At 65.5% G+C, this 229,070-nt stretch carries 197 protein-coding genes, 9 tRNA genes, 1 pseudogene and 1 riboswitch (1 of these 208 cut by a window edge); of the genes and pseudogenes, 74 read left to right on the top strand and 133 right to left on the bottom strand.

What is annotated here, in order from left to right; all coding sequences use genetic code 11:
* Positions 1-1,536: the 3' portion of an ATP-binding cassette domain-containing protein gene (locus AB4Y42_RS04645; protein ID WP_368686146.1), read on the top strand. The gene continues 414 nt to the left of window position 1, outside the view; 1,536 of the gene's 1,950 nt are visible here — the last part of the coding sequence; the start codon falls outside the window, past its left edge; its stop codon occupies positions 1,534-1,536.
* Positions 1,537-1,602: 66 nt separating this feature from the next.
* Entirely contained in the window at positions 1,603-2,850 is a 1,248-nt protein-coding gene (locus AB4Y42_RS04650) for a CoA transferase (RefSeq protein WP_368693518.1), read from the top strand.
* A 68-nt stretch (positions 2,851-2,918) separates the two neighbouring features.
* Here the strand turns inward: AB4Y42_RS04650 and AB4Y42_RS04655 are convergent, their stop codons facing one another.
* The 3 genes from AB4Y42_RS04655 to alr all read right to left on the bottom strand — a co-directional run bounded on the left by AB4Y42_RS04655 (position 2,919) and on the right by alr (position 5,786).
* Complete coding sequence (locus tag AB4Y42_RS04655; RefSeq protein WP_028204079.1) at positions 2,919-3,182, bottom strand: DUF2866 domain-containing protein; 264 nt, start codon at positions 3,180-3,182, stop codon at positions 2,919-2,921.
* A gap of 140 nt (positions 3,183-3,322) precedes the next feature.
* On the bottom strand, positions 3,323-4,699 hold the full coding sequence (gene radA / locus AB4Y42_RS04660; RefSeq protein WP_368693656.1) for a DNA repair protein RadA: 1,377 nt from the start codon (positions 4,697-4,699) through the stop codon (positions 3,323-3,325).
* Positions 4,700-4,715: 16 nt separating this feature from the next.
* Positions 4,716-5,786 (bottom strand): alanine racemase, encoded by a 1,071-nt coding sequence (gene alr / locus AB4Y42_RS04665; protein WP_368693519.1) that lies wholly within the window; start codon positions 5,784-5,786, stop codon positions 4,716-4,718.
* Between the two features lie 220 nt (positions 5,787-6,006).
* Between alr and lplT (AB4Y42_RS04670) the strand changes: the two genes are divergently transcribed.
* Together lplT (AB4Y42_RS04670) and thiD are read left to right on the top strand one after the other, a co-directional pair.
* Positions 6,007-7,317: a lysophospholipid transporter LplT gene (lplT, locus tag AB4Y42_RS04670; RefSeq protein WP_368686149.1), complete on the top strand. Its 1,311-nt coding sequence runs from the start codon at positions 6,007-6,009 to the stop codon at positions 7,315-7,317.
* A 119-nt stretch (positions 7,318-7,436) separates the two neighbouring features.
* Positions 7,437-8,243, top strand: a complete 807-nt coding sequence (gene thiD, locus AB4Y42_RS04675) for a bifunctional hydroxymethylpyrimidine kinase/phosphomethylpyrimidine kinase (RefSeq protein ID WP_368686150.1) — start codon at positions 7,437-7,439, stop codon at positions 8,241-8,243.
* Between the two features lie 16 nt (positions 8,244-8,259).
* On the opposite strand, the gene AB4Y42_RS04680 is transcribed toward thiD, so the two are convergent.
* From AB4Y42_RS04680 to tsaB, 4 genes are all read right to left on the bottom strand, one after another.
* The gene (locus AB4Y42_RS04680) at positions 8,260-9,219 is read right to left on the bottom strand and encodes a DUF1853 family protein (RefSeq protein ID WP_368686151.1); all 960 of its coding nucleotides are present in this window, start codon (positions 9,217-9,219) and stop codon (positions 8,260-8,262) included.
* An 83-nt stretch (positions 9,220-9,302) separates the two neighbouring features.
* Positions 9,303-10,295, bottom strand: coding sequence for a uracil-DNA glycosylase family protein (locus AB4Y42_RS04685; RefSeq protein ID WP_368686152.1), 993 nt, complete (start codon positions 10,293-10,295; stop codon positions 9,303-9,305).
* Positions 10,282-10,776, bottom strand: a complete 495-nt coding sequence (gene rimI, locus AB4Y42_RS04690) for a ribosomal protein S18-alanine N-acetyltransferase (protein ID WP_368686153.1) — start codon at positions 10,774-10,776, stop codon at positions 10,282-10,284. The genes AB4Y42_RS04685 and rimI overlap by 14 nt, the downstream gene beginning before the upstream one ends.
* A complete protein-coding gene (tsaB, locus tag AB4Y42_RS04695; protein WP_368693520.1) occupies positions 10,773-11,597 on the bottom strand; it encodes a tRNA (adenosine(37)-N6)-threonylcarbamoyltransferase complex dimerization subunit type 1 TsaB in 825 nt (274 codons plus the stop codon). Before tsaB ends, rimI begins: the two co-directional genes overlap by 4 nt.
* Before the next feature lie 189 nt (positions 11,598-11,786).
* Here tsaB and AB4Y42_RS04700 point away from each other — a divergent pair, with 189 nt between their 5' ends.
* The 3 genes from AB4Y42_RS04700 (at position 11,787) to aceA (ending at position 15,921) form a co-directional block, all read left to right on the top strand.
* Positions 11,787-12,056 (top strand): acyl-CoA-binding protein, encoded by a 270-nt coding sequence (locus tag AB4Y42_RS04700; RefSeq protein ID WP_368686155.1) that lies wholly within the window; start codon positions 11,787-11,789, stop codon positions 12,054-12,056.
* A 415-nt stretch (positions 12,057-12,471) separates the two neighbouring features.
* Complete coding sequence (locus AB4Y42_RS04705) at positions 12,472-14,193, top strand: DEAD/DEAH box helicase (RefSeq protein ID WP_368693521.1); 1,722 nt, start codon at positions 12,472-12,474, stop codon at positions 14,191-14,193.
* A 420-nt stretch (positions 14,194-14,613) separates the two neighbouring features.
* Positions 14,614-15,921 carry an isocitrate lyase gene (gene aceA, locus AB4Y42_RS04710; RefSeq protein WP_368686157.1) on the top strand — a complete coding sequence of 436 codons (1,308 nt, stop codon included), beginning with the start codon at positions 14,614-14,616 and terminating at the stop codon, positions 15,919-15,921.
* Positions 15,922-16,166: 245 nt separating this feature from the next.
* Here the strand turns inward: aceA and AB4Y42_RS04715 are convergent, their stop codons facing one another.
* Both AB4Y42_RS04715 and AB4Y42_RS04720 read right to left on the bottom strand, forming a co-directional pair.
* Positions 16,167-16,601, bottom strand: coding sequence for a universal stress protein (locus tag AB4Y42_RS04715; protein ID WP_028204090.1), 435 nt, complete (start codon positions 16,599-16,601; stop codon positions 16,167-16,169).
* A 192-nt stretch (positions 16,602-16,793) separates the two neighbouring features.
* Entirely contained in the window at positions 16,794-17,696 is a 903-nt protein-coding gene (locus AB4Y42_RS04720; protein WP_254352784.1) for a LysR family transcriptional regulator, read from the bottom strand.
* A gap of 165 nt (positions 17,697-17,861) precedes the next feature.
* Between AB4Y42_RS04720 and AB4Y42_RS04725 the strand changes: the two genes are divergently transcribed.
* The gene (locus tag AB4Y42_RS04725) at positions 17,862-18,635 is read left to right on the top strand and encodes a haloacid dehalogenase type II (RefSeq protein ID WP_368693522.1); all 774 of its coding nucleotides are present in this window, start codon (positions 17,862-17,864) and stop codon (positions 18,633-18,635) included.
* 68 nt (positions 18,636-18,703) lie between these two features.
* A complete protein-coding gene (gene aceB / locus AB4Y42_RS04730) occupies positions 18,704-20,296 on the top strand; it encodes a malate synthase A (protein WP_368693523.1) in 1,593 nt (530 codons plus the stop codon).
* 94 nt (positions 20,297-20,390) lie between these two features.
* On the opposite strand, the gene AB4Y42_RS04735 is transcribed toward aceB, so the two are convergent.
* The gene (locus tag AB4Y42_RS04735; RefSeq protein WP_368693524.1) at positions 20,391-20,798 is read right to left on the bottom strand and encodes a gamma-glutamylcyclotransferase; all 408 of its coding nucleotides are present in this window, start codon (positions 20,796-20,798) and stop codon (positions 20,391-20,393) included.
* Positions 20,799-20,912: 114 nt separating this feature from the next.
* Here AB4Y42_RS04735 and AB4Y42_RS04740 point away from each other — a divergent pair, with 114 nt between their 5' ends.
* Positions 20,913-21,857, top strand: coding sequence for a helix-turn-helix domain-containing protein (locus tag AB4Y42_RS04740; protein ID WP_368693525.1), 945 nt, complete (start codon positions 20,913-20,915; stop codon positions 21,855-21,857).
* Between the two features lie 18 nt (positions 21,858-21,875).
* Here AB4Y42_RS04740 and AB4Y42_RS04745 read toward each other — a convergent pair whose 3' ends face one another.
* From AB4Y42_RS04745 to gltX, 9 genes are all read right to left on the bottom strand, one after another.
* Positions 21,876-22,340, bottom strand: coding sequence for a GNAT family N-acetyltransferase (locus AB4Y42_RS04745; protein WP_368686162.1), 465 nt, complete (start codon positions 22,338-22,340; stop codon positions 21,876-21,878).
* A 166-nt stretch (positions 22,341-22,506) separates the two neighbouring features.
* Positions 22,507-22,583: transfer RNA gene (locus AB4Y42_RS04750), tRNA-Asp, on the bottom strand.
* 93 nt (positions 22,584-22,676) lie between these two features.
* Positions 22,677-22,752: transfer RNA gene (locus AB4Y42_RS04755), tRNA-Glu, on the bottom strand.
* An 82-nt stretch (positions 22,753-22,834) separates the two neighbouring features.
* A tRNA-Asp gene (locus AB4Y42_RS04760) sits at positions 22,835-22,911 on the bottom strand.
* An 82-nt stretch (positions 22,912-22,993) separates the two neighbouring features.
* Positions 22,994-23,069: transfer RNA gene (locus AB4Y42_RS04765), tRNA-Glu, on the bottom strand.
* Between the two features lie 71 nt (positions 23,070-23,140).
* A tRNA-Asp gene (locus AB4Y42_RS04770) sits at positions 23,141-23,217 on the bottom strand.
* Positions 23,218-23,292: 75 nt separating this feature from the next.
* Positions 23,293-23,368, bottom strand: a tRNA-Glu gene (locus AB4Y42_RS04775).
* Between the two features lie 55 nt (positions 23,369-23,423).
* Positions 23,424-23,499, bottom strand: a tRNA-Ala gene (locus tag AB4Y42_RS04780).
* A gap of 246 nt (positions 23,500-23,745) precedes the next feature.
* On the bottom strand, positions 23,746-25,167 hold the full coding sequence (gene gltX, locus AB4Y42_RS04785; protein ID WP_368693526.1) for a glutamate--tRNA ligase: 1,422 nt from the start codon (positions 25,165-25,167) through the stop codon (positions 23,746-23,748).
* 487 nt (positions 25,168-25,654) lie between these two features.
* Here gltX and AB4Y42_RS04790 point away from each other — a divergent pair, with 487 nt between their 5' ends.
* Positions 25,655-26,599, top strand: a complete 945-nt coding sequence (locus AB4Y42_RS04790; RefSeq protein WP_368693527.1) for a patatin-like phospholipase family protein — start codon at positions 25,655-25,657, stop codon at positions 26,597-26,599.
* A 101-nt stretch (positions 26,600-26,700) separates the two neighbouring features.
* Here the strand turns inward: AB4Y42_RS04790 and AB4Y42_RS04795 are convergent, their stop codons facing one another.
* The 5 genes from AB4Y42_RS04795 to AB4Y42_RS04815 form a co-directional block, all read right to left on the bottom strand.
* On the bottom strand, positions 26,701-27,411 hold the full coding sequence (locus AB4Y42_RS04795) for a C40 family peptidase (RefSeq protein WP_368693528.1): 711 nt from the start codon (positions 27,409-27,411) through the stop codon (positions 26,701-26,703).
* 160 nt (positions 27,412-27,571) lie between these two features.
* Positions 27,572-29,191, bottom strand: a complete 1,620-nt coding sequence (locus AB4Y42_RS04800) for an ABC transporter ATP-binding protein (RefSeq protein WP_368693529.1) — start codon at positions 29,189-29,191, stop codon at positions 27,572-27,574.
* Positions 29,188-30,294: an ABC transporter permease gene (locus AB4Y42_RS04805; RefSeq protein WP_368686167.1), complete on the bottom strand. Its 1,107-nt coding sequence runs from the start codon at positions 30,292-30,294 to the stop codon at positions 29,188-29,190. The genes AB4Y42_RS04800 and AB4Y42_RS04805 overlap by 4 nt, the downstream gene beginning before the upstream one ends.
* Before the next feature lies 1 nt (position 30,295).
* Entirely contained in the window at positions 30,296-31,333 is a 1,038-nt protein-coding gene (locus tag AB4Y42_RS04810; protein ID WP_028204101.1) for a microcin C ABC transporter permease YejB, read from the bottom strand.
* Positions 31,334-31,360: 27 nt separating this feature from the next.
* Positions 31,361-33,190 carry an extracellular solute-binding protein gene (locus AB4Y42_RS04815; RefSeq protein WP_368693530.1) on the bottom strand — a complete coding sequence of 610 codons (1,830 nt, stop codon included), beginning with the start codon at positions 33,188-33,190 and terminating at the stop codon, positions 31,361-31,363.
* A gap of 201 nt (positions 33,191-33,391) precedes the next feature.
* Between AB4Y42_RS04815 and fabI the strand changes: the two genes are divergently transcribed.
* A complete protein-coding gene (gene fabI, locus AB4Y42_RS04820) occupies positions 33,392-34,180 on the top strand; it encodes an enoyl-ACP reductase FabI (RefSeq protein WP_368686169.1) in 789 nt (262 codons plus the stop codon).
* A 139-nt stretch (positions 34,181-34,319) separates the two neighbouring features.
* Here fabI and AB4Y42_RS04825 read toward each other — a convergent pair whose 3' ends face one another.
* The 7 genes from AB4Y42_RS04825 to cysS all read right to left on the bottom strand — a co-directional run bounded on the left by AB4Y42_RS04825 (position 34,320) and on the right by cysS (position 42,021).
* Complete coding sequence (locus AB4Y42_RS04825; protein WP_368693531.1) at positions 34,320-34,700, bottom strand: hypothetical protein; 381 nt, start codon at positions 34,698-34,700, stop codon at positions 34,320-34,322.
* 413 nt (positions 34,701-35,113) lie between these two features.
* Positions 35,114-35,207, bottom strand: a tRNA-Ser gene (locus AB4Y42_RS04830).
* 224 nt (positions 35,208-35,431) lie between these two features.
* Entirely contained in the window at positions 35,432-36,682 is a 1,251-nt protein-coding gene (locus AB4Y42_RS04835) for an aspartate kinase (protein WP_028204105.1), read from the bottom strand.
* A 437-nt stretch (positions 36,683-37,119) separates the two neighbouring features.
* Entirely contained in the window at positions 37,120-38,550 is a 1,431-nt protein-coding gene (gene tilS, locus AB4Y42_RS04840; protein ID WP_368693532.1) for a tRNA lysidine(34) synthetase TilS, read from the bottom strand.
* A 41-nt stretch (positions 38,551-38,591) separates the two neighbouring features.
* On the bottom strand, positions 38,592-39,563 hold the full coding sequence (locus AB4Y42_RS04845; protein WP_342921404.1) for an acetyl-CoA carboxylase carboxyltransferase subunit alpha: 972 nt from the start codon (positions 39,561-39,563) through the stop codon (positions 38,592-38,594).
* A 128-nt stretch (positions 39,564-39,691) separates the two neighbouring features.
* Positions 39,692-40,576 carry a DNA-3-methyladenine glycosylase gene (locus tag AB4Y42_RS04850; protein ID WP_368686172.1) on the bottom strand — a complete coding sequence of 295 codons (885 nt, stop codon included), beginning with the start codon at positions 40,574-40,576 and terminating at the stop codon, positions 39,692-39,694.
* 47 nt (positions 40,577-40,623) lie between these two features.
* Complete coding sequence (gene cysS, locus AB4Y42_RS04855) at positions 40,624-42,021, bottom strand: cysteine--tRNA ligase (RefSeq protein ID WP_368693533.1); 1,398 nt, start codon at positions 42,019-42,021, stop codon at positions 40,624-40,626.
* Positions 42,022-42,296: 275 nt separating this feature from the next.
* Here cysS and AB4Y42_RS04860 point away from each other — a divergent pair, with 275 nt between their 5' ends.
* The 4 genes from AB4Y42_RS04860 (at position 42,297) to AB4Y42_RS04875 (ending at position 45,136) form a co-directional block, all read left to right on the top strand.
* The gene (locus AB4Y42_RS04860) at positions 42,297-43,007 is read left to right on the top strand and encodes a tetratricopeptide repeat protein (protein WP_368686174.1); all 711 of its coding nucleotides are present in this window, start codon (positions 42,297-42,299) and stop codon (positions 43,005-43,007) included.
* Positions 43,008-43,065: 58 nt separating this feature from the next.
* Complete coding sequence (locus AB4Y42_RS04865; protein WP_368686175.1) at positions 43,066-43,650, top strand: peptidylprolyl isomerase; 585 nt, start codon at positions 43,066-43,068, stop codon at positions 43,648-43,650.
* Positions 43,651-43,810: 160 nt separating this feature from the next.
* Positions 43,811-44,305, top strand: a complete 495-nt coding sequence (locus AB4Y42_RS04870; protein WP_368686176.1) for a peptidylprolyl isomerase — start codon at positions 43,811-43,813, stop codon at positions 44,303-44,305.
* Positions 44,306-44,338: 33 nt separating this feature from the next.
* The gene (locus AB4Y42_RS04875) at positions 44,339-45,136 is read left to right on the top strand and encodes a UDP-2,3-diacylglucosamine diphosphatase (RefSeq protein WP_368686177.1); all 798 of its coding nucleotides are present in this window, start codon (positions 44,339-44,341) and stop codon (positions 45,134-45,136) included.
* Positions 45,137-45,206: 70 nt separating this feature from the next.
* Here the strand turns inward: AB4Y42_RS04875 and cysE are convergent, their stop codons facing one another.
* Positions 45,207-46,031: a serine O-acetyltransferase gene (cysE, locus tag AB4Y42_RS04880; RefSeq protein ID WP_368686178.1), complete on the bottom strand. Its 825-nt coding sequence runs from the start codon at positions 46,029-46,031 to the stop codon at positions 45,207-45,209.
* Between the two features lie 221 nt (positions 46,032-46,252).
* Positions 46,253-47,059, bottom strand: coding sequence for an RNA methyltransferase (locus tag AB4Y42_RS04885; protein WP_368693657.1), 807 nt, complete (start codon positions 47,057-47,059; stop codon positions 46,253-46,255).
* 527 nt (positions 47,060-47,586) lie between these two features.
* Between AB4Y42_RS04885 and AB4Y42_RS04890 the strand changes: the two genes are divergently transcribed.
* The 4 genes from AB4Y42_RS04890 to AB4Y42_RS04905 all read left to right on the top strand — a co-directional run bounded on the left by AB4Y42_RS04890 (position 47,587) and on the right by AB4Y42_RS04905 (position 54,059).
* Entirely contained in the window at positions 47,587-48,387 is an 801-nt protein-coding gene (locus AB4Y42_RS04890) for an inositol monophosphatase family protein (RefSeq protein WP_324159241.1), read from the top strand.
* Positions 48,388-48,541: 154 nt separating this feature from the next.
* Complete coding sequence (lplT, locus tag AB4Y42_RS04895) at positions 48,542-49,840, top strand: lysophospholipid transporter LplT (protein WP_368693534.1); 1,299 nt, start codon at positions 48,542-48,544, stop codon at positions 49,838-49,840.
* A 96-nt stretch (positions 49,841-49,936) separates the two neighbouring features.
* Entirely contained in the window at positions 49,937-52,621 is a 2,685-nt protein-coding gene (mutS, locus tag AB4Y42_RS04900) for a DNA mismatch repair protein MutS (RefSeq protein WP_368693535.1), read from the top strand.
* A gap of 100 nt (positions 52,622-52,721) precedes the next feature.
* Complete coding sequence (locus AB4Y42_RS04905) at positions 52,722-54,059, top strand: hypothetical protein (RefSeq protein ID WP_368693536.1); 1,338 nt, start codon at positions 52,722-52,724, stop codon at positions 54,057-54,059.
* A gap of 7 nt (positions 54,060-54,066) precedes the next feature.
* On the opposite strand, the gene AB4Y42_RS04910 is transcribed toward AB4Y42_RS04905, so the two are convergent.
* Complete coding sequence (locus AB4Y42_RS04910; protein WP_342921414.1) at positions 54,067-54,612, bottom strand: peptidylprolyl isomerase; 546 nt, start codon at positions 54,610-54,612, stop codon at positions 54,067-54,069.
* 32 nt (positions 54,613-54,644) lie between these two features.
* Between AB4Y42_RS04910 and AB4Y42_RS04915 the strand changes: the two genes are divergently transcribed.
* Together AB4Y42_RS04915 and AB4Y42_RS04920 are read left to right on the top strand one after the other, a co-directional pair.
* Positions 54,645-55,877, top strand: coding sequence for a cupin domain-containing protein (locus AB4Y42_RS04915; protein ID WP_368693537.1), 1,233 nt, complete (start codon positions 54,645-54,647; stop codon positions 55,875-55,877).
* Between the two features lie 232 nt (positions 55,878-56,109).
* On the top strand, positions 56,110-56,385 hold the full coding sequence (locus AB4Y42_RS04920; protein WP_081771656.1) for a hypothetical protein: 276 nt from the start codon (positions 56,110-56,112) through the stop codon (positions 56,383-56,385).
* Between the two features lie 167 nt (positions 56,386-56,552).
* On the opposite strand, the gene AB4Y42_RS04925 is transcribed toward AB4Y42_RS04920, so the two are convergent.
* The 3 genes from AB4Y42_RS04925 to AB4Y42_RS04935 all read right to left on the bottom strand — a co-directional run bounded on the left by AB4Y42_RS04925 (position 56,553) and on the right by AB4Y42_RS04935 (position 60,057).
* Positions 56,553-58,823: an ATP-dependent DNA helicase gene (locus AB4Y42_RS04925; protein WP_368686183.1), complete on the bottom strand. Its 2,271-nt coding sequence runs from the start codon at positions 58,821-58,823 to the stop codon at positions 56,553-56,555.
* Between the two features lie 76 nt (positions 58,824-58,899).
* Complete coding sequence (locus tag AB4Y42_RS04930) at positions 58,900-59,133, bottom strand: DUF465 domain-containing protein (RefSeq protein ID WP_028204122.1); 234 nt, start codon at positions 59,131-59,133, stop codon at positions 58,900-58,902.
* 87 nt (positions 59,134-59,220) lie between these two features.
* Positions 59,221-60,057 carry a colicin transporter gene (locus AB4Y42_RS04935; RefSeq protein ID WP_368693538.1) on the bottom strand — a complete coding sequence of 279 codons (837 nt, stop codon included), beginning with the start codon at positions 60,055-60,057 and terminating at the stop codon, positions 59,221-59,223.
* A gap of 366 nt (positions 60,058-60,423) precedes the next feature.
* Here AB4Y42_RS04935 and AB4Y42_RS04940 point away from each other — a divergent pair, with 366 nt between their 5' ends.
* Positions 60,424-62,775 (top strand): Tex family protein, encoded by a 2,352-nt coding sequence (locus tag AB4Y42_RS04940; protein ID WP_368693539.1) that lies wholly within the window; start codon positions 60,424-60,426, stop codon positions 62,773-62,775.
* A 96-nt stretch (positions 62,776-62,871) separates the two neighbouring features.
* On the opposite strand, the gene AB4Y42_RS04945 is transcribed toward AB4Y42_RS04940, so the two are convergent.
* The 17 genes from AB4Y42_RS04945 to ndk form a co-directional block, all read right to left on the bottom strand.
* Positions 62,872-64,758 carry a potassium transporter Kup gene (locus AB4Y42_RS04945; RefSeq protein ID WP_368686186.1) on the bottom strand — a complete coding sequence of 629 codons (1,887 nt, stop codon included), beginning with the start codon at positions 64,756-64,758 and terminating at the stop codon, positions 62,872-62,874.
* A 261-nt stretch (positions 64,759-65,019) separates the two neighbouring features.
* Positions 65,020-65,589, bottom strand: coding sequence for a phosphoribosyltransferase (locus AB4Y42_RS04950; protein WP_028204126.1), 570 nt, complete (start codon positions 65,587-65,589; stop codon positions 65,020-65,022).
* Positions 65,590-65,612: 23 nt separating this feature from the next.
* Positions 65,613-66,959, bottom strand: coding sequence for an adenylosuccinate synthase (locus AB4Y42_RS04955; protein WP_368617664.1), 1,347 nt, complete (start codon positions 66,957-66,959; stop codon positions 65,613-65,615).
* A 179-nt stretch (positions 66,960-67,138) separates the two neighbouring features.
* Positions 67,139-68,290: an ATP phosphoribosyltransferase regulatory subunit gene (locus AB4Y42_RS04960; protein WP_368686187.1), complete on the bottom strand. Its 1,152-nt coding sequence runs from the start codon at positions 68,288-68,290 to the stop codon at positions 67,139-67,141.
* 121 nt (positions 68,291-68,411) lie between these two features.
* A complete protein-coding gene (locus tag AB4Y42_RS04965; protein ID WP_028210024.1) occupies positions 68,412-68,603 on the bottom strand; it encodes a DUF2065 domain-containing protein in 192 nt (63 codons plus the stop codon).
* A gap of 47 nt (positions 68,604-68,650) precedes the next feature.
* A complete protein-coding gene (hflC, locus tag AB4Y42_RS04970; RefSeq protein ID WP_368693540.1) occupies positions 68,651-69,565 on the bottom strand; it encodes a protease modulator HflC in 915 nt (304 codons plus the stop codon).
* A gap of 13 nt (positions 69,566-69,578) precedes the next feature.
* Positions 69,579-71,042: an FtsH protease activity modulator HflK gene (gene hflK, locus AB4Y42_RS04975; protein WP_368693541.1), complete on the bottom strand. Its 1,464-nt coding sequence runs from the start codon at positions 71,040-71,042 to the stop codon at positions 69,579-69,581.
* Between the two features lie 98 nt (positions 71,043-71,140).
* Positions 71,141-72,325 (bottom strand): GTPase HflX, encoded by a 1,185-nt coding sequence (hflX, locus tag AB4Y42_RS04980; protein WP_368693542.1) that lies wholly within the window; start codon positions 72,323-72,325, stop codon positions 71,141-71,143.
* 59 nt (positions 72,326-72,384) lie between these two features.
* The gene (hfq, locus tag AB4Y42_RS04985) at positions 72,385-72,621 is read right to left on the bottom strand and encodes an RNA chaperone Hfq (protein ID WP_027793540.1); all 237 of its coding nucleotides are present in this window, start codon (positions 72,619-72,621) and stop codon (positions 72,385-72,387) included.
* A gap of 162 nt (positions 72,622-72,783) precedes the next feature.
* Positions 72,784-74,121, bottom strand: coding sequence for a ribosome biogenesis GTPase Der (gene der, locus AB4Y42_RS04990; protein ID WP_324160615.1), 1,338 nt, complete (start codon positions 74,119-74,121; stop codon positions 72,784-72,786).
* 336 nt (positions 74,122-74,457) lie between these two features.
* Entirely contained in the window at positions 74,458-75,603 is a 1,146-nt protein-coding gene (bamB, locus tag AB4Y42_RS04995) for an outer membrane protein assembly factor BamB (RefSeq protein WP_368686192.1), read from the bottom strand.
* An 87-nt stretch (positions 75,604-75,690) separates the two neighbouring features.
* Entirely contained in the window at positions 75,691-76,320 is a 630-nt protein-coding gene (locus tag AB4Y42_RS05000) for a YfgM family protein (protein WP_368686193.1), read from the bottom strand.
* A gap of 90 nt (positions 76,321-76,410) precedes the next feature.
* Positions 76,411-77,748, bottom strand: a complete 1,338-nt coding sequence (gene hisS / locus AB4Y42_RS05005) for a histidine--tRNA ligase (RefSeq protein ID WP_368686194.1) — start codon at positions 77,746-77,748, stop codon at positions 76,411-76,413.
* Positions 77,749-77,833: 85 nt separating this feature from the next.
* Positions 77,834-79,153: a flavodoxin-dependent (E)-4-hydroxy-3-methylbut-2-enyl-diphosphate synthase gene (ispG, locus tag AB4Y42_RS05010; RefSeq protein ID WP_321925303.1), complete on the bottom strand. Its 1,320-nt coding sequence runs from the start codon at positions 79,151-79,153 to the stop codon at positions 77,834-77,836.
* 112 nt (positions 79,154-79,265) lie between these two features.
* Complete coding sequence (locus AB4Y42_RS05015; RefSeq protein ID WP_368693543.1) at positions 79,266-80,456, bottom strand: helix-turn-helix domain-containing protein; 1,191 nt, start codon at positions 80,454-80,456, stop codon at positions 79,266-79,268.
* 201 nt (positions 80,457-80,657) lie between these two features.
* Positions 80,658-81,821, bottom strand: coding sequence for a 23S rRNA (adenine(2503)-C(2))-methyltransferase RlmN (rlmN, locus tag AB4Y42_RS05020; protein ID WP_342925028.1), 1,164 nt, complete (start codon positions 81,819-81,821; stop codon positions 80,658-80,660).
* 147 nt (positions 81,822-81,968) lie between these two features.
* Positions 81,969-82,394, bottom strand: a complete 426-nt coding sequence (gene ndk, locus AB4Y42_RS05025) for a nucleoside-diphosphate kinase (RefSeq protein ID WP_133181406.1) — start codon at positions 82,392-82,394, stop codon at positions 81,969-81,971.
* Between the two features lie 303 nt (positions 82,395-82,697).
* Between ndk and AB4Y42_RS05030 the strand changes: the two genes are divergently transcribed.
* A complete protein-coding gene (locus tag AB4Y42_RS05030) occupies positions 82,698-83,396 on the top strand; it encodes a Bax inhibitor-1/YccA family protein (protein ID WP_342925027.1) in 699 nt (232 codons plus the stop codon).
* Between the two features lie 121 nt (positions 83,397-83,517).
* Here the strand turns inward: AB4Y42_RS05030 and AB4Y42_RS05035 are convergent, their stop codons facing one another.
* The 10 genes from AB4Y42_RS05035 to AB4Y42_RS05080 all read right to left on the bottom strand — a co-directional run bounded on the left by AB4Y42_RS05035 (position 83,518) and on the right by AB4Y42_RS05080 (position 92,747).
* Positions 83,518-84,294 (bottom strand): MBL fold metallo-hydrolase, encoded by a 777-nt coding sequence (locus tag AB4Y42_RS05035; RefSeq protein WP_368686196.1) that lies wholly within the window; start codon positions 84,292-84,294, stop codon positions 83,518-83,520.
* 11 nt (positions 84,295-84,305) lie between these two features.
* Positions 84,306-85,445: an outer membrane protein assembly factor BamC gene (bamC, locus tag AB4Y42_RS05040; RefSeq protein WP_368686197.1), complete on the bottom strand. Its 1,140-nt coding sequence runs from the start codon at positions 85,443-85,445 to the stop codon at positions 84,306-84,308.
* A gap of 135 nt (positions 85,446-85,580) precedes the next feature.
* On the bottom strand, positions 85,581-86,486 hold the full coding sequence (dapA, locus tag AB4Y42_RS05045) for a 4-hydroxy-tetrahydrodipicolinate synthase (protein WP_368693544.1): 906 nt from the start codon (positions 86,484-86,486) through the stop codon (positions 85,581-85,583).
* A gap of 44 nt (positions 86,487-86,530) precedes the next feature.
* The gene (locus AB4Y42_RS05050; RefSeq protein ID WP_368693545.1) at positions 86,531-87,163 is read right to left on the bottom strand and encodes a class I SAM-dependent methyltransferase; all 633 of its coding nucleotides are present in this window, start codon (positions 87,161-87,163) and stop codon (positions 86,531-86,533) included.
* An 8-nt stretch (positions 87,164-87,171) separates the two neighbouring features.
* The gene (locus tag AB4Y42_RS05055; RefSeq protein ID WP_042264918.1) at positions 87,172-88,374 is read right to left on the bottom strand and encodes a tryptophan--tRNA ligase; all 1,203 of its coding nucleotides are present in this window, start codon (positions 88,372-88,374) and stop codon (positions 87,172-87,174) included.
* A 4-nt stretch (positions 88,375-88,378) separates the two neighbouring features.
* Positions 88,379-89,044: a site-2 protease family protein gene (locus AB4Y42_RS05060; protein WP_233881344.1), complete on the bottom strand. Its 666-nt coding sequence runs from the start codon at positions 89,042-89,044 to the stop codon at positions 88,379-88,381.
* A 72-nt stretch (positions 89,045-89,116) separates the two neighbouring features.
* Positions 89,117-89,755 carry an L-threonylcarbamoyladenylate synthase gene (locus tag AB4Y42_RS05065; RefSeq protein ID WP_368693546.1) on the bottom strand — a complete coding sequence of 213 codons (639 nt, stop codon included), beginning with the start codon at positions 89,753-89,755 and terminating at the stop codon, positions 89,117-89,119.
* Between the two features lie 180 nt (positions 89,756-89,935).
* Complete coding sequence (locus AB4Y42_RS05070) at positions 89,936-90,766, bottom strand: 3',5'-nucleoside bisphosphate phosphatase (protein WP_368686200.1); 831 nt, start codon at positions 90,764-90,766, stop codon at positions 89,936-89,938.
* 108 nt (positions 90,767-90,874) lie between these two features.
* Positions 90,875-91,768: an alpha/beta fold hydrolase gene (locus AB4Y42_RS05075; protein WP_368693547.1), complete on the bottom strand. Its 894-nt coding sequence runs from the start codon at positions 91,766-91,768 to the stop codon at positions 90,875-90,877.
* A gap of 61 nt (positions 91,769-91,829) precedes the next feature.
* On the bottom strand, positions 91,830-92,747 hold the full coding sequence (locus tag AB4Y42_RS05080) for a ferritin-like domain-containing protein (protein ID WP_368693548.1): 918 nt from the start codon (positions 92,745-92,747) through the stop codon (positions 91,830-91,832).
* A 189-nt stretch (positions 92,748-92,936) separates the two neighbouring features.
* Here AB4Y42_RS05080 and AB4Y42_RS05085 point away from each other — a divergent pair, with 189 nt between their 5' ends.
* From AB4Y42_RS05085 to AB4Y42_RS05095, 3 genes are all read left to right on the top strand, one after another.
* Complete coding sequence (locus AB4Y42_RS05085) at positions 92,937-93,461, top strand: gamma carbonic anhydrase family protein (RefSeq protein ID WP_322029757.1); 525 nt, start codon at positions 92,937-92,939, stop codon at positions 93,459-93,461.
* Between the two features lie 63 nt (positions 93,462-93,524).
* On the top strand, positions 93,525-94,487 hold the full coding sequence (hslO, locus tag AB4Y42_RS05090) for an Hsp33 family molecular chaperone HslO (protein ID WP_368686203.1): 963 nt from the start codon (positions 93,525-93,527) through the stop codon (positions 94,485-94,487).
* Between the two features lie 222 nt (positions 94,488-94,709).
* Positions 94,710-95,069, top strand: coding sequence for a hypothetical protein (locus AB4Y42_RS05095; protein ID WP_368686345.1), 360 nt, complete (start codon positions 94,710-94,712; stop codon positions 95,067-95,069).
* A gap of 108 nt (positions 95,070-95,177) precedes the next feature.
* On the opposite strand, the gene ftsB is transcribed toward AB4Y42_RS05095, so the two are convergent.
* The 9 genes from ftsB to AB4Y42_RS05140 form a co-directional block, all read right to left on the bottom strand.
* Positions 95,178-95,600 carry a cell division protein FtsB gene (gene ftsB / locus AB4Y42_RS05100; RefSeq protein WP_324160854.1) on the bottom strand — a complete coding sequence of 141 codons (423 nt, stop codon included), beginning with the start codon at positions 95,598-95,600 and terminating at the stop codon, positions 95,178-95,180.
* 101 nt (positions 95,601-95,701) lie between these two features.
* Entirely contained in the window at positions 95,702-96,985 is a 1,284-nt protein-coding gene (eno, locus tag AB4Y42_RS05105) for a phosphopyruvate hydratase (RefSeq protein WP_368693549.1), read from the bottom strand.
* Positions 96,986-97,263: 278 nt separating this feature from the next.
* Complete coding sequence (gene kdsA / locus AB4Y42_RS05110) at positions 97,264-98,118, bottom strand: 3-deoxy-8-phosphooctulonate synthase (protein ID WP_069265539.1); 855 nt, start codon at positions 98,116-98,118, stop codon at positions 97,264-97,266.
* On the bottom strand, positions 98,115-99,776 hold the full coding sequence (locus AB4Y42_RS05115) for a CTP synthase (RefSeq protein WP_069265538.1): 1,662 nt from the start codon (positions 99,774-99,776) through the stop codon (positions 98,115-98,117). Before AB4Y42_RS05115 ends, kdsA begins: the two co-directional genes overlap by 4 nt.
* A gap of 151 nt (positions 99,777-99,927) precedes the next feature.
* The gene (locus tag AB4Y42_RS05120) at positions 99,928-100,731 is read right to left on the bottom strand and encodes an alpha/beta fold hydrolase (RefSeq protein WP_368686204.1); all 804 of its coding nucleotides are present in this window, start codon (positions 100,729-100,731) and stop codon (positions 99,928-99,930) included.
* A gap of 76 nt (positions 100,732-100,807) precedes the next feature.
* The gene (locus AB4Y42_RS05125) at positions 100,808-103,447 is read right to left on the bottom strand and encodes a ComEC/Rec2 family competence protein (protein WP_368693550.1); all 2,640 of its coding nucleotides are present in this window, start codon (positions 103,445-103,447) and stop codon (positions 100,808-100,810) included.
* A 90-nt stretch (positions 103,448-103,537) separates the two neighbouring features.
* Entirely contained in the window at positions 103,538-104,326 is a 789-nt protein-coding gene (locus AB4Y42_RS05130; RefSeq protein ID WP_368686206.1) for a TatD family hydrolase, read from the bottom strand.
* 21 nt (positions 104,327-104,347) lie between these two features.
* Positions 104,348-105,079, bottom strand: coding sequence for a lipoprotein-releasing ABC transporter ATP-binding protein LolD (gene lolD / locus AB4Y42_RS05135; protein ID WP_368686207.1), 732 nt, complete (start codon positions 105,077-105,079; stop codon positions 104,348-104,350).
* Complete coding sequence (locus AB4Y42_RS05140) at positions 105,072-106,325, bottom strand: lipoprotein-releasing ABC transporter permease subunit (RefSeq protein ID WP_368686208.1); 1,254 nt, start codon at positions 106,323-106,325, stop codon at positions 105,072-105,074. Before AB4Y42_RS05140 ends, lolD begins: the two co-directional genes overlap by 8 nt.
* 318 nt (positions 106,326-106,643) lie before the next feature.
* Between AB4Y42_RS05140 and AB4Y42_RS05145 the strand changes: the two genes are divergently transcribed.
* From AB4Y42_RS05145 to AB4Y42_RS05165, 5 genes are all read left to right on the top strand, one after another.
* Positions 106,644-107,768 carry a regulator gene (locus tag AB4Y42_RS05145; RefSeq protein WP_368693551.1) on the top strand — a complete coding sequence of 375 codons (1,125 nt, stop codon included), beginning with the start codon at positions 106,644-106,646 and terminating at the stop codon, positions 107,766-107,768.
* Positions 107,769-107,801: 33 nt separating this feature from the next.
* Positions 107,802-109,508, top strand: coding sequence for a single-stranded-DNA-specific exonuclease RecJ (gene recJ / locus AB4Y42_RS05150; protein ID WP_368693552.1), 1,707 nt, complete (start codon positions 107,802-107,804; stop codon positions 109,506-109,508).
* Positions 109,509-109,626: 118 nt separating this feature from the next.
* Positions 109,627-110,731, top strand: a protein-coding gene (gene prfB / locus AB4Y42_RS05155) for a peptide chain release factor 2 (RefSeq protein ID WP_342945887.1) whose coding sequence is annotated in 2 segments (ribosomal slippage) — positions 109,627-109,707 and positions 109,709-110,731 — 1,104 coding nt in all. Because the reading frame shifts where the segments join, the coding sequence is not laid out codon by codon here.
* 211 nt (positions 110,732-110,942) lie between these two features.
* The gene (gene lysS / locus AB4Y42_RS05160) at positions 110,943-112,478 is read left to right on the top strand and encodes a lysine--tRNA ligase (protein ID WP_368693553.1); all 1,536 of its coding nucleotides are present in this window, start codon (positions 110,943-110,945) and stop codon (positions 112,476-112,478) included.
* Positions 112,479-112,785: 307 nt separating this feature from the next.
* Positions 112,786-113,529: a glycine zipper 2TM domain-containing protein gene (locus AB4Y42_RS05165; protein ID WP_368693554.1), complete on the top strand. Its 744-nt coding sequence runs from the start codon at positions 112,786-112,788 to the stop codon at positions 113,527-113,529.
* A 92-nt stretch (positions 113,530-113,621) separates the two neighbouring features.
* Here AB4Y42_RS05165 and iscX read toward each other — a convergent pair whose 3' ends face one another.
* From iscX to AB4Y42_RS05225, 12 genes are all read right to left on the bottom strand, one after another.
* The gene (gene iscX, locus AB4Y42_RS05170) at positions 113,622-113,819 is read right to left on the bottom strand and encodes a Fe-S cluster assembly protein IscX (RefSeq protein ID WP_028204168.1); all 198 of its coding nucleotides are present in this window, start codon (positions 113,817-113,819) and stop codon (positions 113,622-113,624) included.
* Positions 113,820-113,849: 30 nt separating this feature from the next.
* Entirely contained in the window at positions 113,850-114,191 is a 342-nt protein-coding gene (gene fdx, locus AB4Y42_RS05175; protein WP_028204169.1) for an ISC system 2Fe-2S type ferredoxin, read from the bottom strand.
* A 184-nt stretch (positions 114,192-114,375) separates the two neighbouring features.
* Complete coding sequence (hscA, locus tag AB4Y42_RS05180) at positions 114,376-116,247, bottom strand: Fe-S protein assembly chaperone HscA (RefSeq protein ID WP_368693555.1); 1,872 nt, start codon at positions 116,245-116,247, stop codon at positions 114,376-114,378.
* Positions 116,248-116,310: 63 nt separating this feature from the next.
* Positions 116,311-116,859, bottom strand: coding sequence for a Fe-S protein assembly co-chaperone HscB (gene hscB / locus AB4Y42_RS05185; protein ID WP_368693556.1), 549 nt, complete (start codon positions 116,857-116,859; stop codon positions 116,311-116,313).
* A gap of 104 nt (positions 116,860-116,963) precedes the next feature.
* Positions 116,964-117,287 carry an iron-sulfur cluster assembly protein IscA gene (gene iscA, locus AB4Y42_RS05190; protein WP_028210067.1) on the bottom strand — a complete coding sequence of 108 codons (324 nt, stop codon included), beginning with the start codon at positions 117,285-117,287 and terminating at the stop codon, positions 116,964-116,966.
* A 151-nt stretch (positions 117,288-117,438) separates the two neighbouring features.
* Positions 117,439-117,843: a Fe-S cluster assembly scaffold IscU gene (gene iscU, locus AB4Y42_RS05195; RefSeq protein ID WP_028216879.1), complete on the bottom strand. Its 405-nt coding sequence runs from the start codon at positions 117,841-117,843 to the stop codon at positions 117,439-117,441.
* A gap of 99 nt (positions 117,844-117,942) precedes the next feature.
* The gene (locus AB4Y42_RS05200; RefSeq protein ID WP_069265526.1) at positions 117,943-119,166 is read right to left on the bottom strand and encodes an IscS subfamily cysteine desulfurase; all 1,224 of its coding nucleotides are present in this window, start codon (positions 119,164-119,166) and stop codon (positions 117,943-117,945) included.
* Between the two features lie 80 nt (positions 119,167-119,246).
* Positions 119,247-119,780 carry a Fe-S cluster assembly transcriptional regulator IscR gene (gene iscR, locus AB4Y42_RS05205; protein WP_042264865.1) on the bottom strand — a complete coding sequence of 178 codons (534 nt, stop codon included), beginning with the start codon at positions 119,778-119,780 and terminating at the stop codon, positions 119,247-119,249.
* Positions 119,781-119,934: 154 nt separating this feature from the next.
* On the bottom strand, positions 119,935-120,417 hold the full coding sequence (locus AB4Y42_RS05210; RefSeq protein WP_368686215.1) for a low molecular weight protein-tyrosine-phosphatase: 483 nt from the start codon (positions 120,415-120,417) through the stop codon (positions 119,935-119,937).
* Positions 120,418-120,525: 108 nt separating this feature from the next.
* Positions 120,526-120,756, bottom strand: a complete 231-nt coding sequence (locus AB4Y42_RS05215; RefSeq protein ID WP_069265523.1) for a hypothetical protein — start codon at positions 120,754-120,756, stop codon at positions 120,526-120,528.
* Between the two features lie 159 nt (positions 120,757-120,915).
* Positions 120,916-122,352 carry a lactate utilization protein B gene (locus AB4Y42_RS05220; RefSeq protein WP_368693557.1) on the bottom strand — a complete coding sequence of 479 codons (1,437 nt, stop codon included), beginning with the start codon at positions 122,350-122,352 and terminating at the stop codon, positions 120,916-120,918.
* Between the two features lie 102 nt (positions 122,353-122,454).
* Entirely contained in the window at positions 122,455-123,177 is a 723-nt protein-coding gene (locus AB4Y42_RS05225) for a (Fe-S)-binding protein (protein WP_368686217.1), read from the bottom strand.
* Between the two features lie 190 nt (positions 123,178-123,367).
* Between AB4Y42_RS05225 and AB4Y42_RS05230 the strand changes: the two genes are divergently transcribed.
* Entirely contained in the window at positions 123,368-124,168 is an 801-nt protein-coding gene (locus AB4Y42_RS05230; protein WP_028204180.1) for an IclR family transcriptional regulator, read from the top strand.
* Positions 124,169-124,235: 67 nt separating this feature from the next.
* Here AB4Y42_RS05230 and AB4Y42_RS05235 read toward each other — a convergent pair whose 3' ends face one another.
* From AB4Y42_RS05235 to pbpG, 3 genes are all read right to left on the bottom strand, one after another.
* Positions 124,236-124,760 carry a helix-turn-helix transcriptional regulator gene (locus AB4Y42_RS05235; RefSeq protein ID WP_368686218.1) on the bottom strand — a complete coding sequence of 175 codons (525 nt, stop codon included), beginning with the start codon at positions 124,758-124,760 and terminating at the stop codon, positions 124,236-124,238.
* Between the two features lie 3 nt (positions 124,761-124,763).
* Positions 124,764-125,051, bottom strand: coding sequence for a hypothetical protein (locus AB4Y42_RS05240; protein WP_368693658.1), 288 nt, complete (start codon positions 125,049-125,051; stop codon positions 124,764-124,766).
* Positions 125,052-125,291: 240 nt separating this feature from the next.
* A complete protein-coding gene (gene pbpG / locus AB4Y42_RS05245) occupies positions 125,292-126,476 on the bottom strand; it encodes a D-alanyl-D-alanine endopeptidase (protein ID WP_368686219.1) in 1,185 nt (394 codons plus the stop codon).
* Between the two features lie 714 nt (positions 126,477-127,190).
* Between pbpG and AB4Y42_RS05250 the strand changes: the two genes are divergently transcribed.
* Entirely contained in the window at positions 127,191-127,769 is a 579-nt protein-coding gene (locus tag AB4Y42_RS05250) for a phasin family protein (RefSeq protein WP_324140430.1), read from the top strand.
* Between the two features lie 231 nt (positions 127,770-128,000).
* On the opposite strand, the gene lpdA is transcribed toward AB4Y42_RS05250, so the two are convergent.
* The 3 genes from lpdA to aceE form a co-directional block, all read right to left on the bottom strand.
* On the bottom strand, positions 128,001-129,767 hold the full coding sequence (lpdA, locus tag AB4Y42_RS05255; RefSeq protein WP_368686220.1) for a dihydrolipoyl dehydrogenase: 1,767 nt from the start codon (positions 129,765-129,767) through the stop codon (positions 128,001-128,003).
* Positions 129,768-129,862: 95 nt separating this feature from the next.
* Positions 129,863-131,539 (bottom strand): dihydrolipoyllysine-residue acetyltransferase, encoded by a 1,677-nt coding sequence (gene aceF / locus AB4Y42_RS05260; RefSeq protein ID WP_368693558.1) that lies wholly within the window; start codon positions 131,537-131,539, stop codon positions 129,863-129,865.
* 78 nt (positions 131,540-131,617) lie between these two features.
* Positions 131,618-134,314: a pyruvate dehydrogenase (acetyl-transferring), homodimeric type gene (gene aceE, locus AB4Y42_RS05265; RefSeq protein ID WP_368686222.1), complete on the bottom strand. Its 2,697-nt coding sequence runs from the start codon at positions 134,312-134,314 to the stop codon at positions 131,618-131,620.
* A 295-nt stretch (positions 134,315-134,609) separates the two neighbouring features.
* Between aceE and fixL the strand changes: the two genes are divergently transcribed.
* From fixL to AB4Y42_RS05285, 4 genes are all read left to right on the top strand, one after another.
* The gene (gene fixL / locus AB4Y42_RS05270; protein ID WP_368693559.1) at positions 134,610-137,123 is read left to right on the top strand and encodes an oxygen sensor histidine kinase FixL; all 2,514 of its coding nucleotides are present in this window, start codon (positions 134,610-134,612) and stop codon (positions 137,121-137,123) included.
* The gene (fixJ, locus tag AB4Y42_RS05275) at positions 137,120-137,767 is read left to right on the top strand and encodes an oxygen response regulator transcription factor FixJ (protein ID WP_042264842.1); all 648 of its coding nucleotides are present in this window, start codon (positions 137,120-137,122) and stop codon (positions 137,765-137,767) included. The genes fixL and fixJ overlap by 4 nt, the downstream gene beginning before the upstream one ends.
* A gap of 227 nt (positions 137,768-137,994) precedes the next feature.
* Entirely contained in the window at positions 137,995-138,849 is an 855-nt protein-coding gene (folD, locus tag AB4Y42_RS05280; RefSeq protein ID WP_368686224.1) for a bifunctional methylenetetrahydrofolate dehydrogenase/methenyltetrahydrofolate cyclohydrolase FolD, read from the top strand.
* A 246-nt stretch (positions 138,850-139,095) separates the two neighbouring features.
* Positions 139,096-141,195, top strand: coding sequence for a M3 family metallopeptidase (locus AB4Y42_RS05285; protein ID WP_368686225.1), 2,100 nt, complete (start codon positions 139,096-139,098; stop codon positions 141,193-141,195).
* An 83-nt stretch (positions 141,196-141,278) separates the two neighbouring features.
* Here AB4Y42_RS05285 and AB4Y42_RS05290 read toward each other — a convergent pair whose 3' ends face one another.
* On the bottom strand, positions 141,279-142,565 hold the full coding sequence (locus AB4Y42_RS05290) for an amidohydrolase family protein (RefSeq protein WP_368693560.1): 1,287 nt from the start codon (positions 142,563-142,565) through the stop codon (positions 141,279-141,281).
* 105 nt (positions 142,566-142,670) lie between these two features.
* A complete protein-coding gene (gene dinB, locus AB4Y42_RS05295; RefSeq protein ID WP_368693561.1) occupies positions 142,671-143,843 on the bottom strand; it encodes a DNA polymerase IV in 1,173 nt (390 codons plus the stop codon).
* 165 nt (positions 143,844-144,008) lie between these two features.
* On the opposite strand from dinB, the gene AB4Y42_RS05300 reads away from it, so the two are divergent.
* A complete protein-coding gene (locus tag AB4Y42_RS05300) occupies positions 144,009-144,716 on the top strand; it encodes an aspartate/glutamate racemase family protein (protein WP_368693562.1) in 708 nt (235 codons plus the stop codon).
* A gap of 95 nt (positions 144,717-144,811) precedes the next feature.
* Here the strand turns inward: AB4Y42_RS05300 and AB4Y42_RS05305 are convergent.
* Positions 144,812-144,888: transfer RNA gene (locus AB4Y42_RS05305), tRNA-Met, on the bottom strand.
* A 138-nt stretch (positions 144,889-145,026) separates the two neighbouring features.
* Positions 145,027-145,569, bottom strand: a complete 543-nt coding sequence (locus AB4Y42_RS05310) for a PadR family transcriptional regulator (RefSeq protein ID WP_368686229.1) — start codon at positions 145,567-145,569, stop codon at positions 145,027-145,029.
* Positions 145,570-145,757: 188 nt separating this feature from the next.
* On the opposite strand from AB4Y42_RS05310, the gene AB4Y42_RS05315 reads away from it, so the two are divergent.
* Positions 145,758-146,759, top strand: coding sequence for an NAD(P)H-dependent flavin oxidoreductase (locus AB4Y42_RS05315; protein WP_368693563.1), 1,002 nt, complete (start codon positions 145,758-145,760; stop codon positions 146,757-146,759).
* A gap of 64 nt (positions 146,760-146,823) precedes the next feature.
* On the opposite strand, the gene AB4Y42_RS05320 is transcribed toward AB4Y42_RS05315, so the two are convergent.
* Positions 146,824-147,444, bottom strand: coding sequence for a 2-hydroxychromene-2-carboxylate isomerase (locus AB4Y42_RS05320; protein ID WP_368686231.1), 621 nt, complete (start codon positions 147,442-147,444; stop codon positions 146,824-146,826).
* A gap of 100 nt (positions 147,445-147,544) precedes the next feature.
* On the opposite strand from AB4Y42_RS05320, the gene AB4Y42_RS05325 reads away from it, so the two are divergent.
* Both AB4Y42_RS05325 and xth read left to right on the top strand, forming a co-directional pair.
* The gene (locus AB4Y42_RS05325; protein ID WP_324149559.1) at positions 147,545-148,273 is read left to right on the top strand and encodes an SDR family oxidoreductase; all 729 of its coding nucleotides are present in this window, start codon (positions 147,545-147,547) and stop codon (positions 148,271-148,273) included.
* Positions 148,274-148,356: 83 nt separating this feature from the next.
* Entirely contained in the window at positions 148,357-149,142 is a 786-nt protein-coding gene (xth, locus tag AB4Y42_RS05330; protein WP_368686232.1) for an exodeoxyribonuclease III, read from the top strand.
* A 9-nt stretch (positions 149,143-149,151) separates the two neighbouring features.
* On the opposite strand, the gene AB4Y42_RS05335 is transcribed toward xth, so the two are convergent.
* From AB4Y42_RS05335 to glnA, 4 genes are all read right to left on the bottom strand, one after another.
* Positions 149,152-151,245, bottom strand: a complete 2,094-nt coding sequence (locus AB4Y42_RS05335; RefSeq protein ID WP_368693564.1) for a prolyl oligopeptidase family protein — start codon at positions 151,243-151,245, stop codon at positions 149,152-149,154.
* Positions 151,246-151,362: 117 nt separating this feature from the next.
* A complete protein-coding gene (ntrC, locus tag AB4Y42_RS05340) occupies positions 151,363-152,946 on the bottom strand; it encodes a nitrogen regulation protein NR(I) (protein WP_368686234.1) in 1,584 nt (527 codons plus the stop codon).
* Positions 152,947-153,021: 75 nt separating this feature from the next.
* Positions 153,022-154,164 carry a nitrogen regulation protein NR(II) gene (glnL, locus tag AB4Y42_RS05345; RefSeq protein WP_368693565.1) on the bottom strand — a complete coding sequence of 381 codons (1,143 nt, stop codon included), beginning with the start codon at positions 154,162-154,164 and terminating at the stop codon, positions 153,022-153,024.
* Between the two features lie 231 nt (positions 154,165-154,395).
* A complete protein-coding gene (gene glnA, locus AB4Y42_RS05350; protein WP_042264808.1) occupies positions 154,396-155,811 on the bottom strand; it encodes a type I glutamate--ammonia ligase in 1,416 nt (471 codons plus the stop codon).
* Between the two features lie 466 nt (positions 155,812-156,277).
* Between glnA and AB4Y42_RS05355 the strand changes: the two genes are divergently transcribed.
* The gene (locus tag AB4Y42_RS05355) at positions 156,278-156,742 is read left to right on the top strand and encodes a rhodanese-like domain-containing protein (protein ID WP_368686236.1); all 465 of its coding nucleotides are present in this window, start codon (positions 156,278-156,280) and stop codon (positions 156,740-156,742) included.
* A 114-nt stretch (positions 156,743-156,856) separates the two neighbouring features.
* On the opposite strand, the gene AB4Y42_RS05360 is transcribed toward AB4Y42_RS05355, so the two are convergent.
* The 5 genes from AB4Y42_RS05360 to hrpA all read right to left on the bottom strand — a co-directional run bounded on the left by AB4Y42_RS05360 (position 156,857) and on the right by hrpA (position 165,568).
* Positions 156,857-157,714: a competence/damage-inducible protein A gene (locus tag AB4Y42_RS05360; RefSeq protein ID WP_368686237.1), complete on the bottom strand. Its 858-nt coding sequence runs from the start codon at positions 157,712-157,714 to the stop codon at positions 156,857-156,859.
* 35 nt (positions 157,715-157,749) lie between these two features.
* The gene (locus tag AB4Y42_RS05365; protein WP_368686238.1) at positions 157,750-158,583 is read right to left on the bottom strand and encodes an EI24 domain-containing protein; all 834 of its coding nucleotides are present in this window, start codon (positions 158,581-158,583) and stop codon (positions 157,750-157,752) included.
* Between the two features lie 136 nt (positions 158,584-158,719).
* The gene (locus tag AB4Y42_RS05370; RefSeq protein WP_368686239.1) at positions 158,720-159,778 is read right to left on the bottom strand and encodes a sterol desaturase family protein; all 1,059 of its coding nucleotides are present in this window, start codon (positions 159,776-159,778) and stop codon (positions 158,720-158,722) included.
* Between the two features lie 17 nt (positions 159,779-159,795).
* Positions 159,796-160,821 (bottom strand): beta-propeller fold lactonase family protein, encoded by a 1,026-nt coding sequence (locus AB4Y42_RS05375; RefSeq protein ID WP_368693566.1) that lies wholly within the window; start codon positions 160,819-160,821, stop codon positions 159,796-159,798.
* Between the two features lie 145 nt (positions 160,822-160,966).
* Positions 160,967-165,568 (bottom strand): ATP-dependent RNA helicase HrpA, encoded by a 4,602-nt coding sequence (hrpA, locus tag AB4Y42_RS05380; protein WP_368693567.1) that lies wholly within the window; start codon positions 165,566-165,568, stop codon positions 160,967-160,969.
* A 23-nt stretch (positions 165,569-165,591) separates the two neighbouring features.
* Here hrpA and argA point away from each other — a divergent pair, with 23 nt between their 5' ends.
* The 3 genes from argA (at position 165,592) to proP (ending at position 169,413) form a co-directional block, all read left to right on the top strand.
* Positions 165,592-166,983 (top strand): amino-acid N-acetyltransferase, encoded by a 1,392-nt coding sequence (gene argA, locus AB4Y42_RS05385; protein WP_368693568.1) that lies wholly within the window; start codon positions 165,592-165,594, stop codon positions 166,981-166,983.
* A gap of 42 nt (positions 166,984-167,025) precedes the next feature.
* Complete coding sequence (locus AB4Y42_RS05390) at positions 167,026-167,301, top strand: oxidative damage protection protein (RefSeq protein ID WP_028204208.1); 276 nt, start codon at positions 167,026-167,028, stop codon at positions 167,299-167,301.
* A gap of 654 nt (positions 167,302-167,955) precedes the next feature.
* Positions 167,956-169,413 carry a glycine betaine/L-proline transporter ProP gene (gene proP / locus AB4Y42_RS05395; RefSeq protein WP_368693569.1) on the top strand — a complete coding sequence of 486 codons (1,458 nt, stop codon included), beginning with the start codon at positions 167,956-167,958 and terminating at the stop codon, positions 169,411-169,413.
* A 68-nt stretch (positions 169,414-169,481) separates the two neighbouring features.
* Here the strand turns inward: proP and AB4Y42_RS05400 are convergent, their stop codons facing one another.
* The 5 genes from AB4Y42_RS05400 to AB4Y42_RS05420 form a co-directional block, all read right to left on the bottom strand.
* Positions 169,482-169,970: a metallophosphoesterase family protein gene (locus AB4Y42_RS05400; protein WP_368693570.1), complete on the bottom strand. Its 489-nt coding sequence runs from the start codon at positions 169,968-169,970 to the stop codon at positions 169,482-169,484.
* Between the two features lie 41 nt (positions 169,971-170,011).
* Positions 170,012-170,386, bottom strand: coding sequence for a cupin domain-containing protein (locus AB4Y42_RS05405; RefSeq protein ID WP_368693571.1), 375 nt, complete (start codon positions 170,384-170,386; stop codon positions 170,012-170,014).
* Positions 170,387-170,396: 10 nt separating this feature from the next.
* Positions 170,397-171,800, bottom strand: coding sequence for an FAD-containing oxidoreductase (locus AB4Y42_RS05410; protein WP_368693572.1), 1,404 nt, complete (start codon positions 171,798-171,800; stop codon positions 170,397-170,399).
* A gap of 327 nt (positions 171,801-172,127) precedes the next feature.
* Positions 172,128-172,337, bottom strand: a complete 210-nt coding sequence (locus tag AB4Y42_RS05415) for a hypothetical protein (protein ID WP_133181516.1) — start codon at positions 172,335-172,337, stop codon at positions 172,128-172,130.
* Between the two features lie 240 nt (positions 172,338-172,577).
* The gene (locus AB4Y42_RS05420; RefSeq protein WP_110388677.1) at positions 172,578-173,192 is read right to left on the bottom strand and encodes a glutathione S-transferase family protein; all 615 of its coding nucleotides are present in this window, start codon (positions 173,190-173,192) and stop codon (positions 172,578-172,580) included.
* Between the two features lie 433 nt (positions 173,193-173,625).
* Between AB4Y42_RS05420 and AB4Y42_RS05425 the strand changes: the two genes are divergently transcribed.
* Positions 173,626-173,874, top strand: a complete 249-nt coding sequence (locus tag AB4Y42_RS05425) for a hypothetical protein (protein ID WP_042264780.1) — start codon at positions 173,626-173,628, stop codon at positions 173,872-173,874.
* 468 nt (positions 173,875-174,342) lie between these two features.
* Positions 174,343-174,615, top strand: a complete 273-nt coding sequence (locus tag AB4Y42_RS05430) for a hypothetical protein (protein WP_028204216.1) — start codon at positions 174,343-174,345, stop codon at positions 174,613-174,615.
* Between the two features lie 651 nt (positions 174,616-175,266).
* Here AB4Y42_RS05430 and AB4Y42_RS05435 read toward each other — a convergent pair.
* Positions 175,267-175,803 carry a YfbU family protein gene (locus AB4Y42_RS05435; protein ID WP_368693659.1) on the bottom strand — a complete coding sequence of 179 codons (537 nt, stop codon included), beginning with the start codon at positions 175,801-175,803 and terminating at the stop codon, positions 175,267-175,269.
* A gap of 126 nt (positions 175,804-175,929) precedes the next feature.
* On the opposite strand from AB4Y42_RS05435, the gene AB4Y42_RS05440 reads away from it, so the two are divergent.
* Entirely contained in the window at positions 175,930-177,081 is a 1,152-nt protein-coding gene (locus AB4Y42_RS05440) for a helix-turn-helix domain-containing protein (protein ID WP_368693573.1), read from the top strand.
* A 58-nt stretch (positions 177,082-177,139) separates the two neighbouring features.
* On the opposite strand, the gene AB4Y42_RS05445 is transcribed toward AB4Y42_RS05440, so the two are convergent.
* A complete protein-coding gene (locus AB4Y42_RS05445) occupies positions 177,140-178,969 on the bottom strand; it encodes a hypothetical protein (RefSeq protein WP_368693574.1) in 1,830 nt (609 codons plus the stop codon).
* A 681-nt stretch (positions 178,970-179,650) separates the two neighbouring features.
* Here AB4Y42_RS05445 and AB4Y42_RS05450 point away from each other — a divergent pair.
* From AB4Y42_RS05450 to AB4Y42_RS05475, 6 genes are all read left to right on the top strand, one after another.
* The gene (locus tag AB4Y42_RS05450) at positions 179,651-180,322 is read left to right on the top strand and encodes a hypothetical protein (RefSeq protein WP_368693575.1); all 672 of its coding nucleotides are present in this window, start codon (positions 179,651-179,653) and stop codon (positions 180,320-180,322) included.
* The gene (locus AB4Y42_RS05455) at positions 180,315-180,614 is read left to right on the top strand and encodes a hypothetical protein (protein ID WP_368693576.1); all 300 of its coding nucleotides are present in this window, start codon (positions 180,315-180,317) and stop codon (positions 180,612-180,614) included. The genes AB4Y42_RS05450 and AB4Y42_RS05455 overlap by 8 nt, the downstream gene beginning before the upstream one ends.
* A gap of 26 nt (positions 180,615-180,640) precedes the next feature.
* Positions 180,641-181,270 (top strand): helix-turn-helix domain-containing protein, encoded by a 630-nt coding sequence (locus AB4Y42_RS05460; protein ID WP_368693577.1) that lies wholly within the window; start codon positions 180,641-180,643, stop codon positions 181,268-181,270.
* Entirely contained in the window at positions 181,186-182,241 is a 1,056-nt protein-coding gene (locus AB4Y42_RS05465) for a tyrosine-type recombinase/integrase (RefSeq protein WP_368693660.1), read from the top strand. Before AB4Y42_RS05460 ends, AB4Y42_RS05465 begins: the two co-directional genes overlap by 85 nt.
* A 38-nt stretch (positions 182,242-182,279) precedes the next feature.
* Complete coding sequence (locus tag AB4Y42_RS05470) at positions 182,280-182,642, top strand: hypothetical protein (RefSeq protein WP_368693578.1); 363 nt, start codon at positions 182,280-182,282, stop codon at positions 182,640-182,642.
* 71 nt (positions 182,643-182,713) lie between these two features.
* Positions 182,714-183,490: a hypothetical protein gene (locus AB4Y42_RS05475; RefSeq protein WP_368693579.1), complete on the top strand. Its 777-nt coding sequence runs from the start codon at positions 182,714-182,716 to the stop codon at positions 183,488-183,490.
* Between the two features lie 80 nt (positions 183,491-183,570).
* Here AB4Y42_RS05475 and AB4Y42_RS05480 read toward each other — a convergent pair whose 3' ends face one another.
* The 10 genes from AB4Y42_RS05480 to AB4Y42_RS05525 all read right to left on the bottom strand — a co-directional run bounded on the left by AB4Y42_RS05480 (position 183,571) and on the right by AB4Y42_RS05525 (position 193,570).
* Positions 183,571-184,308, bottom strand: a complete 738-nt coding sequence (locus tag AB4Y42_RS05480) for a hypothetical protein (protein WP_368693580.1) — start codon at positions 184,306-184,308, stop codon at positions 183,571-183,573.
* A gap of 59 nt (positions 184,309-184,367) precedes the next feature.
* Positions 184,368-185,393, bottom strand: coding sequence for a hypothetical protein (locus AB4Y42_RS05485; protein WP_368693581.1), 1,026 nt, complete (start codon positions 185,391-185,393; stop codon positions 184,368-184,370).
* A 391-nt stretch (positions 185,394-185,784) separates the two neighbouring features.
* Positions 185,785-186,375, bottom strand: coding sequence for a recombinase family protein (locus AB4Y42_RS05490; RefSeq protein WP_368693582.1), 591 nt, complete (start codon positions 186,373-186,375; stop codon positions 185,785-185,787).
* A 676-nt stretch (positions 186,376-187,051) separates the two neighbouring features.
* Positions 187,052-189,043, bottom strand: coding sequence for a phage/plasmid primase, P4 family (locus AB4Y42_RS05495; RefSeq protein WP_368693583.1), 1,992 nt, complete (start codon positions 189,041-189,043; stop codon positions 187,052-187,054).
* Positions 189,044-189,652: 609 nt separating this feature from the next.
* Complete coding sequence (locus AB4Y42_RS05500; RefSeq protein WP_368693584.1) at positions 189,653-190,120, bottom strand: hypothetical protein; 468 nt, start codon at positions 190,118-190,120, stop codon at positions 189,653-189,655.
* Between the two features lie 18 nt (positions 190,121-190,138).
* Positions 190,139-190,651 (bottom strand): hypothetical protein, encoded by a 513-nt coding sequence (locus tag AB4Y42_RS05505; RefSeq protein ID WP_368693585.1) that lies wholly within the window; start codon positions 190,649-190,651, stop codon positions 190,139-190,141.
* A 44-nt stretch (positions 190,652-190,695) separates the two neighbouring features.
* Complete coding sequence (locus AB4Y42_RS05510; protein ID WP_368693586.1) at positions 190,696-190,890, bottom strand: helix-turn-helix transcriptional regulator; 195 nt, start codon at positions 190,888-190,890, stop codon at positions 190,696-190,698.
* A gap of 85 nt (positions 190,891-190,975) precedes the next feature.
* The gene (locus AB4Y42_RS05515; protein ID WP_368693587.1) at positions 190,976-191,806 is read right to left on the bottom strand and encodes a hypothetical protein; all 831 of its coding nucleotides are present in this window, start codon (positions 191,804-191,806) and stop codon (positions 190,976-190,978) included.
* A gap of 3 nt (positions 191,807-191,809) precedes the next feature.
* Complete coding sequence (locus AB4Y42_RS05520; RefSeq protein ID WP_368693588.1) at positions 191,810-192,109, bottom strand: helix-turn-helix transcriptional regulator; 300 nt, start codon at positions 192,107-192,109, stop codon at positions 191,810-191,812.
* Positions 192,110-192,358: 249 nt separating this feature from the next.
* Entirely contained in the window at positions 192,359-193,570 is a 1,212-nt protein-coding gene (locus tag AB4Y42_RS05525; protein WP_368693589.1) for a tyrosine-type recombinase/integrase, read from the bottom strand.
* Positions 193,571-194,238: 668 nt separating this feature from the next.
* On the opposite strand from AB4Y42_RS05525, the gene AB4Y42_RS05530 reads away from it, so the two are divergent.
* From AB4Y42_RS05530 to AB4Y42_RS05560, 7 genes are all read left to right on the top strand, one after another.
* The gene (locus AB4Y42_RS05530) at positions 194,239-195,306 is read left to right on the top strand and encodes a LacI family DNA-binding transcriptional regulator (protein WP_368686246.1); all 1,068 of its coding nucleotides are present in this window, start codon (positions 194,239-194,241) and stop codon (positions 195,304-195,306) included.
* Between the two features lie 235 nt (positions 195,307-195,541).
* On the top strand, positions 195,542-196,546 hold the full coding sequence (locus tag AB4Y42_RS05535) for an ABC transporter substrate-binding protein (RefSeq protein ID WP_368686347.1): 1,005 nt from the start codon (positions 195,542-195,544) through the stop codon (positions 196,544-196,546).
* 20 nt (positions 196,547-196,566) lie between these two features.
* Positions 196,567-197,391 carry an ABC transporter permease gene (locus AB4Y42_RS05540; protein ID WP_368686247.1) on the top strand — a complete coding sequence of 275 codons (825 nt, stop codon included), beginning with the start codon at positions 196,567-196,569 and terminating at the stop codon, positions 197,389-197,391.
* Positions 197,392-197,461: 70 nt separating this feature from the next.
* Complete coding sequence (locus tag AB4Y42_RS05545; RefSeq protein ID WP_368693661.1) at positions 197,462-198,364, top strand: ABC transporter permease; 903 nt, start codon at positions 197,462-197,464, stop codon at positions 198,362-198,364.
* On the top strand, positions 198,361-199,401 hold the full coding sequence (locus AB4Y42_RS05550) for an ABC transporter ATP-binding protein (RefSeq protein ID WP_368686248.1): 1,041 nt from the start codon (positions 198,361-198,363) through the stop codon (positions 199,399-199,401). The genes AB4Y42_RS05545 and AB4Y42_RS05550 overlap by 4 nt, the downstream gene beginning before the upstream one ends.
* A 21-nt stretch (positions 199,402-199,422) precedes the next feature.
* Entirely contained in the window at positions 199,423-200,250 is an 828-nt protein-coding gene (locus AB4Y42_RS05555; RefSeq protein ID WP_368686249.1) for a phosphodiesterase, read from the top strand.
* A 113-nt stretch (positions 200,251-200,363) separates the two neighbouring features.
* Positions 200,364-201,578: an MFS transporter gene (locus AB4Y42_RS05560; RefSeq protein WP_368693590.1), complete on the top strand. Its 1,215-nt coding sequence runs from the start codon at positions 200,364-200,366 to the stop codon at positions 201,576-201,578.
* A gap of 16 nt (positions 201,579-201,594) precedes the next feature.
* Here AB4Y42_RS05560 and AB4Y42_RS05565 read toward each other — a convergent pair whose 3' ends face one another.
* A complete protein-coding gene (locus AB4Y42_RS05565) occupies positions 201,595-202,134 on the bottom strand; it encodes a bacterioferritin (protein WP_133181533.1) in 540 nt (179 codons plus the stop codon).
* A 56-nt stretch (positions 202,135-202,190) separates the two neighbouring features.
* On the bottom strand, positions 202,191-202,352 hold the full coding sequence (locus AB4Y42_RS05570; RefSeq protein ID WP_028204224.1) for a DUF1328 family protein: 162 nt from the start codon (positions 202,350-202,352) through the stop codon (positions 202,191-202,193).
* Between the two features lie 170 nt (positions 202,353-202,522).
* Between AB4Y42_RS05570 and AB4Y42_RS05575 the strand changes: the two genes are divergently transcribed.
* On the top strand, positions 202,523-202,660 hold the full coding sequence (locus AB4Y42_RS05575; protein ID WP_368686251.1) for an entericidin A/B family lipoprotein: 138 nt from the start codon (positions 202,523-202,525) through the stop codon (positions 202,658-202,660).
* Between the two features lie 163 nt (positions 202,661-202,823).
* Here AB4Y42_RS05575 and AB4Y42_RS05580 read toward each other — a convergent pair whose 3' ends face one another.
* Positions 202,824-203,717 (bottom strand): EamA family transporter, encoded by an 894-nt coding sequence (locus tag AB4Y42_RS05580; protein WP_368693591.1) that lies wholly within the window; start codon positions 203,715-203,717, stop codon positions 202,824-202,826.
* A gap of 150 nt (positions 203,718-203,867) precedes the next feature.
* Between AB4Y42_RS05580 and AB4Y42_RS05585 the strand changes: the two genes are divergently transcribed.
* From AB4Y42_RS05585 to AB4Y42_RS05610, 6 genes are all read left to right on the top strand, one after another.
* Positions 203,868-204,137, top strand: coding sequence for a hypothetical protein (locus AB4Y42_RS05585; protein WP_368693592.1), 270 nt, complete (start codon positions 203,868-203,870; stop codon positions 204,135-204,137).
* 367 nt (positions 204,138-204,504) lie between these two features.
* Positions 204,505-204,912 (top strand): GreA/GreB family elongation factor, encoded by a 408-nt coding sequence (locus AB4Y42_RS05590; RefSeq protein WP_368686253.1) that lies wholly within the window; start codon positions 204,505-204,507, stop codon positions 204,910-204,912.
* A gap of 97 nt (positions 204,913-205,009) precedes the next feature.
* Positions 205,010-205,139: riboswitch (TPP riboswitch) on the top strand.
* Between the two features lie 104 nt (positions 205,140-205,243).
* Positions 205,244-207,175, top strand: coding sequence for a phosphomethylpyrimidine synthase ThiC (gene thiC / locus AB4Y42_RS05595; RefSeq protein ID WP_368693593.1), 1,932 nt, complete (start codon positions 205,244-205,246; stop codon positions 207,173-207,175).
* A 212-nt stretch (positions 207,176-207,387) separates the two neighbouring features.
* Positions 207,388-207,609 carry a glycine zipper 2TM domain-containing protein gene (locus AB4Y42_RS05600; protein WP_042264685.1) on the top strand — a complete coding sequence of 74 codons (222 nt, stop codon included), beginning with the start codon at positions 207,388-207,390 and terminating at the stop codon, positions 207,607-207,609.
* A 328-nt stretch (positions 207,610-207,937) separates the two neighbouring features.
* The gene (locus AB4Y42_RS05605) at positions 207,938-208,318 is read left to right on the top strand and encodes a hypothetical protein (protein WP_368693594.1); all 381 of its coding nucleotides are present in this window, start codon (positions 207,938-207,940) and stop codon (positions 208,316-208,318) included.
* 229 nt (positions 208,319-208,547) lie between these two features.
* Positions 208,548-210,146, top strand: coding sequence for an L-lactate permease (locus tag AB4Y42_RS05610; RefSeq protein WP_368693595.1), 1,599 nt, complete (start codon positions 208,548-208,550; stop codon positions 210,144-210,146).
* 101 nt (positions 210,147-210,247) lie between these two features.
* Here the strand turns inward: AB4Y42_RS05610 and bamC (AB4Y42_RS05615) are convergent, their stop codons facing one another.
* The gene (gene bamC, locus AB4Y42_RS05615) at positions 210,248-211,486 is read right to left on the bottom strand and encodes an outer membrane protein assembly factor BamC (RefSeq protein WP_368693596.1); all 1,239 of its coding nucleotides are present in this window, start codon (positions 211,484-211,486) and stop codon (positions 210,248-210,250) included.
* A gap of 388 nt (positions 211,487-211,874) precedes the next feature.
* Between bamC (AB4Y42_RS05615) and AB4Y42_RS05620 the strand changes: the two genes are divergently transcribed.
* Positions 211,875-212,351: a DUF2844 domain-containing protein gene (locus AB4Y42_RS05620; protein WP_368686258.1), complete on the top strand. Its 477-nt coding sequence runs from the start codon at positions 211,875-211,877 to the stop codon at positions 212,349-212,351.
* Positions 212,348-213,628, top strand: a complete 1,281-nt coding sequence (locus AB4Y42_RS05625) for a DUF3443 domain-containing protein (protein ID WP_368693597.1) — start codon at positions 212,348-212,350, stop codon at positions 213,626-213,628. The genes AB4Y42_RS05620 and AB4Y42_RS05625 overlap by 4 nt, the downstream gene beginning before the upstream one ends.
* A gap of 131 nt (positions 213,629-213,759) precedes the next feature.
* Here AB4Y42_RS05625 and AB4Y42_RS05630 read toward each other — a convergent pair whose 3' ends face one another.
* Complete coding sequence (locus AB4Y42_RS05630) at positions 213,760-214,338, bottom strand: hypothetical protein (RefSeq protein ID WP_368693598.1); 579 nt, start codon at positions 214,336-214,338, stop codon at positions 213,760-213,762.
* Positions 214,339-214,458: 120 nt separating this feature from the next.
* On the opposite strand from AB4Y42_RS05630, the gene AB4Y42_RS05635 reads away from it, so the two are divergent.
* Positions 214,459-216,201 carry a VRR-NUC domain-containing protein gene (locus tag AB4Y42_RS05635; RefSeq protein WP_368693599.1) on the top strand — a complete coding sequence of 581 codons (1,743 nt, stop codon included), beginning with the start codon at positions 214,459-214,461 and terminating at the stop codon, positions 216,199-216,201.
* A pseudogene (locus tag AB4Y42_RS05640) lies at positions 216,198-218,494 on the top strand (ATP-dependent DNA helicase). Before AB4Y42_RS05635 ends, AB4Y42_RS05640 begins: the two are co-directional and overlap by 4 nt.
* Positions 218,495-218,567: 73 nt before the next feature.
* On the opposite strand, the gene AB4Y42_RS05645 reads toward AB4Y42_RS05640, so the two are convergent.
* Complete coding sequence (locus AB4Y42_RS05645; protein WP_368686263.1) at positions 218,568-221,417, bottom strand: AAA family ATPase; 2,850 nt, start codon at positions 221,415-221,417, stop codon at positions 218,568-218,570.
* Here AB4Y42_RS05645 and AB4Y42_RS05650 point away from each other — a divergent pair.
* Positions 221,416-221,610 (top strand): hypothetical protein, encoded by a 195-nt coding sequence (locus AB4Y42_RS05650; protein ID WP_368693600.1) that lies wholly within the window; start codon positions 221,416-221,418, stop codon positions 221,608-221,610. The genes AB4Y42_RS05645 and AB4Y42_RS05650 overlap by 2 nt on opposite strands.
* A 295-nt stretch (positions 221,611-221,905) precedes the next feature.
* Here the strand turns inward: AB4Y42_RS05650 and AB4Y42_RS05655 are convergent, their stop codons facing one another.
* The 5 genes from AB4Y42_RS05655 to xylA all read right to left on the bottom strand — a co-directional run bounded on the left by AB4Y42_RS05655 (position 221,906) and on the right by xylA (position 228,890).
* Positions 221,906-223,105, bottom strand: a complete 1,200-nt coding sequence (locus AB4Y42_RS05655; protein WP_368686264.1) for a sugar ABC transporter permease — start codon at positions 223,103-223,105, stop codon at positions 221,906-221,908.
* Positions 223,102-224,655, bottom strand: coding sequence for a D-xylose ABC transporter ATP-binding protein (gene xylG, locus AB4Y42_RS05660; RefSeq protein ID WP_368686265.1), 1,554 nt, complete (start codon positions 224,653-224,655; stop codon positions 223,102-223,104). The genes AB4Y42_RS05655 and xylG overlap by 4 nt, the downstream gene beginning before the upstream one ends.
* A 93-nt stretch (positions 224,656-224,748) precedes the next feature.
* Complete coding sequence (gene xylF, locus AB4Y42_RS05665; protein WP_368686266.1) at positions 224,749-225,777, bottom strand: D-xylose ABC transporter substrate-binding protein; 1,029 nt, start codon at positions 225,775-225,777, stop codon at positions 224,749-224,751.
* Positions 225,778-225,972: 195 nt separating this feature from the next.
* Positions 225,973-227,463 carry a xylulokinase gene (xylB, locus tag AB4Y42_RS05670; RefSeq protein WP_368693601.1) on the bottom strand — a complete coding sequence of 497 codons (1,491 nt, stop codon included), beginning with the start codon at positions 227,461-227,463 and terminating at the stop codon, positions 225,973-225,975.
* Positions 227,464-227,567: 104 nt separating this feature from the next.
* Positions 227,568-228,890, bottom strand: a complete 1,323-nt coding sequence (gene xylA / locus AB4Y42_RS05675; protein ID WP_368686268.1) for a xylose isomerase — start codon at positions 228,888-228,890, stop codon at positions 227,568-227,570.
* Positions 228,891-229,070: the final 180 nt, after the last annotated feature.

Consider the following 229,070-nt stretch of genomic DNA (forward strand, 5'->3'; position numbering starts at 1 on the left):
ACGCTCGAGCAGACGCGCCAGAGCGTCTCGAGCTTCTCGGGCGGCTGGCGCATGCGCCTGAACCTCGCGCAGGCGCTCATGTGCCGCTCCGACCTGCTGCTGCTCGACGAGCCCACGAACCACCTGGATCTGGACGCGATCGTCTGGCTCGAAGACTGGCTGCACCGCTATCCCGGCACGCTCGTCGTGATCTCGCACGACCGCGAGTTCCTCGACTCGATCTGCAACGTCACGCTGCATCTGGAGAACCAGCAGATCAAGCGCTACGGCGGCAATTACTCGCAGTTCGAGATCCTGCGCGCGCAACAACTGGCGCTCCAGCAAAGCGCGTATGAAAAGCAGCAGCGCACCGTCGCCCACCTGCAAAGCTTCATCGACCGCTTCAAGGCCAAGGCCACCAAGGCGCGCCAGGCGCAAAGCCGCGTCAAGGCGCTGGAAAAGATGGAGCTGATCGTACCGGCGCACGCCAGCTCGCCGTTCACGTTCGAATTCCGCACGCCCGACTCCGCGCCCAACCCCATGCTCGTGATGGACGACGTGCGCTGCGGCTATCGGGCCGAGGACGGCAGCGAAACGCCCATCGTCGAGCGCGTCACGCTATCGATCCAGAACGGCCAGCGTATCGGCCTGCTCGGTGCGAACGGCCAGGGCAAGTCCACGCTCATCAAGACGCTCGCAGGCACGCTCGCGGCGCTCTCCGGCGAGCTGGGCACGGGCAAGGGCCTGCAGATCGGCTATTTCGCGCAGCACCAGCTCGAAACGCTGCGCCCGGACGACTCGCCGCTCCAGCATCTCGCCCGGCTCGCGCCCGACACGCGCGAGCAGGAGCTGCGCGACTTCCTCGGCGGCTTCAACTTCCCCGGCGCGATGGCCACGGCGCCCATCGCGCCGTTCTCGGGCGGTGAAAAGGCGCGCCTCGCGCTCGCGCTCATCATCTGGCAAAAGCCCAACCTGCTGCTCCTCGACGAGCCGACCAACCACCTCGACCTCGAAACGCGCCATGCGCTCACCATGGCGCTCGCGCAATTCGAAGGCACGCTGATCCTCGTGTCGCACGACCGGCATTTGCTACGTGCCACGACCGATCAGTTCATGCTGGTGGCGAAGCACCGTCTGCAGCCGTTCGACGGCGACCTCGACGACTACCGCGACTGGTTGCTGCAGCACGCGGCCGAGCAACGCGCGGCGCTCAAGGAGGCCGCTTCCGGCACGGCGGATGCGGCAAACGGCGCAACTGCCGCCGATGGCGTCAATCGCAAGGAACAGCGCCGCCAGGAAGCCGGGCAGCGCCAGAAGGTTGCGCACCTGAAGAAGCCGTTACAGGCGAAAATCGGCAAGATCGAAAAGGAAATGGATGCGCTCAACAGCGAAAAGAGCACGCTCGACGCCTTCGTCGCCGACCCGGCGAGCTACGAGCCTCAGCAGAAGAGCCGCCTGACCGAAGCGATTCGCCGCCAGGCCGAAGTCGCCACGCGCCTCGAAACGCTCGAAGCCGAGTGGCTCGATGCGCACGAGGAACTCGAGCAGATCGGCTAGCGCAGCGCTGAGTCACCATCGCGCCATCAGGCGCTTTCGCCAGCTATTTTCGCCAGGGAGCCACGAGTGTCGTCACCCGCCGCATTGCAGGGCCTTCGCGTACTGGATCTGACCCGCCTTCTGCCCGGGCCCGTGGCCACCTTGCGGCTCGCGGAAATGGGCGCCGATGTCCTGAAAATCGAGCCGCCCGGTGCGGGCGACGCGGCGCGCGTGATGATGCAGAGTGCGGTGGACGAAGTGGCCGCGCGCCCCGGTGCGTTCTATCGCCTCGTCAATCGCGGCAAGCGCGAAACGCGCGTCGATCTGAAGACCGAGAGCGGCCGCTCGGTGTTGCTCGCGCTCGCGCGCGACGCCGACGTGCTCGTCGAAAGTTTCCGGCCCGGTGTGATGGACCGCCTCGGCGTAGGCTACGAGGCATTGCGCAAGGTCAATCCGAAACTCGTCTACTGCGCGATCACGGGCTACGGCACGACCGGCCCGTTCGCCGGCCATCCGGGCCTCGACATCAACTATGTCGCCTATTCGGGCGTGCTCGACCAGTTGGCCACGCGCGACGGCGTGCCGGTGCTGCCCAACTTCCAGATCGCCGACCTGCTTGGCGGCGCGCTCAGCGCGGTCACGCAGATTCTCGCGGCGCTCTGGCATGTGGCGCGCGGCGGCGAGGGTCGTTTCGTCGATGTTTCGATGGCGCACGCGAGTTACGCGCACAACGTGGTCGCCCAGGTCGCGCTGGCCAACGACGACGCCGCGGCGCTGCAACCGGGCGGCGGGCTGCTCAACGGCGGCGTGCCCTGCTACAACCTCTATCGCACGCAGGACGGACGGTGGCTCGCCGTCGGCGCGCTCGAACTGAAGTTCTGGCAGACGCTGTGCCAGGCCATTGGCCGCGACGACTGGGCCGAACGGCACTGGAGTCTCGGCCAGGCGATCGGCGGCGCCGATGCCGCCGCGCTCACGCGCGAGCTGGCAGCCATCATCGAGTCGGAGTCGCTGCAGACCTGGATCGACCGTCTGGAGGCGATCGACACCTGTGTTTCGCCCGTCCTCACGCCAGGCGAGGCTTCGCGCCATCCCCTCTTCAATGCCGAAGTGCTGCAGGCCATGATGGACGAAATGGCCGCGAGACACACGCAGCAGGCCGCGCCCGGCATGCAGGCGGCGCCTTTTCAGCCGGGCGGTCAGCCGCCGGGCACGCATGCCGTCCAACCTGCCCGGCCGGTCCAACCCGGCCAGCCTGCGCAACCCGGCCAGGGCGCCGAAACGTCGGGCGCGCCTGGTGGCAAAAAGCCCTTCACCTACGGGCCCTGGGGCTAGCCCTCGCCGTATCCCGCATCATCCGTGGGCACAATGAAAAATGGGCGCTTCGCAGCGCCCATTTTTGTTTAGCGTCGCGGCAGCGTTTGCCGCGGCGTCCGCTCGTCGTCGTACATCACGTATTTGCGGCCTTCCACGTGGTGCGCAATGGTGCTGCGCACTTCGGCCGCCGTCACGTCTTCCGCCACAACGCGGCGCGAAATGCGCCCGTCGCCGTCGATCCACTCGACGATGCGGCACGTGCTGCCCCAGGGTTGCATCAGCGGCTCGGACACCCGGCAGCCGCGCACGACGATCGAACGACCGTCGAAGGACGTATCAGTCTGTTTCAAGTCGCTATCCTTTCCGCTCGACACGGGTTGAACACCGCGCCAAGGATAGGGAAATCGCAGTCTGAAATGGTTACAGCCGGAACCAGGGTTGTTACTAATCATTACGCGCCAGTACACGCCATCGGCACGCGCACGACGGCTCAATCCAGCTCGCGTATCCGGTCGATCGCTTCTTCGAGGCGCTCCACGGCAATCACCTGTAAACCGTCGATCGGCTGTTTCGGCGCATTGGCGCGGGGAATCAGGGCGCATGAAAAACCGAGCTTCGCCGCTTCCTTCAGACGATCCTGGCCGCGCGGTGAGGGTCGGATCTCGCCCGCGAGGCCGACTTCGCCAAAAACGATCAGACCCTTGGGCAACGCCTTGTTACGCATCGAAGAATGAATGGCGAGCAGCACGGCCAGGTCGGCGGCCGGCTCCGTGATCTTTACGCCGCCCACGGCGTTGAGGAACACGTCTTGATCGAAGCACGCGATGCCGGCATGGCGATGCAGCACCGCCAGCAGCATGGCAAGCCGGTTTTGTTCGAGACCGACGGCGAGGCGCCGCGGATTCGGCACGTGCGCCGTGTCGACGAGCGCCTGCACTTCGACGAGCAGCGGCCGCGAGCCTTCCTGGGTCACGAGCACGCAGGAGCCCGGCACGCTCTGCTCGTGCTGCGAGAGGAAGAGCGCCGACGGATTCGCCACGCCGCGCAGGCCTTTCTCGGTCATCGCGAACACGCCCAGCTCGTTGACCGCGCCGAAGCGGTTCTTGAACGCGCGCACCAGCCGGAACGACGAATGCGTGTCGCCCTCGAAATACAGCACGGTGTCGACGATGTGCTCGAGCACCCGCGGCCCCGCGAGGTTGCCCTCCTTCGTCACGTGGCCGACCATGATGATCGCCGTGCCCGACTGCTTCGCGATGCGCGTGAGCTGCGCCGCGCACTCGCGCACCTGCGCGACCGAGCCGGGCGCGGAAGTCAGCGCTTCGGAGTAGATCGTCTGGATCGAGTCGATGACCGCGACGTCGGGCTTCTCGGCCTCGATCGTCGCCTGGATCTTTTCGAGCTGGATCTCGGCAAGCAGCTGCAGCTCGCTCGCCATGGAGCCGGGGTCGAGCAGCGCCAGTCGTTGCGCGCGCAACGCGATCTGCGCCGCCGATTCTTCACCGCTTACATAGAGCGCGCGACGCTCAGCCGCGATTTGCGCGAGCGACTGCAGCAGCAGCGTCGATTTGCCGATCCCGGGGTCGCCGCCGATCAGCACCACGCCGCCCGCCACGAGGCCGCCGCCCAGCACGCGATCGAACTCGCCTACGCCGGTCGTGAAGCGCGGCACGTCGGACGCCTCGATATCGGCGAGACGCCGCACCGGGGCGCTCTTCGCGAGCGACTGGAAGCGGTGGCTGCTCGCCGTTTCGGCAACGCCTTCCACGAGCGTGTTCCACGCGCCGCACGCGGGGCACTGGCCCTGCCACTTGGGCGCCTGCCCGCCGCATTCGGTACACGTATACAGTGTCTTGACCTTCGCCATGCTCTTTGCCATGGCGTTATTCGGCCCGCACGGGAACACGCGGCGCAACGGCGCACATCAGCTCGTAGCCGATCGTGCCGCAGGCTTTCGCGACGTCGTCGATCGGCAGATTGTTGCCCCACAGTTCCACGCGCGCGCCCACGCCCGCGGTGTGCACCGGCGTGAGGTCGACGGTGAGCATGTCCATCGAGACGCGGCCCACCACATGCGTGAGCACGCCGTCGACGATCACGGGCGTGCCTTCGGGCGCGACGCGCGGATAGCCGTCGGCATAACCGCACGCCACCACGCCGATGCGCATGGGCTTGCGCGCCGTGAAGATCGAGCCGTAGCCAACGGTCTGCCCTTCGGCCACATGCTGCGTGGCGATCAGTTCGGACGCGAGCGTCATGGCCGGCTGCAGACCGGTGCCTTCGAGCGCCGAGGCGAAACCCGATGGCGACGCGCCATAAAGAATGATGCCGGGGCGCACCCAGTCGAAGTGCGTCGACGGATGCCAGAGCGTGGCCGCCGAATTGGCGAGGCTGCGCGCGCCGGCAATGCCTTGCGCGCCGCGCTCGAACGTCTCCATCTGCTCGCCGACGCCGCGCGGCGTGTCGGCGTCGGCGAAGTGCGTCATCAGCGTGATCTGGCCGATGCCCGCGCAGGCGCGCGCACGCTCCCATGCGGCACGGTACTTCTCCGGCGTGTAGCCGAGCCGGTTCATGCCGCTGTTCATCTTGAGCTGGATGTTGACCGGCTTCGACAGACGCGCCATTTCGAGCATGCGCATCTGCTCGTCGCTGTGCACGACGGTCGTGAGGCTATAGCGGTCGATCACGTCGATGTCGGTCGGCCGGAAAAAACCTTCGAGCAGGAGGATCGGCCCGGCCCAGCCGAGTTCGCGCAGCTTCACGGCCTCCTCGAGGTCGAGCAGGCCGAAACCGTCGGTTGCGCGCAGGCCGGGGAACGCGCGCGCAAGCCCGTGCCCGTAGGCGTTGGCCTTCACCACGGCCCAGATTTTCGACTTTGGCGCGTACTTGCGGACGACGGCGAGGTTATTGGCGAGAGCGGCGGTGTGAATCGTTGCTGAGAGGGGGCGCGGCATGGGAGATTTTTTCGCAAAGACGCTTTCGAATCAGGAGCTTACAGGGTGTTTTCAGCACCCCGCAGGCCCGCCTGACGGGCGCTCAAGGATTGTGCTAGTCCGAATGCACCTATTTTCGTGATATAAAGCCCTGCGCACAACCCATTTCGAACGTAATAAGCCCGGATGCCTCCCACCCGTCCGGGGCGGACGGACCGCAGCGAGGAAAGCATCGCATCAGATGAAAAAAGGCTTTTACACCATCATGGCCGCGCAGTTTTTTTCGTCGTTGGCCGACAATGCGCTCCTCATCGCTGCAATTGCACTGCTGAAAGACCTCAACGCCCCGAACTGGATGACGCCGCTGCTCAAGCTGTTCTTCGTTCTCTCCTACGTCGTTCTTGCCGCCTTCGTCGGCGCCTTCGCAGATTCCCGCCCCAAGGGCCGCGTGATGTTCATCACGAACACGATCAAGGTCGTGGGCTGCGCGATGATGCTGGCAGGCACCCACCCTTTGTTGGCCTATGGCGTAGTGGGTTTCGGGGCTGCGGCTTATTCTCCCGCCAAGTACGGCATCCTGACCGAGCTGCTGCCGCCTGAGCGCCTCGTCGCCGCCAACGGCTGGATCGAGGGCACGACAGTCGGCTCGATCATCCTCGGCACCGTACTCGGCGGCGCATTGATCAGCCCCCACATCGCCTCGCATGTGCTGCGCCATACGCCCGCCGCGATCAGCACGCCCGCCGAAGCCGCGATGGTCGTCATCATGGTGATTTACGTAATCGCCGCCCTCTTCAATCTGCGCATTCCCGACACCGGCGCACGCTACCCGCGCCAGCAGCACGGTGTCATTCGCCTCATCACCGACTTCGCCGACTGCTTCAACACGCTCTGGCGCGACAAGCTCGGGCAAATCTCGCTCGCGGTCACGACACTGTTCTGGGGCGCGGGCGCGACGCTGCAGTTCATCGTGCTGAAATGGGCCGAAGTCTCGCTCGGCATGTCGCTTTCCGAAGGCGCTGTGCTGCAGGCCGTGGTGGCCGTGGGCGTGGCGGCCGGCGCCATGATCGCGGCCGCGCGCGTGCCGCTCAAGAAGTCGCTCTCGGTGCTGCCGGTCGGCATCATCATGGGTCTCGCGGTCATGCTGATGGCGTTCTACACGCGCCATCTCTTTCCGCCGCATTGGGGCTTGCATATCGGCCACATGCGCATTCCCGGCTACCTGATTTTCGCGTACCTCTTCCTCATGGTCGTGGGCGGCCTTTCGGGCTTCTTCGTCGTGCCGATGAACGCGCTGCTCCAGCACCGCGGCCACGTGCTGCTCTCCGCGGGCCACTCGATCGCCGTGCAGAACTTCAACGAGAACCTCTCGGTGCTCGTGATGCTGTGCCTCTACGCCGTGCTCGTCTGGCTCGACGTGCCGGTGACCATCGTGATCGTGCTGTTCGGCACCTTCGTCTGTCTGATGATGTGGCTCGTGATGCGCCGCCACCAGGCGAATCAACGCTCGTTCGACTCGGTCGCCCTGATCGGCGAAAATCACAGGCATTGACGGGCGTGCCTGTGCGCACACCATCCGGCCGCCACGTCTGCTGAATCGATCCTTCCTCCCTGCGCACGCGCGGCACGTCTTGTCGACCCGGCCGCGCGCGACGCGCACCTGACGCTGCCATGACTTCACCGATTTCCAACGTTCTCACGATCGCCGGCTCCGACTCGGGCGGCGGTGCGGGCATTCAGGCCGACCTCAAGGCGTTCTCCGCGCTCGGCGCGTACGGCGCGAGCGTCATTACGGCGCTCACCGCGCAGAACACGCGCGGCGTCACCGCGATCCACGCGCCCGACGCAAGTTTCGTCACGGCGCAGCTCGACGCCGTGTTCGACGACATCCGCATCGATGCCGTGAAGATCGGCATGCTCGCCAACGCGCAGATCGTGCGCGCTGTCGCCGACGCGCTGCGCCGCCATCGGCCGTCGCGCGTCGTGCTCGACACCGTGATGATCTCGAAGAGCAATCACGCCCTGCTCGCGCCCGAAGCCGTCGCTGCGCTGCGCGAGGAGCTGCTACCGCTAGCGGGCGTCGTCACGCCGAATCTGCCCGAAGCCGCGGCGCTGCTCGGCGTGCCGCCCGCCGCAAACGAAGCCGCGATGGTCGAGCAAGGCGAAGCGCTGCGCGCGCTCGGTGCGCAGGCGGTCCTGATGAAAGGCGGGCATCTGGGCAGCGCGGACAGCCCCGACTGGCTCATCGAAGCCGGCGGCACACTGCGCCTGGGCGGCCCGCGCGTGCCGGTCACGAATACGCACGGCACGGGCTGCACGCTCTCGTCTGCGATTGCCGCACTGTGGCCGCAGCGCGGCGCGCTCGCCCCGGCCGTTGGCGAAGCCAAGCAGTATCTGACGGCGGCGCTGGAAGCCAGTGATCGGCTCGACGTCGGTCATGGCGTCGGCCCCGTGCATCATTTCTGGCGCTGGTGGTGAGCGTGCTTGCTCGCGCTCATTGACGTGCAAATGTCGCGGCGCGAGCAGGCCAGTCGTCGGGAACGATGAAGCCGCGCGACTGTTCGCGGTAGCCGCCTGTGCTGTCGACCGTGAATGCCGCGATCAGTACGGGGTCGTCTGGCCGGGCCAGCACGTCGAGTAACGCGTTGGGGTCGACGGTGGGCGCAGCCGCCAGCCTGCGCGGCGCGAGCCACGCGAGCCTCGGCAGCACGCTCCAGCCATCGGCCGCCTGTTGCCCGGCGAACGCCGGCCAGTCCGAGCGCGTCACCCACCAGCCGCGTCCATGATCGGCGGCCAGTTCAGGGGCGTCTTCCACGCGTGACGGCGCCGCCTCTCCCGCCCGGTAGAAAAGCCAGCCCTTCACGAACATCTGCGCAAGCCACTGACCTTCGTAGCCCAGCGAGGCGAATGCTTCGTGCGCGCTCAACCGCAGTTGACGGTCGCGCAGGTGCGTAAGTTTCAGATCGAAGCGATCGCGCAGATTCGGCCCGACGAATTCGGCAAGCGAGGCACGTGCGTCACCGCCGGGTCCTGCGTGCAGGTAGCACTTCACCGCCAGCTCCCAATGCAGACGTTCTCCGGCGCGCGTGCGCACGAGAAAATCGCACTCGCCGAGCGTGAGCCCGGCACGCCGCAGCGGCACGTTCTGCGCGACGAGCCGCGCCGCCGGTCCATGCGCGAGAAACCATCCCAGCAAGTTTTCGGCATAGCGGCCAAGGCGATGCGTCGGCGCGGCCAGAAGCGCTTCGTGCAGACGCGCCGGATCGCGATCGAGTTGCGCGAGCCAGTCGCGCGTGGCGCGCGCTTCGTCGGCATCGGCGCACCATTGCGCCAGCGGCGCGAGCGGTGGTTGCGCACGCAACAGATCGGCGCTGAAGAGCAGCCACGCGAGGTCGCGCACGGCCGGATCGGCGAGGCGATCGAGTCCGTCGCGGTTCGCGCCAGTACCGGGCACGTGTTGAGACCCAGCATCATCTCGCGGCCCGCCGTCGCCCCCGGCACATTGGGCACCGGAACCGTCCGCGGGCCGCGCGGCGTTCATTGCTCGCCGCCGGACGCCGCGCGCCAGGTGTCGCGCGCGAGACAAAGGTCGGTCCAGGCCTTCGCCTTGTCGTGCAGGCTGCGCAGCAGATAAGCGGGGTGATAGGTGACGATGACGGGCACGCCCTCGTACTCGTGGACGCGTCCGCGCAGCGAGGCGATGCTGCCATCGGCCTTGAGCAGGCTCTGCGCCGCGAATCGCCCGAGCGCGACGATGATCTTCGGCTTCACGAGCGCCACCTGACGCTGCAGATACGGCTCGCAGCGCGCGACCTCGTCGGGCTCCGGATTGCGGTTGCCAGGCGGGCGGCACTTGATGACGTTCGCAATATAGACGTTCTCGCCGCGTGCGAGCGAGAGCGCGCGCAGCATGTTGTCGAGCAGCTTGCCGGCCTGCCCGACGAAGGGCTCGCCCTGGCGGTCCTCGTTCTCGCCGGGCGCCTCGCCGATCAGCATCCAGTCGGCCTCGCGATCGCCTACGCCGAACACGGTGTTGGTGCGCTTTTCGCACAGGCGGCAGCGCGTGCACGAGGCCACGCGTTCGGCGAGCGCGTCCCAGTCGAGCGTCGCGACATCGTTGCGCGGTGCGCCGCCAGCCTGATCCGGCTCGGCGTCGTGTGGCAGAACCGGCTGGGCCACAGTGTCGAACCAGGCGAAATCTTCGTCGGTGAGGGGCGGCGGTTCGTCGGACGAATGCGGTGCGAGCGTCGATGGCGAAGCGGCGCGCGTAACGGGTTGCGACGGTTGCGAGCGCTCCTCGGCGGCCGGTCGTGCTTCGGCCGGCTGCGGCGCAGCGACCGGACGCGTGGTTTGCACGACCGGCACCGCAGGCGCCATCTGCGCTTCGGCTTCGGCGCGCGTCACCGCGGACGACGGCGCAACGACCTCATCTTCGCGAGCCGCTTCGAGCGGCGCGGCACCCCGCGCCTCTTTACGTACCCAGCGCGGCGCGAGCCCAAGCTCCTCCAGCGCGATCTCATCGAGCGACATCCGCGCCCTCCCCTGCAAAAGAAAATCGCATCACGAGTGCGTCCTCGCGGCTGTGATGCCGGGCCGGATAGTAGTTCTTGCGGCGGCCGATCGTGACGAAGCCGAACTGTTCGTAAAGCCGGATTGCCCGGTGATTCGACGGCCGGACTTCGAGCAGCAGGCCTTCGAGACCCTGCATGCGCGCGATGCGCACCGCCTCGCGCAGCATGGCGAGCCCCGCGCCCGCCCCCTGCGCCTGAGGCGCGACGCACAGATTCAGCAGATGCATCTCGTCGACCACGGGCATCAACACGCAATAGCCGATCAGCGTGCCGGTGACGTGACGCATGCACAGCCCGTAGTAGCCGTTGCGCAGCGAGTCCTCGAAGTTGCCGCGCGACCACGGAAACTCGTACGCGGAGCGCTCGATGATCGCGACTTCGTCCAGGTCGCTTTCGGTCATCGGCGACAGGTAGCGGTCGGTCATGAGCACGCCGCTCATTGCGCGCCCTCGCCGCCTGCGCCCTCGCCACCCGTGCCACCGTGGGCGGCGGCCTTCGCGGCAAGCCGCTCGGCCGTGGTCTGCGCGACCTTGTTGCGCACGTATTCGGGCGCGGCCTGGTCGGCGGGTTGCGTGCGGCCCGCGCGATACGCGCGCAGCGCCGCGTGCGCCAGCGGCAACGCGTGCGGGAGCGCCTCGGCGTCGATCGTGCGCGCGGCGGCAGCCGCCGTCAGGCGCGCGCCGAACGCGGCGGCGGCGTTGCCCGCCAGCGTGAACGGTGCGTCGGGCGCGGCGATGTGCTCCGGCGAATCGAGCGATGCGGCCTGCAGCGTGCGCCAGTCGCCGGCTGCGGCGTCCCACGCGTAGTCGGCCCAGTAGGCTTCGTCCATGCGCGCGTCGAGTGCAGCCAGCACGCGGGTCGCGGCGGGATCGCGCAGCCGCGCGCTCTCCGCACACACGAGCAGCGTGCCCACGGGCACCACCGGGATATCGAGGCCGAACGCGAGCCCCTGGGCCACGCCCGTCGCCGTGCGCAACCCCGTGAAGGAGCCCGGACCCGCGCCGAACGCGATCGCGTCGCAGTCGGCGAGCGTGAGGCCGGCTTCGTCGAACAATTCGCCGATGGCCGGCAGGAGCCGCGTGCTGGAGACGGCGCCCGTGGCTTCGTGGCGCACCCAGACGCTGACTTCCGAGCGCGACGCGGTAGCGGCCTCGCCGCCTGTAGAGGGAGAACGATCTGCGTCGCCAGGGGCGACGCGAAGCAGCGCGACCGAGCAATATTCGGTCGAAGTATCGAGGGCAAGCAGCACGGTTTCGGTCATGAGCGCTATTGTAATGCCCCGCCCCCCGCGCGGGCCCAGGGCTCTCGCCAACTGGCGGATGCGCAGGCGTCAAGGCCGCTTTTGACTCATCCGTGCCCGGCGCGAGTGGAGGAATCGCTCCAGCTTTTCCGGGGTCTGCGCTGCTACCATCGGCGCGCTGACCTGAACCACTATGCGGAGGAAACAACCATGAGCGACTTGAACACACAGTTCGCCCAAGCCCAGCAAGACGTGCAGCAACTGCCGGAGCGTCCTGGCAATCTGACGCTGCTGCGCCTCTATGCACTCTTCAAGCAGGCCACCGAAGGCGACGTGCACGGCGACAAGCCCGGCTTCACCGATATCGTCGGCAAGTACAAGTACGAGGCATGGGCCGCGCTGCAAGGCACCGCGCAGGAAACGGCCAGGCAGCAATACGTCGAACTCGTCGAATCGCTCAAGAGCGGCGCCACGAGCTGAACCCGCGCAACTGACACGGCGCGCGTGACAGAGGCGGGCCGCCCCGCCTTCTGCTGCGTCACGCCGCCGCACCCGTCCCCGCGCGGTGCGTCGCTCTGGCGCGCCGCAACAAAACAAGCTATACTTCGCGCTGCGTTGCGCTCCGGTCGCCCATTCGATCAGCACAACGCCTCGTAGCGTTAAGCTCCAATCCAGTTTAGAACCTGTCCCCCCTGCCATGGCCCTGTTTTTCGGGCCGTCAATATCAGGCTGGCGGCTGGCCAATCCCGGCCTGAGCCGCACCCAAAACAGCTTCTAACGAAAAATCCGCCATTGTGGGCGGATTGCCCCCGTTTTTCGATTTGCTCGCAAAATCCGACGACTTGGGTATGCCGATTGGCGCCGACGTTCTATTTCCTGTGTAACAAGGATTTTCATGACTTCGAGCAATACCCAAAGCCCCCTGGACGCCATCGCCGATCAGGCCCTCGGTCTTTCCGCCGCCGCCGCCGACGCTTCCGCTGAAGCCCCCGCGCAGGCCGCCGATGCGACCGACGGTTCGGAGTTCGCGTCGCTCGGTCTGTCGCCGGAGATCGTCTCCGCGCTGATCGCAGCGGGCTACAAGGCCCCGACGCCCGTGCAGGAACGCGCCATTCCTGCCGCCATCGCCGGCCGCGACCTGCTGGTCTCGAGCCCGACCGGTTCGGGCAAGACCGCAGCCTTCATGCTGCCCGCCATCGAGCGCTTCGCGCAGATCCAGAAGGCCCAGGCCGCCCAGCCGCGCGAGCCGCGCCCGCAAGGCGCGAACGGCCAGCAAGGCGATCGCCGCCAGCGCCGTCCGCAACCGGTGGCACGCCCCGGTCTGCTCGTCCTCACGCCTACGCGTGAGCTCGCGATGCAGGTGACCACGGCCGCTTCGACGTACGGCCAGCATCTGCGCCGTCTGCGCACGGTCAGCATTCTCGGCGGCGTGGCGTACGGCCAGCAGCTGATGCTGCTCGCGAAGAACCCCGAGATTCTCGTGGCGACCCCGGGCCGTCTGCTCGATCACCTCGAGCGCGGCCGCATCGACCTGTCCGAACTCAAGATGCTCGTGCTCGACGAAGCCGACCGCATGCTCGACATGGGCTTCATCGACGACATCGACACGATCGTCGCCGCGACGCCCGAAACGCGTCAGACGATGCTGTTCTCGGCCACGCTCGACGGCAAGATCGCTTCGATCACCGGCCGCCTGCTGAAGGACCCGGAGCGTATCGAGATCGTGCGCAAGGTCGAAGCGAACTCGAACATCGCGCAGACCGTGCACTACGTGGACGACCGCGATCACAAGGATCGTCTGCTCGACCACCTGCTGCGTGACGAGAGCCTCGACCAGGCCGTCGTGTTCACGGCCACCAAGATGGACGCCGACCAGCTCGCCGGCAAGCTCGCCGACGCCGGCTTCGAAAGCGCCGCGCTGCACGGCGACCTGCCGCAAGGCGCGCGTAACCGCACGATCCGTGCGCTGCGCGAGCGTCGCGTGCGCGTGCTCGTCGCGACCGACGTCGCGGCGCGCGGTATCGACATCCCCGGCATCACGCACGTGTTCAACTACGACCTGCCGAAGTTCGCCGAAGACTACGTGCACCGTATCGGCCGTACCGGTCGTGCGGGCCGTTCGGGCACCGCGGTGAGCCTCGTGCATCATGCCGAGCAAGGCGCGCTCAAGCGCATCGAGCGCTTCGTGCGCGCGCCGCTGCCCGTGAACGTCGTGGAAGGCTTCGAGCCGCGCAAGGCGCCGCCGGCCAACCGTGGCTTCGGCGGCCGCGGCCGTCCGGGTGGCAGCAATGGCGGTGGCCGTCGCTTCGGCAACGGTAACGGCAAGCCGGGTGGCTACGGCGCCCGTGGCGGCAACGGCGGCAACGGCGGCGATCGCAACGGCAACAGCTGGGGCAACAAGCCGGAAGGCTCGCGCGGCGGCTACGGTGCCCGCGAAGGCGGCTACAACTCGGGTTCGCGTGAAGGCGGCTTCGGCGGCGGCTCGCGCGGCGGCGAAGGCAACCGTGGCGGCGGCTACGGCCAGCAACGCGAAGGCTACGGCCGCTCGCGCGAAGGCGGTGGCGGTTACGGCGCGCGCCGTAACGACGGCCCGCGTGGCGCACGTCGCGACAGCTAAATCGCCCTAAACGGCGCGCGGCGCGGCCTTCGAGCCGCCCCGCCGCCGCAGCGAAATACCCAGGACCGGTGCTCAGGCACCGGTCTTTTTTTATCTCCGCGCAGATTTCACGATACGAAAAATTTTTTTGCTTCGTAAAAAATCGTGCTGCGTGGCACAAAGGGACCCATTGCAAGATGGAAAATAACGTTTCGCATCTCAAAACAAACCACATAACTTGTTGATTTTTTTCAAATAAAAAACCTCGAAAAAGCTCATTGCCCGCCTGTTGCCGGTCGATCGATTTGCCTAGACTCTTATATAAGAGTTCGCGAAACGAAACGCCCAGCCCACAACCCCGGCGCCTGCGTTTCGCGAGATTCAGCGGTTCAGCAGTTTCGTTTCAGCGATCCACTCATCAGGCAAACGAAGGAGCCCACCATGTCGACTCGTCAACAGCAAGCTCAGCAACTCCAACAGCAATGGGAAACCGATCCGCGCTGGAAGGGCATCAAGCGCAACTACACGGCTGAAGACGTGGTGCGGCTGCGCGGCTCGCTCCAGCCCGAGCACACGCTCGCGAAGCACGGCGCCGAAAAGCTCTGGAAAGGCGTGAACACCGAGCCGTTCATCAACGCACTGGGCGCGCTCACGGGCAACCAGGCCATGCAGCAGGTGAAGGCCGGCCTCAAGGCGATCTATCTCTCGGGCTGGCAGGTCGCGGGCGACGCCAACCTCGCCGGCGAAATGTACCCGGACCAGTCGCTCTACCCGGCCAACTCGGTGCCGCAGGTGGTCAAGCGCATCAACAACACGCTCACGCGCGCCGACCAGATCCAGTGGTCCGAAGGCAAGAACCCCGGCGACGAAGGCTACGTCGATTACTTCCAGCCGATCGTGGCCGACGCGGAAGCCGGCTTCGGCGGCGTGCTCAACGCGTTCGAACTGATGAAGGCGATGATCGAAGCGGGCGCCGCGGGCGTGCACTTCGAAGACCAGCTCGCCTCGGTGAAGAAGTGCGGCCACATGGGCGGCAAGGTGCTCGTGCCGACGCGCGAGAACGTCGCCAAGCTCACGGCCGCGCGTCTGGCCGCCGACGTCTGCGGCGTGCCGACCGTGCTGCTCGCCCGCACCGACGCGGAAGCCGCCGACCTCGTGACCTCGGACATCGACGACAACGACCGCCCGTTCCTCACCGGCGAGCGCACCGTGGAAGGCTTCTTCCGCACGAAGAACGGCCTCGACCAGGCGATCTCACGCGGTCTCGCCTACGCGCCGTACGCCGACATGATCTGGTGCGAGACGGGCAAGCCGGATCTGGAGTTCGCGAAGAAGTTCGCCGAAGCGGTCCACAAGCAGTTCCCGGGCAAGCTGCTCTCGTACAACTGCTCGCCGTCGTTCAACTGGAAGAAGAACCTCGACGACGCGACGATCGCGCGGTTCCAGCGCGAGCTCGGTGCGATGGGCTACAAATTCCAGTTCATCACGCTCGCGGGCTTCCACTCGCTCAACTACTCGATGTTCAACCTCGCGCACGGCTACGCGCGCCAGAACATGAGCGCTTTCGTGGAACTGCAGCAGGCCGAGTTCGCCGCCGCCGAGAAGGGCTTCACCGCCGTGAAGCATCAGCGCGAAGTGGGCACCGGCTACTTCGACGCCGTGACGCAGACGGTCGAGCGCGAGGCTTCGACCACGGCGCTGCACGGTTCGACGGAAGACGAGCAGTTCTTCGACAAGAAGGTGGCGTAAGACCACCGGCAGCATCGGCGGCGCCAGCCGCCGCGCTCGAACGGGCAGCCGGCACGCGTACCTTGGCGGGGCGCGCCGGCCGTCTGCCGACGCGGCGCGGGCGCACGCCGCAGGACGTTCAGGGAGGAAGCGGTAGAGGACACAGGCCGCGCGTGCCGGACAGAATCCGGCCCGCGGCTCGCCCAGCCAACGCAGCGGGCGAGCATGGCCTCGTGCTTCATCCCGAATCCACGGGAAAACGCCCGCTAGCGATACACGATCACCGGAATCTTCGTATGGGTGAGCACGCGCTGCGTCTCGCTGCCGATCAGCAGGCTGCCGAGCCCGCGACGCCCATGCGAGGCCATGAAGATGACGTCGCAGCCGCCCGCTTCGGCGGCTTCGATGATGCCGAGATAGGGCGAAGGATGCACGCTCGTGCGGCTGTCGCAGATCACGCCTGCGTTGCGTGCCGCCGCCTCGATTTCGTCCAGATGCACGCGCGCCTCTCGCTCACTGCGCGTCTGGAAGTCGCCGGGCGGCTCGATCACGACGTCGGCATAAGGCGAGTACGGATATTGCGGCAGGCACGCGTAGGCCGTCACGCGCGCGCCCACGGTACGGGCGAGGTCGATCGCGCCGTCGATCGCCTTTTTCGACAGTTCGGAACCGTCCGTCGGAACGAGGATGTGCTTGAACATGGCGCCCTCCGTGGTCTATCGGATTACGGGCAAGGCTAGGGTCAAAGTCAAGAATGAAGCCGCGGGGCAAAGACTCGGCGGGCGTCTCGCGCAAGCAAGCGCCTGGGCCCTCAGGTCGATTGTAGTGCGCGAAAAATCAGTGCAAGCCGTGCGTGCGGGTCATTCCGGATATCGGAAACACGCACGGCGCCCCTATCCCCAGTAACCGGGCTGACCGTAGGTATGCTTGAGATAGTCGAGAAAGAGGCGTACGCGCAGCGGCAAATGGCGGCGCTGCGGAAACACGGCGTGAATGCCGATGGGCGGCGCGGCGAACGCGTCGAGCACGGTCACGAGCCGGCCCGCCGCGATGTCCTCGCCGACTTCCCACCACGAGCGCCACGCCAGACCGTGGCCTGCGAGACACCACTCATGCAGCACGGCGCCGTCCGAGCATTCCATCGTGCCCGCCACGCGGATCGACACCACCTTGCCGTCCTGCTGGAACGCCCAGCCGCGCTGCTGGTTCAGACTCGCGCCGAAGGCGAGGCAGTTATGGCGCGCGAGGTCGGCGGGCGTTTCGGGCTCGCCGCGGCGCGACAGATACGCGGGCGCCGCCACGCACACGCGGCGGTTCTCGCCAAGCTTGAGCGACACAAGAGACGAATCGGGCAATTCGCCGAGGCGCACGGCGCAGTCGAAGCCTTCGTTCACGAGATCGACGAGCCGGTCCGAAAGATCGAGCGCGATGCTCACGTCCGGATGCGCAACCGTGAAATCGGGCACGAGCGGCGCCACGTGGCGACGCCCGAAGCCCGCCGGCGCGGACACGCGCAGGTGCCCGCTCGCTTTCACGCCGCCCTCGGACACACTCGCCTCGGCGTTCTGCATGTCGTGAATGATGCGCTGGCAGTCCTCGAGGAACGCCGATCCTTCGAACGTGAGCGTGATGCGCCGCGTGGTGCGCACGAGCAGCTTCACGCCGAGGCGCTCTTCGAGCGCGTCGATGCGCCGGCCGATGATGGCGGGCGCCACCCCCTCGGCCTGGGCAGCGGCGGAAAGGCTGCCCTTGGCAGCCACGGTGACGAAGGTCTCGATCTGCTTGAAGCGGTCCATCGGCGGACACTGCGCGCACTGGGCGACAGAAACAGTGGAAAAGAGAAGACAGGCCGACAGATTAGGTGGGTAAAAGTAAAAGATCAAGTGATCAATCCCGCCTTTTTCACTGATACGACTCATGAATACAATCGACCTCGACCTCTGAAGATGGAGTGCAAGGCTATGTCGGCCACAACGACACCCTCAACGACACGATTTCCCAAGGCAGTTGTCTTCGACGCGTACGGCACGCTGTTCGACGTGCATTCGGTCGTCGCCGCCGCCGAGCAGATGTTCCCCGGCCAGGGCGAAGCGCTCTCGCAGCTGTGGCGCCTCAAGCAGATCGAGTACACGCAGCTGCGCACGCTCTCCGACCCGGCCGGCGCGCGCTATCGCCCGTTCTGGGACATCACGCTCGACGCGCTGCGCTACGCCGCGCGCCGCCTGAACCTGTCGCTCACGGGCGCGGGCGAAAAGCGTCTCATGGACGAATACGCCTGCCTGTCGGCGTTCCCCGACGTGCTGCCCGTGCTGCGCCGCCTGCGTGAGCCACGCGAAGACGGCACGCGCATGGGCCTTGCGATCCTCTCGAACGGCAACCCGCAGATGCTCGACATCGCGGTGAAGAGCGCCGGCATGAGCGGCCTCTTCGACCACGTGCTGTCGGTCGATGCCGTGCGCGCCTACAAGCCGGCCGCCGCCGCGTATTCGCTCGGCACAGCCGCCTTCGACGCCGCGCCACGCGACCTCGTGTTCGTGTCGTCGAACGGCTGGGACGCCGCGGGCGCCGGCTGGTTCGGCTACATCACGTTCTGGATCAACCGCCAGCGCTTGCCCGCCGAAGAGCTCGGCGTGGCGCCGCATGGCACTGGCAGCGGCATGGCAGAACTCGCCGCCTTTCTCGAAACCGCCGCGCCCGAACGACAAGGCCGCCCTCGCCCCAGCCCGGGCGCGTGACGGACACGCCGCTCGCCGCAGCCACAACAACCACACATTCACAAACTGACCGACCAAGGAGCAAGCAAATGGCGAACACATTGCAGCTGCCGCAAGGCATGCAGATCACGGCTGACATCCAGCCCGGCTTCGAAACGATCCTCACGCCCGAAGCGCTCGAACTCGTCGCGAAGCTGCACCGCGCGTTCGAGCCGCGCCGCCAGGAACTGCTGAAGGCACGCGTCGAGCGCACGAAGCGCCTCGACGCCGGCGAGCGCCCCGACTTTCTTGCCGACACCAAATCGATCCGCGAAGGCGACTGGAAGATCGCGCCGCTGCCGAAGGATCTCGAATGCCGCCGCGTGGAAATCACGGGCCCGGTCGAGCGCAAGATGATCATCAACGCGCTGAACTCGGGCGCGGATGCGTACATGACCGACTTCGAGGACTCGAACGCGCCGAACTGGGAAAACCAGATCGTCGGCCAGCTCAACCTCAAGGACGCGGTGCGCCGCACGATCTCGCTGGAACAGAACGGCAAGACCTACCGGCTCAACGACAAGACCGCCACGCTGATCGTGCGTCCGCGCGGCTGGCACCTCGACGAGAAGCACGTGACGGTGGACGGTCAGCGTGTGTCGGGCGGCATTTTCGACTTCGCGCTCTACCTCTTCCACAACGCGAAGGAACTGATCGCGCGCGGCAGCGGCCCGTACTTCTATCTGCCGAAGATGGAAAGCCACCTCGAAGCGCGTCTGTGGAACGACGTCTTCGTCGCAGCGCAGGAAGGCGTGGGCATTGCGCGCGGCACGATCCGCGCGACGGTGCTGGTCGAGACGATCCTCGCGGCGTTCGAGATGGACGAAATCCTCTATGAACTGCGCGAACACAGCTCGGGTCTGAACGCCGGCCGCTGGGACTACATCTTCTCGGCGATCAAGAAGTTCAAGAACGACAAGGACTTCTGTCTTGCCGACCGCGCGCAGATCACGATGACGGTGCCGTTCATGCGCGCCTACGCGCTCGAACTGCTCAAGACCTGCCACAAGCGCAACGCACCGGCGATCGGCGGCATGAGCGCGCTCATCCCGATCAAGAACGACGCGGCCGCCAACGACAAGGCCATGGGCGGCGTGCGTTCGGACAAGGCGCGTGACGCCACCGACGGCTACGACGGCGGCTGGGTGGCGCACCCGGGCCTCGTGCCCATCGCGATGGAAGAGTTCGTGAAGGTGCTCGGCGACAAGCCGAACCAGATCAGCAAGCAGCGCGCGGACGTGAATGTCGCGGGCAAGGATCTGCTCGACTTCCGTCCGGAAGCGCCGATCACCGAGACGGGCCTGCGCAACAACATCAACGTGGGCATCCACTACCTCGGTTCGTGGCTCGCGGGCAATGGCTGCGTGCCGATCCACAACCTGATGGAAGACGCCGCGACCGCCGAAATCTCGCGCTCGCAGGTGTGGCAGTGGATCCGCTCGCCCAAGGGCAAGCTCGAAGACGGCCGCAAGGTCACGGCCGAACTCGTGCGCGAACTGATCCCGCAGGAGCTGGACAAGGTGAAGGCGTCGGTCGGCGGCGACACGAAACCGTACGAGCGCGCCGCGCAGATCTTCGAGCAGATGTCGACGTCGGAAAACTTCGTCGAGTTCCTGACGCTGCCGCTGTACGAAGAGATCTAATCGCTCGGCACATCTAACGAATCGCCGATGAAAAAGGCCCGGCGGGTGTGAGCCCGCCGGGCCTTCGTGTTTTCATGCGCCGCGTCTTGAGCGATCAGCGCGTGCGCCGATGCGCGACCCAGTCGCCGCCTGCGATCTCGGGGCGCCCGGCAATGGCGGCGAACGCCACCGGATAGTAGAGGCAAGCGATACGTTCACCCTGCACCTCGATATCCACTTCCTGCGAAACGAACAGATTGTCGGCGCCCGGATACACCTGCTCGATTTCGTCGAGCACCGCGAGGAGCGCGTCGTCGATCTCGTAGACGTCGCCGACGACCGTCGATTGCGCACTCGCCGACCCGGCCACCATCCCAGGATAGCTGCCGAAGTCGAAGAGCCGACCGGCGAGCGTGGTGAGACCGAGGTGCCGCGGGCGCGCGATCGCGTTGCGATCCGCCGCGAGGTTGATGTCGTTGATCTCGCCCGCGCGCAGCGTGCCGTAGACGAACACGTATTTCATGGCTTTTCTCTCCTTCAGGGCGGCTCGCGCCACACGAGCACGCTGTCGATTCACCAACATTATGCCCGGCCATAAATGCGTGCGGCCCAGGCCTTCGCGCGCGAGACGTCTACAATGAATGCGCTTATCGCCAAAGTCGTCACCCAACCCGCCGCCCTGCCCGTCATGCCCGAGGATCTGCCCAACTCCGCATCCAGCGGCGCTCGCAACGCGGCGCTGCCGCGCGCCGAACTCGTCGATATCCCGCCCGAGTTCGCGCCGACACCCACGCATCCGATCCGCGTGCGCTCGCGGCCCATGCCGGCCGGTGTGTGCATCGCGCAGCACACCCATGCGTGGGCGCAACTCGCCTACTCGTCGCGCGGCGTGCTGCGTATGGCGACGCCCGGCACGACGTGGATGGTGCCGCCCTCGCGCGCGATCTGGGTGCCGCCACACATCACGCACGAAGTGGCGATCGTCGAGGACGCGTTCCTGCGCACGCTCTACGTAGACGAATCGGTGATTCCGCCCGGCCTCGGCGCGTGCCGCGTGGTCGAGGTCTCGGGCCTCCTGCGCGAGACGATCGCGGCCCTCGACGAGCGCGGCATTCCCACCGCGCGTGAGCGCCTGCTCGGCGCGCTGGCGCTCGACGAGATCACGCGCTCGGCGCCGCTGCCGCTCGCCGTGCCGATGCCCGAGGAAAAGCGCCTGCGTGCGCTGTGCGAAGCGCTGATCGCCGACCCGGCGGGACCCGGCTCGCTCGAATACTGGGCTGCTCACGTGGGCGCGAGCACGCGCACGATCGCACGGCTCTTTCGTCAGGAACTCGGGGTGAGCTTTTCGCAATGGCGTCAGCAGGCGATCCTCGCGCGCGCGATCCCGCTGCTCAATCAGGGACGCCCGATGGCCGTCGTGGCGCAGGAACTCGGCTACCAGAGCCAGAGTGCGTTTTCGGCGATGTTTCGCCGCGCCTTCGGCGAGAGCCCGCGCGCCTTCATCGCGCGCGGCACGGGCGATCGCGACTACGACGAACCGGAAGATTCCGTGGCCGCGGTGCGCGACGACCACCCGCGTTAAGCGAGTGACTGCCCAAGCTCAGACGAGCCGAGTCATGTGGCGAATCGAGCCGAGGCGAGCAAGCCTCGGACCCGCCACGCGATAGCCCATGCGCAGATAAAGACGCGCCGCCGGATTGTCGACGAACACGCGCAGCTGCAATTCGCGCAGGCCGCGCTCGCGGGCCCACTGGTGCGAGATGTCGAGCAGGAACGTACCGGCGCCATTGCCGCGATACCCCTGGGCGATCTGCACGTCGCGAATGTGCAGCGAGTCGCCCTCCTGCGTCACGCGCAGCACGCCAATCGGCTCGCCGTCGAGTTCGAGGACGAAATTCTCCGACTCGCGATAGCTCGCCAGAAAGAGATCACCGCGCCAGACGAGGTGATGCCGCAGATAGTAGCCACCCATGTTGTTGCGCGTGAGCGTCTCCGCGAACTCGAAATCGTCCATGGTGGCGCGGCGCAGCTGAAACGGCGATGGGATGTCGTTCGGTGCGAACATGTCGGCAAGCGAGGAAACCAGGTTTCGACAACGCTACGATAACGCGCGGCCGCCGGCAATCGCAGATTGTCCGTACGGCCAACGAAATGAAGGATGGGGATGGACGCGGGAGAAACGTCTGTGGAAAAAGAAAAAGCCCGTTGGACGTATCCAACGGGCTTCGTTCTGGCGGAGCGGACGGGACTCGAACCCGCGACCCCCGGCGTGACAGGCCGGTATTCTAACCGACTGAACTACCGCTCCAGCTTGCTGCTCACCGGCGGGCGTCGGTCGATTCCCGCTGGCGGCGTCGCCATACTGCTTGCAGTGCTACTGCTTTGGCGCCGCATTTTGATTTGGCGTCCCCTAGGGGATTCGAACCCCTGTACTCACCGTGAAAGGGTGATGTCCTAGGCCTCTAGACGAAGGGGACAACACGGGTATAAGCGCAGGCTTACACCTTTGAACTGCAGCGGTTCGCAGTTGCCGAAGCAACGTCGGAACGGCTTTGAATCTGGCGGAGCGGACGGGACTCGAACCCGCGACCCCCGGCGTGACAGGCCGGTATTCTAACCGACTGAACTACCGCTCCAGCTTGCTGCTCACACCGGCGGGCGTCGGTCGATTCCCGCTGGCGGCGTCGCCACACTACACTTTGGCGCCGCATTTTGATTTGGCGTCCCCTAGGGGATTCGAACCCCTGTACTCACCGTGAAAGGGTGATGTCCTAGGCCTCTAGACGAAGGGGACAACACGGGCTTGCGCCTGTAATCGTCACTTTAACTAAAAAGCCCGCTCACAGTTTCTGAACGGGCTCGATCTGGCGGAGCGGACGGGACTCGAACCCGCGACCCCCGGCGTGACAGGCCGGTATTCTAACCGACTGAACTACCGCTCCAGTTCGACACAGTCAGATGGATGTCGGTTGATTTCCACCTGATGCCTCGCCAATCTCATTGACGACGCTCATGTCTGGCGTCCCCTAGGGGATTCGAACCCCTGTACTCACCGTGAAAGGGTGATGTCCTAGGCCTCTAGACGAAGGGGACATGATCTTTTCAGATAATGCCTTTACCGCACTCCACTGCTTACTGCATGTTCTGTTGGTGGAGGTAAGCGGGATCGAACCGCTGACCTCTTGCATGCCATGCAAGCGCTCTCCCAGCTGAGCTATACCCCCTTGCAGAACAGAAGCGAGATTTTAAACATCAATTTCGCTTTCGTCAAGAGCTTTTGAATCGTTTTTTGAAGCGCTTCGAGGTTTCCTTGAAACATCGTTGCCCGATTCTGCGGCTCTTTGCGTGAGATTTACTGCTCATTTGCCGCTTATTGGCGACTCTCTCGCGCTCCGTATTCAACGGAGCCCGAATACTACAAGAACTGCCGCCCGGGCGCTAGGGTCCGGGCGAAAAATTCTTCAAAAAAATTAATTTGCAGCCGAAATGCCCTTCTCGAGGCGGCTCACCACTGCATCGCGACCGAACAGCACGAGCACCGCATCGACCGACGGCGTGTGCGTCGTCCCCGCCACGAGCAAGCGGGCCGGCATTGCGAGCTGCGGCATCTTGAGCTTGTGCGTGGCGAGCGTGGCCTTGAGCGCGGCCGAGACACCCTCCTTCGTCCACTCCGCGCCCTTGAGCGCGACGGCGAGATCGGCGAGCGCGGGGCGCACGGCTTCCGTGATGTGCTGTGCGAGCGCTTCGGCTTCCGGCTGCGGCTCGCGATAGAACATCATCGCGCTCTCGGCGATCTCCTTGATCGTGTTCGCACGGTCCTTGAAAAGCGCGACGACGCCTTCGAGAGATGGCCCCCTGGCGAGCGCCGCGTCGTCCACGCCGAGCGCGGCAAAGAACGGCTTCGAAAGCTCGGCGAGGCGCGCGTTGTCCACTTCCTTCAGGTAGTGGTTGTTGAGCCAGTTGAGCTTGTTGTGGTCGTACTGCGCGGGCGACTTGCCGAGATGCTCGAGATCGAACCACTCCACGAACTGCTCGCACGTGAACACTTCGGCGTCGCCATGCGACCAGCCCAGACGCGCGAGATAGTTGAGCACCGCTTCCGGCAGATAGCCTGCGTCGCGATAGCCCATCACGCTCATCGCGCCGTGGCGCTTGCTCATCTTTTCACCCTGCTCGTTGAGCACGGTAGGCAGGTGCGCGTAGACCGGCGGCTCGCCGCCGAGCGCGCGCAGGATGTTGATCTGGCGCGGCGTGTTGTTCACGTGGTCATCGCCGCGAATCACGTGCGTGATCTTCATATCGAGGTCGTCCACGACCACGCAGAAGTTGTAGGTCGGCGTGCCGTCCGGGCGCGCGATCACGAGGTCGTCGAGCTCTTCGTTCGAGATCTCCACGCGGCCCTTGACGGCGTCGTCCCATACCACCACGCCCGTGAGCGGGTTGCGAAAACGCAGCACCGGCTCCACGCCCGCCGGCGGCGTGGGCAGCACCTTGCCCGGCTCCGGGCGCCACGTGCCGTCATAGCGCGGCTTCTCGCCTGCGGCGCGCTGGCGCTCGCGCAACGCGTCGAGCTCTTCGGTCGACATGTAGCACGGGTACACGAGGCCCTGCTCCTGCATATCCTTGAGCACTGCGCGATACCGGTCCATGCGCTGCATCTGGTAGAACGGACCTTCGTCGAAATTCAGGCCGAGCCACTCCATGCCTTCGAGGATCGCATCGACCGATTCCGACGTCGAACGCTCGAGGTCGGTGTCTTCGATCCGCAGCACGAAGACACCCTTGTTGTGGCGCGCGAACGCCCACGGGTAAAGCGCGGAACGGATGTTGCCGAGGTGGATGAAGCCGGTCGGGCTCGGCGCGAAGCGGGTACGGACGACGGAGGTAGTCATGGGCGATTACTCGAAGACGATGCCATCCGGAGCGCGGCGCTGGCGATAACAGCAGCGACGGCGGCGGACGGCCGGGGTTCGCGGCGCGTTCGGCCCGCGCGGCTAGCGCGGGAACGCCGGGGCGCGCGCAGCCTCGCGCACACGAACGGGAATCCGGAAAATTAGAGACGGGATTATACCCGCCATGCACCACTTCGGCCGGGAGGCGAGGCCCGAGGCTCGCGTGCGGGCGCCCGGTTTCTTTGCTGCAAACGTCCGCGCGCCCGCAAGCCGCCGAGCACATTGTCATCTGCCGTCACATCGTGGACACATCGCGTTACATGCACGCCTGCTAAACCGGCCGCGCTTTGCCTTATGATGTCGGCGCGCCGCCACCACGATGCGGCGTCGCGCGCGCAAACGCAGATACTCGGCCGCCCGCGCGAGCAGACCGGGGTACCGCGTCGTTCCTTGCCGGACACGCCCGCGGACCGCATGGAGAACCTTCTTGAAGCAGTCATCGCCCTCGTTGAGCCGCCGGCACTTTTCGCTTGCGGCCGCCTCCTCCGTCCTGGCCGCGTGCACGACCGCGGGCACGCAGACCGCCAGCGTCCCGCCGCCCGACACCACCGCGCCCCCGCCGCCCGTCGCCAGGCCGGCGCACCCGGTTCGCGTGGGCCTCGCGCTCGGCGGTGGCGCGGCGCGTGGCTTCGCGCATATCGGCGTGATCAAGGCGCTCGAGGCGCGCAACGTGCAGGTCGACTTCGTGGTCGGCACGAGCGCAGGCTCGGTCGTCGCGGCGCTTTACGCCTCGGGCATGAACGGCTTCGCGCTCAACAAGCTCGCGCTGACGATGGACGAAGCCTCGATCAGCGACTGGGCAATGCCGTTTCGCACGCGCGGGCTCCTGCAGGGCGTGGCGCTCCAGAACTATCTGAACACCACGCTGCACGACCGGCCCATCGAGAAGATGGCGAAGCCGCTCGGCGTCGTCTCGACCGACCTGCGCACGGGCCAGCCCATCCTGTTCCAGCGCGGCAACACGGGCATTGCCGTGCGCGCGTCGTGCAGCATTCCGTCGATTTTCGAGCCCGTGAAGATCGCGGGACATGAATACGTGGACGGCGGCCTCGTGAGCCCGGTGCCGGCCTCGTTCGCACGCAAGATGGGCGCCGACTTCGTGATCGCCGTGGACATCTCGGCGCGCCCGGAGACGGCCTCGACGCTGAGCCAGTTCGACGTGCTGATGCAGACCTTCACGATCATGGGCCAGACGATCAAGACCTACGAACTCGACAAGTACGCCGATGTCGTGATCCGCCCGAACCTCAACGCGATGTCGTCCAGCGACTTCACGCAGCGCAACGCGGCGATTCTCGCAGGCGAGGAAGCTGCGGCGCGCATCATGCCGGAGCTCGAGCGCAAGCTCGCCGCAGCGCGCCTGACGGCTTGATCGCTTGATCTGAGCGCCCCTTCGGCGGGCGCAGGGGCACAGAAAACGCAAAAAGCCTGCTTCGCAAGAAGCAGGCTTTTTTGTTCGCTACACAACCCCGATCAGTTGCCGCCGTTGCCGTCGAACTGAGCGCTCACGCGCTTGAGGTTTTGCTGCTGGTCCGGCGTGAACGACGTTTCGACACGGCGCGCACCCGTGAAGCGCTTTTCCCAATAGCCGTCGTCGAGGTCGTCGACGCGGATCGTGCTGCCGGTGGACGGCGAATGCACGAACTTGTTGTCGCCGATGTAGATGCCGACGTGCGAGAACGTGCGGCGCATCGTGTTGAAGAACACGAGGTCGCCCGGCTTCAGGTTGCTCATGCTGACCTTCTCGCCCACGCGGCTCATTTCCTCGGCGCGGCGCGGCAGCGACATGCCGAGCGTGTCCTGGAACACGTAGCGCACGAAGCCGCTGCAGTCGAGTCCGGAGTCGGGCGTGTTGCCACCCCAGCGGTAACGCACGCCGATCATATTGAGTGCGCCGACAACGACGTCGCCGGCTTTGCCGGCCATGCCGGACAGGAACGCCTTGGCGCCGCCTTCGGTCGGGGCCGGAGCCGCCGCCGGGGTCGCCTGGTTGGCATTCTGGAGGGCGTTCTGAACTGCGGGGATTGACTGCGGATTCGCCGAATTGCTCGGCGAAAATGAGGCATTCTGGTTAAAGCTGCTTACTTCGTCGGCGAACGCGCCGGGAGCTGCGGCCATCAGTACGCCGATGAACATCCCGGCGACGACGCGCGCGCAAGCCTGGGTCAGGTATCGGTGCTGCATTGGTCGGTAGAAATTGCCCGTAAATCAGGGAGTTAGTAGAAAAGTTTGGACGATACTAGCCAGTAAGTATTTGTGTGTCAAAACAAATAGAAAAATTCAATCGCGACATTCACCTCATTGGTGAATTTCACCGAAATTCAACCTAAAGTTCCGCCAAAGCCTAGCGATCGAAGGCAGCTTTCAACAATTTCCGGGTGTAAGGATGGGCCGGTCTGTCGAAGATATTCGCGACCTCTCCCGCCTCGACGATCGCCCCGTCCTGCATCACCACCACCCGGTGCGCCATCGCGCCGATCACCTCCAGGTCGTGGCTGATGAACACGTAGCCCAGGTTGTACTTGCGTTGCAATTCCGTCAACAATCTCAACACCTGTTGCTGGATCGACACGTCGAGCGCACTGGTCGGTTCGTCGAGCACGATCACGCGCGGCTCCAGCACCAGCGTGCGCGCAATGGCGATACGCTGGCGCTGGCCACCCGAAAACTCGTGCGGGTATCGTTGCAAGGCGGTGCGATCGAGGCCCACTTCGCGCAGCACGCCGACGACGCGCTTGCGCCGCTCCTCGCTGGAAAGATCGGGCCGATGCAGCGTGAGCCCCTCCCCCACAATGCGCTCGATGGTCTGGCGCGGAGAAAGCGAACTGAACGGGTCCTGAAAAACAACCTGCAAATGCGAACGCAACGACAACCTGTCGCGGCCCTTGTAGCTCGCGATCGGCCGCCCCTGGAACTCGACGACACCGCCTGCCGTTCGCTGCAACCCCAACATCGCCATCGCCAGCGTCGTTTTTCCCGATCCTGACTCGCCGACGATGCCGAGCGTCTCGCCCTGGCGCACCGCAAGGTTCGCGTCGTTCACAGCGCGATAACGCCCCTTTTGCCACCAGCCGCGAAACCCCGGCAGCTTCGTTGCGAAGTCGACGATCACGTCCTTCGCCTGCAGGAGAACCGGCGCGATCGGCAGGACGGGCAGCACGTGGCGCTCGGGCCGGCTCGCGATCAGCCGTTGCGTATACGGGTGTTGCGGCGCCTCGAAGATCTGCTCGACGCTGCCCGACTCCACGAGCCTGCCCTTCTCCATCACGGCCACGCGCTGCGCGAAGCGGCGCACGAGGTTCAGGTCGTGCGTGATGAGCAGCACCGACATGCCGCGCCGCGCCGCCTCCTCGCGCTGCAGTTCGAGCAGCAGATCGACGATCTGGCCGCGGATCGTCACGTCGAGCGCCGTGGTCGGCTCGTCGGCGAGCAACAGGCGCGGACGGCACGCGAGCGCCATCGCGATCATCACGCGCTGGCGCTGGCCGCCCGAAAGCTGATGCGGATAACTCGACACGCGCCGCCGCGCCTCGGTGATGCCCGTGCGCTCGAGCAAGCCCACCGCCTGCTCGTAGGCCGCGCTCTTCGAGACGCCGTCGTGCAGCACGATGGTTTCCGCGATCTGCTCGCCGATCGTGTAGAGCGGATTGAGCGCCGTCATCGGCTCCTGGAAGATCATCGCGACGTCGTTGCCGCGCAGGCCGCGCATCGCGCGCTCGCTCTTCGCGAGCAGATCGTCGCCGTCGAGGCGAATGCTTCCGCTGATCTGCGCGTCCTGCAGGAGGCGCAGAACCGCGAGCGCGGTGACGGTCTTGCCCGAGCCCGACTCGCCGACGAGCGCCACGCGTTCGCCGCGCCCGATCGCGAGCGTGACGTCGTCGACGGCGAGCGTCTCGTCAAAGCGCACGCTCAGGTGTTCGATCGAGAGGAGCGGCGCGGCGGCGTCCTGTGGCACGGCGCTCACTGGTTGCCTCCGGCCTTCATGGCGTCGGAAATGCGCGTGTCGAGCGCGTTGCGTAGCGCGTCGCCGATGAACGTGAGCAGCAGCAGCGTCGCCACGAGCACCCCGAAGGTCGAGAGCGCGATCCACCATGCGTCGAGATTGCGCTTGCCCTGCGCGAGCAGCTCGCCGAGGCTCGGCGTCGGTGCGGGCACGCCAAGGCCCAGGAAGTCGAGGCTCGTGAGCGCGAGAATCGCGCCGCTCATGCGAAACGGCAGGAACGTGATGACCGGCGTGAGGCTGTTGGGCAGCACGTGATGCCAGATGATCTGCCAGTTCGACAGGCCCATAGCGCGCGCGGCGAGCACATAGTCCTGGTTGCGGTTGCGCAGGAATTCGGCGCGCACATAGTCGGATAGTCCGATCCAGCCAAACAGCGAAAGCAGCACGATCAACAGCACGAAGCCCGGCTCGAAGATCGCTGCAAAAATGATCAGCAGATAAAGCTCGGGGAGCGAACTCCAGATCTCGATGAGACGCTGCCCGAAGATATCGACCTTGCCGCCGAAATACCCTTGCACCGCGCCCGCCAGCACGCCGAGCAGCGTGCCGATAGCGGTCAGCACGAGCGCGAACTCCACCGACACGCGAAAGCCATAGAGCAGGCGGGCAAACAGGTCGCGGCCGCTCTCGTCGGTGCCGAGCCAGTTCTGGCGCGACGGCGGCGCCGGGTTCGGCACTTTCGCGAAGTAGTTGAGCGTGTCGTAGTAGTACGGGTTCGGCGGATAGATCGCGAAGTTGCCCGGCGCGTCGAAGCGGTGCCGAATGTATGGATCGAGGTAGTCGGCAGGCGTCGGAAAATCGCCGCCGAACGTGGTTTCCGGATAGTCCTTGAACAACGGGAAATACAGGTGCCCGTCGTAGTGCACGACGAGCGGCTTGTCGTTGCACCAGAGCGGACCCGCGAGACTCGCCGCGAACGCGACGAGAAACACGATCAGGCTCCAGTAGCCAAGACGCTGCTGCCTGAAGCGCAGCCACACGCGGCGGGCCGGTGTGGGGGACTTGAAGGCGCGCACGCTCTCGGTACGCAGTTCGGGCTCGGCGCCAGCGCGGACTCGGTTCAACTCAGCGCTCCAGTTGTTCGAATTGGATGCGGGGATCGACCCACACGTAACACAGATCGGAGATCAGTTTGGTTAGCAGTCCGATCAACGTGAAGAGGTACAGCGTGCCGAGCACGACCGGATAATCGCGCCGCACGACGGATTCGTACGAAAGCAGCCCGAGCCCGTCGAGCGAGAACAGCGTTTCGATCAGCAGGCTGCCGGTGAAGAACGCGCCGATGAACGCCGCCGGGAAGCCCACCACGAGCGGCAGCAGCGCGTTGCGAAAGACGTGCTTCCAGAGCACGGTGCGCTCCGAGAGGCCTTTCGCACGCGCGGTCAGCACGTATTGGCGGCGGATCTCTTCGAGAAAGGCGTTCTTGGTCAGCATGGTCGTGACGGCGAAACTGCCCACGACCGAGGCCGTCACGGGCAGCGTGATGTGCCAGAGATAGTCGAGAATCTTGCCGCCGAGCGAGAGCGTGTCCCAGTTGTCAGAGGTGAGATTGCGCAGCGGGAAGAGCTGCAGGAACGAGCCGCCGCCGAACAGCACGAGCAGCAGCACGCCCAGCACGAAGCCCGGAATCGCATAACCGACGAGCACGACGAGACTCGTCACGAGGTCGAACCGGGAGCCGTTGCGCACCGCCTTCGCGATGCCCAACGGCACCGATATCAGATACGTGAGAAAGAAGGTCCAGAGGCCGATGCTGATCGAAACCGGCAGCTTGGAAATAATCAGCGACCACACGCTCTGGTGATGGAAATAGCTCTGTCCGAGATCGAAGCGCGCGAAGCGCCCGAGCATCAGGAAATAGCGTTGCAGCGGCGGCTTGTCGAAGCCGTAAAGCTGCTTGAGCTGCGCGATCTGCTGCGCGTCCACGCCCGAATGCGCGCGCATGCCGAACGGCATGCCCTGCTCCGCGCCCCGCCGCAATTCGCGCACCGCCTGTTCGACGGGGCCGCCGGGCACGAACTGGATCACGCCGAAGGTCAGCGTGAGCACGCCGAGCAGCGTCGGGATCATCAGCAGCAGGCGCTTGACGATGTAGCTCCACATGATTCGTTGCTCCCGTCGTGTCCGTTGTCAATGACCGGCCGCTTGGGGCTCGGGCTGCGGCTTGAACCACCACGTCGAGATGATCCAGTCGTTCGCGCCATAGTACAGCGGCAATTTCGCCGGATACGCCAGCGTGTTCTTGAACGCCACCCGGTGCGTCGCGCTGTACCACTGCGGCACCACATAGTAGCCGTGCATCAGCACCCGGTCGAGCGCATGCGTGGCGTCGAGCAATTGCTGGAGCGTCTGCGCCTGCGTGAGCGCCTTGAGGATCGCATCGACGGCCGGCGACTTCAGGCCGAGCAGATTGCCCGAGCCCGGCTCGTCGGCGGCCTTGCTGCCGAAACGGTCGACCTGTTCCGCGCCCGGCACCTGGACGTCGGGGAACTTGATGGTCGTCATGTCGAAGTCGAAGGCATCGAGCCGCTTCTGGTAGAGCGCGAAATCGACCGAGCGATAGTTCACCTGGATGCCAAGGCGCCTGAGCGCCTGCGTGTACTGCGCCATGATCGGCGCCCACTGCGTCGAAGCGCTCGTATCGTCGAGCACCTCGAACGTGAACGGTTCGCCCTTCTCGTTGCGCAGCGCGCCGTCGCGATAGGTCCAGCCGGCCTCGGCGAGCAGCGCGCGCGCCTTGAGCAGATTCGCACGCAGCGAGCCCGGCGGGGTCGTATCGGGCTGCAAGGGCGGCGGCCCGAACACGGCGGGATCGAGCGACTTGCGCCACGGCTCGAGCAAGGCAAGCTCGCCAGGCGATGGCAGACCCTTCGCCTGCAGCTGCGTGTTCGCGAACCAGCTGTCGATGCGGCGGTACTGGCTATAGAACAGCATGCGGTTGAGCCACGGGAAGTCGAGCGCGAGATCGAGGGCGCGGCGCACGCGCACGTCCTGGAACACGGGCTTGCGCAGATTCATGACGAAGCCCTGCATGCCGGTGCCGTTGTGCTGCGGAAATTCTTTCTTGATCAGCTCGCCGCTGTCGAAGCGCTTGCCGACATCGCGCCGCACCCAGTTGCGCGCGACGTATTCGACGAGCGCGTCGTACTCGCCCGCCTTGAAGGCCTCGAGGCGCGCCACGTCGTCCGAATAGAGCTTGTAGGTAATGCGCTCGAAGTTGTTGGTGCCCACCCGCACCGGCAGTTCCTTGCCCCAATAGTTCGGGTCGCGCTTGTAGGTGATCGTGCGGCCGTTCGAGTAGCGGTCGATCACATACGGGCCGCTGCCGATCGGTTGCTCGAACGCGAGCTGATCGAAGGCGATGCGGCTGCCGTCCGGGCGCAAGCCCCACTTGTGCGAGAACACCGGCATGCCGCCCGCGATGAGCGGCAGCTCGCGGTTGTTGCTGCGGAACTCGAAGCGGATCGTCGCGGGATCGACCACCACCGCGCGCGTGATTTCGCTGAAATACGCCTGCATGGAGGGCGCGGCCTGGCGGCTCTTGAGCGTGTCGAGCGAGAACTTCACGTCTTCGGCTGTCACCGGATCGCCGTTCGAGAAGCGCGCCTTCGGGTTGATGTGGAACGTCACCGAAAGCGCGTCGGGCGCGATACGGATGTCGTCGGCGAGCAAACCGTAGGCCGACGCCACTTCGTCGAGGCTCCCCGTCGTGAGGCTCTCGAACAGCATGCCGAGCCCCGGGGCCGCGTTGCCGCGCAGCGTGAACGGGTTGAACTTGTCGAAGCTCGTGAGGCGGTCGGGATTGGCGAGGACGAGCGTGCCGCCCTTGGGGGCATGCGGATTCACGTAGTCGAAGTGCGCGAAGCCTTGCGGATATTTGGGCTCGCCGTACTGCGCGATGGCGTAGACCGCATGCGCGCACGGCATGGCCAGCAGGCCGCATGCGAGCGCCAGCCCCATCGCCGCCAGCCTTTTGGCAAGTGCGAGCCGAGCCGCAGGAACGGTTGCCCCAAGCGCGCCAAGCGCCGTCCTGCCTCGCGTTCCTGTCGTCATAGATCGGTAATTGTCCAGGCTGCCTTGTCAGTTGTGAGAGAATTCTACCCAAACCACGCGGCGCCGCCCCCACTGGCGCTGGCGCATTGACCTGATTTAGGAGAATTCATGGGCTTCCTCGCTGGCAAACGCATCCTGTTGACCGGCCTGCTGTCGAACCGTTCGATCGCGTACGGCATCGCGCAGGCATGCAAGCGCGAAGGCGCGGAACTGGCGTTCACGTACGTCGGCGACCGCTTCAAGGACCGTATCACCGAGTTCGCGCAGGAATTCGGCAGCGACCTCGTGTTCCCCTGCGATGTGGCCGACGACGCACAAATCGAAGCGCTCTTCACGAACCTCAAGCAGCACTGGGATACGCTCGACGGCCTCGTCCACTCGATCGGCTTCGCGCCGCGCGAAGCGATCGCGGGTGACTTCCTCGACGGCATGACGCGCGAGAACTTCCGCATCGCGCACGATATTTCGGCATACAGCTTCCCGGCGCTCGCCAAGGCCGCCAAGCCGATGCTCGCGCAGAACGCTTCGCTGCTGACGCTGACCTATCTCGGCGCGGAGCGCGCGATTCCGAACTACAACACCATGGGCGTCGCGAAAGCCGCACTCGAAGCGAGCGTGCGTTATCTCGCGGTGGCGCTCGGGGCGCAAGGCGTGCGCGTGAACGGCATTTCCGCCGGTCCGATCAAGACGCTCGCGGCAAGCGGCATCAAGGGCTTTGGCAAGATTCTCGACTTCGTCGAGCAGAACGCCCCGCTGCAGCGTAACGTGACCATCGAGCAGGTCGGCAACTCCGCCGCGTTCCTGCTCTCCGATCTGGCTGCCGGCGTGACCGCCGAGATCATGCACGTCGACTCGGGCTTCAACGCCGTGGTTGGCGGCATGGCCGGCCTCGAGTAAGCCTCTCTTCGCGGCGTCGTTGCGCGCACAACGGCAAGAATGCAAAAGCCGCCCACTGGGCGGCTTTTCTTTTGGCGCGACGCCTGGTGTGCGATGCGCACCGTGTCACGCGCATCACGCCGGCAATGAGCCTCGCGGCTTAGTGCCAATGTCCCGGAGGACCACCGTGGTCGCGGTCGTAGTGGTCGCGGTCGTAGTGGTCGCGGTCGTAGTGGCCGCGGCCCGGACCGCCGTAGCCGCCGTGGTGGCGATACCAGTCGTCGCGCCCCCAGTAGCGGCGGCCATCCCAGTAACGATCGCCGTGCCAGCCGATGACGATGGCCGGCGGCGCCGCATAAACAGGCGCCGGCTGATAGACGACCGGTGGCGGAGGCGGCGGCGCGTAGACCGGTTGCGGAGCGACATAGACCGGGGCCGGAATACCGATGTTGACACCAACGCTCACGCCAGCCATAGCAGCACTCGATGCGCCGATAGCCACGCCCCCGAGCAGCATTGCAACAACACGTGGGAACTTCATGGACTCACCTTTCGGGTTTGATGTTTTGTTGAAGCCAATATAACGCACGGCTTTCGCCCGCGTATTTCAAACTTGTAATAACTGATGCACAAACCTGGCCTGCGTTCGATGTCGTTACGTCTCGTTACACTGGGCGGCGGATGGCCAACAGCGCCGGGGAGAATAGCATCGCTTGCACCGGTGCGCAGGAGACCCCGCATAACGCGCGAAGCCCATTCCATTTATCGGCGCCTCGATGCAGAACCTTTGCTCGCGAGCGCGCCACTGCAATTTACCTGGTATTCCTGAAGGTTGTTGCAGCACCTCTTCCCTCCCCTCGAACGACGACACATTGCTTGCTCACATCGAGCAATTGGCGACCCAAAAAACAAAAACCCCGCAAGCCGAGACTTGCGGGGTTCCGCCGCCATTACTGGCGGAGACGGAGGGATTCGAACCCTCGATCCAGGTTTTGGCCCAGATGCTCCCTTAGCAGGGGAGTGCCTTCGACCTCTCGGCCACGTCTCCCGAAAACTTCGTTCGCGCCAGGGAGGCAGCGCAACGAAGCAAAGATAATAGCGGGTTAGCGCCTTCCGGTCAATTCATACGACGCTTTTTTGCAAAGTTTTTTCCGCAAGCGCACAACAAACGTCATGCGCGGCATCGCGAAGCGGAATCGAGCGGAAAAACCGCGTCACACCCTCGTCACACAACGCAAACGCGGCGCGACGGCCGCGCAAAAACAGCGCGATTTACGCGTGCTCGAGGTCGAACGCCTTGTGCAGCGCGCGCACCGCCAGTTCCATGTACTTCTCGTCGATCAGCACGGAGATCTTGATTTCCGAGGTCGAGATCATCTGGATGTTGATACCCTCTTCCGAGAGCGTGCGGAACATCTTGCTCGCCACGCCCACGTGCGAGCGCATGCCCACGCCGACCACCGAAACCTTCGACACCTTCGCGTCGCCGAGCACCTGCTCCGCGCTCACGTGGCCCTTCACCTGGTTATTCAGCACGTCGATGGCGCGCTGATAGTCGCCGCGGGGCACCGTGAACGTGAAGTCGGTCTTGCCGGCCACGCTCTGGTTCTGGATGATCATGTCGACGTCGATGTTCGCGTCCGCCACCGGGCCGAGGATCTGATATGCGATGCCCGGCTTGTCGGGCACGCCCATCACGATGATGCGGGCCTCGTCGCGCTGGAACGCGATACCCGAGATGACTGCTTTTTCCATGGTCTCGTCTTCTTCAAAAGTAATCAGGGTGCCCGAGGACATTTCCTCGTCGAGGTTCATCATCGGGTCGGTCAGGCTGGAGAGCACGCGCGTCTTCACCTGATACTTGCCCGCGAATTCCACCGAGCGGATCTGCAGCACTTTCGAGCCGAGGCTGGCCATTTCCAGCATCTCTTCGAACGTAATGCGGTCGAGACGGCGTGCGTCGTCGACCACACGCGGGTCGGTCGTGTAGACGCCGTCGACGTCCGTATAGATCAGGCATTCGTCGGCCTTAAGCGCCGCTGCGACTGCAACCGCCGACGTGTCCGAGCCGCCGCGGCCGAGCGTGGTGATGTGGCCTTCCGGGTCGATGCCCTGGAAGCCCGTGATCACGACCACCTTGCCGTCGTCGAGATCGGCCAGCACGCGCTCGCCGTCGATGTCGTTGATGCGGGCCTTGGTGAACGAGCTGTCGGTTTTGACCGGCACTTGCCAGCCGGTGTAGCTGATGGCGTCGACGCCTGCTTCCTGCAGGGCGATCGACAGGAGGCCGACGCTCACCTGCTCACCGGTCGACGCAATCATGTCGAGCTCGCGCGGGCTGGGCTGCGGCGAAATTTCTTTCGCGAGACCGAGCAGACGATTGGTTTCGCCGGACATTGCCGAGGGCACGACGACCATCTTGTGGCCGGCCTTGTGCCATTTGGCGACGCGCTTGGCGACGTTCTTGATGCGCTCGACCGAGCCCATCGAGGTGCCGCCGTATTTGTGTACGATGAGTGCCATTGTCGTTCTGAACTGGAGATGTTACCGCGCTGGCGCACTGAAGAACCGGGCCGCCCGGACGCCTTGGGGCCACGGCGGCGGCTTCAGCGCGTGCAGCACGCGCGGGGTTTTGCCTCAGGGGCGCGAAGGCCGGCGCATCGTGTCGACGCGCGCTGGTGCCTTGCACTCGCGCCCTGCCCGCATGCCGCTACGACGTCCCTGCAACCGTCGGGTACCGCTCGAAGGAAAAATCGCGCCTTCACGAGACACGCCGCTTTTGACGGCGTCCGCGAACGCGAAAAAGCGGGCTGGACAAACGACTTACACTACCCGATTGACGCCCAAATTACAAGACAGAACACGCTTGCGGATGCCGAAAAAGGCTTGCGCCGCAAGGATTTGCGGGGGAACGATCACCCTTCGCGTCGGCGAATTGATCGGTGACGTCGGACGCGACTTCAGGCGATCAGCACATCCTCGCGCCATTCGATGCGACGCCAGGCCGCGCCAGGTTCGCCGGGTGTCGCACCGAACGCCGACCGGTTCACGCCGATACGGGGCACGAACAGCAAAGTCTCGCCCACATAGAGCAACGGCACGTCGCGCTCCCATGCCGGCACGCCGCGCGTCTGGAACAGGTTCTTGAGCGTGCGGCTCACGTTCGCGGCTTCGTCGCGCAGGCGCTCGCCGCCGCTGCGCTCGCGCGCGACGAGCGGCGCGCTCGCGAGCACGCGCTCGGGAACGGCGTCGGCATCGTCGGGAGCGGCGGGCGCGAAGACGTAGGTCCCGCGCCATGCCGGCAGCCGCCAGACTTCCTCGCCGCGCCAGGTCAACGACACAGGCGCACGCGCATGAGCGGCGCCCTCGCCTGCGCGTTCGTCGCGCGCGCGCACGGCTTCCCACGAGACGATGCCGCGATACACGCGCAAACGGTGTCCGGCGTGATCGACGCGCAATGCGTGACCGCTCACGTCATCGCGCGCAATCTCGCGCAACTGCCGCAACATATCCGCAAGCCGCGCCGTCGATGCCGCCGGCAGGCCAAGCGCGCGCATCCAGTAACGCAGCACATTGAGCGCGCGCGCATCGTCGAGCGCGAGCAGCGCGGTGTGTGAAAGCGCGCTGTCGCCCTCGCGTCCAGCGTCGCGCAAATCGATGCGCGCGAGATCGTCGAGCAGACGCTGCGAAGAAGCCGCATGCGCCGCCGTGCGCGCGAGCGCATCGCGATAACCGGGAAAATGGGCCGAGAGCGCCGGCATCACGTCGTGACGCAAGGCGTTGCGCGCATAGCGCGTGTCGTCGTTGGATTCGTCGTCGATCCAGTGCAGGCCGTGCGCGCGGGCATAGCGCTCCAGTTGCGTGCGCAACAGCGCGAGCAGCGGCCGCATGCGCGCCACGCCATTCACGCTCGCACGTGCGGGGGCCATCGCCGCGAGCCCCGCGAGCCCGGCGCCGCGCAGCAGCTGCAGCAGCACCGTTTCCGCCTGATCGTCCGCATGCTGCGCGAGCCAGAGCGCCTGCACGCCGTGCGCCACGCACATCGCGTCGAGCGCGCGGTAGCGCGCGTCGCGGGCAGCCGCCTCGACGCCGGCCGCGTCGTCGCGCGCCAACTCTACGCGCCTCGCGTCGAACGTCACGCCATACGCGTGCGCAGTCGCCTCGCAGTGGGCAAGCCATGCGTCGGCATTCGCGCTCAGGCCGTGATGCACATGCAGTGCGACGAGACGCTGCGCTCCGGCCGCCCGCACCGCGGCGTCCAGCAGCACGGACGAGTCGAGCCCGCCGCTATACGCGATCGCGATGCGTGCGTCGTCGGCAAGCGTGGAAAGCACAACGCCGAGCGCATCGAGAACGATGCGCCCGGCGTCGGATTCGGGATGGTCGGTCACAGCAGGACCGCAGACGTCGAGGAGCGTTGGCGTCGCGCGCCTTACGCGCCCGGCGTCGTTTCCTTGAACTTGCCGTAGGCCATCAGGCGCTCGAAACGGCGCTGCTTCAGGTCGGCGATGCTCATGCCCTGGAACTGGCGCAGCGAGTCCGCAAGCGCACGGCGCAGCAGCGCGGCCATGCCCTTCGGGTCGCGATGCGCGCCGCCGAGCGGCTCGTTCACGATCTTGTCGATGAGGCCCAGCGCCTTCAGACGGTGCGCCGTCAGGCCCAGCGCTTCAGCGGCTTCCGGCGCCTTCGCGGCGCTCTTCCAGAGAATCGACGCGCAGCCTTCCGGCGAAATCACCGAGTAGGTCGAGAACTGCAGCATCATGACGGTATCGGCCACGGCCACGGCGAGCGCGCCGCCCGATCCGCCTTCGCCGATGATCGTCGTGATGACCGGCGTCTTGAGTTCGGCCATCACATAGAGATTGCGGCCGATGGCTTCCGACTGGCCGCGCTCTTCCGCGCCGATGCCCGGGTACGCACCCGGCGTGTCGACGAACGTGAAGATGGGCAGGCCAAACTTCTCGGCGAGGCGCATCAGGCGTTCGGCCTTGCGATAGCCTTCCGGGCGCGGCATGCCGAAGTTGCGCGCGGCGCGCTCCTTCGTGTCACGGCCCTTCTGGTGGCCGATCACCATGCAGGCCTGGCCATTGAAGCGCGCGAGGCCGCCGACGACGGAAAGGTCGTCCGCGAACGAGCGGTCGCCATGGAGTTCGTGAAAATCGGTAAACAACTCGTGCACGTAGTCGAGCGTGTACGGACGCTGCGGATGACGCGCGATCTGCGAAACCTGCCACGGGCTCAGGTTCGCATAGAGGTCCTTCGTGAGCTGCTGGCTCTTCTTCGACAGCCGCTCGATTTCTTCCGAAATATCGACGGCCGAATCGTCCTGAACGAAGCGCAGTTCTTCGATCTTCGCTTCCAGTTCAGCGATCGGCTGTTCGAAATCCAGAAACGTGGTCTTCATGTGTGGGAATCCTTCACTTTGCGGCAGCGCGTATTCTAACCGCGCCAGCCCGCGCCGAAATCGGCTCAGAACTATCGATTTCTTCGATCGATAGCATTTTTCTTAGTCACTGACGACTGCCCCGGGCCTCACGACGGCTCGAGGCTGCGCCACATATACCAGGTCGCGACGGTACGCCACGGCTCCCAGTTGGCCGCGACTTCGCGCGCTTCGCTGCGCGTGACCGGCTCGCCACTGAAATAGTTGACGCTGATCGCGCGGATCAGGCCCAGATCGTCGAGCGGCAGCACATTCGGGCGCGCGAGATTGAAGATCAGGAACATTTCGGCGGTCCAGCGGCCAATGCCGCGAATCGCCGTGAGCTCCGCGATCACGTCTTCGTCGTCCATCGACGTCCACTTGCCGACGTGCAACGCACCCGAAACGAAGTGCTGCGCGAGATCGAGGATGTATTCCGTCTTGCGTTTCGAGAGGCCGCACGCGGCCAGCTTTTCGTGACCGAGTTTGAGGAATTGCTGCGGCACGAGCTTTGGGCATGCGGCTTCCACACGCTGCCAAAGCGCCTGCGCCGCCGCCGTCGAAATCTGCTGGCCGACCACCGAGCGCGCGAGCGTGACGAACGGATCGTCGCGGCTCAACAAATGCACGGGGCCGAACTTCGGAATCAGCTTCTTGAGAATACGGTCGCGCTTGACGAGGTCCGCGCAGGCCTTGTCCCAATAGTCGGGACGCTGCACTTCGAACTCGAGATCGCCCAGCGCGTTCGCCGCGGGCTCCACGGCTTCGAGTGCCGCCGGACCAGTGGAGAGCGCAGCCTCGATGGCCGCGCCGTCGAGCACTTCGTGCGAGCCGGACGCGCCGTTGGTTTTCCCACGCGCCGTCTTCGCAGCCGCCTTTGTCGCTGCCTTGCCGCCCGCTCCATTGAGCGCACGCTTTGCACCTGCGGGCGCGCCCGCAGTTCCGCCCGTTAGCGACGCAGACCGCCTGGTCTGCGTCTTCGTGGCCGTTGCCATCCTGCCTCCTGCCTCGCGAATCGATCAGTGGAAACTGGACAGCCCGCTTACACGCGGCGCCACTCGGTCAACCCGCCCGGTTTGTCTTCGAGCGCGACACCGGATTCGAGCAGTTCGGCCCGAATCCGGTCCGCCTCCGCATATTGCTTCGCCTGCTTGGCCGCCGTGCGCGCCGCGATCTTTGCTTCGATCGCTGCCACGTCGAGCGCGCCTGCATCTTGTGCGCCCGCGGCCTGTTGCAGGAACACGCGCGGCTCGCGCACGAGCAGCCCGATCACACGTGCGAGGCGCTGCAGCTGACGCGCGAGCATGGCGTCGCGCGTGCGGTTCACCTCGCTCGCGAGTTCGAACAGCACGGCGATCGCCACCGGCGTGTTGAAATCGTCGTTCATTGCCGCACGAAAACGTTGCGCGTACGGCTCGTCCCAGTCAAGCTCGCCCGCGTCCGGCGCCACGTCCTTCAACGCGGTGTAAAGACGCGTGAGCGCGTTGCGCGCGTCGTCGAGATGCGCGTCGCTGTGATTCAGCGGCGAGCGGTAATGCGCGCGCGCCATGAAGAAGCGCACCACTTCGGCATCGTACTTCGCCAGCACTTCGCGGATCGTGAAGAAGTTGCCGAGCGACTTCGACATCTTCTCGTTGTCGATATTCACGAAGCCGTTATGCATCCATGTATTGACGAACGTCTTGCCGGTCGCGCCTTCGCTCTGTGCGATCTCGTTCTCGTGGTGCGGAAACTGCAGGTCCTGGCCGCCGCCATGAATGTCGAAGTGCTCGCCGAGCAACGTGCAGCCCATGGCCGAGCATTCGATATGCCAGCCCGGACGCCCGCGTCCATACTTCGAGTCCCAGCTCGTGTCGGCCGGCTCTTGCGGTTTTGCCTGTTTCCACAACACGAAGTCAAGCGGATCCTGCTTGGCATCGTTCGTCGCCACACGCTCGCCCGCGCGCAGGTCTTCGATCGACTTGCCCGAGAGCGCGCCATAGTTCGCGAACTTGCGCACCGCGTAGTTCACGTCGCCGTCCGTACCCTGGTACGCGTAGCCGTTGCGCTCGAGCTTGCCGATCATGTCGAGCATCTGCGGGATGTACTGCGTCGCGCGCGGCTCATGATCGGGACGCTCGATGCCGAGCGCGTCCGCGTCTTCGTGCAGCGCTGCGATGAAGCGGTCGGTGAGCTGCTTGATCGTCTCGCCGTTTTCTACCGCACGACGAATGATCTTGTCGTCAATATCGGTAATGTTGCGCACATAGGTCACGTTGTAGCCGATCGCGCGCAGCCAGCGTTGCACGATATCGAACACCACCATCACACGCGCATGCCCGACATGACAATAGTCGTACACCGTCATCCCGCAGACGTACATACGCACGACGCCGGGCTCGAGTGGCACGAAATTTTGCTTGTCACGCGCGAGCGTGTTGTAGATGCGCAGTGATTCCATAAAGGCGATGGATACGTGGGTCGAAAGAAATCCGCGGCGGCGCCGACCGCAGCCAGCGGGTGATGCCCGCATTGCTCAGGCTGCTGTCTGTCGGCGTCCGGACTGCAACCAGGTTGCTATCGGGGCGGAGACGACCACGAGTGGCGTTGGAAAGCCCGGCGACTCGCGCAGCGCGCCCGGAATGCGAATGAAACGGGCGAGGGACAAAGCGCGCGACGAAAACGCACAGACCTTTTGTTAGAATGGCTCGGAGTATAACACCGCGACCTCACCCTATGAAACCTTCCAGCGGCCGCGCGCCCCGTGCTGCGACCCTTGCCGCGTCGGCTCTCTCGAGCGTCGCGATCGTGCTGTGCAGTGTCAGCATCGCGCATGCCGCGCCCCCGGCGACCTCCGACGCGACGCCCGGCGCCGACGCCGCGATCAGCCAGCACGACTGGGCTGGCGCGCTCAGCCAGCTCGACGCGCGCATCAAGACGAACCCGCGCGACGTGCAGGCGAAGTTCAAGCGTGCGACCATTCTCGCGCGCCTGAACCGCGACGACGACGCGATCGAGGCGTTCACCGAACTCACGCAGCTCTACCCCGAATTGCCCGAGCCTTACAACAATCTCGCGGCGCTTTACGCGAAGCATGGCCGCTACGACGAGGCGCGCGTCGCGCTCGAAACCGCGGTCAAGGCGAACCCGTCGTACGGACTCGCGTGGGAAAATCTCGGCGACCTTTACCTGCGTCTGGCCGACGCGTCATACCGCCGCGCGCAAACGCTTGGCCATGCAAGCGCCACCACGCAGCAGCGCCAGGCCGACATCGCGAAGATCATCTCGCCGCCGCCCGCGCAAAAGAAGTCGGCCGCCGCAGCGGCAGAAGGCGCATCGGCAGCGAGCCCGTCGGCCATCGTGCCCGCGCTCAGCAACCCCGCGTACCAGTTCGGCGGCTCGACGGGGTCGCTCGCGATGCCGCCTTTCGTGGCGCCGTCGAACTAACATCTGGCGCGCAGCGTGCGCGCCGCGACACGTTTTTCCCGCACTTCCGAGGATACTCATGAAATGGTTGATGTTGGCGCTCGGCAGCGCCGCCCTGATCGCGAACGCACCCGCCTTTGCGCAAAACGGCCAGCCGGCCGCCGCGCATCCGCAAGTGCTCTTCAAGACCAGTGAAGGCGACATTCGCGTCGAGCTCTATCCGGAGAAAGCGCCGAAGACCGTCGACAATTTCCTGCAGTACGTGAAGTCTGGCCAGTACAACGGCACGATCTTTCATCGCGTGATTCGCGGTTTCATGATCCAGGGCGGCGGCTACACGCAAAGCTTCGTCGAGAAGCCCACGCGCGCGCCGATCGCGCTCGAGAGCAAGAACGGCCTGAAGAATCTCACGGGCACGATCGCGATGGCGCGCACGAGCGACCCGAATTCGGCCACCGCGCAGTTCTTCATCAACACGGTCGACAACGCCGGCCTCGACTATCCGAACCCGGACGGCAACGGCTATGCCGTGTTCGGCAAGGTCACGCAAGGCATGGACGTCGTGAAGAAGATCGAAGCGGCGCCCACCACCTCGCGAGGCCCGATGGCCGACGTGCCGCAAAAGGAAATCGTGATCGAGTCGGCGACCGTCGTCGGCAAATGAGCACGCCGGCAACACGCCAGTTAATCATCGACTAACCGGGCGGCAGCGCCGCCCTCACCCGTCGCACGTCGCGGCGCCGGCACACGCGTTGGGCAACACGCCCCGCCTCTTGCCGATGCAGCGACGTTCATTCCCCCAGCCACAGGCAAAGGAACCCATCATGGTCGAACTGCACACGAACCACGGCGTCATCAAGCTCGAACTGAACGCCGAGAAGGCCCCGAAGACGGTCGCCAACTTCCTCAACTACGTGAAGAACGGCCACTATGACGGCACGGTGTTTCACCGTGTCATCGACGGGTTCATGATCCAGGGCGGCGGCTTCGACGCCGGCATGAAGCAGAAGCCGACCGAAGCGCCGATCGAAAACGAAGCGAACAACGGCCTGAAGAACGAGCGCGGCTCGATCGCCATGGCGCGCACCAACGACCCGCATTCGGCATCGGCACAGTTCTTCATCAACGTCGCCGACAACGACTTCCTGAACCACTCGTCGCCGACGCCGCAAGGCTGGGGCTACGCCGTGTTCGGCAAGGTCGTGGAAGGCCTCGAAGTGGTCGACAAGATCAAAAAGGTCAAGACGGGCTCGAAGGGCTTCCATCAGGACGTGCCGGTCGACGACGTCGTGATCGAGAAGGCTGTCGTCGCCGAATAAGCTTCACATAACTCTCACGCACCCCCTTCATCGATGCTGCAGGAAAAGGCTTTACGACACGCTGCCGCGGGCGTGCCCGGCGAGGGCAAGCGCCCGCACGCGGCTCGTCCGTTTCTGTTCATTTCCGATGTGCATCTGAATGAAGGGATTCCGCGCACGGTCGCCGCGTTCGAGCGCTTCATCCGGGTTACGGCCGATCAGGCCGACTCGGTGTTCATACTCGGCGACCTCTTCGAATACTGGATCGGTGACGACATGCTCACCGATGTGTTCCCCGCGCGCATGGCGGCGCTGATGCATACGCTCTCCGAGCGCGGCATCGCGCTCTACATCATGCACGGCAACCGCGACTTTCTGATGGGCAAGCGCTTCATGAAAGCCGCGGGCGCGATCTGGCTGCCCGACCCCATCGCGATCACCGCGTTCGGCACGCGCCTCGCCCTCGCGCACGGCGACGCGATGTGCACCGACGATCACGGCTATCAGCTCTTTCGCAAGCTCGCGCGCAACCGGCTCGTGCAGTTGCTGTTTCTGGCGTGGCCGTTTCGCTGGCGGCGGGCGATCGCCGAGCGGGCGCGCCGCGCGAGCGAGAACAAACGCAGCGGCCCGCGTCTGCCGAAGTACGACGTCACCGTCAAAGGTGTCGCGGCGCTTTTCAAGCGCGCGCGTGCGAACACCATCGTGCACGGCCACACGCACCGGCCGGCGCGCCACCAGGAGCCCGGCGGCACGCGTTGGGTCTTGCCCGACTGGGATCTCGATCACGGCAAGCCGCGCGGCGGCTATCTGCGCGTGGATGCCGAAGGCTTCAGGGTGCTGCCGCTGGACTGAGGCGCGACGCTTTTACTTTTAGCCCCGCGCTTTTGGCGCCTCGCTATCAGCACCCGCCTCGCGCCACGCCTCAAACGCGCGCAGGCGCCTTCTCTTCTTCGCGGCTCGACGCTTCGGCTTGCGGGCCGCCGCATTCCAGCCCCTCGGATAGACGCCGCAATTCGGCGAGCGCCGCATCGGCGCCGTGCAGCGCCTCGAGTCGTGCGCCGAGCCGCTCGAGCGCGACGACGATCGCATCGACGCGCTGCGTCTGCGTAGCCGCGTGGTCGATCAGGCCGTGGATCGCGAGCGAAACCGGGTCGTCGGCATTGGGCGTAATGCCATAGGCGCAAAAGCCCTCGCGCGCCGAGGCGGGTTTCGCCTGCACCGACGCGGTCTTCGCGGGCGCGACGACACGTGCGGGGTTGCCCACCGCCGTCGCGCCTTCCGGCACCGGCTTCACGACCACGGCGTTCGAGCCGATTTTCGCCCCGGCGCCCACCGTGAAGCCGCCGAGCACCTTTGCGCCCGCACCGACGATCACGCCCGGACCCAGCGTCGGGTGGCGCTTCGCGCCCCGCGTGAGCGACGTGCCGCCGAGCGTTACGCCCTGGTAGATCGTGCAGTCGTCGCCCACTTCGGCCGTCTCGCCGATCACGACGCCCATGCCGTGATCGATGAACACGCGCCTGCCGATGGTCGCGCCCGGATGGATCTCGATGCCCGTCAGGAAACGCGCGACCTGCGAAACGTAGCGCGCGAGCCAGCGGCGCTTCGCGAGCCAGCACGCATGCGCGAAGCGATGCAGCACGAGCGCGTGCAGACCCGGATAACAGGTCAGGACCTCCCACGCGCTGCGGGCGGCGGGATCGCGCTCGCGGATCGTGGCAATGTCTTCGCGAAGTCTCTTGAACATGGCAGTCACGCTAAAAACGGGTGAAACATGGGGAATGGCGGCCGCGCGACGCCGCAGCATGCGCGCAAGCGGCGCACCGGCTATTGCAGCCGCGCGCATTTGCTTATGAATTTTTCGCCGGTTTTCAGCCGATTGTAGGCGCAAAGCCGATTCGAGGTCGGAAGCCCCCGTCGGTGGCAAGGTTGGAGCCGGCGCGCACGCAGCCGCGCCGGCGCAGAGGATCAGCGGCTCTCGCCCTTGCCGTCGCCTTTGCCCTTGAGCAGGAGGATGTGCTTGGCGATGCCGCGCACGATATTGACCTCCTCGCGCTCGAGCCCCGAGCGGGCGAACAGCCGGCGCAGCCGCGACATCAGTTTCTTCGGATTGGCGGGGTCGAGAAACTCGAGCGCGATGAGCGCGTTCTCGAGGTGCACGTACATGCGCTCGATGTCGTCGCTCGTCGCGAGCGGCGACCCGGCCGCAGGCTGGGCGGCGCCGCCCGCTCCGCCCGCCGCTGGCAGTGCGGCGGCCGGCGCGCTCTCCCCGAGGTACGCGAGGCGCAACTCGTAGGAGAGCACCTGGACCGCCTGGGCAAGATTGAGCGAGCTATAGGCAGGATTGGCCGGAATATGCGCAAGCGCGCTGCAGCGCTCGACGTCGTCGTTCGACAGGCCCGTGCGCTCGTTGCCGAACACGAGTGCGATGTCGCCGCCGTGCACCGCCTGGCGGCAGGCGTCCTGCACCGCCTGACGCGGCGCCGCAGGCGGCGGACCGTACTCGCGCGTGCGCGCCGTGAGCGCGAGCGACCATTGCACGCCCGCCAGCGCGTCGGCGAGCGTCGGCACGATGTGGGCGGCCGCGAGCACGTCGTCGGCGCCGCTCGCCATCGCCACGGCTTCCGGGTCGCAGTGGACCTGCGGCACACGCGGCGCCACCAGCACGAGGCGCGAGAATCCCATGGTCTTCAGCGCGCGCGCGGCCGCGCCGACGTTGCCGGGGTGGCTCGGCTCGACGAGCACGAAGCGGGTGGACGTGAAGCCGCCGCGCAGCGGCTCGTGGACGTCGCCGGAAGCCGGCGCCGTAGCGTGGGAAGTTGCGTCGGAATCAGGTGAATCGGGGTGCGCCAAGATGGTTCTCTAACCGCGAAAAGGATATTGAAATGTCTATGTTAGCGCGCCCGGCGCCGCGGCGATGCGCGCTCATGCACGTCCTGCCGCGCATGGCCGCCGTGCGCCACGGTTGCCTGGGCGGGCGCGCTGACCGAACGTCCTATCCATAGAAATCCCGATTTCCTGCCCGGGAGAAGCCATGGAAACGCCGATACTCGGGTAAAATGGCAGTTTCGCGCGCGTCGGGCGAATCGTGCAGCCGTGTTGCTGCCCGCCAGGCGCCCGGCAAGTCGCTGGCCAACAGCGCCGCCGCGCCCCGCTCTTATCCAATTCGTCTCCGTTGACGGGACAGGTTCCGCAGGTCCGCTCGAGGCCCGCGCCCTGTCCAATCGTTAGACGCTTTTATCTTTTGCACCACCGGCGCGCATCCAGCCTTCGCGAGCGCCGGACAACAAGGATCCTGGCTCATGCATCCCATGCTCAACATCGCTGTCAAGGCCGCGCGCCGCGCCGGACAGATCATCAACCGCGCGTCGCTCGACCTCGATCTCGTGCAGGTCGCGAAGAAGCAGCACAACGATTTCGTCACGGAAGTCGACAAGGCGGCCGAAGCCGCCATCATCGAAACGCTCAAGACCGCCTACCCCGACCACGCCATCCTCGCCGAGGAATCGGGCCAGTCGGAGAACGAGTCCGAGTACCAGTGGATCATCGATCCGCTCGACGGCACCACCAACTTCATCCACGGCTTCCAGTACTACTGCGTCTCGATCGCGCTCGCACACAAGGGCCTCGTCACGCAGGCCGTGGTCTACGACCCGACGCGCAACGACCTCTTCACCGCCTCGCGCGGCCGCGGCGCTTTCCTGAACGACCGCCGCATCCGCGTGGGCCGCCGCGACCGTCTCGCCGACGGCCTGATCGGCACCGGCTTCCCGTTCCGCGAAAAGGACGGCCTCGACAGCTACTGCGAGCTGTTCGCCGCAATGACCAACGCGTGCGCGGGCCTGCGGCGCCCGGGCGCGGCCGCGCTCGATCTGGCCAACGTCGCCGCCGGCCGCATGGACGGCTTCTTCGAGCAGGGCCTCAATCCGTGGGACGTCGCCGCAGGCGGCCTGCTCGTGACGGAAGCCGGCGGTCTGATCGGCAACTACACGGGCGACTCGGACTTCCTGCACATGGGCGAAGTCGTCGCGGGCAACCCGAAGATCTACGCACAAATGGTGCCGATCCTCTCGAAGTACACGCGCGTGCCCAAGGCGGCGTAAGCGCCCATGCGCGTCGCGGTGCACGCCTTGTTCCACCGCGACGCGTGCAGAGCGCGCGCCAGTCACGCCTGGCCCACGCATGTGCAGCGAGCGGCTTCGGCCGCTTTTTTGTTTCGCCCGTCGCCCTGCTGCAAGAGGACCACGCACGCATCCGATGAAAAAAGGCTTCTACACGATCATCGCCGCGCAGTTCGTGTCGTCGCTCGCCGACAACGCGCTCCTCATCGCGGCGATTGCACTGCTCACGGTCATTGCTTCGCCCGCCTGGGTGACGCCGCTGCTGCAGATCTTCTTCACGATCTCCTACGTCCTGCTCGCGCCTTTCGTCGGCGCGTTTGCCGACGCCCTGCAAAAGCGCCACGTGATGTTCGTCTCGAACGCGCTCAAGGCGTGCGGCTGCCTCCTGATGATCGCGGGCGTGCATCCGATGATCGCGTACGGCGTGGTCGGCTTTGGCGCGGCGGCTTACTCGCCGGCAAAGTACGGAATCCTGACGGAATTGCTGCCGGCCGAAAAGCTCATCGCCGCCAATGCGTGGCTCGAGTCGGCTACGGTGCTTTCCACCATCCTCGGCACGATGATGGGCGGCGCACTCGTTTCGACTTACGCCGACCGTTTCGTCACGCGTCATCCGTGGCCGGCGATCCATTCGGCCGCCGACCTCGCGATGCTCGCCGTCATGATCACGTACGTGTTCGCCGCGATCATCAACATCGGCATTCCCGACACGGGCGCGCGCTATGAGAACCGGCTCAGGGAGCCGGCTCGCCTCATGGGCGATTTCACGCATAGTTTCAACGTGCTCTGGACCGACAAGCTCGCGCAGATCGCGCTCTGGGTCACGACCCTGATGTGGGGCGCGGCGGTCACACTGCAACTGCTCGTGCTCAAGTGGGCCGACGCGAATCTCGGACTCTCGCTCTCGAAAGCCGCCGTGATGCAGGGCGTGACGGGGCTCGGCATCGCGCTCGGCGCGGGCGCGGCAGCCGCATGGGTGTCGCTGCGCGCCTCGCTGCGCGTGCTGCCCGTGGGCGTGCTGTGCGGCGCGGTGGCGATCGGCATGGCGTTCTACAGCAAAGGCCTCTTTCCGCAAGGCGTTGGCGTGCGCTTCGGCACGTTCATCGTGCCCTTCTATCTGCTTTTCGCGTACCCGCTGATGGTGCTGCTCGGCGTGCTCGCCGGTTTTTTCATCGTGCCGATGAACGCCCTGCTCCAGCATCGCGGCGCGACGCTGCTTTCGGCGGGTCACTCGATCGCGGTGCAGAATTTCAACCAGAATCTCGCGGTGCTGCTCATGCTCGGCGCGTATGCGCTGCTGCTCACCGCGAAGATCCCCGTGCAGTGGATCATCGTCGTGTTCGGCCTGTTCGTTTCGACGATGATCTGGCTCGCCATGCGGCACAGTGCGGCAAACGCGCGCGCCGTGGACCTGCAGGCGCTGGTCGACGAATGACGGAAGCACTGGTGACGGCGTTAGCCGAAAGGCTGACTTTACATGCAATCGGCGCGCGTTAAACTCACGCCCTGAACCCCTAGCAAGACACCGAGGATGGCTACACACACCGCCGGCGCAGCCGACATCGCGCAACACACTCCCATGATGCAGCAATACCTGCGCATCAAGGCCGACCATCCGGGCACGCTCGTGTTCTACCGCATGGGCGACTTCTACGAGCTCTTCTTCGAAGACGCCGAGAAGGCCGCGCGCCTGCTCGACCTCACGCTCACGCAGCGCGGCGCCTCGGCGGGCAATCCGATCAAGATGGCGGGCGTGCCGCATCACGCGGTCGAGCAATATCTCGCGAAGCTCGTGAAGCTGGGCGAGTCGGTGGCGATCTGCGAACAGATCGGCGACCCGGCCACCTCCAAGGGTCCGGTCGAGCGCAAGGTCGTGCGCGTGGTGACGCCCGGCACGCTGACCGACGCCGCGCTCCTTTCCGACAAGAACGACGTCTACCTGATGGCCGTTTGCCCCGGCCACAACCGGCGCGGCGCGACCGTCAACGTGGGCCTCGCGTGGCTCAATCTCGCGAGCGGCGCGCTGCGCCTCGCGGAAGTCGCGCCGGAACAGGTCGCCACGGCGTTCGAGCGCATTCGGCCCGCGGAAATTCTCGTCGCGGAAATGCCGGCGGAAACCGCCGCCTGGGCGCCACCCGCTGGATCGGGCGCGCTTACGCGCGTGCCGGCATGGCACTTCGACGTCGGTTCGGGCAAGCAGCGCCTGTGCGACCAGCTCGACGTAGCGAGCCTCGACGGCTTCGGCGCGCAAACGCTCACGAGCGCGTGTGGCGCGGCGGGCGCGCTGCTGCTGTATGCGGCGGCCACGCAGGGGCAGCAACTGCGCCACGTGCGCAGCCTGAAGGTCGAAGCCGAATCGGAATACATCGGGCTCGATCCGGCCACGCGCCGCAATCTCGAGCTCACGGAAACGCTGCGCGGCACCGAATCGCCCACGCTCTGCTCGCTGCTCGACACGTGCAGCACGGCCATGGGCAGCCGCTTGCTGCGTCACTGGCTCCATCACCCGCCGCGCGAAGCCGTGATCGCGCAAATGCGCCAGCAGGCCATCGGCGCATTGCTCGAGGCGCCGCCGCAAGCGAGCGTCGATACGTTGCGCGGCGCCTTGCGCCAGATCGCCGACGTCGAGCGCATTACCGGGCGCCTCGCGCTGCTTTCGGCGCGCCCGCGCGATCTGTCGAGCCTGCGCGACACCTTCGCGGCGCTGCCCGCGCTGCGCGAACAGGTCGCGGCCGCCAGCGGCGCGGCCACGTCGCTCGCGCACATTGCCGAGGCGCTCGAACCGCCCGCCGAGTGCGCGGCGCTCCTGCAGCGCGCGGTCGCGCCGGAACCGGCTGCGATGGTGCGCGACGGCGGCGTGATCGCACGCGGCTACGACGCGGATCTCGACGAACTGCGCGACATCTCCGAGAACTGCGGTCAGTTCCTGCTCGACCTCGAAACGCGCGAACGCACGCGTACCGGCATCGGCAATCTGCGCGTCGAGTACAACAAGGTGCACGGCTTCTATATCGAAGTCACACGCGGCCAGACCGACAAGGTGCCCGACGACTATCGCCGTCGCCAGACGCTCAAGAACGCCGAGCGCTACATCACGCCGGAACTGAAGACGTTCGAGGACAAGGCGCTGTCGGCGCAGGAACGCGCGCTTTCGCGCGAAAAGGCGCTCTACGACGCGCTGCTGCAGTCGCTGCTGCCGTTCATTCCCGATTGCCAGCGCGTGGCCGCCGCACTCGCGGAACTCGACCTGCTGGCCGCGTTCGCGGAACGCGCGCGCGCGCTCGACTGGAATGCGCCCACGTTTACGCAGGCGCCCGGCATCGAGATCGAGCAAGGTCGCCATCCCGTGGTCGAAGCGCAGGTCGAGCAGTTCATCGCCAACGACTGCCTGCTTTCGGCCGAGCGCAAGCTGCTGCTCATCACCGGCCCGAACATGGGCGGTAAATCGACCTTCATGCGGCAGACCGCGCTGATCGCCTTGCTCGCTTACGTGGGCAGCTACGTGCCGGCAAAGCGCGCGAGCTTCGGGCCGATCGACCGCATCTTCACGCGTATCGGCGCCGCCGACGACCTCGCGGGCGGCCGCTCGACCTTCATGGTCGAGATGACCGAAGCCGCGGCCATCCTCAACGACGCCACGCCGCAAAGCCTCGTGCTCATGGACGAGATCGGGCGCGGCACGTCGACGTTCGACGGCCTCGCGCTCGCGTGGGCCATCGCGCGACATCTGCTCGCGCACAACGGTTGCCACACGCTCTTCGCCACCCACTACTTCGAGCTCACGCAACTGCCGGCCGAATTTGCGCAGGCGGCGAACGTGCATCTTTCGGCCGTCGAGCATGGCCACGGCATCGTCTTCCTGCATGCGGTGCAAGAAGGCCCGGCGAACCAGAGCTACGGCCTGCAGGTCGCGCAGCTCGCGGGCGTGCCTGCCGCCGTGATCCGCGCCGCGCGCAAGCATCTCGTGCATCTGGAGCAGCAATCGGCGGGGCAGCCCACGCCGCAACTCGACCTGTTCGCCGCGCCCGCCGCCGAGTATGAGGACGATGCCCCCATCGTCGAAGATCGCGCCGCGCCGGTCGAGGAAGATCGTGGCGCGTCGCTCGTCGCACAGCGGCTGCGCGAACTCGATCCGAACGAACTGCGCCCGCGCGACGCACTCGACCTGTTGTACGAACTGCATGAGCTGGCCACGGCGCCGGACGCCAATCGCTGAGCGTCGCCTCGCGACGCCGCCGCGGCCACCGCAACCGGCGGGCCGCGGCGGTCCCCGCGCGCGCTATCTGAAAATGATGCGCCGTGCGTCGTGCACGTTGATGCTGGCTGCTTCGCTGGGTTCGCCGCTCGCGGCGTTCGCGCAGGCGCCGCGCTATGCCTTCGCGGTCGTGGCGAACGCGCTCACCTCGCAGTCCGAGGAAGCATCGGCGCAGCGGCTCATCGACGCCATCGGGCGCGATCCGCAAATCGCGTTCACGGTCTACGACGGCAATCTCAAAGGCGCACACGAAACCTGTGCCGACCATCTTTACGAGCAGCGTCGCGACCTGCTCGATGCGTCACGTGCGCCGCTCGTGTTCGTGCCCGGCGAACGCGACTGGGTCAGCTGCGGCATGAACGGTTCGGGCGCCTACGACCCCGCCGAGCGACTCGACTTCCTGCGCCAGAACTTCTTCTCCGATCCCAACGCGCTCGGCCAAACCCCCTTGACGCTCACGCGCGAGAGTGAAGTCTCGCGCTTCCGGCCGTATCGGGAAAACGTGCGCTGGCAACTCGGCGACACCGTGTTCATCGGGCTGAACGTGCCGGACGGCAACAATCACTATCTCAATGCGGGCGGGCGCAACGGCGAGTTCGAAGACCGCGTGATCGCCAACGGCTTCTGGCTCGAACATGCGGCCGAATATGCGAAGCGCCGCAACGCGCGCGCGATCGTCATCTTCATGCAAGGCAACGCGATGCCCGAGCATTACGAGCGTCCCGACCGCTTCGCGTGGCTGCGCTTTCACCGCGCACCGCGCGACGGCTATCTCGAGTTGCGCCGCAGCCTCGTGAAGCTCGCCGAGATTTTCCGCGGCCAGATCATCGTCGTGAATGCCGACGACTCGAAGCTCGCACATGGCTTCACGATCGATCAGCCGCTGCGTAACGACAAGGGCGCAAGGATAGAAAACGTTACGCGCATCGCATTCTCACTGCACGATCCGCTCACGCAATGGCTGCAGGTGGACGCCGACATGGCGCGCCGTACGCCGCTGCGCGTGAGCGTGCGCGATGTGCCGAAGCATCTGCCGCTGTTGCCCGCGCAGCCTTCGCCGTACACGCCCGGCGCGGGATCGTCGCCCGCGATGCCGGAAATGCCCGAAGTATCGTCGATGCCGGACGTGACCGAGATTCCCGGCATGCCGCAATCGCCCGATGTCGCGCCCGCGACGCCTGGCGCACCGGGAACCGCCGTGCCGCCCGGCTTGCCGCCGGCCGGCAACGGCGTGCTGATGCCAGCGTGGCCCACCCAGGGTGGCCAGAATGGACTAAATGGTCGGAACGATGCGAACAGCCAGAACGGCCTGGAGGGTGGAAACGGCAGCGGCAATGGCCAGCCGCCTGATCAGCTGCAGCCGCCCGGCGCACCGGCGTCAGGCGGCTTCGCGCATTGAGCGGCGCTTAGTGCAGGGTGGGTTTCGAGGCGCCTTCGTCGCCGTCGTCTTCTTCGTCTTCGTCAATGATTTCGAGGCCGTCCGCGCCATGCGCGTGCTCATGTTCGATTTCGTCTTCGGTGGCGGTGCGCACTTCCTTGACCGTCAGCGCGAAACGCAGCGCCATGCCCGCCAGCGGATGGTTGCCGTCGAGCACGACCTTGTCTTCGGCAACATCCGTGACCGTATAGATGAGCGTGTCGAGATCTTCATCGCCTTCTTCGGGCGTGCCTTCGAACTGCATGCCGACTTCGAGCGGCTCCGGAAAGCGGTTGCGCGGCTCGATCTTCACGAGCTCGGGATCGTACTCCCCGAAAGCGTCCTGCGGCTCAAGCTGGATCTGGGTCTCGAAGCCCGGCTCCTGCCCGTCCAGCACTTCCTCGATCTTGGGGAACGTGCCATCATAGCCGCCGTGCAGATAGACCATCGGCTCGTCGCTTTCCTCAATCAGATTGCCCTGCGCATCCGATAGCTTGTAAGCGACCGACACGACGGTGTCCTTTGCAATTTTCATTCGTTCCTCCAGATTACAGACCACATTATACGATGCCGAAGCGGTCCCCAGACCACCCGGTGGACGCGCGCAAGCGGCGCGCCTCCCTCCCCCTGGCATGCCCCGCGCCCGATGTTGCCACGCCGCTTCTGGGCGGCCTGACGCCGGCGCAGTTCATGCGCAAATACTGGCAGAAAAAGCCGCTGTTGATCCGCCAGGCGATTCCCGACATCGAAGCGCCGCTCTCGCGCGAAGCCCTCTTCGCGCTCGCAGACAGCGACGATGTCGAGTCGCGTCTCATCACACATTTTCGCCGCCGCTGGGCGCTCGAGCACGGCCCGTTCTCGCCGGACGACCTGCCGACGCCGAAGACCCGCCAGTGGACGCTCCTCGTGCAGGGTGCCGACCTGCACGACGACCGCGCGCGCACCCTGCTCGAGCGCTTTCGCTTCGCGCCCGACGCACGGCTCGACGACCTGATGATCTCGTACGCATCGGACGGCGGCGGTGTCGGCCCGCACTTCGATTCGTATGATGTCTTCCTGTTGCAGGTGCACGGCAAGCGCCGCTGGCGCATCGGCGCCCAGCGCGATCTCTCCCTGCAGGAAGGCCTGCCGCTGAAGATTCTCGCGAACTTCGAGCCTGAAGAAGAGTGGGTGCTGGAGCCGGGCGACATGCTGTACCTGCCGCCGCACATCGCCCACGACGGCATCGCCGAAGGCGAATGCATGACGTGTTCGATTGGCTTTCGTTCTCCTTCCACGAACGAATTGACGAGCCAGTTTCTTTACTGGCTCGCCGAGCGCGGCGCCGATAACGGCAGCGGCAAGCCCACGCTCTACCGCGACCCCGACCAGCCGGCCGTGGCGCATCCGGCACAGCTTCCTCCGGCACTCGTAGAGCGTGTTGGCGACGTGCTTGCTAAAGTGCGCTGGAGCGACGCCGACGTCTCCTCGTTCGTGGGCTCCTGGCTGTCCGAACCGAAAGCCAATGTGGTGTTCGACGCCCCCGAAAAGCCGCTCGACGAAGCCCGTTTCGTTGCGCAAGCGGCAAAAAACGGGATAACACTCGACCGCAGGACGATCCTGCTTTACGATTCGCGGTCGTATTACCTGAATGGGGAACAGTACTTGCTCAAAGAGGCAAGAAAGTGGCTGCCGGCACTGGCCGACAGGCGCTCTATGGACGGGAAACGCTTTGTAACACTCTCACACGATTCGTGTGTGACAGCGTTGCTACACGAGTGGTATCGTGCGGGCTGGATTCGGACCGGGGTGCTTGCCTAAGCGCTTCGGACTGTTATACCGTACTAAAATAGTGCTTGTATGAGAAAGACAACGTATTGTCCCCGGATTTGTCGACGGTCGATACGAAAGTGCCTATAATTTCCGGCCAGGCCGTAGGGAAGATTCACGCTCTTGCAGTGCGTCTCCACCAGCGGCTCAGGTCGGTGTTGGGGCACATTTACCGGTATTATTTTGCGCTGTTGCTTACCTTTAACCATAAAAGGACGTGATCATGAAGAAATCCCTCCTCGTAGCATCCCTGCTGGCAGCTGTTGCACTTGCTGCGTGCAACAAGAGCAGCGACCAAGCTGCTGCGCCGGCTAGCGATGCTGCTGCTGCTTCGGCACCGGCTGCTGCTGCTTCGGATTCGGCAGCTGCTGCTTCGGGCGCTGCTGCTGCTGCGAGCGACGCTGCTGCTTCGGCTACCGCCGCTGCTTCGGACGCTGGCGCTGCTGCTTCGGACGCAGGCGCTTCGGCTCCGGCTGCTGCTTCGGGCGCAAGCCAGTAAGTTGCGTTCGCGCGACGCTCGCCCGGGACCTCGGTCCCGGCGGGCATCGCAGCGAATCGCCGTACGGTCTGCTGCTTGCGTCAAACGCGCTTCAGACATACGGCGGGCAAGCAAAAAAGCCACGAACTCACGTTCGTGGCTTTTTTGTTATGCGGTGCGCATGAAACTCAATGCGCTTCGCCAGGCTCCCCCGCCGGCCCGTTCTTCTCTTCGAAGAACGCCTGCACCACTTCGATCTCCCGGGTCCGCTTGAACGGCGGCAGGCTTTGCCAGATGCGTCGTCCATACGGCTTGTCGACGAGTCGGGTGTCGCAGATCATCAACACGCCGCGGTCGGTTTCCGCGCGAATCAGTCGCCCCGCGCCCTGCTTGAGCGTGATCACCGCCTGCGGGAGCTGGTGGACCGCGAACGGGCTCAGACCTTTCTTCGCCAGCGCGTCGAGGCGCGCCGCCAGCACCGGATCGTCGGGCGGCGCGAACGGCAGCTTGTCGATGACCACGAGCGAGAGCGCATCGCCGCGCACATCCACCCCCTCCCAGAAGCTCTGGCTGCCCACGAGGATCGCATTGCCATAGGCGCGGAAGCGCTCGAGCAGCTCCGTGCGGCTCGCGTCGCCCTGCACGAGCAGCGGCGTATTCCAGCCGCGCGCCTCGATCGTGTCGCGCAGCTTCTGGGCAATGCGGTCGACGGCACGCAGCGTCGTGCATAGCATGAAGACACCGCCGCCCGACGCCTCGATCGCCGGCAGCGCCGCATCGAACACGGCGTCGGTGAACTGCGGCGACGACGGCTGCGGCATGTTGCGCGGCACGTAAAGCAGCCCTTGCGTGGGATAGTCGAACGGGCTCGGCAGTGTCATCGAACGGCGCGAACTCAGGCCCATTTGCGCCGCGTAGTGCGTGAAGTCGCCACGCACCGAAAGCGTCGCCGACGTGAAGACCCAGGTGCGCGGCACGCCGGCGCGCTGCTTGGCGAAGATCGGCGCCACGGAAAGCGGGGTTTCATGCAATTGCACCGTGTGCGAGAACACCTCGACCCAGCGGACTTTCTCGTCCGCGTCGTCCGGCGCGTGCGCGTTTTCGTCCTGCCCGTCCGCGTCGGCCTTTAGTGTTTCGCGCGCTGGCGCGGCGCCCTGCGGCGCGGTCCAGCCCGCGAGGATGCCCTGCAGCTCGCGCGCGCGGCGCAGGCACGCGCCGATCGATTCAGCGCGCTCGGCCTGCCCCGCGAGTGCCGTGGCAAGCGTGCCCAGTTCGGTCTGCAGCGCGTCGAGCGCATCGAAGAGCGGGTGATCCTCGGGCAACTGCGTGATCGACAACCGCAGCGAATCTTCCTTGAACGCGAGCCGCACGTCGCGTGCAGCGCGTTCCAGCGCCGCGCCGAGCTTGACCCACTCCACCGCGTCGCGCGCGTGGCTCAGGCCTTCGGCCACGCAATCGCGCGCGAGCTCAAGGAACTGCGCCGTCGAGAGCGTTTCGCCGAAAAAGAGCGTTGCCGTTTCGGGCAGCTGGTGTGCTTCGTCGAAGATGATCGTATTCGCGCTCGGCAGCAGTTCGGCCATGCCGGTGTCGCGCAGCATGATGTCGGCGAAGAACAGATGGTGATTGACCACCACGATATCGGCCTGCTGCGCCTCGCGGCGCGCCTGCATCACGAAGCAGTCCTTGTAATGCGGGCACTCCTGGCCAAGACAGTTATCGCGCGTCGACGTGACCATCGACCAGACGGCCGCCGTCTCGGGCACGCTCGCGAGCTCGGCCTTGTCGCCCGAGCGCGTGATCTTCGCGAAGCGCACGATTTCCTGCAGATACGCGGTTTCCTGGCGCGACGGCAGCCGACCATTGTCGGCCGTGCGCTGCAGGTAGTAGTGGCACAGATAGTTGGCGCGCCCCTTGAGCATCGCCACGCTCACGGGCACCGCCAGGGCGTCGCGCACCGTGGGGATGTCGCGCGCGAAGAGCTGGTCCTGCAAATGCTTCGTGCCCGTCGAGACGACCACCTTGCCGCCCCACAGCATGGCCGGCACGAGGTACGCATAGGTCTTGCCCGTGCCCGTGCCCGCCTCGACGATCAGCGTGTTGTCGCCGTTCTCGGCCGCGGCGCGCGCCGCTTCCCCGGCGGCGGGCTGCGCCGGCGCACCACGCTCGACCCGCCGCGCCGGGCGCGACTGGAGTTCGAACGCCGCGGGATCGGGCAGGGATTGCGCGGCGGCTTCCATTGCGGCCGCGACCGCGCGCGCCATTTCGATCTGGGCAGCGCGTGGGCGATAGCCGTCGATCTCGCGGGCGAGCAAGCCGTCGGCCGCGAAGAGCTCCTCGAGCTCGGCGGCGCGGCGTGCGCTCAACATGGGTGCAGCGGCTGTTTGCGCCGCGCGCGCGTCGGCCTCCGGCGCGCCGCCTTCGCGCGCGGGCCGGGAACGGGAAACGGTCGTTGAATTCAAGGCAAGCGGTTCCTGCTCGGTCCGGAACGGCGCAACGCGCCGACTGCCGCGCCCCGGCGCCTGCCAGGACCCGGAATCAGGCGTGCCCGTCCGAAGTCTTCGTTGAATCGGGGTCCAGCTGCAGTTGCAGCAGGAGGATGTTGTCCTTGACCTTGAGCTTGCGCTTCTTCAGCCTCTGCAGTTCGAGATCGTCATAGTCCGGGGTGTCGGACATCCTGTCTATCAGGCGGTCCAGATCGCCATGTTCCGATTCCAGTTGCAGAATGCGGTCACGAAGGACCTCGGTCTTGACTTCACGATGCTCGCGCATGCTCGCCTCCTCGACATATGCGGCGCGCGCTTGCGAAGGACGACGCGCCTGAGGTTGCAGTCCGGCTGAAAAAGCGTGCTACTCGTGCTACTGGTCCTGCTGTTGTTCCTGCAGCTGCTTTTCCTGTTGCTTCTGCTGTTCTTCTTGTTGCTGCTTTTGTTGCGCCTTCTCGGCCGCCTGTTTCTGACGCTCTGCGACATCGGCCTTGTGCTTCACCGCGTCTTCCTGCTTCTGCTGGTAGCGCTGGGCCTTGTCGGCGCGTTCCTGAGCCTTTTGTTCGCCCTGGCGGCGCGCTTCGTCGAGCTGGTTCTGGTAGTTCGCCTGCTTCTGGTCGTACGCCGCCTGGTTCGCGTTGCGCTGCGATTGCTCGCCCTGGCGCTGTGCCTGGGCCAGCGCATGCTGCCGCTGCTTTTCCTGATACGCCTGCTCGTTCGCCGCACGCTGCGGCGCTTCGGCCTGGCGTTGCGCCTGATCGAGCGCGTGTTGCTGCTGCTTCTGTTCGTACGCCTGCGCGCTGGCCGCTTCGTTGGCGGCGCGCTGCGGCGCATTGGCTTCGTCCTGCGCGCGTTGCAAGGCGGCCTGCTGGTCGCGCTGCTGCGCATGCGCGGTACGTTTTTCGTCGTCGAGCGCCAGTTGCTCGCGGCGGATGTCGGCCTGCACGACACGCATCTTGTCGCGCGCCTTGCCGATGCAATGATTCACGAAGAACGTGCTGTAGCAGTTGTGCTGCGCGACTGCAAACTGATAGTCGTTCTCCGCGGTACGACGGTCCAGCACCTGTTGCCGCGCGTCGAAGTCGCTCTGCTGCGACTGTGGCGCGCCGCCGGCCCCAGCCGCGTCGGACGCCGCGAGCGGCGCGTTGCCCGAAGGCGCCGGCTGCGCTGGCGCAGCTGCCGCACCTTGCTGCTGCAGCGGCCCTGTCACCCCGACCGCCTGCGCGAGGGCCGGAACGCTTGCACCGAGGCTCAACGCGACGGCACAAATTGCCCCAAGAGCGGGGAACCGCCGCGTGACGCCATGAGGCGTGCGAAACCGGGCAAGGGGCAAATCAGGGGAGAAGCGGGAGGTCGTCAACGTCTTCTGTGGGCAGCGGAACATGGGGGAAATTCTAACACCCCCCGGGTTGAGCGCTCGGCCATTTATGGCAAAATGCCCCGCTCCACCGGCCGGCGGACGCACTCGGCAACGTGCCGTTTTGCACACCGGGCGCCCCGCGCGCTCGAGCCCGCATCGGCCGCCGGACCGCAAACCCGGACCGCAATCCGATCCTCGCAGGAATATCCAGACCCTATGACGGAAACCGTAGCACTCAAGATCGTCCAGCGTATCGCCACTGAACTGAGCGTGCAGCCGCGCCAGGTCGCAGCCGCCGTGCAGCTTCTCGACGAAGGCTCGACCGTTCCGTTCATCGCCCGTTACCGCAAGGAAGTCACGGGCAATCTCGACGATACGCAACTGCGTACGCTCGAAGAGCGCCTGCTCTACCTGCGCGAACTCGAAGACCGCCGCGCGGCGATCCTCGCAAGCATCGAGGAACAAGGCAAGCTCACCGACGAATTGCGCAGCGCCATCGAGGCGGCCGACAGCAAGCAGGTTCTCGAAGACCTCTATCTGCCCTACAAGCCCAAGCGCCGCACGCGTGCACAGATCGCGCGCGAAGCCGGCCTGCAGCCGCTCGCCGACTCACTGCTCGCGAACCCGCTGCTCGACCCGCAAACGGAAGCCGCACAGTACGTCGACGCCGAAAAGGGTGTCGCCGACGTCAAGGCCGCGCTCGACGGCGCGCGCGACATCCTCTCCGAGCAGTTCGGCGAAACGGCTGAGCTGCTGGGCAAGCTGCGCGACTGGCTGCACAACCAGGGCGTGGTGATGTCGAGCGTGGTCGAGGGCAAGGAAAACGAGGAAGGCGAGAAGTTCCGCGACTACTACGACTATTCCGAGACCATCAAGACCGTGCCGTCGCACCGCGCGCTCGCGCTGTTCCGCGGCCGCAACGCCGGTGTGCTGATGGTCAAGCTCGGCCTCGGCGGCGAGCTGGACACGCAGGTGCCGCATCCGGGCGAAGCGATGATTGCGCGCCACTTCGGCATTGCGAACCAGAATCGTCCAGCCGACAAATGGCTCTCCGATGTCTGCCGCTGGTGCTGGCGCGTGAAGGTGCAGCCGCATATCGAAAACGAGCTGCTCACCAACCTGCGCGAGCAGGCGGAAAACGAAGCGATCCGCGTGTTCGCGCGCAACCTCAAGGATCTGCTGCTTGCCGCGCCGGCCGGCCCCAAGGCCGTGATCGGCCTCGATCCGGGCCTGCGCACGGGCGTGAAGGTCGCCGTGGTCGACCGCACGGGCAAGCTGCTCGCCACCGATACGATCTACCCGCACGAGCCGCGCCGCGACTGGGACGGCTCGCTCGCGAAGCTCGCGCGCATCGCCGCGCAGACGCAGGCAGAACTCATCAGCATCGGCAACGGCACGGCCTCGCGTGAAACCGACAAGCTCGCGAGCGAGCTGATCTCGAAGCATCCCGAACTGAAACTGCAGAAGATCGTGGTTTCCGAAGCCGGCGCATCGGTTTATTCGGCATCCGAACTGGCTGCGAAGGAATTCCCCGAGCTCGACGTGTCGCTGCGCGGCGCCGTTTCCATCGCGCGCCGTCTGCAGGACCCGCTCGCCGAACTCGTGAAGATCGAGCCGAAAGCGATCGGCGTGGGCCAGTACCAGCACGACGTGAACCAGCGCGAACTCGCGCGCTCGCTCGACGCCGTGGTCGAGGACTGCGTGAACGCCGTGGGCGTCGATGCGAACACGGCCTCCGTTGCCCTGCTCGCCCGCGTGTCGGGCCTGAACTCGACGCTCGCGCGCAATATCGTCGATTTCCGCGATGCGAACGGCCCGTTCCCTTCGCGCGAGCATCTGAAGAAGGTGCCGCGTCTGGGCGACAAGACCTTCGAGCAGGCCGCCGGCTTCCTGCGCATCAACGGCGGCGACAACCCGCTCGATCGCTCGTCGGTACACCCGGAAGCGTACCCCGTCGTCGAGCGCATGCTCGCGAAGATCAAGCGTACGATCGGCGACGTGCTCGGCAGCCGCGAAGCGCTCTCGGGCCTCGCGCCCACCGAGTTCGTGGATGAACGTTTCGGTCTGCCGACGGTGCGCGACATCCTGAGCGAGCTGGAAAAGCCGGGCCGCGATCCGCGCCCCGAGTTCAAGACGGCGACGTTCCGCGACGGCGTCGAGAAAGTCTCCGACCTCGTGCCGGGCATGCTGCTCGAAGGCGTCGTGACGAACGTGGCCGCGTTCGGCGCATTCATCGACGTGGGCGTGCATCAGGACGGGCTCGTGCACGTCTCGGCCATGTCGACGAAGTTCATCAAGGACCCGCATGAAGTCGTCAAGGCCGGCCAGGTCGTGAAGGTGAAGGTGCTCGACGTCGACGTGAAGCGTCAGCGCATCGCGCTCACGATGCGTCTGGACGACGACCCCGCGAGCGCCGGCGCGTCGCGCAGCGGCGGCAGCGCGGGCCAGTCTGGCAACCGCGACAATCGCGGCGGCGGCGGTCGTGACAATCGCGGCGGTCAGCGTTCGCGCGATGCGGAACCGGCAGGCGCGATGGCGGCGGCGTTCGCGAAGCTCAAGCAGCGCTGATGTCCGCATGACGCAGCGTGGGCCGCAGCGGCTCGCGTTGCGTGCGCAACAAAAAGGCACCCGAGGGTGCCCTTTTTACTGGTCGAAACGACGCGATCAGATCTCGATCTTCGTCCCGAGTTCGACCACGCGGTTCGCAGGAATGCTGAAGAAATCGGTGGGCTTCGCAGCGTTCTGATGCATCCACGCGAACACGCGTTCGCGGAAGATCGACATGCCCGGCAACTGCGTCGGTACGACCGTCTCGCGCGCGAGGAAGAACGACGTGTCCATCATCTCGAACGTCATATTGTGGGTGCGCGAAATCTCGTCGAGCACCGCCTGCACGTCGGGCGTTTCGTTGAAGCCGTAATCGGCCTTCACGAGATAGAGCCCGCCGCCGATATCCTTCACCGTCACGCGCTCGGCGTCCGCCACATACGGAATGTCGCGAATCACGAACGTGAGGAAGATCGTGCGTTCGTGCAGCACCTTGTTGTGCTTGAGGTTGTGCAGCAGGCTCACCGGCACGAGCGACTCGCTGCCCGTGAGATAGATCGCCGTGCCCGAAACGCGATGCGGCGGATGCGCGAGCAGCCCCTGCAGGAAGGGCATGAGCGGAATACCGTCGGCGGCCGTGCGGTCCTTCACGATCATGCGGCCCTTGAACCAGGTCATCAGCAGGAAGAACAGCAGCGCGCCGATGCCGAGCGGCAGCCAGCCACCCTCCTCGACCTTCAGCAGGTTCGCGCCGAAGAAGCCCAGATCGACGGCCAGCAGCACCGCGATGATGCAGGTGACGAGCGCCTTGTTCCACTTCCACACCTTCGTCATCACGACGGCGACGAGCACCGTGGTGATCACCATCGTGGCGGTCACGGCGATACCGTATGCGGCCGCCAGGTTGTCCGAACTCTTGAAGGCGACCACGATGCACAGAATGATGAAGAGCAGCATCCAGTTCACGACCGGCACGTAGATCTGGCCGATGGCGAGGTCCGACGTGTGGAGCACCTTCATGCGCGGCACATAGCCAAGCAGAATGGCCTGGCTCGTAAGCGAATACGCACCCGAGATCACGGCCTGCGAAGCGATCACGGTCGCCACCGTGGAAAGCACGACGAGCGGCAGCAAGGCCCATTCCGGCGCGAGCAGGAAGAACGGATTTTCGATCGCGTGATGGTCCTGCATCAGCAGCGCGCCCTGCCCGAAGTAGTTGAGCACGAGCGAGGGCATCACGAGCGCGTACCAGGCAAAGCGAATCGGCTTCGCGCCGAAGTGGCCCATGTCGGCGTAGAGCGCTTCCGCACCGGTCAGCACCAGCACGACCGAGCCGAGCACCACGTAGGCCTGCAGCATGTGCGCGCCCATGAAACTGACCGCGTAATACGGGCTGAGCGCCGCGATGACGCCGGGCGCCTGGACGATGCGCGAGACGCCGAGCACGCCGATGGTGATGAACCAGAGCACCATGATCGGGCCGAACAGGCGGCCGACCAGCGCGGTGCCGTGCCGCTGGATCCAGAACAGCAGGATCAGGATCACCATCGTGAGCGGCAGCACCAGATGCGTGAGCTTGGGCGCGGCGATTTCGAGGCCTTCCACCGCCGACATGACCGAGATGGCCGGCGTGATCACGGCATCGCCGTAGAACATGCATGCGCCGAAGATCCCCAATGCCGTGAGCAGCGCAGCCGACCTGCTCTTGCGGTTGAACGAGCGCATGGCAAGCGCCATGAGCGCGAGCACGCCGCCTTCGCCGTTGTTGTCGGCACGCATCACAAAAAGGACATATTTGACGCTCACGACGATCACGATCGCCCAGAACAGCAGCGAAATGACGCCGAGAATGGACGTGTCGTTGAGCGGAATGCCGTGCGATGGGCTGAAGGCCTCTTTCAGCGAATACAGCGGGCTTGTGCCGATGTCGCCGAACACCACGCCGATGGCCGCTACGGCGAGAGTAGGTAGCGGCTGCTTGGCCACGTGTGTGCTAGTTGTCATATACGCGGTAATCCGTTGCGAGGCGGAAAAAACGAGCGCTATTCTAAACCGGGCTGCGGCGGAAACCGAGCGGTCGTCGCGGCACTGCGACATCCGCCGATCCCCGCGCAGTTTAGCACCGGCCCCAGATGCCGTCTGCCCGCCTGCGCCGCCGCCGGCGATTCGGTGGGCGACGCACAAAAAAAACGGAGCCATGAAGGCTCCGTCACTGGATCTGGCCGCCTCGGGTATGAGAACCCTGGCGGCGGCACGATCCCTGCATTACTTCTGCGCGTCTTGCGCTCGCTGCAGACCACGCTTGATCCACGCACTGAGATTATGCGGGCGCACCGTATCCCACTCCTCGAACGGCTGGTGGATCCACGGATTGGTCGGCAGATGCTGGACGAAATAGTCCGGCGTCACCTTCGAGCAGCCCTTGTACCAGAGCACCGCCGAACGCACACCGGTCACGGCCGGGTAGCGCTCCTTGAGGTGCTCCTGCACGCGTGCGAGCGTGACGCCCGAGTCGACGAGATCGTCGACGAGCAGCACGTTGCCTTCCAGGTGACCGCGCGTCATCGTGATGTACTGCGCGATGTCGAGCTCGCCCTGCTCCGTGCCGGCGGCTTCGCGATACGAGCTGGTTGCAAGGATCGCCAGCGGCAGGTCGTAAATGCGCGAGAGCTGGTCGCCCACGCGCAGACCGCCGCGTGCGAGGCACAGGATCTGGTCGAACTTCCAGCGCGACTCGTGCACCTTGAGCGCGAGCAGTTCGATCAGCCGGTGATACTCGTCCCAGCCGACCCACAGGTTCTTTTCGTCGTTGCGCGGGTCCATCATTTGAATCATTTTTGCTTCTGCCTTCTTACCACTTAGACCTTGAACGGATGACGCAGCAGGATCGTTTCGTCGCGATCAGGGCCGGTCGAGACCATGTCGATCGGCACACCGGCGACTTCCTGCACGCGCGTGAGATACGCCTGCGCGCTCTTCGGCAGCGCGTCGAACTGCGTGATGCCGATGGTGCTTTCGTTCCAGCCTTCGAACGTTTCGTAGACCGGCTCGCATGCGGCCACTTGCGAGGCGCCTCGCGGGAGAATGTCCACGTCCTGGCCAGCCACCTTGTAGCCGACGCAGAGCTTCACTTCGTCGAGACCGTCGAGCACGTCGAGCTTCGTGATGCACAGACCCGTCACGCCGTTGATCTGGATCGAGCGGCGCAGCGCGGCGGCGTCGAGCCAGCCGGTGCGACGCGGACGGCCGGTGACCGAACCGAATTCCTTGCCGACCTTGGCGAGCGTGAGGCCCACTTCTTCCTGGCGATCGGCGTTGTCGGCGTCGTACAGTTCGCTCGGGAACGGGCCCGAACCGACGCGCGTGCAGTACGCCTTGGTGATGCCGAGCACGTAGTTGAGCTTTTGCGGACCCACGCCCGCGCCAGCGGACGCCGCGCCCGCGACGCAGTTGCTCGACGTGACGAACGGATAGGTGCCGTGGTCGATGTCGAGCAGCGTGCCTTGCGCGCCTTCGAACAGGAGGTTGCCGCCTTCGTGGTTCACGTCATACAGACGACGCGAAACGTCCGTGACCATCGGCTTCAGACGATCGGCGTACGAGAGCATCGTGTCGAGCGTTTGCTGATAATCGACAGCCGGCGCACCCAGGTACTGCGTAAGCACGAAGTTGTGGTAGTCGAGGTTCTCGCGCAGGCGCTCGGCGAAAGTTTCCGGCTCGAACAGGTCCTGCACGCGCAGGCCGCGGCGTGCCACCTTGTCTTCGTAGGCCGGACCGATACCGCGACCCGTCGTACCGATCTTCGCGGCGCCGCGCCTGGCTTCGCGCGCCTGGTCGATGGCGATGTGGTACGGCAGGATGAGCGTGGTGGCTTCGGAGATGAACAGACGCTTCTGGACGTCGATGCCCGCATCTTCGAGCTCGCCGATTTCCTTGAACAGGGCCTCGGGCGAAAGCACCACGCCGTTGCCGATATAGCAGGCGGTGCCGGCACGCATGATGCCCGACGGGATCAGTCGGAGAATGGTCTTCTTGCCGCCGATGATGAGCGTATGGCCGGCGTTGTGACCGCCCTGGAAACGCACCACGCCTTGCGCGTGGTCCGTCAGCCAGTCGACGATCTTGCCCTTGCCCTCATCGCCCCATTGGGTGCCCACGACGACGACATTGCGCCCCGGGGTTACATTCACTGCGCTGGCAGACATGGTGTTTCGTTAGCTGGTTAAAAACGTATTCTACCTGGGTTCAGCGGCAAGGCCGCCTTTTTTTCCCGAAATTCGCGGAATTTCCTTTTGCACTCAACGGCATGCGCGATCCGAAGCGTGCTTTGGCACGCTTGCGCGGAGGCTTGCCGGGCGGCGCGAATGGCCGCCCGAGTGCGGTATCAGGCGTGCTTTTCGACGACCCAGACGCCATCGCGCTCGACCAGCACGCGGTCGCAGGCGAACTCGTCCATGTCGTGCTCGTGGCCCGGCAGCGCCTGGATCACGACCTCGCCCGCATCGCGCAGCGCGGCGACCGCGCTGCGCAGCGCCTCGTCATGGCGCCACGGCGCGAGGACCGCGCTGCTGCGCGCTTCGACCGGCGAAATACGCGCCACTTCGCGCAAATCGAGCGAGAAGCCCGTTGCCGCCCGAGCGCGGCCATAGACCTCGCCCACCTTGTCGTAACGGCCGCCGCGGGCCACGGCGTTCGGCACGCCGTCGACGTAGGCCGAGAACATCACACCGCTGTGGTACGCGTAGCCGCCGAGATCCGCGAGGTCGATCATCAGCTCCGCACCCTTGATCTCGCGCACGAGGAACGCGAGGTCGTCGAGTGCACGAGCAATGCCCGGCAGCGCCGGCAGGCGCGTGCGTGCCTCGTCGATCACGCTCGCGTCGCCGTAAAGCGACGGCAGCGCGCGCAAGGCGTCGCGCGTGGCGGCTCCGAGGTTTTGCGTGAGTTCTGCGAGACGCGGCACGTCCTTGCCAGCGAGCGCTTCATACAAAGCATCGCCAAGCGCCGCCGCAGCGGGATCCGCTTCGAAGATCGCCGCGAGCACACCGGCGTGCGAAAGGTCGAGACGCACCTTCGCGAGGCCCGCGAGGCGCAGCGCATCGAGCATCAGCTGCTGGATTTCGAGGTCCGCTTCGAGGCCCGCATGACCGTAGATTTCCGCGCCGGTCTGGATCTGTTCGCGCGTGGCGTGCAGACCGCGCGGCAGCGTGTGCAGCACGTTGCCCGCGTAGCACAGGCGCGTCACACCCTGGCGGTTCAGCAGGTGCGCGTCGATGCGCGCGACCTGCGGCGTCATGTCGGCGCGCAGGCCGAGCGTGCGGCCCGAGAGCTGATCGACGAGCTTGAACGTGCGCAGGTTCAGGTCGCGGCCGCTGCCCACGAGCAGCGACTCGAGATACTCGAGCAACGGCGGCATGACCATTTCGTAGCCATACGCGCGAAAACGATCGAGCAGGCGACGGCGCAGCTCTTCGATCTTGCGCGCTTCGGACGGCAGCACGTCCGCAATATTCTCGGGGAGTAACCAGGTCGACATCGGTTGAGTCCTGCCACAATGAGGGCCGCGCGCGGCCAAACGCCACGCGGCCCGATATTTCGGAATCCGTCAAAAACGTCAATCGCACACCGCCTCTGAGGGCGACTGCGGCACGAGGCCGTCAGGTCGCCAGCATCAGCAGGACGAGGCCGAGCCCCATCACGATGAGCCCGCCGATCCTGATGTGATGCGGCGGCCGTTCCGCGATTTTACGGAATGTGTCACGCCACGCCGTCGGAAAGACGAACGGGAACATGCCCTCGATAATCAGCATCAGCGCGATCGCGAGCAAGAGGGAGCCAGCTATGTCCATGCGAAGAAATACGCCGCGCAGAGCGCGGCGCGTGTGTCTCGTTTTGTCTAGTGTTTGCGCGGGGTGGCGGAAGCGGGAGCGTTGTCCCCGCTATTCGCGCCGCCGTTCGGACCACGCATGAAGCGGAAGAAGTCGCTCGACGAATCGACCACGATGACGTCGCCGGGCCGGAAGCTCTCGCGGTACGCGAGCATGCTCTGATAGAACCGGTAGAAGTCCGGGTCGCGCCCGAACGCCTCGGCGGCAATCGCGGCGGCCCGGCCGTCACCTTCGCCCTTGATCGCTTGCGCCTGAGCATAGGCATCGGCCAGCACGCCCTGCTGCTTGCGCTCCGCGTCGTCCTTGATCTGCTGCGCTTCGGCCACGCCCTTCTCGCGAATCTCGGCAGCGGCCTGCTCGCGCGCGGCGCTCATGCGCTTGAAGATGGTCTGCGCCAGCTCCGGCGGGTAATCGACGCGCGTGAGTTCGATCGCGATCACGTCGATGCCGAGCGGCGCCGCGGTTTGCCTCAGCGCGTCGCGCGCGCCGTTGGCGATGGCTTCCTGCTGCGCGAGCGCCTCGCTGAGCGTGACCTTCGAGATCGCGTCGCCGAGCGCGTCGCGCGACAGCGAAGCGAGACGATCGGACAGCGTCTGCGCATCGCCCTTGGTCGCAGCGAAGAGCTTGAGCGGATCGGCAATGCGGTAACGCACGACCGGGTTCACAAGCAGTTCGGTCTTGTCCGAGGTCGTGTAGCGGTCGGCGTCGGGCGCATCGAACGCCTGAATGCGCGTGTCGATGAACGTGACGGTCTGGAACGGCGGCGGCAGCTTCACATGCAGCCCGGGACCGGCGAGCGTGGCATTGGCCCCGCCCGACGAAGAAATGATGGCGACGTGGCGCGGATCGACCATGAAGACGGCCGACGACGCAACCAGCACGACAACCACGACGGCAACAACGAGCGCAATGATCTTGTTCATATCGGCGCGCCCCTTATTGCACGTCGCTTTCGCGGCCGCGCGAGCGGAACGCATCGCGCGAACGGAAGGCGTCGCTCGCGGCGGCTGCCGCGTCGCTGGCCGTGGTTGCGGGAGCCGCGCCCTGCTGCTGCGAGCCTTGCTGCTGGGCACCCGGCTGGGCCCCTGGCTGTGGCTCGCTGCCCGCTGCCGGCGCGGAAGCCGCATTGGCGTCCGAAGCCGCGCTTGCCGGCGCAGCGCCGGCGCCCGAGGCCGCAGCCGCGCCCGTTGCGCCCGCCGCCACGGCGGCGCGCTGACGCGTCGTATCGACGAGTTTGTCGAGCGGCAGATAAATCACGTTGTTGCCCGACTTGCTGTCGACGAACACCTTCGTCGCATTCGAATAGATGTGTTGCATCGTCTCGAGATACATGCGCTCGCGAATCACAGCCGGCGCCTTCGCATATTGTTCGTAGACCTGCGTGAAGCGCTGCGCGTCGCCCTGCGCCTGCGAGACCACGCGTTCGCTGTACGCCTTGGCTTCGTCGACGAGACGCGCCGCCTCGGTCTGCGCACGCGGCAGCAGCTGGTCGGCATAGGCCTGCGCGTCGCGCTTCGCGCGTTCGCGGTCCTGGCGCGCCTTGGCTTCGTCGTCGAGCGCGGCCTGCACCTGATCGGGCGCCGAGACGCTCTGGATCGCGACACCGGTCACGCCGAGGCCCGTCTTGTACTCGTCGAGCGAGTGCTGGATCGTATCGGCAAGCTGGGCGCGAATCGGCTCGCGGTCCGCGTACAGCATGTCGTTCGTGCTGCGCGCGCCCACCACGGTGCGCACCGCCGCCTGGGCGGCCTGCGTGACGGTGAGGTCGGGATCGACGCTGCGGAACAGGTAGTCGGTTGGCTGCTTGACCTGGTACTGCACGGTCAGGCGCACGTTGAGAATGTCGCCGTCATGCGTGATGACCGCGGCATCCTTCACGTTTGCCGGACGCACGAGGTTGCTGCGGCCGATCTCGACGGTGCGGATCTGACCGATGTTGACGATTTCGTGAGTCTGGAACGGATAGGGCATGCGCCAGTGCACGCCCTGGCCAACCGTGTGGCGATACTGGCCGAACTGCAGCACGACACCGGCCTGGCCTTCCTGCACGACGAACACGCCGCTGCCCACATAGATCGCGATCAGCACGCCGAGCACGATGCCCACGCCGATGCGCGCGCCATGGCCATTGTCCGGACGCGGTCCGAAGCCGCCCGGACCCTTGCCCTTGCGGCCGAAGAAAGCGGACATGCGGCGGTTGAAGTCGCGCCACATTTCGTCGAGGTCCGGCGGACCGTCGCCCTTGTCGCCGTTGCCACCCTTGTTGCCGTTATTGCCCGGCGGGCGGCGCCCGTCGTCAGAACGCTGGCCATTGCCGTCGCCTCGACCCCAACGCGGGTCGTTCAGCGAGAAAATGGCGCGCGCGCGCTGCCAGCCAGTCCGCTTGTTGTAATCGTTCACCTGTGTTCGTTCACCAGAGTAGACAGCGGGTCAATTGCGTGCGGATTCCGTCGGAGCCGCTGGGCCGGCCTTGCGTGCAAGACAATGCCGGGCGCGCCTCAGCGCTCGTGTTCGGGTTCCCAGCGAGGTTCTTCCTGCACCGCGCTCCAGTCTGCGGCCAGGGACTGCGGCGCATCGGCAAGCGGCTCGGCAGTCGCGATTTCGACGATGACGGAGCGCAGCGCATCCAGTCCGACACCTGTGCGGGCGCTCAAAAAGACGCGCGAAATATTACCATATTCATCACGCTCGACCGTTCCGCCGCGGGCCGCCAGTTCCGGCACGGCGTCGATCTTGTTGAAGACCAGCACCTGGCGGATCGTGTCCGCGCCGATATCGTGCAGCACCCCGTTCACCTGATCGATCTGATCGAGGCGCACGGCGCTCGACGCGTCCACCACGTGCAGCAGCAGATCGGCCTGCACCGTTTCCTGCAGCGTCGCGCGAAACGCGGCGACGAGCTGGTGAGGCAGTTCGCGGATGAACCCGACCGTATCGGACAGCACGATCTGCCCCACTTCGTCGCCGAGCCAGACGCGCCGCGAGGTCGTGTCGAGCGTTGCGAACAACTGGTCGGCGGCGTAGGCCTGCGCCTTCGTGAGCGCATTGAAGAGCGTGGACTTGCCCGCGTTCGTATAGCCCACGAGCGACACCGACATCGTGCGGTTGCGCTCGCGCTGACGCCGCTGCGTGCCATGCTGGCGACGCAGCTTCGCAAGCTTGCCCTGCAGCATCTTGATGCGCTCGCCGATGAGGCGGCGGTCGGTTTCGAGCTGCGTTTCACCCGGGCCGCGCAGGCCGATACCGCCCTTCTGGCGCTCGAGGTGAGTCCAGGCGCGCACGAGGCGCGTGGCGAGGTATTGCAGCTGCGCGAGCTCGACCTGCAGTTTGCCTTCGTGGCTGCGGGCGCGCTGGGCGAAGATGTCGAGGATGAGGCTCGTGCGGTCGACCACGCGGCGATTGAGCGCGCGCTCCAGATTACGTTGCTGGGCGGGCGACAGCGCGTGATTGAAGATGACGATTTCGATGTCGTTCGCCTCACAGGCGAGACGCAGTTCCTCGGCCTTGCCGCTGCCGATGAACATGGCGGCGTCAGGGCTGGAGCGTCGCCCGGTGAGCGTGACAGCGGGAGTGGCGCCCGCGCTTTTGGCGAGCAGGCTGAGTTCTTCGAGACTGGCTTCGAACTCGGTCTTGCCGAAGTCGATGCCGACGAGTGCGGCGTTGATCAAATTAGAGGATGTCAAAATGAAAGCGGCCGGACCAGAGCTGCCTGCGAGGCGCCCCGGGCCGGCCGCGTCATGGGTCAGGACGCTTCCGTATCCGGGTGGAAGTTCACCGGACGGGCCGGAACCACCGTGGAGATGGCGTGCTTGTAAACCATTTGCGTAACCGTATTACGGAGCAACACGACGTACTGGTCGAACGATTCGATGTTCCCTTGAAGCTTGATGCCGTTGACCAGATAGATCGAAACAGGCACGTGCTCCTTGCGCAGCGCGTTCAGAAACGGGTCTTGTAACAATTGCCCTTTGTTGCTCATAGCAAACTCCGTATTTTTTTGCAGGTTTAACTTATATTGGGGTGAAGAAAAAGAAATCCACCACCAATCGCTACACTATAGCCGATTCTCGTTCCCCCGCGCGGTTCCTGGCGGTTCGGCCAGGAGGCCTTTGCGGGGTAGCGAACGCTATTCAGCAACAGCCTAGTTTTTCTCAGTATAGGGATTCGTCGAGGAGCGAAACTCTATGCGCAATGGAGTGCCGGTGAGCGAGAAAGTTTCCCGGAAACGGTTCTCCAGATAGCGCTTGTAGGTCTCAGTCACGGCGTCGAGTGCGTTGCCGTGAATGACGATGATCGGCGGGTTCTGTCCCCCCTGGTGCGCGTAGCGCAGCTTCGGACGCACGGGGCCGCGGCGGCGCGGCTGCTGGAACTCCACGGCTTCGATGAGCGCGCGCGTGAGCTTCGGCGTGGGCAGTTTCGCCATGGCGGCGGCGTAGGCGTCGTCCACCGAGCGCATCAGCGGGCCGATACCGAACTTCTCGGTCGCCGAGATGAAGCGCATTTCCGCGAAGTCGAGGAACTTCAGCTTGCGCTGCAGGTGGTGCTTGGTGCGCTCGCGCGCGTGATCGTCCATGCCGTCCCACTTGTTCACGCCCACCACGAGCGCGCGGCCCTGCTCCACCACGAAGCCCGCGATATGCGCGTCCTGGTCGGAGATTTCCTGCTGCGCATCGAGCAGCAGAATCACGACGTTGGCGTCGGCGATCGACTGCAGCGTCTTCACCACCGAGAACTTCTCGATCGCTTCGAACACCTTGCCGCGGCGGCGCAGACCCGCCGTGTCGATCAGCGTGTACTTCTTGCCGTTGCGCTCAAAATCCACATAGATCGAATCGCGCGTCGTGCCCGGCATGTCGAATGCGATCACGCGGTCTTCGCCGATCAGCGTGTTGACGAGCGTCGACTTGCCTACGTTCGGGCGGCCGACGATCGCAATCTTGACGCCGTGCTTCGCGGCGTCCTCTTCGCTTTCTTCGGGCTGGTCGGCGTACGCCTTTTCGAGCGCCTCGTTGATCATTTCCGTCACGCCGTCGCCGTGCGCGGCGGAAATCGCGCGCGGGTCGCCGAGACCGAGTTCGTAGAAGTCGGCGGCCACGGCGCTGTACTTCATGCCTTCGGCCTTGTTGACGACGAGGAAGATCGGCCGGCCGGTCTTGCGCAGGTAGTCGGCGATGTGCTTGTCCTGCGGTGCCAGGCCATTGCGGCCGTCGCAGATGAACACGACGATATCGGCTTCTTCCACGGCCTGGCGCGTCTGGCGAGCCATCTCGTGCAGGATGCCGTCCTTGGCGACCGGCTCGAAGCCGCCGGTGTCGACCACGAGATACGGGCGATCGCCCGTGCGCCCTTCACCGTAGTGACGGTCGCGCGTGAGGCCGGGCAGGTCGGCCACCAGCGCATCGCGCGAACGCGTGAGCCGGTTGAACAGCGTGGATTTCCCCACATTGGGGCGCCCGACGAGGGCGATTACGGGTTTCATCTGATCTTTTCTACAGTAAGGCGCGGCGCCGGCGAGTCCGGCGCGCTGCGCGGCAAACCCCGCGCCTGCGGGGCTGCATCAGTTGCAAATTATCACGAAATTCACGGACCGGGCCGTGGCCCCGAGCCGAAAGCGCGGCGCGACCGGGGCGGGACGCCGCGCAACCGCCGGGTGGCGGTAACGGTGAACGGCGGGGTCGTGCACGCCGCATTCCTAAAACGGGCACGGCCGGCTTCAGCCGGCCAGCGGGCAAGGCGTCGGAACCTGCGGGCTCCAGCGCCTCATGCACCTGCATCCATCCGCGCGACGCTCGTGAGGCGCCGCCGCAGACGACGCTTAATGCGGACGCAGACCGTACAGGTCGCCGTCCTTCGTCTGCACGACAAGGGTGTTGCCAGCGAGCACCGGCGCGGCCGCGATCGGGCTGCCGTCGGTCTTCACGCGCGAGACGAAGCTGCCGTCGTCGAGCGAGAGGAAATGCACGTAGCCCTGAAAATCGCCGAGCACGACCGCGTGGCCCAGCACGGCGGGCACGCTCACGTCGCGGCTCTTGAGCTTCTCGTTCGTCCAGGTCGGCTCGCCCGTCGACACGCTGAAGGCCTTCACGACCGACCAGTCGTCGCCGCCCACCACCGTGGTTTCATCCTGCGCGATGCCGCTCGTGCTCGAGAACGGCTTTTGCCACATCGGACGACCGGAATTGGCGTCGAAACAGCCAAGCTGGCCCTGGAACGTGACCGCGCAGGTCGTGGCTCCGACCAGCGTGGGCGGACCGCTCACGTCGTTGATGCGCTCGACTTCCGTCACGCCCTTCGGGTACGAGACCGGCGTTTCCCAGAAGGCGTCGCCGCTTTGCAGGTTGATCGCCGCGAACGAGCCGCCCGGGAACCCGGCCAGCACGGCCTGTTCGCCCGCGAACGTCATGCCGGCCGAAACGCGCAGGTTCAGCGGCACGGCGCGGTTGCGGTAGATCCACTTCTGCTCGCCCGTCTGGCCGTTGAAGGCGACGATCTGGCCGTCGATCGTGCGCACGATCACGAGGCCGTTGCCGACGAGCGGCGGCGAGATGATCTCGCCCGGCGCCTTGGCCTGCCACGAGAGCTTGCCATTCGAGTCGAGCACGTAGACGTCACCCTTCAGGCCGCCGACTGCCGTGAGATTGCCGTCGCTGCCCACGCCCGCCGAGAGGTCGTCCTTGAGCTTGGTGCGCCAGACGTCCTTGCCCGATGCGGCGTCGATCTTCGCGACCGAGCCGTTCTCGCCCGCCGCGTAGACGGCGTCGCCCACGGCGACCGGCGCGAACAGATAGCGGCCCGCCTTGCCGACACTCGACTTCCACACCTGCTGGACGTCCAGCGCCGGCTTGAATTCGGTCAGCGGCACCGGCACGCGGCGCACGTCTTTCGTCGATGAGCAGGCTGCGAGAGCCAGGACGGTCATCGCGAGCGCGACGGGCACAACGGTTCGTTTCAGCAGATTCATCGGTGAACGACGCATGAATGAAGTTGGTTTGAATGGTTTCGCAACGCGGCGCGCACGTCCGGCACACTTCGCAATTTAGCCAGCGATTCAGCCGCCGAGCGCATCCAGCTTGAACTGAATCAGCTGACGCTCGGAAGCGTCGCTCTTCGGCAGGCTGTCGAGGGCCAGCTTGTAGGCAGCGCGCGCGTCGTCGCGCTTGCCGGCCGCGGCCAGCAGATCGCCGCGACCGTCGGCTACGATGCCCTTGAACGGACCCGAATCGGGTTGCGGAATCAGCGCGAGGCCCTGATCGTAGGCCTTTTCGTCGAGCAGGAGCGAAGCGAGACGCAGCTTTGCGATCTGGCGGAATTCGTCGTCCTTGGCGTGGTCGGCGGCCCATTGCAGCTGTGCCTTCGCGCCGGCCGTGTCGCCCGCCATATAGAGCGCCTTGGCCACGCCGAGCGCCGTCATCTGCGCGTACGCCGTGCTGCCGAAGCGATCTTCCATGTCGGACGCCACGCGCGTGAGCATGGCCTTGTCGCTGCTGTTCGCGGCCTGCTGCACCTGGTCGTACAGCACGGCGGCTTCGGCCGCCTCGCGGCGCTGCCAGAAGTTCCAGCCGTTCCACGCTGCGAGCGCGAGCAGAACGATCAGCACGACCCACGTAGTGGCGTTACCCCACTGCCCCCACCATGCCTTGAAGCTCTCGATCGATTCCTGTTCGTCGTGGTAACTCATCGCGTAGCGATTCCTCGTTTATTCTGAAGCCTGTTTTCGAATGCGCAGCGACCTGGGCAGCCCCACCGGGCGGCCCCTTGGGCGGCCCTGTTAGTCGTCGCCGTCTTCGGCGGATGCAACCATCGCATTGATCAGATATTCGGTCAAGTCCTCAAGCGCTACCGTTTGTTGCTCGCTGCGGGCCTCCGCAGCCGTGCCGCGCAGCGCCTTCACACCGGCCTCGCCCCTGGCCACTTCGTCCTCGCCGAGCACGACGGCAAAGGCCGCGCCGCTGGCATCCGCGCGCTTCATCTGCGACTTGAAGCTCGCGCTCTGACCGTCGGCGCTGCAATGCAAGATCACGTCGAGACCCGTATCGCGCAGACGCTCCGCCACGATGAACGCCTGCTCGCGCGCGGCTTCGCCCTGGTGGACAACGTAGACGTCGCAACCATCTTCTTCCGGCACGAGGTCCTCTTCCTTGAGCAGTTCGAGAATGCGCTCGATGCCCATGGCCCAGCCGCACGCTGCCGTCGGCTTGCCGCCCAGCTGCTCGATCAGCGGATCGTAACGACCGCCCGCCGCGACGGTGCCCTGCGCGCCGAGCTTGTCGGTCACCCACTCGAACACGGTCAGATTGTAGTAATCGAGACCACGCACGAGACGCGGGTTGATCTTGAACGGGATGTTGTTCGACTTGAGAATGCGCTGCAGCCCGTCGAAGTGCGCACGCGATTCTTCGCCGAGGAAGTCGATCAGCTTCGGCGCCTTGTCCGCGATCTCCTGCAGCGCGGGATTCTTCGTGTCGAGCACGCGCAGCGGGTTCGTGTAGAGGCGGCGCTTGCCGTCTTCGTCGAGCAGCTCGACGTGCTGCTCGAGATACTTGATGAGCTCGACGCGATGCGCCGCACGTTCTTCGGCCACGCCGAGCGAGTTGATCTCGAGCTTGATGCCGGTGAGGCCGAGGTCGTCCCAGAGGCGTTGGCACATCAGGATGATTTCAGCGTCCGCATCGGGGCCCGCGAAACCGAGCGCTTCGACGCCCACCTGATGGAACTGGCGATAGCGGCCGCGCTGCGGACGCTCGTGACGGAACATCGGGCCGATGTACCACAGGCGCTTCGGACCGTCGTAGAGCATGTTGTGCTCGATCGACGCGCGCACGGCGGCCGCCGTGCCTTCCGGGCGCAGCGTGAGGTTCTCGCCGTTGAGCGCGTCGGTGAAGCTGTACATCTCCTTCTCGACGATGTCGGTCACTTCTCCGATGCCGCGCGTGAATAGTTGCGTGTGCTCGACGATCGGCGTGCGGATATTTTGATAGCCGTACGAACGAAGCAGCGACTTCACCGTGGTTTCGAAGAATTCCCACAGCCCTGCCTCCTGCGGCAGGATGTCGTTCATGCCCTTCACGCCCGAGAGCTTTTCGGGCTTGCGTTTTTGTTCAGTCATTGCGTTGCGAATTGGCTTTATGCGGTTGTGCGTATCGAGCGACAAGCGGGCTACATGCGAACTACAAACGGATCGACCCGCCTGCTCAGTTCGTCGCTTCGGCCTTGCCGTACTTGCGCGCGACGTAGTCGCTCACGATCTGCTGGAATTCTTCGGCGATGTGCTCGCCGCGCAGCGTCTTCACCTTCTCGCCGTCGATGAAGACCGGCGCCGCGGGGTTCTCGCCCGAGCCCGGCAGGCTGATGCCGATGTTCGCGTGCTTCGACTCGCCCGGGCCGTTCACGATGCAGCCCATCACGGCAACGTTCATCGTCTCGACGCCCGGATACTCGTCGCGCCACAGCGGCATCTGCGCGCGCAGATAGCCCTGGATCTGCGAAGCCAGTTCCTGGAACAGCGTGCTGGTCGTGCGGCCGCAGCCGGGGCACGCGATGACCATCGGCGTGAACGAGCGCAGGCCCATGGTCTGCAGGATTTCCTGGCCGACCACGACTTCGCCCGTGCGCGCACCGCCCGGTTCCGGCGTGAGCGAGATGCGGATCGTGTCGCCGATGCCCTGCTGCAGCAGCACGGAAAGCGCCGCCGTCGACGCGACGATGCCCTTCGAGCCCATGCCCGCTTCCGTCAGGCCCAGGTGCAGCGCGAAATCGCAACGCTTCGCGAGTTCCTGGTAGACCGCGATCAGGTCCTGCACGCCGCTCACCTTGCACGACAGGATGATCTTGTCGCGGCCGAGGCCGAGTTCGACGGCTCGTTCCGCCGAGCCGATGGCCGACTGAATGAGCGCTTCGTACATCACGCTCTGCGCTTCCCATGGCTCCTTGCGCGCGCCGTTCTCGTCCATCATGCGCGCGAGCAGGTCCTGGTCGAGGCTGCCCCAGTTCACGCCGATACGCACCGGCTTGTCGTACTTGATGGCCGCTTCGATCATCTGCGCGTACTGCGTGTCGCGCTTCGCGCCCTGGCCCACGTTGCCCGGGTTGATGCGGTACTTCGACAGCGACTCGGCGCAGGCGGGATAGTCGCGCAGCAGCAGGTGGCCGTTGTAGTGGAAGTCGCCGACGAGCGGCACCATCACGCCCATGCGGTCGAGCTGCTCGCGGATATGCGGCACGGCCGCTGCCGCTTCCGGCGTGTTGACCGTGATACGCACGAGCTCCGAACCCGCCTGCGCGAGTTCCTTGATCTGGATCGCGGTGCCGATGGGGTCCGCGGTGTCGGTGTTGGTCATCGACTGCACGCGCACCGGCGCGTCGCCGCCGATCGTCACCAGCTGGCCGCCCCAGCGCACATGCACGGCATGCGACTTGCGGCGCGGCGCGTGGCCGCCGAGAACCGGCTCGTTCGAGCAGATCTGACTGTTGCTGGTCGAGGATTGCGTTTCGCTTTGCATCGAAAAACCCATTTACGCCTCACGCGCACTAGCGCCGGCTAGCCGGCGGCGGCACTGCGTGAATTGAAAAAGCGTCGCGGCCGGCAATGAGACTTGCCAGGCCGCGACGCATGCCATGTCTTGATCAGGGCAGCACGAAGCGCGCGACATTGCCACGCGCCGACGCGTACTTCGACGTGTCGACCGGCTGGCCGTCGATGGTCATCGACTCGATGCCGGCCTTGTTGCCCACGGTGACCTTGAGCGGCTCGGTGCCGCTGATCTCACGCGCGTCGCTGCCGTGGATCAGCCCCGAGAAAACTTCCTTGCCATCTTTCTGGCGCACATTGACCCAGGTGTCCTGCGTCACGCGGATCGCGAACGTCGAGGTATCGGCGCCGTTGTCGGCTGCCGCGGCCTGCGCTGCCGCTGCGGCCGGCGCGCTCGCCGCCTGGGCGCGCGCAGCGCTTGCCGCGTTGGCAACGGCCGCCGCCGGTGCGGCGCTTGCAGCGGCAGGCTTCGCGGCCTGCGGCGCCGGTTGCGTCGCTTGCGGCGCGGGTTGCGCAGCTTGAGGCGCAGGTTGCGCAGCTTGCGGTGCGCTCGCCGCAGCGCCTTGATCGGGCGCCGCGTTGGCGTTGTCGCCCGCATCGTTTGCGTCAGCCGTCTGCGGCGCTGCGGACTGATCCGCGCCCTGGGCGTCCGATGCATCTGCGCTGCCGGTTGCAACGCCCTGCTGGACCGTCGGCGACGATGCGCCCGTCTGCACACTCGCGCCGTTCGCCATCGCCTTCAGGCGCGCAAACCAGGCCGACGATTCGCCACTGTTCGTGTGCCACATGGAAATCGCGAGCACCGCGATAACGATGATCGCCACGCCCCACAACCACGAAGCGCGGCGGCGCGGAGCCCGCGCGCCACTGCCGCCGAGCGAGAGCGAGACGCGGCCGCGCGGCAGATCGGAGCCCGCCGAAGCCGGCATCGACAGATCCGGCTGCGCCATGCCGCGCTCGCGGCGCAGCGCCTGCGTGAACGGCGCGGAATCGGTACCGAGCAGCTTCGCGTAGGCACGCACCACGCCGAGCGCGAACGTCGTGTCCGGCAGGTGGCTGATATCGCCCGCTTCGAGTTCGCGCAGCTTCGACACCGACACCTTCAGGCGTGCCGAGACATCTTCGATCGCCCAACCCTTGGCCTCGCGCAGCTGCGCAAGACGCGCGCCGGCCGCGGCCATCGTGTCGGGCACTGCCTGCACCGGCGAAGGTGTGGCGCCCGGCGCCGAACGACCTGCGTTGCTGTCAGTTCCGTCTGTCCCGAAAGGGTGCTGCGGCTCGCTCATCCCAAAGTCCTTGCGTCGATTCTTTTCAATACTGGAACCGGTTGGGCGCGTCCCGCCCCGCCTCTACCCGATTCGCAGACCGTTTATAACAAAATGTGCGGCCAGTGTGCCGCTTCCGATCGCTTCTGCAACGTTTCTTTTACTACCGCCCACGGCCGCGCGTTTCCCCCGCACGCGGCCATCGGCCCTCCTGATGCCGGTTCAGTGCTGAACCGGCCGTACTTCGATGACCTTGCCCGCGGCCCGGCCCGTGCGCTCAGCAAGGCGCGTGCGGTCCTTCACTTCGCCGGCGAGCTGCCCGCAGGCCGCGTCGATGTCGTCGCCGCGCGTCTTGCGCACGGTCGTGACGACGCCCGCATCCATGAGGATCTGCGCGAAGCGCTTGATCTGGTCCGATTTCGAGCGCAGCAAGCCCGACTCGGGGAACGGATTGAACGGGATCAGATTGAATTTGCATGGCACGTCACGCGTCACGGCGAGCAACTGGCGTGCGTGCTCTTCCGTGTCGTTGACGCCGTCGAGCATGCAGTACTCGAACGTGATGAAGTCGCGCGGCGCCACTTCCAGGTAACGCTGGCACGCCGCCATCAACTCGCGCAGCGGGTACTTGCGGTTGAGCGGCACGAGTTCGTCGCGCAGCGCGTCGTTCGGTGCGTGCAAGGAAACGGCGAGCGCCACGGGCAGCTCGGCGCCGAGACGATCCATCATCGGCACGACGCCCGACGTAGAGAGCGTGACGCGCCGGCGTGACAGGCCGTAGGCGTTGTCGTCGAGCATCAGGCGCATGGCGGGCACGACCGCGTCGTAGTTCAGCAGCGGCTCGCCCATCCCCATCATCACGACGTTCGTGATGACGCGTTCGCCCTTGCCGTCACCGCCGGTCGCACGGCCTCCAGCCTCGCCCAGAAGCGAGGCGCGCAGGGCGAATTCCGCCATGCGCAGCTGGCCGATGATCTCGGCGGTGGTGAGATTGCGTGAAAAACCTTGCTTGCCGGTGGAGCAAAACCGGCAGTTGACCGCGCATCCCGCCTGCGACGACACGCACAGCGTGCCGCGGTTGTCTTCGGGGATGAACACGGTTTCGACCGCGTTGCCGTTGCCGACGTCCACGAGCCACTTGCGCGTGCCGTCGGAGGAAACGTTGTCGCTGATGATGCCTGGCATGCCGATGGTGGCGCGCCCTTTGAGCTTCTCGCGCAGCGATTTGGCGAGATCCGTCATGCCGTCGAAGTCGGCGGCGTTGTACTGATGGATCCAGCGCTGAAGCTGTTTGGCGCGAAACGGCTTCTCGCCCAGGCTCTCGCAATAGGCGACGAGCCCTTGGGCGTCGAGATCGAGAAGGTTGACGGTGGAACTGCTCGTCATGTCGAATCCTGCCATTTCAGTGCGAGAGCGCGCTCACCGCCCGCGCTGCCCGGCTGCCTGCGCACTTGCGCGGCATCGGGAACTGGACGGTGAGCGTCATCGCCGTTCGCGACCCTATGCTACTACTGCAGTCAGCTCGCGCCGTGCTTAGCGCGAGTAGACGTTGACTTGCGGGAAGAAGAACGCGACTTCCACGGCTGCCGTTTCAGCGGCGTCCGAGCCGTGCACGGCGTTCGCGTCGATGCTGTCGGCGAAGTCGGCGCGGATCGTGCCCTTCTCAGCCTTCTTCGGATCGGTTGCGCCCATCAGATCGCGGTGCTTCAGGATAGCGTTCTCGCCTTCCAGAACCTGAATCACGACCGGACCCGAGATCATGAAATCGACGAGGTCCTTGAAGAACGGGCGCGCTGCGTGAACAGCATAGAACTTCTCAGCGTCGGCGCGCGAGAGGTGAACCATGCGGGAGGCAATGATCTTCAGGCCAGCGTTTTCGAAGCGGCTGTAGATCTGGCCGATCACGTTCTTCGCCACTGCGTCCGGCTTGATAATCGACAGGGTGCGTTCGATCGCCATAAAAACTCCAGAAAATTAAGAGGTTACAGATTCAAATGAATCCGCAATTGTAGCATGTTCCCATGTATGATTGCGATTGAACCCTCATAGCCCGGCAAACCGGGGCAAATGAGCGCAAGCCGGGCACATGCACTGCGCTGCCGTACCATTCAGAGAGGCTTAAGATTGGCGGCATACGCTGTGGAAACATAACGGAAACTGTGTGGCAACCCGTTGAAACTCTGGGTCGGCGCACTTATCTTATGGGGGAGCGGACCGCGCACCTGCGCGCCCTCACCCACGCGTCTCACGCAAGGAGAAAGCATGAACGAGTATCCCTATAACTTCGGCCGCGGCGGCAGCGTCACCTCGGCGGAGACCCGCAACCGCGTACTGCGCAACACCTACTGGCTGCTCGCGCTGTCGATGGTGCCGACGGTGCTCGGCGCGTGGGTGGGCGTCGCGACCGGCTTCTCGCTTTTTGCCGCTACCAGCCCGGCCATGAGCCTGCTCGCGTTCTTCGCGATCGCCTTCGGTTTCATGTTCGCCATCGAGCGCACCAAGAACAGCTCGATCGGCGTGTTCGTGCTGCTCGGCTTCACGTTCTTCATGGGCCTGATGCTCTCGCGCCTGCTGTCGTTCGTCCTCGGCTTTTCGAACGGCCCACAGCTCATCATGCTAGCGTTCGGCGGCACCGGCATCATTTTCACCGCCATGGCCACCATCGCCACGGTCAGCAAGCGCGACTTCTCGGGCCTCGGCAAGTGGCTCTTCATGGGCGTGATCGTGATCCTGCTGGCCGGCGTCGCGAACATGTTCCTGCAGCTGCCCGCGCTGATGCTCACGGTTTCGGTGCTCGCCATCGCGATCTTCTCGGCCTACATGCTGTTCGACGTGCAGCGCGTCGTGAACGGCGGCGAGACGAACTACATCTCGGCCACGCTCGCGATCTATCTGGACCTGTATAACGTGTTCACGAACCTGCTGGCCATCCTCGGCATCTTCGGCGGCAATCGTAACTAAAGTCTAATCAAAGCTTGGCGGGGCCGGATCGATGGATTCCCGCCTCAGCAAGCAAAAAGCCCATGACTTTCGTCATGGGCTTTTTTCGTCTATTCGTTTGGCCGCGTCGCGGGCGCGGGACTCAGAGCGCAATCCAGTCGAAACCCTCGGCTTGCGAAGCGACCCCGATCTGCGTCGCGGCATTTCCCAGAATCGCAGCCATCGCCGCGCGCGCAAGCTCCGGCGTGTTGTTCTGCTGGCTCAGGTGCGCGGCGATCAAATGCCGCAGCTTCGCGCGATCGAGCCCCGCGAGGATACCGCCGGCCGCCTCGTTGTTCAGATGGCCATGCGACCCACCGATGCGCGCCTTGAGCGAAGCCGGATAACGGCTCGCCGCGAGCATCTCGAGGTCGTGGTTGCATTCGAGCACCAGTGCGTCACAGCCGCTCAGCACGTTGCTGATATGCGAGGTCGACTCGCCGACGTCGGTCAGTACGCCAAGCCGGCTCGCGCCGTCGCTGAACACGAACTGCAGCGGCTCGCGCGCGTCGTGCGGCACCGTGTAGGGCAATACGCCGAGTTCGCCGATCTCGACCGTCTCGTCGCCCCACAAGACGTTGAGTTCGACGCCTGCGGCGTCGTCGGCGCCCACGGCCTGCGCCGTGCCCCAGCTCATGTAAAGCGGAATCGACCAGCGGCGCGCGAGCGTGAGCGCGCTGCCGACGTGATCGCTGTGTTCGTGGGTGATGAGAATCGCCGTTAGCGCGTCGGCGGCCAGCCCCGCGCGGGCGAGGCGCCGCTCGACTTCCTTCGCTGAGAATCCGCAGTCGAGCAGCACGCGCGTGGGCGTCGTGCCGCTGCCTGCTTCTACGACCAGTGCGTTACCCTCGCTGCCGCTGCCGAGGCTCGCAAATCGCATATCAGCGCACGTTAGTTCAGCTGCGCGTGGAGCGCGGAGACGATACGCTGTGCGTCCGACGAGGTGTCGACGCGGCCGCTCTGGTCGACCACGGCAACCTGGGTCGAATTGCCCGTCGAGCGCACGGCTACGCGGTATTCCGGACCCTGATCCTTCGTGGCCTTCTTCGGGTTGTAGAAAAGCTTGCCGAGCAGGCCGTCACCCTTGAGCTCCTGCATCGAATCGGCGTAGCGCACGAAGTAGAGGCCCTTCTCGCGGTCGCGATTGTCGACCGTAAAGTTCGTGCGGTCGAGCGCGAGGCCCACACGCAGCCACGCGGTGTCGAACGCTTCGGGCAAGTCGAGCGTCGTGCCGTCAGGACCGGCGGCGACCTTGACGCCAGCCGTCGACGGGCGCGCATCGGTCAGCAGTTGCTTGGACTGCGCGTCGGTCAGGCCGAACTTCTGCATGATCTTGGCGAGGAAGGCGGCTTCGAGTGCCGGGTCGCGCGGACGCTCGACCCACTTCGACCCCGTCTTGTCCTGCCCCGTCAGCACTTCTTCCATGGCGTTATGCGTGACGGAAATGTCCGTTTGACCGTCCGGGCCACGCGAGACCAGCACGCGGAAGCGGTCGCGCGTGCCCGACGAGTACGCGAAGTCGATCACGCGGCCGATCGTGCGGCGGAACCAGTCGTCCGGAATGTTGGCGCGGTTCTCGGCCCAGTCGGTCGTCATGATGCCCGTGGACGGCGAATCGGTCGTCAGCGTGAAGCCATTTTCCGTCCAGAATTCCTGCAGCTGCGGCCAGACGTCGTCAGGCGAGCGGCCGTCCACCACGAGCCAGCGGCGGTCGCCGTCGCGCTCCACGTGCATGCCGAACGGGTCCTGCGCATCCGGCACGCCGAGCGTGGCGTTGCCGGCCGGCATGACCGTGCGCTGAGCGGAGCCGCCAAGCGTGATCGTGGGCGGCGGCGCGACGTACTTCTGGTCGTTCGGCGCCGACGACAGATCCTGCGGCACATTCAGCGGCGGCGCGGTCGGCGTGTCCTTGTAGTTGACGCGATCGGACGCGAACATGTCGTTCAGCGACTCGCAACCTGCGAGCGACCCGAGGGCAAGCGCCAGCACCGCCATGCGGGTTGCGTGGAGGGAAAAAGCGGAACGTTTCATGTGGGCCTTCGTGATACGGGAACGCTAAGCCTTGCTCTTCGAGACGGTGGACCGAGGTCGGTCCGAGGTCTTTCAGTGATTGGGCGGCTGGGCCGTGGCGGCGTCGGTTGATAAATCGGCGGCTGGCTGATCGGATCAGCCAGCCAGACCGGCTTCGCGCAGCGCGGCGCGCACCACGTCGTGGTAGCGCGCGTCGAGCGGCGTGAGCGGCAGTCGGATGCCGCCTTCGATGCGGCCGAGTTCCTGCAGCGCCCACTTCACCGGAATCGGATTCGATTCGATGAACAGGTTCTTGTGCAGCGACAACAGCTTCATATGGATCGCACGCGCCGTTTTCGCGTCGCCTGCGAGCGCGGCCTTGCACAGGTCGCTCATCTGGCGCGGCGCAACGTTCGCGGTCACCGAAATATTGCCGTGGCCGCCAAGCAGCATCAGCGCGATCGCCGTGGGATCGTCGCCGCTGAAAATCTTGAAGCCTTTCGGCGCATGCTTGATGAGGTGCGCGGCGCGGTCGATGTTACCCGTCGCTTCTTTCACCGCGATGATGCCCGGCACTTCGGCCAGACGCAGGATGGTCTCGTTCGCCATGTCCGCGACCGTACGGCCCGGCACGTTGTAGAGGATGACGGGCAGGTCCACGTCCTCCGCGATCTTCGCGAAGTGGCGGTACATGCCTTCCTGGGTCGGCTTGTTGTAATAGGGCACGACCTGGAGCGACGCCTGTGCGCCCACTTCCTTCGCGTGCTTCGTGAGTTCGATCGCCTCGGCGGTGGAATTGCCACCGGCGCCCGCGATGATCGGCATACGGCCGGCAGCGTGCTCGACCGCCGTCTTGATCATCAGGATGTGTTCTTCGACGTCCAGCGTGGCGGACTCCCCGCTCGTACCGACGACGACGAGGGCATCCGTCCCCTCTTCCACGTGCCAGTCGATCAGTTTGCGGAATGCCGGCAGGTCGAGACTGCCGTCCCTATGCATGGGGGTGACGATCGCGGGAATGCTGCCTTGCAGCGTAATGCCGTCCTGAGTGCCGTTAGCCATGAAACGCCAGAAAAATGAGTCGGTTAAACCGCGATTGTAGCGGATTAGCCGGTCAGATCGTAACGCGTTACGGGTAGGCCCTGGTTCTCAGGTACATTACTGGCTCTTTCGAGGGACACTGAGGTCGTTTTTTCCCGTACCGCGCAGATGCGCTGAATATACGCCTCACGCGGTTCCGAAAGAAATCCGTCCTGATAGGCGATTACCCGCAGCGCAGGCGTACAGACGGCCAATAACTCGCCCGGAGCGAGCAGGAAAGCGGGGTTCGATGGCTTTCCGACGGTCTCGTTGCCTTGCGCGAAGGTTTCGTAAATCAGGACGCCGCCCGGCGCCAGCGCCTCAATGAGACGGGGCATGAGCGGGCGATGCAGGTAGTTCGTGACGACGACGGCCGCGAAGCGGGCGTCCGCTGCGAGCGGCCAGGGCGCGCCTTCGAGGTCGCACTCTAACGTCGCGACACCCGCTACGTCATGCAACGTGGCGAGCGCGGCGGCGTCGCGATCGAGCGCCGTTACCGGGTGCCCCTGGCTGGCCAGCCAGCGCGTGTGCCGGCCCGCGCCGGAAGCCACGTCGAGCACCGTGCCGCCGGGCGCGATGAGGTGCGCCCAGCGGCGCACCCAGCGCGACGGCTCGGAAAGCCCATGGGCGTGCGAACCGGCGGCAGGCGTCGACGTCATCGGCTCGATCAGCTGTACGAGAGGCCCATGGCCTCGCGCACGTCGCGCATCGTCTCGTTGGCGAACTTGCGCGCCTTGTCGCAACCGTCCGCGACGATTGCACGCAGCAGCGACGGGTCGTCCATGTACTTCTGAGCGCGCTCGAGCATGGGCTGCTGCTCGCGCAGGATGCCCTCGATCACGGGCTGCTTGCACTCCAGACAGCCGATGCCGGCCGAACGGCAGCCCTTCTGCACCCAGTCGTGCGTCTGCTCGTCGGTGTAGACCTGGTGGAGCTGCCACACCGGGCACTTGTCCGGATCGCCCGGATCGGTGCGGCGCACGCGCGCGGGGTCGGTCGGCATGGTGCGGACCTTTTTCGTGATCGACTCGGCGTCTTCGCGCAGGCCGATGGTGTTGCCGTACGACTTCGACATCTTCTGGCCGTCGAGACCCGGCATGCGCGAGGCTTCCGTGAGCAGCACCTGCGGCTCCGGCAGGATGATCTTGCGCGAGCCTTCGAGGTAGCCAAAGAGGCGCTCGCGATCGCTCATCGAAAGGCTTTGCGACTCCGAAAGCATCGCGCGGGCCTGTTCGAGCGCCTCTTCATTGCCTTCCTGCTGATAGGCGTTGCGCAGCTCGTGGTAGAGCTTCGAGCGCTTGCCACCCAGCTTCTTCGCCGCATCGTTGGCCTTCTCTTCGAAGCCCGGCTCGCGGCCGTACATGTAGTTGAAGCGGCGGGCCATTTCGCGCGCCATTTCGACGTGTGGCACCTGATCCTCGCCCACCGGCACGAGCGACGCACGGTACAGCAGGATGTCGGCGGCCATCAGCACCGGATAGCCGAGGAAGCCGTAGGTACCGAGGTCCTTGTCGCGCAGCTTCTCGATCTGCTCCTTGTAGGTCGGCACGCGTTCGAGCCAGGACAGCGGCGTGCTCATGCCGAGCAGCAGCGCGAGTTCGGCGTGCTCGGGCACGCGGCTCTGGATGAAGAGCGTGGCCTGGTTCGGGTCGATGCCCGAGGCGAGCCAGTCGATCAGCACGTCCCAGACGTTCTTCTCGATGACATCCGGCGTTTCGTAGTGCGTGGTGAGCGCATGCCAGTCGACCACGCAGAAGAAGCACGGATACTCGGACTGCAGGCGCACCCAGTTTTTCAGCACGCCGTGATAGTGGCCGAGGTGCAGCGACCCGGTGGGCCGCATGCCGGAGAAGATACGGTCTGGGAACATGATGTTATGAAAAGAGCGACACAAGTGGGGTAAGGATGGCCGTGACCGCGTCGTAACCTAGACTCACGAGCGGGCGCAGCCAGAATCGCGTGAAGATGCCACTCACGAGCAACCCCATCACGATGATGAAACCATAGGGCTCGATACGGGCGAGCGCAATGCTTGCGCGCGTGGGCAGGAGCGCCCCGAGCACGCGGCCGCCGTCGAGCGGCGGCAGCGGAAAGAGGTTCAGCACGCCGAGCACGAGATTCACGCCCACGCCGGCGGCGGCCATGCGCGTGAAGAACGGCTCGTCCACGCCGAGCACCGCGAGCCCCACGCCGAACACGCCCCATACGATGGCCTGCACGAAGTTGCACAGCGGTCCGGCCGCCGCGACCCACAGCGTGCCCCAGCGCGGATTGCGCAGATTGCTGAAGGCGATCGGCACGGGCTTCGCGTAACCGAACACGAACGCGCCGTTCGTCAGGAAATAGAGCACGAGCGGCATGGCGATCGTGCCGATCGGGTCGATGTGGCGCATCGGGTTGAACGAGACGCGCCCGAGCACATACGCGGTGTTGTCGCCGAGCATGCGCGCGACGTAGCCGTGCGCGGCTTCGTGCAGCGTGATCGCGAAGATCACGGGCAAGGCGTAGACGACGATCGTCTGAATCAGATTGGCTTCCATGGCGGGCTATTGTATCAATGCGTCAATGCGCTCAGGCCACGGTCATGCCGCGTTCATGCCGCGCAGGTCTCATCACGCCTCTTCTTCTTCGATGCCGAACGGCGCCAGCGAACCCCGCCCCGGCCGCACGAGCACTGGCTCCTCGCCCGTGAGATCGATCACGGTGGACGGCTCGCACGGGCACGCCCCGCCGTCGATCACGAGATCGACGTGTTTCTCGAGGCGCTCGCGAATCTCCTCGGGGTCGTTGAGCGGCTCGGTGTCGGGCGGCAGGATCAGCGTGGTGGCCAGCAGCGGCTCGCCCAGTTCTTCGAGAATCGCCAGCGGAATCGGATGACCGGGCACGCGCAGGCCGATGGTCTTGCGCGACGGATGCGAGAGACGCCGGGGCACTTCCTTCGTCGCCACCAGCACGAACACATATGGCCCCGGCGTCACCGACTTGATGAGCCGGTATTGGCGGTTGTCGACCATGGCGAAGTTTGCGAGTTCGGACAGATCCCGCACCATCAGCGAGAGCAGCGCCTTCTCGTCGAGCCCGCGGATGCGCCGCAGACGTTCGGCCGCGTGCTTGTCGTCGATGCGCGCGGCGAGCGCGTAGCTCGAATCGGTCGGCAATGCGATCACACCGCCGTCGCGGATGATCTCCACCGCCTGCTTGACGAGACGCGGCTGCGGGTTTTCTGGGTGAAGCCGAAAGAACTGGGACATGGCAGTAATCAGCTGACGAATGGCGATGAAAACAGCGGGCGATGAAAGCAGCGGGACGATGCGCGAGAACGGCAGGCGACTGCACGTAGTTACCACGAAGCGACGACAAAGCGGGATTGACCGGCGCGAAACGCCTTGCAGCAAACGGGCGGGATCAGTGGGCCGCGCGCCGTGCGCGGCCTACAGCCATCGCTCCCAGACAGGCTTGAGGTCGGAAGGCAAAGGCGGCAGCGTGCCGGGCTCGATCGCGTCGGGCCCGGGCGCATGGAAGTCGGAGCCGCGCGACGCCTCGAAGCCAAAGCGCCGCGCAACGGCCGCGTACTCGCCATACTGGTCGGGCGTATGGCTACCGGTGACGACTTCGATGGCCTTGCCGCCCAGATCGAGGAATTCGCCGAAGAGCGTGTCGAATTCGAGCTGGGTGTAAGCATAGCGGCCCGGATGCGCGATGATCGCCTCGCCGCCCGCCGCCTTGATCCACGCAACGGCGTCGGCGAGCTTGGCCCAGCGGTGCGCAACGTAACCGGGCTTGCCTTCGCCGAGCCAGCGCGAAAACGCGTCCTGGGTGTTCTGCGCACGGCCGCTCTCGACGAGAAAGCGAGCGAAATGGGTGCGCGAGACCAGGTCGGGATTCGAGACGTACTGGAACGCGCCTTCGTACGCGTCGGGAATGCCGAGTTCGCCGAGCCGCTCGCCAATCGCTTCGGCGCGCGCCGCGCGGCCGTCACGCGTGCGCGCGAGCCCGTCGACGAGCGCGGCGCACTCCGGGTCCACATGCAAACCGACGATGTGCACCGTACGCGACGCCCAGGTGACCGAGATCTCGACGCCGCTCAGATAGCGCATGCCGAGCGCCTCGGCCGCCTCGCGCGCTTCGCGCTGGCCGCCGAGCACGTCGTGATCGGTGAGCGCCCACAAGCCCACGCCACCCGCTTTCGCCAGCTGCGCGACGGCAGCCGGGGCCAGTTGCCCGTCGGAGACAGTGGAGTGACAGTGGAGATCGGCGTTCATTGGATGCGTGAAAAGGATGAACGTCCATTTTACTGCAACGCAGTGAAGTCGTCGGGCGGCGCCTCGTGCCTCGCCGCCACCCGAATTCGCACTCGAAGTGCCTTGCACTCAGGCGCAGAACGCCTCGATCAGGCGCGCGACCTCTTCCGGCTGGTCGTGGTGCACCATGTGCCCCGCCCCGTCGACGATCCGTTCGCGCCAGTCGGGAAACGCCTCGAAACGCTTCTTGAATGCGTCGATGGGCACCGCCCCGGCGAGCCGTGCGAGCGTTTCAGAGCCGGCGGCTTCGACGTGCAGCACCCTCGCGCTCACCTGCGACCAGATCGCCATCACCTCGTCGAGCTGGTACAGCAGCGGGCCGCGCATCTTGTGCGCCGGATCGCCGAGCAGCACGTAGCCGCCCTCGCCGTCCGGCTTCGACCAGTGTTGCGCGAGAAAGCGCGCGCGCGATGCGATCAGACGCGGATTGGTCTTCACGAGCCGCGCGGCCACCTCGTCGAGCGACGCGTACGAGCGCAGTTGCGGCGGCGTGCGCACCTCGTCGAGCCACTCGCGCATGCGGACCGGCGCCTGCCTGGGTGACGGCGCCGGCAGCCCGAAACCCTCCAGGTCGACCACACGCCGCACGCGCTCGGGCCGCACGCCCGCATAGAGGCACACGATGTTCGCGCCGAGACTGTGCCCGACGAGATCCACCTGCCCCTCGGGCGCGTAATGGGCGAGCAGCGCATCGAGATCGGCGAGGTAGTCGGGGAACCAGTAATTGCTGCCCTGCCCCTGCGCAACGGGCCAGTCGGACAGGCCGAAGCCACGCAGGTCGGGCGCGATGACCTGCCAGTCGCCGCCGCGAACATCGAGCGCATCGACGACGAACTGGAACGACGCCGCCACGTCCATCCAGCCGTGCAGCATGAACAGCACGGGCGCGCCCTCGGCGCCCCAGCGGCGCACGTGCAGCCGGATGCCGTTGACGTCGACGAATTCGGATCGGGATTGATTCATTTGCGCCGCCGCAAAAAAGAATGATCGTTCGATTATATAGGCGCTGGGCGCTTGCAGTACGTCATTCGTTCGACTGACGCCCCGTTGACTGCTTCGTGGCGGCCTGCTCCGCGGCGTCCTGGGCCGCCAGCGTGTCCAGTTCGGCTTCGTCGAAGCCCGCCGAGCGGCGCGCCTCGAAGTTGAACGGACCGCGCATGCGCGGCGCGTGGTACTGCTCCGCGAGCGTGATCCATGCCGCGTGCGGGTCGAGACCGCGCGCCTCGCACAGGTGGCGGAACCAATGGTTGCCGATGCGCACGTGTCCCACTTCGTCGCGCAGGATGATGTCGAGGATCGCGGCCGATGCCTCGTCGCCAGCCTGCTTCAGGCGCGCGCGGATGGGCGGCGAGGCGTCGAGCCCGCGCGCCTCCAGCACGCGCGGCACCAGCGCCATGCGCGCGAGCACGTCGGCGCTGGTGCGCTCGCACATCTCCCACAGGCCGTTGTGCGCGGGGAAATCGCCGTACGCGTGACCATAGTCGGCGAGCCGCGCACGCAGCAGCGAGAAGTGATACGCCTCCTCCGCCGCGACCTTGAGCCAGTCGGCGTAGAAGGCGTCGGGCATGGCGGGGAAGCGCCAGACCGCGTCGAGCGCGAGGTTGATCGCGTTGAATTCGATGTGGGCCAGCGCGTGCAGCAGCACGACGCGGCCTTGAGGCGTGCTCATGCTGCGGCGCTGCAGCTCGCGCGGCTCGACGAGCGGCGGCTCGGCGGGGCGGCCAGGCAAGCCGGCCGGCGTCGGGATAACGCGCTGCGGCTCCCAGCGAGGCGCAGCGGCCTGCGCCTGACTCTGCGCGTGCAGCGCGCGCACTGCATTGGCCTTGGCGACCGGGTCGCGTTCGCGCAGCGCGGCGAGTGCGGCGAGGCGCCAGCAGGGCTCGACATCGGTGGGTCCTGGGACGTCAGCGCTCGCGCCGGCGGCAGAGAAAACGGAATTCATCGGCAAAAGAAACAGGGACCGAAAAGCGGGAGTGGAAAACTGTCGCGCGGGGGCGCCCGAAAAGCCCCCAAGCGGACCGCGCACGCAACCGTTTACAATACGCGATTCACCTGCCTCGCGTCGTGCGCAGCCGTTGCGCGTCGCCCGCAGACCGGCAGCAGCCCCGAAAGACACAGGAGACTCAACACCGTGGCCATCTACAAGCTTGGCGAAGCCGCACCGACCATTCACGAAAGCGTGTTCGTCGCGGACAACGCGACCGTCATCGGCAAGGTCGAACTGGCCGAAGACTCGAGCGTCTGGTTCGGCGCGACGCTGCGCGGCGACAACGAGCCGATCACCGTCGGCGCGCGCAGCAACGTTCAGGAAGGCGCGGTGCTCCACACGGACCCCGGCTACCCGCTCACGCTCGAAGCGAACGTGACCGTGGGCCATCAGGCCATGCTGCACGGCTGCACCGTGAAGGAAGGCGCGCTGATCGGCATTCAGGCCGTGGTCTTGAATGGCGCGGTCATCGGCCGCAACTGTCTGGTTGGCGCGGGTGCGGTGGTCACGGAAGGCAAGGTGTTCCCCGACAACTCGCTGATTCTCGGCGCGCCGGCCAAGGTCGTGCGCGAACTGACCGAGGCCGACATCGCCGGCCTCAAGCGCAACGCGGATGTCTACGCGCAGCGCCGCGAATATTTCAAGGCGCAGCTCGTGCGCATCGGTTGAGAGCACGCTCTCGCCGTGTGCGGCGCGGGCCGCGCCGCCCCGATTGAAACGAAGGAAAAGATTGTGAACGACCAGTTGCAAAAATTCATGTTCAGCGCCGCGCCGGTGCGCGGCGAGATCGTCTCGCTGGGCAACACGTGGCAGGAAGTGCTCAAGCGCCGCCAGTATCCGGCGCCCGTGCGCACGGTGCTCGGCGAGATGATGGCGGCGTGCTCGCTGCTCTCGGCGAATCTCAAGTTCGACGGCACGCTGATCATGCAGATCTTCGGCGACGGCCCCGTGAAGATGCTGGTCGTGCAGTGCGGCTCGGATCTGACGATGCGCGCCACCGCCCGCCTCGGCGAAGACTTCACGGGCGAGAACGCCCTGCCGCTCGGCGAGGAACTCACGTTCGCCGACCTCGTCAATCCGGACGGCCAGGGCCGCTGCGTGATCACGCTCGATCCCGCGAAAAAGCAGCCGGGCCAGCAGCCCTACCAGGGCATCGTGCCGCTGAATGGCGAAGACGGCCCGCTCAAGTCGATCGCCGCCGTGCTCGAGCATTACATGCATCACTCGGAACAGCTCGACTCGCGCCTGTGGCTCGCCGCCAACGACGACCGCGCGGTCGGCATGCTGCTGCAGAAACTGCCGGGCGACGGCGGGATCGTGCCGCACCAGGGCGAGCACGACCTCGATACGTGGGAGCGTGTCTGCACGCTCGGCAGCACGCTCACGCGCGACGAAATGCTCAAGGAAGACGGCGAGACGCTGTTCCGCCGCCTCTTCTGGCAGGAGAACGTCCGTCACTTCGAGCCGCTTGCGCCGCGTTTCCAGTGTTCGTGCTCGCGCGAGAAGGTGGGCGCGATGCTCAAGATGCTGGGCCGCGAGGAAGTCGACGGCGTGATCGAGGAACGCGGTCATGTCGAGATTCATTGCGACTACTGCAATCAGCGCTATGAGTTCGACCCTGTGGATGTGGCGCAACTTTTTGCCGTGACGGGGCTCTCAGAAAGCGTGAGCCCCGCCGCGGAGCGTCGCCACTGAAGCAACCTGAGGCGCACAAGGGCACATTGAGGCGATAACACCGAGGCGGCGCAACGCGAGTTGCGTCGCCGCCCCGCGCAGCGGCACGCAGGCAGGACCGGGAACCGTGTTGAAATGCGGCGCTGCCTTCATCGCAAATTGCTTAGGCGTCCGACAGATGGAGAGAGCATGATCAAGAACAAGCGCTTCATACGTCCCTTCGCACGTCCACTACGCGAGCGCATGCCGCGCGTGAGCGCGTTGCTCGTACTCACAACGCTCGGCGCGGCCGTTGCGTCGACGAGCGGCTGCATGATGGACCCGCCGGGCCCGTCGCCAATCTACAGCCGGCTGCCCCCGGCGCAGTCGGGCCTCCCGGCCAACGCGCCCGTGCTCACGCCCGACGAGAAGGCACGCTACGACGCGATCGACCGTCAGGTACTCGCCGAGCAGGACAACGCCATGGCTGCGGAAGCTGCCGCACAAGCCTGGTCGCGCGCGTATGCGCCGCCGGTCTCCGTCTACGGCAGCTATTACAGCGGCGGCTGGGGGCACGGCTGGGGTACCGGGATTGGCTACGGCTATCCAGGTTGGGGCTGGTGATCGCGCGGCTTCGCGACGTGAACGCTCAGAACAAAAAAAGGCGCGGCTCAATGCCGCGCCTTTTTGTTTGCTCCTGGCTTGCTCGCCTGCTCGGCGCAAGCGGACCGCTCAACCCGCCTTCTTCGCTTCCTTCGCGTGCCCGTGTTTCTTCTCCGGCACACGCGAAACGGGGTTCGGCACCACCCTCACCGGCGCCGCCGACATCTCGCCGCGCGTCGAGGTATTCGACGAACCGCTCGGCGTAACCGGCGGCGTCTGGTTCGGCGAGACGAACTGCACGAACACCTCGCTGTCCTTCACCATGCCCATCTCATAGCGGGCCCGCTCCTCGACCGCCGCCGTGCCGTTCTGCAGATCCTGCACTTCGCCCGCTATGCGTTCGTTGCGCAGTTTCTCGTCGTCGTTCTGCTTTTGCTGCTGCGCGAGTTGCTGCTGCAGTTCGTGGACACGCAGCCAACCACCATGGCCCCACCAGAGCGGATACTGGATCAGCACGAGCAGGATGATCAGAACGACAGTGACAAGCCGCATGAAAGGTGCCGGATAAATACACGCCGCCCTGCGCTATACGCAGGGCGGCGGAGAGAGATGACGGAGGGTGACAGCAAGGCTGCTGCCGGCGCTGGGTCCGCTTAGCGGAGGTTATAGAACGCCGACTTGCCCGGGTAGCTGGCGATATCACCGAGATCTTCCTCGATGCGCAGCAGCTGGTTGTACTTCGCGATGCGGTCGCTGCGCGAGAGCGAACCGGTCTTGATCTGACCCGCGTTCAGGCCCACGGCGATGTCGGCGATCGTCGAGTCTTCGGTTTCGCCCGAGCGGTGCGAGATCACGGCCGTGTAACCCGCGCGCTTGGCCATTTCGATGGCCGCGAAGGTTTCCGTCAGCGTGCCGATCTGGTTGATCTTGATCAGGATCGAGTTGGCGATGCCCTTCTCGATGCCTTCCTTCAGGATGCGCGTGTTGGTGACGAACAGGTCGTCGCCCACGAGCTGGACCTTCTTGCCGAGCTTGTCGGTCAGGAGCTTCCAGCCGGCCCAGTCGCTTTCGTGCATGCCGTCTTCGATCGAAACGATCGGGAACTTGTCGGCGAGCGTCGCGAGGTAGTCGGCGAATTCGGCCGACGACAGTTGCAGGCCTTCGCCCGCGAGCTGGTACTTGCCGTCGTGGTAGAACTCGCTCGCTGCGCAGTCGAGCGCGAGCAGCACGTCTTCACCGGCGCGGTAGCCAGCCTTTTCAATGGCTTGCAGGATGGTCGAGAGGCACTCGTCGTTGCTGCCGAAGTTCGGCGCGAAGCCGCCTTCGTCGCCCACTGCCGTGCTCATGCCGCGATCCGAGAGGATCTTCTTGAGCGCGTGGAACACTTCCGCGCCGCAACGCAGCGCTTCGCGGAAGGTCGGCTGGCTCACCGGCACGATCATGAATTCCTGGATGTCCAGGCTGTTGTTCGCGTGCGCGCCGCCGTTGACGATGTTCATCATCGGCACCGGCAGTTGCATCGCGCCCGAGCCGCCGAAGTAGCGGTACAGCGGCAGGCCGGCTTCTTCAGCGGCGGCCTTCGCCACGGCCATCGAAACGGCCAGCATGGCGTTTGCGCCGAGGCGCGACTTGTTGTCGGTGCCGTCGAGCTCGAGCAGGGTCTTGTCGAGGAAGGCTTGTTCCGACGCGTCGAGGCCCATGATCGCCTCGGAGATTTCGGTGTTGATGTGCTCGACGGCCTTCAGCACGCCCTTGCCGTTGTAGCGGCCGGCTTCGCCGTCGCGCAGTTCGATCGCTTCGCGCGAGCCCGTGGATGCGCCCGATGGCACTGCCGCGCGGCCCATCGTGCCCGATTCGAGCAGCACGTCGCATTCGACGGTGGGATTGCCGCGCGAATCCAGAATCTCGCGACCGATGATATCTACGATTGCACTCATGGTTTCCTCAGGAAATGACAGTAATTCTTGCGCGAGCTGCGCCGCCTGCTGCATCGGCCCGCGAGGCACAGTTTCTATGCTCGTTCGGGGCACACCGTCACATGGGACAGGCTGCGTGCTCGCCAGGTTCAACTTGCCGCAGCGCGAGGCTCACGTTCCCGTGACCGATGCGCTGCCACGCTGCCTTGTACATCGAGCGCGGTGCGGTGCGCCGCGCTGCTCCTCCATCGCGCCGCTCATGCAATCGAAGCGGCGCGCCGTACTACGTAATTCCCTGCTCAGCTGAAGTCGTTCTCGAGGAACGGCGTGCGCTTGACCGCCTGATCGAGCGTCACGAGGGTTTCGAGCAGGTCGGCCATGCGGTTCAGCGGCACGGCGTTCGGGCCGTCGGACTTGGCCTGCGCGGGGTTCGGGTGCGTCTCCATGAAGAGACCCGCCACGCCCGTGGCGACGGCCGCGCGGGCCAGCACCGGCACGAATTCGCGCTGACCGCCCGAGCTCGTGCCCTGCCCGCCCGGCAACTGCACCGAGTGGGTCACGTCCATCACGACCGGCGCACCCGTCTCGCGCATGATAGCGAGCGAGCGCATGTCCGAGACGAGGTTGTTGTAACCGAACGAAACACCGCGCTCGCAGGCGAAGAAGCGGTCTTCGGAAAGACCCGCCTCACGCGCGGCTTCGCGGGCCTTGTCGATCACGTTCTTCATGTCGTGCGGCGCGAGGAACTGGCCTTTCTTGATGTTCACAGGCTTGCCCGAGCGCGCGCACGCATGGATGAAGTCGGTCTGGCGGCACAGGAACGCGGGCGTTTGCAGCACGTCCACGACCGAAGCCACGGGCCCGATCTCTTCTTCCGTGTGCACGTCGGTCAGCACGGGCAAGCCGAGCTGACGCTTCACTTCGGAAAGGATGCGCAGGCCCTCGTCCATCCCGAGGCCGCGAAACGACTTGCCGCTCGAACGATTGGCCTTGTCGTAAGACGACTTGTAGATGAACGGAATGCCGAGCTTCGACGTGATTTCCTTCAGGCGGCCCGCCGTGTCGATCGTCATCTGTTCGGATTCGACGACACAGGTGCCTGCGATCAGGAAGAACGGCTTGTCGAGGCCTACCTCGAAACCGCACAGATTCATGCTTTCTCCTCGGCGCGCGCCTCATGGTGCGCGACTGCCGCTTCGACATACGCCTTGAAGAGCGGATGGCCGTCACGCGGCGTGGACGTGAATTCCGGGTGGAACTGGACGCCGACGAACCACGGGTGCATGTCGCGCGGCAGTTCCATCATTTCCGGCAGGTCTTCGGTCGGCGTACGGGCGCTGATGATAAGGCCGCCGGCTTCGAGCTTGGGCACGTAGCCGTTATTGACTTCATAACGGTGACGGTGACGCTCGTTCACGTCCTTGCCATAGATTTCTGCCGCGAGCGTGCCGGGCTTGATCGGGCAGCGCTGCGAACCGAGGCGCATCGTGCCGCCGAGGTCCGAGTCTTCGGTGCGCTTCTCGACCTTGCCTTCGCGGTCGGCCCATTCGGTGATGAGCGCCACGACGCGGTCGGGCGTGTCCGGATCGAATTCCGTGCTGTTCGCGTGCTTCAGGCCCACCACGTCGCGCGCGAATTCGATCACGGCGAGCTGCATGCCGAGGCAGATGCCGAGGTACGGCACCTTCGCTTCGCGAGCGTACTGGATGGCCTTGATCTTGCCTTCTGTGCCGCGACGGCCGAAACCGCCCGGCACGAGGATCGCGTCGAGATGCTTGAGGCTCTCGACACCCTCTTCGTCGATCTGCTCGGAGTCGATGTACTCGATGTTCACCTTCGCCGAGGTCTTGATCGACGCGTGGCGCAGCGCTTCGATGAGCGACTTGTACGACTCGGTCAGGTCGACGTACTTGCCGACCATGCCGATCGTGACTTCGTGCTTCGGATGCTCGAGCTTCTCGACCATTTCCGCCCAGATCGACAGATCGGCCGGCTTGGCGGAGAGCTTCAGTTCGTCGCAGACGATCGAGTCGAGGCCCTGGTCGTGCAGCATCTGCGGGATCTTGTAGATGCTGTCGGCGTCCCACACCGAGATCACGGCGTCTTCGGGCACGTTCGAGAACATCGAGATCTTCGAGCGCTCGTCGTCGGGGATGCGGCGGTCGGCGCGGCACAGCAGCACGTTCGGATAGATACCGATTTCGCGCAGCTTCTGCACGCTGTGCTGCGTGGGCTTGGTCTTGAGCTCACCCGCCGTCGCGATGAACGGCACCAGCGTGAGGTGCACGAAGCACGCGCTGTTGCGGCCAAGGCGCAGGCTCATCTGACGCGCGGCCTCGAGGAACGGCAGCGACTCGATGTCGCCCACCGTGCCGCCCACTTCGACGATCGCGACATCCGGCTCACCGCAGGTCGCCGATGCGGCGCCGCGCTCGATGAATGCCTGGATTTCGTTCGTGATGTGCGGAATGACCTGCACGGTCTTGCCCAGATAGTCGCCGCGGCGTTCCTTGCGGATCACCGATTCGTAGATCTGGCCCGTGGTGAAGTTGTTGGCCTTGCGCATCTTCGTGGTGATGAAGCGCTCATAGTGGCCGAGGTCGAGGTCGGTTTCCGCTCCGTCTTCCGTCACGAACACTTCGCCGTGTTGAAACGGGCTCATCGTGCCGGGGTCGACGTTGATGTAGGGATCGAGCTTGAGGAGGGTGACTTTCAGACCGCGCGATTCGAGGATCGCGGCGAGGGAGGCGGCGGCAATACCCTTGCCAAGGGAGGAAACTACGCCGCCGGTGACGAAAACATATTTGGTCATCGCTGGATGCTCGCGGGAAAAACGGATTATACCTGAAAGCAAGGGCTAACCCTGAATTTTGAGCGAGCCGAATATGGGTCGAACGCGATGCGCGACGCGTCGCCCCGCGCTCCACCCTGCCCCGCAAGCAACCGCGCCGGAAAGCGGCCGCTCAGGCTCCGTTTTCCATGGCGTAAAGCATGCGCTGCACCGCGCGCGCGGTCTCGATCGGACGCTCCATCGGATACAGATGACTGCCCTCGATCCACTCGAAGCGCTCGCCGGCGATGCGCCGAGTTGCCGCAAGCCCGACCTGGCGGACTTCGCGCGACTGCGTGCCCGCGAGGAAGCTCACCGGCACGGGCGAGCCGTGCGCGAGTCGCGCGCCGAGCGTGTGCGGCAGCGTGCGGTAGATCATGTATTCGGTCTGGCGGTCGAAGGCGAGCGTGCGGCCGCCGTCGACCGAAGTCTGAGGAATGCCGAAGTCCACATAGTCGGAAAGCACGCGCTCGTCCCAACGCGCGAACGCCGCCTTCGAATGGAAATGCCGCCAGGCCTCGTCGCGGCTCGCCCAGTCCGTGCGGCGCGTGCGCGTGGCGACGGCTGGCGACAGGCGCTCGTCGAGGCCGGTCCACTGCGAGACCCGCAGCATGCTGCTGCGCCAGCCCGCGATCACCGGCGAATCGAGCATCACGACGCCCTTGACCCACTGCGGTTTTTTCAGCGCGGCCATCAGCGACAGATAGCCGCCGAGCGAATGGCCGACGAGCCACACGGGCTCCTCGTAGGTGCGGCCGATGTCGTCGAGCAGTTGCTCGACGAGATGCGGCCAGTCGCGGGTGACGGGAAAGCGCGCGTCGTGCCCGATGCGCTCGATGTAGCGCAGCTCGTAGTTGTCGCCCAGTTCGGCGAAGAACGTGCGATACGTCGAGGCCGGAAAGCCGTTCGCGTGCGAGAAATGGATGACGTTTTTCAAAGGCGGCGTGTCTCTCTATTTTGTTGATCTCTTTCGTCGTGCGCGCTTTCCTTCACGCTGCTAGCGGCCCGGCACGTCAGTCCTGCGTAGGCGGGTCCATCCAGTAGCGCCGCTGCGTATCGCGAAAGCGCTCGACGGCGAGTGCGCCGGGTCGCGCCTCGACGCGCACGGCGCCATGCGCGTCGCTGCGAGCGAGCACGATCTGGCGGGCCGCGTAGCGCGCGTAGACGCCCGGATGCGGGTGATGAAAGCGGTTCAGATAGCCTACCTGAAATATCGCGACGAGCGGCCAGACAGAATCGAGGAACGGTTCAGTCGACGAGCTGCGGCTGCCATGGTGCGGCACCACCAGTAGCTGTGCGCGCAGCCGCCCGCGGTCGCGCGCGACCAGCGTGCGCTCGCCGCCCGCTTCGATGTCGGCGGCGATCAGCGCGGATACCGGCGCTGCCTGTGCGTCGGACGCGGCGCTGGCCGCCGCCGCCGTCACCCGCAGGACGCAGCAATGCGCATTGGGTTTGCCCGCGAGCGGCCCGGGGTCGGGCCACAGCACCTCGAAGTCGACGCCGTCCCATCGCCAGCGCTGGCCGGCGGCGCACTGCACGGTCTGCGCGCCCTTCATACGCGCGCTCGCCCACAGCGGATGCGCGGGCAGAACGGCCGCCACGAATGCCCCTACGTCGACGGCATCGAGCACGGCTTGTGCGCCGCCCGCATGATCGGAGTCGTCGTGGCTGATCATCAGCGCGTCGAGGCGCCCTATGCCGTGCGCCTGCAGATACGGCACGACGATGCGCTCGCCCGCCTGGGTCGATTCGGGGCCCGGGCCCGCGTCGAACAGCAGGCGATGCCGGGCCGTTTCGACCAGCACCGACGTGCCCTGCCCGATGTCGAGCGCCGTGAGCCGGAAAGCGCCCGGCGGCGGCCCCGTGGGCGCGGGCACCAGTAGCGGCAGCCACGTGAAAGGCGCGATCCAGCGCAGCGGCCAGCCGCGCGGCGCAAGCCACCAGGCGACGCCCACGGCTGCACTGGCGAGCGGCCACGCCCCGGGTTGCGGCAGCCGCAAAACCGCCCACGGCAAGCCCTCCAGCGCGCTCAGCGCCACAACGAGCCAGTCGAGGCAGATATGCGCCGCGCGCAGCGCGAGGGCGTCGATCGGCGCGGGCATCGCCGCGCTCGCGATCACCAGCGGCGCGACGAGCATGCTCACCCAGGGAATCGCAAAGGCATTGGCGATCGGACCGATGAGCGGTATTTGCGCGAACCAGTAGACCGTGAGCGGCGCGAGCGCCAGCGTCACGGCCCACTGCACGCGAGCGCCATCGCAAAGGCGTGACGCGAGACGTCGCATCGCGCCACGCCAGCCCCCCGGTGGATAGGCGATGGCGGCGAGACGTCGAAGCCAGCCGCCGCGCGCGGTTGGCTCCACTAGTGGCTCAGTTCGCTCGCGCATCGCATCGGCTGCGTCCGCGGCAACATCTTGCGGCGCGTCCCTGTGCAAGCGCGGCACGCCACTCGCTGCGAAGAGGATCGCTGCGACCGCGCAAAACGAGAGCCAGAATCCGGCTGCCGTCACCGCCCACGGATCGCGCAGCAGCACGAGCCCGAGCGCCCACGCCAGCACGTGCGAGCGCGCGACCTCGCGCCCGGCGCACAGCGCGAGCGCAACGACCGCCAGCATCCAGAGCGCGCGCTGCACCGGCACGTTGAAGCCGGCGAGCGCGGCATAGACGCCCGCCGCCAGCAACGCGCCCGCAACGGCTACCTTCTGCGCGGGCACGATGAGCGGCGCCTCGACGCCGCGCCAGCGGGCGCGCCGCCACAGTGCGCCCGCGCCCCCCCCGGCGAGCCCCGCGACGAACGCGAGATGCAGCCCGGAGATCGCCACCAGATGGCTCGTGCCCGTATTGCGCATGAGACGCCTGTCCGTGTCGCTAATCGCGTCCTGCGCGCCGGTGGCGAGCGCAATGACGATGCCGCGATGCGGCGCGTCGCCGAGCACCGCGTCGATGCGCGCACGCAGCGCGGCACGCGCCCGCTCGATGCGCACGCCGATGCCGCTGGCGTCAACGGGCAGACGCACGGCATGCCCGGGATCGCTCACGTAGCCGACGGCGCGCACGCCGCGCGCGAGCAGCGCGACTTCCGTATCGCGCAGGCCGAAGTTGCCGTTGCCATGCGGGCGTTTGAGCCGCACGGCGAGGCGCCAGCGCGCGCCGGGCACGAGCGGCGGCAGCGGCGCTTCGCGCGCCACCCACGACAGTTGAATCAAATGCGGTAGCGGCGCAGCGGCTTTGTGCGTTGCCCAGGATTCGACACGAAAGAGGAAGCTTGCGCCGTTCGCGCCGTAAGAAGGCAAGCTGGAGATATAGCCGGTGATGGTGATGTTGCGCGCCTGCCAGGCAGCGGGAAGCGCCTCAGCAAGCCGCGTTTCGGCGCGCCACGCCGCGTAGCCAAAGCCCGCGCATCCGGCCGCAAGCCACACCGCCGCCCAGCCGAGCGCCATACGCCAGCGTCGCCCGCAAGCCAAGCCGAACACCCGGCGCGCCGCTTCGTGAGATTCGTCCGCCGGCGGCGCGGCGCCCAGCGCCCATGCCGCCCACGCCGCCGCAAGCACGCTTGCCAGAACGAGCGCGACCCACGCGCCCCACCCCGGCAACGCCGCCTGTCGCTGCAACACAATCACGCCCAGCGCAAACCCGCACCAAATTGCCCGCATCCCGCCTCCTCGCAACGAGGGGGCTCAATGCCCGGACCGCGTCAATCGCGCCGCGCCAGATGCACGCCGTGCATGCCACCCTGGAAACGATTATGCAGACGAAAGCGCGAGCCGCGGCAGCGCAGCCGCCGCGTTAGCCGTCGTGCCAAGTGCGAGTTCCTCGGGACTCAAGCCCCGCAAGCCCGCGAGCACGGCGCCGATACGCGGCACCTGATCGGGCGTGTTGCGCGCGCGATAGAGCCAGGCAGGCGAGATATCCGGCGCATCGGTTTCCATGACGATGGCCTCGAGCGGCAACTGCTGCGCGAGCCTGCGAATCTGCAGCGCGCGCTCGAACGTCACATTGCCGCCGAAGCCCAGATGCATCCCTTGATCGATGAACGCTCGCGCCTGCTGGAAGCTGCCGTTGAACGCATGCGCGATGCCGCTTTTCACGCCGTTGCGGCGCAGCCCCTTGAGCACCTGGTCCTGCGACTTGCGCACATGGCAGATCGCCGGCAAGCCGAACTCGCGCGCAAGGCGCAGCTGGGCATCGTAGAAGTGCTGTTGACGGGCCTCGTCGAGGCCCGTCACGAAGTAATCGAGCCCGATCTCGCCGATGCCGACGAAGCGCGGATCATCGAGACTCACCTCGATCTCGCGGCGCAACACTTCAAGGTCTTCGTCGCGCGCCTGCGGCGTATAGAGCGGGTGAATGCCGAGTGCGTAGACCGCGCCCGGGGTGCGGTGCGCGAGCGCGCGCACCACTTCGAAGTTCTCGCGCGCCACCGCCGGGATCACGATGCGCGACACGCCCGCCGCGCGCGCCGCCAACGCGACCGCGTCGCGGTCGGCGTCGAATTCGGCGGCATCGAGATGGCAGTGCGTATCGATCCACATGGCGCTCGCTCGCGGGAAGGCTCAGACCGGCACGACCGGTTCCTCGTGCAGCATGCCGTCGCGCAGGCGCACGATGCGGTCGCAACGCGCCGCGAGGTCGGCATCGTGCGTGACGATCACGAAGCTCGTATCGAACTGGTCGGAGAGTTCGAGCATCAGGTTGAAGACGTTATCCGCTGTCGCACCGTCGAGGTTGCCTGTGGGCTCGTCGGCGAGCACGCATGCAGGTTTCGTCACGAGCGCGCGCGCGATCGCCACGCGCTGGCGCTCGCCGCCCGACAGCTCGCCCGGCCGGTTGCGCGCGCGATGCGAGAGGCCCACGCGCTCGAGGATCTGCATCGCCTCGGCACGCGCGTCTTCCTGCGTCATGCGGCGAATGCGCAGCGGCATCGCCACGTTGTCGAGCGCCGAAAACTCCGGCAGCAGATGGTGGAACTGATAGACGAAGCCCAGCGCGCGATTGCGGAGTTCGTTGCGCTCGCGCTCGGACAGCTCGGTGAACGGCTTGCCGAGCACCGAGACCTTGCCCGCGCCCGGCTCGTCGAGTCCACCGAGCACGTGCAGCAGCGTGCTCTTGCCCGAGCCCGACGCGCCCACCACGGCGAGCTTCTCGCCGCGCTTCACTTTCAGATCGGTGTCGTGCAGTACCTGCACGGCAAGCGGGCCCTGGCCAAACACCTTCGAGACACCGTGCGCTTCGAGCACGTACGGATAATCGCCAGCCGCGGCGATCAGCGATTGACGGTCATTCATAGCGCAGCGCCTCCGCAGGACGAACCTTGGCCGCGCGCCAGCTCGGATAGAGCGTGGCGAGCGCGGACAGCACGAAGGCGATCACGCCGATGCGGATCACGTCGGAAGGCACGAGTTCCGAAGGCAGCTCGCTGATGAAATAAACCGAAGGCGGCAGGAACTGAATGCCGAGCAGATGCTCGATCGCCGGCACGCTCCATGGAATGCTCCATGCGATCAGGCAACCGAGCGCGATGCCGATGGCCGTGCCCACGAAGCCGATCGTCACGCCCTGCACGACGAAGATCTTCATGATCGAGCCCGGCTGCGCGCCGAGCGTGCGCAGGATCGCGATATCGGCCTGCTTGTTGGTGACGGTCATGACGAGAGACGAAACGAGATTGAACGCCGCGACCGCGATGATGAGCGTGAGAATGATGAACATCATGCGTTTTTCGATCTGCACGGCCGAGAACCAGGTCTTGTTCTGCTGCGTCCAGTCGCGGATATAGAGGTCGCCGGAGAGCGTATGCACGAGCTGGCGCGCCACCGCCGGCGCGCGCTGCATGTCCTTCAGGCGCAGACGCACGCCGCTTGGCGCGCCGAGGCGATAGAGCACTTCGGCGTCGCGGATATTGACGAGCGCGAGCGTGCTGTCGTACTCGTAGTGGCCCGACTCGAACACGCCCATCACCGTGAACTGCTTCAGGCGCGGTAGCATGCCGGCCGGCGTGATCGAACCCTCGGGCGCGACGAGCGTGACCTTGTCGCCCACCGTCACGCCCAGGTTCACGGCGAGATCCGCGCCGAGCACGATGCCGAAGCTGCCGGGCGTGAGGTCGTTCAGGCTGCCCGCCTTCATTTCCCGGCCGATGTCCGAAACCTGCGGCTCCTCGGAAGGCTCGATGCCGCGCAGCGCGACGCCGTTGACGCTGTCGCCGCGCGTGAGCAGCGCCTGGGCGTCCACGTAAGGCGCCGCGCCAATGACTTCGGGATTGGTCTTCGCTTCCTTCGCGGTGAGCTGCCAGTCAGGCATCGTGCCGGTGGGCGAAAAGATCTCGATGTGCGCGAGCACGGAAAGCATGCGGTCGCGCACGTCACGCTGGAAGCCGTTCATCACCGAGAGCACGACGATCAGCGCCGCGACGCCGAGCGCGATGCCCGACATCGATATGAGCGCGATGAACGAGATGAACCCGTTGCCGGTCGTGCGTTTGCCGGCGCGGGTGTAGCGCCAGCCTATCTGCCATTCGTAGGGAAGTTTCAAGCGAATCCTTTTGCGTCTTCGTTGCGCTCCGGCGCCGTATTGACCCTGGGGCCAGTGCGCCGGACGGCCGGAGAATATCGTGCCGGGTCGGGCGGCGATCAACCGCGAAGTTTGCCACACTGGCGGCGGGTCACGGATATTCGACGAAGTTCCCCACGCACTTTCGCGCGTGAGAACCGCTACCCGGCGAGGCGTCCGCCCGCCCTCTGCTTCGAGCCGCAATTCGCCCACAAGTGCCGCAGCGCCAGCATAACGGGTCGACGCGATACCGTTGCGGCGCGCCCGAGGGCCGCCCGGCGCACGAAGCGCCGAAGTACAATGCGCACCATCATGCCCGCCGACCGACTCCATCTCCTCGTCCCCTTTGCCTTGCCGTCCGCGGCGGCCGCCTCCACCGCGCTCGCGGGCCTCGAATACCCGGCGCTCGCGAAACTGGTTGCGCGCGCGACACTCGGCGAGCAGGTGATCGGCGAAGACTTCCAGCGTACGCTGCCGCACGAGCGCTGGGTCGCGCGCCAGTTCGGCGCGCTCGGTCCGGCGAGCGCAAATAACGCACAACCGCCGGCCGCCGACGACGAAGCGCCGCTTGCGCCCTACATGCTGCTCGCCGACGGCGGCACGCCCGGCGACGCCACGTGGGCGTGCGTGCAGCCCGTGCACGTGCGCATCGCTCACGATCACCTGGTGCTGATCGACCCCGCCTCGCTGGAACTCGCCGACGCCGACGCCGCCACGCTCTACACCGTCGCCCGTCCGCTGATCGAAGAACTGGGCGTGCGCATCGAGGCCCCCACGCCGCAGCGCTGGTATCTCTCGTCGGAAGCGTTCGGCACGCTCGCGGGCGCATCGCCCTTGCGCGCGAGCGGCCGCAACATCGAGATCTGGCTGCCGCACGAGGCCCATTCGGGCCAGCGTTCGCGTGCCTGGATGAAGGTGCAGAACGAAGTGCAGATGGCGTGGTTCGAGCATCCTGTGAACGAGGCCCGCGAAGCGCGCGGCCTGCCCGCCGTCAATTCGATCTGGTTCCACGCCCAGGGCGCGCTGCGCACCGTCACGAGCCCCTATGCGCGCGTGCGCTCCGATGCGGCCGCCACGCGCGGCCTGGCGCTCGCCGCAAAGGCGGAAGTCGGCGCCGCGCCCGCGACCTTCGCTGCGCTCGCAGCTGCGCTCAACAACGGTGCGGGCACGGGCGCGACGCTCGTCGAGCTCGATCCGTTCTCGGCGGCCTTCATCCAGCAGGACTGGGGCCGCTGGAACGCCGCCTTCGCTCAACTGGAGCGCGACTGGTTCGCGCCCGCGCTCACGGCGCTGCAAACGGGCGCGCTCGCCGCGCTCGAGCTCACGCTGTGCGGCGACACCGGCTCGGTCACGCTGTCCATCACGCGCGGCGATCTGCGCAAGTTCTGGCGACGCCGCCTGTTCGCGTCGCTCTTTATCGAATGATCCCCGAATGACTTCTTTCTTCCGCGCTCACGCATGACCCGAATCGTCACCCGCGCCTGCTCGCCCGCCGACACCGAAGCGCTCGTGCGCCACGGCCTGCATCCGGTGCTCGCGCGCCTCTACGCCTCGCGCGGCGTTTGCCAGCCCGACGAGATCGAAACCGGCCTCGCGCGCCTCATCCCGCCCACAGGCATGAAGGGCCTCGACGAGGCCGCCGAACTGCTCGCCGACGCGCTCGAAGCCGAGTGCCGCATGCTCGTGGTCGCCGACTACGACTGCGACGGCGCGACGGCCTGCGCCGTGGCCGTGCGAGGCCTGCGCATGTTCGGCGCACAGATCGACTATCTGGTGCCGAACCGCTTCGAGTATGGCTACGGCCTCACGCCCGAGATCGTCGCACTCGCCGCGCAACGCAAGGGCGGGCCACCCGACGTCCTGATCACGGTGGACAACGGCATCGCCAGCGTGGAAGGCGTCGAAGCCGCCAACGCGCTCGGCATCGAGGTGCTCGTGACCGACCACCACCTGCCCGGCGACACGCTCCCCGACGCGCGCGCCATCGTCAATCCGAACCAGCCGGGCTGCGAGTTTCCGAGCAAGTGCATCGCGGGCGTGGGCGTGATGTTCTACACGCTGCTCGCGTTGCGCGCGGAGCTGCGCAAGCGCGGCGCGTTCAGCGATGGCAAGCCAGAGCCGCGCCTCGACGGCCTGCTCGATCTCGTCGCGCTCGGCACCGTCGCCGACGTCGTGAAGCTCGACTGCAACAACCGCGTGCTCGTCGCGCAAGGCTTGCAGCGCGTGCGCAACGGCCGCATGCAGCCGGGCATCGCGGCGCTCTTCCGCGCTGCGGGCCGGGACGCGAAAAGCGCGTCGGGCTTCGACTTCGGCTTCGCGCTCGGGCCGCGCCTGAATGCGGCCGGCCGGCTCTCGGACATGTCGCTCGGCATCGAGTGCCTGACCACCGACGACGTGGGCCGCGCCTGGGAGCTTGCGCAGCAGCTCGACGGCATGAACCGCGAACGCCGCGAGATCGAAGCCGGCATGCAGCAACAGGCGCTCGCCGATCTCGCCGACGTCGATCCGCAAGGCAAGGCCACGCTCACGCTGTTCAACGAGAGCTGGCACCAGGGCGTGATCGGCATCGTCGCGGGACGACTCAAGGAGCGCTTCCACCGCCCCTCGTTCACCTTCGCGCCTGCCGATGACGACGGCGCACTCGTGAAGGGCTCGGGCCGTTCGATCCCCGGTTTTCATCTGCGCGACGCGGTCGATCTGATCAGCAAGCGCGAGCCCGGTCTGATCCAGAAGTTCGGCGGTCACGCCATGGCCGCGGGCATGACGATCGCCGCCGCCGACGTGCCGCGCTTTGCCGCCGCCTTCGAGCGCGTGGGCCGCGAGTGGCTCACCGAAGAGGCCCTCGCGCGCACGGTCGAAACCGACGGCGATCTCGAAGACGCCTACTTCACGCCCGATTTCGTCGAGATGCTCGACGCCGCCGTGTGGGGCCAGGGCTTCCCGGCGCCCGTCTTCTCGGGCGAATTCGAGGTGGCCTCGCAGGCGCTCGTGAAGGACAAGCATCTCAAGCTGCAACTGCTGCGCGGGCGCCAGCGCTTCAACGCGATCTGGTTCAATCACACGGAGTCGCTGCCGCAGCACACCACGGTCGCCTACCGGCTCGTGCGCGACACATGGAACGGCGTGTCGCGCGTGCAACTCGTGGTGGAGCACGCCGCGCTCTAAACCCGCTTCGAACGGCACGTTGCGCTGAAAGCGCGGGCCGCCCGAAGCACCCGCGCCACCCTTGATCCGGGTCCAATCGGCTATAATTCAATGTTTTACACGCCGGATCACGACACAAATGGAAGCGGAACGTCTCAACGCGATCGAAGCCCTTTTGGCGGACCTGCGCACGCGCGCGGGCGAGCTACGGGGGTATCTTTGACTACGACGTAAAAGCCCGACGGCTCGTCGAAGTCAACAGCGAACTCGAAGACCCCAACGTCTGGAACGACTCCAAGCACGCCCAGGGTCTCGGCAAGGAAAAGAAGCTGCTCGAGGGCGTAGTGCACGTGCTCGACGGCATCGAGAACGACACGCGCGACACCCAGGACCTCTTCGAGATGGCCCGCGAGGAAGGCGATGAAGACACGCTCGTCGCCATCGAAACCGACGCTCACGCGATCGAAGCGCGCGTAGCCGACGTCGAGTTCCGCCGCATGTTCGCGAATCCGGCCGACCCGAACAACGCGTTCATCGACATCCAGGCCGGCGCCGGCGGCACCGAGGCCTGCGACTGGGCGTCCATGCTGCTGCGCCAGTACGTGCGCTACTGCGAGCGCAAGGGATTCAAGACCGAAGTGCTCGAAGAATCCGAAGGCGACGTGGCCGGCATCAAGAGCGCGACGATCAAGGTCGAAGGCGAATACGCCTACGGCTTCCTGCGTACCGAAACCGGCATTCACCGCCTCGTGCGCAAGTCGCCGTTCGACTCGTCGGGCGGGCGTCATACGTCGTTCTCGTCGGTGTTCGTGTATCCGGAAATCGACGACTCGTTCGAGATCGAAGTCAATCCGGCCGATCTGCGCATCGACACGTACCGCGCGTCGGGTGCGGGCGGTCAGCACATCAACAAGACCGACTCCGCCGTGCGTATCACGCACGTGCCGTCGGGCATCGTCGTGCAGTGCCAGAACGACCGCTCGCAGCACCGCAACCGCGCCGAAGCCATGGCCATGCTGAAGTCGCGCCTGTACGAAGCCGAAATGCGCAAGCGCCAGTCGGAACAGGACAAGCTCGAAGCGGGCAAGTCGGACGTGGGCTGGGGTCACCAGATCCGCTCCTACGTGCTCGACAACAGCCGGATCAAGGATCTGCGCACCAACGTCGAAATCAGCAACACCAAAGCCGTGCTCGACGGCGATCTCGACGCCTTTATCAGCGCGAGCCTGAAACAGGGCGTGTAAGCTTGCCGCACGCCACGGGCGCAGCAGTTCACCGCATGCCGCCCTCTCCTGCTGCGCCGCCCGCCTCGACTGCGAGGCGCGCGACGCGCAGCGGGAACCGAAGTCCGCTTATCTGCGCGCAATGCGCGCCGTGTCCCGCGAAGGACCATGCCGGGGCCGCAGCCCCGAAAACTCGCCGAAACACCTGCGAATCAAAGAACTCCGAGCCATCATGACCGAACCGACCCAGCAGAACGCGCCCAGCGCCGCGCCCGAACTCGACGACAACCAGATCATCGCCGAGCGCCGCGAGAAACTGCGCGCGCTGCGCGAGGCAGGCGTCGCCTATCCGAACGACTTCCGCCCGACCCACCACGCCGCCGACCTCGCGCGCGACTACGCCGACACCGACAAGGACGCGCTCGAAGCGAATCCGCTCGAAGTGGCGATCGCCGGCCGCATGATGCTCAAGCGCGTGATGGGCAAGGCGAGCTTCGCCACGGTGCGCGACGGCTCGGGCCAGATCCAGTTCTTCATCACGCCCGCCGACGTGGGCGAGGCAACCTACGACGCGTTCAAGAAGTGGGACCTCGGCGACATCGTCGCGGCCAGGGGTGTGCTGTTCCGCACCAACAAGGGCGAGCTTTCGGTGCGCTGCACGGAACTGCGTCTGCTCTCGAAGGCGCTGCGTCCGCTGCCGGACAAGTTCCACGGCCTCGCCGACCAGGAAATGCGCTATCGCCAGCGCTACGTCGACCTGATCGTCACGCCGGAAGCGCGTCAGACCTTCCAGGCGCGCACCAAGGCGATCTCGTCGGTGCGCCGCTTCATGGCCGACTCGGGCTTCATGGAAGTCGAAACGCCGATGCTGCACCCGATCCCGGGCGGCGCGGCCGCCAAGCCGTTCGTCACGCACCACAACGCGCTCGACATGCAGATGTTCATGCGCATCGCGCCCGAGCTTTATCTGAAGCGTCTGGTCGTGGGCGGCTTCGAGCGCGTGTTCGAGATCAACCGGAATTTCCGTAACGAAGGCGTTTCGCCGCGTCACAATCCGGAATTCACGATGATGGAGTTCTATGCCGCGTACACCGACTACGCGTGGCTCATGGACTTCACCGAGCAGCTGATCCGCCAGGCCGCCATCGACGCGAGCGGCACCGCCGTACTGACGTATCAGGGCCGTGAACTCGACCTCTCGAAGCCGTTCCATCGCTTGACGATCGTGCAGGCGATCCAGAAGTACGCGCCGCAATACACGAACGAGCAGCTCGCCGACGCCGCCTTCCTGCGCGCAGAACTCAAGAAGTTCGGCGTGGACGCGAACCAGCCGCAATTCCTCAACGCGGGCGTGGGTTCGCTGCAGCTGGCGCTCTTCGAAGAGACGGCCGAGTCGCAGTTGTGGGAGCCGACCTATATCATCGACTACCCCGTTGAAGTCTCGCCGCTCGCGCGCGCTTCGGACACGCTGCCGGGCATCACCGAGCGCTTCGAGCTGTTCATCACGGGCCGCGAGATCGCCAACGGCTTCTCGGAGCTGAACGATCCGGAAGACCAGGCTGCGCGCTTCAAGAGGCAGGTCGAGCAAAAGGACGCCGGCGACGAAGAAGCGATGTTCTACGACGCCGACTACATCCGCGCGCTCGAATACGGCATGCCTCCGACGGGCGGCTGCGGCATCGGCATCGACCGTCTGATCATGCTGCTCACGGACAGCGCGAGCATCCGCGACGTGATCCTCTTCCCGCACCTGCGCCGCGAAGACTAAGCCGAACACTGCCTGACAAGACGGGGCGCATGCGGTTCACACCGTATGCGCCCCGTTTCCGTTGGGGCATCTGAAGTGCACACATTTGTAACCACCGGTAAAATCTGCCGGCGGGCGCAGCGGCGGAGACGGGTACATCAATTGCTCCCCTGTGGAAAACCGCGCTGTGCAACGCTGCGCGACGACCACGCGCTCAGCGTCGGCCCGCACCCACCGCGCGGGGTTACAAATTGAAACGCTCACAGAATTCGATTGGCTCAAACTGGGTCTCACAAGAGAGCCAACTCTGCCAAAGACGGAGCCTGTCATGAACACAACCGATCCGACCACACCGAAACGCCGCCTCCATCCGCTGATCGCAACCGCGGCGGCAGCCGTCATCGTCGCGAGCCTTGCGGCCACGGCGGCCATCACCGGCGTTTTCCCGAAAGCTTCCAGCACCGCCGAACAGAGCGCCCAGGTTCAGACGGGCCAGACGGCCATGACGGCTTCCCAGCCGCAGGTGGTCGACTCGACGAAGCCGGTGCAGGCCTCGCAATATGCGCAGAACGGGCAGAATGCGCCCGCCGAGCCGCAAGAGGCGCCGGCGCCGACACAAGCTCAACAGCAAGCGGCCGTGCCCGTCGCCCCGGCGCAGCAGTATGGTCAACAGCCTGCCCAACAGCCGCAGCCTGCGCAGCAGCAGTACGCCCAGGAAGCGCCGCCCGCCCAGCCCGCATGTTCGACGTGCGGCACGGTCGTCGCGATTTCCGCGGTCAAGCAAGAAGGCCACGGCACCGGCATCGGCGCGGTAGGCGGCGCGGTGGCCGGCGGCGTGGTCGGCAACCAGTTCGGCTCGGGTAACGGCCGCACGGCCATGACGCTGCTTGGCGCACTGGGTGGCGGCTTCGCGGGCAACTCGGTCGAAAAGCACCTGCGCAGCACGACGACCTATTCTGTGCGCGTGCGCATGGAGAACGGCAAGATGCGCTACTTCACGTATCACGAAGCGCCGCCGTTCCAGCAAGGCGAGCGCGTGCGCGTGGAGAACGGCACGCTCGTCGCGGGTTGATTGCACTGACGCTGGCCGCGCAATAAAAAAGGCGATTTGCCGTACTGGCAAATCGCCTTTTTCTCGTCTGCTTGTGCCGGGCGTGCCGGGAATCAGTAGTCCGCGTCTTCGATCCACGCAGCCTGGATCGCTTCGAGAATCTTCTCGTTCGAGCGCTCGGGGTCGTCGTCGAAACCGTCGAGCTGGGTGATCCAGCGGTGCAGATCGGTGAAGCGCACATACTGCGGATCCACTTCGGGATGGGTGTCCGTCAAGGCCATCGCGATGTCCTGCGTATCGGTCCATTTCATGGCTGCGCGCTCCTCCTGGTGTTCAGTGGCTCAGTGGTTTTCTTTCGCGTGGTTGATCGAGTAACGCGGAATCTCGACCACCAGGTCGTCGTTCTCGGGCACGAGTGCCTGACACGACAGCCGCGACGTCGGCTCGAGGCCCCACGCCTTGTCGAGGAGATCGTCTTCGTCTTCCTCGGACGGCACGAGCGCATCGAAACCTTCGCGCACGATCACGTGACAGGTCGTGCAGGCGCACGACTTCTCGCATGCGTGCTCGATTTCGATACCGTGTTCGAGCAGCGCGTCGCACACGCTCTCACCCGGTTTGGCGTCGATGACCGCGCCTTCAGGGCACAGTTCGACATGGGGCAGCACCACGATTTGAGGCATTGTGATTTCCGTATCCAATAACTTTCATATCGGGCGCATGCCCCGCCTCCGACGGCGGCATGTGCCCATTCTACTGTCGGTGCGCGCTCAGCCACATCGGGAAAGCACGCACGCGTGCGCCGTTTGCTAACGACGCGTTCGCCTTTAAGCTGTTGAGACTGCAGGCGCGCTCCTGGCCGCGCCTTTAGCCGATCTCGTCGAGCTTCTTGCCGGCCAGCGCGCGCTTGATGCCCTTGTCCATGCGGCGCGCCGCAAACTCGTCGGTGCCCTCGGACAGTGCCTTGGTGGCGGCTTCGATCGCGCCGGCGTCCTCGCCCTGCGCAACTTGCGCGAGCGCGGCGATCAACGCGTCGACTTGCGCGCGCTCGGCTTCGTCGAGCAGTTCGCCGTCGGCGCCCAAAGCGGCGTTCGTCGCTTCGATGATGCGTTGCGCCTCGACTTGCGCCTCGCGCAGCGCGCGGGCGCGCATGTCGACTTCGGCGGTCTTGAAGCTGTCTTCGAGCATGCGGGCCACGTCGTCGTCGGCGAGACCGTAGGACGGCTTCACCACCACCGAGGCTTCCACGCCCGAGAGCTGCTCGCGCGCGAACACCGACAAGAGACCGTCCGCATCCACCTGGTAAGTCACGCGAATGCGCGCCGCGCCCGCCGCCATCGGCGGAATGCCGCGCAGCTCGAAACGCGCGAGCGAGCGGCAGTCGGCGACGAGTTCGCGCTCGCCCTGCACCACTTGAATCGCCATGGCCGTCTGGCCGTCCTTGAAAGTCGTGAAGTCCTGCGCACGCGCGACCGGGATGGTCGAATTGCGCGGGATGATCTTCTCGACGAGGCCCCCCATCGTCTCCACGCCGAGCGACAGCGGAATGACGTCGAGCAGCAGCCAGTCGTCCTCGCCGCCGCGGTTGCCCGCGAGCAGGTCGGCCTGAATCGCCGCGCCGAGCGCGACGACCTGATCGGGGTCCAGATTCGTGAGCGGCGCCTGGCCGAAGTGCTGTTCCACGGCGCGGCGGATCACGGGCATGCGCGTCGCGCCGCCAACCAGCACCACGCCCTTCACGTCCTTCGCGGCGACCTTCGCGTCGCGCAGCGCCTTCTTCGTCGGCGTGAGCGTGCGCTGCACGAGCGCTTGCGTGAGCGCTTCGAAGCGCGGCTCGTCGATCGTCAGCGCGATCGGCTGGCCGCTCGACAGGGTCGCCTCGATGCGCGCCTCGGGCGCGGACGAGAGCGCTTCCTTCGCATCGCGCACGCGGTCGAGCAACAGGCGCACGTCTTCGGGCGCGAGCGTCGCGCGTTCGATGCCGGACTGCTCCAGCGCGTAAGCAAAGAGCGCGTGGTCGAAATCATCGCCACCGAGCGCCGAATCGCCGCCGGCCGCCAGCACTTCGAACACGCCCTTCGTAAGCTTGAGAATCGACAGGTCGAAGGTGCCGCCGCCGAGGTCGTAGACCGCGTAGAGGCCTTCGGCGCCGTTGTCGAGCCCGTACGCGATTGCCGCCGCGGTCGGCTCGTTGAGCAGACGCAGCACGTTCAGGCCCGCGAGACGCGCGGCGTCCTTGGTCGCCTGGCGCTGCGCTTCGTCGAAGTACGCCGGCACCGTGATGACGGCGCCGACGAGCTCGTCGCCGAGCGTGTCTTCGGCGCGCTGGCGCAGCGTCGCGAGAATTTCCGCCGAGACCTCGACGGGGCTCTTCACGCCGTCGATGGTCTGGATTTGCACCATGCCCGGCGCGTCGACGAAGTCGTACGGCGCGTTGGCCGCGCCTTCGACGTCGGACTTGCCGCGGCCCATGAAGCGCTTGACCGACACGATCGTGTTACGCGGGTCGGTCGCGGCTTCCGCCTTCGCCGTGCGGCCGATGCGCCGGCCGCCGTTCGCGAGATAGCGCACGACCGAGGGCAGCAGCACGTGCCCGTCTTCGTCGGGCAGCACGTCGGGCACGCCGCTGCGCACCGCGGCGACCAGCGAGTTTGTCGTGCCGAGGTCGATGCCGACGGCGAGTCGCCGCTGATGCGGCGCCGGTGCCATGCCGGGTTCGGAGATTTGCAGTAAGGCCATCTGTGTGATCTGCTTTTTAACCTGATGGGCGCGAGCGCCCGATATCCGTTTGCGCGCCCGGTTTCAGCCTTCGAGCCGCTCGATCTGCGAGTCGATTTCGCTCGCCACGCGCTCGATGAACATGAGCTGGCGCACCGCTTCGGCCGCGGGCTGGTTCGAGCCGCTGTCGAGCAGCGCCGCGAGCTTCGTGAAGCGCACGCGTTCGTCGTCGCGCAGCTCGCCCGCGAGTGCGTCGAGCGCATCGACGTTCTTCGCCGCGACCGCGTCTTCGATCGACTCGCGCCACTCCATCTGCTGCATGAGGAACGCGGGCTCCATCGCGGTGTTGTTCTCCGCGCCCACGTCGATGCCGCGCAGATGCAGCAGGTACTTCGCGCGCTTGAGCGGATCGCGCAGCGTCTGATACGCCTCGTTCGTGCGCGTGGCCCATTGCATGGCGATGCGCTTTTGCGCCTCGCCGGCCGCGGCGAAGCGGTCGGGATGCACCTGCGCCTGCACCGTGCGGTAAGCATGGTCGAGCGCGTTCGCGTCGATCGCGAACTGCTCGGGCAGGTCGAACAGCACGAAGTGGCTGTCGGAGAGCGACCGGGAAGGCGTGGAAGGCGTGCTCATCGGCTGGAACGTTCTTGTGGGGCTATGAGGGGCTGAGAGGGGCTCCCGCGGCCGTCAAAATCAAAAAGGCGGCACAGGCCGCCTTTTCACCGCTCGACGCGGGCTCAAACGCGGAAGGACTCGCCGCAGCCGCACTCGTCCTTCACGTTCGGGTTGTTGAACCGGAAGCCTTCGTTCAGCCCTTCACGCACGAAGTCGAGCTGCGTGCCGTCGATATAGGCGAGACTCTTCGGGTCGACAATGACCTTCACGCCGTGGCTCTCGAAGACGTTGTCTTCGGGCGCGAGTTCGTCGACGTACTCGAGCTTGTACGCGAGGCCCGAGCAGCCCGTCGTGCGCACGCCAAGACGCAGACCCACGCCCTTGCCGCGACGGGTCAGGTACTTTTGCACGTGCTGTGCCGCTTTTTCAGTCAACGTAATTGCCATAGCATCTTCGCCGCGCCTCGCGCCGCCAGTTGGGCTTTCGCCTTCCCTTGCGTCACGACGCAACCCTGCTGCATCCAAAATCGTTAGTCCCAGTGCGCCGAACTTTCCGGTCCGACGCCGTCCTGCATCTACTACGCCCCAGCGCCGTGCTTTACGCCGCGTCGGCCTTCGCTTCGGTCGTGTGACGCTGGCGATAGTCCGCAACCGCTGCCTTGATCGCGTCTTCCGCGAGAATCGAGCAGTGGATCTTCACGGGCGGCAGCGCCAGTTCTTCGGCGATCTGCGTGTTCTTGATGTCGAGCGCCTGGTCGAGCGTCTTGCCCTTCACCCACTCGGTCACGAGCGAGCTCGAAGCGATCGCCGAGCCGCAGCCGTAGGTCTTGAACTTCGCGTCTTCGATCACGCCGTCCGCGCCCACGCGGATCTGCAGCTTCATCACGTCGCCGCACGCCGGTGCGCCGACCATGCCGGTGCCCACTGCGTCGTCGTCCTTGGCGAACGAGCCGACGTTGCGCGGGTTTTCGTAGTGGTCCAGAACCTTGTCGCTATATGCCATGATCACACTCCTTCAATTCGTGTTTGCCGCGCTGCACGCAGTTGACTGCTCATTGCGCTGCGGCCGGGTCGTTGTTCGCTGCTAACTGCGCCGCCTTGCTTAGTGCGCTGCCCACTGGATGGTCGACAGATCGATGCCGTCCTGATGCATTTCCCACAGCGGCGACAGCTCGCGCAGCTTGGCGATCTTCGTCTTCAGCAGGTTGATCACGTAGTCCACGTCCTGTTCCGTCGTGAAGCGGCCCACGGTGAAGCGGATCGAGCTGTGCGCCAGCTCGTCGTTGCGGCCGAGCGCGCGCAGCACGTACGACGGCTCGAGCGACGCGGAAGTGCACGCCGAACCCGACGACACCGCCACGTCCTTCACCGCCATGATCAGCGACTCGCCTTCGACGAAGTTGAAGCTGATGTTCAGGTTGTGCGGAACACGCTGTTCCATGTCGCCGTTCACGTAGGTTTCTTCGATTTCCTTCAGGCCACGCAGGAGCTTGTCGCGCAGCATGCGCACGCGCTCGTTTTCCGTGGCCATCTCTTCACGCGCGATGCGGAACGCTTCGCCCATGCCGACGATCTGGTGCGTGGCCAGCGTGCCCGAGCGCATGCCGCGCTCGTGGCCGCCGCCGTGCATCTGTGCTTCGATGCGCACACGCGGCTTGCGGCGCACGTACAGCGCGCCGATGCCCTTCGGGCCGTAGGTCTTGTGCGCCGAGAACGACATCAGGTCGACCTTGAGTTTTTGCAGGTCGATGGGCGCCTTGCCGGTGGATTGCGCAGCGTCGACGTGGAAAATGATGCCCTTCTCACGGCAGATTTCGCCGATCGTCGCGATGTCCTGGATCACGCCGATCTCGTTGTTCACGTGCATGACGGAAACGAGGATCGTGTCGGGGCGCAGCGCGGCCTTGAACGCTTCGAGGTCGATCAGGCCGTCGTCCTTGACGTCCAGATACGTGACTTCGTAGCCTTCGCGCTCGAGCTCGCGGCAGGTGTCGAGCACGGCCTTGTGCTCGGTCTTCACCGTGATGATGTGCTTGCCCTTGCTCTTGTAGAAGTGCGCGGCACCCTTGATCGCGAGGTTGTCCGATTCGGTCGCACCGGAGGTCCAGATGATTTCGCGCGGGTCGGCGTTGACGAGCGCGGCGACCTGCTCGCGCGCCTCTTCGACGGCGCGCTCCGCATCCCAGCCATAAGCGTGGCTGCGCGACGCCGGATTGCCGAACTGCTCGCGCAGATACGGAATCATCTTGTCCACCACGCGCGGGTCGACGGGGGTCGTCGCGCTGTAGTCCATGTAAATGGGCAGGTGGGGAATGTCGTTATTCATCTATCGCTCCGGGGAATCTTGTGTGCTGCGCTGTACTGTCTGTTTTGCCAACTGCGGCGTTCTGGCGGCGCTCGCAGGCGTTACGAGCCCGCCATGTTGAAGATCGAGTTCGGACCCAGCGGCATCGCCCTGACCGGCTCCACCGCCGGCGCCTCGGCGCGGCGGTCGCGCAGGACGGCGGGCGCGGCGCCTTCGCGGGCGCGCTGCTTGTCCACCAGATCCTTGAGCGACACCGAATCGAGGTACTCGACCATTTTCTGGTTCAGCGTCGACCAGAGTTCGTGCGTCATGCAGTGGCCGTCGTGCTGCTTGGTACCCTCGCAGGCGCCCTTGCCGCCGCACTGGGTGGCGTCGAGCGGCTCGTCCACGGCGATGATGATGTCCGCGACCGTGACGTCCTCCGCGCGGCGCGCGAGGTTGTACCCGCCGCCCGGCCCACGGACCGATTCGACGATTTCATGACGGCGCAGCTTGCCGAACAGCTGTTCGAGGTACGACAGCGAGATGTGCTGCCGCTGGCTGATACCCGCAAGCGTCACCGGGCCCTGCTCCTGGCGCAGCGCCAGGTCAATCATCGCCGTGACGGCGAAACGGCCTTTGGTGGTGAGTCTCATGATGTATGGGAACCGCAATTCTCGACAATTTTCGTCAAGTATAAATACATGACTAGTTTAGTCAAGTATCAACGTCGCGATCTGGGTTATTAGGTGCGCGGCGAATCGCAAAAATGGCGCGATTTCTGCATTCGGCAGATCCGCGCCGCTCATCTCAATCCGCCAGTTGCGGACGCAATGCGGCGAGCAGACCCGCGCAGGCGGCTTCGCATTGATCGAGCACCGTTTCGAAGCCCGCGTCGCCGCCAAAATAGGGATCGACCACGACGCGCGTTTCGGCCTGCGGCGCGAATTCCATCAGCAGGCGGATCTTGTCGCGCTCGCTCGCCGGGCAGACGCCCTGAAGCGCGCTGACGTTGGCGTCGTCCATCGCCACGATCAGGTCGAAACGGTGAAAATCGTCGGCGGCGATCTGCCGGGCGCGCAACGCCGCGAGCGCGTAGCCGCGCAGGCCGCCCGCGCGCTGGGCGCGCTCGTCGGGCGCCTCGCCGATGTGCCAGTCACCCGTTCCCGCCGAATCGACCTCGACGCGCCCCGCCAGCCCCGCCTCGTCGACGAGACGCAGCATCACGGCCTCGGCCGTGGGCGAGCGGCAGATATTGCCAAGACAAACGAAGCAGACGGAAACCTTTTTCATTCGTGGGGGCTGGGGCAACGGAAGGCGTTCAGCGTGCGGCGGCGAATCTTAAATTATACAAAGCGCACGAACAACGCGCTGCGCGGCGCGTTGGCGCCGGCGCGATCATCAGATTGCGTTCGAGCGCGGCAGCGTCGCGATGCCGTTCATCGCCTTCACCGGCGTCTTGCCTTCGCTACCCACGAGGCCATACGACACGGCGCGTGCGAGTTCTGCCGTAACCTGATCGGCGGCGAGCGGCATTTGCTGCTCGGCGGTCTTCCATGCATGGATCCATGCGATCACCGCAAGCGGCACGATCAGCGCCAGCGGCCAGTACACCGTTATTTTCTTTCTCATGATGCGACTCTCTATCGACTGTGAAGCGACAGGTGCGGACGCACTATCGCCAGTCGAGATGATATAGATAGTCGCAATCAGGAAAAACCCGGTCCGGACGAACACACTGTTGCGCCAGCTTAAATAGTCGACAAACCAGACTTGACCGATGCGCGCGTGTCAGGCCTGTTCGGGGCGCTTTGTCGTGTCCAGATGCGTGTGCCGCGCCGCGTACAGCTCGCGAAACGTGCGCCCGACCGGCGCGGGCATGTCGCGCCCGTTGCTCCAGCCCCGCGCGAATGGCAGCTTGCGAATGAGCCTGGCCTGCCCGCCCATGCGCTCGAGTATGCGCACGCCGAGCTTGGCGAGCAGCGCGTAGGCCGTGGGGTGAAGCGCGAGCCAGCCCCAGGCTGCGAGCGCCGCGCGCTCGCGCCACGGACGCAGGTGCCGCTCTGTTTGCTTCTCGCGCAGTTTGCGCAGCAGGTCCGAAAGCGGGATGCCCACCGGGCAGACGCTATTGCACTCGCCGCACAGCGTTGCGGCCTGCGGCAGATCGAGCGTCTTTTCGATGCCGACGTAGCTTGGCGTGAGCACCGAGCCCATCGGCCCCGGATAGACCCAGCCGTACGCGTGGCCGCCCACCTTCTGGTAGACCGGGCAGTGGTTCATACACGCCCCGCAACGGATGCAGCGCAGCATCTCCTGGAATTCGCCGCCGATCAGGCCGGTGCGGCCGCCGTCCACGAGCACGACGTACATGTGCTCGGGGCCGTCCCGGTCCTCGGGTCCGCGCGGGCCCGTGAGAACCGAAAAGTAGTTCGACGTGGCCTGCCCCGTCGCCGAACGCGGCAACAGACGCATGGCGATGGCGAGGTCTTCGAGCGTAGGCAGCACCTTCTCGATGCCCGTCACCGCCACGTGCACGCGCGGCATCACGGTGCACATGCCCTCGTTGCCCTCGTTGGTCACCAGCACGATCGAGCCCGTCTCCGCGACGAGGAAGTTGCCGCCCGTCACGCCCATGTCCGCCGAGAGAAAATGCGGGCGCAGGACTTCGCGCGCCTCGCGGGTCATGTCGGGGATTTCGGTCAGGCGCGGCTTATCGTGCGTCTTTGCGAAGAGATCGGCGATCTCGTCCTTGTCCTTGTGGACGACGGGCGCAATGATGTGGCTCGGCGGCTCGTTGTCGTTGATCTGCAGGATGTACTCGCCCAGATCGGTCTCGATGGACTGCACGCCCATTTCCGCGAGCACCGTATTGAGCCGCATCTCCTCCGAAACCATCGACTTGGTCTTGATGACCTTGTGCACGTCGTGGCGCCGCGCGATGTCCGCGACCAGCTTCGCCGCGTCTTGCGCCGTTTCCGCGTAGAGCACGGTCACGCCGCGCCGCGTCGCCTCGGTCTCGAACTGCTCGAGCCAGACGTCGAGATTGTCGAGCGCGCGGTTGCGACGCGCCTTGAGCGCCGCGCGCGTGGCCGGGAAATCGATCGCGGTGATCGCTTCGGCGCGCGCGGAGACGAACTTGGTCGAAAGTTTCTTGAGGTTGTGCTGCAGACGCTGATCGGCCAGCTTCTGACCGGCGCGCGCCTTGAACTGCATCGATTGGACTTGCATGGCGTGAGGGCGAGGTTGAGCGGTGTTCGGCGAGGTCTGGTGTCGAGGTCCGGGGCTATTCGGACGTTCCGCACGAAGCGAGCGGCGGCAGCCGGCGGCGCATCACACGTCGCCGGCCAGCACTTGCGCAATGTGCAGCACGCGCGTAGTGGTGTCGCCGGTGCGGCGCAAACGCCCTTCGATATTCAACATGCAGCCGAGGTCGCCGAGCACCACCGCGCCCGCGCCGCTCGCCTGAACATTCGCGCATTTTTCGTCTGCAATGGCCGTCGAGATGTCCCCGTACTTCACCGCAAAGGTGCCGCCGAAGCCGCAGCAGTGCTCGCAGTCCTTCATCTCGCGCACTTCGACGCCGCGCTGGGCGAGCAACGCGCGCGGCTGCGCCCTGACCCCGAGCTCACGCAGGCCTGAACACGAATCGTGATACGTCACCGGCCCGCTGAACTCGCCTTGCGGCAGCGTGACCTTGGCGACGTTCACGAGGAAATCCGTGAGTTCGTAGACGCGCTCGCGCAACTTACCGTAGCGCGCCATCAATTCCGGATCGTCGCGGAACAGATCGCCGTAGTGCACGCGGATCATGCCGCCGCACGAACCCGAAGGGACAACGAGATAGTCGAACTGCTCGAATTCGCGCAGCGTCTTTTCGGCGAGGTCACGCGCGATGGCGCGCTCGCCGGAGTTGTAGGCCGGCTGGCCGCAGCAGGTTTGCGCGGGCGGCACGACGACTTCATAGCCCGCCTCTTCGAGCAACTTGAGCGTCGAAAAGCCAATTTCCGGACGCATCGTGTCGATGAGGCACGTGACGAACAAACCGACTCGCATGGGAACTCCTCGTGAAAACCGTCCCCGATTATCCTTTGTTTCGCCGCCATGACCAACGCCGGCCTGCATCGCCCTCGCCCGTCGCGCGCGATGCCGCAGCGCAGCGCGAGTCTTGGTCCTGGCGCTTACTTTTTTCACAATACGAGATACAATGCATTTTCCGCCTCACGTGTCAAACGAATCTGAACTCATGAGCGACACCCATCCAGATCCGAAGACCTCGATTCAGGTGATCGAGCGCATGATGCGCCTGCTGGACGCGCTGGCCGCGCACAGCGACCCTGTCAGCCTGAAGGAACTTGCGCAGCGCACCGAACTGCATCCTTCGACTGCGCACCGCATCCTGAACGATATGGTGAGCTGCCGTCTCGTCGACCGCTCCGATCCCGGCACCTACCGGCTTGGCATGCGGTTGCTCGAACTCGGCAACCTCGTGAAAGCGCGGCTTTCGGTGCGCGACGCGGCGCTCACGCCGATGCGCGAACTGCACCGTCTCACGGGCCAGACCGTCAACCTCTCCGTGCGCCAGGGCGACGAAATCGTCTATATCGAACGCGCCTATTCGGAGCGCTCGGGCATGCAGGTGGTGCGCGCGATTGGCGGCCGGGCTCCGCTGCACCTCACTTCGGTTGGCAAGCTCTTTCTGGCCGCCGACGAAGCGAACCGCGTGCGCGCGTACGCCACGCGCACCGGCTTGTCGGGTCACACGCGCAACAGCATTACCGACCTCGGACGCCTCGAGCGCGAACTCGCTCACGTACGCCAGCAATTCTGTGCACGTGATAACGAAGAACTCGAACTGGGCGTGCGCTGCATCGCCGCCGGCATCTACGACGACACCGGCAAACTCGTGGCGGGCCTTTCGCTCTCGGCACCCGCGGACCGCCTGCAGGATTCGTGGCTCGGCCAGTTGAGCAAGACGGCGCTGACGATTTCAGAGTCGCTCGGCTATCACCCGGAGCCCGCCGAAGGCAACGTGCAGCCCGCCTGAAGTCAGGGCGAAGCACATCGAGAAGAGCGGAGGCGTGCCCTCCGCTTTTTTTGGCTTGCTGCCTGCCTCATGCGACCACTTCATCGAGTTTGCGGCTCAGCTTCGTGTCGAGATGGCGTGCTTCTTTTGCCAGATTCACCTGCTTCGCCGTTCGCGCCGTTTCCAGCAGCGCCGAGTCGATGCTGTACGCGTCGCGCCCCTTCAGCCAGGCCAGGATGTCGCCAAGATGCCATAGCGACGGATTGCCCTCGTGCACGGGCAGGGGAAATTCCGCCGCGTGCCCGAGCATCAGCTTGCGCAGGTTCTGGCGGGACATGCCGGTCATGTCCGCGGCATCGGTCAAACCGACAAAGTCTGGTGCGGCTTCCACGAGGCGCGCGGTAGGCACCGCCTGCTTCACGTCCTGCAGCGCCGTGTAGATTGCCGACCATGCGTTCGCACTGTCGCGCGAGAAACTCAGCGCGATTCGGCCCGGCAAGCCCACACCGATCGTCGCGTCGTCGCAGCCGGCAACGGCGAGGCGCTCCACGAGATATTCGTGATCGCTGTCTTCGATTGCCAGCTGGTACTTGAGAGTGAACAGGTAGTTCATGACTTACTCCGGCGCTTCGGCCGCCGCATACGCAGCTGCCGCGTTGATAGGATGTGTCGTGCAGTTGTCGACCAAGCGTTTGAGCACATAGGCGTGATTGCCTGCATTACGCGGTGTACTCCAGATGTTCGTAATGCAGAATTCCCCGCAACGACAGGCAGCGTCGTTGTATGGGCAGTACATTCGTCCCCACGCGTGCCCATGGCTTTTACCTGGTTTAACTAACCAACCCTGCTTCTCGGCGTAAGCAAGCACGGCCTCGATTTCTTTCTTTGGGTGCGATCGTCTCATCGACAGACTCAGTGTATGCATGATCACCATGGTTGTCAATTGACAACCATCAAGAGCCAGCATCAACGCGCGCCGAAGTCAGGCGGGATTGGACGCCAGGCCACCATTGAATGAACAATGTTGCCGACGAACCAAACGACGAAACAGTCTGCCGATCGTTATAGGACGAACGGCACGCACCAGAAAGCAAAACGCCCCGCGGTTGCGGGGCGTTTGTCCGGAAATCCGCAAAGGCGGGGATCAGGTCCCAGCGCCGCCTGCGTCGGCGCTCGTAATGCGCGGCTGCTGGTCGGCGCCGCCATTGTCGAGCCACGTGCGCACGCGCGTTGCATCCGCGAAGCGCGAGTACTTGCCGCTCGAATCGAGCAGGACCATGATCACCGGACGATTGTGGATCGTCGTCTGCATGACGAGGCACTCGCCCGCTTCGTTGATGAAGCCCGTCTTCTGCAGGCCGATGTCCCATGACGCATTGCGGACCAGCGCGTTCGTGCTGTTGTAGGCGAGATTGCGCTTGCCCGTGAATACGTCGTAGCTGCGGTCGGTCGAGAACTGGCGAATCATCGGGTACTGGTACGCCGCGTTCACCATCTTCACGAGGTCACGCGCGGTCGAAACGTTGTGGCTCGTGAGCCCCGTCGAATTCTCGAAGTGCGTATCGGTCATGCCGAGTTGCTTCGCCTTCGCGTTCATCGCCGCGATGAACGCCGGACGCCCGCCCGGGTAATAGCGCGAGAGCGCCGCCGCCGCGCGGTTTTCCGATGCCATCAGCGCGATGTGCAACATGTCCTCGCGCGAGAGCACCGAGCCCACCGAAAGACGCGAACCCGTGTTCTTCTCGTAGTCGCGGTCTTCGTCCGTGACTTCGATCGGTTCCGAGAGCGACTCCTTCGAGTCGAGCACGACCATCGCGGTCATGAGCTTCGAGATCGAGGCGATCGGCACGACGGCGTGCGAGTTCTTGTCGAACAGCGGCTCGAGCGTGTTCTGGTCGACCACGTACGCAACGCCCGAGCGCAGCATCAGCGAGTCGGGGGAATCGTGCAGACCGAACGCCTGACCCACGGTCGGCTGGCGCGGTTCGAACGCGACACGGCGCACCGCCGAGTGGTGGCGACCGTTCATCGTATAAGTGACGCGGCGTTTTTTGGCCACCGGACGCGCATCGTCGTCCTTTGCGGCGACGGTACGGGCGGCGCCCGCCTTCTTGCTGACCTTGGCCGTTTCCGGCTCGGCCTTCGCAACCTTCTTGGTGGCTTTTTTCGCCTTGGCCGTTTTGGCCGGCGCAGCGTCTTGCGACGCAGCAAAGGCGCCCTCAGGCGCCACGAGCGTCGCACTGATCGCGACGGAAACAGCCACCGACAGTGCGGTGCTGATAACCGACGACGGCATCAGTGAGAACGACAGGAGCTTGTCGGATTTCATTAGTGTTCTTGATGGAGCGGCGGGATCGTTCGCCAAGTGTAGTAAAACCACGAAAAATTCGCAAATTGAAGCACTTATAGGCGCTCATTAAACCGAAGTATGACCTCCGATTGAGCTGGCCAATGCACTTCCCGCATTCGATGGAGTCAGACAATTGCCAAGCCACTCCTCTCGCCGCGACGCCGTTTTCTGACAACGTTTGCGGCACACGCAAAATGCGCTTGCTGCGTTAACGGCGTTCGTCGCAGGAACTTGAACTGAGGAAAAAACGGGTGAGATTTGTCTGACTACCAGTGCCGCCGTGCCGCGCGACGCGCGTTCGACCGCAATGGATCATTAACGTTCCATGAAGGAATTCGGTGGACGCACCCAGGTGAAATCCTATAGACGCGTTCACGTGTTCCATGCCGCATCTTGCCAGAAGCCGCGTTTGCGCGCTTGCCCCACCCTGCGCGCTGCCTTTGTCAACGCGCTGCGAGCCCCGCGCTACGGGGCATTGGCAGGTTGTCGCGGTTGCGCGATGCGCCGGGCATAAGTGATTGTTTAATAATAAATTATCGACATTGTGCGACGCACCAAAAAGCCTTGACTTTCTTCTGGAGCATCCTAAAATCGAATCAATGTTGCGACGCACAAAGCGAGCGACAGAGCACCAGCGCCGTGCCACTTACTTCAGGCGACCCACGAAGGCCGCCGACATCCAGGAGCGTAAACATGAGTCTGCTGACCCCTGAGCAATTCGCCGCTGCCCAGAAAGCCAACCTCGAAACCCTGTTCGGCCTCACCGGCAAGGCATTCGAAGGCGTGGAAAAGCTCGTCGAATTGAACCTTCAGGCTGTCCGCTCGAATCTGGCGGAATCGCAGGAACACGCCCAGCGCGCACTGTCGGTGAAGGACGCGCAGGAATTCCTGGCCCTGCAAACGAGCTATGCCCAGCCGCTGACCGAAAAGCTGCTGTCGTATGGCCGTCATGTGTATGAAATCGCCTCGGCCACCCAGGCTGAGTTCGCGAAGGTCGCCGAAGCCCACTACGAAGAGCAGAACCGCAAGGTTCAATCGCTCGTCGACAACGTCGCGAAGAATGCGCCGGCTGGCTCGGAAACCGCAGTCGCCGTGATCAAGTCGGCCATCAACGCCGCGAACACGACCTACGAAACGGTCCACAAGGCGACGAAGCAAGCCGTGGAAATGGCGGAAAGCAACTTCAACGCCGCCACCGCTGCTGCGAGCAAGGCTGCCGCCCAGGCGTCGCGCTCGGCTGCCGCTTCGGCCACGGCCAAGAAGACGGTCTGAAGGTTGTAGCTTGATCCGGTGCGTGCGCTGAAGCAGCGTCGCACCGGGCGCCGGACCTGAACGCTCCGGCATGCCGCCCGGCATGTCACTTGCCCGGTCGCCGACCGGGAATCTTTTTTACGCTCCGGCGCCTCTCGCAGCACCTACCGCAGAACCCAAAAGCAAACGGCGCACCCCTCTCGGAGTGCGCCGTTTCTTCATGCGCGCCGCAACGAGCGGCGCGGCACGAACTTACTTCTTCTTCTGCGGCGGCAGGTCGGTACAGACGCCTTCGTACAGCTCGGCGGCCATGCCGATCGACTCGCCCAGCGTCGGGTGCGGATGGATCGTCTTGCCGATGTCGGTCGCATCCGCGCCCATTTCCACCGCGAGGCAGACCTCGCTGATGAGGTCGCCCGCGTTCAGGCCGACGATGCCGCCGCCGATCACGCGATGCGTCTCTTCGTCGAAGATCAGCTTCGTGAAGCCTTCGTCGCGGCCATTGGCGATCGCGCGGCCCGAAGCGGCCCACGGGAACACCGCCTTGCCGTACTTGATGCCTTCGGCCTTGCACTGGTCTTCGGTCTTGCCGGCCCACGCCACTTCCGGATCGGTGTAGGCCACCGAAGGAATCTGCAGCGCGTCGAAGTACGCCTTCTCGCCGTGCGCCGCTTCCGCCGCCACGTGGCCTTCATGCACGGCCTTGTGCGCGAGCATCGGCTGGCCGACCACGTCGCCGATCGCGAAGATGTGCGGCACGTTGGTGCGCATCTGCTTGTCGACTTCGATGAAGCCGCGATCCGTCACCGCCACGCCCGCCTTGTCCGCGCCGATATTCTTGCCGTTGGGCGAGCGGCCCACGGCGACCAGCACGAGGTCGTAGCGCTGCGGCTCGGCCGGGGCCTTCTCGCCCTCGAACGACACGTAGATGCCGTCGTCCTTCGCCTCGGCCTTCGTGGTTTTGGTCTTGAGCATGACGTTCGCGAAGCGCTTCGCGTTGTACTTCTCCCAGACCTTCACGAGGTCGCGGTCCGCGCCGGCCATCAGGCCGTCGAGCATTTCCACGACCTCGATCTGCGCGCCGAGCGTCGCGTAGACGGTGGCCATTTCCAGACCGATGATGCCGCCGCCGATGACGAGCATCTTCTGCGGAATCTGGCGCAGTTCCAGCGCGCCGGTCGAATCGACCACGCGCGGATCTTCCGGCATGAACGGCAGCTTCACGGCCTGCGAACCCGCAGCGATGATCGCCTGCTTGAACTTGACGATCTTCTTGCCGTTCTCGCCCACCACTTCCATGTGGTTCGGATCGAGGAACGCACCGACGCCCGTCACGACTTCGACCTTGCGCGCCTTCGCCATGCCGGCGAGGCCGCCCGTGAGCTTCTTGACGACGCCCGACTTGAAGTCGCGCAACTTGTCGAGATCGATCTGCGGCTTGCCGAAGGTAATGCCGTGCGAGCCGAGCGCTTCGGCTTCGTCGATCACGAGCGCCGTGTGCAGCAGCGCCTTCGACGGAATGCAGCCCACGTTCAGGCACACGCCGCCGAGCGTCGAATAACGCTCGACCAGCACGGTCTTCATGCCGAGGTCGGCGGAGCGGAACGCCGCCGAGTAGCCGCCGGGGCCCGCGCCGAGCACCAGCATGTCGCATTCGACATCGGCGCTGCCGCTGAAGCTGCCGCCTTGCGGAGCCGGCGCTGCGGCCTTCGGGGCTTCGGCGGCCTTGGGCGCTTCCGCCTTGGGGGCTTCAGCCTTCGGAGCCGGCGCCGATGCGCCTTCCGAAGCCTCGACCAGTGCGATCACCGTGCCCTGCGAAGCCTTGTCGCCGGCCTTGATCTTCACTTCCTTGACGGTGCCCGCGACGTCGCTGGGCACTTCCATCGTGGCCTTGTCCGATTCGAGCGAGAGCAGCGTCTGCTCCTTCTCGATGACGTCGCCCGCCTTGATGTTGACTTCGATGACGTCGATGTCCTTGAAGTCGCCGATATCCGGCACTTTCACTTCGACGAGACTCATGGTGTCCCCTACCCCTAAAGGATGACCGGCCGCGCCTGCCGCAGCGCGCACGTCGTGGACGTGCGGCGCGTCGGCGCGAGCCGGTCAGATCGGTTTTACAGAATCACGCGGCGGAAATCGCCGAGGATCGAAGCGAGGTACGCGTTGAAGCGCGCGGCGGCTGCACCGTCGATCACGCGGTGATCGTACGAGAGCGACAGCGGCAGCGTGAGGCGCGGCACGAACTGCTTGCCGTCCCACACGGGCTTCATCGCGCTCTTCGACAGGCCGAGAATCGCCACTTCCGGTGCGTTGATGATCGGCGTGAAGTGCGTGCCGCCGATGCCGCCGAGCGACGAGATCGAGAAGCAGCCGCCTTGCATCTGGTCCGGCTTGAGCTTGCCTTCGCGCGCGAGCTTCGAGAGCTCGGCCATTTCCTTCGCGATGTCGACGAGGCCCTTCTTGTCCGCGTCGCGGATCACCGGGACGACGAGGCCGTTCGGCGTGTCGGCGGCAAAACCGATGTGGTAGTACTGCTTGAAGACGAGGTTGTCGCCGTCGAGGCTCGCATTGAACGCCGGGAACTTCTTGAGCGCCGCGACGCAGGCCTTGATGACGAACGCGAGCATCGTGAACTTCACGCCCGCCTTCTCGTTTTCCTTGTTCAGCTGCACGCGCAGCGCTTCGAGGTCGGTGATGTCCGCTTCGTCGTTGTTCGTGACGTGCGGGATCATGACCCAGTTGCGGTGCAGGTTCGCGCCGGAGATCTTCTTGATACGCGACAGCGGCTGCGTATCGATCGGGCCGAACTTCGTGAAGTCGACCTTCGGCCAGGGCAGCAGGTTCAGGCCCGCGCCGCCCGCAGCCGGTGCGGCGGCAGCGCCGGCCGGTGCTGCGAGCTGGCCCGTCATCACGCCCTTCACGAACGCGGTGACGTCTTCCTGGGTGATGCGGCCCTTCGGACCCGTACCCGTCACGCGGGCAACGTCCACGCCGAGTTCGCGCGCGAACTTGCGCACCGACGGCGAGGCGTGGCTCGGGCGGCGCGAGCCGCCTTCGCCTGCCGGAATGATCGGCGCCTGCGCGAGTGCCGACGGTGCGGCGGCCGCGGCCTTGGCCGGCGCTTGCTGGGGCGCATCCGACGGCTCTTCGACGTGCTTCGCAGCCGGTGCGGCGGCGGGCGCCGCGGCGCCTTCTGCTTCGACGACGACGATCTCGGTGCCTTCCGACACGTTGTCGCCGACCTTGACCTTGATTGCCTTGACGACGCCGGCTACGGGGCTCGGCACGTCCATGGTCGCCTTGTCCGACTCGAGCGTGACGAGCGACTGTTCCTTCTCGACGCGGTCGCCGACCTTCACGCCGATTTCGATGACCGGCACGTCCTTGTAGTCGCCGATGTCGGGGACCTTGACCGACTGCGCGCCGCCGCTCGCGGCGGGCGCTGCAGCGGGTGCCGGCGCAGCCGCTTGCGCGGACGCGGGCGCGGCGGCAGGAGCGGCCTTCTCTGCCTTCGCGGCGGGCGCGGGAGCGGCGGGCGCAGCGCCTGCACCGGCGCCGTCCAGCACCAGCACGAGCGAGCCTTCCGACACGTTGTCGCCGACCTTGACCTTCACTTCCTTGACCGTGCCCGACGCCGGGCTCGGCACGTCCATGGTCGCCTTGTCCGACTCGAGCGTGACGAGGGACTGCTCTTTTTCGACGGTATCGCCCGCCTTCACCAGCACCTCGATCACAGGAATGTCCTTGTAATCGCCGATGTCCGGCACCTTGACTTCGATCGCTTGACTCATTGTTAGTGTCTCCGGGGCCGCATACGACACGCCTCCCCGTTTCGGGGAGGCGCACATGCCATGCACAGGGGTGATGGGTTAGACGGTCATCGGGTTGGGTTTGGACGGATCGAGGTTGTACTTGGCGATCGCCTCGCCAACCACCTTGCGCTCGATCTTGCCTTCGTCTGCGAGCGCGTTGAGCGCTGCAACCGTCGTCCAGTAACGATCGACTTCGAAGAAGTGACGCAGCTTCTCACGCGTATCCGAACGGCCGAAGCCGTCGGTGCCGAGCACCACGAACTTGCGCGGCACCAGACCGCGGATCTGGTCGACCAGCGCACGCACGTAGTCGGTCGAAGCGATGATCGGACCTTGCGTGTCCTTGAGCAGCTTCTCGACGTGCGATTCGCGGCGCGGCTCGCTCGGGTGCAGCAGGTTCCAGCGCTCGACTTCGTGGCCTTCGCGGGCGAGTTCGGTGAAGCTCGGCACGCTCCAGAGGTCGGCTTCGACGCCCCAGTCGTTCTTCAGCAGGTCGGCGGCGGCGATCACTTCGTTGAAGATCGTGCCCGCGCCCATCAGCTGAACGCGCGGCGCCTTGGCGTTCGCGTCGGCCTTCCTGAACGAGTACATGCCCTTGATGATGTCGGCCGCCACGCTCTCGCCCTGCGGGATCGCCGGGTGCTCGTAGTTCTCGTTCATCACCGTGACGTAATAGAACACGTCTTCCTGGTCCTGCACCATGCGGCGCAGACCGTCCTGCATGATGACCGCGAGTTCATAGCCGAACGTCGGGTCGTAGCTGACGCAGTTCGGCACCGAAGCGGCCCACAGGAGCGAGTGGCCGTCTTCGTGCTGCAGACCTTCGCCGTTGAGCGTCGTGCGGCCCGCCGTCCCGCCCAGCAGGAAGCCGCGCGAACGCATGTCGCCCGCTGCCCAGGCCAGGTCGCCGATACGCTGGAAGCCGAACATCGAGTAGAAGATGTAGAACGGGATCATGATCTCGCCGTGCGTCGAGTACGACGTCGCAGCTGCGATCCAGTCCGACATGCCGCCGGCTTCGTTGATGCCTTCCTGCAGGATCTGACCGGTTTCCGATTCCTTGTAGAACATCAGCTGGTCGGAATCTTCCGGCACGTACTTCTGGCCTTGCTGATTCCAGATGCCGATCTGGCGGAACAGGCCTTCCATACCGAAGGTACGCGACTCGTCCGGCACGATCGGCACGACGCGCTTGCCGAGCGCCTTGTCCTTCAACAGGATGTTCAGGATCCGCACGAACGCCATCGTCGTGGAGATCTCGCGGCCTTCGCCCGTGCCCTTGAGCAACGGCTCGAATGCGTCGAGCGCCGGCACCGGCAGCGACTCGGCCTTCTGGCGGCGAGCCGGGAGGTAGCCGCCGAGGTCCATGCGCTTCTGGCGCATGTACTCGAGTTCCTTCGAGCCTTCCTCGAACGTGAGGTACGGCACGTCGACGATCTGCTCGTCCGTGATCGGCAGGCGGAACTGGTCGCGGAACTTCTTGAGCTGATCCACCTGCATCTTCTTCTGCTGGTGGGTGATGTTCATGGCCTGGCCGGCTTCGCCCATGCCGTAGCCCTTGATCGTCTTCGCGAGGATGACGGTCGGCTGGCCCTTCGAGTTCGAAGCTTCGTGGAACGCCGCGTAGATCTTGTGCGGGTCGTGGCCGCCGCGGTTCAGGTTCCAGATGTCGTCGTCGGACCAGTCGGCGACCAGCGCCTTCAGTTCCGGCGTGTTGAAGAAGTGCTCGCGCACGAACGCGCCCGACTCCGACTTGTACGTCTGGTACTCGCCGTCGACCACTTCCATCATGCGGCGCATCAGCGCGCCCGACTTGTCGCGTGCGAAGAGCGCGTCCCAGCGGCTGCCCCAGATGACCTTGACGACGTTCCAGCCGGCGCCGCGGAACTCGCTTTCGAGTTCCTGGATGATCTTGCCGTTACCGCGCACCGGGCCGTCGAGGCGCTGCAGGTTGCAGTTGATGACGAACACGAGGTTGTCCAGACGCTCGCGGCCGGCCATGCCAATCGCGCCGAGCGATTCCGGCTCGTCCGTTTCGCCGTCGCCGAGGAAGGCCCAGACCTTGCGGCCGTCGGTCCTGGCGATGCCGCGCGCCTGCAGGTACTTCATGAAGCGCGCCTGGTAGATCGCCATGATCGGGCCGAGACCCATCGAGACGGTCGGGAACTGCCAGAAGTCCGGCATGAGCCACGGGTGCGGGTACGACGAGATGCCCTCGCCACCCACTTCCTGGCGGAAGTTGTCGAGCTGCTTTTCGGTCAGACGGCCGAGCAGGAACGCGCGCGAGTAGACGCCCGGCGACGAGTGGCCCTGCACGAACACGAGGTCGCCGCCATGCTCAGCCGAGGGCGCGCGCCAGAAGTGGTTGTAGCCGACGTCATAAAGCGTGGCCGCCGATGCAAACGAAGCGATGTGGCCGCCCACGTTCGTGTGCTTGCCCGCGCGCAGCACCATGGCCATGGCGTTCCAGCGCGTGTACGAGCGGATGCGGTGTTCGATGTCCTGGTCGCCCGGGTTCTTGGCCTGGTTGGCAACGGGGATCGTGTTGATGTACGGCGTGTTCGCCGAGAACGGCAGATGCTCGCCGTGCACACGGGCGAATTCGATCTGCTTTTCGATCAGGTAGTGGGCGCGATCAGGGCCGACAGTCGAAATCACGCCGTCCAGCGCTTCAAGCCATTCGGCGGTTTCCTGGGGATCCTCGTCCTTGTCGGCGGCAACGTACTTGAGGACTTCGTCGGGTACAGCGGACATGCTCGTCTCCTGGATGTAGGGCAACGCTGTTGATCGGACCATGCGGGCGGCGACGCTTAAGACGTGACCGGGCCAACCGCAGCAGCTTCGGGGCGATTGTAATGACCCCCCTGACCATTGCGCAACAAAATTTTCGAATTGCGAGATGTGGTTTTATAATGTGAAAAATTGGTGCAGCGCATGCTTAATCGTTCGCGCCCCTGCGCCGATAACGGCCAGTTTGCACCTGTTTATCGGCGATTTACGGCTTTTTTCGCGGCATTTCCGTGTCTTACGCTGAGCTACAATCCTTGCCATGTTGACCGAACGGCTTTTCGCACGCTCGGCGCGGCCGCCCGGAACGCCCGGCGAGTCGTCGCCATCCCGCTGGCACCACGGACCCTGGTGGTCGAATTCCTATTTGCTGACGCCGCTCCTGTCGATCCTCGTGTTCCTGATCGTCATGAGCCTGATCTTGTGGAGCCTGAACCGCCGCGAGCAACAGCAGCAGGAAGACACGCTCTACCGCAACGTCGCATGGGCCCAGCAGCAGATCCGGCTATCCATGACAGGCGCGCAGGAGCAGCTGCAGGCGCTCGCTCGCGACCTCGCCGCGGGCCACAGCGATCCGCAGTATTTCCAGACGTCCACCACGGACATCATGCAGGGCCATCCGGAGATCCTCTATCTCAACTGGTACACGAGCCAGGAGGCGCCGCGCTGGCCCAACACGGCGATGCCGGTCTTCGGCCAGCGCCTGGCGAAGCCCAACGACGCGCAAATGGACGAGGCCGTGAAGGCCGCTTTCGCCGAAGCGCGCGCCACGCGCCGCCAGGTGTATTCGCCGCTTATTTATGACGACGTCGGTAACGGCTACATCACGCTGCAAACGCCGGTATACCGCGATCGTGAATTTCTTGGGTCGATCGCGGCCGTGTTTTCGGTCGAAGGCATCCTGAAGCACGACATCCCGCCCGAGCTGTCGGCCAAGTACAAGATTTCGATTCTCGACGCGAACAACCGCGAGCTCGCCACCACCTCGACGCGCCCGCGCCTGCCGCGCGACGTCTACTACGACCTGCCGCTCGACCCGCCTGGCCAGGGTGTTTCGGTACGCGTGTACTCGTATCCGCAGATGACCAACTTCACGAACAACACGCTCGTGTGGCTGGTCGCGGGGCTGTCGTGCTTCGTGCTGTGGAGCCTCTGGAGCCTCTGGAAGCACACGCGGCAGCGCTTCGAGGCACAGCAGGCGCTTTACGCGGAGGCGTTCTTCCGCCGCGCGATGGAAAACTCGGTGCTGATCGGCATGCGCGTGCTCGACATGCACGGCCGCATCACGCACGTGAACCCGGCGTTCTGCCGCATGACCGGCTGGGACGAAAGCGACCTCGTGGGCAAGAACGCACCGTTCCCCTACTGGCCGCGCGACGCCTACCCCGAAATGCAGCGCCAGCTCGACATGACGCTGCGCGGCAAGGCGCCCTCCTCGGGGTTCGAACTGCGCGTGCGCCGCAAGGACGGCTCGCAGTTCCACGCGCGGCTCTATGTCTCGCCGCTCATCGACAGCTCGGGCCGCCAGACCGGCTGGATGTCGTCGATGACCGACATCACGGAGCCCAAGCGCGCACGCGAAGAACTCGCCGCCGCGCACGAGCGCTTCACCACCGTGCTCGAAAGCCTCGACGCCGCCGTCTCGGTGCTCGCCGCCGACGAAGCCGAACTGTTGTTTGCGAACCGCTACTACCGCCACCTCTTCGGCATCCGCCCGGACGGCCATCTGGAACTCGCGGGCGGCGGCGGCTTCGATTCGGCGAGCGCCTCTTCCGACTCGATCGACATGGTCGACGCCTTCGCCGGCCTGCCCGCCACCGCGCTCACCGAGAGCACGGCGGACGCGCAGGAGGTCTACGTCGAAAGCATCCAGAAGTGGTTCGAAGTGCGGCGCCAGTACATCCAGTGGGTGGACGGCCACCTCGCGCAGATGCAGATCGCGACCGACATCACCACGCGCAAGCAGGCGCAGGAACTGGCCCGCCAGCAGGACGAGAAGCTCCAGTTCACGAGCCGCCTGATGACGATGGGCGAAATGGCCTCGTCGCTCGCGCACGAACTGAACCAGCCGCTCGCCGCGATCAACAACTATGCCTCGGGCACCGTCGCGCTCGTGAAGTCGGGCCGTGCCGCGCCCGACAACCTGCTACCCGTGCTCGAGAAAACGGCGCAGCAAGCCGTGCGCGCGGGCATGATCATCAAGCGCATCCGCGAGTTCGTGAAGCGCTCCGAGCCCAAGCGCCAGGCCACGCGCGTGGCCGACATCGTCGCCGACGCAGTGGGCCTCGCCGAGATCGAGGCGCGCAAGCGCCGCATCCGCATCGTGACCGACATGCGCTCGCGCATGCCCGTGATCTACGTCGATCCGGTGCTGATCGAACAGGTGCTCGTCAATCTCTTGAAGAACGCCGCGGAAGCCATGGCCGAAGCGCGCCCGAATGCGATCGACCCGGTGATCCGCGTGATCGTGAAGCGCGAAGGCGGCAACGTCTGCATCAGCGTGGTCGATCAGGGCCCCGGCGTCGACGAAGCCACGGCCGAGCGCCTCTTCGAGCCCTTCTACAGCACCAAGTCGGACGGCATGGGCATGGGCCTGAACATCTGCCGCTCCATTATTGAATCGCACCGCGGGCGTCTCTGGGTGGTCAACAACGTCGAATCCGACGGCCACATCAGCGGCGCAACGTTCCATTGCAGTCTGCCTATCGGCGAATCGGACACCCTCTCGCGGAACACCGACGAACCGACTCCACAAACCGTTACGGGAGAGCCATGAACAGCCCAGTCACCACCCAGGAAACCGTCTTTGTTGTCGATGACGACGAGGCCGTACGAGATTCCCTGCGTTGGCTCCTCGAAGCGAACGGCTACCGCGTCCAGTGCTTCAATAGCGCGGAGGAGTTCCTCGAGGCGTACCAGCCGGCGCAACAGGCCGGGCAAATCGCCTGCATGATTCTGGACGTGCGCATGCAAGGCATGAGCGGTCTCGAACTGCAGGAACGTCTGATCGCCGAAAACGCCTCGCTGCCGATCATCTTCGTGACGGGCCACGGCGACGTGCCGATGGCCGTCTCGACCATGAAGAAGGGCGCGATGGACTTCATCGAGAAGCCCTTCGACGAAGCCGAGCTGCGCAAGCTGGTGGAGCGCATGCTCGACAAGGCGCGCAACGAAAGCACCAACGTGCAGCAACAGCGCGCGGCCGCCGAACGCCTCGGCAAGCTCACGGCGCGCGAGCACCAGGTGCTCGAGCGCATCATCGCGGGCCGCCTGAACAAGCAGATCGCCGACGACCTCGGGATCAGCATCAAGACGGTGGAGGCGCACCGCGCCAACATCATGGAGAAGCTCAACGTCAACACGGTCGCCGACCTGCTGCGTCTCGCGCTCTCCAACAAGCCGCAACAGGCGCAGCAGTAAGCGTGCGTCTTTCTCCGGCAGCATTCGCGCGCCACGCCGCGCGAATGCTGCCGACGGCATCTCGCCGCGCCCCTCTTCCCTCCTCCATCGTCCGCTCAGGCCGGAGCACGCCCGCCGCGCGGGTATAATGTCGGCCTTCGAATGGCGCCCGCCCCACGCGCGCCAGCGCTCGCGCCAAAACGAGCCCGAACAGAGCCCGCATTGCCCACTCTCGACCCCGACCGACCATGACTGCCACTATCATCGACGGCAACGCCCTCTCCAAGAAACTGCGTGCGGAGGTCGCCACGCGCGCCGCCGCCCTCACCGCCCGCGGCCATCAGCCGGGACTCGCCGTCGTGCTGGTCGGCGACAATCCGGCGAGCGAAGTCTACGTGCGCAACAAGGTCAAGGCCTGCGAAGACAACGGCCTCTACTCGTCGTACGACCGCTATCCCGAGTCGCTTTCCGAAGCCGATCTGCTCAAGCGCATCGACGAGCTGAATCGCGACCCGAAGATCAACGGCATTCTCGTGCAGCTGCCGCTGCCCAAGCACATCGACAGCCACAAGGTGATCGAGGCCATCGCGCCCGAAAAGGACGTGGACGGCTTTCACGTCGCCAACGCGGGTGCGCTCATGACGGGCCAGCCGCTCTTTCGCCCGTGCACGCCCTATGGCGTGATGAAGATGTTCGAGGAGTACAAGATCCCGCTCGAAGGCGCGAACGCCGTGGTGATCGGCCGCTCGAACATCGTCGGCAAGCCGATGGCGCTCCTGCTGCTCGAAAAGGGTGCGACGGTCACGATCTGCCACAGCAAGACGCGCGACCTCGCGAAGCACACGCGCGACGCCGATATCGTGGTCGCCGCGGTAGGCAAGCGCAACGTGCTGACCGCCGACATGGTCAAGCCCGGCGCGACCGTGATCGACGTGGGCATGAACCGCGACGACAACGGCAAGCTCTGCGGCGACATCGATTTCGCGGGCCTGAAGGACGTGGCCGGCTTCATTACGCCGGTGCCGGGCGGCGTCGGCCCGATGACCATCACGATGCTCCTCGTGAACACGATCGAAGCCGCGGAGCGCGCGGCAGGCGCGTAAGCCACGCGCTGCGACGCGTCGCAGCATGACATTTTCCGAAGCGGCCCACCACGGGCCGCTTTCTTTTTGCGGCGCCGCCCGCGTGTACGAGCGCAGCCGCGATTGCGGCACCGCCCCCCGACATCTGTTAATTTGCTCGGATAACCCGGTTGGAAAGCGCGCCTGGCGCCCCAATACTCTGGCTATCGGGCGCGAGTGCCGCGCCCCCGGTCCCCTAACCCGCGACAGACAGGAACAGGAAGCATCATGGCTACTACCCCCTCCGACAATCCGCTCCTCGACTTCACCGGACTGCCGCGCTTTGGCGAAATCCGCCCCGAGCACGTAACGCCCGCGCTCGACGTCCTGCTCGCGAACGCGAAGGCCGCGGTCGAGCGCGCCGCGCAACCCATGACGCCCGCGCAATGGAGCGACGTGGTCGAACCGGTCGAACGCGCCAGCGAGCCGCTTTCGCGCGCTTGGGGCGTGGTCGGCCACCTGAACGCCGTCGCCGACACGCCGGAACTGCGCGCCGCCCACGGCGAGAACCTGCCGCGCGTGACCGAATTCTGGTCGAGCGTCGGCCAGAATCTCGAGCTCTTCAAGAAGTACAAGGCCATCACGAACCACAACTCGTTCGAGCTGCTTTCGGGCGAGCGCAAGAAGATCCTCGACAATTCGCTGCGCGACTTCCGCCTCTCCGGCGCGGAACTGCCCGAAGACCAGAAGCCGCGCTTCGCCGAGCTGCAGGAGCGCCAGGCCGCGCTCGCCAAAGCCTTCTCCGACCACGTGCTCGACGCGACCAACGGCTACGCGTTCTACGCCACGACTGAAGCTGATCTCGTGGGCCTGCCCGAGGACGTGATCGCCGCCGCGCGCGAAGCCGCCGAGCGCGAGAACAAGGAAGGCTGGAAGTTCACGCTGCACTTCCCCTCGTACTTCCCGGTGCTGCAGTACTCCGAAAACCGCGCGATGCGCGAGACGATGTACCGCGCCTACGTCACGCGCGCGTCCGAGCTTGGCCCCGTCTACGGCGGCGGCAAGGCCGAATGGGACAACACGGCGATCATCGAGGAGCAACTGAAGCTGCGCGCCGAAGAAGCGAAGATGCTCGGCTACAACAACTTCGCCGAAGTCTCGCTGACGCCGAAGATGGCGGAAACGCCGGCCCAGGTGATGAGCTTCCTCGAAGACCTCGCCACGCGCGCGCGCCCGCACGCCGAAAAGGACTGGGAAGAGCTGCGCGAATTCGCCGCGAGCGAACTGGGCCTCACGCAGATCGAGCCGTGGGACATGGCGTTCGCCGCCGAGCGCCTGCGCCAGAAGCGCTACTCGTTCTCGGAAAACGAAGTGAAGCAGTACTTCCCGGAAGACTTCGTGCTGCAGGGCCTGTTCAAGGTCACGGAAACGCTGTTTGGCGTGCGCATCCGCCCGGACACCGCGCCGGTGTGGAATCCCGATGTGCGTTTCTTCCGCGTGGAAAACGCGGACGGCACGCTCGTCGCGCAGTTCTATCTCGACCTCTATGCACGCGAAGGCAAGCGCGGCGGCGCATGGATGGACGACGCCCGCTCGCGCCGCAAGCTCGAAGGCAATGACGTGCAAACGCCCGTCGCGTACCTCACGTGCAATTTCTCGGCACCGGTCGGCGGCCGCCCTGCGTGCTTCACGCACGACGAAGTCATTACGCTCTTTCACGAGTTCGGCCACGGCCTGCACCACATGCTCACGCGGGTGGACGAACTGGGCGTGTCGGGCATCAACGGCGTGGAGTGGGATGCCGTCGAATTGCCCTCGCAGTTCATGGAAAACTTCTGCTGGGAATGGGACGTGGTGCGCGAAATGAGCTCGCACGTCGAGACGGCCAAGCCGCTGCCGCGCGAACTCTTCGACAAGATGCTTGCCGCGAAGAACTTCCAGAGCGGTCTCGGCACGCTGCGCCAGATCGTGTTCTCGATGTTCGACATGGCGCTGCACGTGGACTTCGACGCTTCGAAGGGCAAGAGCGCGAACGACCTGGCACGCGAGATCAACGAGCGCTACCACGTCATTCCGCAGGCACCGTTCTCGCGCTGGCCGAACACGTTCAGCCACATCTTCGCGGGCGGCTACGCAGCCGGCTACTACAGCTACAAGTGGGCCGAAGTGCTTTCCGCCGATGCCTATGCCGCCTTCGAGGAAGCCGCACAAGCCGCGAAGTCGAGCGTGCTCGACGAAGCGACCGGCACGCGCTACCGCAAGGAAATCCTGGAAGTGGGCGGCAGCCGCCCGGCGATGGAATCGTTCAAGGCCTTCCGCGGCCGCGAGCCGAACATCGACGCGCTGCTGCGCCACAACGGCATGGAGCAGCCGCCGGCACAGCAATGACCACGTGACTCGCTCGTAAGCGATCCGAACGAAAACCGCGCATGGGTGGGCAACCCATGCGCGGTTTTTTATTGCCGCGCGTTTTATCGATGCAGCCTGAAATCGACGCTTTGCGGCCGCCCTTCGAGCGCAAGCGCCGCGCGCTGCGCGGGTTGCCGGCTCACCACCGTGCCCCGGCTCACAACCGCGAGCCGCGCCGCGCGCAGCCGGATCGCCTCGACGGGATCGCGCGCGTCGAGCACCACGAGGTTCGCCGCGCAACCGGGCGCCACGCCGTAGCCTTCGAGGCCGAGGATCGTCGCGGCATTCACGGTCACCGCGTCGAAGCAGGCGCGCGAGGCGTCGGTGCCCGTCATTTGCGCGACATGCAGGCCCATGTGCGCGACTTCGAGCATGTCGCCCGAGCCGAAGCTGTACCACGGGTCCATCACGCAGTCGTGGCCGAACGCGACGGTCACGCCTGCCGCCAACAACTCGGGCACGCGCGTCATGCCGCGGCGCTTCGGGTAGGTATCGGCGCGCCCTTGCAGCGTGATGTTGATGAGCGGATTCGCAATTGCCGCGACACCCGACTCGCGCATGAGCGGTATCAGCTTGCTCACGTAGTAGTTGTCCATCGAATGCATCGAGGTGAGATGCGAGCCGGTCACGCGCCCATGCATGCCCAGCCGGTGCGTCTGCGCCGCGAGCGTTTCGATGTGGCGCGAGAGCGGGTCGTCGGATTCGTCGCAATGCATGTCCACGCGCAGGCCCTTGTCGGCGGCGAACTCGCAGAGCAGGTGCACCGATTCGGCGCCCTCCGCCATCGTGCGCTCGAAGTGGGGAATGCCGCCCACCACGTCCACGCCCATCGCGATCGCGCGCTTGAGATTGTCGAAGGCACCGGGGCTGCGCAATACGCCATCCTGCGGAAACGCCACGAGCTGGAGATCGAGATACGGCGCGACGCGGCGCTTCACTTCCAGCAGCGCCTCGACCGCGAGCAGCCGTGCGTCGCATACATCGACGTGCGAGCGGATCGCGAGGAGCCCGCGCGCGACGGCCCAGTCGCAGTACTGCAGCGCGCGTTCGACGAGCGCCTCCTGCGTGAGATGCGGCTTGAGCTCGCCCCAGAGCGCGATGCCCTCCAGCAGCGTGCCCGATGCATTCACACGCGGCAGGCCATACGAAAGCGTGGCGTCCATGTGGAAATGCGCATCGACGAACGGCGCGCTCACGAGCGCACCCGCGGCATCGATCTCCTCGTGCGCCGCCGTCGTGAGCTGCGGCTCGACCGCCGTAATGCGCCCTCCCTCGATGCCGATATCCACCGTGGGATACCCGGCGGGATGCGCATGCGCGAGCACCGCGCGGCGAATGATCAGGTCCATCTGCGGCTCCTTGTTCTGGCGTGGCGCTTTCGTTAAGACTCGCGTCGATTCTATCGACGCCAGAATGACGCCGCCAGCGGCGTGGCCCGCCTCTACGCGCAGGCGTCAGACGGGCGCGATCGGGCCGTCGTCTTCCGCGGGATCGTCGTCGAAGAGTGCGAACTGCCCGCGCAACGCCGGGTTGTCCTCTTCGAGCCGCACGCCCACGCCGAGCAGTCGCACCGCCAGCTTGCGCCGCGCGAGCCCTTTTTCGAGCATTAGTAGCAGTGTGCGCACATCGGTGGCGTCGGCCACACACTCGACCGTCGTACGCTGGAAGTCGGCGAAACGGATCTTCACGAAGAGCTTGCGCACCGCGTGCGCGCAAGCCGCGCGTTCGATGCGCGCGTCGAGCTGCACCGCAAGCCGCTCGAGCTCCTCGCTGCACGCTTCGAGCGTGAGCAGGTCGTTCACATAGGTCGTTTCGACGCTCACCGACTTGCGCTCCTGATCGGCGCGCACGGGCCGGTCATCCAGGCCGCGCGCGAGTTCGTAGAGCCGCTTGCCGAAGACGCCGAAATGCCGATGCAGATCGAACAGCGACCACGTGCGCAGTTGCGCGCAGGTGGTGAGCCCGAGGTTTTCGAGCTTCGCCGCCGTGACCTTGCCGACGCCGTGGATCTTGCGCACGGGCAGCGCGGCGACGAAGGCATCGACTTCAGGCGGACGCACGACGAAGAGGCCATCGGGCTTGTTCCAGTCCGAGGCGATCTTGGCGATGAACTTGTTGGGCGCGACGCCCGCCGATACCGTCACGCCCACGGTTTCGCGCACGCGCGCGCGTATTTCCTCGGCGATCAGCGTGGCGCTGCCCTTGCAGCGCGAGGCGCGCGTGACGTCGAGATAGGCTTCGTCGAGCGAGAGCGGTTCGACGTCGGGCGTGTAGTCGCGGTAGATCGCCATGATCGCGCGCGAGGCAATGCGGTACTTCTCCATCGCCGTGGGCAGGATCAGCAGCTCGGGACACTTGCGCATGGCGAGCGCCGACGACATCGCCGAATGTATGCCGAAGCGCCGCGCCTCGTAGTTGCAGGTGGCGATCACGCCGCGCTGGTCGGGCCGGCCGCCCACGGCGAGCGGACGGCCGCGCAGCGAGGGGTCGTCGCGCATTTCGACCGACGCATAGAAGCAGTCGCAGTCGCAATGGATGATCTTGCGAGCGGCGGCGATAAGTGCGGCGGCGGAGCGCCCCGGGGCGGGCGCAGCCGGCGGCGCGAGGTCGGAGGAAGGCGAGTTCACGGTCTCGATACTGTACAAAAACACAGTACTATTTTCAAGACAAGTGTCCGCGCCCTTTATCGGCTCCCGTACCGCTTCGGATCGGCCAGACCGTCTCTGGACTGCTGGCTGCGCGGGCCTATACTCGTGCGGACTGAACAGGCCACGAGAGCGAGGAACGAATCGATGAAGACGATCGGCGTGATTGGGGGGATGAGCTGGGAATCGTCGGCCGAGTATTACCGGCTGCTGAACCGCCACGCGAAGGCGCGTCTGGGCGGCCATCACAACGCGCGCAGCCTGATGGTGACCGTGGACTTCGCGCAGGTCGAAGCGCTCCAGCGCGCGGGCGACTGGGACGCGCTGGGCGTGCAGATGGCCGAGGCCGCGCAGCAGCTCGAACGCGGCGGCGCCGAGATCGTGCTGCTCGCGACGAACACGATGCACCGCGTGCGCGCGGCGATCGAGGCGACGATCTCGATCCCCTTCCTGCATATCGCGGACCCGACCGGCCAGGCGTTGCGCGCCGCGGGCTTCACGCGAGCGGGCCTGCTCGGCACGCGCTACACGATGGAACAGGACTTCTATGTGGGGCGATTGCGCGAGGCGCACGGCATCGAAGCAATCGTGCCGAACGAACACGATCGCGCGGACGTGCACCGGATCATCTACGACGAGCTGTGTCACGGCAACGTGGATGCGCAGTCGCGGCGCGTGTATCAGCGCGTGATCGAAGACCTCGCGGCACGCGGCGCGCAGGCGGTCATTCTCGGCTGCACGGAAATCACGCTGCTGATTGGACAGAACGACTCGGCACTGCCGGTGTGCGACACGACCGCGTTGCACGCGCAGGCCGCGGTGGATTGGGCGATTGGAAGCGAGGCAGGTGCCTAGCGATGGCGCTCGTTGCAGCTTCAAGCCGCAGAAAACAAAAAACCCGCTCAGAGCGGGTTCATTGTTTGGCACGAGGCCTTGTTGCTTAAGACGTTTGGTTGCGGGGGTAGGATTTGAACCTACGACCTTCGGGTTATGAGCCCGACGAGCTGCCAGACTGCTCCACCCCGCGTCCGTCAGAGAAAAGAATTATAGGGTGCCTCAATCACTCCGTCAAGAGGCTTTTTCACACGATTGAAACGTCGCTCGTTCGGACACCGTCGGGCAGGTAATCGCAACGCGATAATTACTTCGGACAACCTGGCACATTTCACTGTGCCTGCGGGGGTTCCACCAGCGTGCGCACCTCTTCCGCCCACGCAAGCCACATCTCCTGCGTATGGATGCCCGCCTTGAGGATCGCGTACTGCAACTGCTGCCCGCGCGTGAGCGATGCCGCGCCAAAATCGCGCTGCTCGATCTCCCGATAGGTCGCGAGCCGCGCACGATTTTCTTCGATGAGCCGCGCGAGTTCCTCGGCGAGGCCGAGCGGCCCGATCACGGCATCGGCACGCAGCTTGAGCAGAAACACGTTGCGCGAGTCGAGGTCGAGCGCGGTCTCGCGCACCCAGCGCGCCACTTCATCCCGCCCGACCGGCAACACGCAGTACACCTTCTTGCGCGACGCGGCGGCCGTCTCGTCTTCGATGACCGAGACCCACCCCGCGTCGACCATGCGGCCCAGTTCGCGATAGATCTGCTGATGGGTGGCGTGCCAGAAATAGCCGATCGCGCGATCGAAGCGGCGCGCGAGGTCGTAGCCCGATGAAGGCTTTTCCAGCAAGGCGATGAGGATGGCATGCGGCGTCGACATGCGGCGATTCTAAACCACGCCCCGCCCGATACCGGATCTGTTGCGGACCGAATTTTCCCACTATGCAACTGGTTGCATAGTTTCGGCGACTTTGCTATGTTTGAGCCTGCCAGCCGGCGCGTACGCCGGCGCATCGAATCACGCGACGGCAGCCGCACCCGGCGGCCGCCCCAATCCAGGAGATATGGATGTCCCTGCCCGCCGTGCTGCGCCGCGGCCTGTCGATTCCCGTCGTCGGCTCGCCCCTCTTCATCATTTCGAATCCCGATCTCGTGATCGCCCAGTGCAAGGCAGGCGTCGTCGGTTCGTTCCCCGCACTCAACGCGCGCCCCGAGCACATGCTCGGTGAATGGCTCGACCGCATCACCACCGAGCTCGCCGAGTACAACGCGAAGCATCCGGACGCCCCGGCGGCGCCGTTCGCCGTCAACCAGATCGTCCACAAGTCGAACGACCGCCTCGAGCACGACCTTGGTGTGTGCGCCCAATACAAGGTGCCGATCGTCATCACGTCGCTCGGCGCGCGCGAAGAGGTCAACCACGCGATCCACGCATGGGGCGGCATCGTGCTGCACGACGTCATCAACAACACGTTCGCGAAGAAGGCCATCGAGAAAGGCGCGGACGGCCTCATCGCCGTGGCCGCCGGTGCGGGCGGCCACGCGGGCACGCTCTCGCCGTTCGCCCTCATCCACGAGATTCGCGAATGGTTCGACGGCCCGCTGCTGCTGTCGGGCGCGATCGGCAACGGCAACGCAATTCTCGCGGCGCAGGCGGCGGGCGCCGATCTCGCCTATATCGGCTCGGCGTTCATCGCCACGCACGAAGCGAATGCCGTCGACGCCTACAAGCAAATGATCGTCGAAGGCGGCGCGGGCGATATCGTCTACTCGAATCTCTTCACGGGCGTGCACGGCAACTATCTGCGCCAGAGCATCGTGGCGAGCGGCCTCGATCCGGAAGCGCTGCCGCAGTCGGATCCGTCGGCGATGAATTTCGGCTCGACGCGCGTGAAGCCGTGGAAGGACATTTGGGGCTCGGGCCAGGGCATCGGCGCGGTGAAGAGCGTCGTGCCTGCGGCTGAACTCGTCGCGCGTTTGCAGCGCGAATACGAGGCGGCGCGCGTGCGTCTGGGCGTGGTCGCCGCGCCGCAAGCCGAGGAACAAACGGTGGAACAAGCCGCGCTCTGATGCGCGGCGCGAGGCGGGAGCGATCATGCCGCGCCCGCCTCGCCTCGTGCTGCAGCGCCGCGTTTTATGCGTGCGACTTCACGCGCGCGATTTCCTCTTCGACGTCGCGCAGTTGATCCTTGCCGAAGTACATTTCGTCGCCGACGAAGAACGTCGGCGAGCCGAACGCGCCGCGCTCGAACGCCGACTGCGTGTTCGCAAGCAGCGCGGCCTTCACATCGGCGTCCTGAATCGCCGTTTCGAATGCCGTGGCGTCGAGGCCGTCCGCCTCGAGCGCCGCGCGGATCACGGCGGGGTCGTCCATCTTGAGGCCCTCTTCCCACATGTGCGCGAACATGCGGTCCACGTAGCGCTCGAACGTGCCGTTGCGCTGCGCCGCAATGGCGCCGCGCATGATCTGCAACGTGTTCACCGGGAAGTGCGGATTGTGCCGATAGGCGCTCAGCCCATGCCGCCCGATGAAGCGCCGCATCTCGAGCATCATGAACTTGCGTTTGTTCTCGATGTCCGCGAACGCCTCGGCCGGCGAGCGATTGCCGCTCAGCTTGAAGAGGCCGCCGAGCAGGATCGGCACATACTCGAAACGCACCTGCTGGCGCGCTTCGATGCCGCCGATCACCTTGTGGCACAGGTAAGCGTTAGGACTACCGAAGTCGAACAGAAACTGCACCTTGATGTCAGCCATCGTGTCTCCCTTATGTGAATGCGCGCACCTTTGCCCGGGCGCGCCGACGTCCTAAGATACCTGAAACCGGGCCGCTGTAATCGACAGTGAGACAAACACCATGACGCAAAAGAAAGCCGTACTGGTAATCGGCGCAGGCGACGCCACCGGAGGCGCCATCGCGCGCCGCTTCGCACGCGAGGGCTACATTGCCTGCGTGACGCGCCGTAATGCCGACAAGCTCGCGCCGCTCGTCGCGCAGATCGAAGCCGAGGGCGGCGAAGCGCACGCCTTCGGCTCGGATGCGCGCAAGGAAGAGGACATGATCGCGCTCTTCGCGGAGATCGAAACGCGCATCGCGCCCATCGAGGTGGCGATCTTCAATATCGGCGCGAACGTGCGCTTCGGCATTACCGAAACCACGGCGCGCGTCTATCACAAGGTCTGGGAAATGGCCTGCTTCGCCGGGTTTCTGATGGGCCGCGAAGCCGCAAAAGTCATGCTGCCGCGCGAGCGCGGTTCGATCTTCTTCACGGGCGCGACCGCGAGCCTGCGCGGGCGCGAGGGCTTCGCGGCGTTCGCGGGCGCGAAGCACGCGCTGCGCGCCCTCGCCCAGTCGATGGCGCGCGAACTCGGACCGCAGGGCATTCACGTCGGGCAGATCATCGTCGATGGCGCGATCGACACCGAGTTCATCCGCGAGAATTTTCCCGAGCGTTACAAGCTCAAGGAACGCGACGGCATCCTGAACCCCGAGCACATCGCCGACGCCTACTGGACGCTGCACCAGCAGCCGCGCGATGCGTGGACACACGAACTCGATCTGCGGCCGTGGCTGGAGCAATGGTGAGGCAACAGTTGCCCGCTCTGCGAAGCAGGCGATAATGGCGGCGAAGTGCACCGAACGCACACCGTCACCCTATCGAGCCTCACATGAAAATCGCAACGTGGAACGTCAACTCCCTCAAGGTCCGTCTGCAGCACGTCATCGACTGGCTCAACGAGAGCAAGACCGACGTGCTCTGCCTGCAGGAACTCAAGCTCACCGACGACAAGTTTCCGCGCGCCGATCTCGAGGCGCACGGCTATCGCAGCTGGTTTGCGGGCCAGAAGACCTATAACGGCGTGGGCATTCTCGTGCGCGAAGGCCTGTTCGTCGACGAAGCCACCGTTGTGCGCAACATTCCGGGCTTCGAAGACCCGCAGCAGCGCGTGATCGCCGCCACGATCGGCGATGTGCGTATCGTGAGCGCGTACTTCCCCAACGGCCAGGCGCCCGGCACGGAAAAGTTCGCGTACAAGCTGCAATGGCTCGACGCCATGCACGACTGGCTCGCGCAGGAGATGCAGCGCTACCCGAAGCTTGCGCTGCTCGGCGACTACAACATCGCGCCCGAAGACCGCGACGTGCACGATCCGAAGGCCTGGGAAGGCCAGAACCTCGTCTCTCCCGAAGAGCGCGCGCAGTTTCGCCGGCTGATCGAACTGGGTTTCGTCGATGCGTTCCGCCAGTTCGAACAGCCCGAAAAGCTCTTCACGTGGTGGGACTATCGCATGTTCGCGTTTCGCCGCAACGCGGGCTTGCGCATCGACCATATCCTGCTCTCGCCCGCGCTTGCCGGGCACCTCACCGCGTGCGAAGTCGACAAGGTGCCGCGCAAGTGGGAACAGCCGTCCGACCACACGCCGGTGATCGCCACGCTCGACATTGCCGGCTGAACGCGCGCCTTACCAGTTCCCCGCGAGCGTGGTCCACAGAAAGCGATAGACGAGCGCGTCATACTCCGCGCGCTCGAGCGAATCGCTGCCGGGGCCGTGACCGCCTTCGGTGTTCTCCAGATACCAGACATTCGCGTGCCCCTGCTTCGCCATGCGCGCGACCATCTTGCGAGCGTGCGAGGGATGTACGCGATCGTCGCTCGTCGAAGTCGTGAACAGCGACGGCGGATACACGACGCCTGGCTTCACATGGTGGTAAGGCGAATAGGCGGCCAGCGCGCCCGATTCTTCGGAATCCTCAGGATCGCCATATTCGTCGATCCATGACGCGCCCGCATGCAGCAGCGGGTAACGCTGCATGTCGAGCAACGGAACCTCGCACACCACGGCGCCGAACAGCTCAGGGCGCTGCACCATGCAGGCGCCCACCAGCAGCCCGCCATTGCTGCCGCCCTTGATGCCCAGTTGCGCGGCGCTCGTGTAACCATCGGCGATCAACTGCTCGGCCACCGCGATGAAGTCGTCGAACGAGCGCTGGCGATGCTCGCGCTGCGCCTCGACGTGCCAGGCGGTGCCGTACTCGCCGCCGCCGCGAATGTGCGCGATCGCCACCACGCCGCCCTGCTCCAGCCAGCCGATGCCCGAGCCCACGAGATATTGCGGCGTGAGCGCGATTGCGAAGCCGCCGTAGCCCGTGAGCAGGCACGGCGACGCCTTGCGCGACTCGCCTTCGAGCACGGCCTTCGGGCCGATCACGGTGAACGGGACGCTCGTGCCATCCGCCGAGCGCGCGTGCGAGCGGATGACCGTGAGCGGGCCGGAGTCGAACTGCGTGGGCCAGCGGTCGAGCAATTCCCACTGCTGGAGATCGGTTTGCGCGAGATCGGCGAGCCAGTATTCGGGCGGCAGCAGATAATCGTCGACGTCGACGAAAACCTCGTCGTTGAGCGTGTCTTCAATGGGCGAGACATCCACCTGCGAGCTCGCACGCGCAGGAAACACGCGCGACTCCCAGCGCCATGCGCCATCTTCCTGCTGCGGTTGCCACAGCATCGTGCGGCTCTCGACATCGTCGAGCCAGGAGACGATCAGGACGTTGAGCGTATTGGTCCAGTCGCACGCCGACGTAACCGGCGTGGGCGTGAAGAGCGGCGTGAACGCGCGCTCGCCCGAGAGGAACGCGTCTTCGCGGATCGCGAGCAACGCGCCGCCCATGTACGTCACGCCCGCAACGCTCCAGTCGAGCCGCGGCTCGAGCAGCAGCCAGCCATGCCAGGCGCCCACCGAGACATGCGTGGGCACGTCGTACACCTGCCAGTCGCCGCGCTCGTCGAGACGATAGGTGTATGAATCGAAGAAGTCGACGCTGCGCACCACGTCGTGGCGCTTCTCGACCGGATCGTAGTCGCCTTCCACGCTGATGTCGTCGAACTCGCCGCTGAACACCACGGGCGCGTCGGCGAGCGCGGTGCCGCGGGTCCAGCGGCGCACCTCGCGCGGATAGCCCGAGCGCGTGAGCATCTTCTTGCCGATCTTGCCGCCCGCGTCCCAACCCAGGTACACGGTATCGCGATCGATCCACGAAATGATGTGCTTGCCTTCCTTCGCGATGGCGAAGCCATCGCCGAGGAAATCGCGCTTCACGATGTCGAACTCGCGCACGATGACCGCGTCGGAGCCGCCGTCGGAAAGCTGGATCAGCGCGCGGTCGCCGTCCGGGTAGAGGATGTCGATGCCCGCGCACACCCATGGCTTACCCTCTTTCGCGCCGAGCGCGTCGAAGTCGATCAGCGTTTGCCACTGCGGCTTGTGGGCGCGCCAGTCGGCCCAGAGCGCGCGGCGCCACAGGCCCTTGGGATTGTCCTCGTCCTCCCACAGGTCGTAGGCCCACTCCTGCCAGCGGCTCGGGATCACGGGCCGCTCGCGCGGCAAATAGGCCTGCGCAAGGCGCTTTTCGAGCGCCTCGAAGCGCGCACCACCGTGCCACGCGGCGCGCGTGCGCGCGTTCTGCGATTCGACCCAGACCATGACGGCGGGGTCGTCGAGCGATTCGAGCGAAAGGAACGGATCGGCCTCGGTGGGCCAGGGAGAAGTCACGGGCATGATCGGTCGTCGACAGGAAAACAGCGTCGATTATGCCCTGTGTGCGTGCCGATGGACTGCGCGCCGGGCCGGCTCGCGTGGCGCGAGGCCGGCCCGGTGCCCCATGCTAATCCGCGCTCATTCCAGATTGAGTTCCTGGATCTTGCGCGTGATGGTGTTGCGGCCGATGCCAAGACGCTCGGCCGCCTCGACCTTGCGCCCGCGCGTAAAGTCGAGCGCCTCGCGGATCACGGCGGCTTCGAAGCGCCGCGAGAGTTCGTCCATGACGTCGGCGCTGTTTTCGCGCAACAGACGCGCGACTTCCGTGCGCAGACCGCTCTCCCACACGCTCAGCGGCGAGACCGCGGCAGCAACGCCGTTGGCCGCGCCGAACGCCGGCGTGCCGAACACCACGCCGCCCGGGACGCCGCCGATCGCGCCGGGCAAGCCCGCGCCGGCCAAGGCGCCCCCAACCGGCGATACGCCGCCCGCGCCATTGGTCCCCGCGCCCGCTTCGGAAGCGGCCGAAGCATCGGCGAGATGCACCACCGAACCCGCCGAGCCGTGCGCAGGCACGAGGTCAGGCGGCAGATCCTTGATCTCGATGGTTTGCGCGGGCGCCATCACGGTGAGCCAGTTCGCGAGATTCTCGAGCTGGCGCACATTGCCGGGAAACGGCAGCGACGACATCCACGCCAGCGCCTCGTCCGACACGCGCTTGGGCTCGACGCCCAGCTCGCGCGCGCTTTTCTGGAGGAAGTGGCGCGTGAGCAGCGGAATGTCCTCGCTGCGTTCGCGCAGCGCAGGCAAACGCAGCCGAATCACGTTGAGCCGGTGATACAGGTCCTCGCGGAACAGCCCCTGGCGCACGCGCGTTTCGAGGTTCTGGTGCGTCGCGGCGATCACGCGCACGTTCGCGCGCAGCGGGTTGTGCCCGCCCACGCGGTAGAACTGCCCATCGGAGAGCACACGCAAGAGGCGCGTTTGCAGATCGAACGGCATATCGCCGATTTCGTCGAGGAACAGCGTGCCGTTCTCGGCCTGCTCGAAGCGGCCCTGGCGCATGGCCTGCGCGCCCGTGAACGCGCCGCGCTCATGGCCGAACAGTTCGGATTCCAGAAGATCCTTCGGGATCGCCGCGGTGTTCAGCGCAATGAACGGACCGTTCGCGCGTGGGCTATGTCGGTGCAAGGCGCGCGCGACAAGCTCCTTTCCGGTGCCAGACTCGCCGGTGATGAGCACGGTCGCGGCCGAATGCGAAAGCCGGCCGATGGCGCGGAACATGTCCTGCATGGCCGGCGCCTGGCCGAGCATCTCGGGCGCTTCGGCGGGACGCTCGTCCCACTGCTGCTCGCCGCGCATGCTTTCGTCCACGGCGCGGCGAATCAGCTCGACGGCCTTGTCGACGTCGAACGGCTTGGCGAGATACTCGAACGCGCCGCCCTGAAACGCGGCAACTGCGCTGTCGAGGTCGGAGAACGCCGTCATGATGATGACGGGCAAGCCCGGCACACGCTCACGCACGGTTTGCAGCAGCTCGAGGCCCGAGCCGCCCGGCATGCGGATGTCGGAGACGAGCACCTGCGGGCTGTCGTGATCGAGCGCGCTCGCGGCTTCGCGCACGTTCGAAAAGCTGCGGGTGGCGAAGTTTTCGCGGGCAAGGGCCTTTTCGAGCACCCAGCGTATCGATTGGTCGTCGTCTACTATCCAGATCGGCTTCATAAGATCGGTCAGAAGTCCTGGTGGCGTGCGGTATCGGTAAATCTAAATTCAGGCTTGGCTATCGATGCAACGGATTCAACTATCGAGCGGCAGCAAGATCTGAAACTCGGTGTGACCCGGCCGGCTATCCACTTCGATGAGTCCGTCGTGCTGCTGGACGAACGTCTGCGCGAGCGTGAGGCCGAGACCGCTGCCATCCTCGCGTCCGGAGACGAGCGGATAGAAGATGCGGTCGCGAATATCCTCGGGAATGCCGGGTCCGTTGTCAGTGATATGCAAGTCCAATGCCAGCTTGCACAGGCGTTTGGAAATCGTGACCTTGCGCGCGATGCGCGTGCGCAATTCAATGCGCGCGTCGCCCTGCGAAATGCGTTCGCGCAGCGCCTGCGCCGCATTGCGCACGATGTTCAGCAGTGCCTGGATCAACTGCTCCTTGTCGCCGCGCAGGTCGGGCACGCTCACGTCGTAGTCGCGCTCGATGGTGAGGCCGCGCGGGAATTCCGCAAGGATCACGGCGCGCACGCGCTCGCACACTTCGTGAATATTCACGTCGCCGACGATATGCGGATGCCGGTGCGGCTCCAGCAGCCGGTCGACGAGCGTCTGCAGGCGGTCCGACTCCTTGATGATCACCTGCGTGTACTCGCGCAGCTCGTCGCGCTCCAGCACGCCGAGTTCGAATTCGAGCAACTGCGCCGCGCCGCGAATACCGCCGAGCGGATTCTTGATCTCGTGCGCGAGATTGCGGATCAGATGCTTGTTCACGGCCGTGAGGTCGTGAATGCGCTCCTCGCGGTCGCTGCGCAGATGCCGCTCGTTCTCGAAGAGTTCGAGCAGCACGTAATCGGGTGTGCTTTCGAGAAAGCCCACGACCACATGCACGTTCAGCGGTTCGCGTCCGGGGCGTTCCAGCGAAGCGTCGAGCCGCGTCGCGTGAAAGCGATGCTCGGCGATCGACGCGATCGTCGAGAGCAGTTCGTCCGCGTTCGAGAAGAGATCGGACCACGCCATCTGCGCGAGCTGACGGCGCGAGAGATCGAGCATCGCCTCCGCCGAAGGATTCGCGAAGGCCACGCGCAGTGTGCGCTTGTCGAGCACGAGCACGACCGTAGGCAGCGCCTCGAAGCCGGGCAACAGGCCCGACTCGACGAGCGGCGCGTCGTCGGAGAGCGGTTCGGCGTGGCCCTTTCTTGCCCTGATCAGATTCTTGAGCACCATGTTTCAGGCCGGCCGCCATACGGCGCGCCAGCAACGGTCCTGGTCGTTAATTCTGGTCAATACGCTGGTCAACAAGCGGGTCGATACGCCTCGTCGACGAGCGACAAGGCGTCCCAACGAAAAAGGGACGGCACCGCCGTCCCTTGGAGACCCAACGCGCACGCGTCCTGCGAGTCGAAGACACTGAACCGGCGCTTCGCTGTGTAGCAGGCAGCGAAGCGCCATCGCCAATTACAGCGAGTAGTACAGTTCGAATTCGACCGGGTGCGTGGTCATACGCACGCGTTGCAGTTCGCTTTCCTTCAGCGCGAGGTACGCGTCGATCATGCCGTCGGTGAACACGCCACCGCGCGTCAGGAACTCGCGATCCTTGTCGAGCGCTTCGAGAGCCTGGTCGAGGCCGGCGCAAACGGTCGGGATCTTTGCATCCTCTTCCGGCGGCAGGTCGTACAGGTTCTTGTCGGCGGCTTCGCCCGGGTGGATCTTGTTCTGCACGCCGTCCAGACCTGCCATCATCAGTGCCGAGAAGCACAGGTACGGGTTGGCGAGCGGATCCGGGAAGCGCGTTTCGATACGGCGGCCCTTCGGGTTCGACACGTGCGGAATACGGATCGATGCCGAACGGTTGCGTGCCGAGTAAGCGAGCTTGACCGGCGCTTCGAAGTGCGGCACGAGACGCTTGTACGAGTTCGTACCCGGGTTCGTGATGGCGTTCAGCGCGCGAGCGTGCTTGATGATGCCGCCGATGTAGAACAGCGCGAATTCCGACAGACCGGCGTAGCCGTTCCCCGCGAACAGGTTCTGGCCGTCCTTCCAGATCGACTGGTGAACGTGCATGCCCGAACCGTTGTCGCCGACGACCGGCTTCGGCATGAACGTCGCCGTCTTGCCGTACGTGTGCGCGACGTTGTGGACGATGTACTTCAGCTGCTGCGTCCAGTCCGCGCGCTGAACCAGCGTCGAGAACTTCGTGCCGATTTCGTTCTGGCCCTGGCCCGCCACTTCGTGGTGGTGCACTTCGACCGGAATGCCGATCTGCTCGAGCAGCAGGCACATTTCCGAGCGGATGTCCTGGAACGTGTCGACCGGTGCGACCGGGAAGTAGCCGCCCTTCGTGCCCGGACGGTGACCCGTGTTGCCGCCTTCGATTTCGCGGCCCGACGACCACGGTGCTTCATCCGAGCCGATCTTCACGAAGCAGCCCGACTGATCCGTGTTCCACTGGACCGAATCGAAAATGAAGAATTCCGGCTCCGGACCGAAGAAGGCGGTGTCGCCGAGGCCCGTGCTCTTCAGGTACGCTTCAGCGCGCTTGGCGAGCGAACGCGGGTCGCGCTCGTAGCCCTTGCCGTCGGCCGGCTCGACCACGTCGCAGGTCAGCACGAGCGTCGATTCTTCGTAGAACGGGTCGATGAAGGCCGTGTTCGGGTCCGGCACGAGCAGCATGTCCGAGGCTTCGATGCCCTTCCAGCCGGCGATCGACGAACCGTCAAACGCATGACCCGACTCGAACTTGTCTTCGTCGAATGCCGACAGCGGAACCGAAACGTGCTGCTCCTTGCCGCGCGTGTCCGTGAAGCGGAAGTCGACAAACTTGACGTCTTCGTCCTTGACGAGTTGCATGACGTCGGCCACGGATTTACTCATAACCTATTCTCCTGATTAACGATTTCGGCGAACGCTGCCGCCGTCCCAATCTTGTTGATCCCCCGCCGGCCGCCTCCGTCCCGGGTCTGTCCTGCTGACCCCGGTTGGCCGGCTGCGAATCGATCGAGACGTATAAAGCAGCTTCCGTGCCATGCATGCGCCAACGTGGCGCAAATCCCTTTCGCGACACACACTTGGAGTCAAAAATCGTGCGCCGCGCTTTTATGGAGCCGCCAGCGTGGCGGCTCATCGGCACCAAATTCGTGCAATCCCGAATTTGGCGCGCGAATCTCTCTTCATTATGGTGCAAAACACCTCGCATGCACCATTTCAATGCGTCCCGCCCTTTGTACCGCGCAGAGCATCGCTTGCGCCCGGTTTCACAGTGCCGGGATCGTCCTGCCCGCTCCGTCCCCACGCGCTAGAATGGTTTTTTGGTCCAACGCGAAACAGGAGATCCGTTGTCATGAGTACGCTCGAACAGTTGTACGCCCAGGCCGAGAAACGCCGCGTCGAGAACCAGCTGCCCTACGCGGGCGCGGTGTCGCCCGCAGAGGCATTCGAGCTTCTGCAGCTCGACCCGCGTGCGCGCCTCGTCGACGTGCGCACACGCGCCGAACTCGACTGGGTCGGCCGTCCCGTCGTGGGCGACGGCCAGTATTCGCATGTCGAATGGACCCGCTATCCGGGCGGCGTGCCCAACGCCGAGTTCCTCACCCAGCTCAAGAGCGCCGTGGAAGCCGACGCGCCAGTGCTGTTCCTGTGCCGCAGCGCCGCGCGCTCCAAGCTCGCCGCCATCGAGGCCGCCAAGGCCGGCTTCACGAAGGCCTATGACCTGCTCGAAGGCTTCGAAGGCGAGAAGGACGGCCAGGGGCATCGCAAGACCGTCACCGGCTGGTGCTTCCGGGGCCTGCCGTGGATCGGCGCCTGACACCCTGAAAACGCCCCGCTCCAACCCAACGGGCCACTCTGAGCGCCGCGTGTGACATGCAGATGATGCGCCGCCAGCCCTACCGCCGCACGCGGCGCCCCTTCACTCGCTGAATCAAAAACCGGCGCGCGGCCCGCTGCGGCGCTCGCGATCGGGCGACCCGTCGCCCGGCGCCGTCGGCTCGACCACATCGCCGCCCAGTTCGTGCACGCCTTCGCGCAGCTTCACGAAGGCGGCCGCCACGGCCTCGGGCTCGCCCTTCACGCCCAGATCGATGTGCCGGCGCGCATAAATGCCGCCGCGCTCCGTATCGCCCACGCTCGGCAGGCTGAACACCCGCACGCCCGGAAAATCGCGCTCGATGCGCTCCATGAGCGGCGTGAGCGTCGACTCCGGCAGCTCGAACACGAGCAGCGACTTCTCGGCGTGCGGCGTCTGGTGATGCAGATGCGCGTACTTCGTGTCGAGCACCCACTCGATCATCGGCCAGGCCATCACGGGGAAACCGGGCACGAAGTAATGATCGCGAATCGAAAAGCCCGGAATCTTGTTGTAGCCGTTCGGGATGATCTCGCAGCCCTGCGGGAACGTGCCCATCTGGAAGCGGTGCAGATTCTCGGGCGACTGGTAGTTCACGGGATCGGCGCCCGTGTGCATGTCACGGATGCGCTCGCGGATCGCCACCTCGGCGTCAGGGTGCAACGCGAGCGGCACGCCCAGCGCCGCCGCCGCGCACTGGCGCGTGTGGTCGTCCGGCGTCGCGCCGATGCCGCCCGTCGAGAACACGATGTCGCCCGAAGCGAACGAGCGCCGCAGCGTCTCGGTGATGCGCTCGGGGTCGTCGCCCACGTACTGGGCCCACTCGAGCGAGAGGCCGCGCGCGCCTAGCAGTTCGATGACCTTGGGCAGATGCTTGTCGGAGCGGCGCCCCGAGAGAATCTCGTCGCCGATGATGATGACGCCAAATGCCATGGGCCGCCTCGTTGGATTGTCTTGATGATTGAGCGTTAGTGCACGATCGTCACGTCGCCGGACGCCTGCTGCACATCGTGGGCACGCATGCGCTGCAGCGCCCGCAGGCAGTAGTGCCCGAACCAGAGCGCCGTGAACACCAGAATGAACGCATAGATCCAGATGGTCACCGCCGCCAGCACCGGGAAGAACAGCAGCAGCCACGCGGACACGGCCCAGATGGCCGTGGGCAGCGAGCCGAGCAGTCCGCTCACCACGCCGATCACGAGCAGCGGCAGCCGGTGGCTGCGCACCAGCGTGCGGCGCTCTTCGACGGTTGCGTGCAGCGCGAGCGCATCGTAGGTCATCACCCGATACGTGAGCCAGCCCCACAACAGCGGCGGAATCAGCGCGAAGAACGGCGGAATGAGCCACAGCGGCAGCGTCACGATCATCACGATCAGGCAGACCAGGGTGGTGACGAGCGAATAGAACAGGCTGCCGTACCAACTGCCGCCGTGCCGCATCTCGAGCATCCCATACTGGCGCTTCGACAGATGGCCGATCACGCGCGGCATCGAAATCGCGACGATCAGCAGCAGCACCGTAATCACGATGAGCGGAATCGTCAGGATGATGACCAGAAACGGCGCGATCGTCGCGCGCAGCCAGCCGAAACCGAGCGCGTCGAACAGATGATAGAGGTAGGCCGTCGACGACCAGTTCGCGAGCGCGCCGCGCATCAGGTCGAGCAGCGGCTGCCAGAACACATAAAGCACGGCGCCCCACACCGCCGCCGCCACGAGAAATGGCACGAAGGTGAGCAGCAGCATGGCGGGATGGAACACGCTCGCGAGCGCGCGTCCGAACGAGCGCAACAGGTCATTCATGCGAGCGGAATACGGCGAAAAGAACGGGTGGAGAACACGGTGTCGGCGAAATCGGTGCGACCAAGCCGACAGCATAAACCACCGCGCGCATGGCGGGTAAGACGGGTGCGAGGAAGTGCAAGGGCCGTGGCGGCGCTCAGGTCACGGTGGCGTCGTCGCGCGCCTCGGCCGGCGCGGCGGTGGCGGCGTGGGCGCGCGAACGCAGGCGCCGCGCGATGCGGCCGAACGCATAACCCTGCTGCGCCCAGAAGCCCTCGCCATAGCTCACGCCTTCGAGCTGGTCGCGAATGCCCGTGGGCTCGATCTCGCGATTGAACGACGCGCTGCCGAACAGCATGTCCCACCAGGGGAACAGCACGCCGAAGTTGCAGCCATAGTGGGTGCCTTCGTGGCCATAGCCGATGGCGTGATGGCGGCGGTGAAAGCGCGGGCTCACCAGCAGCCGCTCGCCGAGCCAGCCGAAATGCACGCGAATATTGGCATGCTGCACGCTCTGCACGAAGTTCGTGAGCGCGACGAGCACCACGAATTGCGCGGGCGGCACGCCGACGACGAGCGCCACGGCGGCGAACATGCACGACTGGCCGATCACGTCGAGCAGGTGGTTGCGGTCATCGCACCAGAGCGACATCTTGCGCTGGCTGTGATGCACGGCGTGCAGCTCCCACCAGACGCCGTACCGATGCGAAAGCCGGTGATACCAGTAGCTGAAGAAGTCGAGCACCACGAGGTAGATCGCGAACGCCACGAGCGGCTGCGTGGTCACGCCCGGCCAGAGATTGTCGAGGTCGACCGTCTTCACGCCCATGAGCCGCAGCGCGCCCTGCGCACGGTCGAAGAACGGCTGCATCGTGAAGAAGAACAGCAGGTTCAGAATGCCGAGGCGCGTGATCCACGTGTAGAGCGCATCGACGCCCACGCCCTTGCGGTCGCGCCACTTCTCCGCAGGCACGAGCGCTTCGAGCGGGCGCAGCAGCGCGTACATCAGGCCCACTTCGAGCAGGCCCACGATCACCCAGTACAGCGCGTCGTAGGTGTCTTCGTCCACGTTCATCATGCCGATGCGGAAGAGCAGCGGCTGAATGACGTCGATGTAGAGGAGCGTTTGCAGCCAGGAGACGAGGTCGTCTGCCGACGCGACTACGGACTGCCCAGCGTGCGCGACGACGGCCAGCAGCGACGCCACCATATCCATGCGCGCCCCCCGCTGCCTTAAGCCCCGTTCGGCGCCGTGACGGGCGCGCGATCGTAGAAGTAGATGCCATGCGGCGAGCGGCCCACGGCGATGGTCTTGATGAGCTTCCTCGTTTGCATGTCGATGAGGCCGATGTGCTTCGCGAAACGGAACGTCACCCACAGGTAGCGCTTGTCGGCGGTCAACTCCATGTCGTCGGGGCCGGGCATCAGGCCGCTGATCTCGCCGGTCTTTTCGAGCGTGTCCTCGTCGATGATGCTGATGACGTTCGCCACGCGGCTCGACACCAGCACGTGGTGGCCGTCGACGAGCGAGCGGAAGTTGTGCGCGGCCTTGCCCACCTGGATCGTCTTGACGATCTTCTGGTTGCGCCAGTCCACCACCGCCACGTAGTCGGCGCCCGTCATGCCGATCAGCAGGTACTTGTCGCCAGGCGTGAGCCACAGGCCAGCCGGCGCGGCGCCGACCTTCATCTTCCAGAGCACCTTCTGCGTCGGCAGATCGACCGCGGCGATTTCGCCCGACACCTGCAGCGAAACGAACACGGTGCGGCTGTCGTTCGTGAACGCCAGGTGGCTCGGCATGGCCGAGAGCGGCAGGCGCTTGGCGAGCGTGATGTTGCTGCCGCCCGCGTAGTTGTAGATGTCGAGGCGGTCGAGGCGCAGGCCCGTGGTCACGAACCACTTGCGGTCGGGCGAGAAGCCGAGCTGGTAGGGGTCTTCGACGTTTTCGACCCAGCGCTGCGGCTTGCCGGTTTTCGGATCGACGAACAGGAGGTTGTTCGACACCGAGTTCGCGACGATCAGCGAGGTGTTGTCCGGCGTGGGAAAGAGGTGATGCGGTTCCTTGCCCGTGGGCACGGTGCCGACGACTTCGTGCGTCTTGTCGTCGATGAGGCTCAGCGTAGCTTCGCCCGAATTCAGGACGATGATGTTGTTCGCGTAAGCGGCCGTGGAGGCGAAGGTGGCAACCGTCGCTGCGCAGGCGAGCGCAAACATTGCGGCCTTGGAGGCGACGCGGCTAAAAGTGTTGTTGTTCGGCATGAAGAATCGTTCCCGGGCAGATTCGTGATTGTAGAACGTCTACCTGCACGCAAGGTTGACGTAGGGCCCTTGAAATATGCAAGGGGCGCAATCAAGCGCCCCTTTTTCGAACCATTCGAACCACTGTTATGGCCCGCAATGCGCTTTATCGCTGCATTGATTCCCATACCTTGTGGAGACGCTTGACCGAGACCGGCATCGGCGTGCGCAATTCCTGCGCGAAGAGCGAGATGCGCAGCTCTTCGAGCAGCCAGCGGAATTCGGAGAGACGCGGATCGAACACGCCGCCGCGCTGCGAGAGCGCACGCTGATACTGCTGCGCGAGCGGCTGGAATTCGGCGGCCTGGCGCGCGTCGCGCGCGGGGTCGGCGCGCAGCTTGTCGATGCGCAGCGCGACGCCCTTCAGATAGCGCGGGAAATGCACGAGCTGCGCATAGGGCGTCTCCAGAATGAAGCGCTTGCTGATGAGCGCGTCGACCTGCGCCTGCATGTCCGCGGCTGGCGCGCCGAAGGCCTTGGCCTGCACGAGCTTCTTCGCCAGCGACGCATATTCGGCAAGGATCTGCCCCACCAGACGCGCGATTTCCTGCGCGAGCAGCGAGAGACGTCCGCGGCCTTCGTCCTTGCGTGCGTGGAAACTCGCGTCGTCGTCGGGCAGCGGGTCTTGCAGGCAGGCGCGGTCGAGCGCGAGTTCGACCAGCTGGTCGCGCAGTTCCTCCTGCGTGGCGCGCGCCATGAACTGCATCGCCATCTCGCGCAGACCCGGCAGGTTCTTCTCCAGGTAGCGGATCGGCTCGCGCAGCTGCAGCGCGAAGAGCCGGCGCAGCCCGGCGCGATGGATGCGCGCGGCCTCCTCCGGCGAATCGAACACTTCGACGTCGCAATGCGTGCCGCGATCGACGAGCGCCGGATAGCCGAACAGCGTCTGTCCGCCGCGGCGGATTTCCAGCAGCTCGGGCAGCTTGCCGAAATTCCACGTCGTGAGGTTTTCGTAGAGCGCCGTGGCAGGCGCGGCGTCGCCCGGCGAGGCCGTGTGCGGCGCATTGCTCTTCTGCGGCGCGTTGCCGGTCGCATCGCGCCCGATCTGAGCGTTCTGCGGTGCCTCACCGCCCTGCGCGTGCGTTTCCAGCGCCGCGAGCGCCGTCGCGCTCGCGAGCTTCTGGAATTGCTGCTGCGCCTGCGCGCCGAGCTCGGCGCGCAGCTGCGCGAGGTTGCGGCCCATCGCGAGCTGGCGACCGTGCTCGTCGATCACCTTGAAGTTCATGAAGAGGTGCGCGGGCAGCGTCTCCAGCTTGAAGTCGGCTGACTTCAGGGCGATCTGCTTTTGCTCGCGCACGTCGGCGATCAGCGCGTCCAGCAGGCCGCCCGCGCCGAAGCGCTCGCCGCCCACGCGCTCCGCGAAGCCGGCCGCGTATTCGGGCAGCGGCACGCAGTGGCGGCGCAGCTTCTGCGGCAGCGACTTCAGCAGCAGTTGCGCCTTCTCCTTGAGCATGCCCGGCACGAGCCATTCGCAGCGGCGCGCATCGACCTGGTTGAGCGCGTAGAGCGGCACCGCGAGCGTCACGCCGTCGCGCGGCGAGCCCGGCTCGAAGTGATACGTGAGCGCCATCGCCACGCCCGACATCGTCATGCGCTTCGGGAACAGTTCGGTCGTCACGCCCGCCGCCTCGTGGCGCATCAGGTCGTCGCGAGAGAGGTACAACAGACGCAGCTTGTCCTCGGGCTCGCCGCCCTTCCTCACCTCGTCGCGATACCAGCGCTCGAACGACGCGCCCGAGTAAATGCCTTCGGGAATCGCCTGATCGTAGAAGCCGTAGATCAGCTCATCGTCGACCAGCACGTCCTGGCGGCGCGACTTGTGTTCCAGTTGCTCGATATCGGCGAGCAGCTTGCGGTTGTGCGCGAAGAACACGAGCTTCGTGTCGAATTCGCCTTCCACGAGCGCGCCGCGAATGAAGAGTTCGCGCGCACGCGCCGGGTCCTGCCTGCCGAACGCCACGCGCCGGCGTTGATAGACCGGCAGGCCATACAGCACGCCACGCTCGAACGCGCTCACCTGCGCCGCGCGTTTTTCCCAATGCGGCTCGGAGAGCGACGTCTTCAGCAGATGCGCGCCGACCTTCTCGAGCCACTCGGGTTCGATCTTCGCGATGCAGCGCGTGTAGAGGCGGCTCGTCTCGACGAGTTCCGCGGCCACCACCCAGCGCCCCGCCTTCTTCACGAGCGCCGAGCCCGGCCACAGATGGAACTTGATGCCGCGCGCGCCGAGGTAATGCGGCTCGTCGTCGGCCTTCAGGCCGATATTGCCGAGCAGGCCCGTGAGCAGCGCGTGATGGATCTGCTCGTAGGTCGCATCCGATTCGTTGATGCGCCAGCCATGCTCGCGCACCACCGTCAGCAATTGCGAATGCACGTCGCGCCATTCGCGCAGACGCAAGTGGGACAGGAAATTCGCGCGGCACGCATCGAGCAGCTGCCGGTTGGACTTCTTGTGCGCAACGGCCTCTTCGAACCAGGCCCAGATCTTGAGCCACTGGAGAAACTCGGAGCGCTCGTCGGCAAAACGGCGATGCGCCTGGTCCGCCTGCTCCTGCGCTTCGATCGGCCGGTCGCGCGGATCCTGCACCGAAAGCGCGCTCGCGATGATCAGCACTTCGCGCAGCGCCTGCTCGTCGCGTGCGCCGAGAATCATGCGGCCCACGCGCGGATCGAGCGGCAGGCGCGCGAGTTCGCGGCCGAGCGGCGTGAGCGCGTTGTCGTCGTCCACGGCGCCGAGTTCATTGAGCAGCTGGTAGCCGTCGGCGATCGCGCGGCCCGGCGGCGGCTCGATGAACGGGAACGTCTCGATCGCCGTGAGATGCAGCGACTTCATGCGCAGAATCACGGCGGCGAGCGACGAGCGCAGGATTTCCGGATCGGAAAAGCGCGGCCGCGCGATGAAATCCGCTTCCTCATAGAGCCGGATGCAGATGCCGTCCGCGACGCGCCCGCAACGGCCCGCGCGCTGGTTCGCCGCCGCCTGCGCAATCGACTCGATCTGCAACTGCTCGACCTTGTTGCGATACGAATAGCGCTTCACGCGCGCGAGGCCCGTATCGACCACGTAGCGGATACCCGGCACCGTGAGCGACGTTTCGGCCACATTGGTCGCGAGCACGATGCGGCGCGCGTTCGACGGCTTGAAGACACGCTCCTGCTCCTGTGCGGACAGCCGCGCGAACAGCGGCAGGATTTCCGTGTGCGGCGGATGATGCTTGCGCAGCGCTTGCGCGGCGTCGCGAATCTCGCGCTCGCCGGGCAGGAACACGAGCACGTCGCCGGAGCCTTCGCGGCAGAGTTCGTCGACGGCATCGACGATGGCTTCCATCAGGTCGCGGTCGGTGTCGCGTTGCGACTTCGCGCCTTTTTCACGGCCGGTCGTGCCCTGCGCGGCCTTCACCGCCGGGCTGTCTTCCTGCACCGGGCGATAGCGCACCTCGACGGGATACAGCCGCCCGCTCACCTCGATCACGGGCGCGGGCTGCTCCTCGCTGCCGAAGTGGCGCGCGAAGCGATCGGCGTCGATGGTCGCCGACGTCACGATCAGCTTGAGGTCGGGCCGGCGCGGCAGAATCTCCTTCAGATAGCCGAGCAGGAAGTCGATGTTCAGGCTGCGCTCGTGCGCCTCGTCGATGATGATCGTGTCGTAGGCCTTGAGCAGCGGATCGGTTTGCGTCTCCGCGAGCAGAATGCCGTCGGTCATGAGCTTGACCGAAGCGCCCGGCGAGAGATTGTCGGTGAAGCGCACCTTGTAGCCGACCACTTCGCCGAACGGGGTATTGAGTTCGTCGGCGATGCGCCGCGCCGTGGCCGAAGCCGCGATCCGGCGCGGCTGCGTATGACCGATCAAACCCGTGCCGCCCGCGCCGAGGCCGCGGCCCAGCGCGAGCGCGATCTTCGGCAACTGCGTGGTCTTGCCCGAGCCCGTTTCGCCGCTCACGATCACGACCTGATTCTGCGCGATCGCACGCGCGATTTCTTCGCGGCGGCCGGAGACCGGCAGCGCTTCGGGGAACGTGATGGGCGGAACCTTGTTCGGCTCGACGTTCGTGCGTGATGCACGCGGCGGACGCTCCTGGCGTTCGGCGCGCGGCGGACGTTCATGCTCGCCTTCGTTGCCGGCGCGCGGCGCGTGTTCGGATTTCGGCTTTGCGGGTCGCTGCGGATTCGGTGGGTTCTGCACTTGCGCCTGCTTCGGAGGCTGCTGCGCGCGCGGCGGTTGATTGCGCGGCGCCTCGGCGCGCGCCTCGCGCGATTCGTTGGAGCGATCTCGCGGCGCGTTTCGCTGCGCCGGGCGTCGATCGTCGCGCGCCTCGCGCGGCCTGGCCGGCTGCGCGGCGCTGCGCTCCGTGCGCGGTTCGCCTCGCGATGGCGATTGTGACGGCGGCGCGGCTTTCGTTTCGCTTCGCTGCTCAGGGCGTTGATCCGGGCGCTGCTCCGCGTGCGGCGGCGTCTGCTGTTGAGGCTGTGGTTGCGTCTGCGTCTGCGGTTGCGGTTGCGTCTGCTCCGCACGCTTGTCCTGCACGCGCGCGCCGCCCAGCGCGCCGCCGCCCATCAGCGCGGCAAGCTTGTCCGTCGACGCGAGCTTTTGCCCGTCGCCATACTTCTGCGACGCGCTTTTCGCTTTCGCGCCGTCCTGCGCCGTTTCCTTCCCGGCCGGGGTGTTGCTGCCCTGCGCCGAGGCAGGTCTTTTGGGTACATTCGACATGGGGGCGCATTATAATCCCGGGCATGAATTCCCAAACCGACCTCGTCCCCGCCACCGCCAGCGCGCCGGCCTCCGCCGCCGCTGCGGATTCCGACTCGCAGATCATGGCGCAGCACGCGCAGTTCGTCGACTGGATGCGTTCGGTCGCGCCCTACATCCACGCGTTCCAGGGCAAGACGTTCGTCGTCGGTTTCGGCGGCGAGGTCGTGCACCAGAACCTGCTCAACGCGCTCGTCGCCGACATCGCGCTGCTGCAGGCCATGGGCATCCAGATCGTGCTCGTGCACGGCTCGCGCCCGCAGGTCGAAGAGCAGATGAGCCTGCACGGCGTCGAGTCCGAGTTCTCGCACGGCATGCGCATCACCAATGCCCGCGCGCTCGAATCGGCGAAGGAAGCGGCCGGTGAAGTGCGTCTCGACATCGAGGCCGCAATCAGCCAGGGGCTGCCGAACACGCCGATGGCGCACGCGCACATCAGCGTGGTGTCGGGCAACTTCGTCACGGCACGGCCGGTCGGCATTCTCGACGGCGTGGACTTCCAGCATACGGGCGTGGTGCGCAAGATCGACGCCGATTCGATCCGCCACTCGCTCGCGAGCCGCAAGCTCGTGCTGCTCTCGCCGCTCGGTTTTTCGCCCACGGGCGAGGCGTTCAATCTGTCGATGGAAGACGTCGCCTCGGCGGCGGCCATCGCGCTGCGCGCCGACAAGATCATTTTCCTCACGGAAACGCAGGGCCTGATCGACGAGGAAGGCGAGCTGATCCGTGAAATGTCGCTCGACGACGCCTACAAGCTGCAGGAAGGCGGCACCGTGCTCGGCGACGAGGGCTTCTACCTGAAGCACTCCATTCGCGCCTGCCGCGGCGGCGTGGGCCGCGCGCACATCATTCCCTACGCGCTCGACGGCGGCTTGCTGCTCGAACTGTTCCTGCACGACGGCGTGGGCACCATGATCTCTTACGAGAATCTGGAAAGCCTGCGCGAAGCCACGCCTGACGACGTCGGCGGCATTCTCACGCTGATCGAGCCGCTCGAATCCGACGGCACACTCGTGCGGCGCGGGCGTCACCAAATCGAGCGCGACATCGACCACTTCTCGGTGATCGAGCACGATGGCGTGCTGTTCGGCTGCGCGGCGCTTTATGCGTACTCGCAGGAGCGCATCGGCGAAATGGCGTGCCTCACGGTCTCGCCCGAAGCACAGGGCTCCGGCGACGGCGAACGCCTCTTGCGCCGCATCGAGCAGCGTGCACGGGCACGCGGCCTCACGCGCATTTTTGTGCTCACCACGCGCACCGAACACTGGTTCCTGAAGCGCGGCTTCGTCAAGGCAACGGTCGACGACCTGCCCGAAGACCGCCGCCGCCTCTATAACTGGCAGCGCAAATCGCTCGTGCTGATGAAACAGCTCTGAGCGCGCCGCCACCCACACATACGACTACAGGAGAAGCACAGCATGGCCCGTATGATCCAATGCGCGAAGCTCGGCAAGGAAGCCGAAGGCCTCGACTTTCCGCCGCTGCCGGGCGAGCTCGGCAAGCGCATCTACGAAAACGTCTCGAAAGAAGCATGGCAGCAGTGGCTCAAGCAGCAGACCATGCTCATCAACGAAAACCGCCTGAACATGGCCGATCCGCGCGCGCGCCAGTACCTGATGAAGCAGACCGAGAAGTTCTTCTTCGGCGAAGGCGCCGACCAGGCTTCGGGCTACGTGCCGCCGACCGAAGGCTAACGCCTTCCGCTGCGTGCCGGGATCTGTCCCTGAGGCGCACAAACAGAGCAGATTGCCCTGCAAAAACCGCGCCCCCGGCGCGGTTTTTTTATGCGCTTCATGGCTTTCCGGGCCGCGGAAACGGTTCCATCGAAACGGCGCAATCCCCCGCCCCATGGGGCTTCCAGCCCGCGCCCCGAATCCCCGCAGATGCCGGGGTTTGCGCGATCTTCCGTTATCGTGCTAACATGTGGCCTCGTTCAACAGGCATTAGCCATCAACTGCATTTGGAACGGCACCCCAAAACGCCAGTATCCCGAATGCGCATATGACAAAAGGAACGCTCCGCGACGCGGGCTTCTTTTTCGTTTCAGCGGCGCTTTGACCAGGCAACCCCAGGCACCCCATGCCGGTCCAGCGTCCTCATGCGACCTGCCCCCCATCCACGGCCACGCAGGCGCAACGTTAACCACAATTTGTCCGAGTGTCGTTTCGCGACACTTCAGCATTGCTTTCGTGCGCCGCTCGCCTTGTGCGATGCACCATCGGCCCGCCCTCGTCTCTGACGCAACGTGGCGTGCCGTGCGCGAAATGTCGCCGCTATCGCGAAACGGTACTCTCCGGCAACCGTGGCGGGCCCACGTGGGTTCGTCGCAGTCATTGGAGATGCAGACCTTGACCGCTTCCACTTCCGGCGCGTCGGCCCAGACCGACCTCACCCTCGACGACATCACGATCGTCGATAAAAGCCTCCTCAAACGCGCCGTCGGCGCCATGGCGCTCGGCAATGCCATGGAATGGTTCGACTTCGGCGTGTACAGCTACATCGCCGTCACGCTCGGCCAGGTGTTCTTCCCGTCGAGCAGCCCTTCGGCGCAGCTCATCGCCACGTTCGGCACGTTCGCGGCCGCGTTCCTCGTGCGCCCGATCGGCGGGATGGTGTTCGGGCCGCTCGGCGACCGCATCGGTCGCCAGCGCGTGCTCGCGATGACGATGATCCTGATGGCCTGCGGCACCTTCGCCATCGGCCTGATTCCCTCGTACAAGTCGATCGGCATTGCCGCGCCGGCGCTGCTGCTCGTCGCGCGTCTGGTTCAGGGCTTCTCGACCGGCGGCGAATACGGCGGCGCGGCGACCTTCATCGCCGAATTCGCCACCGACAAGCGCCGCGGCTTCATGGGCAGCTTCCTCGAGTTCGGCACGCTGATCGGCTATGTGTTCGGCGCGGGCACCGTTGCCGTGCTGACCGCCGTGCTTTCGCACCAGCAGCTGCTCGACTGGGGCTGGCGCGTGCCGTTCATGATCGCGGGCCCGCTCGGCCTCGTGGGTCTCTATATCCGCATGAAGCTCGAGGAAACGCCCGCGTTCAAGCGCGAAGCGGAACTGCGCGAAGCCGAAGAGCACACGCGCCCGAAGCTCACGCTGCATTCGCTCCTCACGCAGCATCTGCGCCCGTTCCTGCTGTGCGTGGGTCTCGTGCTGATCTTCAACGTGACCGACTACATGGCGCTCTCGTATCTGCCGAGCTACCTCTCGGCGACGCTGCACTTCAACGAGACGCACGGCCTCTTCCTCGTGCTGATCGTGATGGTGCTGATGATGCCGATGACGCTCGCGTTCGGCCGCCTGTCCGACGCCGTGGGCCGCAAGCCCGTGATGCTCGCGGGCTGCGTGGGCCTGATCCTGCTGTCGATCCCGTCGCTCACGCTGATCCAGACGGGCGCGCTCGTGCCGGTGTTCTTTGGTCTCCTGATTCTCGGCGCGCTGCTCTCGTGCTTCACGGGCGTGATGCCCTCGGCGCTGCCGGCGCTGTTCCCGACCGCGATCCGCTATGGCGCGCTCGCCATCGGCTTCAACGTATCGGTGTCGCTGTTCGGCGGGACCACGCCGCTCGTGGCGGCATGGCTCGTCGAGCACACGCAGAACCTCATGATGCCCGCGTACTACCTGATGGGCGCGGCCGTGATCGGCATCGTCTCGGTGCTGGCGCTGCATGAAACAGCGCGCCGCCCGCTGCCGGGCTCGGCGCCGAGCGTGAGCACCAAGGCGGAAGCGCACGCGGTACTGCGCGGCGTGCGTCTCGCGCGCGAACTCGACGAGGAATACGCCGTCGCCAACGCCGTGCGTGCCTGATACGGCACCACTGAAACGCAAAAAGGCCAGCTTCGTGCTGGCCTTTTTTCTTGTGCGCCCGCTTGGGGCTATTCGACGAGCTTGACGTGCTCCACGTCCAATGCGCCGTCGCGGCCGACAGTCAGCATCGCCGCCGAGATCGGCAGTTTGAAGCGGCGCGGTCCGGCGCTGCCGGGGTTCGCGTACAGCACGCCCTCGCGCGTTTCGAGCGCGGGCTTGTGCGAATGGCCGCTCACGACCACGGCAATGCCATCGGCGGCGGGATCCCCCTGCAGGTCGGGCAGTTCGTGGATCACGGCAAGCCGGACCCCACCCAGCGCGACGGTGGTCTGCACCGGCAACGCCTCGGCCCACGCGCCATGATCGTTGTTGCCGCGCACGGCGGTGAGCGGCGCGATGGCGGCGAGCGTGTCGAGCACGCGCTGATCGCAGATGTCGCCCGCATGCACGATGGCGTCCGCGCCCTCGACGAAGGCGAGCAGCTCCGGACGCAGCAGATTGTGCGTGTCGGACACCAGGGCGATACGTAGCGGAGGTAGCGGATGTTTCGCGGACATGACGTTGCGCTTCGGTTGAATACTGCCGATTATCGCCGCGCTCACGCCTCGCCGTCGCCTTCCCCAGGCGCTGCGCCGATATACACCGCGAGCCACACGCTCGGCACCGTCGGATCGGTCCACGACACGCGATGCCGGCAGTGCGCCGGAATGTGCACACAGTCGCCGGGCAGCAGGCGTCGCGGCGGCTCTGCCGGGTCCTCGAATTCCAGCGTCGCCGCGCCGGCGAGAAGCGCCACCCATTCCTCGCGCGCGTCGTCGTACCAGAAACCCGGCGGGCTCGCCTGGCCCGTGGAGACGATGCGCTCGATGAGCACGCCGTCGCGAGAAACGAGCGTATCGAAGCGCTCCTCATTGGCGTCGCTGTCGATGCCTGCGAAGAGATTGCTGAATGCGGCGGTGTCCGGTTCGTTCATGCCAATGCGCTCATTCGAGAGGTTTCAAGCCGTCGAGCAAGGTCGGCACCAGCTCGCTCACGGTCGGGTGGATGTGCATCGCGTATTGCAGCGTCGTATACGGCGCGTCGGCCGTCATCGTGTCGATGAACGTATGGATCGCCTCGTCGCCCTCGATGCCGAAAATCGCCGCGCCGAGAATCCGTTGCGTCTGCGGGTCCACCAGCGCCTTCATGAAGCCGTCCGTCTCGCCGCGTTCGCGCGCGCGGCCCACACGCGACATCGGCATGGTGGCGATGAGCGCGGGTTTGGCGCGCTCGCGCACCTCGCGCTCGCTCATGCCGACGCGCGCGAGCGGCGGATCGACGAACACCGCGTAGGCGGGAATGCGGGTGTCGGCGCTGCGCGCCTTCCCGTCCAGCAGATTCGCCGCGACGATCTGAAAGTCGTCGTATGAAGTGTGCGTGAACGCGCCGCGGCCATTCACGTCGCCGAGCGCCCAGACGCCCTCGACGCGCGTGCGCAACTGGCCGTCCACGGCGATGAGCCCGTGGGCGTCGCGCTCGATACCCGCGGCGTCCAGCCCCAGATCGTCCGTGTTCGGCAGGCGCCCGGTCGCAAAGAGCAGATGCGAAACATCGAGCGGGCCGGTGTCGAGCGCGATGCGTACGCCCGCCTGGCCATCGAGCGGCGCGACGCTGCGCGGCTCTGCGCCAAAGCGAAATTCCACGCCTTCGCGCGCGAGCACGTCCTGGACCGCGCGCGAATAATCCGCGTCCTCGCGCGCGAGCACGCGCTGCCCGCGCACGAGCACCGTCACGCGGCTGCCGAAGCGGCGGAACATCTGCGCGAATTCGAGCGCCACGTAGCTGCCGCCGCAGATCGCCAGATGCTCGGGCAGCTGCTCCAGCGCGAGCAGCGTCGAGTTGGTCTCGTAGCGGATCGTCTCGACGCCGGGAATGGCAGGAATCAGCGCGCGCGTGCCCGTGTTGATGAAGATCTCGGGCGCTTCGAGATCGACCTGCGCGCCGTCGTGCGCCGCCACGCGCACCGTGTGTGCGCCCGTGAAGCGCGCGTGCCCCTTGAATACGCTGACGTTCGGCGCGTGGCGCAGCCACTGCTCGACGCCATCGCGCGACGCCCCGATGATGCGCTCCTTGCGCGCCTTCACGAACGCGAGATCGACGCGCACGTCGCCCGGCTGCGCGCCCTTGCCGATCTGCACGCCGAAGTCCGCCGCATGGCGCGCGACGTGCGCGGCACGCGCGCAGGCGACATACGCCTTGGTCGGCGTGCAGCCCACGTTCACGCAGGTCCCGCCGAATGACGCGCGCTCGATCACCGCGGTCTTGCGGCCGCTCTTGCCGAGCCGCACCGCGAGAGGCGGGCCGCTCTGCCCCGTGCCGATCACGATCGCATCGAAACGTTGTGCCATGCCGCTCTCCTTTGCCGTTGACGCGAGTTGAGCCGCGAGTCGCGAAAGGCGGCCGATCGCGCCATCTTACGCGCGACAAATGGCCACCGCGCGCAGCGTGATGCTGCGAATCGGGTACGCATCGGTGTGTATTGCGGAGGGAAACGAGCGCGCAAAAAAAGAGCCGCCTCGCACGTCGAGGCGGCTCACAGGGTGACGCTACAACAGCAAACGGGCGAAGCCGCTGCGCGTCAGGGGGATCGTCGAACGCACGGCGCGCTTGCGTCAGGCGTTCGGTGTGATGGGCAATTCAGTCGTTAAGGTTTTGGGGAAACTCAGTGCGTGCCATCAGTGCACGCAATCGGTGGCCGCACATTCTCCGTGGCCCGCGTTCCAAAGTTCGCGCGAGCGCAGGAATGCGGCGCGCGCGCCGCGCGTCGCCATCATCAGTCCGACTTGCCCCATGTTGAAGTCGTGCGACACCATCAGCTGCATCAGGTCCACCATCGGCAGGACCAATGCTGGCTGATATAACTGTCGTTCGATAAAGGATTTCATGACCGCTCCCGCTGCATGCCCCGCGTCCTCCTGACGCAAGGTCATTCGATGGTTGTCATTCTAGGAATGCAGCGTGCGCGGATAAATGGGCCGCCCGCGAAGTCACTTGTCGAAAATTGCAAACAATCGACCCGGATGCGGAGGCAGAGGGCGCGGCGGCGCGCCCGCCGTGCCCGCCGGGCATCGCGCGCGGCCGCGCCACACGGTGCTTTGCACGAATGCTGGCCGCGCGGACGCGCTTCAGTCGAGGGGCGTCGCGACGAATTCCGGCAGCGTCTCGGCGCGCGCAGAAAGCGCGGCGATCGCCGGATATCGGGCGGGATCAGCGCAGCCAGGCAGCATGTACTGGTTGAAACGCCACGCAACGGCCGCGGTGATGTCGGCCTGCGTGATGCGGCCCGCGCACAGCCAGCCGTCGCGGCCCGCGACGAGCTGGTCGAGCACAGCCCAGGCGGCATGCATCTGGGCGTTCACGCGCTCGAACCACGGCTCGTGCTGGCGCTCGGCGGGGCGCAGCTGGCGCTCATAGACCTGCTGCACCGTCTTTTCCATGGCCGCGAGCGCGAAGCCGTTCACGCGCAGCGCGAAAGTCCGCTCCTGCGTCTCCTCCGGCATCAGCCGCCGCGCGGCGGGCACTTTGCGGTCCAGGTAGTCGAGGATCAGCGTCGAGTCGATCAACTGGGTGCCGTCGTCGTCGATGAAGGTCGGCGCCTTCACGACGGGATTGATCTGGGCAAATTCGTCGTACTGCCGAAATACCGAAATGCTGCGGTGCTCGAACTCGAGCCCGAGCACATGGAGCGAAATCGCGACGCGACGCACATAGGGGGAGTCCATCATGCCGATCAACTGCATGGGTTCACCTCGCACAGAAAAAAGGGATCGGACGTCGATCTTGCAGGAAGCTCTATCGCATTTCAAGACACGTTGAGTCCACCCGGATCGGCGTCGTGGCGACGCGGCGCGTTGTGCAAAAACACACCGTGTCGATGTGCCACGTCGGGCTCGCCGCACAACGGGGCTACATTTGTTAGCAGACGTCGAATCTGACGCGGCGCGGCATTGTTGCAACGCAGCGCCCCGCCCTGCGTACCGGCGCTTTTTTACCGTGCCGCGCTGCTTAAGGCGCAGCGGTGCGCGCGGTGCAAGCGAAGGATGCCGAAGCATTACGCAGACCGCATGAAAGCGGGTTTTTGCGCGCCACATGTGCTGCAGTGCATCGCCGGGAAACTCCTGGATTCGGACGCCGAACGGCTGAGATAGTCTCAATGCACAAGGAGACGAAATCATGAGACAGGCATTCAATGTTGGTGTTGTCATCGTCCTCGCCCTCCTCCTCGCGAATCGTGCCATGACACGTGTGCAGGCCCACGAGGCTGGCTCGCTTACCTGTGCCCAGGGCTCCGCACTCGTCAAGGCCGAAGCACTCGTGCGCGGTTTCGGCGAACGCGGCGCGAGCGCTCAGAGCGAAAACTTCCTCTCTTCCTGTCTCGTTTCGGGCCAGGGTCAAGTCGGCGACCTGATCGCCCACGACTGAGCGCCCTGCGCGCCGCGACCGCCCTGGCGCGTTTCGCGGTTCGGGCGCCGTTCAACGGCGCGGCGCGTGGTACTCCCAGGGTCGCTTGCGGCGCCACCGCCGATGCGCGCTCGTGACGAACCCGCAACGCCGTACATCATCCGGCTGAACCGGCTACACGCCCGCCGCCGCGGACCACCCTGGCCGCGGCCGCCCCGATTACCCGCCAGAAGTGAACGCCTCGCCGCGCGTCACACACGGGCGTCGCCCCGGGCGCCTGTACCGGTAAATTCACGCGCTGCCTGCTGGAAACCGGCTCGCCCGTGGCCGCCAGGTGGGCGAAGTTCGCCGCCACACTCCCCGAAATCGATACCCGCGCTGGTGCGGCTCGATCGCTCCCGCGCGACGACGCCAGCGCCAAGGCGCACCGACGCGGGTTGCCAATGTCCCGGGTTGGCGGCGAGAATGCTCGCGGACCACGGAGAATCTATGAAAGGTTGCATCCTGTTGTTTGGAGTCAGCATGCTGGCGGCGTGCACATCGGTGACGGCCGTCAATTCGAGACAGGATGGCCATCTCACCGTCACGAGCCGCGCGCGCTGGGATCTGGTTTCGTGGAACCACGTGCGCGCAGCCGGGCTCAGCGAAGCCGAAGACTACTGCGAGAAACAGAAGAAGCAGTTGCACACGGTCGAGATCCACAGCGAAGGCCTGCGCGGCGTGACGTCCCAGACAGTAGAAGTCATCTTCGACTGCATCTGATGGGGGCCGCACTGTCTTCTCGCTCATCCGCGCCAAACGGGCGTTGCAGCCCGTTAGCGCGCTGTTGCAGACGAAATTGCTCGCGATAGCGCAATAGTTTGTTGTCGTTCACCCTGATACTCAAAACGCATGACAGCGCTAAACTGACGATACATTTTGTTACGTTTAGGGCCGAGTCACATGTTGACCGCATTCTTCATCGCTTGCCCGTTTGGCATCGCGGCATTGTTCGGATTCGCAAGGCTGATCAATCCGCTGACGGGGAAGATCGGTAATCGTTGAGTGCGCAAGCGCCTTGTTGCGGCGCAGCGCCCGGCCGATCCTCGCGCCGCCATTCTGCGCGGCTGCTGCGGGTTTTTCCCGCCCTCTCCTGTTTTTCCCTTCGCCGTAGCCAGATCTCTTCGTGCGCCCCCGCACGGATTTAGCCATGCCAATAAAAAACCCGCGAAGCGTCAAGCCATCGCGGGTTCTCGGAATCCAGTGCAATTCACTGGAACAACATCTGGTGCGGGGACCGGACTCGAATATCGGCCTATTAGCCTTTTGCAGCCGGCATTGGCCAGACACCTCGCCCAGCCATACCAACAGAAATACCAACAAAGCATTCAGGTGCCCATCGGCGCCGATGTCCAGAGCGAAACGCAGAAGTAATCAGGCGCCCCTGCGGGTAAGGATGCTGATCAGCTGGTCGGCAGACAGGTCCGCGGGGCCGAGGTCGGCCCGGATGCCATCGAAGATTTCGAGCATCTGCCTGTGACGCCCGATGCTGGGCATATGCGAGTTAAACGCACGTCCCTTGAAATTCGTAAAGCGATCGAGCTTTTCGACGAGGAAACGGGCAATCGACATGTACTCTGTCTCGTTATTTCCGTCGAAACCCTCAAACCTCGGCGGCGCAAATGGCGCTGCTTCGGCATCCACGCGAGCCTTGCCACCGGCGGCCAGATTTGCGTAGCCCCGTTCGACGAACGTCCACATATCGAGCACGTCCGCGACAAATGAGACTTCGGGCGGGGTAGGTTCTCTGCCGCCATCCCCGAAGAGCCCCGGATATTGCCATTCGATCCCCCAAAGATGGTCGTCGAGTATCGCGTCCTTCACGAACGCGGCATCGACCTCCCCGTTCATCTTGAGGTGTTCCTGAATCTCGCAAAGCATGATTGTGATCAGCTTCTCGGCGTTCGACATCTTCACGGGTATCTCCGATGACGTGATGGAGCACTAATTGTACGGCACGGGAAATTCGTCGCCGGCTGCGCGAATTCAGCCGTGCTGTAATATCGCGCCGAGTCCTCTCCACCATGGAACCGACCGATGCTCAGTAAAGCCGACCTGCGAGTCGTAACCTTCGCCGACCTTCAGGCGCTCAAAGACAACCAGATCCCCGAATCGCACACGCTCGACTACAAGCGCGACTTCCCGTTCGACAGGGACGCGCGCACAAACCTGGCTGCAGACGTCGTTGCTTTCGCTAACACACGAGGCGGCGACTTGATCCTGGGTGCGGATGAGCAAGGCGGTGTCATCACCCAGTTCAAGCCGATTAAGCTCGAGGACAAAGACGAGGCGCTACTCACGCTGCAGTCCGCGCTGACCGACCTCATCGAGCCCAAGATTCCCGGCCTGCACCTCGTGGCTATCGACGTGCCGGATGGCGGCCATATTATCGTTGTGCGCACTCCGCCGAGTTTTCAGGCGCCGCACCGCGTACGCAAAAACGGTGTTTTCTATTCTCGAACCTCGACCGGCATCGATCCGATGGACATCACGACACTACGCAGCGCTTTTCTTCAAAGTGCAACGGCGAGCGAGAAGGTGCGCGAGTTTCGGGAAGAGCGCATCGCCGGACTGCGTCAACGGCCGCTATCGGCGCCTCTGCGGAAGGGAGCTGTTGGGGTGCTGCAGATTGTTCCAATGGCTTCCATCCTTGGATCAATGAATTTTTCTATCGGCAATCTGCACGGTGTGGCGCAATACCTGCGACCGCCTTTGGCTTCGGGTGTCTGGGGCTCTCGCATCAATCTGGACGGGGCCATGAGCATCTCGGCGGTTGACGAGACGTTCTCCTATACGCAGCTTTTCAGGAACGGGAGCATCGAGACGGCAATGCCCGTGCAAGGAAGCCACTCACCAGTGGCGTGGGTTGGAGAATTCGAAAATGCACTCGTGAAGGAACACCATCACGAGGCACTCATCGAAGCTCACACAAAGCTTGGAGTTGAAGGCCCCGCGTTCGTGATGCTCTCTTTCGTTGACATCGGGGGAGCACCTCTGGAAGGGGGCAACTCCATGCTGACGGCAATCCACGGCGGCCCGGCAGTGGTGCCCGCATACCACACGAACCTCTACCTGCCCGAGCTTTTCGTGGAGTCGTTTGTCGCGTCCTCTTCCGATATCTACGGCCCGCTGTTCGACATGGTATGGAACGCGGCTGGGCGGCACGCGCGGCCTGCGCAGGGACGGTAGTGGGGCGCCGTCAAGGTCGTTTTCTGACGGCACCAGTTAGCAGATTGAGTGTTTACATCTACGTCGTCGATGGGCCGCGATCGCGACGCACCGCGTACACCCGCATTCCCTCGCGGAGCTTTGCTCCGCCTTCGGTGCGCGGGAAGCCGGCTTGATCATCGGCCGTCGCGGATTGGACCTCCGCGTTATTGACGCGGATCGACGGCACGGACACCTCCTCGAAGTAGATTGGCCCTTCGATGGCAAGCGTGTCGCCAACATTGACCGTACCGCTCTCAATGACGACACCAAACGCATTTTTCCAGACGTGGGCGACGGTGCCGATGTACTCGTAGTGGGCCGGCACAACGCCGATACGCTTGCTCGCATACAGCAGAGGCATAACGTCGCTCGAAGTCCAATTCCAGCGACGCATGTTGACGATGATTCGATACAGGTCGAACGATGTCATCAGGCCGAGCCCAGTTTCGTCCGCGATCGTGAGCAGTTCCGTGCGGAACGGCATGGCGTTGTCGCGCTCGAGTGGTGGCATATACCGCTCGTGATTGATGATCGACAATCCCTGAACTTCAGGATTTTTTGATTCCCTGGCGCAAATGAGGGCGTGCTTGTCTGCCTGCGTGGCATCTTCATCGCTTGGGCGACCGCCGATACCCTTGATATCGACTACGAGCACCGGGTTACGATCTTCGATGCGCAGATCCTCACGCCTACTCTGCCCGGCTTTGTCGCGGAGCTCGTCGACGTCCACGACGGCGGTGAACCCTATCTCAGCTAATGTCCGCTTCACCGCGTTCACGAGCTCGTCGCCTGTCGCGGTAAGGAGGTCGTGAATCCATCCGTTTGCCGCTTGCTCCGCCGCGACCTGATCATCCAGCGCAGCAATAGCGGCACGCGCCTCCTCTTCTATACGCGTCTTCTCACGACGCAGCTCGGCAACTCGACGGAGCTCGTATTCGGGCTGGTGCGTCCACGCGCCGGTCGTTATGCCTGGAAACAGGTTCGGCAGATACTCCGGCAGCACACTGGTCAGAAGCTCATCAACAAACCCTGCTTTGTCTGCTAGCTGCGGCACGACCAGAGCGACAAGTCGCCCTTCCTTTTCCAGGGACGCCGCAACGCATTCGCCAAACTTGTTGACCGCCAAAGCTTCCCATTCGTCGCCTTGCCCCCGTACCTTGAGCGTGCAGGTAAATTCACTGCCCGGCAGGTGCCGCCCGATCAATCTTCCAAGGCTGGACTGCCCCTCCGCGGTCATCACGGAGCCGCGATCGTCGAAAACGCCTAAATTTTCGAGCGGGTGGGCCAGGTTCCAAACACTGAGATTGACCTGTGGTCCTGGCCTCAGATTATTTGCGTAGGCAATCGACGCCATTGTGGCTTCGTGTTGTTGAGCGTAGTCCGCGAATATAACGATAAGCCCTCCTTGCCTGAGGATTCTGTTAAATGTCTGCTGCTCGCGAAGTCCCGTAAGCCCCCGATTGTCGATGTAACCCAGATCTCTCTTTACCCAGACGTCGGCTTCCTCGTTTGGCGCATGCTTTTCACCGTCCGGCCCCTGCGCAAATTTCCCGAATGCGAAGTCCGCAATAACAATGTCGGACTCACTGTGTCCTGACAGAAACTCGTGATTGATTACGGGTGCATAGCCGGATGCCTTCTCGACTTCGTACGGACGTCCGAGCGTGCCGACGACGATATCGGCCCACTTCGATGCGACCGCGTTGACAACGTCGGAATCGAGGTCCAAAAGGAGAAGCTTTGGCTTGCCCTGTTTCGCGGCCCCGGCGCCGTCAATTTGCTCATCCGGTCCACTGGCTTCGATTGCATGTCGCCGTGCTTTTGCGGTTGCGGGACCTGCGTTCTTTTCTTTCGAGCGGAAAATCATTTTGCAGTCGGTCACTATGTGGGGACCGTCCATTATTGCCGAAAATGCTTACGGGCTAGCACGATGCTTCTCGCGTACGGTAGCGGGCCACAAGCCGCAGAAAATAACGCGTTTCGCTTGACCTCTGAACTATGCGGCCCTATTCTGTAATCGTCGCTGAGACAACAGCGACCGGGCCTGGAAACCCGAACGAACACAGGCGGACGAACCGCCACAAGGCGGTATTTTTTCGTCCGTAGTATCATTGCGCGCCCAGTTTATGGGCGGGCCGTGGTGGGGAGGCGTTCGCGCCTGCCGGTACCTGTGTTCCGGTTTTCCAGCCCCGCCACGTGCCTGCCCACCTCGTCTGGAAACGAATGGGTAGGCCCCTGCAAAACACAGGAGTCCATACCATGGCTCGCAATGCACCTGCTCGTTCTGAGCAAACTCTCATTCCCCCACTTCACGCAGGCGACCGCGTTCGCAACTTGGGTGCGACCCGGGTTGGCGTGGCCGTAAGGGTGTATCCGAAAGGCTCTGCTGCCGTACGCTGGGACGATGCCCCGCTGCCGCCAGGGAGACTCGCACACGAAAGAGTGCCGCGCGATCTGCTGGCGGTGCTCGAGCCACTCGAGACGAACGGGCACGTTCGCGTGATATGCATGCGCGCGCTGCGCGAAGCCGCAATGGCGCCGACGGTCTATGACGCGCTCGACGTTGCAGGCGAAGCACTCCGCCAGCTGGCTGGCCTCGCACGCGCAGGGGTGCAACATGGTTGAGCTCAAGCACACGCCGGGCCCGTGGCGCGCGGCGGAATGGAGTTGCCACGCCGCAACGACCGTCCTGGTCGACGACCCGTCGATCGTTACCGGAAAGCGCGTGATCGCTGAGTGCGACGCGGAAGACGACGCACAAGTGATTGCCGCATTGCCCGAGTTGGTCGACGCAGCGCTTGCCGCCGAAGCAGTTCTCGCACGCGGTCGCTGGCTGGAGGGCTCGCCCGATCCCGAAGCCGTCGCGCTGTACAAGCTGCGCGCAGCGATCGCGAAGGCAACTGAGTTGCGCCAGCCGTACGCAGGCCCGTTGCCGCTAGCAAACCAATCGCTGGCGGCCGGTGTCGAGCACGCTGTCTCACTGCTCTGCCGGTGGCAGGAGTGTGGCGAAGCCGGCATGCACGCGGCTGAGCCGATGCGCGAACTGTTCGCCGCTCTGGCGTCCTGCTCTGGGCTGGCGCGCGATGGCCTGCTACAGACAATCGGCGCATTCCTGCTGCTTACGCTCGAGGGCACGCCCCCGATCGTCGACGGATGGGATGCGGAGAAGGAGATCGAGCACTGGGGTGTTCCTTTCGACGACGAGGTGCAACATGGCTGACGTAACCTTCCCCGATGTCGCGACGATTCTCGACTGGGATCCGCACGCGATCGAGCTGACGAACCACTCCTGCATCACACTGCGACGCGCAGCGTCGGCCATTGAAACGATCGCGAGGCTCGTCAACAACAGCATTCTCGAGGACGGCAACGACGAACCGGTCGCGCTCAGCCGCAAGTCGCAGAGCGGACTGCTCGATGCGCTCGAGCTGATCGCGACTGCCATGAATTACGAAGTGGAGCTCGTCGACAAGCAAACGGCGCAGCACCGCTGCGAATCCCCCAACAAGTGAAGGTGCAACGATGCGGAAGGCGCAGCATGGATGAGATCGACGACGTGGTGAAGCGCCTTCGGCGACGCGCAGCACGTGGCGGCAATGAGACTGAGTCGCTCAACTACAGAGCCGCCGCTAACGTCCTTGCCCGATTTCAGCGGGAGCGCTGCAAGACGGCGAGTGACGAGCAGTCAAACGCCGAGCCGACAGTGAGCACACGGGCACCGCTTGAGCAGAACTCGACGGTGCACGTTGTGTTACTCGAACGGGAACCCGTTGACTCGATGGCCGGCAGTCAGGAGGCGCAGGATGCTGCCGTGCCCGAGAGCCCGCCTCGCGTGCCCGCGATCACGGAGCGCGCCCTCACCCTGAAGGAGGCAGCCGAGCTGCTCCACGTATCGTACTGGACCATCTACGAGCACCGCATCAGCCTCGGGTTCTTCAAGGTGGGCGGCGTATGGCGCGTGTGGCCGGACAAGCTGAGAGAAGCGACCGCGTCGACGAATTCGCCCCAACCGGCACCCGCCGAAAAGGAGAACAAGCCTTGCCCATCTACAAGCGCCAAGGCTCCGATGCCTGGCACCTCGATATCCGCACGCCAGGCGGCAAACGAATTAGACAAACTGCTGGCACAACCGACCGTAAGCAGGCGCAGGAGCTCCACGACAAGATAAAGCACGAGCTCTGGCGATTTGCGAAGTTCGGCGAGCGGCCCTCGCGCACGTTCGACGAGGCGGCGCTGCGATTCCTGCAGGAGAGCGCGGGCGAACCGGACTATGCGAACAAAGTGCTCCACCTCCGGCACTTCCGCCGGCACTTCGCCGGGCGAGAGCTCGAGTCGCTCACGCGCGACGAGATCTTCACGGCGCTGCCCACGGTCAACCAGCGCACGCGCGAGCCGAGGCCGATTTCGAAGGCGACAAGAAACCTGTACCTGTCGACGATCCGCGTCATGTTGAACACGGCCCTCAAGGATTGGGAGTGGGTCGAACGCGTGCCCACCCTGCCGGCAATTCCGGGCAATGTGAAACGCATCCGCTGGATCACGCGCGCAGAAGCGCAGCGCCTGCTCGAGGCCATCAGCACCGACTGGATGCGCGACGTGGCAATGCTGGGTTTCGCGACGGGCCTGCGGCAGGCCAATCTGCTCGGGCTCGAGTGGTCACAGATCGACCTCGTAAAGCGCCGGGCGTGGATCCACGCCGATCAGGCCAAGGCGCGGCGGCCGATTGGCGTGCCGCTGAACGCCGAAGCGGTCGACGTTATCCGCCGCCAGCTCGGCAAGCACAATACCTACGTGTTCACCCGGAAAGGCGAGCCGGTGCTGAAGTGGGATATCGGGCAGTGGAATCGCGCAGTGGAGCGCGCCGGTATCGGGCATTTTCGCTTCCACGATGTGCGGCACACGTGGGCGTCGTGGCACGTGCAGAGCGGTACGCCATTGCCACGGCTGATGGAGCTGGGCGGCTGGTCGAAATACGAAAACGTGCTTCGCTACGCCCACCTCGCGCCGGATCATCTCGCGCCGCACGCCGACGCGGTCACGATATGGGCTCAGGACGGCTCGGGAAGCGTGGACGTGGCCGAGATAGGACCCGGGTACGCGGAAGCCGCTGGCGGCGCGCCGGATAGGCTTTCTGCCTGAATCCTGCTAAGTTTGCTCATCCTTTTGGGGAGACCACAATGAAAACGATACTTAACGTCGCAATTCTGTGCGGTGCCGTTGCAGTTTCCGGCTCGGCATTTGCAAACTGCTTCGGTGGCCCGAACATGCAGACGTGCAATGACTCGAGCGGCAACTCGTACACCGTCAACCGGACGGGCAGCATGACCACGGTCAACGGCTACAACGCACAGACCGGCAACTCGTGGAATCAGACGTCGAACACGTACGGCAACACGACGCAGATCAACGGCGCTGCTGCGAACGGGCAGCACTGGAACGAGACGATCCAGAACTATGGCAATGGCAACCGGTCGGTCTACGGCACCGATTCACGCGGCAACGCCTACAGCCACTACTGCACTTCGTACGGCTGCAACTGATCTGCTGGGCAAACGCCTGATGGCAATTTGCCCATAGCGCTTTCCGCATCTTCCACCCCTGGACCTGCGACATGGTCGAACCAATCACAACAGCTCTGACAATCGCGGGCGTCACCGACGCCGTGAAGGATTTCGCAAAAGATCAATTGAAGGGCGCCGTTGGCGACTTCCTCAAGGACACGGCGATAGCCCGGTTAAGCACGATTCGTGCGGATTGGTTCCTTGCGGCATTCGTCGACGAGGTTCGCAAGGAAGCAGACGTCAAAACAGTGTCTGCCAACCTCAACGATCTGTTGAGGGCGATTGCAAGGGACGAAAAGCGCACCAGTGCACTGTTCGATGCGTACAGGCGGGTCGCACTCTCCGCGAGCCACGAGATTGGCCCGCAAGTGATCGGCATGCTGGTCGCGCGCATCCTCCTTCAGGATCGCGACGCAACTGACGAGGAAGAGCAGATATTCGAAGCCGCTGAATCGATGAACGACAGAGATTTCGATCGATTTTTCCGGTGGATGGAGTATGTGCGCGAGGAGCCTTCTTATGTCGAGTTGCTCGCGTCATGGTCGACAGGAGAGTACGGGGGGCTACAGGCCGCGATCATGGTTCGGGGTACGACGGGGCCTGATCTGGACTTCGTCGATCTCCACCAGCACATGCCCGATGCGCCCTTTAACCTCTATCGAGAGGTCGGGCCGTTCGCCGTGAAACTGGTGAATTGTGGGCTGCTGGAAGAATCGGCGCAGACGCGTGGCACTCCTCGGGACCAGAAAGGAACCAACTACTACATCCTTGTTGCGCGAGCGTGCGAAGACTTCTATCAACTGGCGACGCGCGCTCGTCGCGGGTGAAGACGTTCGGCGACTCGTCTCGCTGGGTCGCCGGATGGAGGCCAAGTCGGCTCAGTACGCTCGGCACTGAGCCGTGCTGGTCAGGCGTACTCGAAGACGATGATCGCGCCCTGCGAGCCGTTGAAGCCGGTCGCCACTCCGGAATTTGCGCCGTTGATCGTGCCTGCGCCACCTGCGCCGAATCCGGTCCCTGCCGAGATGCGACCGCCAGAACCCCACGGCGTCGAGCCGCCTTTGGGTTGAAAAAACAGACCAGATCCAACGGGTGCATCATCGCCACCCTCACCGTAAGAGCCATACAGCACGCCACCGGAAAGGACCCCGCCAGCTGCGCCGGCTGCGACGACTGACGATGCAGGGCCGGCGGCGAGGCCGGCGCCGCCACCCGCGGCTGTCACGCTGGCAAAAGCGGTCGTGCCTCCGGCGTTGCCCTGACCGCCAGCGATCGCAGCGCCGCCATTGCCAATCGTCATCGCCACGCCGGAGAATCCCGAGATCATGCGTACCGCTCCCCAGGCACCCGAGCCGCCCGCGCCACCGGCGGAAACTTGGCCTGCGCCCGTGGCCGGGCACCCGCCGCCCGCACCGCCACCACCGATCAGGATTGCGATGATGCTGTTCGTGCCTGCGGTCGGCGTGTAAGTGCCGCTCACCGTGACGACCCGGAGATTGATCAGGGATCCGCTTGCTCCGCTTACCGGCGCAGCGTTCGCATTGACCTGATTGACGATGTAATTCAGGTCAGCCATCAACTGGCTTGCATCGGCGATCGTGCCGTTCTGCAGGGTGACGGGAAGATTTCCGATGATGGCTGCCATGTTTTTATCCTGATCAGAGTTGCGCAAACACTACGAATGTTTCCTGCGTTCTCAAACCCTCATCGAACGCGGCGGGCGGTGATGATGCCGTATGCGTTGGCCGTGCCACTCGCAAAATTGGCGAGTGCGGACAGAAAAACGGTCGTCGTTGTGCTTACGTTGAAGCGTTGCTTTCCAACCTGTATTGTGGATCCGCCGCCGATGATGCCGCTCGTTAGGGATACCAGGTTGTAGGCCATGTTCGGCAGAGTGGGAACTGTTGCGGATGCCGAACTCGTCCAGCCGCTTATTGCCGTGAAGTTATTCGATCCGTTGACGAAATTGACAACGCCAGTCACATCCCAGTCGCCCGCGGTCAGGGAAATCGACGTCACATTGGCCGCCGTGCTCGTGGTGAGACTGACAGCCGAACCGCTTGCAAGCGTCGCGGTAATGACTTCGCCTACACTTCCTGCGTTCGCGTTGCTTCCATTCGTTACACCGACGATATTCGGCGTGGTGATCGTGGGCGAACTCGATGTGACCGAGTTGGCAATGACGAAAGCTGTCGTGGCGATCTGCGTCGTGTTCGTCGCGAGCGCTGCAGTCGGTGCAGTCGGCGTTCCGGTGAAAGCCGGTGAGGCGAGCAGCGCATACGATGCTGCCGCGGTGCCGCCGAGCGTGGCCGCATTGATGGCCGTGTTGCACGTCCATGCACTTGCGCCGCCGCTCGTGGTCCAGTTCAGTGCGCTCGAGCTCGTGCTGCAGCTCGGCATCGACAGCGCCGCGAGCGTGGCCGCCGACCCGGTTGCGTTCCCGAGGACCGTGTTCGTAGCCGCCTGCGCCAGATTGGCGTACGTGATGCCGTTCGTCAGGCTCTGGAACGAGTAGGCCCCCGCACCGGTGCGCGTGAGAAACCCGGTGCCGGAGAAGCCGGAGATGTTGTCCAGCGCCGTGCCGCTCGCGCTTGCCGAGGCTGTGCCGCCCGAAGAAACGGCGAGCGGTGTCTGCAGCGTGAGCACGTTATAGGTCGGGCTCGGGTAGCTCTGGCCGAATGCGACCGCCGAGACAAGAAGCGTGGCCAGCGCGGCGAACAGTTTTTTCATTTTGTCATCCTGCGGAAGCGCGAGCGATTCCGGGGACGCTACTAGTGTTTCCCACGCGCGCAAATGCGCGGTGCGTGCCCGTACGCGTGCGTGACGCATATACGCGATGAGCGGACTTCGGGGTTGCGGGTTGAGGCGATCAGGAGGGGTGCAGGAATTTGCGGATTCGTAGTTTTTGCGCGTGGACGTTTTTTCGATTCGCGGATCGGAGAGCCGGTCTGCGATTTGTTGGCCCCCGTCCGTGGGAGCCCCTCGTGGTCCCAGAGTTTGGCCTGCGCGCGGCGGGGCTCGAGCGCACGGACTGGGGCACCCCAGGCGGGCGGCGCCGGACGCAACGCGGGCAGGGCGCCGGCCGGCGCTATACCCGGGTGAGCACGCGCTGCAGCTGCTGCTATTGCTCGGCCAACGCCCGCGCTATCGTCGCTACGCCCACTCCGAAGTGCTCAGCCGTAGCGCGCACTGTAGCGCCCTGCTCTGCCTTCCATGCGCGCACCTCGGCGTAGTCCACTGCCTGCTTGCGTCCCTTGTACCGCCCAGCCGCTTTCGCCACCTCTATGCCCCGCGCCTGCATCTCCCGGCGGTTGCGATAGTCTGCCTCGCCCTGGGCCGCCATGAAGGCGAGGATGGCGTCCCGCACGGCTTTCTTCGTCGGATCTGTCTCGGCGCCATCGAACTCCATTCCGTTGAGCGTGCACACGACCCGAACGCCCTTCGACATGAGGCGCTGCATGGTCGAATGCAGTTCGTCGTAGCGGCGGCTGATGCGGTCGAGCCAGCGCACGACCAGCACGCCGCCCTTGCGCAGATCGCGCTCGACGTGCTGCCACTGCTGGCGGTCGGCCGGCGCGACGTGATACCCGCTCACGCCCTCGTCGATGAACACGTCATCCCGATCGATGCCCTGCGCTGCAGCGTCCGCGTACTGGCTTGCTGCCGTTTGCCCGTCGAGCGTCGAAACCCGACCGTAGTAGATCCGCCGCATGTTCCGCCCCGTTCCGTTGAAGTGATGTTCCGAATTATAGGCGTTCCGAAACAACAGTCAACCCTAATGGAACACGTTTCTGCGGGTTTTGTTCGCTTCGCACGGGTGTACCCCATCGGAACGTGGTGAAACGGAATGAAGCATAGAGAAAGAATAAGCAGTGCCAGGCAAGGGGCTGGAATTCAACCGCCTGCACGTGCCTCTGCGAATCGAGGCGCGGACCCATTGCATCAAGGATCGCAGCGAGCTCGAGCATTGCGGACGCCTCGAAACGCATCTCGGACTGTGCTCGAGAAGGCACGGGTGATCACACTCCGCAGCGCGTGTTTTTCAGGTCCGCGCCACACCCGCTCGCGCCACCTTGACCCAGACCGGAAACCGAGAGCCGGGTGAGCCTTTACGGGACGCGCCTGCGCGCACGCTCGCGCGTGAGGGATCGATCACCACATCCCGATTTGAAATCCGCTACCAGCACTCGACGCGGCGTCGGCTCCAATCTGCAAAAAATTTCGCCTTCCACGTTTGCGACACTTGCGACACATAGACCTCATTTTTTACAAACTTTCTTCACCTATATAGGCGATAAAAGTTTATGAAAAGCGGGCTCTATGTGTCGCAAGTGTCGCAACTCGTCCACCCTGCCCGCCCAAAACCTGCAAAACTTTGCGCGTTCTCCCTACAGCAAGTCGCAGCCGTCGAGTTCTGGTTCGGCAATTACGCGAATTCCCGCAAATCCGCGCCCGCGAATTCCAGAGCCGTCCTTAATGCGCAAAAAACCGCGCGTAAGGAGCCGGCGCGACAACGCTGTCGCATTGGAAATAAATCGCAGTTCTCCGCGGCGCTCCGCGAAGTACCTCCACGACATCCATAGCTCATCATTCGATGCGGCGTGCGCGGTTCCTTGTTCGCAGCATTCGGACAGCCAGTCGCCAAGCAGGTCCATGTCCTCACGGTAACTCGCGCGCGCGTCGGCGACGTGCTTCGTCGGCTTGAGACCGTGCTGGCGATAGGCCAGCGCGCCGCGTACGCACCAGGCGAGCACGCCGGGCAGCTCGGCGGCGATGCGCTCGGCACGGCCCGGATCCTTCACGATGTCCGGATCCGTGTCGAAGTTCCGCGTGAACGGCACAAGCATCAGGCGCCGCCAGATCGCATGATCGTCACCTTTCACGATCGGCCGATGGTTGGTCGGCATGAAGGCAACCCACGTTGGCAGGATCTCAACAGTCGTCTTCGCATACATGCCGCGCGCCGGGATCGGGTCCCCGCCGGTCATGGATTTGACGAGACCTTCCCGCAATTCGCTACCCTCGTCCGGCTCGCCGACGTAGACGAACCGTGCGCCGCGCAGGCGCAGCAGATCCTCGCGCGCCTGGCCGGCCGAGCCGGCCCCGCCAGTCGTGAGGAACGTCTCGGCGCTAGCCGCTTTCGCGTGCGCGCCCAGCGCATTGCGGATCGCGCCGAGGACCGTCGATTTCCCGTTCGAGCCGCCGCCAAAGGGGATCACGAGCAGATCCTCGCGCGGCACCGCCGTTAGCGAATACCCGACGAGGCGCTCGAAGAATTCGATCTGGCCGGCTTCATCGAAGAACACCTCGCGCACGGTCTGCTCGAACAGGGGCGCGGTGGCGCCTGGGTCGTATTCGATCGGCGTGACGACGGTAATTCGGTGTGTCTTGTCGGGCGGCAGCAGCCGGCCGGTTTTCAGATCAATTACCCCGTTCGCACAGCCGAGCAGATGCGAATGCTTGTCGAGCTCGGTGACGGGCACGACGACGCGCGGATCGGACGCGGCGAGGCGGATCATGTTCGACATCATCGCGGCCTTCTGGCAGGCCGCGCAAAACCTGAAGAATTCGATTCGCTCCTCGGCGCTTTCAATCTCCTTGACCTCATCAGGCAGCGCGTGAATCGTTTCCTTCGCAAGCGCCTCGAGCTCGACCTCGGCGGCCACACGCCAGTAGACCCCCGTCCAGAGGTACCAGGCGCGCAGCTCGGGCACGAACATGAGCCCCGCGCCGTACCGGTCGAGCATGCGCTCGGCGTTGCCGAACTCCGTACGCGCACGGTAAGCCCGCGGCGGCGCTGCGCGCGAGTACTGCGCCTGTGGTGAAACTGCAGTCGCGCGATCTTCATTTTCCCCACCGGCTTCGCGAACAGGGCCACCGACCGCGGCCGTCTCGGCGCGCGCGAGCACCTCGAAGTCGTCAGCCATCGGCGGCTCCCAGCCATAGTGTCGTGCGGCAGCTTCCAACGTTCGCACCGTGATCCCTCCCTCGCGATCCGTCACACTGTCGTAGCGCTTGTCGACGTCTGCCGGCTTGTACTGCGGCGATCGTGCCGCTAGCTGGTGCGCGAGCGTGCGACCATCCTCCGAGCCGTTGCACGCGCGATGGATCGCAATGATGAGCGAGAGGTAGTCTCGTCCGTCCGGATCGTTCTCGTACCGCAGCTCGTCGGCGCCGGAATTCGGGATCCACTCGACGAGCTCCGCGACGTGGGCAAGTTCGACTGGTACATCGGGCAGTGCAGGCGGCGCGGCCCGCTCTTCGGGCTGCGCGATCGGTACCGGTTGACTGGCGGCCCATTCCATCGTCAGCACGTGGTCGCGCGGCATGTCCTCGAGCTCGAACGCATCGAGCGGGACGGACTTGCCGCCGAGCGGCAAGATGAACATGTGGCCGAAGTCGCTACACACGTCCTGCTTTGGAAATATCTCGACCTCGCCCGTGGCGACGCCTCTTGTTCCGTCCACATAGCCGGCAGCGGAAAGAATCTCGCGCATGCACGTTCGAACGCTGTGCGCATCCTGCGGCGAATCCCACAGCGCCAAAAGGTGAATGCCGCTACCGCCCGAAGAGCGGAATGGAATCGGCCGCAAACCGTACTTCTCGGCCTCCTTCACAACCGCGAGCGCGGCGGCTTGCATTGCGGACCACGGCACCTCACCCTTGTGGGAGTCGAGATCGAAGAGCGCAAGCTGCACGGTAGATGAACCGGAAGTGCTGAAGTATGCGCCCCGACGCGTACCGCCGGCTACGTGCTGTCTTAGCAGTGCATCGGTGAGCGGCGCCTTCTCGCACTTGTTCCCGTTAGCGTTCCGCACGCCGTGGACGTCGCGCCGCACGCGGGCCAGGATGGGCGCGAGCGCATCGACGTACGGCTGCACATTGACAGAAATTTCATTTGGAGTACTATGTTCCATGGTTTGCCGTTCTGTTGTAAGCCGAGAACCATTTCAGCCCGCGCTCTGATGCGGGCTTTTCTTTGTTGCGCTTTACTGCGCGGTGAGAATCAGCTTGCGGCGCGCATCGAGCATTTCCTCGAACGCCGCGTAGCGTATCCCCGCGCACGTCACCGAGCCATCGGGAAGCATGAAGGCCAAAGCGGCGATGTCGTCCCGCTCCGCGCCGGCTGCGGTAATCGGCTCCGCTTCCTCTGGCATGTAGTCGGGGTACGTTTCCCGCTCGAGCTGATTCCGGATCGCAATCCTCCTGCGTGCATAGCGTCGCGTCGCAAACGCGATGACGTTGTCGATCTCGATGTCAATCACTGCGCCGTCATCGCCGTAGATCTTCACTAACGCGATCACGCCAGCACACGCGGATGCCATGATTTCGCGCGGGTTCTTCCAGTCGATCTCGGTGCGGATCTCGATCTCGGGCGAAACGGCATGCGCGTATGGAGCTCCCGAAGCGATCAACCTGACAAAGCTCTCCCGGATACCGTGCACGGCACGTTGCAAAAGAGTCTGTCGCATGGGTCACTCGCCTTGTGTAAATGGCGCGCCGGCTGCTCGCGCATGCATGAGCTCGTCGACATCGGCGCTGCAGTCTTCGTCCGGTTCGACAGCGTCGATCGTATCGTCGTTATCGATCACCACGAGCAGGGCGCCTGCCAGCGCCTCACGGATCAGCTCGTCACGATCCTCGCCCACGAGCATCTCGAGGTAAGCGCTCGAACCGTCGGCCAATTCAAGGCAGTCATATCGGACCGTCGATCCATCGGCGCCGATCGGCTCGGCCGCCACACACCAATCGGCATGCTGCCCGGTCTGCCCGGTGCGCTCGAATAGTTGCACGCGATATGCGAGCGCGGGCTGTCGCGTGGCGCCTCCGTCCGCGTCCGCGATCACGGCAGCGGTGCCGGCCGCCATCGGCAGCGTGCGAGCCTCCCGGGTTGCGACGAGCGTGAATGTCTGGGCCGGACCCTGGCGCGCGACCTGCGGGAACATCAGGCCGTACGCAATGGCGGTCTTGTGGGCGAGGGTGGGCACGGGATTGCTCCTTGAGTCTGAAAGTGTGGTCTGGGCAGTACGTCTCATGCTGGCACTCCGCGCGCCTCGCGATCGGCAATGAAAGCGTCCAGATACGAGCGCCGCCACCCACTCGTTCGCTCGCCGAGCTTGATTGGCGGCGCAATCTGGCCTTCCCGCGCCCATCGATAGAGCGTCGCAATCGATACGCCGAGGAACGCAGCGGCTGCGCGTGGGCGGACAATCGAATCAGTTTCCATGAGTGGCTTACCCGTGTTTAGGAATCGTCGTGACGTATCGCTACGGTGCAAGTTTTGAGCTGTTTCCCCTCATCCGCACCCACGATCACACCTTGAGGTGATCCGGCAACGACTCAATGAGCGCGCGCACCGCAGCGAGATCCGCGAGCGCTGCGGCACGTTTCCTTGCCAGCTTGTCCCAATCGGGCTCTTCGGCGCCGTAGACGAGGAACTGCGTCAGCGTGATGTGTCCGAGACGCGCGAGTTCCTTCACTGCGGCCTGGTGGCCCGCCAGCCGCACTACTTTGCGGGATGTGCGGCAGTCGGCGCCGTTGCCTTCATTGATCCACTCCCACGCGATCGTCAGCGCAGGCGAGTCAGGCGCCAAGCGCGGCCGGATATCACATTCCTTGGCTGGCTTCAGGCCAGCGCGCATGTACTGGAGTCGCGATGTCGGGATGCCGGTCGCTTCCGAGAGCTCCCGATCGGTCATGCGCTTACCGCGGCAGATTTTCCAAATATCCTGCAGCGCTTCCACCGGAGGCGTGCGCGCATCGATCGCTTCCTCGTGGATTCGCCAGGTGTGCGGCAGCGTAATCACCACCTGCTCACGCGCGGCGGTGGCCGCGCGGGTGACGCGGGCCAGCGAAAAGGGCGCTTCGACGAAGACCAGCACATCGGTCGCGCCAGTCCTGTCGGGTACTGAGTCGCGATCGATGAGCACGCCACCACCCTTCCGCCAGCGCTCGAGTTGCGCGAGCGATGCGGGCTCCCATGGTGCATGGCTGTAGATGGGCTCGACGTCGAGCTTTGCGCTGCGGAAATAGGCTGGCCGGATGGACGCGTAGCTGCGATTCACGAGGACGTGTGTGAACGCCTTATGCGCTTTCCGGATCGACGCGATGGCGTCGCGAGTTACGAAGAGCTTGGCAGCCATGGCTCACGCTCCCCGCACGGGCGTAGCGGCGCTGGAAGCACGCGCGGGTGCCGCCTGCGGCAGTACTACGAGCGCTCGCTGCTCGAGCCATTCGTCGATTTCCGCCTCGTCCCAGGCGACGCAATGCGGCGACAGCTGGCGGCGCGCCGGAAATTTCCCGTCGCGCTCGAGGCGCCAAAGTGTGGTGGCAGAGAGGCCAGTTTTCCGAACGACGTCGGGCCGGCGAAGATAGCGGCGTGTTTGCATGGGCGTGTGCCTCCGCATTGCCATTCGGTTCCGAACGGCATGGATACGCCCTGTCATCCTCACCCCAGTCTTTCGACTGTCCACGACCACGTTGCAACTGAGACACGGCGCGGGGGCAAACGGGCGCCGCTGTGTTTTTGCAACGGTGCCGCCATTGCGGCGGCTGGTCACTCCCGGCTGCTGGCTCGTCCAGACGATGGCGGAAAGTGAGACGACTCTGGAATGCTACGCGATCAACTCGCGGTTCGCAAAGATTTTTGAAATGCGCCGGGTAGTGCTGAAAAGCGATGAAATCACCCGAGCGGGCTAACCGGCTCGCAGCTGATGCACCTCGGCGCCCGCCTTCAACTTGTCGAGGTAGTCCGCCCACTCCTGCATCATCGCGCGCCGCTGCTTGATGAACTGGGTGCGGTTGTACGCCTCGCCCAGCCGGTCGGGCACCGAGTGCGCGAGCTGGCGCTCGATCACTTCGGGGTTGTGCTCGAGCTCCTCATGGAGGATCGTGCGCGCCATCGCGCGAAAGCCGTGGCCGGTGATCTCGGTCCGCGTGTCATAGCCGAGCCGGCGCAGCGCCGCGTTGACGGCCATGTCGCTCATCGGGCGCTTGCGATCGCGCGCGCCCGGGAACACGTACCGGCCGCCTCCGGTCAGCGCGTACAGCTCGCGCAGGATGGCGACTGCCTGGGCCGCCAGCGGCACGAGGTGCCCCGTGTCGGTCTTCGTCGCGAGATACCGCCACTCCCCTTTGTCGAGATCGAACTGGGCCCACTCGGCCTTGCGCAGCTCGCCGGGGCGCACGAACAGCAACGGCGAAAGCTTGATCGCACACTGCACGACGAACGTGCCCGAGAACCCGTCGAACGCCCGCAGCATCTCGCCGACCTTGACCGGCTCGGTGATGGCCGCGAAGTGCGTCTCGACCGGCGCGGGGATCGCGCCGACGAGATCCCGGGCCGGGTCAGCCTTGCAGAAACCTTCTTTGATGCCGTAGCGGAAAACGCGGCTGATCTCGCTGCGCACGCGGTGGGCGGTGTAGCGCGCGCCGCGCGCATCGATGCGCTTGAGCACTGACAGGAGCTCCGGCGCGTCGATCGCCGCAACCGGCCGATTGCCCAGCCAGGGGAACACGTCGGCTTCGAAGCGCGCCAACGTCTTTTCGTACTGACCGATCTGCACGATCGTCTTGCGCTCGTCCATCCACCCGAGCGCGACCGCCTTGAAGGAGTTCGCCGCAGCGAGCCGGGCGGCCCGCTTCTCGACCTTCTTCGCTTCACTGGGGTCGATGCCCGCCGCCAGCTTCTCGCGCGCCTCGCCTCGCCGTTTCCGGGCAGCGGCAAGGCCCACATCCGGGTAGACCCCGAGGGCGAGCGTCCGCTGTTTGCCGTGCAGTCGGTACGCCATGCGCCAGTATTTCGCCCCGTTCGCTTGAACGAACAGGTACATACCCTCCCCGTCCGCCAGCTTGTAAGGCTTGTCGGTCGGCTTGGCGTTACGGACGGCGGTGTCGGATAGCGGCATATCTGGTACCAACAGGTTTCGGTCAGGTACCAACGAATATACCATCAAAATTTCGCAATGCCCTGAAACGATCCGAATCCGCCAGAAACGAAAAACCCCGCAAAAACAGGCGCTTTTTCGGGGTTTTGATGCGACATGAAATGCTCTGAACAGTGTTCCTGGTGCCGGGGACCGGACTCGAACCGGCAAGCCGTTAGGCGGCGGATTTTCGTCACACCACGTCTTTCGACGCCTCGCGTCCCGCCTGGACGCGCGTTCGTGCGCTGGACTATGCCTTCGCCGTCGCCCAGCGCAGCGTATCTCACGCCGCGCCTGGCCTTAGGCGCCCCCCGTCTAGTCTCTACACCTTCCTGATCGCCGCTTTGCGCAGCAGCCGGCTTGGCTCGGCGTTGCCTCGGCGCCTCGCGCGCAACGCGCTTCCAGGCCCAGGGGGTTCGCCGAATTTGAGGGGTTCTGCACCGGCCGTTTCCGGTCGGGCACTCAATCGTTTCTTAAGTCCGCTATGTTTACCAATTTCATCACCCCGGCAGGGCGGACGCGATTCTACCATTGCCCGGCGCGCATCCCAAAGGCGCGACGGGGGAAGGCAGTCGTCATCTGCCGGTCATACGCGTTTTTCATAATCGGTCCCATCGAAAACGTTTACATACGACGCCGGGGCCGCTCGCATGACGCCAACCATCAAGGATGTCGCCGCACACGCCGGATTCTCGATTGCCACCGTGTCGCGCGCAATCAACGCGCCTCACACCGTCAACCCCATCACGCTCGCGCGAGTGCGCGAAGCGATCGACGCGCTGAAGTTCCGCCCGAACCCGCTCGGCCGCCAGTTGCGCGGCGAGCGCACGCGCCTGATCGGCGTGGTGCTGCCCACCCTCGCCAATCCGGTGTTCGCGGAGTGCCTGCAGGGCATCGACGAACTGGCAGCGGCGCAGGGCTTTCGCCTCATGCTGATGACCACGCAGTACGACGCGGAACGCGAGCGTCATGCGATCGAGACGTTGCGCGCGCAACGTGTCGAGGGTCTGATCCTGACCGTCGCCGACGCCGACACCCACCCGCTGCTCGACGAACTCGACGCGGACGGCCCACTCTACGTGCTGATGCACAACGACACGAAGCGCCGCCCTTCGGTGTCGGTGGACAACCATCAGGCCGCCTGCGACGGCGTGCGCATGCTCATCGCGCACGGTCATCGCCGCATCCTCATGCTGGCCGGCACGCTGGCCGCCTCCGACCGCGCGCGCCAGCGCCATGCCGGCTATGCCCTCGCGATGCAGCAAGCCGGCCTCACGCCGGCGCCGGCCCTCGAAGTCGATTTCAACGCGCAAGAGCTCGCGCCTTCGGTGCTCGCGCATCTGACGAGCGGGCCCGCGCGCCCCACGGCCCTCTTCTGCAGTAACGACCTGCTGGCCATGGTCGTGATGCGCGGACTGCGCCGCGCCCGCCTGCGCGTGCCGCAGGACATGTCGATTCTCGGCTTCGACGGCCTCGCGATGAGCGAACTGCTCGCGCCGCCGCTCGCGAGCATCGGCACGCCGAATCGCGACATCGGCTGCGAAGCGTGGCAATGCCTGATGGCGCGCATCGGCGGCCAGTACGCGGGGCCGCTCGCCAATACGCTGGCGCACACCTTGCGCACGGGCGGCACCATCGCAGCGATCGCGCACGCGCCGCTCGGCGCACGTGGGAGCCCGATCGACCGCGACCTCGAACTCGGCGGCGCGCGCTCGTGAGTCCGTCGCGCGTCTGAAGAACAAACCAAACCAACCAGACAATCCGGGCCGTGCACGCACGCGGCCCCCATCCACCAGAACGCTCTCGCAACCGACCTGGAGACCTGCCGTGACCAGCCGATTCGCCTTTGCCGGCCCGCTTTCGCTTGCGCCCGTGCGCGCCGTCCTGCGCACGCTAGCCGCACCCGTGCGGCGCCTGACCCGCTTCGCCCGCTTCTCCCGCTTCTCCCGCGCGCTGCCGCTCACCGCGAGCGCCGCCGCCCTCGTAGCCGGATTTGCCGCGCCGCTGACGGCGCAGGCCGATCAGACCGCCATCTGCTACAACTGTCCGCCCGAATGGGCCGACTGGGCGAGCCAGATCCAAGCGATCCAGAAAGAGACAGGCATTCGCGTGCCGTTCGACAACAAAAACTCCGGCCAATCCATCGCACAACTAATGGCCGAGCAGAAGAGCCCGGTCGCCGACGTCGTCTACCTCGGTGTGTCTTCCGCGTTCCAGGCGAAGGACAAGGGCGTGATCACGCCGTACAAGCCGGCGCACTGGAACGACATTCCCGCCGACCTCAAGGACCCGCAAGGCTACTGGTTCGCCATCCATTCGGGCACGCTCGGCTTCTTCGTCAACAAGGACGCGCTCGAAGGCAAGCCGGTGCCGCGTTCGTGGGCCGATCTCCTCAAGCCCGAGTACAAGGGCATGGTCGGCTACCTCGATCCGTCGAGCGCCTTCGTGGGTTATGCGGGCGCGGTAGCCGTGAATCTCGCGTTGGGCGGCACGCTCGACAACTTCCAGCCCGCTTTCGAATGGTTCGGCAAGCTCAAGGCCAACCAGCCGATCGTGCCGAAGCAAACCGCCTACGCGCGCGTGCTTTCGGGCGAGATTCCGATCCTGCTCGACTACGACTTCGACGCCTACCGCGCCAGGTACAAGGACCACGCGAACGTCGAGTTCGTGATCCCGAAGGAAGGCACGATTTCGGTGCCCTACGTGATGAGCCTCGTGAAGAACGGCCCGCACGAAGCGAACGGCAAGAAGGTGCTCGACTTCGTGCTGTCCGACGAAGGCCAGAAGCTCTGGGCCAATGCCTACCTGCGCCCGGTGCGCGCAAGCGCGCTCTCGCCGGAAGCGGCTTCGAAGTTCCTGCCCGCGAGCGATTATGCACGCGCAAAACCCGTGGACTTCGCGAAGATGGCGGCGCAGCAGCAGGCGTTCGGCGAGCACTATCTGCAGATCATGCACTGATACCCCGGCCGATCACTTCCATGCATGACCTCACTTTTCCGCTGCGCTGGCGTGTGGCGCTCATCGCGCCCGCGCTCGCGGTGTTCCTCGCCTTCTGGCTGCTGCCGATGATCGCACTCGTGCAGGTGAGCGCCGACGGGCACTTCATCGAAACTTATCGCGCACTGCTGACGAATGGCCGCTACATGAGGAGCCTTGGCGCGACTATCGCGCTCTCGGCCGCCGTGACCGCGGCAACGCTCGTGATCTCGACGATCTGCGGCCTTCTGCTCGCACGGCGCACGTTTGCGGGGCGCCGCGCACTCGTCGCGCTGCTCACGTTTCCGCTGGCGTTTCCCGGCGTAGTGGTCGGCTTCATGGTGATCATGCTCGCCGGCCGCCAGGGGCTCATCGGCGCGCTTTCGCTGCGGCTCACCGGCGAACGCTGGGTGTTCGCGTACTCGATGGCGGGACTCTTCGCGGGCTATCTGTACTTTTCGATCCCGCGCGTGATCGTGACCGTGATGGCCTGCGCAAGCCAGCTCGACGGCTCGCTCGAAGAAGCTGCGCGATCGCTTGGCGCGTCGTCGTGGCGCGTGCTCTGCGACGTGATCCTGCCCGCGCTCGCGCCCGGCCTCGTCGCCGCTGGAGCAATCTGCTTCGCGACCGCGATGGGCGCGTTCGGCACGGCCTTCACGCTCGCCACCGACATCGACGTCCTGCCGATGACGATCTATACCGAGTTCACGCTCAACGCGAACATGGTCACGGCGGCCGGCCTCTCGATCGTGCTCGGACTCGTCACGTGGGCGGTGCTCACGCTCGCGCGCAGTGTGACGGGCGCGGCCGTCGCGGCCACGGCATGAGCACGCGGTGGTTTTCGAGGACTCCAGAATGAATTCGGTCGTCAATCCCGCCGCAACGGCTGCGCAAGACATGCACGAAGCGCCCGGCCAGCCGCCCGCCGCGCGGCGGCGCCTGGCGCTCCCCTCGGCGCGCGCCTGGATTACGTGCGCGCAATGTCTCGTCACGCTCGCCACCTGCGCGTTTCTCATCGTGCCCGTGGTGATGTCGATCCTCGCGGGCCTGACCGTCAACTATTTTCGCGGCGTGGCGAGCGGCCTCACGCTGCGCTGGCTCGACCAGGTCTGGACGCAGTATCACGCGAGTGTCTTTCTCTCGCTCGAAGTGGCGGCCGCCACGCTCGTCATCACGCTCGTGACCGGCGTGCCCGCGGGCTATGCGCTCGCGCGCAGCCGCACGCGCCTGTCGCGCCTGATCGAGGAATTGCTCGTGCTGCCCGTGGCCCTGCCCGGCCTTGCTTCGGCGCTCGCCCTGCTCGTGGTGTACGGCGGCTTCAGCGCGTTTCGCATGAGCGCGGCGTTCATCGTGGTCGGCCACGTGGTGTTCACACTGCCGTTCATGGTGCGGCCCGTGGCGGCCGTGTGCGCGTCGGCAGACCTGCGCACGCTCGAGGAAGGCGCGGCGAGCCTCGGCGCGAGCTTCTGGCAGCGCTTCACGACCATCGTGCTGCCCAACGCGCGGCCCGGCATCGTGGCGGGCGCGCTCGCGGTGCTCACGCTCTCGATCGGCGAATTCAACCTCACGTGGATGTTGCACACGCCCGACACCAAAACGCTGCCAGTCGGCCTCGCGGACACTTACGCGTCGCTGCGCATCGAAGTGGGCAGCGCCTACACGATCCTCTTCTTCGTCATGACGATGCCGCTGCTCGTGGCGATGCAATGGCTCGGCGTGGACGTGCCCGGCTCCTCGGGAAAGCCCTCTGGCAAGCAGCGCCTCGCAGGCCGGCAAAATAACAACAAGGATTCCGAATGAAACTCGAACCGATCCCGATCACACTCACGCGCTGCGCGAAGACGTTTCGCGGCACGCGCGTGCTCGAGCCGCTCGATCTCGCGATCGGCGCAGGCGAGACGCTCGTGCTGCTCGGCCCTTCGGGCTGCGGCAAGACCACCACGCTGCGCATGATCGCGGGTCTGGAAACGCCCGACGCCGGCGGCCGCGTGGCCTTTGGCGACGAAGACGTGACCGCGCAGCCCATCGAGCGGCGCAAGGTCGGCATGGTGTTCCAGAACTACGCGCTCTTTCCGAACCTCGACGTGCGCGGCAACATCGGCTATGGCCTGAAGATCCAGCGCGTTCCCGCCGCCGACGTGCGCGCACGCGTCGACGAGCTGCTCGCGATGATGCGTCTCGAAGCGCACGCGGCCAAGCCGATCAACCAGCTTTCGGGCGGCCAGCGCCAGCGCGTGGCGCTCGCACGCGCACTCGCGCCGCGCCCGCGTGTATTGCTGCTGGACGAGCCGCTCACCGCGCTCGATGCGCGCCTGCGCGACACCTTGCGCAGCGAGATGAACCTGCTGTTGCGTGAGCTGGGCGTGACGACGGTCTACGTCACGCACGATCAGGCCGAGGCGATGGAGCTGGGCGACCGCATCGTCGTGATGAGCGCGGGCCGCATCGAGCAGATCGGCACGCCGCGCGAGATCTACTTCCAGCCGGCGAGCCGTGCGGTCGCGCAGTTCGTCGGCACGCTCAACCGGATCGCCGGAGAATGGCAAGGTGGCATGCTGCGCACGAGCGGCGGCGCCGTGCCGGCCAGCGCGTCCCAGACCAGCGGCGCCGCCGAGCTGTATTTCCGCCCCGAAGACGCCACGCTCGCCGACCCTGTCGGCGCGCAACTGCGCGGCGTGATCGAGCAGGCGACTTTTCTCGGCGAGCGCACGCGTCTCACGATCGGCGGCGCGGCACCCGATGCCCTGCTCGTCGACGTGGCGGGCCGCGTCGAGCTGGCTCGCGGCACGCCGGTCGGCATTTCGATCGCCCCCGAAGCGCTCATCGCGCTCGCGTAACTTTTACTAACGAGGACTACCATGCTGCTCGCCCAGATCAGCGACCTGCACATCAAGCCACCGGGCGCGCTCGCCTATCGCCGCGTCGATACGGCCGCTAGCCTCGCGCGTACCATCGCGCGGTTGAACGCGCTCACGCCACGCCCCGACGCCGTGCTCATGACCGGCGACCTCGTCGACCAGGGCTCGGTCGAGGAATACCGGCACCTCAAAACGCTGCTCGACACGCTCGAGATTCCGTACTGGCTCCTGATCGGCAACCACGACGCGCGCGAGCCGCTGCGCGAAGTATTCGCCGACCGGCCCGAACTGCGCGAAGGCGGCGAGTTCGTCCAGTACGCCGTGGACCTCGGAGCGCTGCGCGTGATCGCGCTCGACTCGATGCAGCCGGGGCAAAGCGCGGGCACCCTCTGCGCGGCGCGCCTCGCGTGGCTCGCGCAGCAGCTCGACGCGGCGCGCGGCAAGCCCGTGATCGTCGCACTCCATCACCCGCCGTTCGACTGCGGCATCGGCCATATGGATGCGATTCGGCTCGACGACAGTGCCGCCCGGGCACTCGAAGCGCTCGTGGCGCAGCATCCCAACGTCGAGCGCGTGCTGTGCGGTCACGTGCACCGGCCCATGTTCGTGCGCTTCGGCGGCACGATCGCTGCGGCGGTGCCCGCGCCGGCCCACCAGGTCACGCTCGACCTCGCGCCCGATGCGCCCTCCACCTTCACGCTGGAGCCGCCCGCCTTCGCGCTGCATCGCTACGATCCGCAGGGCGGGATCGTAACCCATCATGAATACGTGGAGACATTCGACGGACCGTATCCGTTCTACGAGCCCTCGGGCGAGCTGATTGCCTGAAAGCGCGACTGGCGGCGCGCTCCCGGGCCGCCAGCGCGATTGTGCGCGCTCCGGTATGATCGGCACGCTCGAAGCCTGCCTTTCGTATCACCGGGCGCCGCCCGCATTCGCACATGTCCACACCTGATTCCGCAAACGCTGGCGCAGGCCAGTCGCTGCGCGGCCTGCTGCTCCTGCTCGCGACCATCGCGGGCGTCACGGTCGCGAACATCTACTTCAACCAGCCGCTGCTCGACGATTTCCGCCAGAGCTTCCCGGCCGGCGCCGCGTGGATCGGCGCCGTACCGGCCGGCACCCAGCTCGGCTACGCAGCGGGCATGCTGCTGCTTGCGCCGCTCGGCGACCGCTACGACCGCCGCCGCATCATCCTGCTGCAAACCGCCGGCCTGTGCGTGGCGCTGCTCGTCGCGGCCACGGCGCCCTCGCTTGCCGTGCTGGTCGGCGCGAGCCTCGCGATCGGCATCCTCTCCACCATCGCGCAGCAGGCCGTGCCGTTTTCCGCGGAACTCGCGCCGCCCGAGGCGCGCGGCCACGCGGTGGGCACGGTCATGAGCGGCCTCTTGCTCGGCATCCTGCTCGCGCGCACGGCGGCCGGTTTCGTCGGTCAGTACTTCGGCTGGCGCGCGGTATTCGGCGCGTCGATCGTCGCGCTGCTCGTGCTCGCGCTCGTGATCGTGAAGAAGCTGCCGAAGAGCCAGCCGACCTCGACGCTCGGCTACGGCAAGCTGCTCGGCTCGATGTGGCATCTCGTGCTGGAATTGCCGGGACTGCGTGAAGCATCGGCGACGGGCGCTTGCCTCTTCGCCGCGTTCAGCCTCTTCTGGCCCGTGCTCACGCTGCTGCTCGCGGGCGAGCCGTTCCATCTCGGGCCGCAGGCGGCGGGCCTGTTCGGCATCGTCGGCGCGGCGGGCGCGCTGGCCGCGCCGATGGCGGGCCGCTCCGCCGACAAGCGCGGGCCGCGCGCGGTCATCACGATGTCGATCGTGCTGATGGCGCTCGCGTTCGTGATCTTCGCGTTCTCCGGCACGAGCCTGATCGGCCTCGTGATCGGCGTGATCGTGCTCGACGTGGGCGTGCAGGCCGCGCAGATCTCGAATCAATCGCGCATCTACGCGCTGCGCCCCGAGGCGCGCAGCCGCGTGAACACGGTGTTCATGGTCTGCTACTTCATCGGCGGCGCGACCGGTTCCGCCGTGGGCGTGACCGCCTGGCACGCATTCGGCTGGATCGGCGTGTGCGCGGCGGGCATCGCATTCACGGCGCTCGCCGGCTGGATTCACCATGCGACGCGCCCGCGCATGGGCGCGGGCGCGCAGACCTCTTCCTGAGCGCTAGCGGCAAGCGCTATTTGCGGAACAGCAAGTCCGTCATATCGTCGGCATGCTCTTCCTCCGTCGCGAGGATCTGCTCGAAGATGCGCCGCGTGGTGGTGTCGTCGTGGCCGAGATAGTTGATGATCGCGCGATAGCTCTCGATGGCGATGCGCTCCGCAACCAGATTCTCGCGGATCATGTCCTTCAGGTCGGATCCTTCCTTGTATTCCGAGTGCGAGCGCTCGACCAGCGTCGCCGGCGAGAAGTCGGGCTCGCCGCCGAGCTGCACGATGCGGGCCGCGAGCATGTCGGCGTGCTGCTGCTCCTCGGTCGCGTGCTGGAGAAACTCGGCGGCCACCGACTCGGACTCGATGCCCTTCGCCATGAAATGGTGCCGCTTGTAGCGCAGCACGCACACGAGCTCGGTGGCGAGCGAATCGTTGAGCAGCTTGAGCACGGTCTGGCGATTCGCGGGGTAGTCCGGCGTGACCGGCCCCTGATCGAGATTGCGGCGCGCCTCATCGCGCACGCGCTTGAGATCGAACTCAAACGAAGCGTGTGTCTTCGACATCTGACTCTCCTTCGAACATGGCATGCATGAGTGGGATGGGCTTTGCATTGCGCGCGTCATCGGTGCATCACGCCTAGCAGCAGCGTGACCACGAAGACCACGAGGAAGATGTAGAACAGGATCTTGGCGATTTCGGCCGCGCCCGCAGCGATGCCCGTGAAGCCGAACACGGCGGCGATGATCGCAATGATGAAAAACACGATGGCGTAGTGAAGCATGGCGTAGTCCTCCTTGTGGGCGGATGCGCTGCGCTATGTCGCGCCTGCATCGGCGCTAGCGCAAGCAGCGGACCCGACGCATGCGTCCACGCCGACGCATGGCGGCACAAATGACCGGGCACGCGACATGCTGGTGAGTCGTCTCCTTTGACACCGTGGAGGACTTCCTCATGAAACGCCTGATTGCCCTCTTTCTCGTTACCGCTTCTGTGGCAGCGCTCTCGGCCTGCAACACGATGGCGGGTGCCGGCGAGGACGTTTCCGCAGGCGGCCACGCCCTCACGAACTCCGCGGAAAAGGCGAAATAGTGTCTGGCAGACGGTAAAGGCGCCGGGATGACGGCTAACGCCCGAAAGGCTGCCGGTCACCGGTGAACGATGAAGTCGCGGCCGCTGCTTGCCTCACGTGCGCAGCGGCCGCGCGCGCAACGCAGCGCGATGATGCGAAACGCGTCGCGAAGTCAGGATGAACTCAAGACGTGCGGCGGCGGTCGTCGAACAGGAACGACAAACCCACGCTGCCGAGAATCAGCACGGTCGCGACGACGGTTGCACTCGTGACCGGCTCGCCGAGCAGCAGCGCGCCGAGCGCGACGGCCACGACGGGATTCACGTACATGCAGCTGCTCGCGACGAGCGGGCTGGTATGGCGGATCAGGTAGCCATACGCGACATAGGCCGCCATCGTGCCGATGAAAAGCAGGTAGAGGAACGCGAGGAGCGGCAGGAAATGCAGCTCGCCCATGCGTTCGCCGCTGATCCACGCGACCGCCGTCGAAATGGCGCCGCCGAGGCCGATCTGCAGCGCCGTCGCGAGGAAGAGATCGGTCGGCAACGTGAGCTTGCCCGCCAGATGCGCACCGATTGCCCAGAAGAGCGCGCCGCACAGAATCGCGAGGCTGCCGCCCGCCGAGCCGGACGCGGCCCCGCCGTGGCTAAGGACGGCAATGCCGACGAGGCCGAGCGCGACCGCGGCCCATTCGGCCTTCGCCACGCGCCGCCCGGTGACCGCCGAGATCACAGTCGCGAACAGCGGCACCGTGGCGACCATCACGGCCGCCTTGCCGGTGCCCACCGTACGCATGCCGTAGGCGAGCATGCCGCTCGACAGGCCCACGAGCAGCGTGCCCACCACGCCCGCGTTGCGCACTTCGAGCAGCGTAGGCATGACGGGCCGCCGGCGCATGGCGAAGACGAACAGGCCGATCCCGGCGAGCAGATTACGCAAGCCGGAGAGCAGGAGCGGCGGGAACGAATAGAGCGCGACCTTCACGCCGAGATACGTCGAGCCCCAGACGAAGTAGACGACGGCGAGCGAAAGCGCGACGCGTCCGGTGCGCGACTGCGGCAGTCGCACGGCGCGCACGAAACGCCATAGCGCGGCTGCAACCTGCCGGGCCCCGGCGAATAAGGATTGAGTGTTCACGTGGAAAGGCAAACGGGGAGGCATCGACATTTCACCGCGGCAGGTGAAAGGCAGGACCGCGGGCGCCCCGCCAGCAAGGTGGCGGGACGGGTGAAGCTCGACGGCATGGTGCAGATGCGCAAGAACGCGAAAAAAAAGACGGAGTACGAAGGACACCCGGGACGGGCGAAGCGCATTATGCAACAACGCCGGGCGTTGCGGATGCTTTCAGGATGCTTTATGCGCGGCGATTCGTTGCGTGCGCGTCACAGTGGCAGCGGCGCAAGCCAGCACGGCCGATCGCGCACCATATCGACGTTCGCCGACCGGGTCACGCCACGCCGGTTGGATCGTGCTAGCATGACGCAACCTTTCGTTTAACTTTCATTAATCAGGTTTCGTACACGTCGCTCGCCATGCTTTCGCTCGTTTCGCGTCCCGTATTCGCCTTGCCGCCGCACCGTTTGCGCGGCGCGCCAGCGCGTGCACGCGCAAGGCGCGAGCGAACGGCGCCGTGGCCTCTCGACACCCGAGCGCGCACCCTGCCGCCCCTTTCCGCCCCGCTCTGCGCCGCCCGGCGCCCGCACTGAACCCGTCTCCCCCAATCCATCGGAGCCGTTCGGTCGGGCTCCGGGCCGATCCGTTACGCCCCGTTATGCCCCGCTGCGGCCCGCGCCCGATTGCGCGATTTCGCCCGCCGGCCCTCGCCGTTACCTCGAATCTTTTCTGGATCGCAAGGAAAACTGCCATGTCGAAGAAAATCCGTTACTTCACCGAACTCGATGTTGCCCGCCTCGAAAGATGCGCCGCCGAACCCGGCGCCGCCCCCGCGCGCCAGGCCATGCTCGACGAGCTGCTCGAACACGCCGTGATCGTGGAAGCGCGCGACATGGCCGCCAACGTCGTGACGATGAACTCGCAGGTCACGCTCGTCGATGAGCGCAACGGCGCCTCCCTCACGTACACCGTCGTCTATCCGCATGAGGCGAACGTCGACGCCGGGCGCCTGAACGTGTTCTCGCCCGCGGGTCTCGCGCTCCTCGGCGCGAAGCGCGGCAACGCCGTGCGCTTCACGACGCCGGGCGGCGCGGTCGAAACGCTGAAGATCGAACGCATCCTGTTTCAGCCGGAAGCCTCGCAGGATTTCACGCTGTAAGTTCCGCCGGCACGAAACACCGCGCCACACCGTGCCTGGCAGATCGCACGCGAGATGACACTTGCCAGACCGTCGCAGCGCGGTGTATCGTTTGGCCTTGCTTACGCGGGGGTCCTGCGTCATGCGCCGCATCGAACGAAAGTCGTGCAGCGTATTGCGCGGGTGAGAAATACCCTTTGAACCTGATCTGGATAATGCCAGCGCAGGGAAGCGTCCGGACTTCGCAACATCGCTCAACGCCTCACCTCATCACAGCGAAGTCCGTCCACGTTCCGTCTCGTCTCCTGCTAAGCCGCTGTTCCCACTTTGCTTTGCATGGAGAGAGAGACGCATGAACGCGAATCCCAAGTTCATTTCCGCCAACGCGCACGTCGACGAAGCCGCGATCGCGCCGCTGCCCAATTCCCGCAAGATCTACGTGACCGGTTCGCAACCCGATATCCGCGTGCCGATGCGCGAGATCACGCAGGCGGATACGCCCACGGGCTTCGGCGGCGAGAAGAATCCGCCGATCTACGTCTACGACACCTCGGGTCCGTACACCGACCCTGAAGCGAAGATCGACATTCGCGCGGGCCTGCCCGCGCTGCGTCAGGGCTGGATCGAAAAGCGCGGCGACACCGAAGCGCTGCCGGGCCTCTCCTCCGAGTACGGCCGCGAGCGCGCCGCCGACCCCGCGACGGCCGAGCTGCGCTTCCCCGGCCTGCACCGCACGCCGCGCCGCGCGACGGCCGGCAAGAACGTCACGCAGATGCACTACGCGCGTCAGGGCATCATCACGCCGGAGATGGAATACATCGCGATTCGCGAGAACCAGCGCCGCGCCGAGTATCTGGAAAGTCTCAAGGCCAGCGGCCCGAACGGCGCGAAGCTCGCCGCGATGATGGGCCGCCAGCATCCGGGCCAGGCGTTCGGCGCAGCCGCCTTCGGCGAGAACGCGCTCAAGGAAATCACGCCCGAGTTCGTGCGCGACGAAATCGCGCGCGGCCGCGCGATCATTCCCGCGAACATCAACCACCCGGAAAGCGAGCCGATGATCATCGGCCGCAACTTCCTCGTGAAGATCAACGCGAACATCGGCAATTCGGCGGTCACCTCGTCGATCGGCGAAGAAGTCGACAAGATGACGTGGGCGATCCGCTGGGGCGGCGACACGGTCATGGACCTCTCGACCGGCAAGCACATTCACGAAACGCGCGAGTGGATCATCCGCAACTCGCCGGTGCCGATCGGCACGGTGCCGATCTACCAGGCGCTCGAAAAGGTCAACGGCAAGGCCGAAGACCTCACGTGGGAAATGTTCCGCGACACGCTCATCGAGCAGGCTGAGCAAGGCGTGGACTACTTCACGATTCATGCGGGCGTGCGCCTGCAGTACGTGCCGCTCACCGCGAACCGCATGACGGGCATCGTCTCGCGCGGCGGCTCGATCATGGCCAAGTGGTGCCTCGCGCATCACAAGGAGTCCTTCATTTACGAGCATTTCGAAGAGATCTGCGAAATCATGAAGGCCTACGACGTGAGCTTCTCGCTCGGCGACGGTCTGCGTCCCGGCTCGATCTACGACGCCAATGACGAAGCGCAGCTCGGCGAACTGAAGACGCTTGGCGAGCTCACGCAGATCGCGTGGAAGCACGACGTGCAGGTGATGATCGAGGGCCCGGGCCACGTGCCGATGCAGCTCATCAAGGAGAACATGGATCTCCAGCTCGACTGGTGCAAGGAAGCGCCCTTCTACACGCTCGGGCCGCTCACCACCGACATCGCGCCGGGCTACGACCACATCACCTCCGGCATCGGCGCCGCGATGATCGGCTGGTTCGGCACGGCCATGCTCTGCTATGTCACGCCGAAGGAACACCTGGGCCTGCCGAACAAGGACGACGTGAAGGAAGGCATCATCACGTACAAGCTCGCGGCGCATGCGGCCGATCTCGCGAAGGGTCATCCGGGCGCCCAGGTGCGCGACAACGCTTTGTCGAAGGCGCGCTTCGAGTTCCGCTGGGAAGACCAGTTCAACCTCGGCCTCGACCCGGACAAGGCGCGCGAGTTCCACGACGAAACGCTGCCGAAGGACTCGGCCAAGGTCGCGCACTTCTGCTCGATGTGCGGCCCGCACTTCTGCTCGATGAAGATCACCCAGGACGTGCGCGACTTCGCGGCCAAGCAAGGCGTGAGCGACGACGAGGCCCTCAAGAAGGGTATGGAAGTGAAGGCGGTCGAGTTCATCAAGCAAGGCGCCGAAATCTATCAGCGCCAGTAAGCGCTGACTTCGGGCCGACTCAGGGCTCACTACGCCCCGGCGGGCGCTCGCCGTCCGCCGAAACATTTTCTAACGACTCCCACAACTCTCTGACAAGCGCACACACCCGGATACGGGTCGCGTGGCTAGGATGGGGATATCGAAGGTGTGGCGTGCGCGCCAGCGCACGTCGGACCGCCCACTCGAACGCATCATGCGTGGGGAGTCGAACAATGAATACGCTCAAACGTGCACGCACGCTACTCACGGTGACGACACTCGTCGCCGTGCTGGGCAGTCTTGGCGCTTGCGACAACATGTCGAGACGCGACCGCGATACGGTGATTGGCGCGGGCGTGGGCGGCGTGGCCGGCGCGGCGATCGGCGGCAATGCGCTCTCCACCGTGGGCGGCGCAGCGGTGGGTGGCGTGATCGGCAATCAGGTTGGCAAGTAAGTGGCAAACAGGCATTAGCGCCAGTACGAAGCGACGATGCGGCTGCACGACTGGCCGCACGATCGAAGCGACGGCACGCAACAGAAACGACACGGCAGGCAACACGCCATCCCAGGCGTGCATCAGGGAAGGATGCGCGGCGCAGACCCTCACGGGCTGCGCCGCGTTTGCTTGGGTCGATGCCATCGCAGCCACCGTGCTACGCGAAATATTCGGTTAACGATGCACAACACAAAGCGCGTTCGTACGGCGTAAGCTCAAGCGATCAGACGGCTCGGGCCTGATGGCGATCATCCTGCGCGGCCGTTCGCCACTCGCGGAGCCCGCCATGAAACGTCCGTCTGTGTTTGTGATCGCCGCCGCGAGCGCGCTCCCCGCGCTTTCCGGCTGCTACTACTACGCCCCCTACGGCTACCCGCCCTACTACTACGGCACCGTGCCCGTCGCGGCCACCCAGCAGGAAACCGTAGTCGCGCAAACGGCGCCGAACCCGGCTCCGGCCGCCATGCCCGACTCACAGTATCCGGGGCCGCTCTATCCTTCGCCGCCCGTGGCGATCGCCGTGCCCGCGTGGCCGGCCTATCCCGCTTATCCCGCCGCGTATCCCGCGTACTACCCTTACCCCGCGTACGGCTGGGGCTGGGGCGCGCCCGCCGTCTCGTTCGGCTTCGGCTACTGGGGCGGCGGCGGTGGGCACTGGCATCACTGACGCTCACGCTGCGCGCCACGCCGGCATATGCGCCGCAAAACAGTGCCGGACCGTACTTTCCCTCCTTGACGCTCCCGTGTCGTTATCTATCCTCCAAGTGGGCTAGCGGGGATTGAAGCACCGCCTTAACTCGGCCACCTGGCCGCGCACTGAACTCCACAGCCGACGACGCGCCCCGGCGCACGCTGTCACTGCTGCGCCGATAACGAACCAGCATAAAGGAGACGTGATGTTCCACCAGCTGTTGACCCCCATCGGCAATTCGCTGCTGTTTTCGTTTCTGATCGCCGTGCTGCCGATTCTCACCGTGCTCGCCCTGCTCGGCTGGGCGCGGCGGCCCGCATGGCAAGCCTCGCTAGCGGGGCTCGTAGTCGGTCTGATCGTCGCGATCGGCGGCTGGCAGTTTCCGGTCAATCTCGCGATCAGCTCGGTGCTCGCGGGCGTGGTGTTCGCGCTCTGGCCGGTGATGTGGATCGTCGTCACCGCGATCCTGCTCTACAACATCGCGCTGCGCTCAGGCCGCTTCGCGGCCTTTCGCATGTGGCTGCTCGACAATCTGCCCAACGACCGGCGCATCGTGCTCGTCGTGGTCGGCTTCTCGTTCGGCGCCCTGTTCGAAGGGATTTCCGGCTTCGGCACGCCGATCGCTATCACAAGTTCGCTGCTCATCATGCTCGGCTTTCCGACGCTCGAGGCGCTGACCTTCACGCTGATCTTCAACACGGCGCCGGTAGCGTTCGGCGCGCTCGGCGTGCCGATCACCGTGCTCGGCGCAGTCACGCACCTGCCCTCCGATCTGCTCGGCCAGATGGTCGGCCGCCAGTTGCCGTTCTTCGCGTTGCTGCTGCCGTTCTATGTCATCGCGATCTACGCGGGCATGGGCGGCATGCTGCGCATCTGGCCGGTGCTGCTCGTCTCGGGCGGCAGCTTCGCCCTCACGCAGTTCGTCACCGCCAACTTCATCAACTACAGCCTCACCGACGTGCTCTCGTCGCTCGTCTCGCTGATCCTCACCATCCTGTTCCTGCGCGTGTGGAAGCCCGCGTCCGATCCGCGCTTCGCCATCAAGGTCGATCGCGCGAAGGAAGCGCGCGGCGCCGTGCGGGGCGCTCAGGGCTGGTATCCGTGGATCATCGTCGCGGCCGTCGTGATCATCTGGACCGTCGCGAAGGTCTTCACGATCGGCGAGGTGAAAGTGCCGTGGCCGGGCCTCGACAAGGCCGTCTACATCACGCTCTACAACACGCCCTATGGCGCGATCTGGGACTTCCAGCCGCTCGCCACCGGCACGGCGATTCTCGTCGCGGCGATCATCACCGCATTCGTCGTGCGCCTGAAGCCCGCCGATTTCGGCGTCGCGATCGTCGATACCTGGGTGCAGACGCGCATCGCCATCCTCACGGTCGCGACGATCGTCGGGCTCGCGTTCCTGATGAACTACTCGGGGCTCACGTATACGCTGGGTCTCGCGGTGTCGTCGGTCGGCGCCTTCTTCCCGCTCGTTTCGGCCTTCCTCGGCTGGGTCGCGGTGTTCCTCTCAGGCAGCGACACCTCGGGCAACGCGCTGTTCGGCAACCTGCAGGTGGTGGCCGCGAAACAGCTCAACCTCAATCCGATCCTGATGGCGGCGACCAACTCGTCGGGCGGCGTGATGGGCAAGATGATCTCGCCGCAGAACATCGCGACGGGCGTCGCCACCACGGACCTGAAGGGGCAGGAAGGTATTGTGTTCGCGAAGACGTTCAAGCACTCGATCCTGTTGACGGTGCTGCTCGGCATCCTCGTGTGGCTGCAGCAGAACGTGCTCACCTGGATGATCCCGCACTGAGTATGGCGCGCGGGCATGAAAAAACCCACCTGCGCGGGCAAGCGCAGGCGGGTTTTTCTTTTGCAGTCTTGAGCCAGACTACGCTGGCTCAGGCGCAATGCTTAGTGCAGTTCGTCGACCACGAGGCTCATGATCTCCTGCGCCGGGCGCGACGAGTCGATCTGGCCGCTGTCGTCCACGATCGCGACGCGCGTCTGGTTGTCGGTCACGGCGCGCACGTTGAGCTTGTACTGCTTCGCGGTCTTTTCCTTGCGGCCGTGGAAGATCTGGTTCCAGAAGCCCTGCTCGTCCGAGCTGTGGTCCTTCGGATCGACGTAGCGCACGTAGTAGATGCCCTTCGTGCGGTCGCGATCGTCCACCGTGAAGTTGGCGCGATCGAGCGCGATGCCCACGCGCACCCACGCGCGGTCGTACGGCTCGCCGAGCGTGAGCTCCGACGAGGTGTACTGGCCAGACGTGCCCTGCGCGTTCGACGAGCCGCTGCCCGATTGCTGGCCCACGGCTGCGACGTTCTGCGCGGCCATGGCGGCCGCAGCGGCGTCCGGAGCCTTCGACTTCGCGTCGGTGCCCTTGCTGTTGGCCTTGGCGTCGGCTTCGGCCGCGACCTGCGCGTCGGGCACACCCGGCTTCGCGTTCGCGAGCGTCATCATGAGGCGCTTGAGGTATTCGGCTTCGAGCGCGGGATCGTTGGGCTTCGGCACCCACTTGCTGGTGTCGTTGTTGGTGCCCGAGAGCTGTTCGCTCAGACCCTTCTGGCTGATGAACACATAGGTGCCGCCAGTGGGCGACGTTTCGAGGCGCGTGCGGTACTTGTTACGCTCGGCGGTCACGTACGAGTTGCCCGTGGCCCACGAGAGCGTGTTGCGGATGAGGCCGTCGCTGATCTTCGGATGGGTTTCGTTCCAGTCCGTTTCCATCACGCCCTTGTCGCGCTGGTCGACCACGAGCAGGAAGCCCTGTTCCTGCCAGAAGCGGCGCACTTGCGCCCAGACCTGGTCGGGCGTGCGGCTGTCGATCACGAGCCAGCTCTCCGTGCCGTCACGCTGGATATGCATGCCCGGCACCTGCGGAACCACCTGGGCTTCGTCGGACTGCGGCGCGGCGGCCTGGGTCTGCTTGAGGGAAGACAGCGAGGTTTCGCCGCCCTGCGGCGCGAGCGAGCGCTGGTCGGACGCTTCGTCGAGCATGTTCGGCGGCACAGCGAGCGAGGACTGCTTCGCCTTGGCGTCACTACGGTAATCGATCTTGCCCGGCGTCGGCGAGCTGCAGCCGGCGACCAGCCCGCCCGCCATCAGAAGCGCGAGTGCGCGTGCGGCAAGACGTTGATGAAAATCACTCATGTTCGGGTAATCCCTTCGGCTACGCCACGGCCAGTTTCCGTGGATCAACCAAACATTTTACCGGTCCGGCGGCCCGCTGTGCAAAAACCACGGGGTGGCACGCGATCCAGGCCCGGTATCCGCCGCGGCGACGCGCGCCGAAACGCGAGCTCGGCTCCCCAAACCGCCCGCGCCGTAACATTCATCGACATTCGATCCGGCGCAGCCAACCTGCTGAAAAGCCGCCAATTTCCTTTTGGATCAATGCATTAACTCCGCTCCACGCCAAAACGTTGCTTTGCGCTATGCCGCCCTTCCACTCCGGGACGCTCGCAAGAACGACCCTGGTGCTAATTTCATTTCGAAATCTCAAAAAAGAGATTCATAAAAAGCAGGACCGGAGAGCGTCATGAAAACTTGTAATCTCACCCAGGCGGGCCGCGCCGCAGCCTTCGCCTGCGCGCTCAGTTGCCTCGGCTTCACCGCCGTGCCGGCCCGCGCCGCGCTCGGCGACACCGCAGCCGTGCCGGCCGGCGCCGCCCTGCGCAGCGTCGGTGGCGGCGCCGGCCGCGTCGTCAGTTACGTCGACGACAACGGCACGACCATCAACGCCTATGTGGGCAGCGCGACCGGGACGGTCTTCGCGTACACGTGGCAGGGGCCGGCTCAGCCCAACGTGGAGGCGCTGCTGGGCCGTTACGCAGCCGACTGGCGCAGCGCCGCCGCGGCGCTTCACGCCACAGGCCGCAACGGCCTGCATGCCGCGCGCGTGGACGGCGCGCAGGTCGTGGTCGAGACGGCCGGCGGCCATATGCGCGCCTACGCGGGACGGGCATGGCTGCCCGCCGCGCTGCCCGCGGGCGTGAGCGCCGGGGATCTCCAATGAAAGCCCGCCCTCGGCGCCTCGCCCCCCACGCCCTCCTCGCGCTCCTCCCGCTTTGCGCCGCGCTCACGGCTTGCGGTGGCGGCGATGCCGGAACAGCGTCCGCGACCACAGGCGCCACGGCGCCCGCCAGCGTCCCGGGTGTCGCAAGCGCACCGTCGACCACCGGCACGAGCGGCACCGTGCCGCAATCGACCACGCCCAATGTCGTGGCCGTCACGGTCGGCCCGACACCCACCTCGACGCGCAACATGCTGATGACGAGCGTCACGGTCTGCGTGCCGGGCACCGCGGACTGCGCGAGCGTCGACCACGTCCAGGTCGATACCGGCTCGCAGGGCCTGCGCCTGCTCGCTTCGGCGCTGCCGGCGGGCCTCGCGCTGCCCGCCGTGCCAGCCGGCGCGGGGGCCGACATCGCCGGCGAATGCGCCGTGTTCGGCACGGGCTACACGTGGGGCGCGGTGCGCAGCGCCGACGTGAAGCTCGCGGGCGAAATCGCCGCCGCGCTGCCGATCCAGGTGATCGCCGACCCGGCCGTGCCGGCCGCGGCGCCGGCCGGCTGCGCCGGCAGCGGCCTCGCGATGAACAGCGCCGCCACGCTGCGCTCGAACGGCATCCTCGGCGTAGGGCCGTTCAGCGCCGATTGCGGCGTGTCCTGCGTCAGGGCGGCAGTCACGCCGTGGTACTACGGGTGCCCCGCGAGCGGCTGCACGGCGAGCACGCAACCGCTTGCGCAACAGGTCAGCAACCCGGTGGCGGGCTTCGCCACCGACAACAACGGCGTAATCATCGACTTGCCGGCGCTGGCCGACAGCGGCGCGTCCGGGCTGCGCGGGTCGATGATCTTCGGCATCGGCACGCAGGCGAACAACGCGCTCGGCAGCGCAACCGTGCTGCGCGCGAACTCGGGCACGGGCTATGTGAAGACGACGACATCGGACGGCACCGTCTACTCGCTGAGCTATCTCGACACGGGCTCGAACGCGCTGTACTTCAACAGCCCGACGATGACGCGCTGCGGCTTCTGGTATTGCCCGAGTTCGCCTGTCAGCCTCAGCGCGACGATAGCCGGCATCGACGGCGTGGGCGCTCCCGTGACCTTCGCGGTCGCGAGCTCGACGACGCTGCTCGCCACCGGCAACTGGGCCTTCAGCAATCTCGCGGGCTACAACGGTCGCGCGTTCGGCTGGGGACTGCCGTTCTTCTTCGGGAGGCGCGTGTTCACGGCGATCGCCTCGCAGGCCACGCCAGCCGGCAGCGGACCTTTCTTCGCGTTCTGAGCGCGCCGGCGGCCGCCTACGTCTCATCAGTCACAAACGACGAAGGCCTCCTGGGAGGCCTTCATGAGCGCAGATTGCGCCAGCGACGGGTGCCGCCGCAGCCGCGCCACGGCGAGCCGCGTGCGTTCGATTTAGTCGTTCGCGGCGTTCGGGTCGGGCGTGGTCTTCGCGAGCTTCGGCGGCGCGAGCCAGCGGAACGTCGCGAGGCCCGATTCGTTGAAGGTGCACTCCGCAGCCGCCGGCGTGATCGCGGCCTTCTTGATGCCGAGCTTTGCGGCCAGCAGCGCGACCGGCGTAGTCGGCTTGCCCTCCGCCGCGCCGCCCTGGGCGACCGGAGCGGTGGGAACCGAAATCGTGCCGGGCAGCGCTGCCGCCTGCACCGTCGGCGCCGTAACCGTGGTCGCCTCGTTGGCGCCCTGCGCCGCGGTGGACGACGCTGCCGATGCGGCCGAAGCCGCCGAGGCAGACGGCGCCGATGCTGCCACGACGGCCGACGCCGCGCCGTTCTCGAGGCGCCCTTCGACCACCACGCGCGCGCCGCGATACGTCGTCGCGCTATGCGTGACTTTGAGGTCGCCGAGCGTCGTCTCGGCAAGGCGGCTACGCATCGCCTCTTCGCAAGCGCTGGTGTTGCGGTACTGCGCCGCGCATCCCGCGAGCAGGGTGACGGCGGCCGCGAGGCCGGCTAAGCATGCGTTACGTGTGTTCATCGCTCATCCGATTTTCAGGCTGCGGCAATTGTAGCGTACGGGGCGGGGAATCCCTGACGGCGCTCGCGATCACGCGCGACCCTGCTATCATCGCCGCTGTATATCCATACAGTGCCGCGCGTGCTTCCCGACTCTCCCGATCCGTTCTACTACCTCGCCAACTTCGAGCGTGCGCTAGCGTGGCTCGACACGCGCTGCGCCGACCTGTTCGACGACGCCGAGCGCAGCTTCGCCGACGATTTCGCCCAGATGCCGCAGGCGTCGCGCGCGCTCTTCGTGCGCATGCTGATGCGCAAGGGACCCCATTTCCGCGCGAGCCGTCTCGCGTACGACGAGATCGGCTGCCCCCGCGCGGCGGCGGCACCGCTCGTCGCGGCGGGCTGGCTCGACGACGCACCCGCGCTCGATCTCGACGCGCTCGCCGCGCTGGTCACGAAAGCCGAACTGCAGACGCTCGCCCCGCGCCTCGGCATCGCGCTCGAAGCGCGCGCCACACGCTCGGCGATGCTCGAGGCGCTCGATGCACACTATGCCGCCGCACCCGAGCCGCGCGACTGGCAAGCTTGGTTCCCGGCCTCGCCCGACACCGTGCTGCGGTTCGCGAGCGCCCCGCTCTGCGAGCGCCTGCGCCTGATGTTCTTCGGCAACCTGCATCAGGACTGGTCGGAGTTCGTGCTCGCCGACCTCGGCGTCTTTCGCTACGAAAGCGTGCCCTTCGATCGCGCCTCGCGCGCGTTCCAGCGCCGCGAGGACATCGACGCGTATCTGGCGCTGCGCGATTGCCGCGACGGACTCGAGAGCGGCGCGGGGACCCAGGACTTCGACGCTGCCGCTGCCATCGGCGCAACCCTCGAAGCGCTCGACACGCTGGCGCCGCGCACGCAAGCCAACGCGTGGCTGCGCGCTCGCCACGACAAGCTGCGTCACGCCGCGGGGCTCGCAGCCGAGCGCGCGGGCGAAGCCGAACTCGCGTGGCGCGCTTATCTCGACTGCGGTCATCCTGAATCGCGCTATCGCCGCGTGCGCGTGCTCGAACAGCTGAACCGCCGCGAAGAAGCGCTGGCGCTCGCGCAGACCATTGCCGATGCGCCCGCGAACGAAGAAGAAGCGCAGCGCGCGGCACGCACGCTCGGGCGTCTCGCGCGCACGCGGGCGAAGTCGAAGACGAGCGCGGAGCCGGGGTTCGCGCAGCTCGAACTCTCGCTGCCCGCGGCGCCCGGCGCGCTGCGCGTCGAGGAAGCCGCCCGCATCGCGCTCGCCACGCCGCAAGCGCCCGTGTTCTATGTCGAGAACACGCTGATCAACGCGCTCTTCGGCCTGCTCTGCTGGCCCGCGCTGTTCGCGCCGCTGCCGGGCGCGTTCTTCCACCCGTTCCAGCGCGGCCCCGCCGACCTGCAAGCCGCCGACTTCGTCGCACGCCGTGCCTCGCAGTTCGCAGCCTGTCTCGCCGAACTCGAAACGCATGCCTACCGCGACTCGATTCTGCGGCGCTACGCGGAAAAATCCGGCACCCAGTCACCGTTCGTCGCGTGGCCCGCGTTGAGCGACGAACTGCTCACGCTCGCCCTCGACTGCTTCCCCGCCGCCCATCTGCGCCTGTGGTTCGAGCGGCTGCTGCGCGAACCCGTTGCCAACCGTTCGGGGCTGCCCGATCTCGTGCGCTTCTGGCCGCACGAGCGGCGCTACGAACTGATCGAGGTGAAAGGCCCCGGCGACCGTTTGCAGGACAACCAGCGCCGTTGGCTTGCCTATTGCGTGCAGCACGGCATGCCGGTTTCCGTGTTACAGGTGCGCTGGCCCAACCTGCCCGACGCAGCCGACGAAACCGGCGACGGCGTCGCCCAGGCGCCGCGCGCGCCATGAGCTACACCGTCGCCGTCCGCACGCTGTGCGAGTTCACCGCGAAGCGCGGCGACCTCGACTTGCGCTTCACGCCCTCGCCCGACGCAAGCGATGGCCGCGCCGGCCACACGGCCATCGCCGCGCGACGCCCGCCCGGCTACGAGACCGAGATCGCGCTTTCCGGCACGTTCGAGTCGCTCACCGTGCGCGGCCGCGCCGACGGCTACGATCCGGCACGCCGCAGGCTCGAAGAATTCAAGACCTATCGCGGCGACCTCGATGCGATGCGCGAGAATCAGCGCGCGCTGCACTGGGCGCAGTTGCGCGTCTACGGCGCCCTCCTGTGCGACAAACTCGGTCTCGACGCGCTCGAACTCGCTTTGGTGTACTACGACATCGGTTCGGGCCGCGAGACGGCGCTCGTCGAGCAGGCGAGCGCCTCGGAATTGCGCGCCGCGTTCGAAACGCAATGCCGTCGCTTCGTTGCATGGGCCGAGCAGGAAAGCGCACACCGCGCCGCGCGCGACGCCGCGCTTGCCACACTGCGCCTGCCGCATCCGCAGTTTCGGCACGGCCAGCGCGATCTTGCCGAAGCCGTCTGGCGCGCGGCGACACAGGGGCGCTGTCTGCTCGCGCAGGCCCCCACCGGTATCGGCAAGACCATCGGCACGCTCTTTCCGCAGTTGAAGGCTTGCCCGCGCGCGGCGATCGACAAGGTCGTGTTTCTGAGCGCGAAAAGCTCAGGGCGTCAGTTGGCGCTCGATGCGCTAGCTAAGCTGACAAGCACACAAGACGAAGCAAGCGCCGATGCGCAACGAACGCACGTGCCCGTGCGCGTGCTCGAACTCGTTGCGCGCGAGAAGTCTTGCGAGCATCCCGAAGCGGCATGTCATGGCGAATCGTGCCCGCTCGCGCGCGGCTTCTACGACCGTCTGCCGGCCGCGCGTGCCGCGGCGCTCGAACGCGTGCGGCTCGATCGCGCGGCACTGCGCGAGGTGGCGAGCGAGCATGCCGTGTGCCCCTACTACCTTGGCCAGGAACTCGCGCGCTGGAGCGACGTGATCGTCGGCGACTACAACTACTGGTTCGACGTGAGCGCCATGCTGTTCATGCTCGCCGCGCACAACCAGTGGCGCGCGAGCGTGCTCGTGGACGAAGCCCACAACCTCCCCGAGCGCGCCCGCGCGATGTATTCGGCGGAACTCGTGCAAACGCGCATCGACGCCGTGCGCCGCGCCGCGCCGCGAGCGCACCGCTCAAGCGCGCGCTCGCGCGCCTGCAGAAGCACTGGAACGCACAGAACGCCGTCCAGCCGGGCGCCTGGCGCGCGAGCGACACCTTGCCCGAAGGCCTCGTTGCCGCGCTCGGCGACGTGATCGCGGCGATCGGCGACCAGCTCGCCGAACCCGCGCTCGTGCGCGACCCCGAACTCGAGCGCTTCTATTTCGACGCCCTGCACTTCACGCGCATTGCCGAACGCTTCGATACGCATTCGCTCTTCGACGTCACGCCGCTGGCGCATCAGAACGCGCGCCGCCCGCGTTCCACGCTCGCCATTCGCAACATCGTGCCGGCGGATGCATTGCGCCCGCGCATCGCCACGGCACACAGCATTACGCTTTTTTCAGCGACGCTCTCGCCCACGCATTACTACAGCGACATGCTCGGCCTGCCCGCCAACACGGTGAGCATCGACATCGACACGCCGTTTCGCGCCGAGCAGCTCGACGTCCACATCGCCCGCCATATCTCGACGCGTTATAAGGACCGCGAACGTTCGCTCGAAGGGCTGGTTGAGCGCGTGGCCGCGCAATTTGCCGAACGCCCGGGCAACTATCTGTGCTTTTTCAGCAGCTACGACTATCTGCAGCAAGCCGTCGACGCGTTTGCGGCGCGCCATCCAGAGGTCGACGTCTGGATTCAGTCGCGCGCCATGGACGAGGCGGGCCAGCAGGCCTTCGTCGCACGCTTCGTGGAAGGCGGCTGCGGCATCGGTTTCGCCGTGCTGGGCGGCGCGTTCGGCGAAGGCATCGATCTGCCGGGCACGCGCCTCATCGGCACGTTCATCGCGACGCTCGGCATGCCGCAGGTGAACGCCGTGAACGAGGCGATGCGCGCACGCATGGATACGCTCTACGGCGACGGCTTCGACTACACCTACCTGATCCCTGGCCTGCGCAAGGTGGTGCAGGCCGCCGGGCGCGTGATCCGCACCGAGCACGATCGCGGCGTCGTGCACCTGCTGGACGACCGCTTCGCGCAGCCCGGCGTGCGCGCGCTGCTGCCCACATGGTGGCGTATCGCCGCCAGTTAATCTGGATTCCATATCAATCAGAAGGGAAAAAAGCTGGCGCACGTTCCGGTGCGCCAGCCGTCGCTCCACTCAATCAAGCAGGCTTCGCCTTGCCCCCGCCCTTGCCGCTCTTCTTCGGCGGCGGCGGTGGATCGCCTTCCATGTCGTCCGCGGCCATTTCGCTCGCGATTTCGTCGACCGGCGGCGTCGCCGTTTTCTTCGCCTTCTTCGCCGGCTTGTCCTCCTTCACGTCGGGCGGCACGGCGACCTTGCTGATCGTGACTTCTTCGTTCGTCTTGTCGTAGCCGATCTCGACGGTATCGCCGGACTGCAGCGCGTCGCCGAGTATCTCTTTGGCCAGACGCGTTTCCACTTCCTGGCGAATCTGCCGCTTGAGTTCGCGCGCGCCGAACTCCGGCTGATAGCCGGCCTCCACTAGATGATCGACAAGCGTCTGGCCCATATAGAGCGTGATGCCCTGCGCGGCCGCCGTGCGTGTGACGCGCTCGAGCTGGATCTGCACGATCGCGCGGATGTTGTCGCGCGAAAGCGCATGAAACACGATGATTTCATCGATGCGATTGAGGAACTCGGGCCGGAAATGGCCCTTGAGCACCTTCATGAGTTCGGCGCGGATCGTCTTGTCGTCGAGACGCGACTTCTCGGGGCGCTCGAGGTTGTCCATGATGATCGACGCGCCGAGGTTGCTCGTCGCGATCAGGATCGTGTTGCTGAAATCGACCACGCGACCTTTGCCGTCGGTTAGCCGCCCGTCGTCGAACACCTGCAGCAGCACGTTGTAGACGTCGGCGTGCGCCTTCTCGATCTCGTCGAGCAGAATCACGCTGTACGGGCGGCGCCGCACGCGCTCGGTAAGCTGGCCGCCCTCGTCGTAGCCCACGTAGCCCGGCGGCGCGCCGATGAGCCGCGCCACCGCATGACGCTCCATGTACTCGCTCATGTCGATGCGGATGATCGCCTGCTCGTCGCCGAACACGGTTTCCGCCAGTGCCTTGGCGAGCTCGGTCTTGCCCACGCCGGTCGGCCCGAGGAACAGGAAAGTCGCGATCGGCCGGTTCGACTGGCCGAGACCCGCGCGCGACAGGCGCACGGCGTCGCTCACGGCGACCACGGCGTCCTCCTGGCCTACCACGCGTTCGCGCAGCGTCTCTTCCATCTTGAGCAGCTTCTGGCGCTCTTCCTGGGTGAGATCCGCGACCGGAATGCCGGTGAGCCGCGACACGACTTCGGCGATCGACGCCACGGTGACTTCGAGCGTTTCCGAACCCGTCTTGCGCTGCCACGCCTCGGTCAGCTCTTCGAGCTTTTCCTGCTTTTCGTTGATACGCTCCTCGAAACCCTTGGCCTCGTCAAAGCGCTTGCGCGACGCCGCGTAGTCCTGCTCGCGCTTGAGCTGGGCGATCTCCGCTTCGAGTTCCTGCATCTCTGCGGGACGCGAGGTCGAACCGATGCGCACGCGCGCGGCCGCCTGATCGATGAGATCGATCGCCTTGTCGGGCAAGAAGCGCGACGTGATGTAGCGATCCGACAGCTCGGCGGCGGCCACGAAGGCGTCGTCGGCGAAGGTCACCTGATGGTGCGCTTCGAGCTTGTCGCGCAGGCCGCGCAGGATCACGATGGTTTGCTCGACCGTGGGCTCCGGCACGAGCACGGGCTGAAAGCGACGTTCGAGCGCCGCGTCCTTCTCGATGTACTTTTGATACTCGTTCAGCGTCGTCGCGCCGATGAGACTCAACTCGCCGCGCGCCAGCGCGGGCTTCAGCACGTTCGCAATGTCGAGCCCGCCTTCGCCGCCGCCCTGACCCGCGCCGACGATCGTGTGCAATTCGTCGATGAAGAGAATCAACTCGTCGTGCTTCGCGCTCACTTCGTCGATCAGCTGCTTCGCGCGTTCCTCGAACTCGCCGCGGTATTTCGCGCCCGCGACCATCGAATTGATGTTCACCTCCACGAGCCGCTTGCCGCGCAGCACCTCAGGCACGTCGCCATTGACGATGCGCTGTGCGAGCCCTTCCACGATGGCGGTCTTGCCCACGCCCGGCTCGCCGATCAGCACAGGGTTGTTCTTCTTGCGCCGCGCGAGCACCTCGATCGTGCTCTCGATTTCCTGCGCGCGGCCCAGCACCGGATCGAGCTTGCCTTGCCGCGCCATGGCCGTCAGGTCGCGGCCGAACTTGTCGAGCGTGGGCGTGCCCGTGGGCGCATCCACGCGGCCGTCTTCCGCGCCCTTGCCCACTACCTTCACGACCTTCTGACGCAGCGCCTCGGGCGTCACGCCGTACTTCTTGAGCAGCGCGCCCGCAATGCTGTCGGGCACCGCGGCGAGACCGATCAGCAGATGCTCGGGGCCGACGTACGAGTGGCCGAGATCGCGCGATGCCTGAAACGCATATTGAAACGCTTTTTTCAGGCGCGGCGAGATCGTCATCTTGTCGATAGGCGCGTCGGGCGAAGCCGTGCCCTTTTGCGCATGCTGATCGATATAGCCTTTGATGTCCTGCGGCGAGAGCTTCAGCTCCTTCAGGAGTGCTGCGCAAACATCGGTGTCCGCCAGTACGTACAGCAGGTGTTCCGTATCGAGTTCATTGCGCTGCAGTTCATGGGCTTTTTCCGCGGCGCGCTGCAGGATTTCGAGCGTCTGCTCGCTGAACGCATCGGTCGCATCGACGGATTCGCGCGGCACCTCGGCGGCGAGGTCGTGCCCCTCGTCGTCGTGCTCGTCCTCTCCGCCTTGCCCGCCGAAAAAGCGCGACAGGCCGCTGCCGCCCAGCAGCGAATCGAACGGGTTGAGCATGCTTTGGTGACGCATCAATTGGCGGTAGTCGTAGTCGCAGATCGACATGGACTTGCGCTGCCCGTTTTGCACGACAGTCACGCGCGCGACTGCAGGCCGGGAATTACAGATTTCGCAAAGAGTGGGCATGGTCGGCTTGTCTCCGGAGGATCGGAATCGCGCCGCCGAAGCTGGCAAAACGCTGGCACAACCTCGCGGCCTGATTCGGTGCAACGCGAGCGCTCACGCGGCGGTTGCACCAGCAAAGCGACAAATCGGCGAGCACGCGCCGGAGCATGACGACGCGGTGCTGTGGCTGACGATGACCTTGCAGAGGGCATGATTCGCGCGCATCGCGTGCGTACGCCGCCCTGCACGGGTGCGAACGATTGTGGCAGGAAACGATTGCCGGCGCGTCGAACCTGCGCCGTTCAGCGCGAGGTTTTCGATCGGCCACAGCAAAGAAAAAGGGCGGGACATGCGTCCCGCCCTGAGAGCGCGCTCGGGGCGCGCGAGGAGAGCAACTGCACGTGGCAGTCATCCGCGAGAGATCCGTCGCGGTGTCACGCGCGATGCAAGAACACGGTCAAGCATTTCATGGCGCCGGCAGGTTTGCAATCGTATCTGCTGTGCGTTTCTCAGCGGCGGTTCGAGCCCGACACCACATCGATCCACACGGCGAGCACGAGAATGCCGCCCTTCACAATCATCTGCCAATACGCGTCCACGTCGAGCATCGACATGCCGTTGTCGAGGCTCGCCATCACGAGCGCGCCGATCAGCGCGCCATACACGGTGCCGGAACCGCCGCGCATCGACGTGCCGCCGATAAAGCAGGCCGCGATCGCGTCGAGTTCGCCCATCGTGCCCGCCGAGGGCGAACCCGCCGCGAGACGCGCCGTATTGACGATGCCCGCGAACGCACACATGAGGCCCATGAGCGCGAAGATGACGAGCTTCACGCGGTTCGTATTGACGCCCGAAAGACGCGTAGCTTCGAGGTTCGAACCCACCGCGTAGATGCGGCGGCCGAACACGGTTTGCGTGGCGATCCATGTGAAGATACCGAGCAGCGCGAGCAGCAGCAGCACGGGCACCGGAATGCCGCCATAGCTGTCGAGCATCAGCACGAAGGCAAGCAGGATCGCGCCCGCACCGACGATCTTCACGCCGTCTTGCCAGAGCGGCACGACGCTCAGCTGATAGCGCCTGCGGTTCCCACGCTGGCGTACCGTGAGCACGGCGAGCAGCACGAAGAGCGCGAGCGCCAGCACGTCGCCCGCTACGCGCGGCAAGTAGCCCTGGCCGAGAAACACGAAATGATCGGACACCGGCGCAATGGTCGAGCCGCCCGTGATGCCGAGCAGCACGCCGCGAAACGCGAGCATGCCGCCGAGACCCACGATGAACGACGGCACGCGGCGGTACGTCGACCACCAGCCGTTGAAGAGTCCGACGAGCACGCCAAGCGCGAGCACCGCCGGCACGGTCACGCCGATGGGCCAGCCGCGATTCACGTCGAGAATCGCCGCGACGCCGCCGAGCAGGCCCAGCAGCGAGCCGACCGAAAGATCGATCTCGCCCGCGATGATGACGAACACCATGCCGCACGCGAGCATGCCGGTGATCGACATCTGCCGCAGCAGGTTCGACACGTTGCGCGGCGTGACGAACGCGCCATGCGTGAGCAGCGAAAAGAACAGCCAGATTACGGCCACTGCGAGCAGAAGCGCGAGGATCTTGTAGCGCGCGAAGAGTTGCTGAAAACGCATGGCGAAGCCATTGCCGCCTTGCGGCAGGTCTTCGCGTGCGCCTGGGGTCGTGACGTCGGGGGTCATACTGCACTCGCTGTATCGGGTTGGGCGCGCACGCTCTGGATCGCCGCGCCAAGAATGTCTTCCTGCGTGAGGTCGTCATTGACGAAGTCGCCGCGCAACTCGCCCTCGCCGATCACGAGCACGCGGTCGCTGATGCCCAGCACTTCAGGCAGTTCGGACGACACCATCACGATCGCCACGCCGCGTTTGGCCAACTGGAAGATCAGCTTGTAGATCTCGTACTTCGCGCCGACGTCCACGCCGCGCGTCGGCTCGTCGAGGATCAGGACCTTCGGGTCGGTGAGCAGCATCTTGGTGAGCACCGCCTTCTGCTGGTTGCCGCCCGAGAGGCTCGCAATCGACAGCATGGGGTTCGCTGCGCGCACCGACAGGCGCTGCATCTCCGTGCGGATCGTATCGAGTTCGGCGGCCGTGTCGATGCGTCCGCGCCGCGAAAAGCGTTGCAGCACCGAGAGCGTGATGTTGTGGCCCACGCCCAGTTGCGGCACGATGCCGTGGCGCTTGCGGTCCTCGGGCACCATGGCGATGCCCGCGTTGATCGCGTCGAGCGGCGAACGGATTTTCAGCGGCTTGCCTTCGAGCAGGACCGTTGCCGTGCAGGTGCCCGCATACGCACCGAAGATCGCCTGCATGGTTTCCGTGCGGCCGGCGCCGACGAGCCCGGCCACGCCCAGAATCTCACCGCGACGCACCGAGAACGAGACGTCGTCCACGCGCTTGCGGCGCGGGTTCGTCACGTCGTAGCAGGTCACGTTGTGGGCCTCGAACACGACCTCGCCAATGTCGTGCGGCTCGCGCGGAAAGAGATTGCGGATCTCGCGCCCCACCATCTGCGCAATGATGCGGTCGGTGGTGAGCGTCGCCATCGGCTCGGTGGCCACGTGACGGCCGTCGCGAATCACACTCACCGTGTCGCACACGGCTTCGACTTCGTCGAGCTTGTGCGAGATGTAGACGCACGCCACGCCGCGGCGCTTCAGGTCGCGCACGATGTCGAGCAGGATCTTCGTTTCGGCCGCCGTCAGCGAAGACGACGGCTCGTCGAGAATCAGGAGCTTCGCGCGCTTGTTCAGCGCCTTCGCGATCTCGATGAGCTGCTGATGGCCGCCGCCGTAGTTCATCACCGGCTGCGCCACGTTGATGGCGTCGATGTTCAGCTCGCGCAGCAATTCGTCGGCGCGCTGGTACATCGCCGCGTAATTCATGCGCCCGCCCGGCAGCGTGATTTCGTTGCCGAGAAAGATGTTCTCGGCCACCGACAGCTCGGGCACGAGCATCAGCTCCTGGTGGATGATGACGATGCCCGCGCGTTCGGTGTCGCGCACGCTTTGCGCTTCGAGCGGCGCGCCTTCCCAACGGATCTCGCCGCTCCAGGTGCCGTGCGGGTACACGCCCGAGAGCACTTTCATGAGCGTGGATTTGCCGGCGCCGTTCTCGCCGCACAGGCCCACACATTCGCCGGGCCGCACCGTGAGGTCGATGCCGTCGAGCGCTTTCACGCCCGCAAAGGACTTGACGATGCCGCGCATCGTCAGCAAGGGTTCGGTCATACGCTGGTTACTCGCTGCGATGGCCCGCGCGCGCCGCGGTGGCCACATTCGTGGCCATACTCCTGGCGCGCGCGGGCCGTCAGGCCATAAGCGTTACTGGCTTGCCAGTTGCGCCTGCGTGTAGAAGCCGTCCTTCACGACGACGTCCACGTTGCTCTTCGTGAGCAGCGTCGGCTGCAGCAGCACCGTATCGACCTTCTTCTTGCCGTTGTCGTACTGCGCGTTGTACGCCGGTTTCTGGCCCTTCGCGAGATCGACGGCGAGCTTCGCGGCTTCGCCCGCGATGAGCTTGAGCGGCTTGTAGACCGTCATGGTCTGCGTGCCCGCCACCACGCGCTTGACCGCCGCGAGGTCCGCGTCCTGGCCCGACACCGGCACCTTGCCCGCGAGATGCTGCGCGGCGAGCGCCTGGATCGCGCCGCCCGCCGTGCCGTCATTCGAGGCGACGACTGCGTCGATCTTGTTGTTGTTCGCGGTGAGCGCGTCTTCCATGATGCGCAGCGCCGTCGAAGCGCTCCACTCCGGCACCCACTGCTGGCCGACCACCTTGATGTCGCCGCGGTCGATGGCGGGCTTGAGGACCTTCAGTTGTCCTTCACGCAGCATCTTCGCGTTGTTGTCGGTGGGCGCGCCGCCTAGCAGGAAGTAGTTACCCTTGGGCTGCGCGTCGTAGACACCCTTCGCCTGGAGCTCGCCCACCTTCTCGTTGTCGAACGAGATGTACGCATCGATATCGGCGTCGAGAATCAGACGGTCATACGAAACGACCTTGATGCCGGCCTTCTTCGCTTCGGCCACGACGTTGGTGAGCGCCTTCGAGTTGAATGGCACGATCACGATCACATCCACGCCGCGCGAGATGAGGTTTTCGATCTGCGAGACCTGACGCTCTTCGCTCGCATCGGCCGACTGCACCGACACCTTCGCGCCCATTTTCTCCGCGGCCGCGACGAAGTAGTCGCGGTCGCGCGACCAGCGCTCGACACGCAGGTCGTCGATGCAGAAGCCGATCTCGGGATGATCCTTGCTCGCGTGCGCGAGCGGTGCGGCAAGCGACAGGCTCGCGAGCACGGCCCCGCATACGAGCGAACTCAGAACCGAACGACGTTTGGCGAAATTCATGTCTCCATACTCCTCTTGATGCCGGTGCACAGGCGCGCGCGAACGCGTCGCCGCCGCGGCGATGGTTATCAGGGTGTTGCCGATATCATTGCGGAACACACGCGAAACGGCACAGCGTGCGGTATAACCGTAGGACGACTAATCAGCTGCACGACTACACTGGCCGTGCAGTTTTTTCTTCGCCGGCGCCGCTAGTCAGGCGCCGGTGGCGAAAACCGGTTCGAGCGCGCGATACAGCGCGCTAAAGGTTGGACGGCGCGCCTCGCGATACCAGGCGTGGCGTGCGGCGTCAGGTTCGCGAACCGCCAGCACGGGCGGCTGTGGGCACACTTCGTCGAGCGTCGCGCCGGGTTCCAGCGCGAGATGCGCGAGGCGCGCGGCGCCCAGCGCCGGCCCCACCTCGCCGCCTGCGCGCAGCGTGAGCGCGCGGCCGCTAATGTCGGCGAGCATCTGCGTCCACCAGGCGCTGCGCGAGCCGCCGCCGATTACGGTGATCGTGTCCGGCACGAGCCCCGCCGCATGCAGCGCGTCCATGCCGTCGAGCAGCGCGAAACCCACGCCTTCCAGCGTTGCGTTGGCGAGATCGGCGCGCGCGGTCTGCGGGGTCATGCCGTAGAACACGCCCTTCGCGTTGACGTTGTTGTGCGGCGTGCGCTCGCCGCTGAGATACGGCAGGAACCACGGCCGGCGCGCGTCGCGCTCGGCGGTCGAGTTCGCCTCGGCGTCGGCGAGCAACGCGGCAACGCTTTCGTAACCCGTCAGTTGCGCCGTGAAGTCGAGGCAGCTGGCCGCGTTGAGCATCACGGACATCAGGTGCCACGTATGCGGCAACGCATGGCAGAAGCTGTGCACCGCGGAATCGGGATTGGCGAGAAAGCCGTCCGAGACCGCGAAATAGACGCCCGACGTGCCGAGCGACAGCATCGCGTCGCCGGGCCGCACGATACCCACGCCCACGGCGCCCGCCGCGTTGTCGCCGCCGCCCGCCACCACCGGAATTTCGCGCAGGCCGAACTGGCGTGCGAGTTCGGGCCGCAGTGTGCCGGTCGCCTGGTTGCCTTCGAACACGTCCGGCATGTGCGCACGCGTGAGGCCGCAGGCTGAAAGCAGCGTGTCGCTATAGTCGCGCTTCGCAATGTCGAGCCACAGCGTACCGGCGGCATCGGACGGATCGGTGGCGAACACGCCCGTGAGCAGCCAGCGCAAATAGTCCTTCGGCAACAGCACGTGCGCGATGCGCGCGAAGATCTCCGGCTCGTGCTTGCGCACCCACAGCAGCTTCGGCGCCGTGAAGCCCGGCATCGCGAGATTGCCCGCAATGGCGTGCAACTGCGGCACGGCGCGTTCCAGTTCGATACATTCGGTATCCGAACGACCGTCGTTCCACAGAATGGCGGGACGCAGCACCTCGCCCTGCGCGTCGAGCAGCGTCGCGCCGTGCATCTGGCCGGTCAGGCCGAGCGCCTCGATGCGCGCCGCGTCGATACCGCGCCCGCGCGCCTCGTCGACGAGTGCGCGCAATGCGCTCTGCGTGGCGAGCCACCAGTCTTGCGGCGCCTGTTCGGACCAGCGCGGCTGCGGCCGGCTCACGGTGAGCGGCGCGCTCGCGCTGCCGAGCACATCGCCCGCGCGGTCGAGCAGCACGGCCTTCACTCCCGACGTGCCGAGGTCGATACCGATGAACATGTCTCCGTCCTGATTTTTTTCGTCAGTTTGCCTTCAACGGCAAACGGCGCAATTGCGAATTTGACGGCGCGCGCTAATGTTTTTTCGCGCGCGCCGTGGCACCGCTAGCGCTGGCCGTAGACGGCCTGGTTCACGACATTCTCGAGTCGCTCCTGCTGGCCGCTCGCGTGCTGCGGATTCATGCCGTGCGAGAGTGCGTCGGCGGCGAGCGACGAAAGCGAATAGCCCCCCGCGAGAATCTTGCGGCCAAACTCGCTGTCCCAGCCCGCGTAACGCTGACTGCGGAACTGCTCGAGCCGGTCGTTCTCGACGAGCGCCGCACCGCGCTCGAGCGCCAGCGCGAGCACGTCGATCGCGCCCACGTGGCCATAGAACATGTCTTCCGGATCGCTGCTCGCGCGGCGCACCTTCGCATCGAAGTTCATGCCGCCCGTGCTGAAGCCGCCGTGGCGCAGGATCTCGTAGAACGCCAGCGTCAGTTCTTCGACGCTGTTCGGGAACTGGTCCGTATCCCAGCCGTTTTGCGGGTCGCCGCGATTCGCGTCGACGCTGCCGAACACGCCCAGCGCGAACGCCGTGGCGATTTCGTGATGGAACGAGTGGCCCGCGAGCGTCGCGTGATTCGCCTCGATATTCACGCGGATTTCGTTTTGCAGCCCGTATTGCGTGAGGAAGCCGTGCACCGTCGCAACGTCGTAGTCGTACTGGTGCTTGGTCGGCTCCTGCGGCTTCGGCTCGATCAGCAGCGTGCCGGTGAAGCCGATGCGGTGCTTGTGCTCGACCACCATCGAAAGGAAGCGTGCGAACTGCTCGCGCTCGCGCTTGAGGTCGGTATTGAGCAGCGTGTCATAGCCTTCGCGCCCGCCCCACAGCACGTAGTTCTCGCCGCCCAGCTTGCGCGTCGCGTCGAGCGCATGACAAACCTGCGTGGCCGCGTAGGCGAAGACTTCGGGGTTGGGGTTGGTGGCGGCACCGCCGGCGTAGCGCGGATTCGAAAACAGGTTGGCGGTGCCCCAGAGCAGCTTCACACCGCTCGCCTGCTGGCGCTCGCCGAGGTAATCGACCATGCGCTTGAAGTTTTCCGTGTAGTCCTTCAGGTCCTTGCCTTCCGGAGCGACATCGGTGTCGTGGAACGTGTAATAGGGGGTGCCTAGCTTCGAGAAAAACTCGAACGCCGCGTCGGCCTTCTGGTGCGCGCGCTCCATGGCGTCGCCGGGCTGCTGCCACGGGCGGTGAAACGCGCCCTGCCCGAAGATATCGTTGCCGGGCCAGACGAACGAATGCCAGTAGCACACGGCGATGCGCAGATGCTCTTCGAGCGTCTTGCCGAGCACCTTTTTGGTACGGTCGTAGTGATGGTACGCAAGCGGGTTGTCCGACTGCGGGCCTTCGTATCGAATGGCGGGGATATGTTCGAAATACGACATGATGTCTCCAATGTTGTTGCAGCGCAGCGGCGCAGCGTGCATCCCTCTGTGTGACGCCATACTGCCCGCGACGCGCAAAGCGCGGCAATTGCGAAATTGCGTGAGACCCTTAACGTTTCCTGCCGACGGACGCGGCCGGTGTGCCCGCGAACCCGAATGTGGGCCTAAAATAACCGGACG

Source organism: Paraburkholderia sp. EG286B (assembly GCF_040965655.1).
GTDB lineage: Bacteria > Pseudomonadota > Gammaproteobacteria > Burkholderiales > Burkholderiaceae > Paraburkholderia.

What these genes read in the sequence shown, in the direction of transcription:
- radA (WP_368693656.1), bottom strand. Translation starts at nt 4,699, where the DNA reads ATGGCGAAGGTCAAGACACTGTATACGTGTACCGAATGCGGCGGGCAG.
- alr (WP_368693519.1), bottom strand. Translation starts at nt 5,786, where the DNA reads ATGCCGCGCCCCCTCTCAGCAACGATTCACACCGCCGCTCTCGCCAAT.
- lplT (WP_368686149.1), top strand. Translation starts at nt 6,007, where the DNA reads ATGAAAAAAGGCTTTTACACCATCATGGCCGCGCAGTTTTTTTCGTCG.
- thiD (WP_368686150.1), top strand. Translation starts at nt 7,437, where the DNA reads ATGACTTCACCGATTTCCAACGTTCTCACGATCGCCGGCTCCGACTCG.
- AB4Y42_RS04685 (WP_368686152.1), bottom strand. Translation starts at nt 10,295, where the DNA reads ATGTCGCTCGATGAGATCGCGCTGGAGGAGCTTGGGCTCGCGCCGCGC.
- rimI (WP_368686153.1), bottom strand. Translation starts at nt 10,776, where the DNA reads ATGAGCGGCGTGCTCATGACCGACCGCTACCTGTCGCCGATGACCGAA.
- tsaB (WP_368693520.1), bottom strand. Translation starts at nt 11,597, where the DNA reads ATGACCGAAACCGTGCTGCTTGCCCTCGATACTTCGACCGAATATTGC.
- AB4Y42_RS04700 (WP_368686155.1), top strand. Translation starts at nt 11,787, where the DNA reads ATGAGCGACTTGAACACACAGTTCGCCCAAGCCCAGCAAGACGTGCAG.
- AB4Y42_RS04705 (WP_368693521.1), top strand. Translation starts at nt 12,472, where the DNA reads ATGACTTCGAGCAATACCCAAAGCCCCCTGGACGCCATCGCCGATCAG.
- aceA (WP_368686157.1), top strand. Translation starts at nt 14,614, where the DNA reads ATGTCGACTCGTCAACAGCAAGCTCAGCAACTCCAACAGCAATGGGAA.
- AB4Y42_RS04715 (WP_028204090.1), bottom strand. Translation starts at nt 16,601, where the DNA reads ATGTTCAAGCACATCCTCGTTCCGACGGACGGTTCCGAACTGTCGAAA.
- AB4Y42_RS04720 (WP_254352784.1), bottom strand. Translation starts at nt 17,696, where the DNA reads ATGGACCGCTTCAAGCAGATCGAGACCTTCGTCACCGTGGCTGCCAAG.
- AB4Y42_RS04725 (WP_368693522.1), top strand. Translation starts at nt 17,862, where the DNA reads ATGTCGGCCACAACGACACCCTCAACGACACGATTTCCCAAGGCAGTT.
- aceB (WP_368693523.1), top strand. Translation starts at nt 18,704, where the DNA reads ATGGCGAACACATTGCAGCTGCCGCAAGGCATGCAGATCACGGCTGAC.
- AB4Y42_RS04735 (WP_368693524.1), bottom strand. Translation starts at nt 20,798, where the DNA reads ATGAAATACGTGTTCGTCTACGGCACGCTGCGCGCGGGCGAGATCAAC.
- AB4Y42_RS04740 (WP_368693525.1), top strand. Translation starts at nt 20,913, where the DNA reads ATGAATGCGCTTATCGCCAAAGTCGTCACCCAACCCGCCGCCCTGCCC.
- AB4Y42_RS04745 (WP_368686162.1), bottom strand. Translation starts at nt 22,340, where the DNA reads ATGTTCGCACCGAACGACATCCCATCGCCGTTTCAGCTGCGCCGCGCC.
- gltX (WP_368693526.1), bottom strand. Translation starts at nt 25,167, where the DNA reads ATGACTACCTCCGTCGTCCGTACCCGCTTCGCGCCGAGCCCGACCGGC.
- AB4Y42_RS04795 (WP_368693528.1), bottom strand. Translation starts at nt 27,411, where the DNA reads ATGCAGCACCGATACCTGACCCAGGCTTGCGCGCGCGTCGTCGCCGGG.
- AB4Y42_RS04810 (WP_028204101.1), bottom strand. Translation starts at nt 31,333, where the DNA reads ATGTGGAGCTACATCGTCAAGCGCCTGCTGCTGATGATCCCGACGCTG.
- AB4Y42_RS04815 (WP_368693530.1), bottom strand. Translation starts at nt 33,190, where the DNA reads ATGGGGCTGGCGCTCGCATGCGGCCTGCTGGCCATGCCGTGCGCGCAT.
- fabI (WP_368686169.1), top strand. Translation starts at nt 33,392, where the DNA reads ATGGGCTTCCTCGCTGGCAAACGCATCCTGTTGACCGGCCTGCTGTCG.
- AB4Y42_RS04825 (WP_368693531.1), bottom strand. Translation starts at nt 34,700, where the DNA reads ATGAAGTTCCCACGTGTTGTTGCAATGCTGCTCGGGGGCGTGGCTATC.
- AB4Y42_RS04835 (WP_028204105.1), bottom strand. Translation starts at nt 36,682, where the DNA reads ATGGCACTCATCGTACACAAATACGGCGGCACCTCGATGGGCTCGGTC.
- AB4Y42_RS04845 (WP_342921404.1), bottom strand. Translation starts at nt 39,563, where the DNA reads ATGAAGACCACGTTTCTGGATTTCGAACAGCCGATCGCTGAACTGGAA.
- AB4Y42_RS04850 (WP_368686172.1), bottom strand. Translation starts at nt 40,576, where the DNA reads ATGGCAACGGCCACGAAGACGCAGACCAGGCGGTCTGCGTCGCTAACG.
- cysS (WP_368693533.1), bottom strand. Translation starts at nt 42,021, where the DNA reads ATGGAATCACTGCGCATCTACAACACGCTCGCGCGTGACAAGCAAAAT.
- AB4Y42_RS04860 (WP_368686174.1), top strand. Translation starts at nt 42,297, where the DNA reads ATGAAACCTTCCAGCGGCCGCGCGCCCCGTGCTGCGACCCTTGCCGCG.
- AB4Y42_RS04865 (WP_368686175.1), top strand. Translation starts at nt 43,066, where the DNA reads ATGAAATGGTTGATGTTGGCGCTCGGCAGCGCCGCCCTGATCGCGAAC.
- AB4Y42_RS04870 (WP_368686176.1), top strand. Translation starts at nt 43,811, where the DNA reads ATGGTCGAACTGCACACGAACCACGGCGTCATCAAGCTCGAACTGAAC.
- AB4Y42_RS04875 (WP_368686177.1), top strand. Translation starts at nt 44,339, where the DNA reads ATGCTGCAGGAAAAGGCTTTACGACACGCTGCCGCGGGCGTGCCCGGC.
- cysE (WP_368686178.1), bottom strand. Translation starts at nt 46,031, where the DNA reads ATGTTCAAGAGACTTCGCGAAGACATTGCCACGATCCGCGAGCGCGAT.
- AB4Y42_RS04890 (WP_324159241.1), top strand. Translation starts at nt 47,587, where the DNA reads ATGCATCCCATGCTCAACATCGCTGTCAAGGCCGCGCGCCGCGCCGGA.
- lplT (WP_368693534.1), top strand. Translation starts at nt 48,542, where the DNA reads ATGAAAAAAGGCTTCTACACGATCATCGCCGCGCAGTTCGTGTCGTCG.
- mutS (WP_368693535.1), top strand. Translation starts at nt 49,937, where the DNA reads ATGGCTACACACACCGCCGGCGCAGCCGACATCGCGCAACACACTCCC.
- AB4Y42_RS04905 (WP_368693536.1), top strand. Translation starts at nt 52,722, where the DNA reads ATGCTGGCTGCTTCGCTGGGTTCGCCGCTCGCGGCGTTCGCGCAGGCG.
- AB4Y42_RS04910 (WP_342921414.1), bottom strand. Translation starts at nt 54,612, where the DNA reads ATGAAAATTGCAAAGGACACCGTCGTGTCGGTCGCTTACAAGCTATCG.
- AB4Y42_RS04915 (WP_368693537.1), top strand. Translation starts at nt 54,645, where the DNA reads ATGCCGAAGCGGTCCCCAGACCACCCGGTGGACGCGCGCAAGCGGCGC.
- AB4Y42_RS04920 (WP_081771656.1), top strand. Translation starts at nt 56,110, where the DNA reads ATGAAGAAATCCCTCCTCGTAGCATCCCTGCTGGCAGCTGTTGCACTT.
- AB4Y42_RS04930 (WP_028204122.1), bottom strand. Translation starts at nt 59,133, where the DNA reads ATGCGCGAGCATCGTGAAGTCAAGACCGAGGTCCTTCGTGACCGCATT.
- AB4Y42_RS04940 (WP_368693539.1), top strand. Translation starts at nt 60,424, where the DNA reads ATGACGGAAACCGTAGCACTCAAGATCGTCCAGCGTATCGCCACTGAA.
- AB4Y42_RS04945 (WP_368686186.1), bottom strand. Translation starts at nt 64,758, where the DNA reads ATGACAACTAGCACACACGTGGCCAAGCAGCCGCTACCTACTCTCGCC.
- AB4Y42_RS04950 (WP_028204126.1), bottom strand. Translation starts at nt 65,589, where the DNA reads ATGATTCAAATGATGGACCCGCGCAACGACGAAAAGAACCTGTGGGTC.
- AB4Y42_RS04955 (WP_368617664.1), bottom strand. Translation starts at nt 66,959, where the DNA reads ATGTCTGCCAGCGCAGTGAATGTAACCCCGGGGCGCAATGTCGTCGTC.
- AB4Y42_RS04960 (WP_368686187.1), bottom strand. Translation starts at nt 68,290, where the DNA reads ATGTCGACCTGGTTACTCCCCGAGAATATTGCGGACGTGCTGCCGTCC.
- AB4Y42_RS04965 (WP_028210024.1), bottom strand. Translation starts at nt 68,603, where the DNA reads ATGGACATAGCTGGCTCCCTCTTGCTCGCGATCGCGCTGATGCTGATT.
- hflC (WP_368693540.1), bottom strand. Translation starts at nt 69,565, where the DNA reads ATGAACAAGATCATTGCGCTCGTTGTTGCCGTCGTGGTTGTCGTGCTG.
- hfq (WP_027793540.1), bottom strand. Translation starts at nt 72,621, where the DNA reads ATGAGCAACAAAGGGCAATTGTTACAAGACCCGTTTCTGAACGCGCTG.
- der (WP_324160615.1), bottom strand. Translation starts at nt 74,121, where the DNA reads ATGAAACCCGTAATCGCCCTCGTCGGGCGCCCCAATGTGGGGAAATCC.
- bamB (WP_368686192.1), bottom strand. Translation starts at nt 75,603, where the DNA reads ATGAATCTGCTGAAACGAACCGTTGTGCCCGTCGCGCTCGCGATGACC.
- AB4Y42_RS05000 (WP_368686193.1), bottom strand. Translation starts at nt 76,320, where the DNA reads ATGAGTTACCACGACGAACAGGAATCGATCGAGAGCTTCAAGGCATGG.
- hisS (WP_368686194.1), bottom strand. Translation starts at nt 77,748, where the DNA reads ATGACTGAACAAAAACGCAAGCCCGAAAAGCTCTCGGGCGTGAAGGGC.
- ispG (WP_321925303.1), bottom strand. Translation starts at nt 79,153, where the DNA reads ATGGGTTTTTCGATGCAAAGCGAAACGCAATCCTCGACCAGCAACAGT.
- AB4Y42_RS05015 (WP_368693543.1), bottom strand. Translation starts at nt 80,456, where the DNA reads ATGAGCGAGCCGCAGCACCCTTTCGGGACAGACGGAACTGACAGCAAC.
- rlmN (WP_342925028.1), bottom strand. Translation starts at nt 81,821, where the DNA reads ATGACGAGCAGTTCCACCGTCAACCTTCTCGATCTCGACGCCCAAGGG.
- ndk (WP_133181406.1), bottom strand. Translation starts at nt 82,394, where the DNA reads ATGGCGATCGAACGCACCCTGTCGATTATCAAGCCGGACGCAGTGGCG.
- AB4Y42_RS05030 (WP_342925027.1), top strand. Translation starts at nt 82,698, where the DNA reads ATGAACGAGTATCCCTATAACTTCGGCCGCGGCGGCAGCGTCACCTCG.
- AB4Y42_RS05035 (WP_368686196.1), bottom strand. Translation starts at nt 84,294, where the DNA reads ATGCGATTTGCGAGCCTCGGCAGCGGCAGCGAGGGTAACGCACTGGTC.
- bamC (WP_368686197.1), bottom strand. Translation starts at nt 85,445, where the DNA reads ATGAAACGTTCCGCTTTTTCCCTCCACGCAACCCGCATGGCGGTGCTG.
- dapA (WP_368693544.1), bottom strand. Translation starts at nt 86,486, where the DNA reads ATGGCTAACGGCACTCAGGACGGCATTACGCTGCAAGGCAGCATTCCC.
- AB4Y42_RS05050 (WP_368693545.1), bottom strand. Translation starts at nt 87,163, where the DNA reads ATGACGTCGACGCCTGCCGCCGGTTCGCACGCCCATGGGCTTTCCGAG.
- AB4Y42_RS05055 (WP_042264918.1), bottom strand. Translation starts at nt 88,374, where the DNA reads ATGTTCCCAGACCGTATCTTCTCCGGCATGCGGCCCACCGGGTCGCTG.
- AB4Y42_RS05060 (WP_233881344.1), bottom strand. Translation starts at nt 89,044, where the DNA reads ATGGAAGCCAATCTGATTCAGACGATCGTCGTCTACGCCTTGCCCGTG.
- AB4Y42_RS05065 (WP_368693546.1), bottom strand. Translation starts at nt 89,755, where the DNA reads ATGTCCCAGTTCTTTCGGCTTCACCCAGAAAACCCGCAGCCGCGTCTC.
- AB4Y42_RS05070 (WP_368686200.1), bottom strand. Translation starts at nt 90,766, where the DNA reads ATGAACGCCGATCTCCACTGTCACTCCACTGTCTCCGACGGGCAACTG.
- AB4Y42_RS05075 (WP_368693547.1), bottom strand. Translation starts at nt 91,768, where the DNA reads ATGAATCAATCCCGATCCGAATTCGTCGACGTCAACGGCATCCGGCTG.
- AB4Y42_RS05080 (WP_368693548.1), bottom strand. Translation starts at nt 92,747, where the DNA reads ATGAATTCCGTTTTCTCTGCCGCCGGCGCGAGCGCTGACGTCCCAGGA.
- AB4Y42_RS05095 (WP_368686345.1), top strand. Translation starts at nt 94,710, where the DNA reads ATGCCGCGCGTGAGCGCGTTGCTCGTACTCACAACGCTCGGCGCGGCC.
- ftsB (WP_324160854.1), bottom strand. Translation starts at nt 95,600, where the DNA reads ATGCGGCTTGTCACTGTCGTTCTGATCATCCTGCTCGTGCTGATCCAG.
- eno (WP_368693549.1), bottom strand. Translation starts at nt 96,985, where the DNA reads ATGAGTGCAATCGTAGATATCATCGGTCGCGAGATTCTGGATTCGCGC.
- kdsA (WP_069265539.1), bottom strand. Translation starts at nt 98,118, where the DNA reads ATGAATCTGTGCGGTTTCGAGGTAGGCCTCGACAAGCCGTTCTTCCTG.
- AB4Y42_RS05115 (WP_069265538.1), bottom strand. Translation starts at nt 99,776, where the DNA reads ATGACCAAATATGTTTTCGTCACCGGCGGCGTAGTTTCCTCCCTTGGC.
- AB4Y42_RS05125 (WP_368693550.1), bottom strand. Translation starts at nt 103,447, where the DNA reads ATGCGGGCAATTTGGTGCGGGTTTGCGCTGGGCGTGATTGTGTTGCAG.
- AB4Y42_RS05130 (WP_368686206.1), bottom strand. Translation starts at nt 104,326, where the DNA reads ATGTGGATCGATACGCACTGCCATCTCGATGCCGCCGAATTCGACGCC.
- lolD (WP_368686207.1), bottom strand. Translation starts at nt 105,079, where the DNA reads ATGAATGACCGTCAATCGCTGATCGCCGCGGCTGGCGATTATCCGTAC.
- AB4Y42_RS05145 (WP_368693551.1), top strand. Translation starts at nt 106,644, where the DNA reads ATGCGCACCATCATGCCCGCCGACCGACTCCATCTCCTCGTCCCCTTT.
- recJ (WP_368693552.1), top strand. Translation starts at nt 107,802, where the DNA reads ATGACCCGAATCGTCACCCGCGCCTGCTCGCCCGCCGACACCGAAGCG.
- lysS (WP_368693553.1), top strand. Translation starts at nt 110,943, where the DNA reads ATGACCGAACCGACCCAGCAGAACGCGCCCAGCGCCGCGCCCGAACTC.
- AB4Y42_RS05165 (WP_368693554.1), top strand. Translation starts at nt 112,786, where the DNA reads ATGAACACAACCGATCCGACCACACCGAAACGCCGCCTCCATCCGCTG.
- iscX (WP_028204168.1), bottom strand. Translation starts at nt 113,819, where the DNA reads ATGAAATGGACCGATACGCAGGACATCGCGATGGCCTTGACGGACACC.
- fdx (WP_028204169.1), bottom strand. Translation starts at nt 114,191, where the DNA reads ATGCCTCAAATCGTGGTGCTGCCCCATGTCGAACTGTGCCCTGAAGGC.
- hscA (WP_368693555.1), bottom strand. Translation starts at nt 116,247, where the DNA reads ATGGCCTTACTGCAAATCTCCGAACCCGGCATGGCACCGGCGCCGCAT.
- hscB (WP_368693556.1), bottom strand. Translation starts at nt 116,859, where the DNA reads ATGAGCACGCCTTCCACGCCTTCCCGGTCGCTCTCCGACAGCCACTTC.
- iscA (WP_028210067.1), bottom strand. Translation starts at nt 117,287, where the DNA reads ATGGCAATTACGTTGACTGAAAAAGCGGCACAGCACGTGCAAAAGTAC.
- iscU (WP_028216879.1), bottom strand. Translation starts at nt 117,843, where the DNA reads ATGGCATATAGCGACAAGGTTCTGGACCACTACGAAAACCCGCGCAAC.
- AB4Y42_RS05200 (WP_069265526.1), bottom strand. Translation starts at nt 119,166, where the DNA reads ATGAATAACGACATTCCCCACCTGCCCATTTACATGGACTACAGCGCG.
- iscR (WP_042264865.1), bottom strand. Translation starts at nt 119,780, where the DNA reads ATGAGACTCACCACCAAAGGCCGTTTCGCCGTCACGGCGATGATTGAC.
- AB4Y42_RS05210 (WP_368686215.1), bottom strand. Translation starts at nt 120,417, where the DNA reads ATGAAAAAGGTTTCCGTCTGCTTCGTTTGTCTTGGCAATATCTGCCGC.
- AB4Y42_RS05215 (WP_069265523.1), bottom strand. Translation starts at nt 120,756, where the DNA reads ATGAGAAAGAAAATAACGGTGTACTGGCCGCTGGCGCTGATCGTGCCG.
- AB4Y42_RS05220 (WP_368693557.1), bottom strand. Translation starts at nt 122,352, where the DNA reads ATGCAAGTCCAATCGATGCAGTTCAAGGCGCGCGCCGGTCAGAAGCTG.
- AB4Y42_RS05225 (WP_368686217.1), bottom strand. Translation starts at nt 123,177, where the DNA reads ATGCGAGTCGGTTTGTTCGTCACGTGCCTCATCGACACGATGCGTCCG.
- AB4Y42_RS05230 (WP_028204180.1), top strand. Translation starts at nt 123,368, where the DNA reads ATGAGCGACACCCATCCAGATCCGAAGACCTCGATTCAGGTGATCGAG.
- AB4Y42_RS05235 (WP_368686218.1), bottom strand. Translation starts at nt 124,760, where the DNA reads ATGAACTACCTGTTCACTCTCAAGTACCAGCTGGCAATCGAAGACAGC.
- AB4Y42_RS05240 (WP_368693658.1), bottom strand. Translation starts at nt 125,051, where the DNA reads ATGAGACGATCGCACCCAAAGAAAGAAATCGAGGCCGTGCTTGCTTAC.
- pbpG (WP_368686219.1), bottom strand. Translation starts at nt 126,476, where the DNA reads ATGAAATCCGACAAGCTCCTGTCGTTCTCACTGATGCCGTCGTCGGTT.
- AB4Y42_RS05250 (WP_324140430.1), top strand. Translation starts at nt 127,191, where the DNA reads ATGAGTCTGCTGACCCCTGAGCAATTCGCCGCTGCCCAGAAAGCCAAC.
- lpdA (WP_368686220.1), bottom strand. Translation starts at nt 129,767, where the DNA reads ATGAGTCTCGTCGAAGTGAAAGTGCCGGATATCGGCGACTTCAAGGAC.
- aceF (WP_368693558.1), bottom strand. Translation starts at nt 131,539, where the DNA reads ATGAGTCAAGCGATCGAAGTCAAGGTGCCGGACATCGGCGATTACAAG.
- aceE (WP_368686222.1), bottom strand. Translation starts at nt 134,314, where the DNA reads ATGTCCGCTGTACCCGACGAAGTCCTCAAGTACGTTGCCGCCGACAAG.
- fixL (WP_368693559.1), top strand. Translation starts at nt 134,610, where the DNA reads ATGTTGACCGAACGGCTTTTCGCACGCTCGGCGCGGCCGCCCGGAACG.
- fixJ (WP_042264842.1), top strand. Translation starts at nt 137,120, where the DNA reads ATGAACAGCCCAGTCACCACCCAGGAAACCGTCTTTGTTGTCGATGAC.
- folD (WP_368686224.1), top strand. Translation starts at nt 137,995, where the DNA reads ATGACTGCCACTATCATCGACGGCAACGCCCTCTCCAAGAAACTGCGT.
- AB4Y42_RS05285 (WP_368686225.1), top strand. Translation starts at nt 139,096, where the DNA reads ATGGCTACTACCCCCTCCGACAATCCGCTCCTCGACTTCACCGGACTG.
- AB4Y42_RS05290 (WP_368693560.1), bottom strand. Translation starts at nt 142,565, where the DNA reads ATGGACCTGATCATTCGCCGCGCGGTGCTCGCGCATGCGCATCCCGCC.
- AB4Y42_RS05300 (WP_368693562.1), top strand. Translation starts at nt 144,009, where the DNA reads ATGAAGACGATCGGCGTGATTGGGGGGATGAGCTGGGAATCGTCGGCC.
- AB4Y42_RS05310 (WP_368686229.1), bottom strand. Translation starts at nt 145,569, where the DNA reads ATGTCGACGCCGCATGCCATCCTCATCGCCTTGCTGGAAAAGCCTTCA.
- AB4Y42_RS05315 (WP_368693563.1), top strand. Translation starts at nt 145,758, where the DNA reads ATGTCCCTGCCCGCCGTGCTGCGCCGCGGCCTGTCGATTCCCGTCGTC.
- AB4Y42_RS05320 (WP_368686231.1), bottom strand. Translation starts at nt 147,444, where the DNA reads ATGGCTGACATCAAGGTGCAGTTTCTGTTCGACTTCGGTAGTCCTAAC.
- AB4Y42_RS05325 (WP_324149559.1), top strand. Translation starts at nt 147,545, where the DNA reads ATGACGCAAAAGAAAGCCGTACTGGTAATCGGCGCAGGCGACGCCACC.
- xth (WP_368686232.1), top strand. Translation starts at nt 148,357, where the DNA reads ATGAAAATCGCAACGTGGAACGTCAACTCCCTCAAGGTCCGTCTGCAG.
- AB4Y42_RS05335 (WP_368693564.1), bottom strand. Translation starts at nt 151,245, where the DNA reads ATGCCCGTGACTTCTCCCTGGCCCACCGAGGCCGATCCGTTCCTTTCG.
- ntrC (WP_368686234.1), bottom strand. Translation starts at nt 152,946, where the DNA reads ATGAAGCCGATCTGGATAGTAGACGACGACCAATCGATACGCTGGGTG.
- glnL (WP_368693565.1), bottom strand. Translation starts at nt 154,164, where the DNA reads ATGGTGCTCAAGAATCTGATCAGGGCAAGAAAGGGCCACGCCGAACCG.
- glnA (WP_042264808.1), bottom strand. Translation starts at nt 155,811, where the DNA reads ATGAGTAAATCCGTGGCCGACGTCATGCAACTCGTCAAGGACGAAGAC.
- AB4Y42_RS05355 (WP_368686236.1), top strand. Translation starts at nt 156,278, where the DNA reads ATGAGTACGCTCGAACAGTTGTACGCCCAGGCCGAGAAACGCCGCGTC.
- AB4Y42_RS05360 (WP_368686237.1), bottom strand. Translation starts at nt 157,714, where the DNA reads ATGGCATTTGGCGTCATCATCATCGGCGACGAGATTCTCTCGGGGCGC.
- AB4Y42_RS05365 (WP_368686238.1), bottom strand. Translation starts at nt 158,583, where the DNA reads ATGAATGACCTGTTGCGCTCGTTCGGACGCGCGCTCGCGAGCGTGTTC.
- AB4Y42_RS05370 (WP_368686239.1), bottom strand. Translation starts at nt 159,778, where the DNA reads ATGGATATGGTGGCGTCGCTGCTGGCCGTCGTCGCGCACGCTGGGCAG.
- AB4Y42_RS05375 (WP_368693566.1), bottom strand. Translation starts at nt 160,821, where the DNA reads ATGCCGAACAACAACACTTTTAGCCGCGTCGCCTCCAAGGCCGCAATG.
- hrpA (WP_368693567.1), bottom strand. Translation starts at nt 165,568, where the DNA reads ATGTCGAATGTACCCAAAAGACCTGCCTCGGCGCAGGGCAGCAACACC.
- argA (WP_368693568.1), top strand. Translation starts at nt 165,592, where the DNA reads ATGAATTCCCAAACCGACCTCGTCCCCGCCACCGCCAGCGCGCCGGCC.
- AB4Y42_RS05390 (WP_028204208.1), top strand. Translation starts at nt 167,026, where the DNA reads ATGGCCCGTATGATCCAATGCGCGAAGCTCGGCAAGGAAGCCGAAGGC.
- AB4Y42_RS05400 (WP_368693570.1), bottom strand. Translation starts at nt 169,970, where the DNA reads ATGTCCGCGAAACATCCGCTACCTCCGCTACGTATCGCCCTGGTGTCC.
- AB4Y42_RS05405 (WP_368693571.1), bottom strand. Translation starts at nt 170,386, where the DNA reads ATGAACGAACCGGACACCGCCGCATTCAGCAATCTCTTCGCAGGCATC.
- AB4Y42_RS05410 (WP_368693572.1), bottom strand. Translation starts at nt 171,800, where the DNA reads ATGGCACAACGTTTCGATGCGATCGTGATCGGCACGGGGCAGAGCGGC.
- AB4Y42_RS05415 (WP_133181516.1), bottom strand. Translation starts at nt 172,337, where the DNA reads ATGAAATCCTTTATCGAACGACAGTTATATCAGCCAGCATTGGTCCTG.
- AB4Y42_RS05420 (WP_110388677.1), bottom strand. Translation starts at nt 173,192, where the DNA reads ATGCAGTTGATCGGCATGATGGACTCCCCCTATGTGCGTCGCGTCGCG.
- AB4Y42_RS05425 (WP_042264780.1), top strand. Translation starts at nt 173,626, where the DNA reads ATGAGACAGGCATTCAATGTTGGTGTTGTCATCGTCCTCGCCCTCCTC.
- AB4Y42_RS05430 (WP_028204216.1), top strand. Translation starts at nt 174,343, where the DNA reads ATGAAAGGTTGCATCCTGTTGTTTGGAGTCAGCATGCTGGCGGCGTGC.
- AB4Y42_RS05435 (WP_368693659.1), bottom strand. Translation starts at nt 175,803, where the DNA reads ATGTCGAACGCCGAGAAGCTGATCACAATCATGCTTTGCGAGATTCAG.
- AB4Y42_RS05440 (WP_368693573.1), top strand. Translation starts at nt 175,930, where the DNA reads ATGCTCAGTAAAGCCGACCTGCGAGTCGTAACCTTCGCCGACCTTCAG.
- AB4Y42_RS05445 (WP_368693574.1), bottom strand. Translation starts at nt 178,969, where the DNA reads ATGATTTTCCGCTCGAAAGAAAAGAACGCAGGTCCCGCAACCGCAAAA.
- AB4Y42_RS05450 (WP_368693575.1), top strand. Translation starts at nt 179,651, where the DNA reads ATGACGCGCTCGACGTTGCAGGCGAAGCACTCCGCCAGCTGGCTGGCC.
- AB4Y42_RS05455 (WP_368693576.1), top strand. Translation starts at nt 180,315, where the DNA reads ATGGCTGACGTAACCTTCCCCGATGTCGCGACGATTCTCGACTGGGAT.
- AB4Y42_RS05460 (WP_368693577.1), top strand. Translation starts at nt 180,641, where the DNA reads ATGGATGAGATCGACGACGTGGTGAAGCGCCTTCGGCGACGCGCAGCA.
- AB4Y42_RS05470 (WP_368693578.1), top strand. Translation starts at nt 182,280, where the DNA reads ATGAAAACGATACTTAACGTCGCAATTCTGTGCGGTGCCGTTGCAGTT.
- AB4Y42_RS05475 (WP_368693579.1), top strand. Translation starts at nt 182,714, where the DNA reads ATGGTCGAACCAATCACAACAGCTCTGACAATCGCGGGCGTCACCGAC.
- AB4Y42_RS05480 (WP_368693580.1), bottom strand. Translation starts at nt 184,308, where the DNA reads ATGGCAGCCATCATCGGAAATCTTCCCGTCACCCTGCAGAACGGCACG.
- AB4Y42_RS05485 (WP_368693581.1), bottom strand. Translation starts at nt 185,393, where the DNA reads ATGAAAAAACTGTTCGCCGCGCTGGCCACGCTTCTTGTCTCGGCGGTC.
- AB4Y42_RS05490 (WP_368693582.1), bottom strand. Translation starts at nt 186,375, where the DNA reads ATGCGGCGGATCTACTACGGTCGGGTTTCGACGCTCGACGGGCAAACG.
- AB4Y42_RS05510 (WP_368693586.1), bottom strand. Translation starts at nt 190,890, where the DNA reads ATGGAAACTGATTCGATTGTCCGCCCACGCGCAGCCGCTGCGTTCCTC.
- AB4Y42_RS05515 (WP_368693587.1), bottom strand. Translation starts at nt 191,806, where the DNA reads ATGGCTGCCAAGCTCTTCGTAACTCGCGACGCCATCGCGTCGATCCGG.
- AB4Y42_RS05520 (WP_368693588.1), bottom strand. Translation starts at nt 192,109, where the DNA reads ATGACAGGGCGTATCCATGCCGTTCGGAACCGAATGGCAATGCGGAGG.
- AB4Y42_RS05525 (WP_368693589.1), bottom strand. Translation starts at nt 193,570, where the DNA reads ATGCCGCTATCCGACACCGCCGTCCGTAACGCCAAGCCGACCGACAAG.
- AB4Y42_RS05530 (WP_368686246.1), top strand. Translation starts at nt 194,239, where the DNA reads ATGACGCCAACCATCAAGGATGTCGCCGCACACGCCGGATTCTCGATT.
- AB4Y42_RS05540 (WP_368686247.1), top strand. Translation starts at nt 196,567, where the DNA reads ATGCATGACCTCACTTTTCCGCTGCGCTGGCGTGTGGCGCTCATCGCG.
- AB4Y42_RS05545 (WP_368693661.1), top strand. Translation starts at nt 197,462, where the DNA reads ATGCACGAAGCGCCCGGCCAGCCGCCCGCCGCGCGGCGGCGCCTGGCG.
- AB4Y42_RS05550 (WP_368686248.1), top strand. Translation starts at nt 198,361, where the DNA reads ATGAAACTCGAACCGATCCCGATCACACTCACGCGCTGCGCGAAGACG.
- AB4Y42_RS05555 (WP_368686249.1), top strand. Translation starts at nt 199,423, where the DNA reads ATGCTGCTCGCCCAGATCAGCGACCTGCACATCAAGCCACCGGGCGCG.
- AB4Y42_RS05560 (WP_368693590.1), top strand. Translation starts at nt 200,364, where the DNA reads ATGTCCACACCTGATTCCGCAAACGCTGGCGCAGGCCAGTCGCTGCGC.
- AB4Y42_RS05565 (WP_133181533.1), bottom strand. Translation starts at nt 202,134, where the DNA reads ATGTCGAAGACACACGCTTCGTTTGAGTTCGATCTCAAGCGCGTGCGC.
- AB4Y42_RS05570 (WP_028204224.1), bottom strand. Translation starts at nt 202,352, where the DNA reads ATGCTTCACTACGCCATCGTGTTTTTCATCATTGCGATCATCGCCGCC.
- AB4Y42_RS05575 (WP_368686251.1), top strand. Translation starts at nt 202,523, where the DNA reads ATGAAACGCCTGATTGCCCTCTTTCTCGTTACCGCTTCTGTGGCAGCG.
- AB4Y42_RS05590 (WP_368686253.1), top strand. Translation starts at nt 204,505, where the DNA reads ATGTCGAAGAAAATCCGTTACTTCACCGAACTCGATGTTGCCCGCCTC.
- thiC (WP_368693593.1), top strand. Translation starts at nt 205,244, where the DNA reads ATGAACGCGAATCCCAAGTTCATTTCCGCCAACGCGCACGTCGACGAA.
- AB4Y42_RS05600 (WP_042264685.1), top strand. Translation starts at nt 207,388, where the DNA reads ATGAATACGCTCAAACGTGCACGCACGCTACTCACGGTGACGACACTC.
- AB4Y42_RS05605 (WP_368693594.1), top strand. Translation starts at nt 207,938, where the DNA reads ATGAAACGTCCGTCTGTGTTTGTGATCGCCGCCGCGAGCGCGCTCCCC.
- AB4Y42_RS05610 (WP_368693595.1), top strand. Translation starts at nt 208,548, where the DNA reads ATGTTCCACCAGCTGTTGACCCCCATCGGCAATTCGCTGCTGTTTTCG.
- bamC (WP_368693596.1), bottom strand. Translation starts at nt 211,486, where the DNA reads ATGAGTGATTTTCATCAACGTCTTGCCGCACGCGCACTCGCGCTTCTG.
- AB4Y42_RS05620 (WP_368686258.1), top strand. Translation starts at nt 211,875, where the DNA reads ATGAAAACTTGTAATCTCACCCAGGCGGGCCGCGCCGCAGCCTTCGCC.
- AB4Y42_RS05625 (WP_368693597.1), top strand. Translation starts at nt 212,348, where the DNA reads ATGAAAGCCCGCCCTCGGCGCCTCGCCCCCCACGCCCTCCTCGCGCTC.
- AB4Y42_RS05630 (WP_368693598.1), bottom strand. Translation starts at nt 214,338, where the DNA reads ATGAACACACGTAACGCATGCTTAGCCGGCCTCGCGGCCGCCGTCACC.
- AB4Y42_RS05650 (WP_368693600.1), top strand. Translation starts at nt 221,416, where the DNA reads ATGGTCGGCTTGTCTCCGGAGGATCGGAATCGCGCCGCCGAAGCTGGC.
- AB4Y42_RS05645 (WP_368686263.1), bottom strand. Translation starts at nt 221,417, where the DNA reads ATGCCCACTCTTTGCGAAATCTGTAATTCCCGGCCTGCAGTCGCGCGC.
- AB4Y42_RS05655 (WP_368686264.1), bottom strand. Translation starts at nt 223,105, where the DNA reads ATGACCCCCGACGTCACGACCCCAGGCGCACGCGAAGACCTGCCGCAA.
- xylG (WP_368686265.1), bottom strand. Translation starts at nt 224,655, where the DNA reads ATGACCGAACCCTTGCTGACGATGCGCGGCATCGTCAAGTCCTTTGCG.
- xylF (WP_368686266.1), bottom strand. Translation starts at nt 225,777, where the DNA reads ATGAATTTCGCCAAACGTCGTTCGGTTCTGAGTTCGCTCGTATGCGGG.
- xylB (WP_368693601.1), bottom strand. Translation starts at nt 227,463, where the DNA reads ATGTTCATCGGTATCGACCTCGGCACGTCGGGAGTGAAGGCCGTGCTG.
- xylA (WP_368686268.1), bottom strand. Translation starts at nt 228,890, where the DNA reads ATGTCGTATTTCGAACATATCCCCGCCATTCGATACGAAGGCCCGCAG.